Origin of the sequence: Rubripirellula tenax (assembly GCF_007860125.1) — a bacterium.
Taxonomy (GTDB): Bacteria; Planctomycetota; Planctomycetia; order Pirellulales; family Pirellulaceae; genus Rubripirellula; species Rubripirellula tenax.
In genome coordinates this window covers 520764-751449 of sequence record NZ_SJPW01000003.1, presented here as the reverse complement: position 1 = coordinate 751449, position 230686 = coordinate 520764, and the positions used below count along the sequence as shown (strand labels likewise).

General features: G+C 57.1%; 133 protein-coding genes, 1 tRNA gene and 2 pseudogenes (1 of these 136 running past the window's edge). 68 read left to right on the top strand and 68 right to left on the bottom strand.

Features of this window, described 5'->3' with window-relative positions; translation table 11 throughout:
* The 4 genes from Poly51_RS13425 to Poly51_RS13410 form a co-directional block, all read left to right on the top strand.
* On the top strand, positions 1-362 hold the 3' portion of the coding sequence (locus Poly51_RS13425) for a sugar transferase (RefSeq protein WP_186775531.1). Its footprint begins 328 nt before the window's first position; 362 of the gene's 690 nt are visible here — the last part of the coding sequence; its start codon lies off the left edge, out of view; it ends in the stop codon at positions 360-362.
* 134 nt (positions 363-496) lie between these two features.
* A complete protein-coding gene (locus Poly51_RS13420; protein ID WP_146458266.1) occupies positions 497-1732 on the top strand; it encodes a glycosyltransferase in 1236 nt (411 codons plus the stop codon).
* On the top strand, positions 1719-3305 hold the full coding sequence (locus Poly51_RS13415; protein ID WP_146458264.1) for an oligosaccharide flippase family protein: 1587 nt from the start codon (positions 1719-1721) through the stop codon (positions 3303-3305). The genes Poly51_RS13420 and Poly51_RS13415 overlap by 14 nt, the downstream gene beginning before the upstream one ends.
* 48 nt (positions 3306-3353) lie before the next feature.
* A complete protein-coding gene (locus tag Poly51_RS13410; RefSeq protein ID WP_146458263.1) occupies positions 3354-4184 on the top strand; it encodes a WecB/TagA/CpsF family glycosyltransferase in 831 nt (276 codons plus the stop codon).
* A 75-nt stretch (positions 4185-4259) separates the two neighbouring features.
* Here Poly51_RS13410 and Poly51_RS13405 read toward each other — a convergent pair whose 3' ends face one another.
* Positions 4260-6314, bottom strand: coding sequence for a TolC family protein (locus Poly51_RS13405; protein ID WP_186775530.1), 2055 nt, complete (start codon positions 6312-6314; stop codon positions 4260-4262).
* Between the two features lie 331 nt (positions 6315-6645).
* On the opposite strand from Poly51_RS13405, the gene rfbD reads away from it, so the two are divergent.
* Both rfbD and Poly51_RS13395 read left to right on the top strand, forming a co-directional pair.
* Positions 6646-7485: a dTDP-4-dehydrorhamnose reductase gene (rfbD, locus tag Poly51_RS30420; protein ID WP_186775529.1), complete on the top strand. Its 840-nt coding sequence runs from the start codon at positions 6646-6648 to the stop codon at positions 7483-7485.
* A 72-nt stretch (positions 7486-7557) separates the two neighbouring features.
* Complete coding sequence (locus Poly51_RS13395) at positions 7558-9696, top strand: prolyl oligopeptidase family serine peptidase (RefSeq protein WP_146458257.1); 2139 nt, start codon at positions 7558-7560, stop codon at positions 9694-9696.
* Here the strand turns inward: Poly51_RS13395 and rrtA are convergent.
* The 3 genes from rrtA to Poly51_RS13380 all read right to left on the bottom strand — a co-directional run bounded on the left by rrtA (position 9635) and on the right by Poly51_RS13380 (position 13945).
* The gene (gene rrtA, locus Poly51_RS13390) at positions 9635-10252 is read right to left on the bottom strand and encodes a rhombosortase (protein ID WP_146458255.1); all 618 of its coding nucleotides are present in this window, start codon (positions 10250-10252) and stop codon (positions 9635-9637) included. The two genes, Poly51_RS13395 and rrtA, sit on opposite strands and share 62 nt — an antisense overlap.
* Before the next feature lie 148 nt (positions 10253-10400).
* The gene (locus tag Poly51_RS13385) at positions 10401-12515 is read right to left on the bottom strand and encodes a VIT and vWA domain-containing protein (RefSeq protein WP_146458253.1); all 2115 of its coding nucleotides are present in this window, start codon (positions 12513-12515) and stop codon (positions 10401-10403) included.
* Between the two features lie 158 nt (positions 12516-12673).
* Complete coding sequence (locus Poly51_RS13380; protein ID WP_146458251.1) at positions 12674-13945, bottom strand: hypothetical protein; 1272 nt, start codon at positions 13943-13945, stop codon at positions 12674-12676.
* 95 nt (positions 13946-14040) lie between these two features.
* Here Poly51_RS13380 and Poly51_RS13375 point away from each other — a divergent pair, with 95 nt between their 5' ends.
* Positions 14041-15504: a DUF1570 domain-containing protein gene (locus Poly51_RS13375; protein WP_146458249.1), complete on the top strand. Its 1464-nt coding sequence runs from the start codon at positions 14041-14043 to the stop codon at positions 15502-15504.
* 64 nt (positions 15505-15568) lie between these two features.
* On the opposite strand, the gene Poly51_RS13370 is transcribed toward Poly51_RS13375, so the two are convergent.
* Positions 15569-15654: transfer RNA gene (locus Poly51_RS13370), tRNA-Leu, on the bottom strand.
* Positions 15655-16072: 418 nt separating this feature from the next.
* On the opposite strand from Poly51_RS13370, the gene Poly51_RS13365 reads away from it, so the two are divergent.
* A complete protein-coding gene (locus tag Poly51_RS13365) occupies positions 16073-22015 on the top strand; it encodes an alpha-2-macroglobulin family protein (RefSeq protein ID WP_186775528.1) in 5943 nt (1980 codons plus the stop codon).
* Positions 22016-22025: 10 nt separating this feature from the next.
* On the opposite strand, the gene Poly51_RS13360 is transcribed toward Poly51_RS13365, so the two are convergent.
* From Poly51_RS13360 to glpK, 4 genes are read right to left on the bottom strand one after another with little or no spacing between them, the layout of a single operon-like run.
* The gene (locus Poly51_RS13360; RefSeq protein ID WP_186775527.1) at positions 22026-24581 is read right to left on the bottom strand and encodes a serine/threonine protein kinase; all 2556 of its coding nucleotides are present in this window, start codon (positions 24579-24581) and stop codon (positions 22026-22028) included.
* Positions 24582-24618: 37 nt separating this feature from the next.
* A complete protein-coding gene (locus Poly51_RS13355; protein WP_186775526.1) occupies positions 24619-25227 on the bottom strand; it encodes an RNA polymerase sigma factor in 609 nt (202 codons plus the stop codon).
* Positions 25228-25247: 20 nt separating this feature from the next.
* On the bottom strand, positions 25248-26825 hold the full coding sequence (locus Poly51_RS13350; protein ID WP_246114475.1) for a glycerol-3-phosphate dehydrogenase/oxidase: 1578 nt from the start codon (positions 26823-26825) through the stop codon (positions 25248-25250).
* Entirely contained in the window at positions 26822-28318 is a 1497-nt protein-coding gene (glpK, locus tag Poly51_RS13345; RefSeq protein WP_146458241.1) for a glycerol kinase GlpK, read from the bottom strand. Before glpK ends, Poly51_RS13350 begins: the two co-directional genes overlap by 4 nt.
* Positions 28319-28742: 424 nt before the next feature.
* Here glpK and nhaD point away from each other — a divergent pair, with 424 nt between their 5' ends.
* Positions 28743-30089 carry a sodium:proton antiporter NhaD gene (nhaD, locus tag Poly51_RS13340; RefSeq protein WP_146458239.1) on the top strand — a complete coding sequence of 449 codons (1347 nt, stop codon included), beginning with the start codon at positions 28743-28745 and terminating at the stop codon, positions 30087-30089.
* A gap of 10 nt (positions 30090-30099) precedes the next feature.
* On the opposite strand, the gene Poly51_RS13335 is transcribed toward nhaD, so the two are convergent.
* Positions 30100-31329 (bottom strand): M56 family metallopeptidase, encoded by a 1230-nt coding sequence (locus Poly51_RS13335; protein ID WP_146458237.1) that lies wholly within the window; start codon positions 31327-31329, stop codon positions 30100-30102.
* 1 nt (position 31330) lies between these two features.
* Complete coding sequence (locus Poly51_RS13330; protein WP_146458235.1) at positions 31331-31750, bottom strand: BlaI/MecI/CopY family transcriptional regulator; 420 nt, start codon at positions 31748-31750, stop codon at positions 31331-31333.
* 225 nt (positions 31751-31975) lie between these two features.
* Between Poly51_RS13330 and Poly51_RS13325 the strand changes: the two genes are divergently transcribed.
* The gene (locus Poly51_RS13325) at positions 31976-33967 is read left to right on the top strand and encodes a zinc ribbon domain-containing protein (RefSeq protein ID WP_146458233.1); all 1992 of its coding nucleotides are present in this window, start codon (positions 31976-31978) and stop codon (positions 33965-33967) included.
* 61 nt (positions 33968-34028) lie between these two features.
* Here Poly51_RS13325 and Poly51_RS13320 read toward each other — a convergent pair whose 3' ends face one another.
* Positions 34029-34847, bottom strand: coding sequence for a sensor histidine kinase (locus Poly51_RS13320; RefSeq protein WP_390621783.1), 819 nt, complete (start codon positions 34845-34847; stop codon positions 34029-34031).
* A 136-nt stretch (positions 34848-34983) separates the two neighbouring features.
* Here Poly51_RS13320 and Poly51_RS13315 point away from each other — a divergent pair, with 136 nt between their 5' ends.
* The 4 genes from Poly51_RS13315 (at position 34984) to Poly51_RS13300 (ending at position 37792) form a co-directional block, all read left to right on the top strand.
* Complete coding sequence (locus tag Poly51_RS13315; protein WP_146458231.1) at positions 34984-35250, top strand: hypothetical protein; 267 nt, start codon at positions 34984-34986, stop codon at positions 35248-35250.
* 132 nt (positions 35251-35382) lie between these two features.
* The gene (locus tag Poly51_RS13310) at positions 35383-36420 is read left to right on the top strand and encodes a type II secretion system F family protein (RefSeq protein ID WP_146458230.1); all 1038 of its coding nucleotides are present in this window, start codon (positions 35383-35385) and stop codon (positions 36418-36420) included.
* 159 nt (positions 36421-36579) lie between these two features.
* Positions 36580-36843: a hypothetical protein gene (locus Poly51_RS13305; protein WP_146458228.1), complete on the top strand. Its 264-nt coding sequence runs from the start codon at positions 36580-36582 to the stop codon at positions 36841-36843.
* A gap of 40 nt (positions 36844-36883) precedes the next feature.
* Positions 36884-37792, top strand: coding sequence for a cation diffusion facilitator family transporter (locus Poly51_RS13300; protein WP_146458226.1), 909 nt, complete (start codon positions 36884-36886; stop codon positions 37790-37792).
* 24 nt (positions 37793-37816) lie between these two features.
* Here the strand turns inward: Poly51_RS13300 and Poly51_RS13295 are convergent, their stop codons facing one another.
* A complete protein-coding gene (locus Poly51_RS13295) occupies positions 37817-39040 on the bottom strand; it encodes a site-2 protease family protein (RefSeq protein ID WP_146458224.1) in 1224 nt (407 codons plus the stop codon).
* A 117-nt stretch (positions 39041-39157) separates the two neighbouring features.
* Between Poly51_RS13295 and Poly51_RS13290 the strand changes: the two genes are divergently transcribed.
* Positions 39158-39604 (top strand): RbsD/FucU family protein, encoded by a 447-nt coding sequence (locus Poly51_RS13290; protein WP_146458222.1) that lies wholly within the window; start codon positions 39158-39160, stop codon positions 39602-39604.
* Between the two features lie 146 nt (positions 39605-39750).
* On the opposite strand, the gene Poly51_RS13285 is transcribed toward Poly51_RS13290, so the two are convergent.
* Positions 39751-42729: an FG-GAP-like repeat-containing protein gene (locus Poly51_RS13285; RefSeq protein WP_146458220.1), complete on the bottom strand. Its 2979-nt coding sequence runs from the start codon at positions 42727-42729 to the stop codon at positions 39751-39753.
* A gap of 215 nt (positions 42730-42944) precedes the next feature.
* Between Poly51_RS13285 and Poly51_RS13280 the strand changes: the two genes are divergently transcribed.
* On the top strand, positions 42945-45932 hold the full coding sequence (locus tag Poly51_RS13280; protein WP_222435848.1) for an FG-GAP-like repeat-containing protein: 2988 nt from the start codon (positions 42945-42947) through the stop codon (positions 45930-45932).
* Between the two features lie 99 nt (positions 45933-46031).
* Here Poly51_RS13280 and Poly51_RS13275 read toward each other — a convergent pair whose 3' ends face one another.
* The 3 genes from Poly51_RS13275 to Poly51_RS13265 all read right to left on the bottom strand — a co-directional run bounded on the left by Poly51_RS13275 (position 46032) and on the right by Poly51_RS13265 (position 48628).
* On the bottom strand, positions 46032-46229 hold the full coding sequence (locus Poly51_RS13275) for a hypothetical protein (RefSeq protein WP_146458216.1): 198 nt from the start codon (positions 46227-46229) through the stop codon (positions 46032-46034).
* Between the two features lie 73 nt (positions 46230-46302).
* Positions 46303-47526 carry a DUF1559 domain-containing protein gene (locus Poly51_RS13270; RefSeq protein WP_146458214.1) on the bottom strand — a complete coding sequence of 408 codons (1224 nt, stop codon included), beginning with the start codon at positions 47524-47526 and terminating at the stop codon, positions 46303-46305.
* A 94-nt stretch (positions 47527-47620) separates the two neighbouring features.
* Positions 47621-48628 (bottom strand): LacI family DNA-binding transcriptional regulator, encoded by a 1008-nt coding sequence (locus Poly51_RS13265; protein ID WP_146458212.1) that lies wholly within the window; start codon positions 48626-48628, stop codon positions 47621-47623.
* Positions 48629-48899: 271 nt separating this feature from the next.
* Here Poly51_RS13265 and Poly51_RS13260 point away from each other — a divergent pair, with 271 nt between their 5' ends.
* The 3 genes from Poly51_RS13260 (at position 48900) to Poly51_RS13250 (ending at position 55018) form a co-directional block, all read left to right on the top strand.
* Complete coding sequence (locus Poly51_RS13260) at positions 48900-50531, top strand: MFS transporter (protein WP_146458210.1); 1632 nt, start codon at positions 48900-48902, stop codon at positions 50529-50531.
* Between the two features lie 41 nt (positions 50532-50572).
* Positions 50573-54121, top strand: a complete 3549-nt coding sequence (locus Poly51_RS13255) for a hypothetical protein (protein ID WP_186775524.1) — start codon at positions 50573-50575, stop codon at positions 54119-54121.
* Between the two features lie 63 nt (positions 54122-54184).
* Entirely contained in the window at positions 54185-55018 is an 834-nt protein-coding gene (locus tag Poly51_RS13250) for a glycoside hydrolase family 16 protein (RefSeq protein WP_186775523.1), read from the top strand.
* Between the two features lie 54 nt (positions 55019-55072).
* Here Poly51_RS13250 and Poly51_RS13245 read toward each other — a convergent pair whose 3' ends face one another.
* The 4 genes from Poly51_RS13245 to Poly51_RS13230 form a co-directional block, all read right to left on the bottom strand.
* Positions 55073-58228 carry an efflux RND transporter permease subunit gene (locus tag Poly51_RS13245; RefSeq protein ID WP_146458206.1) on the bottom strand — a complete coding sequence of 1052 codons (3156 nt, stop codon included), beginning with the start codon at positions 58226-58228 and terminating at the stop codon, positions 55073-55075.
* Entirely contained in the window at positions 58225-59439 is a 1215-nt protein-coding gene (locus tag Poly51_RS13240) for an efflux RND transporter periplasmic adaptor subunit (protein WP_146458204.1), read from the bottom strand. The genes Poly51_RS13245 and Poly51_RS13240 overlap by 4 nt, the downstream gene beginning before the upstream one ends.
* 696 nt (positions 59440-60135) lie before the next feature.
* Positions 60136-63864 (bottom strand): WD40 repeat domain-containing serine/threonine protein kinase, encoded by a 3729-nt coding sequence (locus tag Poly51_RS13235; protein ID WP_186775522.1) that lies wholly within the window; start codon positions 63862-63864, stop codon positions 60136-60138.
* 202 nt (positions 63865-64066) lie between these two features.
* Complete coding sequence (locus tag Poly51_RS13230) at positions 64067-64657, bottom strand: sigma-70 family RNA polymerase sigma factor (RefSeq protein ID WP_146458200.1); 591 nt, start codon at positions 64655-64657, stop codon at positions 64067-64069.
* Between the two features lie 754 nt (positions 64658-65411).
* Here Poly51_RS13230 and Poly51_RS31595 point away from each other — a divergent pair.
* A complete protein-coding gene (locus Poly51_RS31595; RefSeq protein ID WP_146458198.1) occupies positions 65412-68246 on the top strand; it encodes a beta strand repeat-containing protein in 2835 nt (944 codons plus the stop codon).
* 730 nt (positions 68247-68976) lie between these two features.
* Here Poly51_RS31595 and Poly51_RS13220 read toward each other — a convergent pair.
* The 3 genes from Poly51_RS13220 to Poly51_RS13210 form a co-directional block, all read right to left on the bottom strand.
* The gene (locus tag Poly51_RS13220) at positions 68977-70269 is read right to left on the bottom strand and encodes a Gfo/Idh/MocA family protein (RefSeq protein WP_146458196.1); all 1293 of its coding nucleotides are present in this window, start codon (positions 70267-70269) and stop codon (positions 68977-68979) included.
* A gap of 147 nt (positions 70270-70416) precedes the next feature.
* Positions 70417-72351 carry a MutS family DNA mismatch repair protein gene (locus Poly51_RS13215; RefSeq protein ID WP_146458194.1) on the bottom strand — a complete coding sequence of 645 codons (1935 nt, stop codon included), beginning with the start codon at positions 72349-72351 and terminating at the stop codon, positions 70417-70419.
* A 12-nt stretch (positions 72352-72363) separates the two neighbouring features.
* Positions 72364-73875 (bottom strand): hypothetical protein, encoded by a 1512-nt coding sequence (locus Poly51_RS13210; protein ID WP_246114472.1) that lies wholly within the window; start codon positions 73873-73875, stop codon positions 72364-72366.
* 172 nt (positions 73876-74047) lie between these two features.
* Between Poly51_RS13210 and Poly51_RS13205 the strand changes: the two genes are divergently transcribed.
* From Poly51_RS13205 to Poly51_RS13195, 3 genes are all read left to right on the top strand, one after another.
* A complete protein-coding gene (locus Poly51_RS13205) occupies positions 74048-75325 on the top strand; it encodes a hydrolase (protein ID WP_146458192.1) in 1278 nt (425 codons plus the stop codon).
* 97 nt (positions 75326-75422) lie between these two features.
* Complete coding sequence (locus Poly51_RS13200; RefSeq protein ID WP_146458190.1) at positions 75423-76838, top strand: aminotransferase class III-fold pyridoxal phosphate-dependent enzyme; 1416 nt, start codon at positions 75423-75425, stop codon at positions 76836-76838.
* Positions 76839-76843: 5 nt separating this feature from the next.
* Positions 76844-77881 (top strand): arginine N-succinyltransferase, encoded by a 1038-nt coding sequence (locus Poly51_RS13195; RefSeq protein WP_146458188.1) that lies wholly within the window; start codon positions 76844-76846, stop codon positions 77879-77881.
* Positions 77882-77901: 20 nt separating this feature from the next.
* On the opposite strand, the gene Poly51_RS13190 is transcribed toward Poly51_RS13195, so the two are convergent.
* From Poly51_RS13190 to Poly51_RS13175, 4 genes are read right to left on the bottom strand one after another with little or no spacing between them, the layout of a single operon-like run.
* Positions 77902-78231 (bottom strand): prepilin-type N-terminal cleavage/methylation domain-containing protein, encoded by a 330-nt coding sequence (locus Poly51_RS13190; protein ID WP_146458186.1) that lies wholly within the window; start codon positions 78229-78231, stop codon positions 77902-77904.
* Entirely contained in the window at positions 78231-79394 is a 1164-nt protein-coding gene (locus Poly51_RS13185; protein ID WP_146458184.1) for a type II secretion system F family protein, read from the bottom strand. The genes Poly51_RS13190 and Poly51_RS13185 overlap by 1 nt, the downstream gene beginning before the upstream one ends.
* Positions 79395-79444: 50 nt before the next feature.
* On the bottom strand, positions 79445-81193 hold the full coding sequence (locus tag Poly51_RS13180) for a GspE/PulE family protein (protein ID WP_146458182.1): 1749 nt from the start codon (positions 81191-81193) through the stop codon (positions 79445-79447).
* Positions 81190-81687: a response regulator transcription factor gene (locus tag Poly51_RS13175; protein ID WP_246114471.1), complete on the bottom strand. Its 498-nt coding sequence runs from the start codon at positions 81685-81687 to the stop codon at positions 81190-81192. The genes Poly51_RS13180 and Poly51_RS13175 overlap by 4 nt, the downstream gene beginning before the upstream one ends.
* Before the next feature lie 209 nt (positions 81688-81896).
* Here Poly51_RS13175 and Poly51_RS13170 point away from each other — a divergent pair, with 209 nt between their 5' ends.
* Positions 81897-83048: a GGDEF domain-containing protein gene (locus Poly51_RS13170; RefSeq protein WP_146458179.1), complete on the top strand. Its 1152-nt coding sequence runs from the start codon at positions 81897-81899 to the stop codon at positions 83046-83048.
* On the opposite strand, the gene Poly51_RS13165 is transcribed toward Poly51_RS13170, so the two are convergent.
* Genes Poly51_RS13165 through smpB form a run of 3 tightly spaced genes read right to left on the bottom strand, consistent with a single transcriptional unit; the run spans position 83045 to position 85623 of the window.
* Positions 83045-84424 carry an ABC transporter permease gene (locus Poly51_RS13165; protein ID WP_146458177.1) on the bottom strand — a complete coding sequence of 460 codons (1380 nt, stop codon included), beginning with the start codon at positions 84422-84424 and terminating at the stop codon, positions 83045-83047. The genes Poly51_RS13170 and Poly51_RS13165 overlap by 4 nt on opposite strands.
* Positions 84425-84427: 3 nt before the next feature.
* Positions 84428-85111 (bottom strand): ABC transporter ATP-binding protein, encoded by a 684-nt coding sequence (locus tag Poly51_RS13160; protein ID WP_146458175.1) that lies wholly within the window; start codon positions 85109-85111, stop codon positions 84428-84430.
* On the bottom strand, positions 85108-85623 hold the full coding sequence (gene smpB, locus Poly51_RS13155; protein ID WP_146458173.1) for an SsrA-binding protein SmpB: 516 nt from the start codon (positions 85621-85623) through the stop codon (positions 85108-85110). The genes Poly51_RS13160 and smpB overlap by 4 nt, the downstream gene beginning before the upstream one ends.
* 157 nt (positions 85624-85780) lie before the next feature.
* Here smpB and lipA point away from each other — a divergent pair, with 157 nt between their 5' ends.
* Positions 85781-86701 (top strand): lipoyl synthase, encoded by a 921-nt coding sequence (lipA, locus tag Poly51_RS13150; RefSeq protein ID WP_146458171.1) that lies wholly within the window; start codon positions 85781-85783, stop codon positions 86699-86701.
* Positions 86702-86739: 38 nt separating this feature from the next.
* Here lipA and Poly51_RS13145 read toward each other — a convergent pair whose 3' ends face one another.
* The 3 genes from Poly51_RS13145 to Poly51_RS13135 are packed head-to-tail and all read right to left on the bottom strand — an operon-like array spanning position 86740 to position 87982.
* Positions 86740-87447 carry an SDR family NAD(P)-dependent oxidoreductase gene (locus tag Poly51_RS13145; protein ID WP_146458168.1) on the bottom strand — a complete coding sequence of 236 codons (708 nt, stop codon included), beginning with the start codon at positions 87445-87447 and terminating at the stop codon, positions 86740-86742.
* Positions 87444-87614: a DUF2256 domain-containing protein gene (locus Poly51_RS31795; RefSeq protein ID WP_146458166.1), complete on the bottom strand. Its 171-nt coding sequence runs from the start codon at positions 87612-87614 to the stop codon at positions 87444-87446. Before Poly51_RS31795 ends, Poly51_RS13145 begins: the two co-directional genes overlap by 4 nt.
* Positions 87611-87982: a hypothetical protein gene (locus tag Poly51_RS13135; RefSeq protein ID WP_146458164.1), complete on the bottom strand. Its 372-nt coding sequence runs from the start codon at positions 87980-87982 to the stop codon at positions 87611-87613. Before Poly51_RS13135 ends, Poly51_RS31795 begins: the two co-directional genes overlap by 4 nt.
* A gap of 322 nt (positions 87983-88304) precedes the next feature.
* Between Poly51_RS13135 and Poly51_RS13130 the strand changes: the two genes are divergently transcribed.
* Positions 88305-88865 (top strand): CIA30 family protein, encoded by a 561-nt coding sequence (locus tag Poly51_RS13130; RefSeq protein ID WP_146458162.1) that lies wholly within the window; start codon positions 88305-88307, stop codon positions 88863-88865.
* A 329-nt stretch (positions 88866-89194) separates the two neighbouring features.
* Positions 89195-91438, top strand: coding sequence for an ankyrin repeat domain-containing protein (locus tag Poly51_RS13125; protein WP_146458159.1), 2244 nt, complete (start codon positions 89195-89197; stop codon positions 91436-91438).
* Between the two features lie 153 nt (positions 91439-91591).
* Here the strand turns inward: Poly51_RS13125 and Poly51_RS13120 are convergent, their stop codons facing one another.
* From Poly51_RS13120 to Poly51_RS31965, 3 genes are read right to left on the bottom strand one after another with little or no spacing between them, the layout of a single operon-like run.
* Complete coding sequence (locus Poly51_RS13120; protein WP_146458157.1) at positions 91592-93301, bottom strand: kelch repeat-containing protein; 1710 nt, start codon at positions 93299-93301, stop codon at positions 91592-91594.
* Complete coding sequence (locus Poly51_RS13115) at positions 93298-93786, bottom strand: hypothetical protein (RefSeq protein WP_146458155.1); 489 nt, start codon at positions 93784-93786, stop codon at positions 93298-93300. The genes Poly51_RS13120 and Poly51_RS13115 overlap by 4 nt, the downstream gene beginning before the upstream one ends.
* Entirely contained in the window at positions 93786-94775 is a 990-nt protein-coding gene (locus tag Poly51_RS31965; RefSeq protein ID WP_449314218.1) for a DUF1559 domain-containing protein, read from the bottom strand. Before Poly51_RS31965 ends, Poly51_RS13115 begins: the two co-directional genes overlap by 1 nt.
* Positions 94776-95925: 1150 nt before the next feature.
* Between Poly51_RS31965 and hemP the strand changes: the two genes are divergently transcribed.
* A complete protein-coding gene (gene hemP / locus Poly51_RS13105) occupies positions 95926-96132 on the top strand; it encodes a hemin uptake protein HemP (RefSeq protein ID WP_146458150.1) in 207 nt (68 codons plus the stop codon).
* 35 nt (positions 96133-96167) lie between these two features.
* On the opposite strand, the gene Poly51_RS13100 is transcribed toward hemP, so the two are convergent.
* Both Poly51_RS13100 and Poly51_RS13095 read right to left on the bottom strand, forming a co-directional pair.
* Entirely contained in the window at positions 96168-98168 is a 2001-nt protein-coding gene (locus Poly51_RS13100; protein ID WP_246114470.1) for a redoxin domain-containing protein, read from the bottom strand.
* Between the two features lie 113 nt (positions 98169-98281).
* Positions 98282-101812, bottom strand: a complete 3531-nt coding sequence (locus Poly51_RS13095) for a mechanosensitive ion channel domain-containing protein (protein ID WP_186775521.1) — start codon at positions 101810-101812, stop codon at positions 98282-98284.
* A 23-nt stretch (positions 101813-101835) separates the two neighbouring features.
* Between Poly51_RS13095 and Poly51_RS13090 the strand changes: the two genes are divergently transcribed.
* Positions 101836-102384 carry a hypothetical protein gene (locus Poly51_RS13090; RefSeq protein ID WP_222435847.1) on the top strand — a complete coding sequence of 183 codons (549 nt, stop codon included), beginning with the start codon at positions 101836-101838 and terminating at the stop codon, positions 102382-102384.
* 25 nt (positions 102385-102409) lie between these two features.
* On the opposite strand, the gene Poly51_RS13085 is transcribed toward Poly51_RS13090, so the two are convergent.
* Positions 102410-104020, bottom strand: coding sequence for an amidophosphoribosyltransferase (locus Poly51_RS13085; protein ID WP_146458143.1), 1611 nt, complete (start codon positions 104018-104020; stop codon positions 102410-102412).
* Positions 104021-104237: 217 nt separating this feature from the next.
* On the opposite strand from Poly51_RS13085, the gene proB reads away from it, so the two are divergent.
* Complete coding sequence (gene proB / locus Poly51_RS13080) at positions 104238-105392, top strand: glutamate 5-kinase (protein ID WP_146458141.1); 1155 nt, start codon at positions 104238-104240, stop codon at positions 105390-105392.
* 2 nt (positions 105393-105394) lie between these two features.
* Here proB and Poly51_RS13075 read toward each other — a convergent pair whose 3' ends face one another.
* Positions 105395-106723: an ammonium transporter gene (locus tag Poly51_RS13075; RefSeq protein WP_222435846.1), complete on the bottom strand. Its 1329-nt coding sequence runs from the start codon at positions 106721-106723 to the stop codon at positions 105395-105397.
* Between the two features lie 257 nt (positions 106724-106980).
* Here Poly51_RS13075 and Poly51_RS13070 point away from each other — a divergent pair, with 257 nt between their 5' ends.
* Complete coding sequence (locus tag Poly51_RS13070; protein ID WP_186775520.1) at positions 106981-107532, top strand: PH domain-containing protein; 552 nt, start codon at positions 106981-106983, stop codon at positions 107530-107532.
* A complete protein-coding gene (locus Poly51_RS13065; RefSeq protein ID WP_246114469.1) occupies positions 107525-109141 on the top strand; it encodes a PH domain-containing protein in 1617 nt (538 codons plus the stop codon). Before Poly51_RS13070 ends, Poly51_RS13065 begins: the two co-directional genes overlap by 8 nt.
* A 27-nt stretch (positions 109142-109168) precedes the next feature.
* Here Poly51_RS13065 and Poly51_RS13060 read toward each other — a convergent pair whose 3' ends face one another.
* Positions 109169-111841, bottom strand: a complete 2673-nt coding sequence (locus Poly51_RS13060; protein ID WP_146458137.1) for a tetratricopeptide repeat protein — start codon at positions 111839-111841, stop codon at positions 109169-109171.
* Between the two features lie 311 nt (positions 111842-112152).
* Between Poly51_RS13060 and Poly51_RS13055 the strand changes: the two genes are divergently transcribed.
* From Poly51_RS13055 to Poly51_RS13020, 8 genes are all read left to right on the top strand, one after another.
* Entirely contained in the window at positions 112153-113457 is a 1305-nt protein-coding gene (locus Poly51_RS13055; RefSeq protein WP_146458134.1) for an outer membrane protein assembly factor BamB family protein, read from the top strand.
* Positions 113458-113706: 249 nt separating this feature from the next.
* Complete coding sequence (locus Poly51_RS13050; protein WP_146458132.1) at positions 113707-113907, top strand: hypothetical protein; 201 nt, start codon at positions 113707-113709, stop codon at positions 113905-113907.
* 193 nt (positions 113908-114100) lie between these two features.
* On the top strand, positions 114101-114883 hold the full coding sequence (locus tag Poly51_RS13045) for a PEP-CTERM sorting domain-containing protein (RefSeq protein WP_146458130.1): 783 nt from the start codon (positions 114101-114103) through the stop codon (positions 114881-114883).
* A 301-nt stretch (positions 114884-115184) separates the two neighbouring features.
* A complete protein-coding gene (locus Poly51_RS13040) occupies positions 115185-116444 on the top strand; it encodes an Nramp family divalent metal transporter (RefSeq protein ID WP_186775562.1) in 1260 nt (419 codons plus the stop codon).
* A 188-nt stretch (positions 116445-116632) separates the two neighbouring features.
* Positions 116633-117094, top strand: coding sequence for a (2Fe-2S)-binding protein (locus tag Poly51_RS13035; RefSeq protein ID WP_146458128.1), 462 nt, complete (start codon positions 116633-116635; stop codon positions 117092-117094).
* Positions 117091-119373, top strand: coding sequence for a xanthine dehydrogenase family protein molybdopterin-binding subunit (locus tag Poly51_RS13030; protein ID WP_222435844.1), 2283 nt, complete (start codon positions 117091-117093; stop codon positions 119371-119373). Before Poly51_RS13035 ends, Poly51_RS13030 begins: the two co-directional genes overlap by 4 nt.
* 211 nt (positions 119374-119584) lie before the next feature.
* Complete coding sequence (locus tag Poly51_RS13025; RefSeq protein ID WP_186775519.1) at positions 119585-120592, top strand: alpha/beta hydrolase; 1008 nt, start codon at positions 119585-119587, stop codon at positions 120590-120592.
* A gap of 609 nt (positions 120593-121201) precedes the next feature.
* The gene (locus Poly51_RS13020; RefSeq protein ID WP_146458124.1) at positions 121202-157240 is read left to right on the top strand and encodes a CARDB domain-containing protein; all 36039 of its coding nucleotides are present in this window, start codon (positions 121202-121204) and stop codon (positions 157238-157240) included.
* Here the strand turns inward: Poly51_RS13020 and Poly51_RS13015 are convergent.
* Together Poly51_RS13015 and Poly51_RS13010 are read right to left on the bottom strand one after the other, a co-directional pair.
* Positions 157237-159471 (bottom strand): amino acid permease, encoded by a 2235-nt coding sequence (locus tag Poly51_RS13015; RefSeq protein WP_246114467.1) that lies wholly within the window; start codon positions 159469-159471, stop codon positions 157237-157239. The genes Poly51_RS13020 and Poly51_RS13015 overlap by 4 nt on opposite strands.
* Before the next feature lie 3 nt (positions 159472-159474).
* Positions 159475-160515, bottom strand: a complete 1041-nt coding sequence (locus Poly51_RS13010; RefSeq protein ID WP_146458122.1) for a galactitol-1-phosphate 5-dehydrogenase — start codon at positions 160513-160515, stop codon at positions 159475-159477.
* Positions 160516-160604: 89 nt separating this feature from the next.
* Between Poly51_RS13010 and Poly51_RS13005 the strand changes: the two genes are divergently transcribed.
* On the top strand, positions 160605-161102 hold the full coding sequence (locus tag Poly51_RS13005; RefSeq protein ID WP_146458120.1) for a cell division protein FtsH: 498 nt from the start codon (positions 160605-160607) through the stop codon (positions 161100-161102).
* Positions 161103-161141: 39 nt separating this feature from the next.
* Here Poly51_RS13005 and nth read toward each other — a convergent pair whose 3' ends face one another.
* Complete coding sequence (gene nth, locus Poly51_RS13000) at positions 161142-161819, bottom strand: endonuclease III (protein ID WP_246114466.1); 678 nt, start codon at positions 161817-161819, stop codon at positions 161142-161144.
* 122 nt (positions 161820-161941) lie between these two features.
* Here nth and Poly51_RS12995 point away from each other — a divergent pair, with 122 nt between their 5' ends.
* Positions 161942-163573 (top strand): cation:proton antiporter, encoded by a 1632-nt coding sequence (locus Poly51_RS12995; protein WP_146458118.1) that lies wholly within the window; start codon positions 161942-161944, stop codon positions 163571-163573.
* Here the strand turns inward: Poly51_RS12995 and Poly51_RS30415 are convergent, their stop codons facing one another.
* The 6 genes and pseudogenes from Poly51_RS30415 to Poly51_RS12970 all read right to left on the bottom strand — a co-directional run bounded on the left by Poly51_RS30415 (position 163574) and on the right by Poly51_RS12970 (position 172138).
* The gene (locus tag Poly51_RS30415; protein ID WP_222435866.1) at positions 163574-163741 is read right to left on the bottom strand and encodes a hypothetical protein; all 168 of its coding nucleotides are present in this window, start codon (positions 163739-163741) and stop codon (positions 163574-163576) included.
* A gap of 195 nt (positions 163742-163936) precedes the next feature.
* Positions 163937-164023: pseudogene (locus Poly51_RS31790) on the bottom strand (hypothetical protein); the annotation flags it as partial.
* A gap of 55 nt (positions 164024-164078) precedes the next feature.
* A pseudogene (locus Poly51_RS31785) lies at positions 164079-164942 on the bottom strand (DUF4153 domain-containing protein); the annotation flags it as partial.
* Between the two features lie 350 nt (positions 164943-165292).
* A complete protein-coding gene (locus Poly51_RS12980) occupies positions 165293-166543 on the bottom strand; it encodes a DUF1559 domain-containing protein (RefSeq protein ID WP_146458114.1) in 1251 nt (416 codons plus the stop codon).
* A 512-nt stretch (positions 166544-167055) separates the two neighbouring features.
* Entirely contained in the window at positions 167056-168540 is a 1485-nt protein-coding gene (locus tag Poly51_RS12975) for a DUF7133 domain-containing protein (protein WP_146458111.1), read from the bottom strand.
* Positions 168541-168577: 37 nt separating this feature from the next.
* The gene (locus Poly51_RS12970; protein WP_146458109.1) at positions 168578-172138 is read right to left on the bottom strand and encodes a family 16 glycoside hydrolase; all 3561 of its coding nucleotides are present in this window, start codon (positions 172136-172138) and stop codon (positions 168578-168580) included.
* Between the two features lie 206 nt (positions 172139-172344).
* On the opposite strand from Poly51_RS12970, the gene Poly51_RS12965 reads away from it, so the two are divergent.
* From Poly51_RS12965 to Poly51_RS12945, 5 genes are all read left to right on the top strand, one after another.
* Positions 172345-174618: a hypothetical protein gene (locus Poly51_RS12965; RefSeq protein ID WP_146458107.1), complete on the top strand. Its 2274-nt coding sequence runs from the start codon at positions 172345-172347 to the stop codon at positions 174616-174618.
* Positions 174612-176168 (top strand): Hsp70 family protein, encoded by a 1557-nt coding sequence (locus Poly51_RS12960; RefSeq protein ID WP_146458105.1) that lies wholly within the window; start codon positions 174612-174614, stop codon positions 176166-176168. Before Poly51_RS12965 ends, Poly51_RS12960 begins: the two co-directional genes overlap by 7 nt.
* Before the next feature lie 147 nt (positions 176169-176315).
* Complete coding sequence (locus Poly51_RS12955; RefSeq protein WP_146458103.1) at positions 176316-177098, top strand: TVP38/TMEM64 family protein; 783 nt, start codon at positions 176316-176318, stop codon at positions 177096-177098.
* Between the two features lie 53 nt (positions 177099-177151).
* Positions 177152-178711, top strand: a complete 1560-nt coding sequence (locus tag Poly51_RS12950; protein ID WP_146458101.1) for a mercuric reductase — start codon at positions 177152-177154, stop codon at positions 178709-178711.
* A gap of 284 nt (positions 178712-178995) precedes the next feature.
* Complete coding sequence (locus Poly51_RS12945) at positions 178996-179979, top strand: ornithine cyclodeaminase family protein (RefSeq protein WP_246114465.1); 984 nt, start codon at positions 178996-178998, stop codon at positions 179977-179979.
* A 101-nt stretch (positions 179980-180080) separates the two neighbouring features.
* On the opposite strand, the gene Poly51_RS12940 is transcribed toward Poly51_RS12945, so the two are convergent.
* On the bottom strand, positions 180081-180941 hold the full coding sequence (locus tag Poly51_RS12940) for a TrkA C-terminal domain-containing protein (protein ID WP_222435843.1): 861 nt from the start codon (positions 180939-180941) through the stop codon (positions 180081-180083).
* A gap of 346 nt (positions 180942-181287) precedes the next feature.
* On the opposite strand from Poly51_RS12940, the gene Poly51_RS12935 reads away from it, so the two are divergent.
* On the top strand, positions 181288-184419 hold the full coding sequence (locus Poly51_RS12935; protein ID WP_146458097.1) for an error-prone DNA polymerase: 3132 nt from the start codon (positions 181288-181290) through the stop codon (positions 184417-184419).
* 8 nt (positions 184420-184427) lie between these two features.
* On the opposite strand, the gene Poly51_RS12930 is transcribed toward Poly51_RS12935, so the two are convergent.
* The 4 genes from Poly51_RS12930 to Poly51_RS31280 form a co-directional block, all read right to left on the bottom strand.
* Positions 184428-185258, bottom strand: coding sequence for a hypothetical protein (locus Poly51_RS12930; RefSeq protein ID WP_146458095.1), 831 nt, complete (start codon positions 185256-185258; stop codon positions 184428-184430).
* Positions 185259-185367: 109 nt separating this feature from the next.
* Complete coding sequence (gene lpxB, locus Poly51_RS12925; protein ID WP_146458093.1) at positions 185368-186618, bottom strand: lipid-A-disaccharide synthase; 1251 nt, start codon at positions 186616-186618, stop codon at positions 185368-185370.
* Between the two features lie 287 nt (positions 186619-186905).
* Positions 186906-187049 carry a hypothetical protein gene (locus Poly51_RS31285; RefSeq protein ID WP_246114464.1) on the bottom strand — a complete coding sequence of 48 codons (144 nt, stop codon included), beginning with the start codon at positions 187047-187049 and terminating at the stop codon, positions 186906-186908.
* A 149-nt stretch (positions 187050-187198) separates the two neighbouring features.
* Positions 187199-187831: a hypothetical protein gene (locus Poly51_RS31280; RefSeq protein ID WP_246114463.1), complete on the bottom strand. Its 633-nt coding sequence runs from the start codon at positions 187829-187831 to the stop codon at positions 187199-187201.
* A gap of 867 nt (positions 187832-188698) precedes the next feature.
* Between Poly51_RS31280 and Poly51_RS12915 the strand changes: the two genes are divergently transcribed.
* The 12 genes from Poly51_RS12915 to Poly51_RS12860 all read left to right on the top strand — a co-directional run bounded on the left by Poly51_RS12915 (position 188699) and on the right by Poly51_RS12860 (position 200600).
* A complete protein-coding gene (locus tag Poly51_RS12915; RefSeq protein WP_146458088.1) occupies positions 188699-189049 on the top strand; it encodes a cupin domain-containing protein in 351 nt (116 codons plus the stop codon).
* A 93-nt stretch (positions 189050-189142) separates the two neighbouring features.
* Positions 189143-191398 carry an outer membrane protein assembly factor BamB family protein gene (locus Poly51_RS12910; protein WP_246114462.1) on the top strand — a complete coding sequence of 752 codons (2256 nt, stop codon included), beginning with the start codon at positions 189143-189145 and terminating at the stop codon, positions 191396-191398.
* Between the two features lie 119 nt (positions 191399-191517).
* Positions 191518-193695, top strand: a complete 2178-nt coding sequence (locus Poly51_RS12905; protein ID WP_146458086.1) for a PQQ-binding-like beta-propeller repeat protein — start codon at positions 191518-191520, stop codon at positions 193693-193695.
* Positions 193696-193795: 100 nt separating this feature from the next.
* The gene (locus Poly51_RS12900; protein WP_146458084.1) at positions 193796-194182 is read left to right on the top strand and encodes a response regulator; all 387 of its coding nucleotides are present in this window, start codon (positions 193796-193798) and stop codon (positions 194180-194182) included.
* Complete coding sequence (locus tag Poly51_RS12895; protein WP_246114461.1) at positions 194179-194742, top strand: DMT family transporter; 564 nt, start codon at positions 194179-194181, stop codon at positions 194740-194742. Before Poly51_RS12900 ends, Poly51_RS12895 begins: the two co-directional genes overlap by 4 nt.
* A gap of 123 nt (positions 194743-194865) precedes the next feature.
* On the top strand, positions 194866-195348 hold the full coding sequence (locus Poly51_RS12890; protein ID WP_246114460.1) for a 3-hydroxyacyl-ACP dehydratase FabZ family protein: 483 nt from the start codon (positions 194866-194868) through the stop codon (positions 195346-195348).
* Positions 195349-195399: 51 nt separating this feature from the next.
* The gene (locus Poly51_RS12885; RefSeq protein ID WP_146458082.1) at positions 195400-195789 is read left to right on the top strand and encodes an acyl carrier protein; all 390 of its coding nucleotides are present in this window, start codon (positions 195400-195402) and stop codon (positions 195787-195789) included.
* 28 nt (positions 195790-195817) lie between these two features.
* Positions 195818-196330 (top strand): 3-hydroxyacyl-ACP dehydratase FabZ family protein, encoded by a 513-nt coding sequence (locus Poly51_RS12880; RefSeq protein ID WP_146458080.1) that lies wholly within the window; start codon positions 195818-195820, stop codon positions 196328-196330.
* A gap of 57 nt (positions 196331-196387) precedes the next feature.
* Positions 196388-197674 carry a beta-ketoacyl-[acyl-carrier-protein] synthase family protein gene (locus Poly51_RS12875; RefSeq protein ID WP_146458078.1) on the top strand — a complete coding sequence of 429 codons (1287 nt, stop codon included), beginning with the start codon at positions 196388-196390 and terminating at the stop codon, positions 197672-197674.
* Positions 197674-198087 (top strand): hypothetical protein, encoded by a 414-nt coding sequence (locus Poly51_RS12870; RefSeq protein ID WP_146458076.1) that lies wholly within the window; start codon positions 197674-197676, stop codon positions 198085-198087. The genes Poly51_RS12875 and Poly51_RS12870 overlap by 1 nt, the downstream gene beginning before the upstream one ends.
* Before the next feature lie 112 nt (positions 198088-198199).
* Positions 198200-199369, top strand: coding sequence for a hypothetical protein (locus Poly51_RS12865; RefSeq protein WP_146458073.1), 1170 nt, complete (start codon positions 198200-198202; stop codon positions 199367-199369).
* Positions 199359-200600 (top strand): outer membrane protein assembly factor BamB family protein, encoded by a 1242-nt coding sequence (locus Poly51_RS12860; protein WP_146458070.1) that lies wholly within the window; start codon positions 199359-199361, stop codon positions 200598-200600. The genes Poly51_RS12865 and Poly51_RS12860 overlap by 11 nt, the downstream gene beginning before the upstream one ends.
* Positions 200601-200612: 12 nt before the next feature.
* Here the strand turns inward: Poly51_RS12860 and Poly51_RS12855 are convergent, their stop codons facing one another.
* On the bottom strand, positions 200613-201914 hold the full coding sequence (locus Poly51_RS12855; RefSeq protein ID WP_146458068.1) for a M14 family metallopeptidase: 1302 nt from the start codon (positions 201912-201914) through the stop codon (positions 200613-200615).
* Between the two features lie 223 nt (positions 201915-202137).
* The gene (locus Poly51_RS12850) at positions 202138-202461 is read right to left on the bottom strand and encodes a hypothetical protein (RefSeq protein ID WP_146458066.1); all 324 of its coding nucleotides are present in this window, start codon (positions 202459-202461) and stop codon (positions 202138-202140) included.
* Between the two features lie 216 nt (positions 202462-202677).
* Between Poly51_RS12850 and Poly51_RS12845 the strand changes: the two genes are divergently transcribed.
* Both Poly51_RS12845 and Poly51_RS12840 read left to right on the top strand, forming a co-directional pair.
* Positions 202678-204012 (top strand): MBL fold metallo-hydrolase RNA specificity domain-containing protein, encoded by a 1335-nt coding sequence (locus Poly51_RS12845; protein ID WP_146458064.1) that lies wholly within the window; start codon positions 202678-202680, stop codon positions 204010-204012.
* Between the two features lie 20 nt (positions 204013-204032).
* The gene (locus Poly51_RS12840) at positions 204033-205322 is read left to right on the top strand and encodes an NAD(P)/FAD-dependent oxidoreductase (protein ID WP_146458061.1); all 1290 of its coding nucleotides are present in this window, start codon (positions 204033-204035) and stop codon (positions 205320-205322) included.
* Here the strand turns inward: Poly51_RS12840 and Poly51_RS12835 are convergent.
* The 5 genes from Poly51_RS12835 to Poly51_RS12815 all read right to left on the bottom strand — a co-directional run bounded on the left by Poly51_RS12835 (position 205319) and on the right by Poly51_RS12815 (position 215248).
* The gene (locus tag Poly51_RS12835) at positions 205319-206671 is read right to left on the bottom strand and encodes a polysaccharide biosynthesis/export family protein (RefSeq protein WP_146458059.1); all 1353 of its coding nucleotides are present in this window, start codon (positions 206669-206671) and stop codon (positions 205319-205321) included. The genes Poly51_RS12840 and Poly51_RS12835 overlap by 4 nt on opposite strands.
* 95 nt (positions 206672-206766) lie before the next feature.
* Positions 206767-208668, bottom strand: a complete 1902-nt coding sequence (locus tag Poly51_RS12830; RefSeq protein WP_146458057.1) for a tetratricopeptide repeat protein — start codon at positions 208666-208668, stop codon at positions 206767-206769.
* A gap of 212 nt (positions 208669-208880) precedes the next feature.
* Positions 208881-210416: a family 16 glycoside hydrolase gene (locus Poly51_RS12825; RefSeq protein WP_390621781.1), complete on the bottom strand. Its 1536-nt coding sequence runs from the start codon at positions 210414-210416 to the stop codon at positions 208881-208883.
* A 71-nt stretch (positions 210417-210487) separates the two neighbouring features.
* Positions 210488-211906, bottom strand: coding sequence for a DUF1501 domain-containing protein (locus tag Poly51_RS12820; RefSeq protein WP_390621780.1), 1419 nt, complete (start codon positions 211904-211906; stop codon positions 210488-210490).
* A 3-nt stretch (positions 211907-211909) separates the two neighbouring features.
* On the bottom strand, positions 211910-215248 hold the full coding sequence (locus Poly51_RS12815) for a PSD1 and planctomycete cytochrome C domain-containing protein (RefSeq protein WP_246114459.1): 3339 nt from the start codon (positions 215246-215248) through the stop codon (positions 211910-211912).
* A 302-nt stretch (positions 215249-215550) separates the two neighbouring features.
* Here Poly51_RS12815 and hemB point away from each other — a divergent pair, with 302 nt between their 5' ends.
* Entirely contained in the window at positions 215551-216516 is a 966-nt protein-coding gene (gene hemB, locus Poly51_RS12810) for a porphobilinogen synthase (protein ID WP_146458505.1), read from the top strand.
* Positions 216513-217166 (top strand): class I SAM-dependent methyltransferase, encoded by a 654-nt coding sequence (locus tag Poly51_RS12805; protein WP_146458050.1) that lies wholly within the window; start codon positions 216513-216515, stop codon positions 217164-217166. The genes hemB and Poly51_RS12805 overlap by 4 nt, the downstream gene beginning before the upstream one ends.
* Positions 217167-217242: 76 nt before the next feature.
* On the opposite strand, the gene Poly51_RS12800 is transcribed toward Poly51_RS12805, so the two are convergent.
* From Poly51_RS12800 to Poly51_RS12785, 4 genes are all read right to left on the bottom strand, one after another.
* The gene (locus tag Poly51_RS12800) at positions 217243-217701 is read right to left on the bottom strand and encodes a hypothetical protein (RefSeq protein ID WP_246114458.1); all 459 of its coding nucleotides are present in this window, start codon (positions 217699-217701) and stop codon (positions 217243-217245) included.
* Positions 217662-218636, bottom strand: a complete 975-nt coding sequence (locus tag Poly51_RS12795; RefSeq protein ID WP_315853668.1) for an HD-GYP domain-containing protein — start codon at positions 218634-218636, stop codon at positions 217662-217664. Before Poly51_RS12795 ends, Poly51_RS12800 begins: the two co-directional genes overlap by 40 nt.
* Positions 218637-218800: 164 nt before the next feature.
* On the bottom strand, positions 218801-219856 hold the full coding sequence (locus Poly51_RS12790; RefSeq protein ID WP_146458048.1) for an NAD-dependent epimerase/dehydratase family protein: 1056 nt from the start codon (positions 219854-219856) through the stop codon (positions 218801-218803).
* Between the two features lie 138 nt (positions 219857-219994).
* Positions 219995-223246, bottom strand: a complete 3252-nt coding sequence (locus Poly51_RS12785) for a protein kinase domain-containing protein (RefSeq protein ID WP_146458046.1) — start codon at positions 223244-223246, stop codon at positions 219995-219997.
* 408 nt (positions 223247-223654) lie between these two features.
* On the opposite strand from Poly51_RS12785, the gene glgA reads away from it, so the two are divergent.
* The 3 genes from glgA to Poly51_RS12770 all read left to right on the top strand — a co-directional run bounded on the left by glgA (position 223655) and on the right by Poly51_RS12770 (position 228818).
* Positions 223655-225160, top strand: a complete 1506-nt coding sequence (glgA, locus tag Poly51_RS12780; protein ID WP_146458044.1) for a glycogen synthase GlgA — start codon at positions 223655-223657, stop codon at positions 225158-225160.
* Between the two features lie 155 nt (positions 225161-225315).
* Positions 225316-226482: a galactose-1-phosphate uridylyltransferase gene (locus Poly51_RS12775; protein ID WP_146458042.1), complete on the top strand. Its 1167-nt coding sequence runs from the start codon at positions 225316-225318 to the stop codon at positions 226480-226482.
* Positions 226483-226652: 170 nt separating this feature from the next.
* Complete coding sequence (locus Poly51_RS12770; protein WP_146458040.1) at positions 226653-228818, top strand: alpha-amylase/4-alpha-glucanotransferase domain-containing protein; 2166 nt, start codon at positions 226653-226655, stop codon at positions 228816-228818.
* Between the two features lie 106 nt (positions 228819-228924).
* On the opposite strand, the gene Poly51_RS12765 is transcribed toward Poly51_RS12770, so the two are convergent.
* The gene (locus tag Poly51_RS12765; RefSeq protein WP_186775517.1) at positions 228925-229656 is read right to left on the bottom strand and encodes a sensor histidine kinase; all 732 of its coding nucleotides are present in this window, start codon (positions 229654-229656) and stop codon (positions 228925-228927) included.
* Positions 229657-229817: 161 nt separating this feature from the next.
* On the opposite strand from Poly51_RS12765, the gene Poly51_RS12760 reads away from it, so the two are divergent.
* Positions 229818-230686 (top strand): aminotransferase class I/II-fold pyridoxal phosphate-dependent enzyme (locus Poly51_RS12760; protein WP_146458502.1); only part of this gene is annotated, 869 nt, incomplete at its 3' end.

The window sequence follows — 230686 nt, the reverse complement described above, 5'->3', positions numbered from 1 at the left end:
ACAATCGTACGTTCAAGATGGCGAAAGATCCTCGCATCACAAAGATCGGTCGCATCATTCGCAAATTCAGCATTGATGAGATGCCCCAATTGTGGAACGTCGTTCGCGGTGACATGAGCATCGTTGGTCCGCGTCCTTCATGCCCTCAAGAAGTTGCCGTTTATCATCACGGTGACTGGGAACGCTTGACCGTCAAACCCGGTTTGACTTGCATTTGGCAAGTTTGTGGACGCGGTGATATCCCGTTCAACCAACAAGTAAAAATGGACCTGGAATACGTCGAGTCACGATCGCTTCAATTGGATTTCAAATTGATGTTCATGACGATCCCAGCCGTCGTATTCGCACGGGGTGCTTACTAGAGTTTCGTTCTGGCGAACCCGCTGTTACCGAATCTGATTGATCTTTGATGCTTGTTTGATTTTACAGACGTCAAGGTTCATATGTCGCGATTGGGTGTCGTTGTTCGCTGTGTTACCTGCCTCGATCTACATTTATGTTTTCCAGTCCCCAAACAATCGGCCAATGCGACGCCAGCGACGCTTTACACGTCGTCCCATCGCAGCATTGGATTGGTGTCATCGAGGGGCCTGTTGATCGAGATGAAGCGTGCTTATTTCACTGTGAGAGTCCCCACGACGGGTTCATCCACCGACCTTTGCGAACCGTCCCGGTCAACCGATTGGGACGCCAAGGTCGGTTTTGGTCGTTCGCCCACTTGCTACCCGAATCACTAAGCCAATCGGTTGATCTCGTTCATGCGGTCAACACCGTACCGCTGAATGCGAAACGGTTCGTCATCGCGCTTGATGGTCAGCCCGCGATGCAGGACGCCTTTGCGTCTTCGTGGCATGCGGTGTTGGGGCATCGATTGCTCAGACTGACGTCGTGTCGGCGCATCTTGGTTCGAAGCGAAATCGCGAAACGAAATTTGCGCGGCCAGTTTGAGTTACTCGGGCTGTCGGAACTGGCGGATAAATTGTCGGTGTTTCGTGGGTTCGTGCCCGAACTTGCTCGGGATGCGAAAGGGCAATCGGCCGAAACGCGAATGCGCCGCAGGGCCGCCCGTCGTGGTGATTCATTGCAGGTGATGTTCGTGGGCCACGACGCGATCGGTATGGGCGTGATTCCCATGCTGGATGCCTTGGAAACGCTTCGTCGTGGTGGGTTGGAAATTCGGCTGACGTTGGTGTCTCGGATGGACGCCCCCAAGAGTCAAGATTTGGCGTCTCGTTCACCTTCGATCGAAAAGGTCCGCGATCGTGTCGATAGCGCCCCATGGATACGCAGGCTTGCAACCGTGTCGCGTCGCCGAGTGCAAGAATTGGCTGCCTGTCACGACGTTTTGGTGTTGCCCGCACTGAGCCACACATCGGGTTGGCAGATCGCGGAGGCGGCGATGCAGTGTTGCCCCGCAATATCAACCAATCTGTTTTCATTGCCGGAGCTGATCGAATCCAACGACACCGGGATGTTGATGGAGCTACCGATCGACGGTCACGGCCAATGGGAGGGATTTTCGCTCGATAGCGAAAGGAAAAAGAACGACGCGATTGTGCAGACCACTCGTAGCGTGTCCGAACAATTGACGGTCTTGCTTAGCATCCTTAGCCAAAACCGGGATCGCGTTGACCAACTTGGAATCGCTGCACGCGACAAGATGCGAAGCCTGTTCGGGCGGACTGCTGCCGTTGGCCACTTGCAACAGGTGTACGCTGATGCCTGCGGTTGAATTCGATGCAGACACCGTATCGGAACCAATCGACAGGTCGATGCTTGAACCGGTTGATTCCTCGCCGCATAGTGATGCGTCCGACGCATTGGGCGAGCCAAGTCAGATCGATCGTTCCGATCGCTTCATTCCCGCAAATTCGTCGTCGGTGATGGGTGCATCGGCTTGGTCGATGGCCGGTTATGGTGTCGGGCAAGGGTTGCGATTGGTTAACAATATGGCACTCAGCTATTTGTTGGTTCCAGAAGCATTTGGAATCATGGCCATCATCAATTTGGTGATCGTCGGGTTGGGTATGTTTTCCGACGTGGGTTCGGGACCATGCATCATCCAGAACAAACGCGGTGACCAGTTTGAGTTTTTGAACACGGCTTGGTTGGTCGGTGCGATTCGCGGTGCGGTCATCTCGCTATTGTCGGTACCCTTGGCGATTCCCGTCGCAAACTTTTTTGAACAACCATCCTTGGTGTGGTTGATCCCGTTGGCTTCGTTGACGGCATTGATCCACGGTTTCGCATCGACGTCGATTTTTTCACTTCAACGTCACCTCGATGCGAAAAGTTTGGCCTGGTTGGAAATCAGCTCACAAGCCATCGGCAGTGCATGCATGTGCTTGTTCGCTTGGATTTCGCCAACCGTGTATTCGCTCGTTTGGGGCATGATCGCCTTGGCGGTGTCGCGAACCGTTTTAAGCCACCGCATGATCCGCGGATATCGCAATCGGTTTCAGTTCAACCGTACGGACGCGAACGAGTTGTTTCACTTTGGAAAATGGGTATTCGTCAGCACATTGATGATGTTCGCCGCGATGCAAGTGGACCGCATGTTGATGGGCAAACTGTTCGATATCGGTACGCTGGGAATTTACGGCTTCGGTTTGGCGATCGCCACGCTGCCGCGGATGATGGTGGATAAGTTAGCGTTCAGCGTTCTGTATCCCGTGTTATCGAGTGCGGCGCGAGATTCGGTCGAGACCCTTCGCCACAAATTGATCGTTGGTCGACGAGTGATATTGTCGGTCGGTTCGGCCATGATCATCGGTGTGTTTTGCACCTGCAACGACTTCTTTCAATTGCTCTATCACAGTGACTTTCACAAAGCGGGCGAAATTTGCCAATGGCTTTGTTTATCGGAATGGATCGTCGTCCTAACATCGACTTCGACCCAGGCATTGGTTGCGATGGGTGAAACGCGGTTGGCGGCGAAGTCGAACTTTGCGAAGTTACCAACGACCATCATCGCGTCGATCATTGGGTTCCAGACGGGCGGTTTAGAGGGATTCATTGTCGGACTAGCCGTCGGTTCTGTCGTCGGCCACTTGGTGATGACCCTTTCCTTGGTGCAGAAGGGAATGCCCGTGGTGAAGCAAGACTTGCTAACAACCGTTTTCGTTTTCGTCGCGATGGCTATCGTGGTCATGGTGCAGTCCAACGAATGGCTGAACTGGCCGATTCGCTATGCCATCAGCGGTTTGATTGTCGTCGGTTTCTGTTGCTGGGCGTTGTATCAAGTGAACCAGTATCGCTGTTCGGAGAAAGCGATTGCTTTGGCCGATGATTCGTCGGCGACTTGAATTCCATCGACATTCAAATCTCAAACTGGGTCGACTCGACCTGTCTCCATGCAAACAGCTTCAAAAGAATCGGTCAGCGCTAGATCCATGGAAGACATGAACGGATGCGACGACGTCAACATCCAGGGCGGCGCCAACGTCTTGGCCGAACGTGATCCTGTGGTGGTGTGGGATGTGCCTTTCGACGCGGTGACACAAACGGAAGCCGTCGATCGAATCGGCGAATTGATTCGGCGGCGGAAACCCAGCTATGTCATCACGGCGAACTTGAACTACGTGATGTTGCATGCTCAGTCGGATGAAGTGAAGGAGGTCACGCTCGGTGCATCGTTGATTCTGGCGGACGGACAGCCGATCGTGTGGAAAAGCAAAATGGGGCCTCGGCCGCTGCCCGTTCGGGTCGCCGGCAGCGAGATGATTTATGAACTCGCCGAGCGCGCCAGTCGCGAGGGATGGCGGATCTATTTCATGGGTGGGATGCCCGGCGTGGCACAGAAGACGAGTGACCGCCTGGTCGAGGCCTATCCGGGACTGCAAGTCGCCGGTGTCGAATCGCCTCCGTTCCGAACGCTCTCCGAGACCGAGCAACGGGAACAGGATGATCGCATTCGCGACGCCCGAACGGACATATTGTTGGTCGCATTCGGCCAGCCCAAAGGCGAGCAATGGATCTATGACCATTGTCAACGGATTGGAGTACCCGTCAGCATCCAGTTGGGCGCGTCGTTCGACTTCATTGCCGGCACGGCGAAGCGGGCACCGGCCATCTATCAGAAGTTTGGGATGGAATGGGCCTACCGAATGTTAAGTGATCCCAGCCGATTGGTGCCGCGATACGCAAGCAACATTCGCTTTCTGCTTACGTCGATGTGGTCCTAGCAAAGGCACCGTCGCGGGTCGCATGCCATTGGTCCAATCGGTCGGAACATCGTTTGTGTTCCCATTTAACGGCGATCATTCGACGAACTGTACGTACTGTTGCTGGCCGGTCACGTATTGCCAACGAACGATTTGTTGTTGGACAAACACTTCCGCGGCTTGGCGTTTTAGCAGTGCATCGACCAAGCTGGCTTCGGCTCGAATCTTTAAGTCGAGAGATCCCTCGCCTTCTGCAAAAAGATCGTTGCGTCCCTTGACCTGTGACCGTGCCGTTGCGACACGTTCGTTCTGAATGCGAAGCTGTTCGGCACTGGTCATCACGTCTTCCCAAGTTCGGGCGACTTCGGCCGCGATCTCTTGCTCGACGCGATCTTGTTCGGCGATCGCCCGTGCAAGTTTCAACTGAGCCCGACGCAGGGCTGCACAGGCAGCCCGTTGGCCGACCGCTTGCGTGAATTCAAGCTGAACGATCCAGTTGTTGAAGCGATGTTCCGAAACGGTTTCGATTGCCCGGTCGAGGCCGGTTTCCAACCCGGTGACCTGATAGTCCAGTCGTAGATTCAAGTCTGGTCGCAGCGTGTCCGCAGCCAGGATGACTTCTAATTGAACCGCACGAATGTTTGCCTGAGCGGCTAAGACTTCCGGCCGAGCCATCGCCGATACTTCGCCGATCTCGCGGGCTACGTCGGTCGTGATGGCGGGTTCATCAATCGCAAAGTCGTAGTTAATGTCATTCAACGGCAGACCCATCAACTGGATCAGCGTGATCCGAGCCTTCTTCATGTCGTTCAAGGCGAGTGCCTCGTCGATGCGGAACCGTTGCCACTGGTCGCTAGCTTGTTCCACGTCGGGCAGTGTTCCTTCGCCAGATCGAACAGCTTCTTTTTCTAGCTCCAGTGTTTCCAATGCCGTGCGGACGGCGTCGCGAGTGACTTCATAATCACGTTGGGCTCGCTTCCAATCCCAGTAGGCCAGTTGAACGTCGCGGAGTGTTTCATTGACGATCGCTTGAAACTCGTGAGACGCCAAAGATTGGTTGGCGCGAGCGATTCGCAGCGGGGCAGTTGTGACGTTCTTGCCACGACCACGACCGAGTGGCTGTTCGAAGCTTAGGTTCAAGGCCGATCGCCAAGCCGGGTTCAAAAAGGTGCCGTCACCGACTGGCGTATCGTAGAAGTAGTTCATACCAACGCCCGCGCCAACCGTTCCGCCCGATTCCAGCATTTTGGTGATGGACAAAACATTCAAATCAGTGCCCGACAGAAAGTCGTTTCGCTGCTCGTTCGCACCCGGGGCAAGTCCACCGGGAAGCAAACCCCCGGTGTTGATGAAGTTGCGGTTTTGCTGGTCGAACTGACCGCCTCGGATGTCGGCTTGAAACACGGGGTCAAATACCGAACGCTCGGTCGAGACGAAGGTGCCGATTTCTTGCGGGAGATACCCCAGCACGGCGATGCCCTTGTTTTGCGACAAAGCGATTCGCACGGCTTCGGCCAATGGAAGCGGCTGCGAGCCGACATAGGCCGTCGTCGTCTCTTCGGGCGTGTCGGCGATCGGTGCGGGCAACGAATCAACCTTCTCGGCTTCTATTGCCAAGGCTTTCGCTTCGGCTTCCTCGGCCGCGGCTACCTTCTTCTTCGCCGCCGCAGCTCTCTTCTGCTGTGCAGCTTGTCGTTGTTCTGCTTGCTTGGCCCCGGCACGAGCCTTCGCCCGATTCTCTTTGACGACATTCTCCGCATCGTTGTCGCTCAACGACAACGGTTCGGCCGCCTTTGCCTTGATCGAATTGGGTGCCGGTGGAATCTGTTCGACGACATCGTCGATCGCGGAACCGTCGGACTGAAAGTTGGCAAATGCCGCGTTGGAGGCGACCTGAATCGGGTCGTTGGACACGATCGGGCGTCCACCGGTCAGCACCACTTGGTGGGGCGCTACCCGATCGCGAACACTGATCATCTGCTCGATGGAAATCGACTCTGGCATTCCAGTGGTCGGGATTCTCGGTGCCTCGGCAAGTGAGATTCGAGCCGCCGGAACGTTGCCGAAATTGGCCGGGCGGGCTTCGGTCACGATCGCGCTTTTCACCGTGTTATCCGAGAAAAGCGAGGCCGGAATTACGTTGGTTGTCATCGGACCCGCACATCCACCCATGGTGGTTAGAACGGCACCTAAAACTGCTGACGCCTTGGCTTGGTTGGGTCGCAACATGACAATGATTACTCCGACGAGCCCCGAAAGGCGAGTTTTTTTCTTCGAGAGCGGCGTGACCGTCCACCGTGACACCGTCACCTACCGCATGTATCGAGATATCGTCTGTCTCGCCCGGCCCAGCGAGGGATCGAGAAAAACATCGTCTAGTGTTAGTTCCGAAGACCTTGTCGGTTGTCCGGTTTGTGAGCATTTTGAGCTACAATTCGGGCCTTCCCCGATTCCCCGTTCTCTGATTTGGATTGATTTCACCGTGATTTTCGTGACTGGAGCCGCTGGTCAGCTTGGGACTGCTCTGTGCAGCAAGTTGGCCGATGCTTGTGTGGGGCTCTCAAGGGATCAACTCGACCTTTCGGATTGTGCGGCCATTGCGGCTTTGGTCGAATCTGAACGGCCCAAGGTGATCATCAACTGTGCCGCCTACACGGCCGTCGATTTGGCCGAGGACGATCCGGCGTCATGCCGACAAATCAATGCCGACGCCGTTGCCGCGCTAGCCAAAAGTGCCACCAAAGTGGGCGCGCTCCTGGTTCAAATCAGCACCGACTATGTCTTTGGCGGTTCAACGATCGCGGACGGACCCAATCACGAAGATTCGCCACTGGAAGCTCAAGGCGTTTACGCGCAAACCAAACTGGCGGGCGAACAGCACGCGCAAACTTGTCCCGATCATTTGGTTGTCCGCACCTGTGGCATTTACGGTCACCTTCCACAACCGAAAAACTTCGTCGAGACGATGTTGCGAATCGGTGTCGATCGCGAAGAACTGAGTGTCGTCGACGATCAACATTGCAATCCGACGTCCGCGTCGACGATCGCCGACGCGGTCATTGCTTTGATCGATGCAAAAGCCCGCGGAGTATTCCATGTTGCCGCATCACCGCCGACGACGTGGTGCCAGTTCGCTCGCGAGATCTTCAAACAGTCCGACATGGTAACTCGCGTGGTTCCGATCACGACCGAACAATTCGGCGCGAAAGCGGCACGACCACGGCACAGCGTGTTGGACACGTCGAAGTACACTCGCGTTACCGGCAAGTCGCTGCCTACGATTGCCGACGACTTGGCGATCTACTTAGCCACCCGCGCTTAGTCTGGCCAATCATCAACGAGATGTGTCGCTGTTCAACCCATACTCTTGATCCCACCAAGGTTGTTTAACGTAATGAAGAATTTGCGATTGGCACTGATCATCTTGGCTTGCGCGTCGACATCCGCGTCATCATTCGCTCAAACCGACGGACCGAACTCCATGGCTTACCCCGATACCGCGACGGTCGACACCACCGACGATTACTTTGGTCGCAAGGTCGCCGATCCCTATCGATGGCTCGAAGACACCGAGAGCGCCGAAACGGCCGCATGGATCGAAGCCCAAAACAAAGTCACGCAAAGCTATCTGCAATCGCTGCCCCAACGGGAACCGATGCGTAAGCGACTGGAAAAGTTTTGGAACTACGAACGGTATGACTTGCCGATCAAGAAGGGCGACTTCTATTTGTATTCGCACAACGACGGGCTTCAAGATCAGAGCATCCTCTACAAAGCCGAATCGCTGGATGCCGATCGACAAGTGTTGATCGACCCCATGACGTTTTCAAAAGACGGGACCGTCGCGCTGGCCGGTACGGCAACGTCCGATGACGGCAAATTGATGGCGTACGGTTTGGCCGACGGTGGCAGCGATTGGCGGACTTGGAAAGTTCGTGATGTTGCCACCGGCAAAGATCTGCCCGACGTCGTCGAGTGGGTGAAGTTCAGCGGCATCGCGTGGAAGCCCGATGGCAGTGGCTTTTTCTATGGTCGCTACGACGCTCCCGTCGAAGGCGCCGAGCTGACCGGAACCAACGAAAACCAAAAGCTGTACTTTCATAAACTCGGTGATTTGCAAAGCAAAGACACACTGGTGTTTGCGCGTCCCGATCAACCGAAGTGGGGATTCTCACCCGAAGTCACCGATGACGGTCGATACTTGGTGATCCAAAATTGGCGTGGTACCGAGCCCCAGTCGCAAGTCTTCATCAAGAACCTTCGACAAGAAGGATCACCGGTGATTCCCTTGATCACCGGGTTCGATGCCGACTTTGTTTGGGCAGCCTCCATTGGCGACACGCATTACTTTGTGACCGATCATGAGGCGCCCAAACGGCGACTGATCGCGGTTCCGGCTGGCGAAGAAAACCGAGACGCGTGGAAAGAGGTGATCGCGGAAACGTCCGACGTGTTGGAATCCGCCAGTCTGTTCGGTGAAACGTTTTATGCGTCTTACTTGAAAGACGCGCGCGGTCGTGTGAATCGCCACACTATCGACGGATCGATGATCGACGAACTGCCCCTGCCTGGTGTCGGGACGGTTGGCGGTTTCACCGGCCGTCAAAGCGCCGAGGAGACGTTCTTCAGCTTCACCAACTACGTGACGCCAACATCCATCTATCGAGTCGATTTGAAGGACGGCAGCGTCAGCCTGTGGCGGCAACCCGAAGTGGCGTTCGACGTCGCCGATTATGTCACCGAGCAATTGTTCTGTGTCAGCAAAGACGGAACCAAGATTCCAATCATCGTAACGCGCCGCGCCGACACGACGCTGGACGGAACGAATCCGACCATGCTGTACGGATACGGTGGCTTCAACATCTCCATCACGCCGGGTTTCTCGCCGGCGACGGTCGGTTGGGTCGATGCGGGCGGCGTGTACGCGGTCGCCAACCTTCGCGGCGGAGGCGAATACGGACGCCAATGGCACGAAGCGGGAATGAAACTGAAGAAGCAAAACGTTTTCGACGATTGCATTGCGGCGGCCGAGTTTCTGATCGAAAAGAAGTACACGACGGGGTCGCGTTTGTCGCTATCCGGACGCAGCAACGGCGGTCTGTTGGTGGGCGCTGTCACGACCCAGCGGCCCGATTTGTTTGGCGCGTGTCTGCCCCAGGTCGGTGTGATGGACATGCTGAGGTATCACAAGTTTACGATCGGTTGGGCTTGGGCATCCGAATTCGGCAGCAGCGACGAAGAAGACCAGATCGACAATTTGTTGTCCTACTCGCCGCTGCATAATATCAAGCCCGGTGTTTGTTATCCGGCAACACTCGTCACGACGGCCGATCGCGATGATCGCGTTGTACCGGGTCACAGTTTCAAGTACGCCGCCGCGCTGCAGGCGGCTCAAGGCAAAACGTCGAATTGCAAACGTCCGACGTTGATCCGAATCGAAACACGCGCCGGACACGGCGCGGGAACTCCGGTCAGCAAGCAGATCGAAGAGTACGCTGATAAGTGGGCGTTCCTGCTTGAAAACCTGAAATGATCGCCGCTATTGTGCTGACGCCGGCGCCGATTGCGGCACCGGCCAAGTGCGATTCGACCAGCGGTGTGAACGTGGACGAATCGACGAACATCGTTTGTCCGGTGGTCGCTTCATAGATCGATTTGCCGACCAATCCGATCGCGGGAATCAACCACATCGCGGCCGTCTTCTTTTCGTTCGCCGACCAACTGGCGCGGCATTGGTCGATCACAAACCATACGAACAATCCGGTATCGATGCCGCTGAGTCCGCGGTAGATGCCGATGCTGTCGCACCAATATCCGATCGACGCGGTGATCCCCGCTGCCATCACCGCCATCGCAATCGGAAACAGTCTGCGATGCTTGCGCTCGCACGCCACTCCCAGCGCGACAAACATCAACAGGTCCCAGAACAAATGAGACCCGTCGAAATGGGTGAAGTGTCCCGTCAAAACTCGCCACCATTGTCCATCGCCTATCAAGTCAAAATCGACCTGGCACGACGTCGCAATCGACGGAAATGCGAACGCGATCAGGGCGGAAGCGGCGATGATCCACGTGGTAGGAGTCTTCATGACGGGACCTGAGCAGAGGGAACGGTGAGGTAGAGGCAACCCAGCAATGCACGATCAATCAATGTCGTGGATCACAGAGTGATCCACGACAATCCGACAACTGATTCTTGTTCGTTGCTTAGACGTGGAGGGAACGAAGCAGACTCGATCACACACGTTTTCGTCGTCGCGACATCGCTGCCGCTGCAGCCGAACCCAACGCAATCAACGCGGTGAACGGTTCGATCGCCCCGCCTCCTCCACCACCGCCGCCGCCAGAGCTGAATCCAAAGTCCAAATCGACACCGCGATCGCGACTCTGGGGTGCGGGACCGGATGACGGAGTCGAAGGCGTTGAGCCGGCAGGAGTTGGCGAATCCGATCGAGTGGATACGAGTTTCTGTGATCGGTCGACCTCAAAGTCTTCGTTGCCACGATTGCGCAGTTGAGTCAATTTGGCCTGCACGGCTTCCCGAGACCGACGATCTCGCTCGATACGAATGGCGTTTCGTTGTTCGATCTTCCAGCGTTTGAATTCGGCGTCGTTCTCTAGCACCAACATCGACGCGTGAGGTGACACGATCGAATAGCCTTCGCACAGACGCACGATCTCGTCTCGCATCGATGCGCCGCCGGTTCGTTCCGTAGCCATCAATCGGGCAACTCGCTTCTGGGCCCACATCCGTTCGATCTCGCTATTTCCTTCGTCGTTGTTCGCCAGTGGCATGTCGACGGTTTGTTCCCAAGGCGAGCCTTGCACTTGACCTCTTAGCGTCACCGTCACCGAGCCCGCGTCGCCATAGCGCCCGTACATTCGCAATGGCGTTCCGTAAAACAAATCGCCCGAGACGGTCGGTTCGACTTCGGCGATACGGCCACCGTCAAAGCTGACGCTCAAGTCTTCAATCGCGGGACGCGTCAATTTTTGTCGCATCAATTGGGCTTGCCGTTTAAAGCTGTCTTCGGTTGATACGAACGCAGCCAATCCGCCCGCACCGGTCGCCATCTGTTCAAGCAGAGGCCGATTCACTTCGTTGCCAACGCCGATGCAAAAGACGCGGACGCCCGCCGGTCGGCTGCTGATCAAACGAAGTAGTTCTGCTTGCTCGCCGACCTCGGTCAACCCGTCGCTTAACAGAACCACGTTGAGCGGTCGATCATCATCGCGGTAAGCGTAGGCCGCCGACAAAGCCGGCTGTAAAACCGTACCGCCGCGAGCCCGTTGTTCGGCAAAGAAATCGCGAGCCTTTCCAAGGTTCGCTTCAGACGGTGTTTCCATGGTCTTGAACAACGGCGTCGGCGCCAGGTTGAAGGCGACGCAATCGAATCGGTCATCGGGGCCGAGTGAATCGATGAATGCCATCACACTTCCGCGGCTAATGCTCAGCTTGTCGTCCCGAGCCATGCTGCCCGATACGTCCAGCAAAAACACATAGTCCATCGCTTCGACCGCGGCGCCCAAGTCTTCGCCCGGGGTTAGTGTCATCATGAAGTACCCGTCTTCACCGTTGGGCCGACTGGTGACGACGTCTAGTCCTGTTCGTGCCCGTTTCGTATGAACCGACATGACGATATCGCGAGACAGATCGCCCTCGGTCAACTCGATGGCGGCTTGCGCATAGTCGCTTTGATGATCGACGACAACGAAATCATCGGCATGCGATTCACTTTTCAGTTCTTCGATCGGTACTTCGCTTTTCAAATCCACGTTCATCGAAAACCGACCGCGGACTTTCGTGTCGATCGGTTTGCCGTTGACGTTGGTCGCCAACGGATAGACGTACGTGGCCCAGTCGTGATCGATGTCGAGTTCTTGGTAGTACTCGATGCGAACGCGTTGTTCAGCGCCCGGCGCGATCGGAAAGATCCGCATTTCAAACTGCTTGAAGTCAACTTGTTCAAGCAGTCCCGGGTCGCGGCGTTTTTCTTTGTAGCTGTTATAGATTTCTCGGGCCCGTTGCTTTTCGACGACTTCCCCAATCATCTCTTTCCCACCGATCCACATGCTGAAGTTGGATACGCTAGCTTCGCGGGGGACGGGAAACGTGTACAACGCCTCGACCTGGCGATTTTCAGTATTCAAGAAGACTTGGTCGACTTGCGTGACGGCGATCGAGTTGTTGATCGTGACGCGGACGTCCTGCGATTTGATTTCCAAGACGCCGCCGAATCCGCCATCAGCCACCAACAAACCGGCTGCGTTGGAAGGTGGCGGCGACGCAACGGAAGTCGCAAGTGCCGTAGCCAGCGCGATGGCGACTGGCAAAGATCTGAGTCGAAACATGATGGAACTCCGAGACGAGGGGGGGCCGAGCCGCAGATTCAACGACGAATCCAAGGCTGTTCCCTGTTTAGAGCCCGCCGCGCCGGAAAGCTTTCGCAACTATTTTCGCCCGCATCAATCCGTCGTACGCCAGCGGCTAACCGCCATCGGTCGACCGTTCATTTTGATCCCAGCAACCAAAACGGTCGCCTCAAACGACCAATCGCGTCGATCCCGACCGCCATCGTTTCGACTCGGCGGCCCGTCCAACGATCCGAAACGCTCTCGACCCGAACGCGGATGTCGGTGTCCCAATGGTGACGATCGGCCATCGCGATCGCCATCGCCAATTGGTATCGAGCTTGGGGATAGACGGGCACAAGACGCTGCTCGAGCGACCAGCGCGACATGGCAAAGGAACTCCATCCATCACCGTCGTCATCCGCATCGAAGTACCCGGCCGTGGTCTCGTCCAGCTTCGCGATCGCCGAAGCGTGAACTTGCATATCCACGCGGCTGGTGTGTGGCGAGTACAGCGACCATGACAGCCAGTGGTCCCAAAGTCCCCACCGTTCACCGATCGGTGCAATCAGCATCAACGCCAATACCATCGCGGTCGCCATCGGCAGAGGTGTCGAGGCATCGGATGACGAATCAACGGACGACCGGACAACGGAATCGCCAACCGAGCGAACCATCCACCAATACGTCTGGAACATCAGCGCCAAGTTCCAAACTAGGACTCCAAGACTATGATCCAATCCCCATGGACCTAACAACACGATCAACGACGCGTGCATCCCCATCACCAAGATGCCGGCCCCGCGTCGAGTTCGGCGAAACAGTAAACCGATGCCGGCAGCCAATTCGGCGGCCGGGAACAGCAACGCGAATCGAGCCCGCATCGAGTCATCCAAGGTCTCGGCAACACGTCCCAAAGGGCGAGCCGCCACATTCCAAAACTCTTGACCCACGGTGTGAGCAAACTGAAAGTCAAACTTGCCCAAGGCGCTGTAGATGTAAACGCTGGCCGCCGCAGGGATGATCAACCGGCGAAGCCACCGCTTGTTCAGCGTCGCAAACATTATCGCGTAAATGGCCAACTGATAGGCCCATGGTTGCAATCGGTGTTGGTCGACCGCAAAGGAAGCCAACAATCCGGCCACAACACAGAACCATGAAATTCGACTTCGCGTCGATGTCGTGTGACCGCAAATAGTGGAACCCATCGCCGCAAACGTCCAAAGGCTGATCCCATCTAGCAACCATGGCAGTTCTGCAATCGCCGGTTTGATGACGAAAGGTGCAAGCGGAATCGCCGGATACTCATTGGCCGCAATCGTGGGAAACCACAACGGCCAAGTCGCGATCAATAGCGCGATCGCAAATCCTGCCCAAACTCTTGGGAAAACAGTGTCGCGGTCAAGAGTTTTCGAGAAGTACGGCGACACGGTTTTTGGTTTCGGTTTAAAATCAAGCGAGTCTTCGGAGCGGGACGTTTCAGCAAGACAGCAAACGAATCGCGAAATTTCTACGTTGGGCAAGCATGATAAACCCCCACTTCCGCAATCGATGCATCGCCGCACTTCTTATGCTGGTGGTCACTGGCACGGCCCACGCCGATTTGGTGTTGTATACCGTACCGGGAACCGAAATCACCTTAAAGTTGATGGGCAAAGTGACGGTCAATGTCGGCGGTACGGTGTCGTGTCGGCACGAGCGAGGAACCCTGCACTTCAGCTTGAGTGATTGCCAAATTGTACGCACTCAATCGAACCAGAAGATCTATGGATCCAAAAGTTCCGCAGCTCGACGCGAGGGAACGGCCCAGTCCCATCTCGACCTGGCACTTTGGTGCGTCGAACAGGGCATGTTGGAGGAAGCCGACAAGGAACTCGCCGAGGCGTGGAAGGCCGACCCGAACAATCCCCAAGTCCGTTTGATGGTTCAATTGGTCAAGTACCGACGAGCCACTGTGCCCAGTTCGGCATCGATCGAACAAGAAATGCGGCAATTTGTCAAAAGCGATTCGATGAAGGTCGCCCGCAGTCGTCACTACATTCTGTTGCACGATTGTTCGGACGCCGACGATCCGATTTATGGGAAGCCGATTGCCCAGCATCGACTCGATCTTCTCGAGAAGGTCTACGACAGCTTTTACATGAAGTACGCGCTCGAAGGGCATCCGCTTCGTGTCCCACGAGAACCGATGCGAGTCGTGTTGTTCAACGATCACGCGGACTATCTGAATTTCGTCCGCATCCTCAGTCCATCGCTCAAAATGGCGGCCGGTTTTTATTCGCCCGAAGAAAACATCGCGATCTTCTATCGTCAAAAGACCGACGAAGCGTACGAGGGCGCCGACCAGTTGGTCGAGATATTAAAGGGCCTTCGCGAGGAAGTCCGTCGCAATCCTTCTGCCGCGGGCGGCGAGATCATTCGCTTGGCCAAGACGGTAGAACTGTTGGTGGACATCGAAGGCGAGAACAAAGAGATCGAAGTCGTCACCCACGAAGCAACCCACCAATTGGCCGCCAACAGCGGCCTGCTCGATCGAGAAAAGTTCCAAGTCCGGTGGGCCCACGAAGGGTTGGCAAGCTATTTCGAATCCCCCAAGGAAGCCACGTGGGCCGGCATCGGCGCGGTCAACGAACAACGACTGGGGTACTACCGAATTTTGTCGCACGATCCCGAGCATTCGAGTTTAGAGTTTGTCGTCACGGATCGAATATTCGACTACGCGTCAACGAACGGTTCGGTTATGTCCGCGTACGGCCAAGCCTGGGCGCTGACGCACTACTTGATGAACGAACATCTCAACGAACTGTTGGCATTCTATAAAAAGATGGCCGTCGATGACTTCAAAGTAGAACGAGACGACGCGTGGCGAGACAAAACGTTTGCAACGTTCAAGGAGTGCTTCGGTGACATCGAAACACTAGAACTCGAATGGCGCCGCTACATGCGAGACCTAAAAACCGACGACGAATTGCTAGCCGACAAGTTGTAGTTCCAATCACTTGGCGCCCATTCGGTCGCAAACGCCGCCGATGCCCACGCCTTTCCCATACCAGTACCCAGGGCGGGACTCGAACCCGCAAGGGCGTAACCGCCCGGCAGATTTTAAATCTGCTGTGTCTGCCAATTCCACCACCAGGGCTTCGGATTTGCATCCGCGGCGAACTTCTCGAATCCCCAACAATTGACCATTTTCGTGGCTCCGCGTCGACCGGGATGCTACACCCAATTTTAATCCATGCCCGGCGAGTTGGCAGCTGGCTGGGTGAATCGACCGTGATCTGAGTTGTCGGCTTCCCGACTGTGATCCGAATCGTATACCGACGCCCGGTTGGCCACCGTGGATATCCAGAAATCCGCAATTTGGCCGTCCGTACCCCTGTGTAAGAGGCGTGCCAGCGAGGGACAATGGGGATGGACCTCCGCTGACGATTTCAAAGGATGTTAAAGTGATCGGTCACCGCTATTTATCGTTTCGTTCCCTGTCGATCCTCGGTCTGCTGTTGGCGACCGCTATGTCTTCGATGGCAAAACCCTCTCTTGCTCAGGATACGAACGACGTGTCATGGAAATCAGTCGAAGAGGCGATCCAGAAAGGGCTGCCCAAGACGGCGATCGAACGGCTGGTCCCGATCATCCGATCGACGAAAGCGGCGCAGAACTACGATGCTGCCGTAAAAGCGGTTTGTTGGAAGATCGCTTTGGAGGGCGAGATCGAAGGCAACCAACCGGAAGAAAAAATCACGCGGCTGCGCGCCGAAATCGATCCGTCCCCCGATCCGATGAAGCCGGCGATGGAGGCGATCCTTGCCAATTGGTATTGGCACTACTTCCAACAAAACCGATGGCGTTACTTGCAGAGAACGCAAACCGATGCGACCGCCGCCGACTCGATCGGTGACGACATCACCACCTGGGACTTGGCTCGGATCTTGGAAAAAATCCGGGACCAGTTCGAAACGGCGCTTCGATCCACGTCTCTGCTAGAGTCGACGACGGTCGATCTATATCGCGAGCTGCTTGATGGAATGGACGGGGCGACGGAACTGCGTCCGACGCTTTACGATGTCCTCGGTCACAACGCGATCGATTTCTACGCATCTGGTGAACAAGCCGGATCGGCGAAACAGGACAAGTTCGAGTTTTCGGCTGACGGCCCGGCTCTCGACGATGCCGATGCGTTCATCCGTTGGGAACCGGCGACCGACGACGCCGACTCGTTGACGCTTGCGGCGATCAAACAGTTTCAATCGCTGATTCGTTTTCACCAAAACGACTCCGACCGATCGGCGTTCTTCGACACCGACTTGCGGCGGCTGATCTTTGCCGAAAATCAAGCATTTGGAGAATCGAAGTCACAGCGGTTTCAAGCGGCGCTTCGTCGCTTTGCGGAATCCAATTCCGAAAACCCCGTGGCGGCTCGTGCCTTGCACCGTTTGGGTGAGTCGCTGCGCGAAAGCGGTGACTTGGTCGCCGCACATCGGGTCGCGACACAGGGCTTGAACAAGTATCCCGATTCGGTGGGCGGTCGTGGTTGCTACAACCTGATCCAAGAGATCGAGTCTCGTTCGTCGGGCGTTGTCACCGAACGGGTTTGGAATTGGCCGGGCAACGAACCGAAAGGCCACAGCGATGCTGGCGGCCCCGTCATCGACATCACGTACCGCAACGTCACCAAAATCTACTTCCGATTGGTGAGGTTTGATTTTCGTGAATTCATCAGCAGCAAGCGTTGGGGCGTCGAGCAACTCGACACGGGCAAACGATCCGAGTTGTTAACGAAAGAACCCGAAGTCAGTTGGATGGCCGATTTGCCGGCCACCGACGATTTTCAGCAACGAGTGCAATCGGTCGCGCCGCCGAAAGTGCCCGCCGCGGGTTCGTATTACTTGATTGCCAGCCACGATGTCCACTTTGCCGTGGAAGACAACCAAATTTCGCTATGCGAAGTTTGGGTCAGCGATTTGTCGATTGTGACTCGCAATCATGGCAGCGAGAGTCTGATCGACGGTTTCGTCTTGAACGCTCGATCGGGCGAACCGATCGAAGGTGCAACGGTCGAAACGTGGTCGTTTGATCAACCATCGCAAACACGTCGGGCGATGAAAACGGTCCGCACCGACGCCAACGGAATGTTCCGTATTTCGGGCGCGAGCCGGCAACAGGTTTTCTTTTTGGCGTCACATCACGGTCAAGAATTGGCGACGGCGAATCCGCTGCATTTGTATCAATCCAATCGCTCGCAAGCGACGGTACAACAGACCGTATTTTTCACGGACCGATCGATCTATCGTCCGGGTCAGATGATCCAGTTCAAGGGGATCTGTTTGACATACAACCAAACCAACGACAACTATGCCGTGATGAAACGAAAGAGCGTTTCGATCGTATTCTCGGATGTCAACGGCAAGGAAATCGAGCGATTGAATCTTCGCACGAACGACTACGGCAGCTTCGCAGCAAGCGTCACAGCGCCGCGCGACCGCTTGACGGGACGCATGACGCTGGCGGTCCAAGGGCAACCGCGAGGCCAGACTCAGGTCACGGTCGAGGAATACAAACGGCCGAAGTTTCGCGTCGATCTGGAATCGCCGAGAGCCGATGTGAAACTTGGCGAAGAAGTTGTCGTCGCGGGAGTGGCAACGGCTTACACCGGAGCGTCCGTGGATGGGGCGACGGTCTCGTACCGCGTCGTGCGCAATGTTCGCTATCCGATTTGGTGGTTGCGATCGTGTTGGTGGATGCCGCCGGTGCAAGGCGAAAGCCAAGAAATTGCGCACGGGACCACAACGACGGACGCTTTGGGCAGTTTCAAAGTGCCGTTCACGGCCAATCCAGACACGTCGGTCGCCGAGGAATCGCAACCCACCTTCGACTACGTTGTCTACGCCGACGTCACCGATACGACGGGCGAGACGCGTTCGGATCAACGTTCGATTCGAATCGGCTATGTCGCTTTGACGGCGTCGATGACAACCGTGGATTGGTTGACGGATCAATCGCCGACTGAAATCAAGGTGCGCACGGAATCGCTGGACGGCGAGCTTCGCGGTGCCGACGGTCGCTTGAAAATCTACCGATTGACCGCTCCGGATTCGACGACTCGTCCGCGGTTGGTCCAGCTCTATCGGCGACCCGAATTCGTGAAGCCTCGTGATGGATCGAAGCCGGAACCGGACTGGGCGAATCCGGATTCTTGGCCGCTGGGTGAAGTCGTTTTCGAGCAAGCGGTCATGACGGATGCGTCGGGTTCGACGACGGTCAAGGTCGACCTTGCATCGGGGCTCTACCGGGCCGTGTTGGAAACGTCCGATGCGTTTGGCAAGGAAGTCCGCGCCGAACTTCCTGTGCATGTATTGGATCCCGACGCAAAGCGATTCGATGCGAAGATCCCGTTCCATCTCGAGTTACAGAAAGAATCCGTTGAGCCGGGCGAAGAGTTTCTGGCTATTTGGGGAAGCGGATACGAGTCGGCTCGCGCGTTCATCGAGATCGAGCATCGCGGAAAGATCAACCAAAGCTATTGGACCGATGCGGCGTCGACTCAGTCGCAGATCAAACAATCGGTGAATGAAGCCATGCGAGGCGGGTTCACTCTGCGTGTCACGATGGTTCGAGACAACCGGGCCCACCTTGAACAACGCACGGTCGACATTCCGTGGACGAACAAACGCTTGGACGTTACTTGGGAGCACTTAGTTTCAAAGCTGGGCCCCGGTGCGAAAGAAACTTGGACCGCGGTGATCAAAGGACCGGACGCCGCTCCAGCGGCTGCTGAGATGGTGGCGACGCTCTATGACGCATCGCTCGACGCGTTTTTGCCGCATCAATGGCAAGATCGATTCAACGTGTTTCGCCACGAACGAACGCGACTGTCGTCGTCGTTCGAAAACACGCCCAAGTACTTGCAGACGATATCCAATCGCTGGACGGTCGACCGGCGAGACGAATCGTTGGCCTATCCGCGACTGCCCGATTCATTGATCCGACCGATGTTCGGGCTGCGAGTCGGCCGCAGCTATGGAATGATGCAGCGTGGGATGATGATGAAAGGTGCCGGAAGTATCGCCGAAGGTGCGCCGATGGCCGAGGCGATGATGATGGACGGCGCCGCGCCGGCCCCCGCGACCATGGATTTCGCCGCCAGCGAAGAGCCGCCAACCTCGATCGATGAGACGCCGAAAGTCGATTTCGACAACGTTTCGGTTCGAACGAATTTGAACGAGACGGCGTTTTTCTATCCCCAGTTGATGGCGGGCGACGATGGCTCGGTACGGATGGAGTTCACGATGCCCGAGGCGCTTACCGAATGGAAGTTCTTGAGTTTCTCGCACGACAGAGACCTTCGCAGCGGTTCGTTGACCGACACGATCGTGACGGCAAAGGACTTGATGGTCGTTCCCAACCCGCCGCGATTCCTGCGCGAAGGCGACGAGATTGAATTCACGGTCAAGGTCGCCAACCAATCACCGACGCGGCAAACCGGTTCGGCACGCTTGACGTTCGCGGACGCACGCACGGGAAAGTTTGTGGATGATCGGTTGGCGAACGAGTCCAACGAAAAGTCCTTTGAGATCGCTGCGGGGCAATCGCAAACGCTGGCATGGCGGGTCAAGGTGGCCGATGGGTTGGGGGTTTTGACCTACAAGGCCGTCGCATCGACGGGGCGATTGTCGGATGGCGAAGAGGGCTACCTTCCGGTTCTTTCACGTCGCGTATTAATTACCGAGTCGATCGGGCTACCGATTCGCGGTAAGCAAACAAAAACATTCGAGTTTGAAAAGCTGCTCAAATCGGGCGATTCGGATTCGATCGAGCATCAATCGGTGACCGCGCAAATGGTTTCCAATCCGTCGTGGTATGCGGTGATGGCGCTGCCGTACTTGATGGAGTACCCGCATCAATGCAGCGAACAGACGTTCAATCGTTTGTATGCAAACTCGATCGCACGTCACATCGCCAAGAGCGATCCGAAGATCAAGCGAGTGTTGGACCAGTGGCGAGCGAAACCGGCACTGGACAGCCCGCTGAACCAAAACGAAGATCTGAAGTCGGTCGTCATCGAAGAAACACCATGGGTCCGCCAAGCCGATGACGAGGGCCAAGCCCGTCGCAATGTCGGTGTTTTGTTCGACGCCAATCGTTTGGACAGCGAGACGGCGCGGGCGATGAATCAATTGGCCGAGCAACAGTTGGGTGACGGGACGTGGCCTTGGTTTCCCGGTGGCCGATCGAACGAGTACATCACGTTATACATCACAACCGGGTTCGGTCGGATGCGGCATTTGGGCGTTGACATCGACGTCTCGGCGGCCATTCGCTCGCTCGATCGGCTCGACGCCTGGATGAAGAAGTGGCATGACGAAATCCCCGCTGGGGATCGGTCGAAAGATCACCTGTCGTCAACGGTGGCGATGTATCTGTATGGCCGAAGCTTTTTCTTGAAAGAACATCCCGTTGCACCAGAGCATCAAGCAGCATTCGATTACTGGGTGGCCCAATCCGAAAAGCATTGGTTGGAACTTCGCAGCCGACAATCGCAGGCTCACATCGCCATCGCGATGAAGCGAATCGGACAGAACGCGACGGCGCAATCGATCATCAAGTCGATCAAAGAGCGATCAGTCAGCAGCGAAGATCTGGGCATGTTTTGGCGTGACGCCGAGAACGCTTGGTGGTGGCATGCCGCGCCGATCGAGACGCAGGCGATGATGATCGAGGCGTTCGACGAGGTAATGGATGACGCCGACGCGGTCGAGGACTGTAAGGTTTGGCTGCTAAAACAAAAGCAGACCCAGAATTGGAAGACGACGAAAGCGACCGCCGACGCGATCTATTCGTTACTGCTTCGCGGCAGTGACTTGTTGGCGTCGGACGAGCTGGTGAAGGTTTCGTTGGGCGGAGAGTTGATCGTGCCAACGGCGGTCGAAGCCGGAACGGGATTCTTCGAGCAACGGTTTGTCGGTCCGGAGGTGAATCCGAATTTGGGTGAAGTCACGGTGACAAAGGTCGATGACGGAGTTGCCTGGGGCAGCATTCATTGGCAATATTTTGAAGACATCGCCAACGTGACTCCCCACGACGGCACACCGCTGAAGTTGACCAAGCAATTGTACGTGAAGAAAAACACCAACGAAGGTCCGAAGTTGGTTTCATTGGACGGTGCGGTCGACGTCGGCGATGAGTTGGTCGTGCGAATCGTACTGCGTTCGGACCGCGACATGGAATACCTTCATTTGAAGGACTATCGCGGCAGCGGTACCGAGCCGGTCAACGTGCTTTCACGATATAAGTTCCAGGACGGTCTGGCTTACTACGAATCGACAGGAGACACGGCTAGCCACTTCTTCATCGACTATCTGCCAAAGGGTACCTACGTGTTCGAGTATTCGACACGGGTGCAATTGCGAGGCAACTATCAAACCGGATTCGCGAACATCCAGTGCATGTACGCGCCCGAGTTTGGGGCGCACAGCGAAAGTTTGCCGATCGTGGTCGAGTGACCGAACGATGTCAAAACATTCCGCCCCCGCCGGGCGACGTTTGCAACGGTTTTCCGAAAGGACCGGTGCCTTCGCCATCGACCGCGTTCTTTTCTAGGATCATCTGGACACGCGGTTCGAGTCTTTCGATGGCGTCGGCGATGGTCTGAGCCATGTCGGCGTCGGCTTGACCGTCCATTCGCTGTCCGTACCATCTCGATTGCTGGGACGTTTGCAAACGAGTCTGCAGAATATCGGGACGCGTCGTGTGATCCGCGATTCGGGCGAGTGCCTTCAACCAAAGTGATTCGTTTTGGTGAATGACTTCTGGCGGGTTGGGCTGCGAGGTCGAATCGCTTGCTGGTGCCGTGTGCAAAAATAAAACGGCTTCATCAGCATACGTTTCGGGATCTTTTTGCAGTCGCTCGATAAACCATTGGTTTCTCTGTTCGCGAAATTCTTCAGATCGATCCAGCAACATTCGGGCATCCAAAATGGATGGGCAAGAAATGCCCAGCTGCTGGGCGGCGACAAACTGATCGACGCTCAATACGTTGGTGTGCATGATATCGGCGAGTCCATTGGGCCAAGGATCAGCGAACCGGGCTTTGAGCGTTCGGAATGTTTTCGCTTCGGTGATTCCTTCGTTGATCGCCGCAATCAATCCCGGTTCGTTTTCCAACGGTAGCGGAATCTGATTGGCAATCGTCAGCGAGATGGCTTGGGCGTATTTCGTGGATTGCTCGGATTCCATCTTGCCGTCTTGCACCAATGCGCAAAGATTGTCGTGCAATTGCAGAGCCGATTCGTTGTTCGCCGGATCCGCGGACCAGGTGGTGTAGTCGAAACCCGTGATCGCCCACAGTGATGCCGATCGGCTGCGATCATTGCCATTGGAAAGTTCACGAGTGATCGCCGCGATCCCTGGGTCGGGCATGATCCTTGAAAATTGATTATTAAACTGAGTCATGTACCACTGCGAAGGTTTGGTCGTGTCTCCACTCGATACCCACCCGCCGAATCGACGGGCGGAAACCAAGATCGATGTCGCGGCATCGACATCGCCGGGATCGACCAAGCTGACGACGGCGTTGATGGCTTCGCCCAAGGTGTCGACATCACGTTCGATCTCCAACACATGGGTCCAATACGAAAGCGGCTTGCCCTTAAATTGTTTCTCCGGTGCAGACGATTGTACCGATTCGGTTTCGGATTCCACGACATTCACGCGAACGTTGGCATCATCGGTTTCGATGCGGACGGTGGATCGTTCCGACTGGATCGTGATGATCGTTCCGGCCAAGATCGCGATCGCCGCCGCGCCACCCATGCCTGCGGCGATCCGCTTTGCCCAAACATGGCTTTGCGGCGGATCGCTTGACAACGATGGGCGAAGCGAGGGCAACGAAGGAGGCGACATCGGGTCGGGGTCATTCACTCGCATCGACTTGGCAATGATTGGTTTCAGTGATGATGTTGCGGCAAACGGTTTCAATCGATCGGCGACTTCCCTTGCCGAGGCCGGTCGATCGCCAGGATCCCGCTGCAGCAGTTCAGCGACCAAGTCATCCATCGCGTCGGGGATTTCCACTCGCACCGACTTCAAACGTTTGGCGGGCAACGTGGACTTTTCCAAGACCAACGGCGCGATGCCTCGTTGCCAATCATGGGCGGCGTGTCCGGCAATCATTTGGAACAACGTTGCGCCAATACCATACAGATCGGCTCGTTCGTCGACGGTGTCGCTATCGGACAACTGTTCGGGTGCCGCGAACGCGAGTGTTCCGATCACGTGGCCCACCGTGGTCAGACGCATGTCGGCCATTGGTTTGCTTTGGTCAAGGACCAAGCCCAGGTCTAAAATTTTCACGTCGCCACGGCGCGTCAGCATGATGTTGGACGGCTTGATGTCGCGATGGACCAGACCGGCATCGTGAACAGCCGACAACGCCAAACAAACCTCTCGCATGATCGCACACGATGATGCAATGTCGACCGAACCGAGGCGACGGACGATCGCGGAAAGATCCAGCCCATCCAGATACTCCATCGTCATGAAGTGCCAACCGTGGCTCTCGCCGGCGTCGGTTGCGGTGACGATTCCGGGGTGAGAAAGCGCCGCAACGGCTTGCATCTCGCGATCGAATCGGTCGACCCAAACCGAATCGAGCGAACGTGCTCGAGGTAACAGCTTGATCGCACATTTCTTTTTCAGACGTTCGTGCTGGGCCAAATACACGGCCCCCATCCCGCCGCGACCGAGTGGACGGATCAGACGATATGGACCCAGTGTTTCAATCGGCGGCATGACGTGATCGAGCCGCATCGCGGGCGATCCGGTGGCGTGAAAGATCGCCGCTTGGCAGTCGGGTTCGGCCAGGACCGGGTCGGGTTGAGCGGCTTTGCTGGTCGACAGAGCGGCACCGAAGGAATCGTTGCCGGCCGATTCGCTGATTCGTTTCTGGCAACGATCGCAAGCTTCGATGTGAGTTAGCAGACGTTCAAAGAGATCCGCCGGCACGCGGCCGAATCCGAATTCAACGAGTTCCTGGTCAGACGGATGTTCGCAATTTGCGGTGGCAATCATGTTTCGGTGTCCGGTGGCGATGGAGAAAGGGTTGCGTCTACCCATTCCTTCGAGAGGGATTGGACACATCGATCAATCCGGCCAGCTCGGTGCGCAGCCGTTGGAGAATCCGAGCCCGCGCTTTGTAAACGGTCCATCGCGTCACGCCCAGCGACTGAGCAACTTCGTCAGGCTCGCGGCCTTCGACAACGGTGGCCCAGAATGCTTGCCAAGTCTTCGGGTCGAAGCGGTCGCGGTAGATCGCGACGGCTTGCGTCAACAACGTCTGCCGATCCAAATCGGCGTCGGTCGGTGGATCGTGTGAAAGCTCGGGCGAAGGCAAGCGGTCGGCGCCGGAACCCAGTTCGTGTTCGGTCGGTCGGTTGCGACAAAAATCGGCGATTCGTCGACGAGTGATCGTCCAAAGCCAGCCTCGAAATTTCGCGTCGGCGCGAGAGGGATCAAAACTGGCCAGATCCTTGGACACTGACATCAACACGTCTTGGGTCACGTCGGCGGCATCACTGGATTGGAACCCCGACCGGCGAATCCAACGATAGACCAGCGGCCCATACAGGTGCACGAAACGATTCCACGCCTCGGGTTGGCCTTGCCGAGCGGCGATCAAAAGCGAATGCGGCGTGGACGGTTCGATCAGAGTGTTCAAGGATGGTTGTGGGGTGAGTGTTACCCGGATGACAACTGAAAGTGTCGCGCGGTTTGACCGAATACGGTGACCTGCGATTGGCACCACGATTCGTCATAGCCTAATTCATCGGCCATCCAGCGTGCCACAACGGGAGCGATCGCGACCGCAGCTCGCGAGTTCAAAAACAACACGCGTGTTCGTCGGGCGAGTACATCTTCGACCGTTCGCGCCATCTCATTTCGCACAGCCCAAATCACGTCGCTGGCCCGGATCGAGCTCTCTTCGCACAGCAGTGTTGCCCATTCGGGACGTTCCGACTCAAGGGTTGCGATCGCGGCCAAATCGCTGCCATAGAACGAACGGACCGTGTCGGTCGGCGCGTCGTCGGTACAACCGTGCAGCTTCAACGTTTTCGTCACGCAAGGTTTCGCGTTCAGATCGGCCAGCTTGACCACACGATCGACACAGTCTTCGGCCATCTTTCGCACCGTCGTCCACTTACCGCCCGTGATCGTCACCAAGCCGGAATCCGATACGCGGATCACGTGATCGCGTGATAACGAAGCCGTCCGCGCGGACTTGTCACCCTTCACGAGCGGTCGAATTCCGACGAAGACGCTTTGGACATCATCGCGAGTCGGCGATCGTTCCAAGTAACTTGCCGTTGTGTCGATCAGAAACTGAATTTCATGCTCTTGCGCCGACGGTTCCAAGGTTGCTGTTTCGATGGGTGTGTCTGTGGTTCCGACGACGACGTGATCGTGCCACGGGATAATGAACAGCACTCGCCCGTCGGATGTTTTCGGAACGATCAACGCTACATTGCCAGGAAAAAACGATCGTGGCAACACGATATGAACACCCTGGCTGGCCGCCAGCATCGGTTCGCAACGCGTTTCATCCATCTGGCGTATCGAATCGCAAAACGGTCCAGCAGCGTTGATGATGCACTTGGCATGGACGGAATATTCGCTTTCGTTTTCTCGATCGATCAATACGGCGCCCGTTGCCTTGCGATCGGTGTCTTTGATCAGGTCCGTGGCGGCGGCATAATTGATCAGGCACGCACCATGCTGGGTCGCGGTTGCCGCCATGTTGATCAGCAGTCGTGTATCGTCAAATTGACCGTCGTGATAGATCACACCGCCGCGATGACGTTCGCGGCGCAGGGTCGGCAAGTCGCGACCGGCTTGTTCGGCCGACACACTGGCCGACTTGCCGAAGTTGTCCGACCAAGCCAACAAGTCATAGATCTTCAGTCCGAGGCCGTAATAGAATCGTTGCCAAAGGCTTTCGCACGGAATCAGGAACGGCATATCATGCACCAAGTGGGGTGCGTTTCGGCGCAGCAGTGTTCGTTCGCGCAGCGCGTCACGCACCAACGTGATATTGCCTTGTTGCAGATATCGAACGCCACCGTGAACCAGTTTGGTGCTGCGGCTGGACGTACCTTTGCCAAAATCGGACTGCTCGACCAACACCACGTCGAGGCCGCGTGAAGCGGCGTCCATGGCGACGCCCACGCCGGTAGCGCCGCCGCCAATCACCAGCATGTCCCACGGTTCCTTTCGATCGTGGATTCGCTTGATCGATGCGTTTCGGTTCATCTTCGTCATTCGCTTGATTCCCAGCCACGCGATCGGGTGACGGCGTCGGACCATCGCGCGCGGCGCCGTGCCGCTTCGCCGCGTTCCATGTCGGGTTGAAAGACACGATCGGTTTGCCAGACGTCGGCGATCTCGTCGTGGCCGCTCCAAAAACCGCTCGACAGCCCCGCCAGGTAGGCCGCCCCCATCGCCGTGGTTTCGATGACTTTCGGACGCACCACGGCGATGCCCAGAATGTCGGCCTGGAACTGCATCAGCAAGTTGTTTGCCGCCGCGCCTCCGTCGACTCGAAGTTGATCGATCGAGATACCGGCGTCGTTTTGCATCGCCTCCAGTACATCGGCGACTTGGAACGCGATGCCTTCCAAGGCTGCGCGAGCGATATGTGCTTTTGTGGTTCCTCGCGTCAGGCCGATGATCGTGCCCCGTGCGTACGGGTCCCAATGCGGCGCGCCCAATCCCGCCAGTGCTGGTACGACACAAACGCCGCCACTATCGGGAACGGATGCCGCCAGTGCTTCGATTTCATCGGCCGAATCGATGATGCCAATCTCGTCACGCAGCCACTGGACCATCGCGCCGGCGATGAAGATGCTACCCTCCAGTGCATACGTTTGCTGCTCGTTGATCCGGCACGCCATCGTGGTCAGCAACTTGCACGTCGATGGAGCGGGACGGGTGCCGACGTTCAGTAGCGCAAAACAGCCCGTACCGTAAGTGTTCTTCGCCATGCCCGGCGAGGTACAGTTTTGACCAAAGAGCGCCGATTGCTGGTCACCAGCCGCACCACCAATCGCAATCGGAGCGCCGAACAGACTCGCATCCGTTTCGCCGTACAAGTGGCTTGACGGCAAGACTTCGGGCAACAGGGATCGAGGCACGTTGAACAGTTGCAACAGTTCGTCGTCCCATTGGCCGCTATCAATATCCAACAACATGGTCCGCGATGCATTGGTCACATCGGTGGCATGAACTCGCCCGGCGGTCAGGTTCCAAATCAGCCAACTGTCGATCGTGCCAAACGCCAATTCGCCGCGATCGGCCCGCTGTCGCGCGCCTGATACGTTGTCGAGCAGCCACTGGATCTTGGTCGCGCAGAAATACGAATCGATCAGCAATCCCGTCTTACGCTGAACCCAGTCGCCATGGCCTTGGCGGTTGAGTTGATCACAGAGGGCGGCTGTGCGGCGGTCCTGCCAAACGATGGCCGGTGCGATGGGCCGCCCCGTCGATCGGTCCCAAATCACCGTCGTTTCGCGTTGGTTGGTGATGCCGATGGCAGCGACGTCTTCGGCCGTGAAGTCGTGTGTTTGAATCGCTTCGCGCGCGACCGCCAATTGTGTTTGCCAGATCTCGTCGGCGTCGTGTTCGACTTGGTCGTTTTTCGGGTAGTGCTGAGTGAACTCGCGCTGCGACAGCCCCACGATCGTTCCGCTGCGGTCAAACAGGATAGCGCGAGAACTGGTGGTGCCTTGGTCCAGTGACATGATGACGGATGGCATCGTAGGGCAACTCCGGCGTGTGGCGAATCAGAATACGTGTTCCAACCATCCTACCCCCTCCATAGCATCGACGTCGCGTATCGATCCACAAGGAACGACTTCTTGAAAACCAGGCGACCTCGGGGCTTTCTTCGACATCGTTGACCTGGGGGATTGCGGCAGCACTTGGTTTGCACATTTTTCGGTCGATCGCATGTCGGGCGAAGGGGAACTATCGCCCCGTCGAAGTCGACTATGCGGGAATCGTTTTACCTTGCGACAGGCGACGGCATCATCAGTCGACTGACGCGTTCCCATACCAAAAAGTCGAGCTAAAAGTAGTAGACCCTAGTGTTGATCGTCGGCTGACGAGATCCCCTACGCCGTCCCCAAACTTGGCCCGCCTGGGCATTTCCCTCCAGAGATTGTTGAAGCAAGTTCGTTCATGAAAACCCTGATTCTTACCTTCTTTGTCCTTGGTTATCTCGCGATCGCGCTGGAGCACAAATTAAAGATCAACAAAGCCGCCAGCGCGTTGTTGATTGGCGCGATTTGCTGGGCGCTGTACGTCGTCAATCTTGATTCGTTGATGGTCTCCGGAGCGATACCCGATTGGTTTTCGATCGAGGCGGCCGAATCGGGTGTTACGGATGTGCCACTGCACTTCGCGATCGAGGGTCAACACTTGATCCAAACGGGCGAGATCGCCAGCATCCTGTTCTTCTTAATGGGCGCGATGACGATCGTTGAACTGGTCGACTCGCATGAATCGTTTGCTTTGATTACCGATCGAATTCAAACCAAGAGCAAACGATCGCTGCTTTGCACGATCGGGACTCTGACGTTTTTCATGTCGGCGGTGCTGGACAACCTGACGACCACGATCGTAATGGTTTCGCTGCTGCGAAAACTGATTCACGATCGTGAAGACCGTTTAAAATTTCTCGGTCTGGTGGTGATCGCGGCCAACGCTGGCGGTGCGTGGACCGTGATCGGCGACGTGACCACCACGATGCTTTGGATCAAGCACAAGCTGGGTACGATCGAAGTGATGCAGGAACTGTTCTTGGGCAGTTTGGTTTGTTTTCTGGTGCCGCTTGCCGGTTTCGCCTATACGATGCCGGGTTTGATCGAGACGCCACCACGAATGGAACGTCACGTCCCCAAAGATATTCGGCCGTGGCACCAATGGCTGTTCTTGATTTTGGGGCTGACGGCGCTGTTGGGGGTGCCGGCATTCAAGACGTTCACGCACTTGCCGCCCTACATGGGAATGATATTGAGTTTGGCGGTGCTTTGGATCGTCTCGGAATTGGTGGGGCATACGCTGGAGCCCCAGACGCGTTCGACCACCGGTGTATTGCCGGCGCTGAAGCGAGTGGATATGTCCAGCATCCTGTTCTTTTTGGGCATTTTGTTGGCCGTCGGTTCGCTGGGTGCGATGGGCGTACTGCACGAGACCGCTATGTGGCTTGACCATGTTTTGCCCAATCGTGAAATCGTGGCGATCGTGATCGGGTTGGTTTCGTCGATCGTTGACAACGTCCCGTTGGTCGCAGCCGGCATCGAGATGTATGACATGCCGATGAACGATCCGTTTTGGATGCTGTTGGCCTATTGCGCCGGCACCGGCGGCAGTTGTTTGATCATCGGTTCGGCCGCCGGCGTTGCCGCGATGGGGATCGAGCATGTCGACTTCATTTGGTACTTGAAGAAGATTGGCCCCTGGGCAGTGTTTGGGTATTTTTGCGGCGCCGCGGTCGTCGTGGCCACGCTTTCGCTATCGGCCTAGCGAAACGCCGCTATTTCGCGCCGGCGGATTCCGTGGGTCGACGTACCGGTTCGGGATCGACTTTCGATCCGACTCGCAGCACGGTCTCGGCGTCGTCGGATTGGGCAACGGGTGTTTCGTTGACTCCGGTCGGGCGTTTGACCACGACCACGGGATAGATCGGCATCGTCGCCATCAACAACGCGATGACGGCGAATCCGAGTCGACCGATGTGTCCGGTCGCGGTCGGTTTCAAAATTTGTCGCAATCGATGTTGCAACTTGGGCAAATGACCTACACCGCTGGCGATCGGTCGCGGTTCGACTTCACAGTGATGTTTCTCGACCGGTTCGCACAAAAAGTCGAGCGTCCGCAGGATGGCTTCGGCGTAAATGCGAGGCGACTGGTCCGATCGAGTCGATGCTGCCATGTCACAGCAACGTTCCTCGCAGTCTTCGATTTGCAACTTGGCGATCCAAACCAGCGGGTGCCACCAGAGCGCCGTGAACGTCGTCACTTCGATAAATCGAACCACCCAGTCTTGCCGGCGCCAGTGTTCCAATTCATGTCGCAAAAGGGACGACCGCGCCGCGTCATCCAAGCGGGCCCACAAACCTTTCGGAAAAACGATCCGAACTTCGCCACCGAAGCGTCGAAACAAAGGAGAAACCAGCATCGGCGAAACCACCGCGTCCACCAACCAAACCGATGGCAACGCACTTTCATTACCCGGTGATAGAGTCGCAAGCATTCGCGTCGCGGTGACATCGAACCGCCCTCGGTGTTCGATCAAGCGATGGACGCGACGACACGCGTTCAAAATCCAGACCATCATCACCAAGCAGCCAACGGCCCAAACGATCGCCAGCAACACTCCCAACGGCATGGTCGACCGCTGGCCCGTGAGATCGTCCGGCGATTCGGCAGCGCCCAAAGATCGGCTGATACTTCCCAACTGATTCTGATCCGACACGTCGGCGATCGAATGAGCGGACGCCGATGCGATGATCGCGGGCGACAGCAACGATGCATCAAGCCCGATCGGGATCGCGGCGATCGGAGGCGAGATCAACTTGATCAACACCAAAACCCACAACACGTGTGACAACGCAGGTCGCCGGGCGTAACGATCGAACAAGATGGCGACCAACGCGATCGAGAGGGCGATGACCGTATTGCCGATCAACCAATGGGTCACGGTCGATTGGCCGGATCCCGTTTCCGCCAACATCGATCCGACGATTCCGAATGATCCAAGCATCTTATTTCTTCTTATTGGTCGAATCGGATCCAGGCGATCCTTCGCCCCGCAATTCGTCCAGCATCGACTGCAACTTCGAACGGTCGGCTCGCGATAGCAGTGCGCTTTTGACTAAATGCGTCAACAGAGGACCGAAGGAGCCCTCGCACAATTCATCGGCCGTATTCTGCAATCGTCGGCTGATCAGGTCGGTTCGATCGATCGCAGCCTCGAACAATCGGGGCCAGACGGTGGGATCGCGGCTGACGCAGCCCTTCGATTCCAGTCGCCCCAATAACTTTTGCACCGTCGCCGTCGTCGATGTGGTCGCTTCGCCATAAAGCGTCGACGAGAGCACTTTGACGCTTAAGGGTCCTTCCGCCCACAATTGTTCGAGAATCGCCAATTCGGCGTCGGTGACGTCTTGTGCCTTGCGTGCCATCAAAAAATTCGTTTGCACCTGGTGAACGCGATTGGAAGGGATCGCTGATTGCCGACCCACGCCAGACATTATGTCTTGCAAGTGCCCCTCAATGCAAGACTTGCCGGTGTCCCCCCGCGTGCAAGAGTTGGAATTGCGGTGGATAATGTTCATGATGGATAACCGACAGTCCCGATTTCGGTGTCGAGTCCCTTTTCGCAGCCAAACCGTCAACGAAAGTTGTCCTTGTCTTTTCAACCCTTCGCCGTCCAGTGCCAAACCTGTGGCAGCCGTCTGCGCGTGACCGATCCATCGGTGGTCGGAACGATCGCGGCCTGTCCGAAATGTCACTCGATGGTCCAAATCGACGGGCCGCTAGAGCAATTGCGAGCCGGTTCGTCGTCCGTGGATAGCGAAGCGATCACCGCCGACGGATTGCCCGATGAGTTCGCGGGTGATCCATCCGCGCCGGATCGTCCGCCGGTCGAACGCGGATTCGCGGGTGAAGAGTTTCTGCCGGCCGAGGATGACCGACTGGAGAATCCGGCGCAGATGGATTGGCAAAGCGACGCGACAAGACGCCGTCGTCAAATCGCGTTAGTCGCTACCGTTTCGATCTTTACGTTGATCGTCGCCGCGTTGGGATTCGGTTGGTTCGTTCGTTCGTATCGTCAACCCGACACAGTCGCGGCCGACCCATCGGATCCGGTTGCCTCCGCGCCCGAACCTGCGACCGACGTGACAACTGATCCACCATCGGACCAGGAACCGGTCGCTAGCGACTTGCCCGAGTCCAGCGACGCAGTACCCGAGGATGCTGCGGCCGATACCACGATGGAGTCCGTGACACCAAAACCGGCCGAAGATGATGGACATGTCGTTGCACCTGAGCCTGCAGTAGCTGAGCCTGCTGCACCGATCATTCCTGTTGATCTGATGCCAAAGTCTCCGTTGGCAATGAACACTGACAGCGCGCCGGCGACGCGTGATGGCGGGGCATCGTCCGCGATTGATCCGGATGCGAGTAAGTTGGCGAAGCTTCCACCGGGTTTGGCAAAGTACACGCCGTTTTTGCTGCAAGACGCCAACGCCGAAGTGCCAACACTGCAGGCGCCACCAACGATGGATGAAGTCGCGATCGATGGGGCGGCCGAAGAAGACATCGACCCGCTGGATCAAACCGAAGCACGCGCCGTGAATGTCAAATCAGACATGGCCATCAAGATGGCGTTTCGCAACAAAGATTATCCGTTGACCGACTTGGTGTTGATGATCAGCCAGATCACGGGCGTACCGATTCAAGTGGATTGGGTTTCGTTTGACATCGCCGGGGCCGATGTCGACCGCCGCGTCGAGTTGCCCAAGTCGATGACGGCCGCGGTCGACGTACTCACGCAAGTTGCGATCAGTATCGGCGCCGAAGTGCGGACCGAGGAAACACTTTTAACGCTAACCATCGCCGATGATCCTTTCGCTGCGGCGGTTGCACAGATCAAAGGCTTGGACGATTTCGGTGATCACGTCGAATCGGCTCGTTCGGTACTGGACGACTTCCTTCGACCGGCCGAACCGCCGGTTGCCCCGCAACGTCAATTCGATGAATTGGGCGAGTTGGCGGAGGTTAAACCTCCGCCCATTCGTGATCCGCGTCAAGACGAGCAGTTGGCCGCGATCGCATCGGAAATACTTCGTCGAATGCGAGGCATCCCGCCCAAAGTGGCCGACGATCGCCTTCGTCGTTGGGCCCATTGGTCCGTCGAACAAGATGCCGATTGGTCGGTGGTATCGCAAGGCAATCCAGGCGCACAAATCGACGTCCCGATCGCGATGGCAGGATTCTTGAAACGTGTCGCGCGTACAAACGACACCGCATGCTTGGTCAATTGGTACGACGCCAATCGACGGGGCGCGACGCCAGAGCGGTTGTTGCTTCCCGACGCCCGTCACGGCTTAGCGAGCATGCTTGAGCAGACCTTTTCACCGCTGGGTTTGCGAGTCCGCCAAGTCGACGCGTCGCACTGGTGGGTCGGCAGCGATGTTACCTACGACCGATTGTCCGTGATCGCGGCCAGCCCGCCGCTTGGCGATAACGTCGGCGTTTTCGTCGAGAAAGTGAACCGAATCATGGCCGGGGCGACGCGAGATCACTATCGCGTCGCGATCGACGTCCAGTCAAACCGCGCGCTGATGATGTTGCCGCGTTACGTCGTTCGCCAACTTCCCAAGCTGATCGAATGACTAGGCTCGCTGGGCTTACCCTGAACTGCGACATCTATACCTCGTCGCCGGGCGTCGACATTCACGCCGCTGCTTGAGCTTTTCCGGCGACGGGTAATCGGATGATGAATGCGGTACCCACACCGACCGAGCTTTCGACTCGGATGCGGCCTTGGTGCGCATCGATGATTTCTTTGCACGCGGCCAAGCCCAATCCGGTGCCACCCTTGCCCGATTCGTCGGGACCCGATTTGGTGCTGTAGAACGAATCGAAAATCTTTGGCAGCGATTCTTGCGGGATGCCACAGCCCGAATCGCGGACGGTTAGTTCGACCCAACCGCTTTCTTGACTGGGGGCCAACCGAATCATCAGTGTGCCACCGTCGGGCATCGCTTGACGTGCGTTGATCAACAGATTCAAAAGCACGCGGCCGATCTGGTTGCCGCTGGCGGTGACCTGCGGCGTTGACGGATCTAATTCCGTTTCGATTGCGACGCGGTAGTTCCGCATTTCGCGTTCCAGCAAGATCATCGAGCTTTCAATGATCTCGACCAAGTTGGTCGGCTCGAACGATTCGCTGCGATTCTTTGCTTGCGCCAAAATGGTGTTGGTGATTTTCGCCGCTCGCTCGGATGCTTCCAAAATTTTCGTCAACGCCTTATCACGACTGGCATCGTCACGATTACGGATACCCAACTTGGCGTAGTTGATGATCGTCATCAACACGTTGTTGAACTCATGGGTCGCCGTTCCCGTCAATTCACCCAGCGCCGCCATCGATTGCAACCGTCGCATCTCGCACTTGAGATGTTGGATCTGGTTTTGCGAGGTTTGGGTTTGCGAGGCGTCGGACGTTTCGGTCGAGGTGGGATGCAATGACATATCGACTGGAATGACCATCAGAGAAAAGAAAACGCGAACGCCGCTTGATTGACCTATCGTCGATCCCCGGCGACCTGCTACACCGATTGGTGGTCTTCCCGCACAGATTGCCAAGTCAACGGCGACGAAATTACTCGAAATTTTGCGATTCAAGATGAACCAAGATGACACCGTCGTCGCAAGGCTGCGCCGCCGCATCCGTCAAGCGAAATCAGCCGGGTTTCAGGTCCGAATGGAAGTTCTGGACGACGAACAAGCGGGTTGGTGTCAAGTCGGAAGAACGCGCATCCTATTCGTCAATCTGTCGAACACCGCCGCCGAACAACTGGCCCAGGTCGAAGAAACGCTTCGGGACTTTGCCGACTCGGTAAGTCGTGCCGAAGCGGTCGAGCCTGTGGACATCGGCAAGACGGCGGCGTGAAACTTTGCCTAAGTGGCTTTCGCCGATACCGTCGGTGTGATCACAATGGGTTTCCCGACCCGGATTGTTGTGACGATCGTGGGCGACTTTGACGACTAGCCCCGAGGCGACCCAGGCGTGTTTTCCAAACGGATGAAACTTTCGACGGCGACAAGATTTTGCCACCGATTCGGAACGGGTTTGCAAGCCGGCGCCGATTTGGTCCGACTGCTCGAAAGCGAATCCACCCACGGATCTGAAAATGAGCGCCAGGCGATGCGATTGCTGGCCGAGGGCGCAAAACGGGGCGAACACCTGAGCACGGTGATGTCGGAAAACTCGGCGTATTTCCCGCGTTTGATGACGGCGATGACGAAAGTCGGCGAGGCAACTGGACGACTCGAACGAACGCTACTTTCGCTCAGCCAACATTTCCAGCATCAAATCGAAACGCGGCGAATGTTCATTTCGTCGATCACCATGCCGGTCATTCAATTGATCGGTGGCATCGGTGTGATTTCGCTTTTGATCTACCTGATGGGCATCCTAACGCCGGCCGGCGGTGGTCAGATGACCGATATCTTGGGGTTCGGCCTCCGTGGCGGTTCCGGCGTTTTGTGGTTTTGGTTGTACTTGTCGATCTTTTTCGGCGGGCTCGGCATCATGGTGTGGGCGTTCTTTCGCAACGTCGGTGGCGTTCAAAATTTGGCGCCGCTGCTGTACCTGATTCCCAAGCTGGGGCCGTCCATTCAAACGATCACGATCTCGCGATTTTGTTGGACGATGGCGTTGTCGCTCGATGCGGGACTGGACCCGATCTTGGCTATACGGTTGGCGCTCGACAGCACCGACAGCGACTACTACCGCGCCGCCGCCGACGATGCCGAAGCAGCCATTCGCGGCGGTTCGACTCTTGCCGGTGCGCTCGAAGCGACCAATCTGTTCCCCAGCGACTTTATCTCGCGTGTCGAGATCTCCGAGCATAGCGGCACCGACGCGGAATCGATGGATTATCTGGCGAAGGAATACGACGAACGGGCCAAGTCGGCGATCCGTTTCCTTGCCGGTGCAGCGACGCTGATCATCCGGGTGGCGATCATTCTGTTCTTCGTATTCTTGATCTTCCGAATCGCCCGAACCTATTTGGGAGCCCTCAGCGGCGCGAACGAACCGATCCTTCCGCGTCGCTAGTTGGTAAACCTTGACGATCCTAGGGAAAGTGCCCCCGGGTTTTACGGCACGGTCGTTACCCTCGGCGTTTGCCGGTTATCTTCGCCGGCCCCGTCGACCGATGGAATCGCTACGCGCCCGATGGCTCGTGCTTTCCGAACGTTCAACTGGAGTCGATTGATGTCGTCGAGTTATCCTCTCGAAACGAATCCCCAATCCCGATCCGAAGCCTCCGATCTTTGGAGTCGTCAGATCGCGGCCGTCGCTTGGATTGTCGTGGCGTGGGGCGTCGGTATGTTGGTGTTCGAACTGACAACCGTTGGTGAAGCATCATCGCGAGACTGGGTGGTACGCCCCTCGCCGGAGACTTCCGTCGAAGCGATGGCGATCCCTTCCAGCCTACGATCCTCGTCGGGACCCGACGGACGGCTTAACATTCAGTAGTTCCGCAGCCGTCACGCCTCGATCCGTTTCGTAATGAATCATGCACCAGTGTGCCCATCACCATGCGACCGAAAAAGATTTCGGGCGGGCGTTTGCGTTCGGTGTGACGCTGAACGTCGTCTTCGTGGTCATCGAGGCAGCGATTGGTTGGTGGAGCGATTCGCTGGCCTTGATGGCGGACGCCGGTCACAACTTAAGCGACGTGCTTGGTTTGTTGATGGCATGGGCTGGGTATGCGTTGGCAAAATTGCCACCCAGCGGTAAACGCACCTACGGATGGCGCGGATCGACGATCCTGGCGGCACTCTTCAATAGCTTGCTGTTGATGGTCGCAGTCGGTGGCATCGTTTGGGAAGCGATCGGACGACTCTCCGACCCGCCCGCCGTGCCCGGGCCGATCGTCATCGTGGTCGCGATGATCGGCGTGGTGATCAACACAGCAACGGCGCTGCTGTTCATCCGCGGCAGTGAACACGATTTGAATTTGCGTGGCGCGTATCTGCATATGGCTGCCGACGCGCTGTTGTCGCTGGGCGTCGCGATTGCCGGCGCGATCATCCTTTGGACGGACTGGCGCGTGATCGATCCGGTGGCCAGCTTGGCGATCGCAGCGGTGATCTTCTTCGCGACGTGGAAGCTGATGCGAGAATCGTTTCAGCTTGCGATGCAAGCTGTACCGGCCCACATCGATATCGAACAAGTGCAGACCTACCTTGGCGAACTGGCGGGTGTGACGGCTGTTCACGATCTGCACATCTGGGCCATGAGTACGACCGAGAACGCGCTGACGGCGCATCTGGTTCGTCCCGGACATACCAACGATGATGTGTTGCTAAACGAAATCAGTAAAACGCTGCACGAGCGATTCAAAATCGATCATATCACCATCCAGATCGAACGCTCGGTCGGTGATGCAAATTGCGGCCAGTGGGAAGAAGGCACTCTTTGATCGTTTCCTGACCAACCTATCACATCAACTCAACACATCGAGCTGTCGAATCGCAACGTCGTGGGCAGCTTCGCCCGGTTGTGCGAGTCCTCGACGGGCCAGCATCGTGTCCAGATCCAATACGCCGACAAGATGTCCGGTCCCGTTGACGACCGGAATCTGGCGAGCGGACTTTCCCGACTTCGCAAGGGCTTCCGACAAATCGTCGTCGGCGCGCAACAGTTCGACGGATTGGCTGTAATCGACCAATTGACCCGCCGTCGTGGTCGGATCCTTGCCGTCGCGGATTGCGTTGGTGACGTCTTCTAGTCGCAAGGTTCCGACTACCGTGCCGACGTAGGATGAAATGGGAAGCGATGCTAGACCGGTCAGCCGCCACTGACGAGCAATCTCGCTAAGCGGTGTGTCCATCGGAAGTACGCGTTCGGTTTCGATCATCACGTCGCCGACCCGAAACCCGCGGACCTTTTCCATTAGCTTGACTTGCCTCGCTTCGGCGATCCCCGCATAGCCGATGAACATCGAAATCAACACCAAGATCCAATGCGGTGGATCCGCTGACATTGCGAACAACGCCATCAATGCTGCGCACCCCAGACCGACCTTCGACGCGATGGATGTCGCCGTCGAATAGTCCATCACCATCGCCAACAGACTGCGGAAAACACGCCCGCCGTCCATCGGAAATGCCGGAATCATATTGAACAGAACCAACATGATATTGACGCCAATCATCATCAGCACGAACCCTAGCCATGACGGTTCGGCCAACATCTGCTCCACGCTGTCGCTGATCGTGTCACTGACCTCACCGCCGGTGAACATCGCGGCGAAGAATGTTTTCAACATCGACGCCGTCGCGGAGTCTACGATCAATGCCAAGCCGGTGACTAAGGCAATTCCGATCACGACGTTGACTGCCGGTCCGGCAACGGCAACGATCAATTCTTGCCACGGGATGCGAGGCATCCGGCGCAGTCTTGCGACGCCGCCGATCGGCAATAGCGTGATATCGGCGGTCCCGATGCCGAAACAACGAGCGGCCATCGCGTGCCCGTACTCGTGCAGCGTGACACAGAAAAACACACCAAAAAGTTGTGCGATACCAAACGCAACGGCTGCGCCGCCGAGCGGCAGAAATCGCAAGGTGACGAATAGAATCGCCAGCGAAAACGACCAGTGGACGTAAAGCCCGATCCCTAGATAGGTGCCCAATTTCAAACGGCGTGCTAAAAGGCTTTCGGGCACCGAGCCACTCCGTCACTGGGTTTTTGGATACAATCGCGATCGCTTGACGGGTCCCCGATCGGGCACCCGCCGACAATATCCTAGCCAAAACCAGATCATTCTCCGAGTGCCAGACGCATGCTACGCCATAAGTTGATCCATCCGCAAATCACATCCGTCCTCGCTTCGGCCGGTCACCACAGCAGCGTGCTGATCGCGGACGGCAACTATCCGGCCGCCAGCAAGCGAGGCCCGCGTGCCGAATTGATCAGTTTGAACCTGATGCCCGGGGTGCCGACGTGCAACCAAGTTTTGGAAGCACTGTTGTCGGCGATTCCCATCGAAGCGATTCAAACGATGCAGACCGAAACCAGCGGCCCCTACGCCCTCGACGGCGACCCACCGGTTTGGGACGACTATCGTCAAACGATCCGCGACGCCAAGCTGGACGTCCAACTGGAACCGATCGACAAATGGGCCTTCTACGAAGCGGTCAGCACCCCCGACCACGTGCTGACCATCCAAACAGCCGACCAACAACGCTACGCCAACATTTTGCTGACCATCGGCGTCCGCATGGACTAGGGATTCAACCGGTACGCGGCCGAGTCGCCCTGAACGACCAGCCACTCTTGATTGACGGCGAATTTCGGCGATGAAGAACGCCCAGTGGCTGACCTAGCAACCCTGTTCAATGGAAATCGCGAAGCAACGATTTGAATGAGCAATACTTACTTGCGCGGCGAGACTCCGACATTCAGTTGCCAAGGTGTCGGGGCGTTTTCCACCAATTGCCATCGTGAATCGACGTCTAGGTCGGTGAACACTTGCTCGATGCCGCTTGGCCACCGGACTCGTACACGATCGATCGACTTCGTATCACCAAGGCCAAAGAACAAAGCAGATTCATTCTTTGAGAGGTATCCGTCGCCTGTTTGAACGGTTTGCATAAGTTCGGTCGATCCAAATTCAACGACAACGATCGCACCAATAGCGTCTCGTTCCGATCGAGTCCCAACCAATTCCAACTGTAACCCATGGTGTGAAGTCGGCGTTTGATTCTCCAACAGCGACGGCTTGCTCTTTAGATCGGTTACCAGGAGATCGATCTTTCCGTCTCGATTGAAGTCGCACTTCGCCATCGCTCGCGAAAAATGCATGCCCTGCCAGTATGTGTCATCGCCTGCGACATGCGTTTCAACGAACCCGTCGCTACTGCCGGCAAGCAATTGAGTCGGCATAGCAAACAGGCTTCCTTTATCAGTCAAATCTTCGATGTGCCCATTTCCGACGATTAGATCCCAGATCGTGTTGTTGTCAAAATCAATTGCCTGCGTTCCGAAGCCAAGCATTTTTCGCGATAGTGCATCGAGTCGAAAAGGCACAGCGGAATCAACGAACGTCCCCGACTTGGTTTGCATGTACTGATTCGACCATTCATTCTCGAAGTTCGAGATGTGGAGGTCGAGTTGTCCGTTTCTGTCGAAGTCCGCTGCAGCTATTCCCATGCAAGCCATCGGTTTTCCTTGAGTGCCGTAGGCGACACCCACGCCGACTGCGGCATCGTTCCACTCGGACGTCTTGTCATCACGCACCCACAACTGGTTCGCTCGAAGATCGTTCGCCACAAACACTTCGTTGCCGCGGTTGCCGTCGATGTCGGTCACGATCAATGCCAAGCCAGTACTAAACTGGTCGCTGGCTTGGTCGCCAAGCGGGCGCGCGTCCATCGTACCATCACCCACCGATAGGATCATTCGATCCATCGCAGGCTGGAACTGCAGGGGACCTGGCAGTGAAACCGGCTTTCCCTCCAAATCTCGCTCGATTGGAGCAAATATTCGGGGGTCGTCCAGGTAATTGATCTCGACGATGTCGGGCAAGCCGTCGTCGTTCAAGTCCGCTATGGCGACACTGCTTGTATAGGCTTGCTCTTGACCAATCGCCGGATCCTGGGAATCGCTGAACGTGCCGTCGCCCTGATTGATCAGCAATCGATTGCGTCCCAGGTTGCCAATGAACAAATCAGCAAACCCATCCTGATTCCAATCGCCAGCGGATACGCCAACCGAGTACGCGCGATCATCAGCAGAGGATGACTCGATGACATCGACGAAGTGTTTTCCTTGATTGCGAAACAAACCGTTTGCAAAGGCTGAAATACCATTCGGTGGCGTAGTGCCTGCCTGCGCCAGGTAGAAGTCGACGGCACCATCTCGATCAAAGTCGATACAAGCAGCGCCGCCTCCGAATGCTTGGAATATCTGAAACTCCCGGTCTACGGGCGATGCCGCATTGAAATACTGGAAAGACAGTTTCATTCGATCCGCCACGTCGACAAAAACTGGATCGCAAAAAGGAAGGTCGTCGATTCCCGACGGAACTGGGCGGCGGTCGTCGATCGCGTTCATGGTCGATGGATTGACCGGGTTGCTGCGCGACGCGGCCAGCCACGCGATTGCTTGGGAGCACTCCGACTCTGCCAATTCGTCGAGTAGGGTTTCCTCGTCGCGACCGGTCGGAAACCGCTCAAGCACTTTCGTTTTGTATGTTGGAATCGAACGACGTTCTTCAGAGTTTGGTGCAAAGTTGGCAATGGCGTACTCCTGCCATGCGATCGCCTCGAGCGGACGACCAACATTCATCAACTGTGTGGCGACATCGACAAAATCCTGCGGATCCGGTTTCGTCGATTCTCGGATTCGCTTGACGTCACGAGCGAGGCTGTCGACAGCATTTGAACGCGTCCGAAACTTCTCTGCGAGCGCATGCCGACCGCATTCTTCAAGTGCTTGAATCAGCCCGTAATGGGCGTCGATGCTGCCCGGTTCGATTCGGATCGCTTTGACGAAGCACTCTGTCGCGACAGCAGGATCGTTTAAACGCGCCAGTGCACCGCAGGCCATCCAGAAATCTGGGTAACTTTCACACTCCGCCGGCGCTTCGGCGACCCACAGGGCGAGTCGATCCATCATTTGGGCATCAGCTAGAGAGCGACCGTATAACGCGATGCCCGCAGGATTTCGCCGCGAGGTGAAATCACTACTAGCGTCCAGGCTGGCCAGTGCTTCTCTTGGGTTACCAAGGATCCGATGTGTTGACGCAACACTAAGGACGCTTGGCCGATGCTTGAGCCGCATCGCATCCGAATCGGAGATGTCCTGTTCTGTTAAATGTGTGCGAGTCGGAAAGATCAGCCCAATCAACTCGTCGCGATTGAGCATCGTATGATTCAACAGCTGCCGAGCCTGCTGGTTGGACGAAAATGTGTCCCCCTGTTCATCAAGCACCTTGGCCAGCAAGTGCCGCGCCTCGTCGAAATCAGGTGAACGACCAAGCAACCGTTCCAACCGAGTGATCGCCGCGTCAAAGTCTTTTCTTTGAAACAGCAGACTTGCAGCGTGCGCATCGAAATCATCGCGACGTTCAGGATTTTGTGATCCCATCCGATCGAGCAGTTCGATGGCCGATGCCACGTCGTTGCGGTGCAACAATATCCGCAACATCAATGCGCTGGCCTGCTGGTCATCGGGATCTTCGATCAACAACGCACGGATCACGTCGTCGGCTCGTTCAAACTCACCCGATTTCAAATGCCGCCCAGCAGCATCGAGCCTTTGTTGTTTCGATGGGGCCGGTGGATGATCCGTCGCCACAGGTGATGAAACCGTTTCTGATGGAATGTTTTCGCTTTCGGATCGACAACCCATCACGAAACTAACGCAACACAGCGTGATCGTAAAACGGACAGAATGAGCATCAATGACCGACCGCACGTGTGCTCCCTCAGGCTACAATTCACTACACTTTCAATACATATGTTTCGATGGTCTTTATGATAACTCGACGATATCTTCGACGGTACTCCGATAGTGACGAACGGATTCGGGAATCGTTCGCAAGCCGGTTTCGGTGTGCACTTGCGATGGCCGTCTTCTTAGCCGGGTGCCAACCGAAATCGGAACCAAGCACCGCCAATACTTCCAGTCTTCCAAAACGAGAGATGCCGATCGAACCGGCCGCGGACGTTGCGCAAGCACCGGAGCCTGCTTTGACTCGCGAGGCTCTGTTGGCCAAAGCGGTCGCCGACCAAGGCCAGGGTGATCTTGATAAAGCTGCTGCGGCTTTTCGATCACTGTTGGTTGCAAACCCCCTGGACTACGAAGTCCTTTTCCATCTGGCCAATACGGTCGTGTTGCAGGGAGATTTGGATCAGGGGATCGAGCTATTGAGTGAGATTCCACCCGATCATCCCGAAGCCGGATTACCCGCGTTAGGAGTTTCGGCTGGGTGGTGCGTTAAGCTCAATCGATACGATGATGCCGCACAACGATACCGAAAAATTCTGGAATTGGATCCGTCGATCAATCTGGTCCGTCGAACGCTGGCCCATCAACTCAATTGCCAAGGACGCCGTCACGAAGCGAACATTCTGATTCGCGAACTGTGCCTGTCAGGCGACATCATGCAGGACGAACTGCACGCATTGATTGTCGAATCAGATGCCATGTACGACGCACCTGGCTCGCCTCCCGCAGGCGGCAATCGTCCGTATTGGCCGATCGGGGAAATGGGGCAAGCACGCTACTTATTTACCGAGAAGAAATACCGTGAAGCGGCCGAACTCGTGCGTCCCATCATTGAATCAGGCAGCGCACCGGATTCAATGATTGCCTTTTACGGCCGTGCCGCCGTCGAGGCCCAGGACGACGACATGATGGCGTGGTGGTATGGCCACTTGAATGATGCGGTTAAAAAGTACCCCGAATATTGGGCCGCGATCGGTACCCAATTGATCGCCGAGGCGGAATACTCCGGTGCTGTCCGCGCGCTTGCCGAAGCGGTGCGTTTGGATCCGACCGACCTTCGATCGACACGACGAATGTTCCAAGGCCTGAGATCGCTGGACGAACAGGAAAAGGCAGACATCTGGATCGATCGATACGCGTTACTCAATCGTATTTTGACCCAAAGCAATACGATTGCCCTGTCAACCGCACCGGCAAGTGATTCCTTTCGGATCATCGCGGAAGACTTGGATACCGTTGGTCGCAAACTGGAATCGCTGCTTTGGCAATCGGTCGACGCCACCAAAGCCGGCAATTCGCAACAACGAATCGCAGAACTGAATACCGAAATCAGCCAGACGCTCGCTACTCAAAAATCGTTTCCAAAGCCAATCCAAGTTTGGTGTGGGATGAACCTTGGCGACGGAAAGTTACCTCCGTTTCCGAATCGCATAGCCCAACTGGCGAGCGATTCGTCACCGAAAACGACCCAATTTGCGGCTCCTCAGGCGCAAGATCGAATCGATTTTCAAGACGTCTCCATGGCAATCGGATTGGATCACGCCTATCACATCGCGAAACAACCATTGGCGAAGGGCTTCGCAATCTATCAATCGATGGGTGGTGGCGTTGCGGTCACAGATATCGATTTGGATGGGTGCCCCGATCTCTACTTTGCGCAAGGGGATGCCGATGCGGATGACTTTGTCGCTCGTCGCTCGGATCGGCTCTACCGCAACATCGAAACATCTGGGATTCAACGCTTGGTAGATGTCACATTTGCGTCCGGAGTGCAGGAAAACAGCTATACCCTTGGCGTCACGTCGGGCGACTGGAATCAAGACGGGTTCGCCGACTTAGCGATCGCGAATATCGGTGTGAATCAAATCTTGATCAACCAAGGCGATGGCACGTATCGGGCAGCGATGTTGGATGACGAGGCGGACCTGACACTGCTCAGCACATCGCTGGCGATGGGTGATGTCACGGGCGATCACCTGCCGGATCTATTCGTGCTGAACTATTTGGGTGATCCCAATATCGCAAAGCTGCCGACACTGGACGAATCGGGCGACGTCGTCGACGCGATCGCACCGCTCAGCGTGAAGCCATCGCGAGATCGCCTATACATCAATAGCGAAGACGGCCACTGGCATTCCGATTGGGTCGGTCCGGACGCATCAAACGCTTGCACTGGACTAGGGATCGTGATGACCGACCTGCAAGCGGATCGCTCTGGCAACGAAGTCTATGTAGCCAATGACGTTCGAAACAATCAACTTTGGGCACAATCCGACGATGGCATCCTGTCCGATGTAGCGGTCGCCAGCGGTTGCGCCTATGGTTCGATCGGTTCGGCAACGGGCGCGATGGGAATTGCGTCGGCTGACCTCGATCGTAGCGGATCGATTGACCTTCACGTTACGAACTACATCAATGAACCGATCAGTTTGTTTCTCAATCGCGAAAGCCTCTTTCGCGACTCGAACGTGAAGTACCATCTGGACTTACCCAGCGTTCCCATGGTCGGGTTTGGCACGCAAGCGATTGATTTTTCGAATGACGGTTGGCCGGATCTTGTCGTTGCGAACGGACACATCGAAGACTTGGAACGTCGAGGCAACCAAGCATTTCGTCAACCGATGCAGTTATTCGTCAATTTGGGTGAACGATTCGAATTGGCCACCGCAAACTCGGCCGATTCTTGGTCGAAACCCAGGCTGGGGCGAGCACTCGCCCGCTTGGACTTCAATCAAGACGGCAACACCGACTTCGTGGTAACAGACTTGCTTGAACCGGCACAGCTATGGATCAATCAATCGACATCGAACAATCATTGGTTGTCGCTACGGCTCGTCGGCGTATCGAGCGAACGTGATGCCATTGGTGCAAAAATAGAAGTGCAAGCGGGTGACGAACGTTGGTCGGGATGGGTCACCACAGGTGACGGATTCCTTTGCAAGAACGAGGCGATCGTCCACATAGGCTTAGGGCGCGAGAGTGCGATTTCGCGATTGACCGTGACTTGGCCCAACGGAACGCCCCAGTCGTTCATGGCACCACCCATCGATCACTCGATTCTGATCGTCGAAGGTGATAGCGAACCGTTCGCATTCGTACGGTGAGCGGATGTCCAAGAAATTGGCCGGCTCGCGCGAGCGAGTCGGCCAATCAATCGAAAGCAGGCTTAAAATCTAGGCTCAGTCTTGGCCAGCTCTGGAACGCTAGTTGCCAGGCCCGGCTTTGTCGGCCTTGCTCATTGCTTCAGAGTAAGACTGTTGGCGTGCTTCTTGCTCTTTTTGAATCGCTGTGTTGTCGCCTTGAATCACGGTTGGCTCATCGCTGCCACCACATCCGGTGAACATGAGAACCGCGCCGAACAGCATCGTAAACAATAAGAGTGACTTGACCGAGAATCTCATGAGAGGTGTGCCTTTCAAAAAAAGCCCCCCCACGCAGTCAAGTGCATGGGAGGGCATAGGGGGATATCAAAAATTAGAGTTCTTCTTGGATGACCTCTTTATTAGCACGAGTTCCGAGTGAACCCCAAAGCCCGTAGGGGCTTGCGGCACCAGGAACTGGCGCGGGTGCAACATTGTTGAACTCGACCATTTTGCGGTTTTGATCACCAGCTTCGATCGAATCGGTAACAAACTTGATCGCACCGTCGCCCATCAGGACGTGACAGCCACCTTGGTGCCGGCTGCTCGGTGGTACGATACCTTCTTGTCCGGGCCAATCGCCTTGATAACAAAGTGTCGTGTTAGGCGGCAGGATAGTCATCATCGCCGTGTAGATGTGCTCGCCCGACATCCAACGATATCCGCGACCTGTGTTTGCACCACGGTCGGCGGTGAAGGTCGGTGTTGTTGGACCCCAGAAACGAGGTCGGAGCGGATCGACGGAACCGTCCGTTCGGCACACCGAAGGCACGGCCTTGACACCTGTTGTGGCGTCGTTCTTGTTGTAAGTGGCTGTCGTCGTGATGTCACGGTCACCCAAGTCGGTGTTCATTTCACCGGCGATGATGGTATTGGACAGACCGTCAAGGATGTCACGGAAAGCCATCTTTTGATGCACAACGAAGGCACCGCGTTGACCGGCGCGAGTCCATTCGGCATCGCCGTTGTTGACAACCAACTGAGCGTTTCGTGCACCGGCTTCAGCCTTCGAGAACGAGTCACCGAGGCAGCAGCCGTAGTTAGTTCGGCCCATCGCTGGCAGTCCGGTTCCTGGATCCGAAGGGCATCGGAAGCTAGGCACTTCGGTCATCGCTGGGATGTAAGCGGTATTCTCTGGCTTGGGTCCCATGGCTGGCCACGGAGGAGTGCGAAGCTGCTGAACGCCACCGACCAATTCATAACCGTTCGGGTTCGAAATTTGCTCCCAAAGTGCTTGCTGCTCGATGAATGGGGTCAGGCCGACCAACCAGCTCAATTGACCTTGGTTGGTGACGTTGGATCCGTCCCACCAGTTTCCGGCACCCATCGACAGCCCGGTGCCGCTTTTCTGGATCGGCATTTGCTTGTAGGCCGAGTGGTAGTTATGGATACCGAGGCCGATTTGCTTGAAGTTGTTGCTGCAACTCATGCGACGAGCTGCTTCGCGAGCGGCTTGTACCGCTGGCAGTAGCAGACCAACGAGGACTCCGATGATGGCGATAACCACCAGGAGTTCGACGAGCGTGAAGCCCGTCCGAGATTGTTGAGATCGATTCATCACGAACACCTAAACTGAGAGAACAGAAAGAAAGAAACTGACGGTAGGGGGACAGAATACGGGCCTTACAAAACCCACCCTCTGTCAACGAAGATCAGAAGACCCTCGCCACTGACTCACGCTGCTGTAACTCAGCGTGCATGACTGGCAAATGACACGACTCGCCCTGCATCAACTTCACCAGCGCTGCGGCGGCTGCCGCACCCATTTCCGCGCCGGGTTGTCGAACTGTCGTGAGCGGGGGTGAGACGTAGGCCGACTCGGCTTGATCGTCGAAGCCGATGATCGACACGTCATGGGGGACGCGAATTCCCTGCCGCTGCAATGCCAGTCGGGCGCCATAGGCGACCATGTCATTGGCGCAAAAAATCGCAGTGAATTGTTTGCTACGCATCAGGAGCGAATTGACTCCTAGGATGCCTGATTGAGCGGAGAAGTTCCCATCGAGCACCAATTCGGGATCCAGTTCGATTCCGGAATCATTCAGTGCTTTGACGTAGCCGTCGTACCGCCGAACCGCGTCTTGATGATGTTTAATGCCGCAGATCATCGCGATGTCGCGATGGCCGAAATCAATCAGGTGCTTCGTTGCATCGTAGGCGGCCGCGGCGTTGTCGACGTAAACGCATTGATCGTTCCAGCCGGCAATTTGCTTTCCGACCACGATCAAGGGCAGACGAGCCTTCAAATTGTTTAGGTCACCGATGGAAACGTCGCCGCCCAACAACAACAAGCCGTCAACCTTGCGTCCCAAAACGGTCTGGATGACTTCAAGCTCGGTGCCTTCTTCCCACTGACCGTCGACGAACAACGGCGAATAGCCGGTTCCCGAAAATCCTTGGATCACACCCTGCATGATCGTGTCGTAGAACGGGCTGCCGATCTTTTGAGTGACCACGCCGACGGTCATCGACCGGCCGCTGGCTAAGCTGCGGGCGAACACGTTGGGTTCGTAACCAAGGGAAGCCATCGCCTGCAACACCGTCGATCTCGTCTGTTGGTTGACGACCGACTTGTCATTGATCACCCGCGACACCGTGCTCTTGGACACGTTAGCGCGTTTGGCGATATCGCTGATGGTGGTGCTGGTGTTGAGTTGCATGGCTGCTTGGTTGGCTTTTCGGGCACGCCGTAGATTCGACTTAATGGTATCTTACCAACCCGCAAAGGTCATTGCAACCGGTTGCAGTAAAATTCTTTTGTATTTTCTTTTTTTCTCTAAAAACACCGATTTGCTTATGAAACCGGTTGCAGTATCGTTTCTTTAGGCTCAGATAGTGGTGTCAGGCCGGGCGTTAGGCTGCAATCGGTTGCAGGGTGGGGGTCGCGTCCTGCCCTATGGTGGTGCATAAGTCGTTTACAGAAGACAAGTTATGAACAGTCAATCGCAGGAAAGGCTCAGTGTTGGCGAAAAGGTCGGATACGGCCTCGGCGACGCCGCGTCCAACCTGTTTTGGAAGACCTTCGAATCTTTTTTGGTTTACTTCTACACCGACGTTTTCGGGCTGACGGCTAAGTCGACCGGGACACTGCTGTTGGTGACCCGGATCTGGGACGCGATCAACGACCCGTTGGTGGGTTATCTTGCCGATCGGACTCGCACGAGCTGGGGACGATTTCGCCCCTACTTGGTTTGGATGTCGTTGCCTTTCGCAATCACCGGCGTGCTGACGTTTTACACGCCCGATCTGGGGCCAAGTGGCAAGCTGATCTATGCCTACATCACCTACACGTTGGTGATGATGGCCTACACGGCGATCAACATTCCCTACGGCGCGTTGATGGGCGTGATCACGCCGAACTCGATCGAGCGGACCAGCGTTTCGACCTATCGATTCGTCGCAGCTTTCTGTGGCGGCATCGTGGTCCAGTACTGCACGCTCGGAATGGTGCGTTACTTTGGAAGTACCGATGGCGCCGGCGCTGATATCAATGCCGAAGCCGTCGTCAACGAACAGGTCGGATTCTTTTGGACGATGGTGGTCTTTTCGGCGGCGGCGGTCGTCTTGTTTTTGATCACGTTTGCGACAACGAAGGAGCGAGTCCAACCGGCCAAGTCCGAGCAATCAACGTTTCGCGCCGACATGCGGTTCGTATTGACGAGTATTCGATTGCATCAGTCGCTCTTGGTCGGCATTGCCTTGTTGGCGTGTCTTGCGACTGCGTTTTCGCCGTCGACGCTGTTGCCAATCCTGATGGGCTACGTCGTGTTGAGTTTGCTTTCGCTCGCTGCGCGCAGTTTCGGTATGCGGCGTTTCGCATCCGTCACGGGCCCTTCAACATTCGAGGCGGACTTCAACGACTTGCTGACCAACCGGCCGTGGATGGTGTTGTTTGCATTTGGGCTGTTTCAATTGTCCGGTCTGTTCATACGCGGCGGCGCGGTCTTGTACTACTTCAAGTACTACTGTGGCGATGCCGAGTTGGCGACCGCTTTTTGGGTGATGGGAAGCTTTGCCGCGATCGCGGGAATGCTGTTGACGAAACCGTTGACAAAGCGATTCGGAAAGAAGTGGTTGATGGTCGGAATGAATGCCGCTGTCGCTGCCCTTTGCTTCGGTTTTTTGTTCTTGAAGCCGGAGCAGGTCACCGCAATGTACGCTCTGCAAATCGTAACGGCGTTCGTCGGCGGACCGGTCCCTGTCTTGTTGTGGGCGATGTATGCGGATACCGCTGACTACTCGGAATGGAAGAACAATCGACGCGCGACGGGCCTCGTTTTCGCCGCGGCAACGTTCTCGCAGAAGATGGGTTGCGCGGTCGGCGCCGCGATGACCGGCTTCACACTTGCCTACTACAACTACGCACAACCGATTGAAGGCATCGAACAATCGCAAACAGAATTCACCCTCGGCGGACTGCGAATGATGATGAGCGTGATTCCCGCGGCATTTTTATTCGCGGCGGCTATTTGTCTGGTGTTTTACAACATCAACGTCACACTCGAACAACAAATCGAAACCGATCTGCGTATTCGAAAGGCGGGCGACCCACAATCAGCGTAGACGACTGTAGGTGAATCTGAACTTATATCACGACGACAACCATGAACTATCCCAACACAAACTTACCCGAATCCGTTGGTCCCGATTCGCCCCAAGCATTGCTGGACAACGCACCGGAGCGTCGTTTTATGACTGCCCAGAATGATACCGGCGAAGCGCATGGCGAGTATGTGCAGATCGATGGAAAAGACTGGTACAAGATTTCGAACAGCCACCGGATGGCGGACTTCTTCATCAGCATTGTCAGTTCTAGCAACCACTGGATGTTTGTTTCCAGCAGCGGCGCCTTGACCGCGGGTCGACGAAATGCCGATTCGTCGTTGTTCCCCTACTATTGCAGCGACAAAATCAGCGATGCGGCGACCAACACGGGTCCCAGAACACTGCTGCGGATTCGCCACGAAGGTGGCCCTTGGTGTTTGTGGGAACCGTTCGCGACCGCCCCGATTCGCACCGGTCAGCGAACTCGTAATCTCTACAAAAACTCACTCGGCACTCGAATCTTGTTCGAGGAATTCAATCATGCCTTGGGGGTCGTGTTTCGGTATTCGTGGGCCACGGGGCATCAGTACGGATTCGTGCGCCGCTGTGAAATCCTGAACCAGGGCGAAGGGCGCATCGAAGTCGAACTGTGCGACGGGATTGAGAACATCGTCCCCAGCGGTTTGGGAAAAGACTTCCAGCTTCGGTACAGCAACTTGGCTGACGCTTACAAGAAGAACGAGTTGCTCAGCGAATCCGGGCTAGCGGTGTACTACCTCAGTTCCATTCCCACGGACCGCGCCGAGGCTAGCGAGGGCATGCAAGCGACGGTTGCGTGGCAAACAGGATTGGGAAACCAATGCATCGCGTTAAGCAGCGAGTCGCTGGATGCTTTCGCCCGAGGCGACGGATTGACGAGTCAACCCGATGTTCGGGGCCGCCGCGGCGCGTACTTTGCATCGAAATCGTTCGTCTGTGAGCCCGGGGACTCACGCACATGGAATATTGTTGCCGACGTCAATTGCGATCACGGAGACGTTGTCCAATTGCACCGACAACTCGAGTTGGGCGGCGACATGTCGGCGGAACTTGAGCGTGATGTGCAAGCCAACGAGGACCGTCTGCTGCAGATCATTTCGGCCGCCGATGGTCGTCAAGTCGGAGCGGACCAGCGCCGCGCGCAACGGCACCAGTCCAATGTGCTGTTCAATGTGATGAGGGGCGGAATTCCGGCGAACGGATACACGGTCAACGTGGCAGACTTCGAAAAACACGTTCGCAACGCCAACCGACACGTCCGAAATCGCAGTGACGGCCTGATATCAACTCTGCCGTCGACGATCCACTTTGACGAATTGCAATCGCGAGTTGCCCAGTCGGGCGATGCAGACTTGATCCGGATCACATGCGAGTATTTGCCGCTGTGCTTCAGTCGCCGCCACGGTGACCCCACGCGCCCTTGGAATGAATTTTCGATCGATGTCTGGGACTCCAGTGGCGACGCGAATCTAAGTTACGAAGGGAATTGGCGAGACATCTTTCAAAACTGGGAAGCACTTGCAGTCGCCTATCCGCGATGGATCGGCCCTATGATTTTTCGGTTCGTCAATGCGTCGTCGGCAGACGGTTACAACCCCTACCGGATCAGCAAAGACGGCTTCGAATGGGAGGTCCCCGACGATGACGATCCGTGGTCCAACATCGGCTATTGGGGCGATCACCAAATCATCTATCTGCTTAAGTTGTTAGAGATCGGGCGGTCGATGATGCCCGGCGTATTGGATGATTGTCTGTCGAAGCAGATCTGCACGTATGCCAATATTCCGTACCGAATTCGATCTTATGAAGACATTCGGCGTGATCCGAGTGAGACCATCGATTTCGATCGGAAGCATGCTGACAAAATCGAACAGCTTGTCGCTTCGATGGGCGCAGACGGCAAACTCCTAACGACCCAAAGCGGCGTCCCGTATGGTGTTGGCCTTGTCGAAAAATTGCTTGTGCCGCTACTCGCCAAGTTGACCAACTTTGTTCCCGGCGGTGGCGTGTGGCTCAACACTCAGCGTCCCGAATGGAATGATGCCAACAATGCGTTGGTGGGCCACGGTTTGTCGGTCGTGACGGCCTGCCATCTGCGCCGCTACCTGACGTTCTTGATCGATTGGTTTTCCAGCAGTCGCGAATCGCTTCCTTCGACGGTGATAATGTCGCGGGAGGTTTGGAGTCTCGCGAACGAAGTGAACGCGGCGATCGTCGGGAACGCTGCATCATTCGACGGGCCCATCGACGACCAAGCGAGAAAACGGATTTTGGATCGACTGTCGATCGCAGGGTCCAACTATCGAACCAATTTGTACGACAACGCACTCAGTGGCGATCAGGAAAGCACGACCCTTCCGTCTCTGGTCGAGTTCTTTCGAAATGCGAGGAAGATGATCGATCATACGATCGAACAAAACCGTCGCGATGACGGAATGTATCACGCTTACAATCTGTTGAGTCTGAACAACGAAACGGCCTCCGTATCGCATTTGCATGAAATGCTCGAAGGTCAAGTTGCTGTACTCAGCAGTGGGATTTTGTCTGCGGCGCAGTCCGTCGAGGTGCTCGATGCACTGCGTCACAGCAGGATGTATCGCGAAGACCAGAACAGTTACATGCTGTACCCCGATCGCGACCTGCCCACGTTTTTAGAGAAAAACTGCCTGCCGCCAGACCACGCGTATCAGTCACAGTTGCTAAGAAAGTTGGTTGCGGATTCTGATCTATCGATCGTCCGCCCCGATGCCGACGGCAACCTTCGTTTCCACAGCGATTTTCGCAACGTCGCTGACCTGCGTGTTGCGATCGATCGACTGCGAACCCATTCCCAATACGAAACTTTGATTGATCGGGAGCGAGAACTCGTCGATCAAATTTTTGAGGATACGTTTGGCCATCGGAATTTCACGGGACGTTCGGGAACCTTTTTTGCTTATGAAGGACTCGGGTCCATCTATTGGCACATGGTGTCGAAATTGGCACTTGCGGTTTTGGACCAGTGCGTCCAAACACGACAATCGGGGATCGAACCGGACAGCGACATTTTGCAACGACTGCACCATCACTATCGCGAAATCCGCGACGGAATCGGCTTGACCAAGACGCCGCCACAGTATGGTGCATTTCCCACCGATCCGTACTCGCACACCCCGCGAGATGCCGGCGTGCAGCAGCCCGGTATGACTGGTCAAGTCAAGGAAGATATCCTGTCGCGTTGGGTCGAGGTTGGAATTCGTATGGACGACGGAAAGCTGTCCTTCGATCCCGCCTTTTTCGAAGCCACCGAGTTTTCGGAAACCGATTCCGAACTTGAGTTCTTCAACCTGCACGGTAACCGAGAACGGTTGCCGGTTCCGGCGGGTTGCTTCGCGATGACCCTTTGCCAAGTTCCCGTTGTCTATCGACGCACGACCGACGGAACGAGTGGACTGGTGATTGCCCGGAACGGGGCACCATCACTGCGACGCGCTGACCTTAGCTTGACGGCAAGTGAAAGCGAATCGTTATTCGCTCGCAAGGGTGAAGTCACCTTCCTTGAAGTCAGCTTTGATCCCAACCGTGTTTGACGTTCAGCCGTGTGCTGTGTTTGCCCCTTTGTCACCCATCCATCGAAATTTATGAGTCTGAAAATGAAGTGCTTCTTGATTGTTTCTGTTTTTGTTTTTTTAGGCTTGTCGTCACAGTCGCTGACCGCACAAGAAGCGGTGCTCGAGCCACAAGTGACTGCGAACAAAGCGTTGAAATTGGTTTGGAGTGACGAGTTCGACGGCGACTCGTTGGACTATTCCAAATGGGGCGTTGAAGAAAATGCGTTTGGTGGCGGCAACAACGAATTGCAGTTGTTCACTGACCGAGAGAAAAATGTTCGCGTCGAAGATGGATACTTGGTATTGGAAGCACATCGCGACAATGCCAACATCAGTGGCACGGAACGCGAATACTCGTCCGCTCGGATCCGAACCAAACACCGTGGTGACTGGAAGTACGGACGAATCGAAGTGCGTGCGAAGCTGCCCATCGGCCAAGGAATGTGGCCCGCGATCTGGATGCTGCCCACCGACAACAAGTACGGGACCTGGGCGGCAAGCGGCGAGATCGACATCATGGAATACCGCGGTCAAAAGCCGAACGAAGTCCTTGGAACGCTGCACTACGGCGGTGTATGGCCAAAGAACAAATACTCAGGCGAAACGTTCGTGAAGCCAGAAGGAAACTTTGCGGAAGATTTTCACACGTTTTCGGTGGATTGGACGGAAGGGAAAATCGTTTGGTCGATCGACGGAAAGCCCTATCAAACGCAGACCAAATGGACGTCCGACGGCGGCGAGTTTCCAGCTCCCTTTGACCAAAAATTCCACCTGCTGTTGAACCTGTCGGTCGGCGGTAACTTCCTTGGCAATCCGGACGAAACGACACAGTTCCCGCAGAAGATGCTCGTCGATTTTGTCCACGTCTATCAATAGTGGCGACGGTTCGCGGGCTATCGGCGAATTCGAAACCTGTTTCGAAACAAGTTCTTAGGCCTGAGTGCGGTTGCCCAAAGGAAACCAGTACCATCTTGCAGCCGTTTTGGTCAGTCGTGCGATGTCGGCACCGGCCAATACGGCACAGGGTACCATGTACAGCGTGATCGCCGTCGCGAACAAAACGCCGAAGGCCAAGGACACGGCCATCGGAATCAAGAACTGGGCCTGGATCGATTCATCCAACATCAACGGCAACAATCCGACAAAGGTCGTGATCGACGTTAAGAAGATCGGCCGGAATCGCTTTCCGCCGGCTTCGAGCGCCGCGTCGATCAATGTCATACCCGATGCAGTGCGGCGATTGATGAAGTCCACCATCACCAACGTGTCGTTGACTGCGATGCCGGCCAACGCCAACATTCCAAAAATCGAAAGATACGAAGGGGTCAGGTCCAGCAAAATGTGCCCGACCAAAGCCCCGATGATTGCAAAAGGAACGGCCAACAGCACATAGATCGGTTGGACCAGTGACTTCAATGCGATCGCCAGCAATCCATACAGCGTCAAGAACAGCAAAACCGAACCGATGATCGTCTGGCGCTTTGTTTTTTCTGCTTCGGCGACATAGCCGAGAAACTGGTAGGACAGTCCGTGTCGGATGCACAAAGCATCCAGCTTCGGCGCCAACTCTTTTGAGATCCCGACGACATCCACCGCTTCATCAACAGGCTGAGCACCCAAGCGAATGATTTCCGCTCGATCGTTGCGTTCGACATGGGACGGTGCCTTGACCAGGCTGATCGTCGCGACCGTTTCGAGAGGGACTTCGGCGCCTCGCGGTGTCCGGATTTTGAGGCGATCAAGCGTATGCAGTGACTGTCTTGCTTCCAGCGGCAATCGCACCATGACACGAATGTCATCGACACCACGTTGAATCCTCTGGGCTTCTTCGCCGAAGAACGCCTGTCGAATCTGGCTGGCCAAGACCGACTGTGTCAGCCCCAATTCAGCAGCCCGTGGTTTCAGGCTGATCTCCAATTCGTCTTGCCCTTCGTTGATGTTGGCCCATTGATCCTTCAGTTCGGTATAGCCGTCGAGCATCGCTTTGATCTGGCGAGCGACGTCGCGTTTTTCTGGCGAAGATGGACCTCGCAGTTCGATGTTTAAATCTTCGTCGTCGTATTCGCTATCGCGAACGATGGACGATTCTGAACGCGTCTCGAACCGTCGCGCTTCGGGGATTTCACCCACCAACTCGCTCCATCGTTGCGCCAGTACGCTGTTCTTCGGGCCCGGGACGCTGCGATCCTCCGGTGGCATGACTTCAAAGGCCATGTAGCCGCGTGCTTTGTCAAATTCGGAACCGGGACGACGCGAGCCCGTCAATCGAACGACGTGCTGGACCAAGGATCGGCCGTTTCCTGGATCGACGAACTCCGCCTTCAATTGATCGAGCGCTTCAGAAATCCGAAGGACATAACGCTCGGTCACTTCGAGGGGCGTATCGGCCGGCAAATCCAACTTCGCGGAAATCCGAGTGCTGTCCACCGACGGGAACGCGACGAATCCCATCCGCCCACCCGCGCAATAACCGGCCATCAACATCGCCATCGCGATGAACGCCGCAATCACGGCAAATCGATTCCCGACGGCCAATCGCAGCGTCGGTTGATAGACGGAAGCAATGAACCGTTCCAAACCGGTTGCGATCGCGGATTGAAAACGCGCAAAGATCCCTTTCCCCGTTCTGCGGCGTAAGTGTTTCAAGTGAGCGGGCAGAATCAACTTCGACTCGATCAGCGAAAACAACAGCACCGGCGCAACCACCGGCGGCACCTGCCGTGCGTAGTCGCCCCACGTTCCATCAAAGAACATCAACGGCAAGAACGCGACGACCGTGGTCAGCGCACCAAACGTGACCGGCGTCGCGACTTCGCGGGTTCCTTCGACGGCGGCTTCCAACGGATCGACGCCTTCCATGATTTTGGAGTACACGTTCTCGCCCGTGACGATGGCGTCATCCACGACGATGCCTGTCACGATGATGAACCCGAATAAACTCATCACATTCGCGGTCAAATCGAACCATGGCATGAACAACGCCGCGCCGGCAAAGCTGACCGGAATACCGATCACGATCCAAAACGCCAGCGCGGGCCGGATGAACAGGCCGAGTATCAACAGCACGAAAAAACCACCCTGAAGCAGCGACCACGCAAGCGTGCTGAGCCGATGTCGAATCGCCAAGGATTCGTCGTCCCAAATTTCAAGTTCGATACCGTCGGGAAAACGCGTGCGGGCGGTACGGACATACTCGCGAACCTCGTTCGAAATTCCGAGCGCACTTTCGCCGCCCACACGCATCACCGGCACAAAGACGGCTGGCTTTCCATTGAAGAACAATTTCTGGTCGCCTTCGACGAATCCGTCGCGGATCGTTGCGACTTCGCCCAGTCGAACTTCGGCGCCGGCGGTCGATCGTATCGGAATGTTTTCGAATTCTTCTTCTGAATATGCCTGGCCTCGCGTGCGCACGATGAACGTACCACTGTTGCTGTCGATCGCACCGGCAGGAAGGTCTAACGAGAACCCGCGAATCGCGTCCGTCAAATCTTGGAAGCTCAAGTTGTATGCCAGCAGTTTGTCGACATTCGCTTCGATCGCGACTTCCGATTCCTTTTCACCACGAATATCAACGCGACTGATACCCGGCATCTCCAGCAAGTCCTGCTGTACTCTACGGGCGACGCGTCGCATGTCGTGCGGCGACAAATCGCCCATCACCGCGATTTGCAGGATATCGAAATAGTTTGCCGATTCAGGGATCAGCACACGAGGCGGTTCGGTTTCCGCGGGGAACGTCGTGATCGTGTCGATTCTCGCTTTGACGTCATCCATCAAATCGCGAAGATCTTTGCCGCGACTTGCTCGCAGAAAGAATTTCGCGCCGCCACGAAAACCGTCGGCATTCAGCGAATCGATTCCGTCGACACCTTCCAGCGCCGCCTCGACGGGAACAAGGATCGCACGCTCGACATCTTTCGCGGTCGCACCGCGATACTCCATGTCGATCATGACCGTGTTCCAGCTCAGCGCCGGCGTGACTTCTAGCGGCACATGATTCACCGCGACATAGCCACCGGCAACAATGATCGCGACCATCAAAAAGTTGGCGGCGATGCCGTTGATCGTGAACCAACGAATCACGGTGTGGCTTCCAACTCGGGCGGCTCGCCGGCCAGCGACACCGCGGCACTATCGTCCGGAATGATCTGCACCAAACTGCCCTCCGGTGCATAGACCAGCATCGACGTCGCCAGCATTTCACCGTCCTGAATCGAACCGTCGCGAACAATCACGTTATCAGCATCCGACCAGAGCGGATCGATCGTCAATGATCGCAGGGTCAGCTTGTCGCGGTCAATCAAATACACCTGATCGAGTCGTCGCACGGCACCGCGTGGAATCACCATCACATCACGAAGGATCTCACCGCGAACGATCGCGACAACCGGTTGACCGATCCGCAAAATCGCATGGTCAGAATGAAACGAAAAGGGATCGTCGATCCGTGCGATCGCGAACAGCTCCAACGAATCCGCGTCGAGCGTTCCTTCGGTTCGAACGATTTTCGCACGCCAGCGGGAACCCGACGATGCATCGATCGCGTCGCGCAGTTCAACGTCGACGGGCGGGTCGCCTTCCCTTTCAGGCAACTTCAAGTGTCTCAGTTCGCGGCTTGCGATCGGCAAACGAACCTCGGCGTAATCAATCGCGAACACATCACCCAGCATCGTACCCGGACTGACCAATTGTCCCACGCCGACCGACTTCGTTGCGACACGGCCGTCAAAGGGTGCATAGATCTTCGTGCGTTCCAAGTCGCGCTGGGCTTGGTCAATCGCCGAGGCGGTGATCTCGACTTGCGATTGGGCTGCAACCAGCGCCGACAATGTGCTGTCGAGTTCGGCGCCGGATGCGCTGTTCCGGCGGGCGAGTTCTTGGTTCCGCTCGTGAGCGGATTGGGTCAACGTCAAGGTCGCTTTGGCGAGCTTGTTTTGCTCGCGCGCGACCTGCAGCGCGGTTTGATAATCACGGTCGTCGATGTCCAGCAACAGGTCGCCGGCTTGGAAGAACGAACCGACTTCGAAGGCAACCTCGGTGGCGCGAATGGTTCCGGTGACTTCGGCGCTCAACGTCACGCGGTTGTGCGGACCGACAACGCCGTTGGTCTGAATTTTTACTACGAAATCGCTGGAAGCCAAAGACACGATACGACTGCGCAGTACCTGCTCCTCAGCCGGCTCGCTCATTTCCTCCGCTGGCTCGATCGACAGACGTGTATATCCGTAAGCACCGGCAACCAGGATGCCGATGGGAATCAAAAGTCGGACGAAGGCGGTAGCCAGAAACTTCATATCGAAACGGCGCCGAGAAGTGGCGGGGCGGGGACTTGGCGGGACCCGCCATTGTGATCGATTGTACGGAAACGTCGAGGGACATCTTTGACAGACTCGTCCAAAATGTCGTCACGGCCCTTCAAAGGACGCATCGATCGGCTCGGAATCCCAGCAAATCCGGCCGATTTGACGGCGATCATCCGTGTCGCAAAAAAGTCGACTAAATCTCGGTCGAGACGACAGCGAGCATGCTTCGGAGCAGGCCCGCTTGCCATGGCGTGATCAGGCATACTTGGCGTTGATCAACGTTGAGCGATCAAACTTCGCGCAAAGTTCGACGCCAATCAAAGTGGAACACTTGATCCGGACCAGTGGTCGAAGGCGAATTTACCTTCGGATGCTGAATCGTTCGACGAGAATGATGACGACGCGTTGTCAACATGGGAGCTATCCACGTTGCTCGCAAAGTACCGGATGAAGCTCGGGCTAACGCCGAAGGATTTACTGATGGCCCGTGGCTTATTGCCGCCGTTTGATCCTGATTTCGATGGCCCGGCACGATACAGATCGCAGCCAGCGAATCGAAAAAGGAGAACTCCGAGATGAACCCGAGGCTGGCTATTTGACGAAGGACGTTTTGCGCCAGGCCGACCGATACGGGTTCACCTGCGAGGGCCAGCACGCGCCGAAGTATTGAAGCTTGTTGCGATGCACTTAAGGCGTGTAGATTGACTCGCCGATGAGCCGTTCAAATTCGGTCGGCGTGAGCATTTTTATCAAGCCTTCGTCGGTTTCGATGTAATAGACCAAGTGTTTGTCGATCGCCTCGCGATCACCATTCAAAATTTGACCCGCCGGTGTGATGGCGATCGATTGGTTGCCCGGCAGTTGAACGCCTCGCCAATACGGCTGGAGCGTGTCTTCGTCGTAGTGGGCAAACGTCGAATCATCAAATCCCATCGTGAAGATCGGACGAATCGGATGCCGATCGGCGCATCGGCCCATGACGGAGGGATGGCTGTGCTTCTTCAGTAAGTATCCCGTGAACGCATCGAAGAGATAAATGTTCAGACCATCCGCAGCGACGTTTCGGGTTCCATCGGAATTCCACGTGTCCGCACATGTGCCTCCACGGACAAACTCACGTACAATCGAAAAATGATTATCTTGAAATCGGAGTACATAGCCGCCCTGAAGGTAAAGGTGACTGCCATCGGGGCTCCACTTCAGCTCGTTTCGCTCCCAATCTTGAATGTTGGGTAGGTCCAGTTCGTAGTGAAGACGCCAGTCACCTTCTGGTGAGCAGGAGTAGAGTGTTTTCCCGACGCGGACCGCCATTTGGTCGGTGTAAGGGCGAAAGGTGATACTTGGGACGTCGTCGCAAGGGATTTGCTTCAAGAGCATCACCTGGTCATCAAAGATTTCGATCTGCTTCTTCGCAGCGATAATTCCGGCAGCGTAGTTTCCAGTGCCGCTCCAGCAGAAGCCACTTAATCCTGGTAGCTGATCCGGCACCATTTCTTCATTCGGATCTCCGATCCATAGCGATCGTCTATTGGCGTCTTCGATCGCTAACCGCTGACCATCGGGATACCATTCCGCATGATAACTCCACAGGTTTTCGACACCATCAATCGGCGAATGTCGCCCGTCAAGGGTCCAAAGAGTCGGTTGCAATTCCCCAACCACCAAACGCTCGCCGCTTGCATCCCACCGGACCAAGCCGAATGATCCAGTGAATGTCTCGCTATTCTCTTTTGGGTTGAGGTCCCGGTCGGTCAAATGGAAACTCCGATCAGGGATCGCAACCACCCATTCGCCATCCGGGCTAACGTCGATATCGGTTGCACCTGGATTTTGCGGCAGGTCGTGAATCTCCCCCGAGTCCACGTCAGTGACGCTCCAAATGCTGTGTCCGATCGCGTAGATTCTTTTACCATCGGGTGACCAGCAAAACTGTGTTAGCCTACCGCCACGAGCGACCTGGACCGTTTTTTGGCGTTTACCATCGGGCGTGATACAGCGAATGCTGACTTGAGTGTCACCATCAATCGCACACAGAAACTCACCCGACGGACTCCAGTGGATCGCACCTTCCCCAGCCTTGGCTCCGACCGTCTGGGCATCAATTTTGCGAATCAGTTCCCCCTCGCGATCAAACAACCATAACGATCCATCTTCGTTTTGAGAGGCGAAAATTTGTCCGTCGGGGGACCATACTATCTTGCCCTGCGCGAACGGGTTCAAGTCGGGATGGACGACAGTATGCAGGATCTTTCCGTCGACTTGGTAGAGACAAACCAATCCGGCGGTGGCGGTCGCTAAAATCTTTCCATCTGAACTGAATCCGGCGGCATTGCATTGGTCCAGTGCGATCGGAATCGTGGGTTGAAGCGATTCCCCGACCAGTGTCCAGAGTGTTGTCGCCGATGCGTTGGGGTTGGCAACGACGAGGTGACGCCCACTGGAGTGCCAATCCAGCATTGGCCGAAACGATCCTCCTCCTCGACTGGGTAACATTTGGATCAGTTCCAAATTTTTCGCATCGTAGATTCTTACTTGGCAATCGTTTGTCAAGACGGCAAAGTGCCTGCCATCGGGACTGAACTTGACACTACCGCAACCGGCACGAGGCAGCCGTGTATCGACATTCCATCGCCGAATGCCCTTGAGTTTGGCAGGTCGCAACGCCAAACCCGGTAAGGACTCCATTTCGGCGAGTGAGTGGCTCAGCCAATACCAGTCGTCAACATCCGCCTCCGTTGTCGGCTCCCACGTTCCGAGTTTCGGCAATGGCCCGGTGGGGATTTTTGTTGGTAGTGCGGCTGCTTTCTTTTCTTTCGCACTCGAAACGACTGCACCCGATGGATCTGGCTTTCGCTCCAACCAGGCTTTCAGTGACGTCGTCGCACCGGTTTTGATCTCCAGCGGACTGTCGCCCAGCGTCGTCTCTAACTCGAGTCCAGCGCTATTCTTCAGAGTAAAACGATGGGTGCCGGGGGCGACACGAAAACGGATCTGTCCCGTTTCATCGGACTGATAGGTGACCGATTGATCGTCGATTTCGATCGTCGCTAGCTCGATGGGACCATCAAGCTGGACGACCACGGTGCCATCGTTGGTTTTAAATCGAAGCAGGATCGCGGCGAGAATGAAGAACGCCGCGAAACCACCGGCGAGAAGCCAGTTGCGAATTTGGGTTCCGTTGGAACCGGAGGATGTTTGTGAACCGTAGGCACCAGCCTCGGGCATGATCGATTGAGCCGTCGCACTCGACGAACCCGCGGCTAGCGCCGTCGGCTCAGTTTGGATCAATCGTTCAATCCGAGTAATCTCCGCGACAACCTCCGCGGCTGCTTGGGGGCGAGCTTGCGGGTCTTTGGAAAGCAGTCGCGTGATGAGCGCGGCGAGGTCGGGATGAATCTCCGGCGCAATCTCTGCGATCGGCTTCGACTCTGCGTTAACGACGGCGAGCAGGGTCGCGACCATGTTGCCGCCGGTGAACGACGGCACGCCGGTGGCGAGTTGGTAGAGCACACTGCCGAGGCTGAAAAGATCGCTGCGATGATCGACCGCCTGGCCTTGCGCTTGTTCGGGTGCCATGTAGCGCGGCGTGCCAACGATCGCATCGGTTTGCGTCAACAGCAGATCGTCGCTGGCCGCTCGCACCAATCCGAAATCAAGGATTCGTGCCCATCCTGATTTGGCATCGAGCCAGATGTTGTCGGGCTTGATGTCGCGATGGATCAAACCATGCTCATGGGCGGCCTGTAGACCGGCGGCGACTTCCCTACCGATTTTCAAGACCTCGGTTTGATCGAGCTTGGGGTGGTGTTGCAAATGCGATTGCAACGATTCGCCGTGCAAGAATTGCATCGCGATGAACGGTACGCCGCCGTCTTCACCGACTTGATAGATCGGAACGATGTTGTGATGTTCGATCGATGCCGTCGATTGAGCCTCGCGCAGGAACCGCTGCTTGGCGATCGAGTTCGACGCGATCGCTGGCTTGATCGCTTTGAGAGCCACCAGCCGTTTTAATTGTGTGTCTTCGGCTTTAAATACGATCCCCATCCCACCAACCCCCAAAACTTCCAAAATGCGATAACCCCCCAAGCGTCCGATCTCATCTTCCGCTTCGGGCGGCTGCAGGAAATCGGTTTGGGCGGACAAACTGACAATCGATGACGAGAACGCTGACCCATCGGTCTCATCGTTGCCGGCCATCAATGTCGGTTCGACGGCCGGGTCGGCTTTTTTAAGGTTTTGAAGGAATCGATCAACATTGAAACCATCAACGACTGGAGGAGCCTCACCAACGGTTTGCAGTCGTTTCGCGAATTCGCGCAGCTGACCGAACAGCTTCTGTGACGGTGGGTCCAACAATCCCACAACCTCGTCGTCGTCCGTGTTCGACGCCACCCCCGAAAGGATGCGGCTCATCGGGGATTCGTCGGATGGGGTGGTCGGTGGAGACATGCGATGGGACGACGCCAGGCGGAAGAGATGGTGTTCGAGTGAGTTAAAGGGAGAGGGCGTTACACGATTAGCCTCGCAGGATGCCGGTGTGTAGCCTTTAAGCGATCTTCAACGGTCCTGATCGGCTGAAGCCCACACACCAACTCCAAATACCCGTGACTCGGCGCTACGAGGCGTCGTCGGTCAGCTCCAACAAATCGCGGATTCGTGCGGTCAGGCGAAACTTGATTTGGCGAACGTTCGCGGTCGTTGTCTCATAACGATCCGCGATCGCCTCGAACGACAATTCTTCGGCGATGGCGTCTTGAAAAATGTCCCAAGTCCTTGGATTGACCGAGTTCTGGACGATCGTTTTCGCCGCGAACAACATTCGGTTGGCGATCTCCGGTGAATGTTCCGGTTCGTCTTCCAGAGGCGAATTGACAAAATCCGCCAATTGCTGTGCATCGAGCGTCGTCAATCGGTGCGGATCGCGGCGGATGTGTTGGACGCAGCGGTGGGTGATGGTCCAGAGCCAACTGCGAAAACTTGACGTCGGTTTGAGTTGCCGAAAACGTGCCCCGTACTGGATCACTGCGGTCAGCACTTCCTGGCAAACGTCTTCCCGATCCGCTGCGGGAACCTGCATTTGAGCGGTCCAGTGAAGGATCAGCGGGCTGTAAATCGTCGCGATCCGCGACCAAGCAACTGGACACCGATTTTGCAAACCACGAACGAGACTTTGGGACGTCGAATCGGAAGTAGCGAAGGTCGCCATCGTGCAGATCTCAAAAAATTCTGGAAACGCGTGTAGCGCTTGATTGCTTTGGTTTGGGTAGACGGCCTGAATACTAGGATCCGAGAAAGGCCCCCGAACGTGGTGGCTAGATTAACCCATGCGATTGCCACATGCCACAAGAGCGTCCAAGAAGAATCGAGGCCGAGGTCGTCGAAACCAGCATTGACGGCCGATTGAGCGCGCTCGATGGAATATGGGCCACCTATCTTTCTTAAACAGAGGATGGTCACTCGCCGTTTTTTCCACGGCTAAGTTTGCCGCCAGTTTTGCCCAAACAGCACAGTTGCACGCACACAGAATACCGTTTCCTTCCCGGGCCTGATTGTTGTGAATTCATCGACCCCGCAAACGTTGAGTGCGTTCAACGCCGTGTTCGATGGGCTTTTCCTTCGAAGGATGACCGATCACGGGTCATTCCTTTCATCCGACGAGCAAGATAGAGCGACTTGAGCAGCGATCGCCGAGACTTCCGATACAATCCGTTACACCGGAGCAGAGAACCGCACACGAATGAGTACTCATGATTGGGAACGCAGTTGGCGGTGCAAGAAGAGTGGCACCGGCAATTGCTCGCACTTGCCTACGGTTCCGGCTAAGCTACCCAATCATCCCGGTTCTTTCATCCTCCAGGTGATTTGTGCATCCATCAATCATTCCAAGTGTGTTTTCACCCCTGTCCTCCGGAAAGAAACGCGGCCTCCGTCGGACTGTTTGGTCATGGAACCGGTGTCCTTTGACATTGGTCGTCCTGACCGCGACGTGCTTCGGGTTGGCGGAGCGATCCCCGGCGGCCGTCGTGATCGAGCTCGGGACGACGGGAATCAATGGTGCTGCGGGCGCCAACCAAGATCCTGGCCAAGCCGGCGAAGACGGTGCTACCGGAGAAACAATTAGCAGCACACTTGCGACAGCGGATAGCGAAAATCGATTGGCGGTGACGGGTGGCACGGGCGGGACCGGCGGCGCCGGCGGCAATGCTGTGTCCAGCAATTTTGCTGGGGGAAACGGGGGGCGCGGAGGCGATGGCGGGAACGCGGAGGGTTCCGTTGATACGAGCGGCCCCGGTGTGGTGACCTCCTTCTTGAACGCCTTCGGCGGCGATGGGGGCCTCGGTGGAGTCGGCGGAACGGGTGGTTCAGCATCGACCGACGGGAATCCCGGAAATGGCGGTGACGGCGCGTCAGCAGCGATCTTGGCCCCTGGCATCAACGCCACGTCAACTAACAATGAGGCAAATGCCGATGCGTTGTTGACGGGTGGGAACGGAGGCGATGCAATCGCCGCCGGAGCGTCCGGCGGCAATGGCGGCAGTGCCTCCGCGACCGTTGCCAACACCATCGCGACGGGTGTCACCGAAGCCGATGCATCGGTCGTCGTCAGCGGAGGCGACGGTGGCAACGCATTAGGGAACGGGGCCTCGGGAAGCGGTGGTGACGCCACGGTGATCGACGCGATCGTTGCAACTTCGGCGGTCACGGGCAACACGTCCCTCTACCAAGGAGCCAACGGTGGATTCTCTGGTTCGGCAGAATCCGGAACGATGGGCATTGCCGGCGATGCGACCAACCAGCTGACCGCAACCAGCGACAACGCATTCCTTCGCGCCACGTTGCGGACCGAAGCTGGCGGAGGCGGCAATCGAGACAATGCAACAGGAGTCGCAGGTTCGGGCGGTGACGTGGTATCGATCGGCAGTTTTTCGAACTCCGGTGAAATTGTGGCTGACAATGAATTTCGCGGTGGGGATGGTGGTTTCGGATATGGGGGCGCGTCGTCCGGTGATGGTGGCAATGCGGTTGGCGATTTGACACTGATGTCGTCGACCAATGACGTCGACGCATTCGTTTCCGCGCAGGCTGGCGACGGAGGGTACAAAAATTCGGGCACCGGTCGCGGTGGCGACGGCGGAAACATCTCGTCCCATGTGACGGTCACCGGCGCGACGGGCGCCTTCGCGTTTTCCAACATCCAAGCCGGAGGCGGTGGGGAAGTCTTTGGGGCAGCGGAAGGTTCGGGAGGCGACGGCGGAACGGCGGAAGGTCTCATTTCCGCGACGACGACCAGCGGAACCGCGAGCGTCGAAGCGTTTTATCTCGCCGGATCAGGTGGCTCGGCTCAAGGATCTGGTACCGGCGGAAACGGCGCATCGATTTCAATCGACAATGCGGCGACCGCGATTAGCAATCAAGCCTTGGGGGACAGTACGGTTCTTCAAGTCGTTGAAGCCGGGACGGGAGGCAGTTCGCAAGACGGTGCCGCTGGCAATGGTGGAGCGGCGCTGTCCAGGCTGAATGCAAACAACACAAATCTCAACTCGGCGCTGATTAGCGAATCGTACGGCGGTTACGGAGGTGATCGAGATGGCTTGATCGGTCAGGGCGGCAGCGCCGGGAGTGCAAGCTCCGAGGCGACGTTGCGAAACGTCGGCACGGCATCGGTGGAAGTCTACTCGGTGGCGGGCTACGGCGGTGACGGCATGGGCGGTGCCTCCGGTTCGAATGGTGCCGATTCGCAAGCGATTGGCTCAAGCACCTCGCAGACGATGAACGCGACTTCCTTGACACAGGCTTATGGCGGTGACGGTGGATCGACCGACGGCCAACCGCAAGCAGGTGGTTTGGGAGGCAACGCGAGCGCAACCTCGTTTGCACAGACCGACGGAGCCACTCAAGTCGCATCGTCCAACGCACAATCCATCGCCGGCTATTCCGTTTCCGAATCCGGCGACGTTCTGTCCAGTCGCTCAGGTGCCGCCGACGCATTTGCAACCAGTATTTCGACGGGCGGGACGGCCACGTCGATCGCCGTCGCCGAAGGCAGGGTGTCGCGTGCTGTTTCGATTGCCGACGGCATCAATGGCGACGCGACCGCCACCAGCGGTTCGGCCGGAACCACATTCGGTATCCCAACACTGGATTCGGTTCGCGTGACCAACACTGTGACGGCAAACGTGGGCAGCCAAAGCCGCGTCGAAAGCTATTCCGCGGTCGATGGCACCCCGTGGTCCGCCGCCGACGTGGCCGGTGCAAATGCGTTCTCGCTGTTAACGTTTTCACCATCAACCTTTGATGTCACGGCAGAGCTGGCAACCCAACCCAACATCCAAAACGCAATCAATGTCAATGACGTTCTTGGGATCGGTGAATTTGGTGGCGGCTATCCGACGGACGGTTCTGGAGTTCACACATTCTCAACGCTTCTCGAGCTTGAATTGACTGACGGAACCTTTACCGGGCGAGACGCACTGATCGGTTTTTACGATTTCTCGTCCACCGGAAACGGCTTCGAAAGCCTGATGCTTTCCATTAGCGCCCTTCAGTTCAATGAGACGTGGACGTTCACGGATCTCACCACAGCCGAGTCATTCTTCACGGACAATCCATTGTCGCTCGGTTCGCTTGCGGGCAATGGTGAGAAACTACAAATGCAAGTGGACTGGTCATCGAGTCGAGCATCCGATGGATTCTCGGCAAGCTTCGCGATCACCGCGGTGCCAGAACCAGGCCAATTCCTGGCGATCCTGATTGCGTTTGTCACTCTGTTCCGGGTCAGACGCCAGCGAGCCTAAGCCCGTCGGTTCTCGTCGGTAATCTGATCTACACAGCCAATGAAGATGGCACGTCATTCGTCTTTAAAGCCAACACGGAACGATTCGAAAAAGTCGCCGAGAACCAGTTAGGCGAAAGCGTCTTCGCGTCACCCGCGATCTGCGGAAACCAGATCTTCACCCGAGTAGCGCATTCCGAATCCGGCCGCCGTCAGGAATATCTGTACTGTCTGGGTAAGTGACTTAGCGATCGGTACAACCGAGAGGCGACTGATTGCTTGTCAAACGAATGTGGTCAAACGAATAGCAGGCTGAATGTCATGATGGGACCGGTAACTCATGCGAAGCAACTCGACGCCGCGATTGAGGAATGTGAGTTGTTTCCTGAATCCTTAGCACAAGACCCAGCGTTGCCCATTCGTTTGCCTCCATTCGCTTGACATCGCCATTTTTGCCTGTCCCTTTTTGCTTTTTTGAGGTTGGCGATGGACGGTGACGATTCATCGAAACGATCCTTCCGTGAATCAACTCGATCTGCCCGTGTGTCTGATTGAAACCACCGGCTTCGACGAGCGTTTCATATTGCTCGGTCATGATCGGAATCGTCAGGGGCTCGTTCAGGACGGGCAGGTTGGAAGAAACGGCGTCTGACATACCCGCATTTTAGTTGACCCGGCGTGGCGGAACAATTGATCCCGCGAACGCGACAAATCGGTTCCCGCAAACACGCCCGGTAAAAGTTGCTTAAATTTTAGCCGAGGCTGTAGGGGGCTCGATATTCTTTGGTCAGCCACGCTGCGGCTTCGGGATCGTCCACGATCGTTTCAGTTTCAGGATTCCACTGGATCGTCTTTCCGGTCCGGACGGCGATGTTGCCGAGATGGCAAACCGTGGCGCTGCGATGCCCGATGCTGATGTCGGCAACCGGCTTGTTTCGCGTTTTGACGCAGGTCAAAAAGTTGTTGACGTGATCCACGTTCGCTTCGGACGAACCGATCTTGGGGACTTCGATGCCTTTCAATAACTCAGGTGGATTGGCAACGATGCCTCCCCGATAAACGAACAGGCTTCCCTTTTCGCCAACAAACTCGGTTCCTTGTTCTTTGCCTGGGGTGCCCGGTACCTGGCGGCAATTCAACACGACCCCGTCGGCATACTTGTAGGTGATGTCGGCAGAATCCGGAGTCTCGTACCAGCCATCGGGATTGAATACAGCCTTGCCTTCGACGCTAACGGGACCGCTACCGTCCATCCCCAGCCCCCACTGGGCGATGTCGAGATAGTGGGCGCCGAAATTCGTTTGTTGACCGCCGCTGTAGTCCCAGAAGAATCGAAACAGGTAGTGAACGCGATTCGCGTTGTAGGCTCGTGCCGGCGCCGGGCCCAACCAACGATCAAAATCAAAGCCTTCCGGCGGCGCACTATCGGGAACTGGTTTCTTGGCTCGATCGATCCAATTCGGACCGGGCAGTGTCACGTTGACTTCGCTTGCTTTTCCGAGCAAACCGTCGCGGACCAGTTTGACGGCCAGATTGAATTCTTTTCCGCTGCGTTGCATCGTTCCCGTTTGAACAACGCGACCGTGTTTTCGAGCGGCATCGATCATTGGCTTTCCCTCGCCGATCGCCAACGTCAAAGGCTTTTCACAATAGACGTCTTTTCCCGCTTGGCATGCTTCGATCGTCATCAGTGCATGCCATTGATCGGGCGTCGTTACCACAACGGCATCGATGTCCTTCGAATCCAACAATCGGCGATAGTCGTCAGTCATCACTGCCGAACGATTCGCTTCCTTCTGAAGAAACGCGCCGGCTTCGGCGAGATAGGTTTGATCCAGATCACAAAGTGCCTCGATGTTTCCGAGGAAGTACTTCATGTTGTTCTTGGGTCCGCCTTGATTTCCAACGCCGATCATTCCCACCCGGACGCGCTCGTTGGGCGATTCGGCGGCGAACGTTGCCCGGTAACTCTTGGCAGTGATTCCCATGAACAGCCCGCCGGCAAGTGAAGTTTGTAAGAACGAGCGACGAGTGGTTTGTGACACGGAAGTGACTCCAAAAAATGAGCTTGGAAACAAATGATGCGATTGAGAATTCTACTCGCTTGCGATTCGTGCCGATACTTTTGACGAATTAATTCACAACATCCTCAGGACGATGACGCATTCAGTTGAGTTGTGACGCGGCAATGGCTACTTCCCGAGTCCCACCATTTCCAGCAGCCGCAGTGCATTTGTCGTCGGCGAGACGCCTTCTCGCATCTGATAATCGAACGTCATCTGTTCGTTGCCCTCAGCATCCGGTCGGATGGTTTCGCGGAAGTGGACGGTCGTCGCGATGGATTGCAATTCGGGTTCGTCGGCCAATTCTAGATCGTGCGTCGTGATTGCACCAATGGATCGTGAATCCATCAAATGTCGTAGCACTTGGACGACGGCAATTTGACGCTCGCGGCTGTTCGTTCCTTGCAGAATCTCGTCGAGCAAAAACAGACACACACGATCGTTGATCTGGGCCATCCGGCGAGCCTGGTCGACGACGCTTTTGAGTCGTTTCAGTTCGGCCATGTAAAACGAAACGCCTTGGCTGACGTCATCGCTGACACGAATGCTGGTGGCCAACTCGACAGAAGCCGTTTCCAATGCGCCGGCGCAAACCGGTGCGCCGATGCCCGCCAGCGCGACGTTCAACCCGATGCTTCGCAACATCGTGCTCTTCCCTGACATGTTGCTGCCGGTGACCAACAGCAATGTGCCCGGCGGACCGACTTGAACATCGTTGCGAACGCGATCACCGTCTTTGAGCAGCGGATGGCCGATCGCTTTCGCCTTCACGACTGCCGTGGACGCGTCACGGTGCCATGTTGCGTGGCCCCAACCGGGATAGTCGTCGCGGAGTGCTGCGATCGAAACAAGAGCTTCCAATTCGCCGAGCGCGGCAAACCAACTCGCCACTTGATCACGATAATGCGACTGCCATTGTTCCAAACGATCGAGGACCCATACGTCCCACAATCCGAACGCCTGCAGTGGCAAGTAGAGCAAGAACGTTCCTGCCGACTGGCGCAATCCGCCCGCTTTGGCGACACGTTGCAACGACCGCATTCCCTCGACCGCGCATCGATCGCCATCCACCATTTGATTTCGGATGCGTGACAGCACGCTGGCATCGGACGCATTCGATTTTGGTAGCCAATCAGCGGCCGAAAAAATTTCTTCGTAATCACCGACCATGCGTCGGTTCGCCATCGCAATGGAAAAGATCCCGTGTGCCGGTCCTAAGACAGTTGTGGTGATCAACAAGTTGATTGCGATCAGTGCAATCAGCGCCACTAAGGATGCTTTGAAAATCACGGCCGGCACCGACAACGCGCTGCCCAGCACCAGACCCAGGATCAACAGGATCGTGATCACGGTGGAAGCCTTGGCCCACGCTTTCAGCCAACCACGATGGGTCAGCCATGTGTCGCCGGTCGCCCAATCGGTGAAGTGTTCGGGATCGCCGGTGCTGTCGCCGACCTCGCGTGCCAGCGTATAGAAACGAAGACGTTGTTCGCGCATCGGCGCGAGCGCGTCGACCGCTTCGGCCCTCTCTTGGGCAACCTCGGCTACCGCGGGTCCCGACAACCAATCGGCCAACGTGCGAATGCCCGGCGTTGTCGCCGCCATCGAAACCAAATGAAACAACGACGCCCGCCCCAGCAGGTCCAGGTCGCCGGCGACCTCGCGTCGGTGACCGGCCAATTCAACAAGGCTCAATTGATGAGTCAATCGTTTCGTCGCCAACGCTTCCCAATTCCGCTGCAGTCTCGCGATCAGCCGTTCGAACACACTGCGATGTCGTTTCAGTTCATCGATCGAGTCACGGATCGGTTCGTTCATTGTGGCGACGACAAAGAACGCCGCCAACATCAACCAACCGATCCATCCCGCACCGGCGATGCCGTCGCTGGTGTAACCGACAATCCAGAAGACGATCGCACCTAGGAAAAGCACGACGCGAAACTTTCCCAGCAACCGGTCCTTTGCAACCAACGCATCCGACTTTGCCGTGATGGTTTCCAGCTGCGATTGGTACCGCGCGACGGCTTCTTCGGCCCCGTGCGAATCGATGGTTGGCTCGTTCACGAGATTCCGTTCCTATGTTCCGGCTGCAAAGCCCGCGACCGTCGAAGTGGTTTTACCGCCAAGCCGTCGCCCGCCGGTCATCACGACTTTGGTTGCGATACGGTCTTGCAGGTTTGGACGAAACACCGCCAAAAGCAACAACGGCAAGAACCAAGCGATGTACAGTCCACCGCCATATCCATGCCAAAACTGGGCCGCCACCATCAGTGCCGCCGAACCACTGATCAATGTTCCGAGATTTTTTTGTGCCGGCCAAATCGCGAAAAAGACGCTCAAGATCACGAACGCAACGATCACCGGCAGTCGCCAGATGGGTTCCCAACCAAGGCTCCAAAAACCTTGCAGCCCGATCGAATCGCGATTCGGATTGAGCAACCCAAACATTCGCCGCAAATGTTCCGTCAGGGAAGCGGTATCATCGAACGAAAGCGCCACCATCAACAGGGCGAGCACGGCGATGACGCTGATCCCAAATTGCTTCGCACCCCGTTGCCAATAGAAACTGAACCAAAGCGGCAACAGGAACAGCGGATAGTAAACCAGTCCGCCGGCCAGCCCCAAGAATATCCCTGCGATCAAAGGACGGCGGTACGACAGCACCGCCCACAATAACAGTGCCGCGGGCAACGCATGATCGACACGACCCGTCATCTGCGCCGTGTAAGGCAGCATCAAGTACAGCGTTGCACAACCGACGCCGGCGCGAATGTTGGCGAAATGCCGATTGCCGATCAACACGATGCCCGTAACGATGGCCAAGTGAGCCGCGATCGCCAACGCCTTTGCGATGGTCGCCAGACGAGTTTGCGACGGCGTCAATTCGGATGCCGCCAGCATCTCATAATCCGATGCGCCCCCCGGCGCCTCGCTGACCGGTCGGGTCGGGATCGCCGGCAACATGTTGATCATTGGGTATCCAGGTCCCAGCGCGGGGCCTTGCGTGATCTGGATCCGCGAATCGCTGGTGACGACGTTCGCCATCATGAAGATGAACAACGAAATGCCAATGAAGGTCAATCCGCCGCTGGTCAGGTTCGGGTCCAATAGTGGCCGACGAACCATCAGCGGATCCAACATCAACCGCACAAGCAAGAACGCTTCGACGATGAACAGGTAGATAAATCCCCAGCGTTGGATGTCGCGCGGACCGAGTTTGGTCGCTTCCGCCGCCTCTTCTTCAACGGTCGCTCCGTTGCGCTCCGCTTGCATCAGCGCCAGCGCCGGCAAGGTCGACGCGTACGCCTTGATCATGTCGATGTCAGAGAAAGGTGGATCGGTTGATTCGGCAGAAGTCGTAGAACTCTGATTGCTGGATGCCATCGTTTCGGACTGGATCAATTGACGACGGTAACCTTCGTGTACGATCAACAACCCGGGTGCCAGCAAGATCAACAGCAGAATGTCGAGATTGCGGATGCTCCAGAACCGGTGGAAAACAAAGTACAATCCAATGGTCAAGAACGACGACAAGTAAACCCAAGTCGTCGGGTCGGGCCGTCTGTAGTAGAGAAGGATCTCGCCCATAAATTCTTTGGCTTTCGCCGCCGCTATCGCCGAACAAACCTTCGGCCTTCTTCCGGCGGATCGAAGTCCAACCCCGTGATAAAAGTCGAACCGAAGCCGTGAAGTCTAGCAGAAACAAGAAGTCTATCAGAATAACCGATCGGGCGGACCTGAGAACCATGGCGAGATTTAAATGAGCGACGGTCTGGCAGCGAGTTTAGAACCTGTTTTCGCACGGATCCGCAACCAAAAAGTGGCTGCCGTCAACGAATTGATCCGGTGGTGCGACCAGAATTCTTGGTCGCTCGATGTAGTGGCCCTGCGCGAGATGGCGACGATGTTGGTCGACGACTTCGGTGCCGCAGGTATCCGGCTCGAACGCACCGACTTGCCCGAATTGAAGCTCTTGGATGACACCGAAGCTTGGCGTCGCCAACCGACGGGGCCGCTTTTGCAGTGGCATCACAACCCGAACGCCCGACGACGCGTCCTGTTGATGATTCACTACGACACCGTCTACCCGGCATCGGCTGGACCGAATCGATGCGTTCGATCGTCGATGCGGATGAACCCGTCTGGCGGCGAGGTCGACTCGCCAATCGACGCGCTGATCGGTCCCGGAACCGCCGACGCGAAGGGAGGCATCGCCGTCATCAAGTTGGCAACCGAGGCAATTTTGTCGTCGGGATTGGTGAACGACATCGGGATATCGATCGTGCTGAATCCTGATGAGGAAATCGGCACGACGGCGTCCGGCGAAACCCTTCGTGCGATGGCAGGTTCCTACGAGCAGGCGCTCGTGTTCGAGCCGACGTTGCCCGATGGATCTCTAGTCGCCAACCGAAAAGGATCGGGCAACTTTGTGTTCGTCGTTCGAGGACGATCGGCCCACGCCGGTCGCAATCCCGAACAGGGACGCAATGCGATCGTGCATTTGGCAAGCCTGATCCCCGACCTGACCCAGATGCACGATCCCACCGCTGGCGTCACCGTCAACGTCGGGCGAATCGTCGGCGGCGGACCGCTCAATCAAGTACCCGATCATGCGGCGGTTCAACTGAACATTCGCGTCAACGACCAAGCGGCGCGGCATCGGGCCGAGCATGCTTTGGCGGACATCGCCCGGCGATTCTGTCGCGATGAATACCAAGTCACCTTGCAAGGCGAGTTTCATTCGCCACCCAAGCGGGTCGACGGTGCCATACAACGGGTCCAGCGGGCGGTCGAACGGGCGGCCGCGTTTTCGGGGCGAACCGTGCGATGGGCCGACACGGGCGGCGCGTGCGACGGATCGAAATTGGCCGACTGGGGACTTCCCAACGTCGATACGATGGGCGTTGCAGGTGGCGGTCTGCACAGCCCCGACGAGTTCTGTGACCTCGACGCGATCGTGCCGGCCGCCGCCACGGTTGCCGCGTTCCTTGCCGGCTTTGCCGAAGATGATTCCACGGGCGATCCCGTTGGCGGCTGAACCTTTCCGCGTCCAAGCGTTACTATATCGGTGACTCTTTGGAATCGAGTCACCATCGTTTTTTTTCTCTTTTGCAGTCGGCCCGGAGTTTGTCGTCGTGGAATCATCGGTCAATCAACCACTCAAAGCAGAAGCACTGCGAGCCGATCCGCGAATCGCTGAGGCCCGTCGCCTGATTCAGGAAGCCGTTGCCGACCACGGCAGCCAATTGACCGGGCCGAAGCCATCCGATCCGGCGCGACAAGCCGCTTTCCAAACGCTGCTCGAAAAACTCGGTGCGACGCGTGGCGGGCCTCCGTTTTGGCCCTACTTGTCGTCCGGATTGGGCAACGGACCGTTTGTCGAATTGGCCGACGGCAGCGTCAAGTTGGACTTCATCGGCGGTATCGGCGTACACGGTTGCGGGCACAGCCATCCGGCGATGATCGACGGTTCGATCGATGGTGCTCTCGAAGACACCGTGATGCAAGGGAACCTGCAACAACACCCGCCCAGCATCCGCATGAGCGAACGACTGATCGATTTGGCCAAGCAGAACGGCGCTCGAATGGATCATTGCCTCTTGTCGACCAGCGGCGCGATGGCGAACGAAAACGCGTTGAAGATTGCGATGCACCACAAGTCGCCGGCCGATCGCGTGATCGCGTTTGACAATGCGTTCGCGGGCCGTTCGCTGGCGATGGCCGCGTTGACCGACAAGGCGAAGTACCGAATGGGATTGCCGTTGGCCGTGCAGGTCGATTACTTGCCGTTTCGTGACCAAGGCGAACCGAAACGAAGCCAGCGATGGGCCGTCGACGAACTGCATCGATTGCTCAAGCGACATCCGGGTCGTTACGCCGCATTTTGGGCCGAACCGATCGCCGGCGAAGGCGGCTACTATCCCGGCAGCCACGAGTTCTTTGCCGCCCTATGTAAACCACTTCGCGATGCCGGTATCCCGATCATCTTTGATGAAATCCAATCCTTCTCGCGAACGTCGATGCCGTTTGCATTTCAACACTATGGGCTGGACGAGTTCTGTGACATCGTCACGATCGGAAAGATCACGCAAGTGTGCGCGACAATTTATGGCAAGGACTTCGTCCCCAAAGGCCCCATCCTCAGCCAGACGTTCACGGGATCCTCGTCGTCGATTGCGACGGGAATGAGGATGTTGGATCTGTTGTTGTCGGAAAACTGTTTTGGCAAAGATGGCAAGAACATGACCCGCCACGAATACATGGCGGGTCATCTCGAGCGACTTCACAAGAAGTATCCCGAATTGATTCGAGGCCCCTACGGCGAAGGGATGATGATCGCGTTCACGCCCGGCGATGGAAGCTATGATCAAGCCAAGTTGATGATGGATACGATGTTCGATACTGGATTGATGGGCTTTGTGTGTGGCGCCGATCCGACCCGAGTTCGGTTCCTGCCCCCACCCGTCACGACGACTCACCAGCACATCGACGCCGCCATCGATTTACTGGACAAGTCGCTGCAAGTATTCGCCAAGAAACTGGGGTCGTGACCACGATGATTTCCGTACGTGCCGTGCGCATCGACGACTTAGACGATCTGTTGAAGTTGGTCCGATCAGCGACACGCGGACTGACATCACTGCAACTCAACCGCGAACAACTGCTCGACCGAATCGAACAGTCCGTGTTCGCGTTGAGCCGAACCGGTATCTCCCTTCGCGACGAACCGTACGTGTTGGTGATGATCGACGACACCGCCGGCGAGATCGTCGGCACATCAACCATTTATGCAAAGACCGGCGGCCATCAACCGTTTTATGCCTACCAGATCCGGGCCTCCGATCATCACTGCGATCAACTGGACATCAGCCAACATCGTAAGCGATTAGAAATCTATCGGACGCATGACGGTCCCACGGAAATCGGCAGCTTGTTCTTGCGAGGCAAGTACCGTGGTGGCGGACGCGGGCGTTGGTTGTCGCTTGCCCGGTTCATGCTGATCGCGATGCGGCCCCATCGCTTTTCCGAAACCGTGATCGCCGAAATGCGCGGCCGCGCGATGCCCGACGGAAGCGTTCCGTTTTGGGACGCAGTGACGGGCCGATTCATTCCCGTCGAATTTGCAAAGGCGGATGCGATGTCGACGGTTTCCAAAGACTTCATCGAATCGATGATGCCCCAGCACCCGATTTATTTAGATTTGTTGCCCGCCGAGATCCGGCAGGGTTTGGGCGAAGTCCACGACGAAACGCAACCGGCATTGGGTCTATTGAAATCCGAAGGCTTTCGCAAAACCGACTTGATTGACATCTTCGATGCCGGTCCGGTCGTCGAGTGTGACACCAACCGTATTGGCGCGGTCGCCAGATGCCGTGAAACGATCGTCGGCGACATTGTCGACGCTGGCAAACCGCCCGACGACACGGCAGTTCAAGACGTGATTCTGGCCAGCAAACACGACGGATTCACCAGCGTGCTTACCCGTGCGACGATCCGTGAAGAGCGAATCGACGTGTTGGCGAAAGACGCCGTCACGTTGGGGATCGAGAAGGGGGCCGGATGCTGGACGCTAACGCCCCGCGCATCGCGTTAACGGGCACCCATTTTTGGGGCCTACTTATGCGTTGAACAGACCACCGTGCCGGATCGGTCCAACTGGAATGCATTGCCAGTGACCGGGCATGTCGGCAACGGACCACCCCAATACTCGGTGCTCGTCAATTGACGAAGGTCGCTGCTGGGCGATGAACTCGTGGTATCGGTGAAACGTCGAACTTCGGTTTGAACCGTTTCGCGACACAGTTCGCAACTGCGCGAGTGCGCCGTGTCGCCCGGTGTTCGGTACTGCGAGATAGCGATCGTGGCAACGATTGCCGCGATCATGACCGCGGCAAGTAATTCGACCAACGAAAACGCACGACGTGGGCTTCTTGAAACTGGCATCACTCGAGCACCTCGAACATGTGGAACATGGGAGTATAAATCGACAGCACGATGCCGCCAATCGCGATCGCCAGTCCGATCGTTAGCATGGGTTCAAGCATCCCCACCGTCGCATCGATGCGAGACTCCAATCGTTCCTGCAAGTGTTTGCAGGTGCCTCGCATGGCTTTCGGAAAGTTGCCCGACTGCTCCCCAACGCCGATCAACTGGCAAAGGGTAGCTGGAAAGAACCGTTCGTGTTTGGCAAGTTCGGCACTGAGTTTCTCGCCCCGTTGAACGCTGCGACGAATGCTCTCGCCAGCCGCTCTGACTTCGCGGTTGCCGATGCAATCGACGGCGACTTGGACGGCGTCGACGGGTGTGTAACCACATTCGACCATCGACGAAACGCTTTCGGCAAACTGCAACACCGCGATGTCGCGAAGCCAAGGCCCGACCAACGGAATGCATAAAAGTGCATTGTCCATCAGTCTTGATAATTTTGGCTTCGACCGCATGAAGCACCAAACCACCGCGATCGTCCCAAAGAAGGGAATGACGGTCCAATAGTAGTTCAGAACCACACGGCTCATGCCCGTCACAACTTGCGTGACCGCTGGCAAGTCCACGCCAGCGCCGCTGTATACGGTTTCGAATTCGGGCACGACGACGACGCACATGAAGATCATCAAGCCCGCCCCAGCCATCGTGATCAAAATTGGATAGCTGATTTTCTTGATGATCCGCTTCTTCAACGCAACGCGGCGTTCCATCTGTTCGCACACGCGAGCGAGCGCCATTTCCAACGATCCACTTCGTTCGCCGATGCGTATTTGTTGAATCTGCATCTTCTCGAACGTGCGCGGATACCGTTCCATGCCCGTGCTTAGTAGGTCACCTGCTTCAATCGTCGACCTCAATCGCAGCAAGACGTGACGGTACTTGCGACTGCTGCGATCGGCCGCCAGCGACGACAGCGCCTTTGGCAACGACAATCCGTTCTCCAACAGCATCAGGATCATCCGAAGCAGACCCGCTAGCGCCGCCGGCGGGATCTTCGTTGAATCACCCTTTCGCTTGGGTCCGATTTCGATCGAATTCAACTTTCGTATCCATGCCATCAAACCGCCGGCATTGGCCGATTTTCCAGTTTGCGAAGGATACGAATTGGTGTTTGCGTACATGGTGAACGTCTTGCGAAAAAAGTTGCGAATCTGCGGTGGCGTACCGACGATCAAGTCGTCGTGGTTTCCGTGTCACGCCGTCCGTTGGCAACTGTTGTCGATTCCGTCTTGCGGCGATCACCGCTGGTCTTAAAGTAAACCTCTTCGATCGATGTTCGACCGGCGAGTGCTTGTTCCAATCCTGCATGAGGCAGTTCGACCATTCCTGCGTCGATTGCCAATTGTTGGAGTTTTGAGTGGGGAACACCTGCTTCGATAGCCATCGTGATTTCGGGCGTCATCGGCATGATTTCGAAAATCGGAATCCGCCCCGAGAACCCCGTGCCCAAGCACTTCTTGCATCCTTCGCCACGATAAAATTTGGCGTCACGAGGCACCTTTCGATCGGGATCGATCGCGTCCAGCAGTTTCACGTTGGCTGGAACGGCAAGTTTGCAGTTGTCACAAACGCAGCGAAGCAATCGCTGGGCGACGCTACCCAAGAGTGAACCGGCAATTTTGAAATTGTCGACACCAAGATCGCTGAGACGTTGAACAGCGCCAACGGCATCGTTGGTGTGCAGCGTGCTGATCATCAAGTGCCCGGTCAACGCGGCCTGGATCGCGGTCGTCGCGGTTTCGGAGTCCCGAATTTCCCCGACCATGATCACGTCGGGATCCTGACGCATGATGAATTTCAACGCGTTGGCAAAGCCCATTCCGAATTCGTTATCGCTTTGAACCTGATTGATTCCAGCCAAGCGAAACTCGACGGGGTCTTCCACCGTCACGATGTTGCGGTCGACCCGATTCAAATACTGTAGCGCCGCATACAACGTGGTGCTCTTACCGCTGCCCGTCGGACCGGTCACGACGAACATGCCGTGCGGCTTGTCCAGAATCTGGCGCAGCATTTCGTGGTCGCGCGGCATCATTCCGATGCTTTCAAGCTGGAACGTCTTCCCGCCTTCATCCAGCAGTCGAAGCACCAACTTTTGACCATCGACCGTGGGGATGCCGCTGACGCGAAAGCCCACGCGTTTGCCGTTTTCGTAGACGTTCAAGTGACCGTCTTGGGGACGCCGATTCTCCGTCGTGTCCATGTCGGCCATGACTTTGATACGACTGATAACGGAGTCTTCAATGTGGTTGGGGATCGTCATCACTTGCTGAAGTTCGCCATCGACGCGGTATCGAACGCGCATCTCAGGTTTATATGGTTCCAAGTGAACGTCGCTGGCACCGGCGGTGACCGCACCCGACAGAATTGCTTGGACCAAACGCACCACGGGTGCATCTTCTTGTTCCACCGAAATCATCGAATTGCTGTCGCCATCTTCAAGCGACGATTCAAGCAACTCTGTCAGCTTTAGGTCAACGATCGTTTGCCTTGCAACACTGCGGTCGTCATAGACTCGGCTGATCAGTGCCACGATGTCGTCGGCCATCGCAACGGTTGGATGGATTTGATAGCCGGTCATCAATTCGACTTCGGCGATCGTTTCGATATCGTCGGGTGCAACCATCGCCAGCGTCATGGTCTTTCCCGAGATGTCGATCGCACCGGCCTGTTGCGAACGAGCAAAGTCTTCGGGGATCAATCGGGCAATCTGTGGATTGACGTGCGCCGGATCGATGTCGATGTAGGGAACTTCGAACTGCTCTGCCAGCGCATGGCCAAGTTGTGCCGTTGAGAGCAGTTGCTGGCTTACCAACCAATCGCCAATCATTTCGCCGCGCGGTTTGGAAGCGAACGCGGATTCCATTTGGTCTGCGGAAAGCGTTCCTTGCTCGATCAGAATATCGCCCAGTCGTCTCATCGAGTGGCTCCTTGTGCAGTCGTGCGTTGTGCAGACGGACGTTTACGCCCCGCCGATGACAACGACACGGCAAGTCGCCGTTCAACCTTTTCTTCCATCACCATCGGATCAAAGGGGCTGATCAAGTAGTCTTGCGCACCGGCGTGGAAAGCCCGTTCCACCGTTTCTAGGCTGGTATCGATCGAGAAGATCAGGACGGGGATTTCAGACGTCGACTGGTCCGCGCGAGTTCGTGCAACCCATTCCAACCCGTCGCCGTCGGCCAACATTGTGTCGACAATGATCAAGGCCGGCGCAGATTTGCTGATCGACGCGCTCGCTTCATTTCCACTGGCTACCGTTTCCACTTGGTACCCAAGCAGTTCAAGTCGAAACGACGTCAGATCGGCCAATACAGGTTCAGACAGAACCAATAGCAGTTTTACACCGGACGAATTGAACACAATTGATTTACCTTCAACGGGCAGCGGCATCGACTTCGATAGCTTCGGCAACGAACTCTAGGTCACGATTGAACCATCGACGTCTCCCTTTGTCGTTATCGCCCGCATGATCGCGACAATCGGAAGCATCGATCCGAATCGCTATCATCGCGGGACCTTGTTGGTTAGATCGGACGACTCGTCTTCGCGGATAACGCACACTTCAGTGCGTAGAGTTTTCGATACAAAAGCCACAATCGCCGACGAGTCGGATTTCGCCCTTGTTCAATGCACTGTTCGCCTCGCTTCGATTGGCCATCGCAATCGTCTGCATCGGACTTAGCCTGGTGCTGGCGGGACTTTGGCTGGATCTGTTTGAACATCCGCTGCGGATGATGGCCTTCTTCACCATCGCCGGCATTGCGGTGTACTGGGCATTCGTTCTTTGCGTGATGCGAAGCTTCGAAGTCAGCCAGGTCGTACCCGACCGTGTTCGTGAAGCACTCGACACGCTTTCGGAAGGCCTGCTGGTGATGGACGAACGCGACCGAATCGTTCTCGCCAACGAAGCGTTCAGCCGAATGGTAGGGATCAGCCGCGAATCGCTTTTGGGTCGTCGGCCCGGCAGGCTGGCGTGGGTTTGTAGCGAAGTTTCCGATGGTGACGATTTTCCATGGCTTCGCGCGGTGCGTGAACAACGTCAACAGACTGACCAATTGATGCGTTATCGATTGGCCGATGGCAAATTGAGATTTTTTTCGATCAATGCTTCATCCGTCACCGGCGACGACCGCGCCACTCGTGGCGTTTTGGCGACGTTCCGCGACGTGACCGTGTCGGAAGAATATCGGGCTCATCGCGAACAAACGCTAGCGATGCTTCGCAGCAGCCGAGATGAGATCAGCACCCAAAATCGCGAGCTGACAATCCTGGCGTCTCAGGACTCGCTGACCGGATGTTTGAACCGACGTTCGCTGGCCGATCAGTTCGACCGACTTTGGACGTCCGATCCGACGACGGGGCATCCCATCGCTTGTTTGATGGTGGATAACGACCACTTCAAGAACGTCAACGATAACTTCGGGCACCCCGTTGGCGACGAAGTGCTCCGGCGAGTTTCAAAGATTTTGATCGAGTCGTTTCCGCCCCCTGCGCTGGTGTGTCGCTATGGCGGCGAAGAATTCTGTGTGGTTTTGCCCGGCACACCGATTGATTCGGCGGTGGAACAAGCAGAGCAGATTCGACAAGCCATCGAAGCGGTTCACGTGGCAGCGGTACCCGACCTGAAGTTGACGGCCAGCATCGGTGTCTCCGAAACCGGATTCGGGGCTGCATCGCCCAGCGCTCTGATCGCGGAAGCGGACGAATGCCTGTACGTCGCCAAGGGCAGCGGCCGCAACCGAGTGATTCGTTACCGCTCGAAACCAACCTAGGCCGCTAGGTTGCTTCCCACATCGGTTCGATAGGCCGACCATGCCGGTAACAGTGCCGCGAACAACGCCAAGCCGATCACCACCGGCAAGATGTAGAGCTCGTACCCACTGGTGCTAAGAAAGCCCACTTGGATACCGGTTTGGTCTTCGATGCGACCGCTGTAAAGGGCAATTGCCGCGTGAGCAAGTATCCAACCCAAAACGCCGCCGATGACCGCGATGATCAGACTTTCGGCAATGATGATCGCCGTCACCGTTTCTCGCCGGGCACCAAGTGCTCGCATCACAGCGATGTCTCGGCGACGATCGTTCATCGAGTTGTAGATTGCAACCAACACACCGATGGCGGCAACGAAACACGTGATCAACGTGATCGCCAACATCGCCGACATCAACGGCCCAACGATCAGGCTCATCAGTTTATTGATCTCGCCCACCGGCGCGGCCGCCTGGCTGCGGATGCCTTCGTTGATCGCGTTCTGCATCCCGGGTGCAAACATGACGTTGCCGTTGCGAACCAGGATCGACGTGACTTCGCGCTGGGGGATCGAAAGCAGCTTGAACTCGCCGGGGTTGGTCGGCGGCGTGGGCTGTTCGACTTCGGCCGGTTCGGTGCCGTCTTCATTCTTTTCGATCGGCTTGGCGTGACCGTCCATCAAATAGAAGCCTTCCAAGTTCACGAAGGCCGCGCGGTCGTTGGGCGTGCCCGTCGAATCCATCACGCCGACGATCGTGAATCCCAAATCATGCCCGTGTCCGGTCGGATCGCCGTGAGTCGGATTGAACGTATCGCCAACGCCAACGTTCATCTCTTTGGCAACGCGAGCTCCGACGACGGCTTCGAAGTAACCATATTCGTCGGAATAGTTTTTTAGCGCCCGTCCTTCGCGAAACGTGAATTCTTGATCCAGTTCCTCGCCGTGACGAAGTTTCTCAAAGAAATCAGGCGTTGTTCCGACGACTCGAAATTCGCCGAAGTAATCACCTAGGGCAAGCGGAATCACAAATCCACCGGAAACGAACGGCGCGTAACGACCGCCTCGCTCTCCCAGTGCCGGGTCACCGCCGAACTTCTTGACCATCGCGGCGCGGCCGTCTTTGTCGAAAAACTCCATGTACTCGGTGTACGGCAAGTTCTCGATCGGTTGGCTCAAGTAGAAGACACTGTTGAGCGTCAATTGCAGCGGGCTGCCCTTGGGGCCAACGACCAGATTGTAACCGACGTACGAATTGCGAGTGAACGCTTCGTGGATCACGCCATAGATTGACAGCACCAAGACGACCAACCCGACGCCCAGCGCAAGCGACATCGTCGTCAATACGCTGGAAAGCGAACGATGCCAAAAATTTCGCCACGCGATTTGAATAAGTGACATGAATCAGGCAGTGGGTGCGAATGCGCGGTTGATGTTTTCGAGTCGTTCGATCCGGTCGAACTTGGACGCAACGTCCATGTCGTGCGTGACCATCAGCATCGCCACATTTTCTTCGCGACAGGATGATCGAATCAGTTCCAGCACACTCTCGGCGCTGACCGGATCCACATTCGCGGTCGGCTCGTCCGCCAACAGCAACCGTGGCTTGCCGGCAAGGGATCGGGCGATCGCGACACGCTGTTGTTGTCCGACGCTCAGCTGGCTGGGGCGATAGTTGGCGCGGTCGGCCAAGCCGACTTTGCCGAGCAACTCTTTCGCTCGCCCCGCGTCGTGTCCGCCTCGTCCGAACGTCATTCCCAATTTGACGTTCTCGAGCGCCGTGAACGCAGGCAACAAATTAAAGGTTTGAAAGACGTAACCAATTGTCGAGGCGCGAAAACGATCGCGACCTTGTTCGCTAAGTCGCGTCAATTCGGTACCGGCTAATTTGATCGAACCCGAATCGGGTGTCAGCAAGCCAGCAATCAGATGTAGCAGCGTCGTCTTGCCGCCACCGCTGGTACCGACCAGCGCTACCTGCTCGCCTTCGGCAATGCTCAGCCGCTGGACGTCCAGCACGTTCAATCGTCCTCCGCCAGGTTGCGGAAACGATTTCACGACATCGGTGATCTGTAACAGGTTGCTCATCGTCTCCTCATCGCACGTTGCAGGCCGCGGTCGGTTTCTCGTTTCTTGATCGTTTCACGTTTGTCGTGCAATTTTTTACCTTTGACCAAACCCATCACGCATTTGGCGATGCCACGTTCGTTGAAGTGCACTCGCAGCGGGATCAGCGTTAGGCCACGTTCATGGGCCTTCCCCGCAAAGTTGTCGTACTCGCGGGCGTGGACCAGCAACTTGCGAGGGCGGCGGGGATCGTGGTTCCACATCCCGGCGTTCTTGTAGTGCGAAATGTCTGCGCCGATCAACCAAAGCTCGTTATTGCGGACGCGGATATAGGCTTCGTCGATCGACAATTTGCCCTCCCGCATCGCCTTGACTTCGCTGCCCATCAGCATCATGCCGCATTCGACCGAGTCGATGATTTCGTACTTGTGCTTGGCTTTTCGATTGTCCGAAACGAGCTTGATGCCCGGATCGGCTTTCTTTTTGCCGCCGGCCGCTTTGGTGGTTGCTGTGGTTTTGTTTTTCTTAGGCATGACGGGGGCGATTGTAGAGGTCGAGTGCGTTTAGCCACAACTCTAGTGCGAAAGTCTGCCGTCGCCTCTTTTCGATTTGGTTTCCGCACTACAATGCGTTCCCGGAACCGTTTTGGTTCACTCTCGCCCGCCCGATTTCACCATTTGTCGCGTTTCCATGGCTTTCCGCTTACCCGTCATTGCCGAACCCGAAATGCCCGAAGGCGCTGAAACCAGTGCAACCGGGCGGTTGCCCCGCTGGTTGAAACGGCCAATTCCCAAAAGTAACGCCAACCACATGACGTCAGAACTACTGACCGAATTGCGTTTGGAAACAGTTTGCGAGAACGCCAAATGCCCCAATCGGATGGAATGCTACAGCCAGCAAACCGCCACGTTCATGATTCTTGGCAATGTGTGTACCCGCCCCTGTGGGTTCTGTTCGGTGCACCGCGGCCGGCCACCCCAATTGCCCGAAGTCGACGAGCCGGCCCGCGTCGCCGAGGCAGCCGCCCGTTTGGGGCTCAAGCACGTCGTCATCACCAGCGTGACGCGTGACGATTTGCCCGATGGGGGTGCCCAGCACTTTGCCGACTGTATCGTTGCAGTCCGCGAGCGAACGGGGGCATCGACGGAAGTGCTGACGCCGGACTTCGTGCACTGCAAAGACGCGCTGAAAATTGTCATCGACGCGAAGCCCGATGTTTTCAACCACAACATGGAAACCGTCCCGCGACTGTACCGTCGCGTTCGCGGTCCCAAGAGCGACTATCGATGGACGCTCGGAATGATGAAACAAGTCAAACAGTACGACCCGAAGGTCAAGACGAAGAGTGGCTTGATGCTTGGCTTGGGCGAAGAACGTGGCGAACTGCTGGACGCGTTGGCGGATCTTCGCGAGTATGACGTCGATTTTTTGACACTCGGCCAATACTTACAGCCGGGCGAGAAATACTTGCCCGTCGTTCGATTCGTGCCGCCGGAAGAGTTCGACGAAATCGGCGAGATCGCCAAATCGATGGGCTTCAAGAAAGTCGCCAGCGGTCCCTTTGTTCGAAGTAGCTATCACGCACGCGACATGGCCGAAACGGAAATTTAGCGTCCGTCGGCGGTCGTTCGCGGGAGAGCTCGCCGCGGCTAAGAAACTCGCAGCGTCGACATGCCACCGTCGACGGCGAACACTTGGCCGGTGATCCACGGTGACTGGTCGCAAAGCAAAAATTCGGCCATCGCCGCGATGTCGTCGGCCATCCCGACTCGGCCCAACGGATGCCGCTTGCCCATCGCCGCTTTCTTTTCATCACTCGAAAGCAGTCTTGCCGCCAACGGAGTATCGGTCAGCGACGGTGCGATGCAGTTGACGCGAACCGTTGGGGCAAGTTCCGCGGCTAGCGAGCGCGACAATCCCTCTACGGCGCCCTTGGCCGCCGCAACAGAAGCGTGCATCGGCAATCCTTGGCCGACGGCAACGGTGCTGAACGTGACGATCGAACTGTGGCCGGCGTTCTTCATCGCCGCCATCGCTGCTTGCACGCACTTGACCGCGCCAACCACATTGATGTTGAAATCGGCGATCATGGTTTCGGGCTTCACCCCGCGAATCGGCCCCAGATTGATCGAACCGGGACAGTACGCCAAACCGTGGATCGAATCGGGCATCATCGACCCGGTGATGTCATCGGTCGTGACATCGACCGCGATGTGAGTCACGCCCGCTAATTCCGTCAAGTGATCGCTGGTCCGCGACAGCACCGTGACGCTGGCGCCTTTCGCGACCAATCGTTGCACAATTCCCAAACCGATTCCGTGGCTGCCACCGACGACGACGTAATTCTTTTGGCTCATCTTGGTTCTGTTTTTTCGAGTTTAGATTCGGTGGGTTTCGCCGGACGACTGCGTCGGCATCGCTCGCTGCAGTACTTCACTTCGTTCCAGCATTTGGCCCACTTTCGACGCCACTGGAAAGGCCGATTGCAGACGCAGCAGACTTTCGGTTCGGTGTTTGGGCTCATGGTCGTTCGCCGAGGCGAGCCAGGATCAACTGGTACAGCGAGACTCGTTCCCGGCCGTTGGTGATCGCATCTTCCTTGGCAAGATGGTCGGCCACGTCAGCATCGCCAACGCCCAATTCTCGCAAGACTTCGCGGCAATCCTCCCACGTGGGCAACCACAGCATCACTTCGCGGAAATGATCCAGACCGCCAGCTAGCGACATGAAGTGGTCGTAGTTCAATACGAAGTAGACGCCCGGTTGGAACGGCGAACCCCGCTGGATCAAGTCCGATTCATCCAGCACATAATTCCCCACCGACGGAACCCAAGGGATTCCGCCCAGGCGAAGTTGCGAGGCGAGTTGGATCTCTTCGGCGGTAATTTTCATCGGGATGGGCATAGCTTGGTGGATCACGCCTATAGGTTATCGACAAGGCAAGGCCGCCGCGCGGTCGATGGTAAAGCGACGGAGCGCGGCCAAGGTGCGTCATTTCGCGAACTCTCTGCCGCAAAGCCCGAAGGTCGATCGCGGCTAACCGGCCGTTGATTTACTTCCCCATCCAAAACCTAGAATGAGCCCAGCGCCGTAACGCCTCGCATTCCCTGCCCAGGGAGGGTGAAATTGATGTGTCGATACCAAGACCCGGGGAGGGAGGTGACGATGCCCTAAGATAACCGGTCCGCTTCCTCCTTTTTTCGTTGGTGTTCGCATGGTTCGGTTACTGTTGGTTTGTGGCATGATGGTCGGATTCTACGTTCCACCCGCGTCGGCCCAAACGGCTCAAGCCTTGTTTGAATTCACTGACCAGCACGATGCATCGCGATGGCAAATCGTCAACGATGGCGTGATGGGTGGACGATCGAGCAGCCAAGCGACGATCACGGGCGAAGGCCAGATGCGGTTCTCGGGCAACCTGTCGCTAGAGAACAACGGCGGTTTCGCGTCGGTGCGATCGCTGCCGCAATCGATGGGGCTGGATGCCGGCGAGACCATTGTGATGCGTGTGAAGGGAGACGGCCGCAAGTACACGTTCAACCTCTACACGCCCGATCGAAGAACAGCGTTTTCGTACCAGAAAGATTTTCAGACCACCGCCGGCGAGTGGACTGAAGTTCGTTTACCAGTCAACGAGTTCGTTGCCCATTCGTTTGGCCGCCGAGTCGCCAACATGCCGCTCGACGCCACCCGCGTGCAGTCGATCGGCATTTTGCTGGGCGACAAAAATCCCGGCGGCTTTGAAATTCTGGTCGACTGGATTCGCGTCGAGTAACCATTCTCGAATCGCAATCGTCACTGACTCAGCGGCCGCGTTGGAATTCCATCGTGGCCATTTTTCTTGCGCGGCCATGCGTCCGGCTGGTTTTGAGTCGATTCGTCGTTTCGATGGCTGCGATACTTTCGTTCGGACTTACCCGACGGCGTCTTCATGGAATGTCCAATCCAATGTTCTCTCGACTGGGTCATTCGCCAGCGATTCAATTATCATAATCTCGTCGAAACCAAGCATAAGCCGATCGTTGCGGATGCTTCGGAATTACGAGCGAGGTGGTCAAATTTTCCGCAAGCGATTGATCTCAGCTGTTCAACGGAGAGAAGACAATGAAGATGCCCAATCCGGATCACGAAATGTTGGTGGAAGCGATTTGTGACGGGAAATTGGAAGAGGTCGCGCAGTGGTTAGACAAAGGTGTTTCCCCCAACGGACCACCGGTGTGCCCTGCTTTTGCCCGGCCTTTAGCTTTAGCGATCAGCAGCGGTCATCTCGAGATCGCCGAGCTTTTGGTGGCCCAAGGTGCGAGTCCCAGCACAGGAGTCGATGCGCTGCGGGATTGCATTGACAACTTGGAATTTGGTGAATGGATTGATCGCATCATTGCGGATGCCAGCCCTGACTTGAGCGAGAGTTTCCAAGAAGCGTTCGTGCATGCCTGCGAGGAAGGCAAACGTGAGATTGCTGAAAAGATTTTGGCGGTCTGCCCGCCGCCCGCCGAGTTTACGTTTCGTCGCTGTCCCCTTGGACAAGCGATCTGTTCGCAGCAGACAGAGATCGCGTTGTGGCTGATCGACGTTGGATTCGGTCCGCAAAGCCATCTCGCCAATGAGAAGCCGCCCGTCGTCTATGCGATCGTCGCGGACGAACCAAGCGTGCTGAAACGATTGATCGAGAAGGGGCAGTCAATCGATCTGAAAGTGAGCGGTCATCAAACGGTCTTCACGTGCATTCCCAAGTTGTACTCGCGACTTCGCCACGTGAGAGACTTCCCAAAGAACGAGAAGTTTGAAGTCTTCCACGAAGGCGGTCTCTTGCATGTGGCTGCGGTTGCGGGCAGCCCGAAGTGTGCGGCTTTGTTGTTGGAAGCAGGGTTGGTACCGCAGCTGGTCGATAGTGAAGGACGAACACCGACGATGTTGGCAGCCATCGGTGGAAAGCACACGGCCGCGGTTTTGACGTTGCTGCCTGAACCGGACCTCAAAGATCCGAAGGCGGTGCTTGATTTGATGACCCGAGGGCTTCACGACGGTGACGCCGACGCGGTGAAGAAGGCGATCGACCATGGTTTTGAGGTTTCTACGCCAATCAGAACGTCTTACGGCGTGGTGTGGACGCCGCTGACGTTCGCTGCGCTTCACGGTCACTTGGCGGTCGTGCAAACCCTGATCGATTCCGGAGCCGACATCGATCGTTCGGATTGGACGGATCGCAAGCGGCCCGAGATGAAGGGGATTCGCTATTTGTACAACAATGGTGGCTTAGAAACATTTGCTGAACCGGCCGCTCCGATTGATCGAACGGCTCTCGCCTGGGCGGCAATGCACGGACACGTCGATGTGGTCAAGCACTTACTCGATTTGGGTGCTGATCGGGTACGTTTGGATGCTTTGTCGATGACGGCGCTGCACACCGCAGCCCTGGGGGACCAGCCAAAAGTCATATCGTATCTTGTCGACGCAGGGCTCGACCTGCATGCCGAGGCATTCGACAAAATGACGCCGCTGCATGTGGCGGCCCAGGTCAATGCGATTGCCTCCGTCAAGAAACTGCTAGCACTCGGCGCGGATCCGACGCGGCTGAACAAGAGTGGTGAAAGTCCCTATCTCGCGGCGAAACAGGCCGGGAAACCAGGGGCGTATCGGGCTTTGGAACCACACACTCCGGAGGAGTTGAGAAAAAAGAAACGCAATTCGAAACCTCCTGCGCCGTCGTTGGTTGGAAGCAACAACGAACGCAAGAAGATCCTCGCGGCAGCCAAGACGCGATTCGGTAAAGACGCCAAACAACTTAGCTGCAAGAAGACAATTGATCGCTTGGCGCGCCAAGCCGGCACGGACGAATTCGTTGCGGTTGCCGAAGCCATTCGTAAGAAACTGAAGGCAGCGGAATGGCAACGCTGGGACGATACTCCACAAATACTCTGCTGTGAAAACGTGAAGATCACGGACGCCAGGTTACTGAAAATTCAAACAGAGTTTCTTCCGCAGTCCGTCTATCTTACTCGAGGCCTGCTGCGCGGCGATGATGGTGTGACCGTCCACCTTGTTCCCACCAGTAATCTGTTTGAGAACTTTGTCGCGTTTTATACCGATGGAATCAACTCAGGGATCCATCATGAGTTGATTCTCGCTTGGCTGATGGACTTGCACGATCGGCATCCCTACGAGCTGATTGGCATTGGTCATGATGGGGTGGAACCTCGGTTCACTGCGGCACCCGCGGACCCCGAATCGTTATTGCGAGAACTGTTGACGATCTGTCCTCCTGAGGATGAGGAACAAGCAGCGACGAAGTGGCTTAGTAAACGCTTGAAAAGCAAAACTCCCCAGCCGTTTCTGTGGTGGGATTGATCGAATGAAGGACGATCGATCCACGTCTTCTCCGCAGGTTTTGGTCCTGCGACCTTGGTCGCGGCGACCGACGACGTTCCGCTGACGTCCTCTGCGGCAGGACGCGAATCGTCCGGCCGCTCCCACCCCAAAAACAAGCTGTGTGATGCAGCACTAAGGCAACTCAACTCGGTCGATTTGAGTGCACTTGCCGATTTCCATGTTAACGCCGCCCATGATCAACAACTGGCGATCGTTCGTGGGCAACATTCGATGAAAAAACCTCGGCGGATCAGACTTGGCGATCGTTGACCAACCTTGGCCGTCGGCGCCGATTCGATGCACGAAACCGTCCATCGTGCTGACGTAGAGTCCGCCACCGGTCGCGAAGGATGTCGAACCAAAGCCTGACATTCCCGAACCAGGCAGTGATGGTCCTTCGGTCCACGCGTTGGTTGTCGGATCGAAGACGTCGACTCGCGTGGTCGGTTGTCCATCGGAAGTCATTCCGCCGATCACAAACAATTTCCCGTCGTGGGCCGCCGCGCTGATCGCGCGTCTTTGGAAAGTGGGTGCGGCGATCGGTTGCCAGGTCGCGTCGGTGTCGCCCAAGTCCAGCGACCACGCGGTACTGTGCCATTCGCTATCGTCGCTTTCGCCGTTAAGTTTCCAACCGCCGACCACATAAATGGTGTCGCCAAGGACGGCTGCGTCCAGCGATGAACGAGCTTCGGGCAACGACGGAAGTTCTGTCCACAGGTGCGTGTTGGTGTCGTAGGCGGCAACCGCGTTCTGTGATCGTAGATCGTGTTCTTCACCGATCGCGTTGACCGCGGTGAATCCGCCGATGCGAATGACTCGGTCGCCATGGGCGACCAAGCCGAGACCCTGGAGCGCCGGTCCATTCGAAAGCTTCGTCCAAGTTCCCGATTCGCCGTTTGCGGTGTCCAAGCACCACAACCGATCGGATTGTTCGTCAACGGAATACGAGTGAGCGTCGCCGGTGTGGCCGCCGTAAAGATAGATTTTCGTGCCAACCATCGCGGCGCCAAAGCTGGTCAATTCTTCCGGCAACGCTGGCAATCCCGAGGGCACGATCGACGCGCCGCTGCTGGGGTCGACAGCGGGACGCGATGGTTTTTTCGCCGGTTCGGAATCATCCATTCGTTTGTCATGCGCGCCACCGGGAACCCGAAACGTTGCGGTCAGGTAATCCGTCGTGCTTCCGTAGCCCTGGCCATCGAGCGTTCCGCTGGCCGTGTCATCGGTCAGACCAACCGCGATTGCGTTTAGTCCCGGTTCGACCGCCGATTTTTTGAACGTCACGATGCCCGCGATGTCGGTGGTGGCCGAAGCTTCTTCGTGACCGGCTTCGCAATACAGTTTGACGTCGACGTCTTTGGCGGGTTTGCCATTGATCAAAATTGTGACGCTGATACCGCCGGCGGGCGACGCCGTGATGATCGATTGAAACGGTGCACCCGCCCGTGGTTCGGTGGGCCATTGGCTGATGTCTGTTTGCGGCAGATGTTCGACGTGATAGGTCAACTTCGTTCCGTGATAAATTCCGTACGTTGCGGTGCCGGCGATTTCGTCGACGGCGTTGATCTGGTCGGTGCTACGGATTCCGACCAACGAATCGTTGTCGACGCGCTCGGTGGTGACGGCGGACTTGGCATGGGTCAATTGGATCGCGGCAAGTTTTTCGGGCATGTGATACGTTCGATCCTCGGGCGACTCGCCAAACCACATCACCGCGTGCCCTTCGTCGTCGGTGGCAAGCCATGGCATGTGAGCAAAGGCGGCCGATGAGGCGACGAAAGACATCGTTGAAATGGAAGCCGCCAATGACAGAAGTCGGATTTGATGGAAAGTGTTTTTCATAGCGAACTCGAATGGGTTTGATTGGGTGAATGGTTTTGATCGGACGAAAGGAACTCGACGGCAAACGCCAACGCGTTTGCATGATCGGGTTTCAACTCGCAAGTCAGTTGGCTGCTTGCGTCAAACGCGGGATCGATCATCGCGTCGTCGGGCGGCATCGATTTGGCTTGGTCGGCCGGAATCGCCTTACGGATTTCTGCGGGAATCATGGCGATGCGAACTCGATACATTCCGCCATGCAATCCGGCATCGGCGGGAACTTCGAAGCGACCATCGAAGATTGGAACCGATGCGTTGGGGCCCTTGGTTTCTCGCATGGGTTCCAGCGTGATGACGGCACCCGACAATGGTTTTCCGCGCACGACAACGGTCCCACTGGCCGTCAACGTCGGGCTTGGCGGTGGATTGCACCCGGTCAGGCATATCCCAATTCCACCGATAAGAGCGATCCAAATCGGCATGTTGAAACGAGCGTTCAGGTGCATTACCACGGCTCCTGATCAATGACTTCGCCGTCGTTGCGGGCGGTCAATCGTTGCAAGATCACGGCGTCGACGGACTCGGTCAAGAAGCGAACGCTTCCGTCGCTCAATACGAATTGGACGCCGCCGACATGAGGACCACGAAACGATTCATAAGACGGAATGTCGAACAGCGAGATCTCTTTTGCATTGAACCTGCCGAAGGTCGATGCCGTCGAATGGTACGGATAGCTGTTGGCCCACTTGCCGGCACTTTCACCGCCCGATCCCGGAAAGGGGAATGGCAGCGACGACGTTTCGCGAATTTGGACGCCAAACTCGCCGACCAACAACGTGTTGGTTGTCCCGTCGGCATTGGAAATGTCGTCGACCGTGACCCACGGCAACCAAGACGACGAATCGGGCAACCCCGCGACGACTCGCTCGCCACGAAAAACATTCATCGCATCGACGATGGCACCGTCGTGGATTTGGTTGCGATACTTTTTGGTTCCCGTTGACAACGCATAACTGGAATAGCCATCGGGCGTTCCGCCGCTATCGGGTAATGACATCGACGGACACAGGTACACCGGGGGTGTACGCTTGGCCGACGCTTCGTTTTGTGGCGACCAAGCATCGGCATTGAAGTCGAACTGTTCGAACAACGATGACTGTTCGACGAAAGGCAAGATCGACACAAACGCGGTCAGACCTGCCCGTTGAACCGGTTGGCGATTTGTTCCGCCGACTCGAATGCCGATGGCGCTGGGCGGTAGCCGACGGTTCACGTCGTTGTAGTTGTGCATCGCCAAGCCGATTTGTTTTAGGTTGTTGCCGCATGACATTCGCCGCGCCGCTTCTCGCGCCGATTGGACACCGGGCAACAGCAAACCGATCAGGATGCCGATGATTGCGATCACGACCGACAGTTCGATCAAAGTGAATCCGCGACGTGAATGATCCTTGGTTGAAGTTGTTCGACGGTTCGTCTTTCGTCGCCGCAACCCGATGCCGCATGCGATCGCGCCCAACACTGCCAAACTGCTCGGTTCGGGAATGGCCGATGGCGTGATGAACGGCGTGCTTTGGGTGAACGTGTCGATGCGAAACTTGTCCAACGAAAGGTTGGCGGACTGTGCTTGAAAGTCGAAACGATATTCGGCTTGCGAAGCGTTCAAATCCCAGATCGCCAGATAGCTGACGCCTTCGCCACCGAATGTTCCGCCCAAGGCAATGCGTCCGGTTTCCTTGGCGAAACCGGGGGCGATCGTCCCCGCGGTCATCGCGGACGGGCTAAGCAAGATCGACGAATAGTCCAGTTCGGAACCCAACGTTTCAAACTGGGCCACGATGCGAGTGAACCCACCACCCGACGTGCCCGATCGTACCGTTGCGAAGGCGTCGGTCAAGAATGTCGAGTCGTCGCCCGGTCCAAACAGTCCGCCGTAGGCGTTCCCACTGGATGGCAGCGATTGGTTGGAATTGAACGTCAACGAGCTGGGCATTCCGCCATTGGCGAAGCTAGCGTTGGCGCTCGGGGACGTTCCCGCCGGCAGGAACCCGGGCGCCGTCCCACCTGGAAAACCGTCAAAGCGATCCCAGAACGCGAACGTGCTGTGGGGGGATCCGGTGGACCACGGGAACACTTGGCCCGACACGTCCGCAACGGACTGCCCCGGCACAAAGATGGCTGCGTTTGCAACCAAGGCCGCGAATCCAAATGCGACAGAAAACAGTCGACTCAAACGACGACACCAAGCCATGGTGATGACCTCTGCGAAACAAGTCTTGAAAACGCCCACGCGTCGCCCAATGCAACGGGGTGCAGTCCTTCCGTCTTGCTCGCTGGGTCCGAAGGCGGTGAAAATCGAAGACGCTGGAAACGTCCCGCGACCCGCTCGGCCTGGCTTGCTACCTGAGAAAGTTGTTGAGAATCGGTCTCAACAAGCGTCAGGGTAGCCGAGAGCTTCTTCGTCGAAAAGTCCCTTTTGAGTCGACGCTTCCAAGCCTCTGCTCGCTTGCATGGATTTCGTGTGGCAAATTGCGGGGAAAAACTTTTCACAAGCAATGTTGACAAAAATACGGAAACGGGCTTTCCTTATTGAGACGCGTTCGCAACAAGGCAAATATTTCTCACTCTCACCCTTCCCGGTTCCATTCATGCCCCCATCCACGGACGACGGCCCTGCCGAAAATCAGGGGCCCATGCCTCCCCAGCGGGCAGCACCCCCGGTCGCGCTACCGCATCGAAAAATACTGCGATTCAACGATCTGGCGCACTGCGGCGAAGAGGTATGGATCGAATACGAAGGCAAGTTGTATCGACTTCAAAGCACTCGCCAGGGCAAATTGATTCTGACAAAGTAGCCGTCACCCGCCGATCTGTTTGTCGATGCCTCGTCCTAGCGACTGGCTTCGGATCGCGTGAGAATGCCGTCGACGTTTGTATCGAGCTGATCAAAGACGGCGTGCAGTTTTCGTGGTGTTTCGCTTCGAGTCAACTTTTCATCGCCGTCGGTATCAAGTTCGTCGAACTTCTGCAGCGTGACCGCGCGACGAATTTTTTGCTCGATCGTCTCGGGTGTCTCCGGCGTGGCTTCCTTCGCCAACGGCACGCTGTAGTGGTAGTAACCGATCATCATCTCGTCCCAGGTCTGGTCACCCCATCGGACTTCGGCCTTGGGGTCTGGATTATTGAGATTGTCTTCGCTGTTGTCGAACGTTGCGGTACAGAAGAGTCGATCGCCTGCGTTCACCTTGCGCGGCTGACTCAAAACGTACGTCGTCTGCCAATTGAAATCGTAAGCCGGGATCTCCAGAATCGTTTCACGACTGTCGGACGAACTTTTCAATTCATAGCGATAAGCTTTTCCACGCACGTGCATGTGGGGGCTGAACGACAGCAGCGTCGCATCGCCGGGCAGCGGCGGGCTTGACGCCGTCACGCGGAAATCAGAATCATGCGGCGGGATTCGAAACGAAGTGTTCAGCGCGCTGTTGGTGACAATTTCGTGCGTGACCTTGTCCGCTTCGATGACCAAAATTCCCAATTGGCTTTGGTCGGTTTGCGGCGATCCGGTCGGCGTGTAGTGAACTTGAAAAATCAATTCGCTGCCGGCCGGAATTCGCTTAGCGTGTCCCTCCGGTGCAAGTTCAAGCCTTGCGCCGGGCACGTAGCCGACCAAGAATCCTCGAGCGCCGTTCAAGCCTTGCCGTTGGCCCTTGGGGACTGCGAACGCCAAGATGTGGTGTACGACTTCGCGATTTCCCGGGCGCAATTCAGCGGCTTCCAACCAAACATCGGATTCGAATCCGGGGTCGACTGAAAAATACTGGTACCGTACGGTGCCCTCGGCGGGGATCGGAATCGGTTCGGGGCTGATGTTGATCACTCGATCTGGCTCGCGGGGCAATTGCCAACCCGCGACTTTGGGTGCCAGTGCGGGCAAGTCATCGAGGGACCCCAGCGGTGCTCCCGCCTCGGCCCATGTGGAAAGGGTTGCTTTGTCTTCGTCCGTCATTCGACGGTCGTTCGCAAACGTGCCGTGCGCGTCCACGGCGTGCCAAGGTGGCATTCGTCCGTCTTGAACCACTTCGGAAATCATGTCTGCCCAACCGACGACTTCGTTCGGATCGGTCAGTCCGAACGGAGCGATTTCGCCTTCGCGATGACACTGGACACAGTGTTGATTCAAAATTTTAGCGACGTGGCTGCCGTAGGTGATCTCGTTCGATTCATCGACGGTTTTGGTGCGACCAATGATGCATCCGATCGCGCTGGTGCGAGCTAGCGAAACGGATTTTCCGGTCAACAATTCGTCCAGGGCGATTTTCAGATCTTGTCGGCCGGGCTCGTCACGCACATAGCCGATGCCGTACTGATCATCGACGCGACCTCGGTAACGAAGTGTTCGTTTGGCATCGAAGACGAAAATTTCGGGAGTGCGTTCAGCGCCCAACTGATCGGCGAATCGATTGCCGCCATCTTTGACCATCGGGAATTCGATGGATTGGCGAGTTACCATTGCGCCGATTTCCGCCAAGGAATCTTGGCGGTTGCTCAGCACACCCACTACCGCGACGCCGCGATCGCCATACTGTTCGACAACCTCGTTCAATCGAACGGAATACAGTTTGGCGAGTGGGCACTCGGTTCCCAGAAATGCGACGACTAAGATCGATTGATCGTGGAAGTCATCCTGGGTCCAGTGTCGACCTCGATGATCGACCATATCGAACGGCTCAAGTAGCATCGTTTCAACGTTGGCTTGGGTTGCCGGATCGCCGGCCATCGATACCGATTCGATCAAGACAGAAAGCAGACCGAAAGACACCAGGATGAATGTCGCTATTTCGCAAAACACGGGTATGAAAGACGCCGGGCCGCAGCTGAATCGTCGCATTTGAAGTGTTTCCTGCCATCAACGTAAACATGGTTTCGTCTAGCCGGACGATCGGCCGTTCGATTTACAACGATGTCATCGTGGCTTGCCGTCGGCGAAATCGCATCGTCGATTTATGTATCCGTTGGTTGCGATGGCGTGGGGAGTTGCCACCCGTCGGGCGCGGATCGGATGTGTAAATCTTGTTGAGGAAAAGCGATTTCGATTCCCGCTTGGGCAAACGTGTCGTCGATCGCCAAATTCAGCTCGCTGATCGTATCTAAACGGCCATCAAGATTCGGTATGAAGCACCTCATCGATAGGTTGAGCGTGCTATCGCCGAAATTATCGAACGTCGCCGAGGCGGGGGGCTCGTTCAGGATTCTCGGGTGTTCAGCAGCAACTTGCAGCAATAGCGTCAACGCTTTCCGCACATCCGATCCGTAAGCAACACCGATCGGGATCACGATTCGGCTGACTTGATCGGACCGCGTCCAGTTCAGTAGTCGCCCGGTCACAAAATCTTTGTTGGGAACGATGTACTCTTTGCGGTCCCAGTCCGAGATCGTCGTTGCTCTCATCTGAATCCTGGAAACTGTGCCGCTGACGCCATCGAGCGTGACGACGTCACCGATCCGAATGGGCCGTTCCCACAGGATGATGATTCCCGAAACGAAGTTACCGAAAATTTCCTGCAAACCGAAGCCCAAACCGACGGTCAACGCCGCGACCAACCATTGTAACTTCGCCCAACTCGCACCGATCGCGGATGATGACAACAGGATACCGACGACCAAGATCGCGTACCGGGTCATCGTAACGATCGCAAACTTGAACGACGCCTCGAGCGGCAAACGCTGCAAGATCGCAATCTCAATCAGGCCCGGAACGTTTCGTACCAACGTGAAGGTGACCACGGCGATCACGACGGCGGCCAACACGTTGATCAACGTGATATTTTCAATCCTCGTTTCCGTTGTTCGGGTCATGCCGCCGTCGGCCGCGGGTGTTTCTACCACGACCTCGCGTTCGGTGTCCCACAACTTAACTTGATCCAGAATGCCAAACGCGGGAAACAACCCAGACCACAGCAACCACATCAACACCAATCCACTCATCAACAAACTCGAATGTAGAATCCGCAGCACCTGTTCGCTGTTGACTCGCAGCGCGTCATGCTCGCTTTCGAGTGACAGCGATTCACTGGTGACGGCTTGTTCGACCGGCGCGGCGGGGGCCGAACCCGCTGGTGCATTGCCGGCGGCCAAGGCGGCGGCATGCAACTGGGCTTGCGCGGCGCGTCGTTCTTTCATCTTTTGGATGCGAACGCGACGATGGTTGATTTGCAGCGCGCGAATCGCGAACGCGCGGATCGCGACCAACGTGACGGCGAGCCAGATTGTGTGCCAAAAACGCCACGTCAACTCCGTCGCCGTATAATAGAAACCTGAGACGATCAGCAGCGTCATGATGCAGGGGAAAAGAATGATCGCCCAAGTCCAAAGGTTGCTGGTTCGGGCGAACCATGCATTGGGATTGCGTCGAAGGTACTCGGCCATCGCTCCGTGGCGAGGGTGCAGAATCTGGTACAGCGCCCACGCCAAAATCACCAACGAACATGCCATGCACAATCGTTCGAGCGCATTGTTGGTGTCCAATCCGCCCAGTTCACGCAGCATTGTGACAACGAAAACGAACGGCAGCAACAAAAATCGTTGCATCCGCATGGTTCGTCGCAACAAATCGGTCACGCGCGCCGGCCAACCAAAATGCGACGCCGCCAACCCGTGCTCGCGGCACGCATGTCGAACCACGTTCAACAGCATCAAGACGGCGGCCGTGGCAACCAGGCCGCGTCCGACCGACATGGGGAAGTGCACACTCAACGGCGATGCGATCAACCGCCAACCCAAAAACAACAGCACGGCGGGCCAGACGATGGCCATGATCACGGTCATCATCGCAGCGCGAACGGTTACCGAAAACTCGGTACACGTCGGACGCTCGGCGATCTTTCCGAACTCGATCAATTGCTTTCGACCGCGGTAGCGTGCCGGCATCATCAACAGCAAAGCCAAACTGCCCAGCCCATACAACCAAGGTCGTGTGAAAGCATCGATCCAAATGGATCGGCCGACGTCGGCCCAGGACGCAGGCCGGGCGATTTCACTGAAGCCTTCCACGGCATCTGTGATCGATTGCCAATCGAAAAAACCGTTGCTACGAATCCACAAAACATGTTCGTTCAAAAACGTGCGATACTCCTCCGAAGCCACAATCAAATGGTTCTCGGCGAAATCCAACTCGGACAGTTGCTGAAAATACTTATTGTAGTTTTTGGACAGCGACTGCAACGTCGTCAGGTAGTCGGATTGGATCTGTTTCTCGAGTCCGCTGGCGTTGGGGTCAAGCGATTCGCTTTCTGCAGCATCGGCGTCGTCTTCGTAATTGAGCCGCTTCAGTTCGACGTCACGCATCAATTCCTGACGCGTCAAACCCTGGCGGTGAATTTCTCGTACGTCCGGCAACAACGACAATTGCTTTCGCAGTTCCAATCCGATCGCGCCACTCATTCCGATCCGACTGAATCGTTCGCGGGTACGTTCTTCGACGATGCGAAGATCATCAAATCGCTTGCGAGCCGTTTCGGCGTCGGCGGAAACTTTCCCGATGTTGCTGACGACCGTTTCATCCTCCTCCGCCAGTTCGGTATTACGTAGCGCGAGTGTCCGCAGTTCGGGCGACTCGATCGACTCTGCCAATTTGCTCAAGTCGTTCACACGACTGCGCGCCTGACTCTTACGCATAGTGTCGATTCGTTGATTCAACGCCGCGATCGCTGCTTCGGCCGATTCGACTTCGCTTTGTGCCTGCTTGACTTTCATGTCTGGCAAATCGACGGCCTGTTCGGCGTCGTAGCGAGCCAGTTCCCACTGGTAGGCCGGCAATTCAAGAGCAAGTGATTGCAGCTTTGCCAGTTGCAGCAACCGTCGCGCCGAAGCCGCCCACGGCGATTCGCCGCTTGGGGAATCCACCGCCAATTGTTGCTCGGCCTCCGTCACGCGTTGGGCATGCGAGGCTTGTAGCAGGGCGATTTGTTTTCGCCGATCGACCCGGCGTGTCAAATCGGATTGCAGGGTCGTTAGCCGGTTGCGGGCCTCTTGTGTTTGAGCCAGCAGGGATGCAACACGGCTTTCCAATTCGGTCAACGTCGCCGTCGGCGGTGGAAGCTGCAGAGACTTATCTTTGGTCGCTTCGATTTCGGCTTCCAGCGTTTCAAGCCGCGACGGCACCGCCTGGACGGCCGTGCGATCCTGTTTGGCGGTGGCTTCGAACTTAGCCGACCGCGTAAGTTCTTCCGTTGCTTGCAGCAATACGCTGCTGACCGCTGCCTTGGCTGCGTCATCTAGATCAGTTGCGGATTCGATCTGAGTCTGCAGTTCTTTGATCTTCGCCGGTGTGACTTGGTCAGGAACGACGGTTTCCGCCGACGCATCCGTTGCTGCATCCTTCTTGGCGGAAGCCGCTGCTTGAATTTCGTTATCATTGGGCAACACCAATGCTTCCTGACCGATGGCGATCGAAGTGGTGCATGCGAACAGAAAGACAACCGCAAAGGCAGTCTTTCGGTGAATCGATCGCGTGGAAATCAATAGTGTCTTCATGGATCTATGGCGAGGTATTTTTTGTGAGTTCATCGTTCGATCCTTCATCGGAATTGACTTCGCATTCACGTTCAGGCCCGTCGGTGGGCGATCTCTTTGTTCGTTTGGCGGATACACCTTGGCAGATCGCTATGGTGCTGAGCGGCGGTGGCAGCGGTGCCGTTGGGATATGTTTCCGTCGGGCAGGCGCGTCGGTCAATTTCGTCGAAGCCAACATTCCCTATTCTCGAGCATCTCTGGAATCGTATTTGGGCGCGCCACCATTCGACGGCTATGCTTCCGTCGATACCGCACAACAAGCGGCGACGGTCGCCAGATCGCGAGCGATTCGCTTGGGAAACGGCAACGAACAACGATCGGCGGGATTGGCGCTCTTGGCGGTGTTGCCGACGGAACCATCTCGCCAAGACGGTTGCCGAGTTGTTGTTGCGTTGCAGACAGCGAACGAAAGCAAGACTTGGGTTCAATCAATCGACAAGGCGACTGACGGCGAACGCCATGACCGTTCGTCAGCCGAATCGATCGCTGACCACATGGTGATCGTGGCAATCGAACACTTGCTATCGCTATAAATGTTTTCCCAATTCCGAGGCAACGCTATTCGGACAACAGTGCGGCTGCCAACTGCTCGTACGTTCGCTTGCTGTCCATTTTAGTGCCGCGATTATCCATCGCGATTTGATAAAGATGTTGGCCGCACGCGGTCGGATACTTGCCCGTCACGCACGCTTGGCAAAGGTGGTTGGCGGGTTTGCTGATCGCACGAGCGATCGCTTCGACGGGTAAATACCTCAGCGAGTCTGCACCCAAGTCGTCGGCCAGTCGCTGTTGGGATTCGTCCGTCAACACTCCGTTCTTAAAGTACTTTGGCGCGATCAATTGATCGATCGTACTCATGTCGATGCCATAGAAACACGGCGCGATGATCGGCGGACAGGCCACGCGGACGTGAATCTCTCGGGCACCACCGACGTGGCGAATCCGATCCAACAACGCGTTCATGGTCGTGCTGCGGACGATCGAGTCCTCGACCAAGATGACGCGTTTTCCTTCCAAGACTTCTCGCAGCGGCGTGTACTTGGCCGCCGCTTTGGCCTTCCGCGCGGTGCCGCCTTCGATGAAAGTCCGACCGGCGTATCGATTTCGGATCAACCCCTCGCGACACGGAATCGACAACTGGAAAGCCATCGAGTCGGCCGCCGCTTTGCTGGTGTCGGGCACAGGCACGATGATGGTGTCCGTCGGATCAAGCGGCACGCGATCGAGTTCGCGTTCGGCTCTGGCCAGCTCTTCGCCCAAACGAGTTCGACTCAGATAGACGCTTTGATCGTCCAGCGTGCTGGCGACGTTGGCGAAGTAGACCCATTCAAAGAAACAATGCTTTGGATCCGATGTTTCGGCGAACCGTTCCATTCGAAACCCGTCTTCGGGATCGATGATGATCGCGTGTCCGGGCGGTAACGATTTGATCTGTTCGTTGCTGAAACCCAAATTCAACAGCGCGACGCTCTCGCTTGCTGCGGCAAACAGGGGGCCTTCATGGACGTAACACATCGGCTTGATGCCCAATGGATCTCGCGCGACGATCATCTCGCCTTCAGCCGTCAAAACCGCCAACGAATATGCGCCGTCGAAGCCGGCCGTCGTTTGCTTCAGAACATCGATCCAATCGATTCGCGATTGAGACTGGCTCATCTGACGAGCCAACTCGTGCAGAATGATTTCAGTATCCGTATCAAGCGTCAGATGGTGATCGCCGTCTGCGAGCAGACGTTCTTTCAGCAAACCGTAATTCGACAATTGCCCGTTAAAACAGAAACTGAACCATTTGCGTTTGTGAATGTGTTTTCGTTCGAACGGTTGCGCGTAACTGCGATCGTCTTGCCCGCACGTGGCATATCGGACGTGGCCGATCGCCGCGCGTCCGGCCAACGACTTCATCAACGATTCGGCTTTGGCGCGATGGTTCAGCCGGAAGACTTCGGTCACGGTTCCGACGTCTTTGCGAGTTCGCAAGAGCCTCGGTTGATCCGGGTCAAACGTCGTGATGCCGGCTGCAAGCTGTCCGCGGTTCTGGATATCCAGCAACATCCGCGGCAACAATCGGCTGATTTGGCGAGGTCCATCTTCGGTACACATCGGGCTGCGACCGCGACCGGAGAGGTGGTAAATGGCCGCAACACCACATTCGTGATGGATTTCGCTCATAACGACGGAATTTCCTGGATGACGGGCGGTGTCCGGTGACACTTCAATCGAAACGGGCAGAACGAGACTTCGCAGACGACACCAATGCAGATGTTTTTACAACGGGCTTCCCGCGACGTCGATTCCCCGTGACAATTTCGAGTCATTCAGAATACGCTCGATCGCGTAAAAACATACCTCAAATCGCATTCCCGACCGCATCTACCCGTTCCTGGCCATGAATCAACGCCCCACCACGTCTGTCCAAGCCCGCCGCGATGCCATCGACGGCGCCCAGTGTGTGGTCGTCAAAGTTGGCACCCGAGTACTGACGGGCCCCGACGGAAAACTGGATCGACGCCGGATCGATGTCCTTTCCGGTGCGCTGTGCCGAATCGCCGATACGGGTCGCCAAGTGTTGATGGTCAGCAGCGGCGCAGTCGGCGCAGGGCTGGGAAAACTGGGGCTTGAACATCGGCCGACGGGGCTGTCCCAGCTGCAAGCGATCGCGGCCATCGGGCAAACCGATTTGATCCAAGCCTACGAGACCGCGTTATCCGCCCAAGGTCGACACGCCGCCCAGGTCTTGTTGACGGCGGCCGATTTGCGCCGTCGGAAGGGCTATTTGAACGTTCGAAACGCATTGAGACAGATTCACGCGTTCGGCGCGATTGCCGTCATCAACGAAAATGATTCCGTGGCGGTATCGGAACTGAAGACGACGTTCGGCGACAACGATCGATTGGCCGCCCAGGTCGCCGGACTGCTGGTCGATGCGATTGTCATCATTCTGTCTGATATCGAGGGTCTGTTTGACGGCCACCCCAACGACAAGGCCAGCAGGCGGATCGATGTGGTCGACTCAATCGATGAAACCGTTTTGGGTTTTGCCGATGACAAGAAAAGCAACAGCAGCAAAGGCGGCATGGCCAGCAAGTTAAAGGCTGCGGAATTGGCAACCAGCCACGGCCACCCAGTCATCATCGCACCGGGTCGTGACGATGATGTGCTGGACAAAATCTTTGCCGGCGAACCGATCGGTACGCTGTTCCTTCCGCTGGAGAATAACATCCGAGGTCGGCGGCGATGGATCGGTGCGGCTGCGCACTTGGGTGGAAGTCTGCAACTGGATGCCGGAGCCGCCAATGCACTGATCAACCGGGGCAGCAGCCTGTTGGCCGTCGGCGTGACGGGAGTCGTCGGATCGTTTGGCGCCGGCAGCATTGTCGCGATGCTGGACCCCGATGGAAAGGAAATTGCGCGTGGGCTTTGCAACTATCGATCATCCGACGTGCTAAAAATCTTGGGCCAACCCAGCGATCGCATCAGTGACCTGCTGGGCAAGTCATCGTATGAAAACGTCGTCCATCGCGACAATCTGGTGCTGTCGTAGTCTTAGCCAACGTAACCGCGTTCTTCGTGCTCGGTGAGATCGAGCCCGCGAATTTCACCCTGAGCGTCGATGCGAAGTCCGATCGTGAATTGGACCAGTCGTAGAATGACATACGTGGCGATAATCGCGTAAATCGCACACGACACAGCCGCGAGCAACTGGACCGTGACTTGGTTCAAAATGCCGCCCTCGATACCGCTGCCGCCGAACTGCTTCGCCGCAAAGACGCCGCACATGATCGTGCCCAGAAAGCCACCGACCCCGTGAACGCCGAACACGTCCAACGTGTCGTCGTAACGCAGCCGCTGCTTGATTTTCGTAGCAAACAAAAAGCAAACGGCACCCGATGTAGCACCGATCGCCATCGCGCCAATCGGTCCGACCGTTCCCGATGCCGGCGTGATCGCGGCCAGTCCAGCAATCGCGCCCGTCGCGGCACCCAAGACGCTTGGCTTGCCAAGTTTGAACCACTCGATGCCCATCCAGACGATGGTGGCCACGGACGCCGAGATGTGCGTGACGAAAACCGCCATCGCCGCGGTCCCATCGGCCGCCAACTGACTTCCGCCGTTGAAACCGAACCACCCAAACCAAAGCATGGCAGTGCCCAGCAAGGTCATCGTCAAATTATGTGGCGGCTCTAAATGTGTCGGGTACCCCAATCGTGGTCCGATGACCAAACAGGCCACCAGCGCAGCGAATCCAGCGGTAACGTGAACCACAATCCCGCCGGCAAAATCTTTCACGCCCCAATCGGCGTACAAACCGCCGTCGCCCGCCCAGGTCATATGGCAAATGGGACAATAGACAACCAGCAACCATAGGACAGAGAAAGCCAGCATCGCCGAAAACTTCATACGTTCGGCGAACGCACCGACGATCAACGCAGGAGTGATGACGGCAAACGTCATTTGAAACGCGGCAAACAAAACCTCTGGAATCGTCCCATGCATGGAGTCGACGGTGACTCCCTTCATCATGACCTTCCCGAACCCGCCGATGAACGAGTGCAGGTTGACCACATCCTTCTCCATCCCGGTTGTATCAAACGCAAGACTGTAGCCACAGACAATCCAAAGGATCGACATGACGGCCGTTAGCGAAAGGCACTGCATGAAGATCGACAGAACATTCTTCGATCGAACAAGTCCGGCGTAAAACAAGGCCAGCGCAGGAATCGTCATAAAGAGGACCAATCCGGTCGCCATCAAAATCCACGCCGTGTCGCCCGAATTCAGCACCGATTCATCAGCACCATACGCCGACGAACTAAGGGCGAGAAAGAGCAGTAGAAATAGTTGGAAACGACTCTTCAGTATTCTTGTAAACAATGTTTAACGCCTTCTTGTTACCGCCAAGTTCAAGATCGGCGACATCTTAGTCAAGCATTCCCGATACGGGAATCAGACGTGTTCAGCGGTGCTCTGTCTGCCGTTGACGGATGGGAAATAGATTGATCGCGCTTGCCCGATCGCACTTGCGGAGCGCAACTTATCGTAGGTTCACCCACCTTGTTGCGAACCAGATCACCGGGCCTCCAATCCGCTACACTCGTTCCCATCACGTCGTGTACGGTCATCCTGTAGCCATGGAAATATCTGAGTTGAATCACGCCCATGATGACAGCCTCCAGCCCTTCGAATCGCTGTCTCTGAACCAATTGAGACTGACTCGATGGATCGGCGGGTTGTCCGCCGCCTTGATTTCGGTATTGGCAATCGGCGCTTTAGCGGTGGCGTACTCTGTTCGACCCCAGATCGACGGTCCGTTTTCGATTGCTGTGCTGTTGGTCGCATTACTAGTCGCCACCTCGATCGGACTGGGTTACGTTTTTCCAGGGCTAGCGTACCGGCGAACGAGCTGGCGTTTGAGCTTGCAGGGACTTGAAATTCGACGAGGCGTTTGGTGGCGACACCAGATTGTCGTACCCCAGTCACGAATCCAGCACAGCGATATCGAACAGGGGCCGCTCCAACGGCATTTCGACCTCTCGACGCTGATTGTTCACACGGCCGGCACCAAAAACTCTTCGGTGTCGCTGGAAGGAATTCGACATGAAACCGCCGAGCAACTTCGCGAAGCTCTGATTTCCCAGCGACTCTCTCGCGGCGTCAACGAGAGTACGTCTCAACATGGGTGAAACGCAGACAATGCCGCCCGGGCAATCGTCGGTCGCCAGAAAGCTAGCGCCGATTTCTGTGCTGTTCCAATTGGCCGCACTCGCTCGACAATCAATCTTTCCGTTGCTCGTCGCGGGTTGGTCCGCGTTTCAAGGCAACCTTTGGATCATATTGGGCTTGCTGGCTGCGACGTCCGTGGCATTGGCGTTTATTTTGGTGCGGTACTTCACACTGCGATATCAAATCTCCGATGGAGAGTTGATCGTCACCGAGGGCTGGATCTTTCGCAAAGTCCGCAATGTTCCCGTAGATCGAATTCAAAACGTCGACTTGGTCCAGACGATCTGGCATCGGCTGTTCCACGTTGCCGAAGTCAGAGTCGAAACGGCAAGCGGCACAGAACCGGAAGCAACGCTGCGAGTGCTTTCGCTGAACGAAATCGATCGACTTCGGGGAGAGATTCTCACAAGGAGCAACCGAACCGCGAAGCCGGAATCGGCACCGCCCGCGATGTCCGCCGGTGCCCGATCAACGGACGCTGTCACCTCGGACGCGGTTGCGTCGGGCACGATTACGTCAGGCACGATTACGTCAGGCACGATTACGTCGGGCGTGGGGAACAAAACCGTGCTGACCATTCCCACGAATTGGTTGGTCAAAGCGGGCCTGGCCAGCAACCGCGGTTTGATCCTATTCGGCATCGCGTTCGGCTACCTGTCCCAACAAAACACACGTTGGGACCAGCAGTTCGATCAACTTGCACGTTACCTGCCCGGCGACGTTTGGATGCTGAACCCGTGGATCGCAATCCCGATCGCCATCGTGATCGCATTGCTGGTGATACGGTTGCTCGGAATCGCTTGGTACGTGCTGCGTTTTTCAGGATATCGACTTGATCGCGTCGGCGAAGACTTCCACGTTTCCTGTGGCTTGCTAACGAAAGTTTCCGCGACGGTCCCTCGACGGCGAATCCAATTCATCAGCATCCATCGCACTCCGTTGATGCGAATGATGAAGCTCGCGTCGATCCGAATCGAAACCGCAGGCGGTGCCGGCAAGCAACGCGAAGACGCCGCATCGACGGTGACGCGGCGATGGTTCGTGCCGGTGATTTCGACTGACCGAATCGCCGAAGTGCTCGACGAGATTCGCCCCGGACTTACTGTCGACGAAGCTGCAACGGATTGGATGCCCGCGTCGCCACGTGCGGGACGCCGATGGTTACGAAAAGCTGTTTTCATTTCCATTGCAGCGGCAGGGATCGGATACGCCGTCGCCGGGGTTGGGGGAATCGCATGCGGACCGATTGCGGGCATTGCCGTCGCGGTTTGGGCACGAAAACACTTAGAAGTTCTCGGCTACCACCGCTTTGAAGATGGAGTCATGTTTCGCAGCGGTGCTTGGAATCGAAAAACCAGTGTGACGTTTTTCGATCGCATCCAATCGTTGGAAGTCACGACGACTCCGTTCGATCGCCGTTGGTCGATGGGTCGGCTGTCGATCGACACCGCCGCCGCAGGGCCCGCCGACCATACGATCGCGTTTCCTATGATGGAGATCGAAGTTGCGCGACAAGAATTCGTCGTTCTGTCCCAGCACAGCGCCAACGTCTCGATGAACTGGGCCTGACGCCGTGGCGAACCAAGTGCGGCGTCGCTAACGGACCGAGAACCGTTTGACCTGTTCGTGAAGATGCCACTGGCCGGGATCATCCAACAGGCAACCCGTTTCGATCTTTAACGCCTGATCTTTTTCGCCAACCAAGAACAAAATTTCAGCCAACGTATCGCGATAGATTGCGCTATCGGGTTCGACACGAACTGCTGCTTCCGATAATTCCCGCGCCTCGGACAGTCGCCTCTTGTTCATCGCGGCAACCCACGCCAAGTTGTTCGCCATCATCGCGTCCATCGGAAAGTTCTTTGAATATTCGATTCCGCGATCCATGACTCGATCGAGTGTTTGGTCCGCCAAATCGGTCATTCCGGCTTCTCGCATCGTTGGCAACAAACGTTCGGCCAAGTCGATGTCCAGCGGATCAAGCGACAATAAACGGTCGATCTGTTTCGCCGCAACGTCGTGGTTGCCGCTTGCGACAGCAGCCTCGATCGCCCAGCGGCAAACATAGACCGGCAGGGTAACGAACGCACCGGCGCGAAAGCCATCGGACTCGATCGAGCGAAGTACAGCCAGGTCGAACCATCGAGCCGACTCGTCAGGAAAAGCGTCTCGTGCCGCCAAGGCGAAGCCGCGAGCCACTGAATAGAAATCGATCGAATCGTTGCTTCCAAATATCTTGATCGGCAGCAGACTGCGATAGGTCTGAATTGCCAAGTCATTCTCTTCTCGTTCCGTCAGATAGCTCGCCAGCGTGTTGCGCGTTTGAGAATAAGGAGTGCAGAGTGCCAGTTGAAGTTCGTGTTCCAATTGAGCTGCCGCCTCTTTGTCACCGCTGCGCCGCGCGATCGTCCATTTGCCAACGACTGCCTTGAGTGCCAGGGCAACATCGTCGATGCCGCCGATGCGACTTTGCGATTGGATCTTTCGATACACCAGATCAAACAGTTGCGATGCGATCTCAGTGCGACCGGAATCGAGCGCCTGCTCGCCCATGCGAAACAACGCCGCGGTGTCACCGGATTCGGCTAGCTTACGCAGGCATCCCGACGCGTGTTGCGTTTGCCCCAATCGCGAAAACATCAATGCAATGTTCAGATTGGCTTGAATGGGAATTCCACGTCCACGCAACCCTCGCATGGCCGTTGTAGAGAGCGGACGCGTCACCGAATCGAAGAACTTGTCAAAATCAACCTGGGCGTCGAAGCCTTGGGGAACGATCCCTTCCAATAATTGACAAGCCTCCAAGAAGCGTTGGTCAACCGTGGAAGTCGGATCGATCCTTTCCAGCGAGTCCATCACGATTTCGATTGTCGTACCATCAGCATCTGGAAGCACGCCGGCGGTGATTTCCAAACTATCCGGCGATACGGATCGGTCACTCGGATCGACCGCTAAGACCGGAATCCAATCGGTTCGCTTCGTCGTGGTTAGCGAAGTTAGAACGTACTCTCTGAGTCGATGCTGTGTTTGAACGCCGATCCTTTGATCGGATTCGCACAACTGCTTGGCGATAACCCACGCCGTATCGTCACGTCCGACCGATATCAAACACTGCATCAATACCAACAATCGCCGCATCTCGGGCGCCAATCGTTGTTGACCGGCGTCGTGCTGACTCTTCAAGGCGTTGGCAATCCAATCGACATAGTCGATGTCGATCCTGTCGATCGGATAGCCCATAACGTCCAGTGCATGCTTGAAATCGGAAGCATCCATCGAAAGTGACGCTGCGTCCTCGGGGCTATGTCCATCAAGGATCGAAAGAGCCTGGGCGGTGCGTCCATGGCTGGCCAAAGATTTCCATCGCATGTCGATCACCATTGGCAATTCACATGCCTCGGGTGCAACGATTTGCTTCACCGCTTCATCAAACAGGATCGGGTCACCTGCACGGTCTGCCGCTGCGAGCGTTCGACACCAATGCAGCGAATGCTCCGCCGACCCGATTTTTTCCTTCTGCGCCAATTCGGATTCCGCGTCGGCGATCTCTCGCCATTTCGAAGCTACCATCATGCAAGTTGTCAGCAGCGATTCGTCACCGCTGCTGCGTGCCGCGGCAACGGCTTCGTCGTACTGTCCAAGTTTGACCAGCAGCATCACCGACACCGAATCTCGCAGTCCAATCGGCCAGTTCGCAGCAGACGCTGGAAGGCGGTTGTCGTCCGTGATCGGAATCGACATGAGCCGCATCATCTCTAGACGACATGCTGCGGTTTCGGCAGAGTCCGCCACCAAGTCCAGTAAGTTCAACAAGTGCGGCAGCGATTCGCTCTGCATTGCTTGATGAATGTAGATCGGGAACCGACGATTCAAGGATGCGTTGACGCGACGTTGAATCGATTCTCGATCGACGGTGCCGGCGGATTCTTCCACCGCGACAACGGCCGCCAAGAACTGACCGGCTTCGAGCAACCGTTCGACGGCAGCGGGTTGATCGCTGCCCTGCAACAAACGTGACACTTCGGGTGGCATATCGGGCAACGCGCCTCGACGCCATTGGCGAAGGATCCATTGGGCACGCCCGGAGATTTCGGGGTCGGGGTTTCGGGCGGCCTGTTGGACGACCTCGCGAGATCCTTCGTGATCTTTCCACATTTGGATCGTCGCGTTCTGACGCACCGAATAGTCTTCTTTGGAAAGATCATCCACCGCTTGGCCTGCGTCGCTTTGCGCCGTAGCGACGCTGGCGTCAACGCAAAAGCAAGCCATCAAGGTCACCCAAGCCCGGACGCCCACCTCGAGGCGGTTCGTCCGTTGATTGGATCGAGCAGAGGAGAGCGTTCGGATCATACGTCGGCGGTCTTGTTCGTCGTGACGTCGCGAAGACGCTGGGGAATCGAATCTGGTGGGTCGAATATCGAATTATCTGAAAACGTGCGCGGGACTCTTTGGGTTAGCATGCTGGTTCACACGGACGCGAAAGATCACAATGGATTCTATCTTATCTATCCTAACCCATTGAAGGCGAATGCCGGCGCCCTATCGCTGGCCGACCCATTCCCGCCCACGGAGATTTAGCGATGCTACGAATTCGGATTCGACGTTCCCTGCTGGCCACCTTGGTGGCGGTCGTCGCGATGGCTTCCATCACGAACGGACAGGAATCGTGGACTCAGTGGCGAGGGAGTGATCAAACCGGCGTCGCTGGCGAAGGTCAGTTCCCCGTCTCTTGGAACGAAGAAACCGGCATCGACTGGAAAACGGCGGTTCCGGGCAAAGGTAGCAGCACTCCCGTTGCCGCCGGCTCGCGGGCCTACGTCACGTCAGGCATGGACGAAAAAAACCACCTGATCGCATTGGACACCCAGTCCGGAAAAATCCTTTGGCAAACCGACTTGGGGCCCGATCGCGGAAACAAACATAAAAAGGGTGGCGGAAGCAATCCGTCGCCGGTCATCGACGGCGATCGTGTCTATGCCTATTTCCGGAGCGGCGATTTGGCTTGCGTTTCGACGGGCGGAAAGATTCTTTGGCAAACCAACCTGCAAGACCGATTCGGTGAAGACACGCTGTGGTGGGATCTTGGTTCGTCTCCCATGCTGACGGAATCCGCGGTTGTGGTGGCCGTGATGCAGACGGGCCCCAGCTACCTGGTCGCGTTTGACAAAACCACCGGCGACGTGATCTGGAAAGAAGATCGAATGCTGGGCGCGCCCGAAGAAGCTGCCCAAAGTTACTCGACACCCATCGCCGTATCGATCGACAACCATCCGGCGATCGCCGTCATGGGTGCCGACCATTTGACGCTACACGATGCGGCAACGGGAAAAACGATCGGTAAACTCGGCGGCTTCAATCCGACCGAGCACAAGTACTTTCGATCCATCTCTTCGCCAGTCGCCGAAGGGAACATCGTCGTCTGTCCGTACTCGCGAGGCGAAACCGTCACGGCTGTGCGGATGGACGCTTTGGTTGCCGGCAAAGGGAAAGAAGCGATCGCGTGGTTCCGCGATGACCTCGGCAGTGACGTGCCTACGCCTGCGGCCTTGAACGGCCGTGTCTACTTGGTGGGCGACGGAAAAACTTCGCGAGGCAAGGTGTGGTGCCTCGACGTGAACTCCGGCGCAACCCTTTGGTCGCTGGACTTGCCAAAGTCGCGAATCAGCTACAGCAGTTCACCGCTGATCGCCGGCGACCACCTGTATATCACGGGCGAAGACGCAACCACGCATGTCGTCGGGCCGCTAGGTTCCGAATCGCCAAAGGTCGTCGCAACCAACCCCTTGTCGGATGACGAGCCTTTCACCGTTGCCAGTCCTGTGCCCGACGGTGATGCGATGATGATACGAAGCAAAAGCAACGTCTATCGCATCACGGGCAAATAGTGACGCACGCTTGCTTGAACCGAAGACACGACAGCGCTCCCCCCCATACCAATGCGACTCGGTTCGGCGTGTTGGCTTAGTTCCGGCATGCTGGTACTCAAGTTTCGCTGACCGATAGACGAAGTACTGGAAGCGATCGGGGCTGAGTCCGGCAATTTTTCTTGCGGGGTGTCGTCGGAATGACGCGTACTTAAGTGAGGCGACATGTTGCCGAATTCGAAAAGAAATCAAAAGCTGGGGGGCTTTGCGATGACTGAAACGCCCAACGTGAACATCAATGAAGATGGCGATGACTCCGTCGTGTCGCCACAGGCCGTGAAACGGCCCACCAAGCCGGTATCCGATCCATTGCCGTGGTTGATTCGCAACCTGTCTGAAAAACAATCCATGACGCCGCCGAGCAATAGTCGCGATTTGTCGGGGAAAAATTCGGTGCGTTCGACGCCTTGAAAGTTGAAATCGACCCTGACCTTCCGTGCGGCAACCGATTTGCCCTGACTCGATCGTGGATTTCGCAGGTTTTGGAATTGGAACGCAAACTGGGCTAGTACCGCATTATTTGCCGGAAATCATTGTCCAAAGCGGTTTGACATCCCTTCTGGGGCACAGACTTCCCAAAAAATGACCCGAATTTCTTCATTTAATGCAGCAAACGGGTCGCATTGGCGTTAAACTCGACCCAGTTCGCACAGATATCGCTTGCGCACCTTTACCCCGCCACCGTGCTGCGAAGGTCATTATGATTCGCGTTTTCCCTGCTATTTTCCTAGCTTTTGCGTCGCTTTCGAGTGTTGCGATGGCAGATTTCGTAATCCCAAATGCCATTTTTGAGACGATCAATCTCAAGAATGAATCCGGAAGCGTTGGTGCGGCACTTAACCTTGCTGCACCGGGTTTTTCTGAAACACTGTCAGTTCCGAGCGGTTCCATCCGTTTTCACGCTGCAGCCTCAGATTTGACATCTGGATCTTCAGAAGTGGCGGTTCCTTACAGCAATTCTGCTGGATTCGGGGTGGGGATCGGAACGGGCCCGACTTATTTTGCCGGTGTTCAGAATGCGTTAGACGCGAATTTCAACGAGACACTTGAGCTTTCCCTCGGCAGCCATTTCCTCGAAGGGTTCCAATTCGCCTCGATCGATTTCACTGACTTCGATTCGGGAGAGTCTTTTCGACTGTCAAAGGCTACCGGCGGATCGCAGACAATCACTTTCGGTGACTTGGTAGGTTCGACCTACACATTCTCGAGCGCTTTCTTGCTTGGGAAAGATGAGCATTTTACGATGACCGCATTAAGCGGATCGATCGGAGTCTCGGGTATGGTCGTTGCCGTTCCGGAACCCTCTTCGTTCGCAATGGCCGCGATCGGTGGATTGGGTGTGATGATTGGTGTTCGGCGTCGCCGAAAGCTGGCCACTGCCAAGTAAACTCCATCTTCCACGAAACGCTATCTTAAAGCACTCCGGAAAAAATTCGGCGTGCTTTTTTTATGCGCTGAAAGTATCGCGATCCACTTGAGCGTCGAAGGTTCCGGCGGTAACAGGGCCTGTGGCCTGGCTGATCGACGTCATGTGAACCGCACCTGCATCGGCTGTTGCGCGCATTCACGCCAGAGACATTTTCCGCCTACGCTCACGACACCAGGGCCTTCCCTTGAATACATCGGCCTCAACCATCAAGGATCCTCCAACGTCTTTTTTTGGCACGCTGTCGTGTCTGGGTCCGTCGATGATTCTTTCGGCGTCAATCGTCGGTTCGGGAGAGTTGATCATGACCACGACGCTGGGGGCTCAAGCGGGCTTTGTCGCGTTGTGGGTCATCATCATCAGTTGTCTGGTCAAGGTGTGTGTGCAGTTGGAGTTTGGCAAACACGCCATTAGCAGTGGCGAGTCAACGATGACAGCGCTGAATGGATTGCGAGGCCCCAAGGTCGCTGGTGCAAGCTGGTCGATCTGGATGTGGTTGTTGGTGCAGCTGGTCATTTTCGTTCAGTACGGTGGGATCGTGACCGGCGTTGGCCAAGCGCTAAACATCGCTGTGCCAGCGGTGCCGGTTTGGGCTTGGTCGTGCATCGCCGGTTTGTCGACGGCCATTTTGGTTTCGTACGGTGGCTATCGCTTGATCCAGAATGTCTCGATCGCACTGATGGGTGTTTTTACGCTGTTCACGCTGCTTTGTGTCGGCTTCTTGCAAGGCACCGAATTTGCGATCTCAACGGAGCGGATCGCCGAAGGATTTCGTTTTCAACTGCCGCCCGCTGTATTGGGCGCCGCGATCGCGGCGTTCGGATTGACTGGCGTTGGTGCGTCGGAAATCATTGCTTACCCCTACTGGTGTCTCGAAAAGGGATACGCCGGCTACACAGGGCCGCGCGAATTGTCGGGCGAATGGACTTCGCGTGCGCGCGGATGGATTCGTGTGATGTACTGGGACGCGCTGATGTCGATGGTGGTCTATACGGTCGTCACGTGCGCGTTCTTTGTCCTGGGTGCCGCGGTGTTGCACGGTCGCGGCGAAATCCCCGAGGGCCCCGACATGATTCGCACCCTTTCCAAAATCTACACCGAGTCCGCCGGCACAGGCGCAATGGCAATTTACATCGCCGGTGCGATCATCGTTCTGTTTTCAACTCTGTTCGCCGGGTCAGCCGCCTGGACGCGCATGTTCAGCGACGCGTTCTCGCAAGTCGGCTTGCTGGACTATTCCGACGACACACAGCGGCAACGATGGATTCGCGGCTTGGCGTGGTTCTTTCCGCTGGCTTGGACGGTCCTGGGTTTGACGATGGAAGCCCCCGTGGCGATGGTGACCGCAGGCGGAATCGCCAATGCCGGGCTATTGCTGTTGGTCGTGTTTGCGGCCTACACATTTCGGTACCACCGATTGCCACCTGAACTGCGACCGGGTCGGGCCTACGATGTGCTGCTTTGGGCCAGCTTCGTTGCCATCGCATTCGTCGGCGTGCTTGCGGTGGTCAAGGTTCTCTGAATCGTTCGACCAGCGATCACGTGCGCTAGTCAGAGCCAAGAAATCGATGGCGTGATGGCTGCTATCGCAAATTTGCACCCATTCGCGGCGGACCTCCGACGCTCAACAATCAAGTCGCAACAGTGCCCGTCGCTGATCCCATACAATTCCAATGCACTCCACCGCGCCCACCGCTAAGGAATCCGCTCATGGCAAGCATCACCGTTAACGGAAATCGATTGAACATCGACGGTCTGTCGTCGGACACACCGTTGCTATGGGTACTACGTGATCATTTGGGTTTGACCGGCACGAAATATGGATGCGGCATATCCGAATGCGGCGTCTGCACGGTTCACCTTGACGGGGAAGCAATTCAGTCGTGCGTGACGACCTTAGGTGAAGTCGGTGATGGAGAGGTCACGACGATCGAGGGCCTCTCAAAAGACGGTTCGCATCCGGTTCAAAAAGCGTGGCGAGAACACAACGTGCCACAGTGTGGATACTGCCAAGTCGGCCAAATGATGATGGCTGCGGCAATGCTTCGATCCAATAACGACCCCACCGATGAAGATATCGAATCGGAAATGTGGAACATCTGTCGCTGTGGAACCTATCCCCGGATTCGCGCTGCGATCAAGTCGGCGGCCAAGGAGATGCAAAGCAAGTGAATCAATCTACCAAAACAGAAAGCCAACTGAACCGACGCAGTTTCATCGCCGGCGTAACGGCTGGCTCATTGGTCTTGATGGCCAAACTGAATGGTCAAGAAGTAACGGTCGCTGACGCGTCGAAAGTGAATGCCAACGACTTCGCGCCGGATCTGTTCGTTTCGATCGCCCCGGATGGACTCGTCTCAATCTTGTCGCACCGCAGCGAAATGGGGACGGGGATTCGCACCAGCTTGCCGCGAATCGTTGCCGACGAATTGGAAGCCGATTGGGATCGAGTCAAGATCGTCCAAGCCATCGGCGACAAGCGACTCGGCGATCAAAACACCGACGGGTCCAATAGCGTACGCTTTTTTTACGACCGCATGCGAGTGGCCGGCGCTACGGCGCGAACCATGCTTGAGCGCGCCGCTGCACAAGCGTGGTCCGTCGACGCGGCGAACTGCAAAGCCAACAACCACCGTGTCGACGAAATCGATGGGAATCGTTCGATCGGTTTCGGTGACCTAGTCGCCATCGCCCGAACGCTGGATGTGCCTTCCGCCGACGAGTTGACGATGAAGACGCCCGACCAATGGCGCTATATCGGCAAGGACGCTCCGATCACCGATATGGACGCGATTTTGACTGGCAAAGCCGTGTTTGGAATCGACGCCCGAATGGATAACCAATTGTTTGCCGTGATTGCCCGGCCCCCGGTTGTCGGTGGCCAGGTGAAATCGTTCGATGCGGCGGACACCAGGAAAATGGCGGGCGTCATCGACGTTATCGAGATCCCGAAATTCCAGGGCGCGCCGTTGTTTCAACCACTCGGCGGTGTCGCCGTTTGCGCGACCAGCACGTGGGCGGCGTGGCAAGGTCGTGATTCGCTAACGATCGATTGGGATCACGGCCCCAACCAAGATTACAACACCGACGATTACGCCAAGACGCTTTCGCAATCTGCCAACCAACCCGGCAAAGCCGTTCGCGAGCATGGCGATGCGTTGAAGGAAATCCAGCAATCGCCAAACGTTTTCAATGCGGACTATAGTGTGCCACACCTGGCGCATGCGCCGATGGAGACTCCCTGTGCTGTCGCCAATGTGAAAACGGATGGAGATAAAGTCATTGCTTGCGAGATCACCGCGGCAACCCAAAATCCTCAAGCCGTTCAGCAAGCCGTCGGATTGGCGATGGGCGTTCCGCACGACAGCGTGATCGTCAACGTCACCCTGCTGGGTTCAGGATTCGGTCGCAAAAGCAAACCGGACTACTGTGTCGAAGCGGCAATGTTGTCGCGACACGTCGGCCGCCCCGTCCATGTCACATGGACGCGAGAGGACGATATCCAGCACGATTATCTGCACGCGATCTCGCACGTGCATGTCGAAGCGGCGGTCGACGATCAAGGAAATCCGACGGCTTGGCTTTCGCGCGCGGCGTACCCGTCCATCGGTTCGACGTTCAATGCGGACGCCGTCGAACCCGCCGACTTTGAATACGAAATGGGTTTGACGGACTTGCCCTTTGACATCCCGAATCTTCGCGTGGAAGTGGGCCAAGCCAATGCACACACGCGCATCGGTTGGCTGCGATCGGTGTGTCACATTCAACAAGTTTTCGCAATGAGCTCGTTCGCCGACGAACTTGCTCAACATGCCAAACGCGATCCTTATGAATACTTGCTTGGCTTGTTGGGTGAAGATCGACACATCGACCTCGAAGCCGCGGGACTTGCCAATCGCGGCGCGTCGGGCGAGGACTTCCCCTACGACATTGGCCGATTGAAAGAAGTCGTGCGACGGGTGGCCAAACAATCTGATTGGCAACGACACAAGGATCTTCCAAGAGGACGCGGACTTGGGATCGCTTGCTGTCGTTCCTTTCTCGGCTACACCGGCCACGTCGTCGAAGTCGATATCACCCAAGATGGCAAACTAAGCATTCCCAAAGTTTGGGTGTCGATGGATGCCGGTTTGATCGTCAGCCCGGATCGAGTCCGTGCGCAAATCGAAGGCGCAGCCATCATGGCCACGTCACAAGCCCGGTACGGAAAGATCACCTTCAAGCAAGGAAGAATCCAACAATCCAACTACGACACGTTTCGTGTCGCGACGATGCGGAATGCGCCTCGCGAAATCAACATCGACTTGGTCGACAGCATGGCCCCACCGGCCGGTGTGGGTGAAACCACAGTAGCGTCGTTCGCACCGGCGCTTTGCAACGCAGTCTTCGCCGCCACCGGCAAGCGAATTCGAAACCTTCCGTTGGCTGACCACGATCTGTCGTGGGCGTAGACCTTTAGGATTGAGCGGAAAATAACTGTCGTAACTCGTGCACTTTTGCCCGAGATGTTGCGACGGGTAAGAATGTGAATCGTACATTTATTTCCCGCTCGATCCTTAACAAGCGTTCGTGGAGTAGATTTTCGATCGTTGTTTTTTTCGAATGAGAGTATCTTCGAGATTTTGTTTGCAATGAACCGACGCAACCTTTCGGATATCCAACGTGCTACGAATCGCCAAACTGCTTGCGGGAACCAAATTTCTGCTTTTCGTCAACTCCATACTCTATCTTGGCGCGTTCCAAGCGGACACCTTCGGGCAAGTCGCTAATGAGCGTGAAGGTTTTCGCGGCGAATACAAGTACCACTCTTATGTCCCAGAGCCCACGCTTTGTAAGGTGGCATACAGTGATCGTCACCGAAACCACTTAGATGTTTGGCAAGCAAAATCGACAACTCCGACACCCGTCGTCATTTGCATCCACGGGGGCGGTTGGAACGGCGGTAGTAAGGAACAAGTCGGCAAGTATGTTCATCCACAAAAGTTGCTCGACGCCGGAATCTCGGTGGTGGCGATCAACTACCGGTTGATCAAACACTGTGCCGAACTGAATCCACCGGTTCAGGGCCCCATGACCGACTCGGCCCGCGCGGTGCAGTTTGTCCGCAGCAATGCCAAGGACTGGAACATTGACCCAACGCGGATCGGGTTGACCGGAGGCTCCGCGGGCGCTTGCACGAGCCTATGGATCGCTTATCACCCCGATTTGGCTCAGCCGGAGAGTGAAGACCCAGTGGCGAGGGAATCCACTCGAGTCACATGTGTCGCGGTCATTCGGGCGCAGACAACGTTGGACCCGAAGCAGATGAAGTCGTGGATTCCAAACAGTAACTACGGTGGCCATGCATTCGGTTTCGGTCGCGACAGCTTCGACGCGTTCTTGGCGGCGCGAGATAGTATCCTGCCGCAGATTCAAGAGTATTCACCGTATGCCCAATTGAGCGAGGGAGATCCACCGACGTTTTTGTACTACACGACTCGTCCCCACGAAGGTCTTACGGGCAAAGATAAGCCGGAACGCGACCCTACACACTCCGCCAACTTCGGGGTCCATCTAAAGCAGCAAGCCGACAAGTTGGGAGTCCACTGCGAACTCGTTCATCCTGGCGCCAATCACCCGCTCCATCAAAACGCGACCGAGTTTTTTGTTGCCTTGCTGAATGCAGAATGATTGGAACCATTCGTTGTTCGCGGAACAGTTTGCGTTGAATGCGAATGCCTTGGCGACCGAGTGGCTTTACTGCGGCGTCTCGGTCGACCGTGACACGCAAACTCGGAAGTGGTTCCGTTTCTACGAGAATCGAAAAAGCACGATCCTCAAAACAGAGGCAATCGCAGGCGCGAGATGAGTCGCAGCCAAGAGCAGGGTCTGCGTGGTAGAGCAATTGCCATTCAGCTAGCGTCTCGTTCCCACGAGCATTCGATGGCTTGCCACTCATCTTCCTTTTGGGTCCGTCTGCTCCGAAGTCTCGACCTGGCAACAGCCCTTGAACGCATCTCGATCGCAGATTGTTATTGATGGAGATGGCGAACGCGTTGGCAAGGGCCCGAACGATGCCCTTCATCGAATGAATGACGCCCCAAGCAACAACGAAAGAGGCAGTGCACAAACGAATACGCAAGGCAACTTTGATCGGTAAATCTTGGCCGCATGCTCAGAAGATTCGTTGCAAACAAAACGCATGTTCCTCACTATAGGGACTGCATGGCCCACTAGACGTGTGGGGCATCGCTGTATTGATCCATGTTTTGCATCTTAGTTTGAATTTGAGCTGATCGAATGAACCCGTTTTCATCGTTTAGGCGTGTTGCATCTAGCACTTCCCAACAAACGTCGCCTGCTTCATCTGACAGGAAGAGGAAGAAGCGTCACCGACGATCGCAGCTCGAAAGGCTCGAGATCAGACAACTGCTGGCCCGTGAAGTCACCGGCACACTCGCGGCTGACGACACCTGGTCGGGGACGATCGAAGTCACCGGCGATGTAACCGTCCCCGATGACGTCAAGCTGACGATCGATCCGGGCACGGTCGTCAAGTTCAGAACGGGTCAGTGGCTAAACGGCATCGGCACCGTGGACGCGATCGGGACCGCGTCGAATCCGATCATCTTTACATCGGTCCAAGACGACACCGTCGGCGAAGACTTGACGCCAGGCGTCGACGGCGTGCCCGCGGCGGGCGATTGGCAATCGCTGTACATGTCCAGTGGCGATTGGAGTCTGCAACATGCCGAAGTTCGCTACGGCGGTCGCAGCAATACGGCGGGCGTGACCATCCGCGAAGATGTCGACACGACGGACAACGGATTTTCATTCTTGCGCGACGTTTCGATTTCGCAAAGCGGAAACGTCGGTATCGATCTGATCAGCGGCGATTCCGAACTGACGCGAATCAGTGTAAGTGACAGCGCCGGTGTCGCAATCAAACAAAGCCTCGCGGCAACTCCGGTGTATTCGTCGGTTACGGCTGACGGCAACCTTGGCGGCGACCATGTCGCGTTTGCCGGCGGCTCATTCAATACCGACCGCACTTGGGATTTCGGAGGATTGCCTGCTCACGTGACGGGTCAAGTTCAGATCAACAGTCCAGGATCGTTGACGATCGCGCCCGGTAACGTCATCAAGTTCACCACCGGCGCTTCCATCTATGCCAATTCGGGACCGCTGATTGCCGAAGGCACTGCGGACGCGCCGATCGTGTTCACATCCACGACGGACGATTCCGTGGGCGGCGACTCCAACGCTGACGGTGACGCGACGCAGCCCGAAGCAGGACACTGGACGTCGCTGTATTTATGGCAAGGTGAGTCAACGATTTCCCATGCGGAAGTCCGCTATGCCGGACGAAGTAACGCCGCGGGAATCAATATCGTCGATCGCACGACCAATGAAGACGGGGTGTCGGACTCGTTGTCGGACGTGCGGATCATCTCCAGTGGCAGCGTTGGGTTGGAATTGTCCAATGGCAATCCAACGCTCACAAACCTGACGATCGAGAACAGTGCCGGGGTGGCGATCAATCAAGCGTTTGCTTCCCAGCCGATTTACGACGGCGTCAATATGCGAGGCAACGCGGGTAATCACATTCAAATGGCCGGCGGCATCGTCACCACCGACCGCGTTTGGGACTTCGGTGGACTGCCGGTTCATTTGACCGGCCGAACTCAGATCAACAGTCCAGGGTCGTTGACGATTGCCCCCGGCAGCATCATCAAGCTGGCCCCAGGAGCCGACTTCTTCGCGAACTCGGGACCGTTGATCGCGGAGGGTACCGCGGCTTCGCCGATCGTGTTCACGGCCACGACCGACGACACCGTGGGCGGCGATTCCAACGCCGACGGCGATGCGACTCAGCCCGAACCGGGACACTGGACGTCATTGTATTTATGGCAGGGCGAGTCTTCGATTGCCCATGCGGAAGTCCGCTATGCCGGACGAAGTAACGCCGCGGGAATCAATATCTCAGATCGCACGACCAATGAAGACGGGGTGTCGGATTCATTGTCGGACGTGCGGATCATTTCCAGTGGCAGCGACGGCTTGGAATTGACTCAGGGCAACCCGACGCTGAAAAATCTATCGATCAAGGACAGTGCTGGCCTGGCAATCGACCAAGCGTTTGCTTCTCAACCGACTTATGACGGCGTCACACTACTAGGCAACGCGGGCGATCACGTTCGAATGGCCGGTGGCATTGTCACGACAGATCGCATCTGGGACTTCGATGGGCTGCCGGTACATGTGACCAGCCGAACTCAGATCAACAGTCCTGGGTCGTTGACGATTGCGCCGGGCAGCATCATCAAGATGGCCCTTGGAGCCGATTTCTATGCGAATTCGGGACCGCTGATTGCCGAGGGCACGGCCGCCGCGCCGATTGTGTTTACCGCCACGACGGACGATACCGTGGGTGGCGACTCCAACGCCGACGGTGATGCGACACAGCCTGTACCGGGACATTGGAACGGTTTGTTGTTTTGGCAGGGCGAATCTTCCATTGCCAATGCTGAAATCCGCTATGCCGGACGTAGCAGCATCGGCGCGATTGATGTGAACAGGTCTTCCGAAAGTTCCGACTCGATCACCAGCGTGACGGTCTCGTCCAGCGCCAGCGATGCCATCCAGATCCGCGCTGGCAACCCGACGGTCAACGATTTCCGCGCGATTGGCACTGCGGCCAATGGAATCTCCGTTGCCAATGGATCAAGCGTCATCGTGACGGATTCGGATTTCTTTGGTGGCACGCGAGGAATCAACTTGGCCAGTGGCGCATCGGCCATCGTCAGCGGCAGCAGCTTCGTCGGCCAAACGGAATTTGGCGTTTTCAACGCTGGAACTGATCGTACCAAGGCGGTGTTCACGGGGAACTACTGGGGCAGCGTCGGCGGGCCTCATGATCCCTCGGGTACGGACGGCTTCATCAACGACAACCCTAGTGGTACACCGGTCAGCGACCATGTGGACTACGGCGCGTTTTTAACGGTCCCCCCACGACCGATCGGTCCGCGCGTGTTGACGCTCGAAAGACTTTCGCCGTTGCCGCCTCCGCCCCATCACCGTTACGAAGCCGAAGGCAACTCGCAGGATGCAACCGGTCTTCGAAACGGAATTGGAACCAATAACTACGCAGCCGGTCGCACCGGCGGCAGCGCGTTCGCGTTGTTGGGTGGAGAACGAGTCGATCTGGGTACTTGGGCACCCGCGGCCGATTGGACTCTCGCCGCATGGTTGAAGCCCAGCACTACCCCCGCCACCGGACGTATCACGATTGTCGGTGGCAACGGTGATAGTCGCGACTGGTCTTTGGCCATCCGCGACGGCAACTACGTTGCGTACTACAAGAATGGCCAAACGCTTGATAGCGGCGTTGCAGTCACGGACGACGTTTGGACTCACATCGCCGCGACGCTGCGTGATGGTGTTCTGCACATCTATACCGACGGGGCACTGCGAAACAGCGTTGACACGGGTGAAGCCTATGAACCGTCAAGTTCCGGAACTCAAATCGGAAGCGACACGTTCAACAACGCGGGAACCTTCACCGGGTTGTTCGACGAAGTTTCGATCGTCGAACGAGCCGTCAGTGATGCAGAGATTCTTGCCCTTCGCGACGGCGGCGAGCTTGATTCGTTGCCTGCAAAGGATCGTTTGCTCGTCACGTTCGATTCGCCGATCGTTGCTTCGTCCGTTGACTTGAGTGATTTCACGCTATCTGGGCCCACCGCTGTCGGCATCGAATCGGTCACGTCGCTCACAGATCGATCGATGACGGTGGTACTTACCAACGTCATCAGCAATTCGGGCAGCTATACCCTTTCGGTCGGCCCGCAAATTTTCGGCGCAGCCGGCACCGCGATGGACCAAGATCAAGACGGCACTACCGGCGAAGCGGTCGACGATGTGTTTACCGGATCGTTCATCGTCGATAAGGCTGGGCCGCGAATCGTTTCGCAAACTCCCGACGGCACGACATCATCGGTGCTGACCAGCGTCACGGTCACGTTCAACGAAGCGATCGATCCGACAACGCTGACACAACGTGATGTGCAGTTGTTCGATGCCGCAGGCGTCGCCGCGCGCGATGCGTATGATCCCGACGCGGTGATCAGCGGTTTCAGCGTTCGCGGCATCGATTCAATTGGCACGTTTTCGGGATTGGCAGGTGCCGAGGCGCTGCTGGCCAACCCGAATTCACCGGGCCTGCGAGCCAGCGAGAATGTCACGGTCATCAACTATGGTCCCGAGGGACAAAATTTTGCCGACGACAACCTGAACCCGTTGGAAAGCTCAGTCGACGCCGATTACTTCGCCTTGGAAGCCACCGCGACGGTGACGATTCCAACGGCGGGCAAGTGGACCTTCGCGATCGGTTCCGATGATAGCTACGGATTGAATATCGGCGAGTTCGAAGCCCAACGTTCGACCGGACGGAGATTCGGTACCGATTTGGTGACGTTCGATTTCGCTGCGGCAGGCGAATACCCGCTGCGTTTTGTGATGGTTGAGTTTACCGGCTCGTCTGGTTTCGAACTCTCCGCCGCCGAAGGCGAACTCACCGAATTCGATGCCGACGTTTTCAAGCTGGTGGGTGCCGATGATGGATTGCAAGTCGAAACCAATCCCGCCTTTCCCATCAACCCCATTCGCACGCTCGGTGTCGCGCCGACCGATGACACCAACACGACCTTTCGATTGTTCTTTCCGCCGCAACCGATCGACGGAGATTACGAACTGGTGATCCAGCCGTCGGCGCGTGACGTATCGGGCAACTTGCATGACCAAAACAACAACGGCGTCGGCGGCGAATCGGCCGACGTCTACATCAGCACCATCACGGTCGACCGGCAACCCCTGCGAATCGTTTCACAGTCGCCGTCGGGCACGCAAGTCGGCGCGTTTGATTCGCTGGATGTCACGTTCAACGTTCCCATTGATGAAGGCAGTTTCTCCACCGGTGACGTTCGCATCACCGGACCTGCGGGGCGAGTTGCGGCAACCAGTATCGAGCGAGTCAACGACACGACCTTCCGTATCAATCTGACACGCAGTACCGCCGACGGTGTCTATGAAATCATCGTCGGACCCGGAATCACCGACGTCGGTGGTACGTTGATGGACAGCGATGGTGACGCGATCGCAGGGGAAATCGAGGACCGCTACGTAAGCACTTTGACCGTTACGGGGGCCGGCCCGTTCATTACGGACCTCACGCCTCGCGGCGTCACGCCCGCGCCTTTATCGTCGGTCAATGTGAAATTCAGTGAAGCCGTTGATTTGGCCAGCTTCACGCCTGTCGATGTGACGATCACTGGCCCCGATGGAGTTGTCGCGGTTACGGGAATCGCGTTCGACGGAACGTTGACCTACACGTTGTCGTTCGCGCCGCAAACGAGTGCCGGCGATTACTCGATTGCGATTGGTCCCAACGTTGTCGACGCTGGTGGAACCGCGATGGACCAAGACCAAGACGGAAACGCAGGCGAGGCGACCCAAGATGTCTTCACCGGATCGTTCCGTATCGATTCAGGCGGGCCAAAAGTCCTGTCGTACACGCCGGACTTCGTATCTCGGCCTTACGCGTTCATCGATGTGGTGTTTGACGAAGATATCGATCTGTCGACTTTCACACCGCAAGACGTTGCGATGATCGGCCCGAACGGCGTGGTTCCGGTCAGCCAGGTCGTTGGCATGGACATGAACAAGGTTCGCATCTCGTTTGCGACCCAAACAACACTGGGCGACTATTCGCTGATCATCGGCCCGGACATCTTCGATCCGTCGGGCAATGCGATGAACCAAGACGGCGACGACGTCTTTGGTGAACCCGACGAAGACACGTTCACCGCGATGGTCACGTTCGCAGCGCCCGACCTAACAATCGATTCACTGACGGTTCCAACATCGGCAAAGAACGGCGACGTCGTCCGCATCGAGTGGACCGTTCGAAACGAAGGAGAAACAACCGCGATCAATCCGTGGACCGATCGTGTTGTTTTGTCGCAAGACAACATCTACGGCAACAGCGGCGATGTCGAACTGGGACGGGTCACTCAAAGCAGTACGCTCGTCGACGGCGAGACTTACACTGCGTTTATCGACGCCACGATTCCGTTTGAGATCGATGGCGATTACCACATCCTGGTTCGCACCGATTCATCGAACCAGGTTTTCGAGATCAGCGACGTAAACAATACGACCAGCCAACCCATTGCGATCGCAGTCGCCGACCCGCCGGCCGACTTGATCGTCGATGCGATCACCGTCCCGGCCAGCGGATTCATTGGCGACAACATCGACGTGACTTGGCGTGTTCGCAACGACGGCACGGCGACGACGATCGCGACGAGCTGGGTCGATCGCGTTTACCTGTCAAGCGACACCGACTTTGGCGGCGACATTTTGTTGGGCAATGTGACGCACAGCAGCTCGCTGGGATCCAACGCGTCCTACACGACGACCGGCACGTTTGTGGTGCCCGCGTCCGTCACCGCAGGTAACTACTTTGTCATCGTGCAAACGGATGTGACCAATCGTGTGGTCGAGCCGACTGCGGAAGGCAACAACACGACTTCATCGTCCGCGTCGATCGCGATCAGCACTGCGCCGCTGCCCGACTTGGTCGCCAGTGGCGTCGTGTTGGCGGCCGGCCAAAATCCGACCAGTGGCGAACTGGTCACGGTCAACTGGACGATCGCCAATGATGGCGATAAAGCGGCCACTTCGGACTGGACCGATGCGGTGTATCTCTCGTCCGACGACGCCTTTTCGACGGAAGACGTACTTTTGGGTGAACTGTTCGCCGCGGACGACTTGGCCATCGGCGGTTCGATCACACGATCTCTATCGGTGCGTTTACCCGAATCTGTCGTGGGCGACTATCACTTCATCGTCGTCCCCGATGCGAACAACAACGTCAACGAAGGCAGCGGCGAAGACACATCGCCAGCGGTTAGCGATGCGGTCGAAATTTCGCTATTCCCGTACGCGGACCTAACGGTATCGCAAGTCACTGCACCGGAGCTATTGGTCGGCGACCCGGTGGACTTGACCGTTTCGTGGACCGTGAAAAACGTCGGCGCCGGCCCCGGTCGTGTGAACACTTGGACCGACCGAGTGATCTTGTCGACGGATGACATTCTCGGTGACGCCGACGATATTGTGCTGGGCACGTACACACACATCGGCGCGGTACCGGTTGGCGCCGAATACTCGCGCACCGAAATCGTGCAGCTGGCCAATCGTACCAACGGTCGGTTCACGTTGTTCGTGCAAACCGACTCTGGCGATGTCGTCTTTGAGCTCGCAGACGATGCGCCCAACGTCGGTTCGCCCGATCATTTCGTCGATGTGTCGCGGACTCCCTATAGCGATTTGGTCGTTGATTCCGTCACGACCGCCGGCGATCCGGTTTCAGGGCAACCCATTGAAGTCAGTTGGACAGTTCGCAACAACGCCGATCGTGGCATCGCGACGACGGACCGCGATACGTGGACGGACAATGTCTACATTTCTCCCGATCCGACCGGTGCGACGGGACTAAAACTGATCGGCAGCAGCACTCGTGGCGGCGCGCTCTCACTGGGCGGTTCGTATACGCGGACCGACAACTTCGTCTTGCCGCGAACCACCGGTGGCCAGCAATACGTGTTCGTTCGCACCGGCGGACCGAACGAGTTCATCTACAACTCCAACGCAGCGATTGCCGATGGGGGTGGCGGCAACCAAGCGCGCAGCGAAGCGATCGATGTCTTCCTGGTACCGCCGCCGAATGCCGACTTGGTGGTGACCGATGTTTCGGTGGGCGGCGCGACGGAGTTCAGCGACGGCACCCAAGTCGAGGTGACGTGGACGATCAAGAACGAAGGCGAAACGACGGAAACGGGTTGGCGAGACAAGCTGTTCCTGCAATCGACCGGCGGCAGCGAGACTTACCAATTCGGAAAGTACGCGGTCGAGGATCCGATCGAAGCGGGTAAGTCGGTCACGCGAACTGAGGTCGTATTATTACCGCGGACCACCGGCCAATTTCGTTTCTTCGTTGATACCGATACAGACGATGTCATTTTTGAAACAGACAACGTTCTCAATACGGGCTTCACCGATCCGTTCCAAATCAACTTGAAGGCACGCCCCGACTTGCAAGTCACCGTGCAGAGCGAGTATCCGGCCGCGATCACTGCGGGCACGCTGTTGCCGGTCGAGTTCCGCGTGCGCAACCTCGGCACCGCGGACACGCCGTCGGCGGGCAGCCGCTGGAAGGATCGCGTTTGGTTATCGTCATCGTCCAGCAGCACATCGGGCGCACTGCTGCTTGGTGAGCTGGATAATGGTTCGGCGTTGGGCTTCCCCGGTTCGCCCAACGGGTTGTCAACCGAGTACATGACGACGGCCAGCTTCTTGATCCCGCGCGCGATTTCGGGCAACTGGTTCGTGTTGGTCGAAACCGATGCTCGCAACACCGTTGACGAATTCCCCAGCGAAAACAACAACCGTGCGGCCGCGGCCGTTGCGATCGATGCCAACCCGGTACCGCCACCCGATCTGGTCGTCACGTCAGTGCAAGGGCCTGGCGATACGTTCGACGATTCATCGTTCACGGTTCGCTACGCGGTCAGCAACTTGGGCGCGGGCCCGACGGACCCCGGTTCGTGGACGGACCAAATTTGGTTGACGCTGGGCAAGGATGGTCCAAAGCCCGGTCGCGGCGACCGCTTGGTCGGCACCTATCGCCACAGCGGCGTGTTGGAGATTGGCGACAGCTACGAAGCCGAAACCATCGTGAACATTCCTGCGGGACTGACCGGCCAATACTTCTTGACCGTCTACGCCGACGGATACGGTCGTGTCTACGAAGCGTCATTCGCATCGAACGTGAACCCCGATGCGCCGAACGATTTGGAAGGTTCCAACTACGGCAGCACGCCTCTGAACGTGTTGCTGACGCCACCGGCCGACTTGCGAGTCTCGACGGTGACCGTTCCCACCGGTACCGACGGCAACCCGCTGCCGATCGTGGGCGGCGACAAGCTCTCGCTGACCTGGACCGTGGACAACATCGGAACCGCCGCAACCGATCGTGAATCTTGGGCTGACGCGATTTACATTTCCGAAGACGACGTCTTCGACAGCAGCGACCAACTGGTCTTCGCATTGCCTCATTCGGGACGCTTGCAACCGGGACAATCTTATTCGCAAGAAGCCGAGTTCACTTTACCGCCGACGGCGCGGGGCAGCCACGTGTTGGTGCGAACGAACGTCGACCCGCGAATCGCGCTGACCCAAGAAGACAAGTTTCTCGATGAAGTCAAAGCGGTGTTGCAGCGAGTCGAAGCAGCCACCGGAAAACCCCTTGGTGAAACGAAGATCAGCGATCTGCAGAAGTTTTCGCAAACCGAGCTTCGCGCGATCCTTGCCGGACCGACCAACACGCTGCAACTGGTTTACGAAGGACCGTTCACGACCAACAACGTCGGTTCGACCGATATCCCCGTCGTCGACGCGCTAACCGATTTGGTTGTCGAAACCGTGACGGCAACGCCGACGAGCCAATCGGGCGAGCCCATCACGGTACGCTGGACTATCACCAACGAAGGCAACTATCCGGTTGCACCGGACACGAAATCGGTGTCTCAGCACGTGTTCCTGTCGAAAGACGAAGTCTATGACGCGAGCCGCGATTTCTATGCCGGATCGAAAGTTCACGTCTTCACGGACCAACTCGGCGCCGGTGAATCGTTCAATGACAGTTTGGTGGTCTCAACTCCGCCGGGCAGCAGCGGAACTTGGTATGCCCACGTGTTTACCAATGTACCCCTAAGCCGATTTGGCGATCCAATATTGAACCGCTGGGACCGTAGCGGGTTCCCCGGCTGGGTCGATTACCTAGCGGACAAACCGTGGGAAGACGGTAACAAAGAAAACAACTTCCGCGTTTCCAATCCGATCGACGTCGTGTACGCCGAAGCCGATTTGACGATCACAAATTTGGCGGCTGTGCCAGTTGATCCGGACAGCGGCAGTTTGATCGATGTGTCATTCACGGTGACCAACACAGGCACACGAGCGACACGCGTCGATGACTGGACGGATCGTGTGTTCTTGTCCGTCGACACATCGACGGATGCCTACGACATCGAACTGGGCAAACTGCGACATCGCGAGGTCCTGGACATCGGCGAGAGTTACGAGGTCAGCTTCCCCGTTCGAATTCCTGACAACATCGGCGGCGACTTCCATTTGATCGCGTTCGCCGATGCAACGTTTGGTAACGGAAGCTACGGTCGTCCGCTTCCGTATCCAGCGACCACGGGTCCGACGCGGTCGCTGCAAGTCAAAGACGCCGTGCTGGAGTTCGACGGCGAAGGAAACAACCAAGTCTCTGTGCCGCTGGTTGTTACCCTGGTTCCGGCACCCGACCTCGTTATTGACTCGTTGACTCACACCGCAACCGTCGACGTCGGTAACGACTTCACGTTCACGTATGTCTACAGCAACGACGGCGGCCCGGTACCCGATCGTCAAACTCCCTACTACGACCGCATCTACCTGTCTCGCGATCGTTTCTTGGACGTGTCCAGCGATCACTTCGTGCGAGAGATTGCTCGTACGGATGCACTCGCCGCCAGCCAGACCGGATCGATCACCCAAACCGTTCGCGTTCCTCGCGGGCTTGTCGGTGACTACTACGTGATCGTCGCGACCGACGTTCCTCGCGTATCACGACCGGACGGCGAGGTGTTAGAAACGAACGAAACGAACAACATCATCATCAGCGACACGCCGATGATCATCGTTCTGCCGCCGCCATCGGATTTGCAAGTCGTTGACGTTTCGGCTGCCGCATCGGGTCAGGTCGGCGACATCTCGTCGGTCAGTTGGACGGTACAAAACACGGGCGACGAACGGGCCAGTGCTCGCATCGCCGACGCGGTGTATCTGTCTGCCGACAATGTCTGGGACGTGGGCGACTTGCTGTTGGGCCGTGTCGACCCGATTGGCGCTCGCACGCTGAATCCGGGCGATACTTACACGTCGACGCTCGATTTCGAGATCCCGGCGACGCTACCGGGCGACTACCGAATCATCGTTCGAACGGACATTTTCGACGATGTCTTCGAAGGCGAAAACAACCGCAACAACGACCTGCCGTCGGTCGAAGCGATCAATGTCACCGTGCCCTTGTTGCGATTGGACATTCCGCTGGCCGATCAGTTGGCCGTCGGCGTTTCGCGATTGTTCCAGCTCGACACGTCGCCCGGGCAAACGATTCGCGTCGGCTTGGACAGCATCACCGACGTCGGCTCGCACGAACTGTATGCGAAGCACGAAGCACTGCCGAAGCCGTTCGACTTTGACGCCGCTTACCAAGGCTATTTGAAGGCCGACCAAACGCTGGTCATTCCCGAAACGCTAGGCGGTCGCTACTTCATCCTGGCTCGCGCCGGCATTCGGATTGACCTGGAAGACGAGACTTACGATCCGCGAACGCGAAACGAGTATCCCGTCGAGATGACGGCGACTCGCATTCCGTTCGGGATCACCGGCGTTACGCCCGACGCAGGCGGCGACGATCGTTACGTCACGGTGACAATCACCGGCGCCGAGTTCCCCGAACAAGCGGCGGTGCGTTTGGTACGGCCGACGTATGCCGAGTTCGCGCCGGTATCGATCACGCGAGTCGACGCGACCAAAATCATTGCGGTGTTCGATCTACGCGATGCGCCGCACGGATTGTACGACGTTCAAGTGCTGCACCCCGATGGTCGCATCGCGATCGATCCGTATCGTTTCCAAGTCGAATCGGCGGACCCGCTGGAAGTCAACGTGGGTGTCGGCGGACCGAGTCTGGTCGGATTGGGCGAGACGGGCCCCTACGGTTTCGCCGTCCAGAACTTTGCCAACGTCGACACGCCGTACACGATCATCGAGTACGCGTTTCCCAACATTGAAAACGATTCGGGAATCATTCGCGGCCCGGCGCTCTCGTTCCAAACCGGCGTTCGAGGCGACGCGGGAACGCTTTCGCCATTGTTCGATTCGATTTCCACGTTCGACTCGTCCGACATTACACCCGAACTGAACTTGAACGGTGTGCTGACCGGTCGCGCAGTGGCGATCGACTTGCCGGCCAGCGGCGTGACCGAACTGGGCGGCATTGTGACTGTCTATCCGGGGCTTCGAGAAGAGTTGGAAGAGAATCCAAACTTCTTGGAGGAACTTAGCCCGATGGATCTCGAAGCCTTGGCGTTTGATTTCTACGTCACGGCTTCGGCAACCCCGCTGACCAGCGCTCAGTACATTGACTACCAACGCGGCGAAGCGGCTCGCCTGCGTGATGCCATTCTTGCCGATGAGAATGCGCCGTCCGCTCTCGTTTCGATCGCTGGCGATGGAGATGCGTTTGCCGATCTGTTCTTGGCGGCGCTCGCCGACGTCGGGTTGCTCCGCGATGCCGACGCGCCGCCCACGGCGACGCCGACGTCGGACAATGTCAATCTGTTCTTCAGCGCACTGGGTGGTTTGCTGGGCGGTGATGCCGGATCGGGAATCATCGATGACGCCGCGGCCAATTTGGCCACAGCAGAATCGACGCTCATCTTGTTGACCGAGCGACTTCGTGGTTACTTCGGTCACACCGCCAACGTTCACAGTGGCGGTGCCGTTCCCGATTTTGAAAAGTACGACCTTGGCCTAGCCAATCCGACCTCGTTCGTCGCCTTTGAACTGCGTGCGGTTCAGCCGGAAGACGAGTTTGGCGTCGTCGCCGACGAGATCGTGTTCAACCTGGACGATCTTGGCCAACAGATCGGCGACACGGTCACGATCACCGGTCCAACCGGCGTCGGCGACGAGAACTTTGTCCCGTTTGAAACGCCGCTGCCGTATAGCGTCACGGCAACGTATGACAGTGATTCGTCAGAAGCGGTTCGCGAGATCCGTATCCTTGTGCCGCTGGATGACACGATCGACGAGCGTAGTTTCCAGCTCGGAAATTTGACGCTCGGCGGTCGCAACATCAGTTTGCCCCCCGGTCGTCCAAACTTCGTCGGCGAGTTTGATCTGACGAATGACGAAGGATACCAGTTGCAGGTCACGGCGGGTGTCGACGCCAACACGCGAGTGGCTTCGTACCTGTTGCGCGCGATCGATCCTCGTGACGGTTTGCCACCGGTCGATTCGGATGTCGGTTTGCTGCAACCGGGTGAATCGGTGAAGGTCACGTTCTTCGCCAGTGTCAATGACACCAACGCGGCCGGACAAACGGATGACCCGCAAACCGGTGACGCAATCGAGATGACCGCGCGCGTGATCATCGACGGCGCTGCGCCCGTGGACAGCGCCGTCGCCGCGGCAACCCTGGACGCGGTCGCGCCAACCAGCACATTCACGGTCACGCCGATCGGCAGCAATCGTTATCAGCTCGATTGGTCAGCCACCGACGACGCCGGCGGCAGCGGCGTCGCCGCTCACTCATTGCTGGTGTCCAACGATGGCGGAACCCGGTTCCGCAGCGTGCTGTATCGAACCGACCAAACGTCCTATATCTACGAGGCCGATGCCGGCACGACCCCCACGTTCTTGGTCCGCTCGATCGACGCCGCCGGAAATGTCGAACCGATCGCCGAAGGCATTCGCGCGCCGCGATTGGTCGCCGACATCAACCTGGGCGGTGCCGCGCCGATCACGGTCGTGGTCACGCCGCCGCTGCCCAAAGCAGCGTCCCAGCCGACAACGGTTGCGGACCGGTTGTTCCAAGAATCGGCACTCGGGATTCCATCACGCACCAGCGCGAATCAGCCCAGCAAGTTCGCGCGAGTCATTCGTCCGCTCGCTGCCGAGCGATTTGCCACGATCCCAGGACTCTCCGGCGCGAGTATTGGTGCGCTGGCGATGGCGGTCGGACCGGACGGCAGCGTCTACGTTTCCGGTGGCGCCGGTCGGAACCAGTTGTACCGAATCTCTGGCACCTCCGGCCAATCGACACGCATCGCAACGGGGTCTTCGCCGATTTACGAACTCGTCTTTGATGCGGCCGGCCAATTGTGGGCATCGACGGGCGGCGAAGGGTTGCTGCAACTCGACCCGACGACTGGTGCAGTTTTGGACCGCGTCGGCGCCGGCATTTCGCTGGGGCTTGCCGCTATCCCGGGCCAGAACGCGATCTACGTCGCCACCACCGGCGGCATCAGCCGTCTGGACACCGCGACCCGCAAACTGACACCGCTGAGCGACATTCGCGTCGACGCGCTCGCCGTCGCCCCCGATGGAACGCTCTACGGAACGGCTTGGCCGGCCGGCGGCGAAGTGTTGCGGTTTGACTTCCGCGGCCGCGCCGAAGTGATCGCGACGATTGCCGGCGGCGCTGAATCACTTGCCATCGGTGCGCCCGGATCTTTGCTTGCCGGCGCGCTGTTGGTCGGGCATCAAACCAGCGGACAAGTATCTGTCGTGGATCCGCTTTCGCTACGTCAAACCGTCATCGCCAGCAGCGGTACCGGGCGTGTCGAAGGGATCGAGTCGTTACCGGACGGACGATTCTTGGTCACGCAAGGCGAACAGGTCGATGTCTTCTTTACCGTCGCGGCGCCTCGCGTCGTCGACACCATCATTCGCGAGAACAACCGGGCCGCATTGGTGTTCGACGTCGGATTGAACGCCACCGATGCGACCAAACCATCGAGCGCAACTCGCGGTGCGAACTACACGTTGGTCAACAAAGACACGGGACAATCCGTCGGCATCGGCGCCGTCCAGTACAACGCCGCATCTCGCACCAGCGAATTGTTGTTCGAGTCGCTCGCACCGGCCGAGTACGAACTTCGTGTTGCCCCGTCCGTCGAAAGCGAACAGGGGATCCCGATCGGCGGCAGCGGATTCTCAACAACGTTCCGTGTCTTTGAAGACGTTTCGATCAGCACCAGCGTTTCCTACTCAGCAACTCGCGTCAACCGAGCCGACGGCACGCTGTTGTTCGACGTCATCGTTAACAACACCGCCGACTTTGACATCGCCGGTCCGATCAACATCATCTTCGACGAACTTGGCGATGACTCAGTCATCTTCTTTGGCAACGACGGCGCGCCCGCCGATGCCAACGGCTTCCAAGTCCTCGGCGATGGCACCGTGTTGGCCGGGGGCACGTCGTCGCTGCCGCAAACGGTCGTGATCGCGAACCCGAACTTGCTGGACTTGAGTTTCGATCCGCGAGTGCTGGCAACGCTGCCGCCGAACATGTTGCCGGAATTTGAATCACAGCCGGGGCTGGTCGCCGCGGCCTCGGCCGAATACGAGTACATGGCGTCGGCGTCCGATCCCGACGGAAACCGGATCACCTACGTGCTAACCGATGCACCGGATGGCGCGTCCGTCAATCCGGCGACCGGGGAAGTATCGTGGATGCCGACACGCGGATCGTCGCCGCAGAGCAGGTTCGAGCTGCGTGCCTACGATGCCCGCGGTGCCTTTGAACGTCAAACTTGGACGGTTGACGTCAGCGGTGCCAACCGCGCACCGATCATGGCGCCCGTGGGCGAGCAGTTCGCCACCGAGGGCGACTTGATCGAGATCCCGGTCAGCGCGTTCGATCCTGATGGCGACGCATTGTTCTACTTTGCCGACAATCTGCCCGCCGGCGCGGTCTTCGATTCGGTCGGCCAAGCGTTGCGATGGCGACCGGGCGGCGATGACGCAGGCGTTTACGAAGGCGTGAAGCTGATCGCCAGCGATGGCTTCGTCGAAACCAGCGTGTCGTTCGACATCGTCATTGCCAACAACAACATTTCGCCGACACTGGCGCCGGTCGCCGATCGCACGATCAACGAAGGCGATGCGATCACGTTCCGGTTGTTCGGCCAAGACGAGGACGGAGATCGGTTGCGATACGTATCACCGAATTTACCACCGGGCGCGTTCTTGGATCCGAACACGGGACTGTTCGAGTGGACGCCCGGCTTTGATCAACACGGCGTGTTCGACTTGCGGTTCTTCGCCGACGACGGAACTTCGTTGACTCAGGTGACATCGACGCTAACGGTCAATAACATCAACGGCGCCGTTGCGTTCCCCGCGATCAATGAGTTCACGATCTTTGAAGGACAACCGCTGCAAGTTCGCGTCGCGGCGTATGATCCCGAGTTCCCCGTCGCTCCGACGAATCCCCTCGCGACCAGCGAAGACTTCTTCGTCGACTTTGAAGGCCTGCTGCCGAACCTGACGTACTCGCACGGCACGTTGCCAGCCGGCGCCACGTTCGATTCCCAGCGTCAGATCTTCGCGTGGTTACCTGGGTTCGATGCCACCGGCGTCACAGAAACTCAGCGCTACGAAATCACATTCACCGCAACCGACGACGGCGATGGAACCGGCACGCCGACCAGCGACACGGTCACGCTGGCCATCAACGTTCGCAACGCCAACTTCCGTCCCGAAATCACAACGATCGAAAACAAGGTCGTACCGGTTGGAACGACATTGGACATTCCTATCCTGGCCGTCGACCCCGACGGTACCGCGATTGCTTTGGACGTCAAAATTGGCCAAGCCACGGCGCTGCCGTCATGGGCCACGCTGACCGACAACGGCGACGGAACGGGAACCCTGTCGGTTTCTCCCCAACCCGGTGATCGTGATGACTACTTGGTGACGGTGACCGCGAAGGAATCGTTCGGCGAAGCGCCACTCAGCGAATCGGTCCAGTTCATTCTGCAAGCGACCAGCCCAAACGAACCACCGAAGCTGGATCCGATCTTTGATTCGGTCGCCTTGGTCGGACAACCGTTCACGTTGGTGTTGAACACAACGGATGCCGACCAAGATCCGTTGACGTTCACGTCCAGCACACTGCCAGCCGGCGCAACGTTCACCGAGGACAGTTTTTATGGACGGGCGACGTTCCAGTGGACACCGGCGGCGGCTGATATCGGCACGACGTCGATCACGTTTGACGTTGTCGACAGCGGCAATAGCGGCGCCGGTGATTTGCTAAGCGATTCACGCAGTATCACGTTGACGGTACGCGACACCAACACGCGGCCGAACCTAGAACCGATCGGTGCGCAAACAGTTGCCGAAGGACAAACGCTTCGCGTTAGCGCCGTTGCCACCGACGCCGAGGATGACAATGTGTTCTTCACCGCGGCGCTTGTCCAAGGTGTCTCAACAACTCGCTTGCCCGTCGGAGTACTTTTCGACGGCGCCAGTGGCGAATTGACATGGACACCTTCTTCGACTCAGGCGGGCACCTATCGCATCCGCATCACCGCATCGGACGGCGCCGGTTCGCGCAGCGATGACGTGGTGATCACGGTCACCAACACCAATCAACCGCCCGTTTTGAACACGCTTCCCAAGCTGTTCGCTCGCGAAGGAGATCAAACTGTTTTCTCGATCAACGGTGGTGATGCCGACGGCGAGCCATTGATTTATGGATACACCGGCGCTGCGATCAACGGATTCAATTTTGATCCGGTGACACGAACCGTCATTTGGGATGTCGACTTCGATTCCGCCGGTACGTACACGCTGCCTTTTGTGGTCAGCGATCCAAGTGGCGGCACCGACACCATCGACGTCGAAGTGCAAGTTTTGCCGACCAATCGTGCGCCTTCGATCGACGCACCCCAGCTTCGCAACGCCCAGATCGGCGAAGTGTTCACGTTATCGATTCCGACGGCGGACCTGGATGGCGATTCGGTAACCCTGACTGCATCCGACTTGCCCGAGGGTGCGACGTTGAACGTGACCGACGGTGTCGGCGTGATCGAATGGACGCCGCAGAGTTTCCAAGCGGGAACTTACACCGTTCGTTTGACCGCCGACGACGGTGCGACCCAAACGCGGCGTGCGTTGACTTTGGTCGCCTCGCTTGAACCCGTCTCGCCTAATCTGCAAGTCGTGTTGACGCCCAGTTTCCCCGCGACACCGGGGCAAACCGTCACCATCGAACCGATCGCCGACAGCGACGTAGCGATCGGCGAAGCAACGCTAACGATCGACGGCAATCCGTTCACCCTAGATGCGCTCGGACGCGGTAACTTCGTCGCGAGCGAGCCCGGACGATACGAAGTCACCGCCACGGTCACCGACATCGAAGGCCGAACGACATCGGTCACACGTCCGATCTTCATCCGCGACTTGGCCGATCGCACGGCGCCACGGATCGAGATCACCGAGTTCGCGCCGCCGATCGTCACCGGCGCGCGCGACATGATGTTCGACATCTTTGACGATGGATTGGCCGAGTACAAAGTCGAGCTGGTTCCACGCGGCGGCGGCGAACCGATCCTGCTGCGAGAAGGCATGACCAGCATCGTTCGTTTGGTCACGATCGATCCATCGAACTACGAAAACGGTTTTTACACCGCGCGAGTGATCGCCAGCGACTTCGGTGGTTTGACTTCGGTGGCCATGTTCGACTTGGAGATCAATTCGGCCGACAAGTCCGGCGCGGTCAACGAATCAGCGTCCGACATGATGCTCACGCTTGCCGGCATCGATGTCGATGTCACTCGATTTTACAGTTCGATCCGTTCGCTCGATGCAGCATCCGATTTCGGAGCCGCCTGGTCATGGCCTCTGGTCGATCCGCGGATCGCAATCGGCGGCGAGGCTAGCCGCGACTTGTTCGCGGGATTGGCCGACGGCACGCGGTTGTACCTGACGCTGCCCAATGGCCAGCGAGTCGGATACACATTCGCGCCGACCGAACTTACTGACACCACCTTCGGCGTCCAAACGTTCCAGCCCGCCTGGACGGCCGACGACGGTGTGACTTGGAGGTTGGACAGTTCCACGACCGCGCCGCTTCGCCGCGCCGGCGGAGCGTACTTCGTCATCGGCACCGGCCTGCCGTACACCGCCCCCGCCTTCACGCTGACCAGCCCCACCGGCACCCGCCACGAAATTACACAAAAGATCACACAAAAGGGGTCAGGAGTCTTTTCGCTGACCCGCATCACCGCAGCCGACCAGTCGACGTCGCTGCGAGTGACCGACAGCGGCATCATCGCCCCGGACGGAACGCGTTTGACGATCGTCCGCGACGGTGACGGTCGCATCAGCGAATTGGTCGGCCCGGAGGGCCAGCAGGTTTTCTATCGCTACGACGATGACGGACAAATGATCGTGTCGATCGAAGCGGCAACGGGTGAGCGGACGTTCTATCGCTATGACGATTCGCAGATTCAGTCGCACCTGGGTGGGACACGGCAGTTGATCGCCGCGCCCGTCACCGGCACGTTGGTCTCCGGTGCAATCGAGCGATACGCATTCACGGTCACCGAAGCGGAGTTGCGGACCAGTCCCACCGGTGGGATTACGATTGGCATCGACGTGGACTCGGTCGATTTCACACCCAGCACCGCTTTGATGACGATCACGCGGCCGGGGACGTACACGTTCGCGGTCAGCGGCGATGCGGCCGGCGACTACCAAGCCAGCATGTACTTGGCCGGTGACGCCAATAATGACGGGAACGTCGATTCGGCCGACAGCGTCTTGGTGAACGCGGCGTTGGGATCGATCACGTCGGATGCGACTTACAATCGCTTGGCGGATTTCGATCGCGACGGCGACGTCGATGCGACAGACCAAGCGGCGTTGTTCGCTTCGTTCGGCTTGGTCACCAACCGAGCGCCCGAAGTCACACCCGAAACGATCCGTTTGTTCGCGGGGACCAGCATCGTCGTTGACGCCGGTGCGTGGACGTCGGACGATGACGGCGACGATACGTTTGCGGTCGTCTCCTCCGATGCGTTGACGGTTCAGCCGATCGGCGGCGGATTGGTGCGGTTGATTGCCGGTGACACGCCGTTAACGGGGACGATGGACGTGGTTGCCGACGACGGGGTGCTTCGAGGCGACGTCGCGCAAGCATCGGTGGAAGTTCTGGTCGCGAGCTTCGTTCGGTTGGAAGTCGTTCGTCGCGATCCAGTCCTAGCCATCGACGGGACCAGTCGCGTGATCGTGCAGGGCGTCCTTGCCGACGGCTCCACGCAGGTCTTGCCCGCGGATTCGTTGACGTTGACGACGACCGATCCGGACGTCGCCGTGGTGACGGACCTGGGCTTGCTCGTTGGGAATCAAGCGGGTGCGACGACGCTGCGAATTGATGCGTTCGGATTGACGGCGGCAACGGCGGTGAACGTCGGCGCGGCCGAGGACCGACTGGTCGACTTCTTTCCCGACGCTTACACGTTGATCCCGGGCGAGTCGCGACAACTGTTGGTGCGGGAGCGGACCGAAGCGGGCGTCGTTGACTTGGCATCGGACGCGTCGACGCGTTACTTCGTCGCCGATCCCTCGCTATTGTCCGTCGATGCGGCCGGACGTATGACGGCGCTGGCGATGGGCACGACGGAGATCACCATCGTTCAATCCGGCATCTCGCAAGTCATTCCCATCTTGATCGACGCCGTGCGAACGGGTGAAGTGATGATCGGGGCCGATGGGGGTGTCATTGGCGATGGCGGCGGCATCATGGTGGCGATCCCGCCGGGCGCGTACGATGAAGCGATCGAGTTGTCGGCGACGGCGCTGACGCCGGCCGACTTGCCGTACACGTTGCCAACCAATTGGAATTTCGCAGGCGGAGTTCAACTTAACTACGGCGACCGCGAAGCCGACTTGCCCATGAGCGTCGCGATCCCCGCGCCGACGGGCAGCAATCCCGGCGACGTTGCGTACTTGTTCCAGCCCGTCGATGTGACGTTGGAAGACGGTACGATCAGTCGTTCATGGATCGTGATCGATTCGATGATGATCGGCGACGACGGCGTTGCGCGAACCACGTCCCCGCCAAACATTGGCGTGGCGGCGCGGACGGCAACGCAGTTTGGGCAACACTTCCGCCCGTCGATCACCGGCGCGATGTTCATGGCATTGCCCAACGCGGCCACGCTGGCGGCGCTTAGCGGTGACGTCGCGTTTCGAGCGAGAACCAATCCGGTGATCGTGCAAGTCAGCGACGTGTTTGGCGGCAGCGGCGAAGAATCGTACTACCAAGGCACCGGCGTGTTAGGGGACACGTTCGTTCCGATCATTCCGGATTTTCGCATCCGAGTCAACGTGTTGGAATCGGATTTCGATCGATTGAAGATTCTGTCGACGACTGAGGTCTTGGCCGACGCGAACGAGATTGTGCAGTTGTTGCTGCCCACGGTGCCGCGCGTGACGTACTCCGCACCGACGCCGACGATCGTGGTCAGTCAGTTGAAGTTTGGTGACGTGGAAGGACAGACCGGTCCGTTCTTGGAACTCGATGGTAAGTTCCTTTTGGCCGAGGACGAAACGACGCCGAGGGATTCGCTGATCGGCACGCGTATCGACGACCTTTTCGTGACGCTGGAGATCGGCGGTCGCGACAATGATTCCATGGTCGTCGGCGGTGCCGATGTTGAGATCGGACCCGACAATATCTTTGCCGGTGAAGACGACAAGATTTTGGTTCGCATTCCGCGCGGCGCGCCGCTGAGTTTCGCTCGGGTGACCGTCACGCGAAAGCAAGAGGCGCCGCTAGACGGACGCTTTCGCGTCATCGAAGTGCCCAGCAATCCGGTCGAGTTCTTGGTCGAGTCGCGGTTTGGCTTTGTTCTCAATGGAGCCGATTCGACGGTGTCGGTGTTGGACCTGTTGGCGACCGAACCGATCGGCGAAACGATCAAGGCGGATCCTCGCGAGATCGCGCGGATCACGCTGGGCACCGACATCGTTGACGCGGGGGCGTTTGCGCCGCAAAAGTCTGCGATCACCGCCGACGGAACTCGGCTGTACGTCACCAACGCGGCGCGCGGCTCGATTTCCGTGATCGACACCGTCGCGTTTCAAGAGATCGATACGATCCCCGACGTGATCGGGGATCCGGATGCACTGATCCCGGTCATCACGCCGGAAACCAAAGGCGTGCAGGGAATTCCGCTTCCCATCGGTGCCAGCCCGTTTGACTTGACCGTCGATCCCGATAATCGGTTTGTCTTTGTGACCGATCGCAATCACGGTAGCGTTTACGTGATTGATATCGATCCGTTCTCGCGAACGTTCCACACGGTCATCCAAACGTTGTCGCTCGGTGGTTCCGCCGGCAACCTGACGCCGATGGGGCTGCGCGGGATCGCGGTCTCGGCCGATCGCAAGCAGGTTTATATCGCCGCGCCGTCGGCCGACTTGTTCCGCGGCGACGCGGGTGGGCCCGGTCGGATTCTGGTCGCGACGTTGTTGTCGATCCCGCAGCGTCGACGCGAGATTAATGACGCGATCGACGATCAAGAAGATCTCGCCGAAGAATTACGCGAAGAAATCGTCGTCGACCCGTTGGTCTTCGATGCGACGCTGCCCGAGTCGATCATCGAGTATGGCAAAGGTGTCTACGACATCTCACCGACCAGTGATCCGGCCGTGATGGTCGTGACGGACCGAGTCAACGATCGGGAAGGCGTCGGCATCATTCGCCGTGAAGTGACGCAGGACGACAAGGTTTCGTACGACGTGTTGCCAATCAACCTGACGCCGTTCGGCCTGAACCCACGTGAGGGCCGCGGCGTTCAAGCATTCGGGATCAGCAACGCGCAGGGCGTCGACTTCGTGCCAGCCGATGCGTACAAGGACGCGATCGGATCACACCCGTCTTATCTGGTCATCAGCGGCTACAACGCGGACAACGCCCCTTTGGATTCAAAGAAGAATCCCGAACTCGGACCGTTCTTTGCCAGCTATCCCGGTCCGAATCCGGATCCCGACGCGTCGATTCGCTCGATCACGCAGGAAACGCAAACCAGCGTCGTCAACGGCACCTCGGTGACTCAGACCGTAACCATCAACCGTGCTCGCCAGTACGCCGTCGGCGCGGGTAGCAACCTAGGATTTATCCGCAATCCGCTGGGCAACTTCGATGATCCGTTGACGGTACCGCGTTTGGTCGCCGGCACCAATCCGGTCTTGGGCGGGTTCGCCGACGACGTGACGATCACCGCGCAAGGTTACGCAATGGTGTCGATGCAGCGGTACGACGCCGTGTTCGCTTACAGCACTCCCGAAGCGATCAAGGCCATCGAGATCGCCGCCGCCGCGGGTCCCAATCCGGTTGGCCAAGTCGTGTCCCAGTACGCCGACGTTCCGGCGGAGTTGGAATCGTTGGTCAACGGTCCGCTGGGGCAAATCCCAATCGACCAGATCTATCCGTCGATGCTGGTCGCCGCCAGCTTTGGGTACTTCTTCGACGGCAACAACACCGGTTACGGCGTCCCGACGATCGGACCGACGGGCGAAGAACCCAACCAGTTCGGGCCAATCCCGGTGGGAAATCTACCCCGCGGTATCGAAAGCCAACCCGAACAGTTCGTTCCGGAATTGCGATTGCAGCCAACGCCCTACACGTCCGCGTCGACATTGCAATCGTTCCCTGGCGAGACACAAACCGTCGAAGCGGGTCGGACCTCGCAAGTCGAAATTCACACCGGTGCGATTCACGAGACTCATTCGTTGGTGTCGTATCAGTCGCAAGAAGCCACGCGCGGTTTGGTCCTGCACTACGATTCGCTCCGCGCCGAACCAAGACCGCTGGCGTACTTCGGGCTGGCGAATCTAAGCAGTGCCGATGACGACGAGAAACTGGTCGTTCGAGCCACCGCGTCGTTGGGTGATCAGTCGTTTGCGGCCACGTCCGGGTATGAACCCAAGCCCGGTGAGTCGGCCGTTGGCTATCGCGGCGACGAGCATTTCTTTGCTATCGACACTCTTCAATTGACTAACGGTTCGATCGCGGGCGGTTCGTTGCTGTTGGACCTCAGCGACGCGCCGACCGGCGCGTACGACTTGGCGTTTGATTTTGGTTTATTCAAAGAGTCCGCGGCCGGTTGGGTCGACGGGAACTTTCAAACCGAACGTGAGTTTTTGCCGGTCGTGAACCTGCGCGACAGCGAGTTCGGCGCGGGCTGGTCCATCGAAGGCCTGATGCGAATCTACGAGGTCGACGGCGTGTTGCTGTTGGTCAACGGCAACGGCACCGAACAGATCTTTAACCCGCCGCAAACCGTCGGCGATCCGTACACACCGGTGACGCTCGACCGAAGCGTGCTGCGTAGGAACGCTGATGGCACCTACGTTCGTGAAATGATCGACGGCAGCGAAGAACGTTACCAAGGCGATGGACGATTACAGTCCGTCGTCGATCGCAACGGCAACGCGACGACTTACGAGTATAACGCCGACGGTATCACCAAGATTATCGATCCGGTTGGATTGGAAACCAAATTCCAGTACAGCGGTAAACGAATCAGCACGATCACTGATCCGGCGGGGCGTGTCACGCGGTTGACGCACAACGGCAAGCAACTGACCTCGATCACGGATCCGGACAGTTCCGAGCGATCATTCGGCTATGACCTGAAAATCCCCACCGATGAATTGGTTGAACCGTACGAATATTTGCTGACTGACATCACGCAAAAACGCGGTAACGACGCAAGCGAAACGTTCGAGAGCACATTTAAGGAAACGATCTCGTACGATGACTTCGGTCGCGCCAGCGGTGGCACGCGGATCGATGGACAGACGTTCGCTCTCACGCCCGGTCAAAAGAAAGCGGCCTTCGAGCCCGAACGGACGTCTGATCCGAACACTGCGCCAACGGTGGTCGACTTCTTGGCCCCGCCGCCGCATCAAGCCAGCATCAACGCCGCTCGCATGAAGTGCGGACTGCCGCCCGAAGCCACCCAGGGTTCGACGTTCACCGCCGAAGCGATCTACACCGATTTCGACGGCGTCAAGCAGACTTTCCAGATGAACGGGTTCGGCCAATTCATTCACGTTCAGGACGAAAGCGGCAGTGGCGATCAGCCCGGCCGCGCGTTCGGTCGCGATGCGGCAAACGGTTTGATCAGTGTGACGGTCGACCAAGTCGGCAACATCGTCTGCAGCACGTTCGACGAGTTCGGCAACACGCTGACGCAAACGGATTTCCCCGATCCGCAAAGCTCGAGTGGGGTGACGACGACTTACAAGTACGAAAACAGTGACTTCAAGAGCACGTGGACGGAGAAAGTCGACGGCGTCGGCCGAAAGGTCGTTCGCGTTTTGGATAACGACGGAAACATCACTTCGCAAACGATCAGCACCACTGCGGCGCTGCCGCAAGGCAACCCGCAATCGTCAACGACGACGTGGACGTACTACCTAAGTGGTCCCGCTGACGGGTTGCCGAGCTCGAAGACCGATCCGATCGGCATCCTGACGTCTTACTCGTACGACGCTTATGGACGTCTGACCGATACGACGTATCCCGACGGCGTCGCAATGCGGTCGTATACCGATTTGTCTGGTAACGTGACCGGGATGACGGACCCCGACGGTTTCGAGTCGACGATGGCGTATGACACGATGAACCGGTTTGAGTCGTCCAGCGTCACCGTGTCCATCGACGGCGTGACGTACACCGAATCGGCCGACTACGACGCCGCAGGCAACCGGACCGAGTTCGTTGATCGAAACAATAACGTGACTCGGTTCAAGTTCGATGAGTTCGACCGACCGATCGAGCAAGTCGATTCGTTTGGCGACTTGAACGCCAAGACAGAATTCGCGTACGAGTTTGGCGACATGACGTTGGCCGGCGGCGCAAGTGTCGAAAACAATCCGGACTTCAACTATCGCTACGTTCGCGATCCGCTCGGCCGCGTCACGTTGATGGTGGAAGACCGCAACGGCAACCCGCGCCAGAGCGTCGATGCGATCGGACGTGTGACTTCGTTCGGCTACAACGCGGCGTATCAATTGACGAGCGTTAGCTTGCCCAACGGCGGCAGCATGGTGATCACCGTCGACGGACGCGGACGGCAAACCAGCAGCACCGGGCCGACGACGGAAGTCACCCAATACGAGTACGACGAAGAAAATCGTTTGAAGAAACAAACGATCAAAAACTCGCGGACCGGCGATCAAGTCACCCTGTTTGAATACAACCTATTCGCGACGCCTGCCAAGATCACCGCCGCCGATGGCGTGGTGTCGTTGATCGAGCATGACGCATCCAATCGCCAGCGAAAGATCATCGAAAACTTCGGTGGTGCCGCGGACGAAGTGAAAACGACGACGCACGACTTGGACGTGCAAGGACGACCGACGCTCACGACCGTCAACGGCGTTGCCGAAACGATTTCGACGTATTTCCCGAGCGGACGATTGAAATCGGTTCGGAACGCCGATCTTGCGGTTTCTTCGTACGTCTACGATGAACTCGGACGGATGGTGACCGGAACCGACGCCGAGGAGGTGCTCACGCACTACATCTATGACGGCAACGGCAACCGCACGGCGATCGTCGACGGTCGAGCCGAAGGGAATCGCGACGACACGACCTATCGTCACTCGTCGACGTACGACGGACTCAGCCGGATCGTCACCGAATCGGATCCGCTGGGAAACACGGCTCGCTTTGATTACGACTTGGTCGGCAATCGCACGCTACTGGTCGATCCTCGGTCGGTCAACGATTCGCCCATCCAAACGCAGTACACCTATGACGATGCGAACCGACTGAGGGTGATGACCAACGCGCAAGGCCGCACGACGACGTACACCTATGACATCGGCGGCAACATCGAAAAAATCGATGCGCAGCGTCTGACCGTCGATGGCATCGTCGTCGACACGGTCGTTCATAAGTTCGATCGCAGCAATCGCCGCGAGTACACGATCGATGCCGCCAGCCAACGGGTCGATTTCAAATACGACCAAGTCGGCAATCTGATCGAGATCAAAGACGGGCGAGGCGAAGCCGCTAAGACAACGTTCAAGCACGACAAACTTAACCGTGTCGAATCTAGCACGATGGCGGCGGGATCACCGATGAAGGCAACCAGCCGCATGGAGTACCATCCGCTGGGCATGGTTCGCCGAACCTTTGACGCGCTCAACCGCGAAACGCTGACCACGTTCGATAACTTGTTCTTCACCGAAACCGTGACCGTCGCCAACAACACGGAGAAGCCGGCGACGACGACATATGACTACGACAAGGTTGGCAACTTGCTGTCGATGACCGATCCGCGGGGTGCGTTTTACACCACCACGTTCGGTTACGACAAAACCAACCGCACGACCAGCATCAGCGGACCGACGGGCACTCCCGACGATCCGAAACCGTACGACATCACGATCGACTATGACGAGATCGGAAACGTCATTCGTCGCACCGATCCTCGCGGCGACGGCTTGGAAATGCGGATGGAGTACGATGCGGCCGGTCGGCTACTGGTCTCCTACGATCAACTCGACCAGGAAACCAAGTATTTCTATGATGCGACTGGCAACGTAACGCGGATGGAGTCACCGTCGCTGGACGGCGAAAACGCGGCGGTGCTGGTGACCGCGTACGACAAGTTGGGTTTCCGTGAGAGCGTTTCGGACAGCCTGGGCCACACGACCTGCTTCGTCAACGATGACAACGGCCAAGTGATCGCGATGGTCGACCCGCGCAGCGGTCGCAGCGATTGCGTCGGCGCGGCCAGCGACGCCGATTACGTCACGCGGATGTACTACGACGGCGTCGGACGAAGGATTGCGGCGGTCGATGCTTTGGGTAACCGCAGCGAGACAGAGTACGATGTGCTGGGCAATGTAATCTTACAAATCGATCCCCGCACGTTCGACGCGGCCACGCCGGGACGATTCCAGACGACGTACGAATACGACTTGCTGGGACACCTGACCTTGTCCACGCACGGCGTCGGGCCGCAGGGCGTCGATGAGTTGGCGGTCGAAAAGTTCGAGTTCGATCAAGTCGGGCGATTGCTGCGTTACGAAGACCCTCGTGGGCCGCAGTTCTTTACCGCGAACACCTACGACGCACTGGACCATTTGCAAACGACAACGGTCGGCCTGGGCGATGAATCCGGCGGTTCGCTGGTCACGAAGACGCAGTATGACTTGGTCGGCAACCTGATTCGATCGACCGATCCGCGAGGCGACTACCACACCAACGAGTATGCCTACGACGCTGGCAACCGATTGATCCGCGTCACCGAACCGACCGGCAGCGAAGACAACCCCGGCCCGGTCGCCGTCACCCGATTCACGTATGACGAAGCCGGCAATCTGTTGTCCGAGCAAGATCCGCGGGGCGCTTACTTCACGTCCACCTTTGTGCCCGACGAACTCGGCCGCATCAAGGAAAGTTCGGTGCCGCAAGGCAGTCCCGAGTTTCCGATGGACGCCGCCATCACGCGCTACGACTTCCATCCCGGCGGAACCGTCTCTCGGGTGCATTACCCTCGTGAGGTCGCCGGCGAAGACATCCCGCCGATGACCTATCGCTACGATTCGGCCGGTCGCCAAGTCGGAATGACCAACACGATCGGCGCGGTCACCGACTATGTCCTGGATGCGATCGGCAACATCGAAACGATCACGGAAGTCGGCGATGGAACGACGCCGACTCGCGTGACAACGCTCAGCTACGACCAACTCAACCGCGTGTTCCGCATCATTGATGCGGCGGGCTACGAAACGCTGACCACCTTCGATTCGATCGGCAACGCAATCAAGACTGAAGGACCGTTTTCCAACGACGATGGTCGGTCGACGCTAACGCGGACGTTTGATGGACGATCGCTGGTCCGAACCGAAACCAATGCGGAAGACAACACGACAACGTATGACTACGACTTGGCCGGCAACCGAACACGCATCGGCGATCCGCGCGGGGCGTGGGCCGATTCGTTCTTTCAATACGATGGAGCCGGTCGGCTGATTCAAGTCGAACGTCCCAGCGGCAGCGAAGATCAACCGGGACCGACGCTGACGTACAGGATGGCGTACGACGGTGTCGGCAATGTCATCGAGTCCGTCGATCCGCGAGGGGACGCGTTTGCGTCGTTCACCACGTTTGACCACCGCGGCGAAGCGCTGACCGTGCAGACCGCATCGGGGGATGCGGATTCGCCGACATTGGAAATGGATGCTTACGAATACGACGTCGCCGGAAACTTGGTCCGCCATGTCGACCCGCGAGGCGAAGTTTACGCGACGACTTACCAAGTCGACGCGGCCGGCCGTCGGTTGTCGACCACGTACGCGGTGCTGTCCGAACATGGCACGCCGTCGGTCACCGAAACGCATCGCTACGACGTGGAAGGCAACTTGATCGAGCACGTCGGCATCGGCGGGCCGCTGTACGTGACGACGAACCAGTACGATGGACTGGGACGTTTGATCCGAACCGTCGATCCGGTGGGGGAAGAGATCGTTTTGACTCGCGACCGTTTTGGCAATGTCCTAAGTAGCACCGATGTTTACGGCACGTCCACCAGCACCTACGACGGGCTCAATCGGCTGCTTACGTCGACCAATGCGGAAAACGAAACGACTCGCTACGACTACCTTGGCGGCGGCTTGCGAGTCCAGATGACCGATCCGCTCGGCCGGCAAAGCTTTACCCTTCGCGACCGTTTGGGACGCGTCACCGAGTCGATCGATGCGGTCGGAAACGCTTCGACGACCAAGTACGACGCCACTGGAAACGTGATCGAGATCGTCGACCGAAACGGCAACATCAGCCGCAGCGTTTACGACGCCCGTGGCATGGCACTTTCGGTGACTCGCGGCTTCGGTTCGCCCGACGCGATCACGATGAAGTACGAGTACGACGAATTGGGGCGAAAGGTCGCCGAGATCGATCCGCGCGGCGAATACTTCCGCACCGAACACACCTATGACGCTCGCGGTCGTTTGGTCCAGACGCGTCGTCGCGCCGGAACGCCCGACGATCAAGGCGTTGGGTCCCCGGGCGAAGACGACTGGATCGTTGAAAAGTACGAGTACGACGGCGTCGGAAATCTTATTTCCAAGACGCCCGGTCGCGGCGAGTTCTACAAGATCACCAACACCGTCGACGGACTCGGTCGCATCACGTCGATGACGCACCAAACCGGAACGCCGGACGATCCGCGGCTGGTACGCGAAGAGTTTGTCCAGAACAACGTCGGTCAGATCATCGAAAGCACCAACGCGCTCGGCCACAAGATCACTCGGCAATACGACCGCGTCGGACGTGTCACCAACGAAACGATCGTCCGCGATGGCGTCGACGACTTGGTCAACACTTGGCGCTACATTGATACGCCGGATGGTTATCAAATCGAACAGACCGACGCGGCTGGACAAGTGTCGTTGGTGACGGATTATGACAAGGCGCAGCGGGTCGTCAAAATCGATCCCCGCGTCGGCGAAACGCAAACGATCCAGTACGACGACGCAGGCAACATCGAAACGACCACCGTCGGCGCGATCACGCGGCGTTACGTCTACAACGATCTGGACCGAGTCGAATCGGAATCCGACGATGCCGGTAATTCGGTCAGGTACACGTACTTGCCAAACGGCAACATCCGCACGAAACAGGACAGCAGCGCCGATGGTCCGTACACGTACACCTACAACTCGCTGGATCAACAGACCATCATCAGCGAGCCCGACGGCGGACTGACGCGGTTGGACTACGACGATGCGGGCAACTTGAACCAGATCATCGACGGCGAAGGCAACATGACCACGTTCGTGTTCGACGCGATGCACCGTGTTGTCAGCGAAACAAACGAATTCGGAGCGCGCTCGTTCGCGTACGATCCCGAGGGCAACGTCGTCAGTTACGTCGACCGCAATGACCGAACGGTAACGCGCAGCTACGACGGCAACCATCGAATGCTGACCGAGTCCTGGTCCAACGGCGACGACGATTCACTAGGCGGTTTGTCGTTCACGTACGACGCGATCGGACGGATGACGTCGGCCGATGGCGGTTCGGGGACAGTCAACACGTTCAGTTTCTCCGGCGATGCCAGCAGCCGAATCGAATCGACCCAAACGACTCTCTTGGCGGGTACACCGACGTTCACGACGGGGCTGAGCTACAACGCGATCAGCCAAGTCGATGCGTTCTCCGTCGATTTCGGTTCGTCGATCGGTGTGGTCGCGGAAGCTTTCACCTACGATTCCAACAACGATCGTTTGCGTGGGATCCGCCAGACCGGCACCAGTGTTGCGACCAAGTCCGTCGAGTTCGACTATCACGAAAACGTGCCGGTCTATTCGCAAGTTCGGCGGTTCAACGATGACACGCTTTTGCTAACGACCAACACGGTGCTGAACGATCGCCATCTGATCGAACAGATCGAACACTTGGCCGGTGCCAGCGCCATCAACCGGTACAACTACACCTTCGACAGCGACGACCGAATCAAAACCGTCACGAACTTGTACGGTCAATCGACGTACGATTACGACGACGCGGGACGCCTGTTATCGGTCGATCACACCGACCCGCTACGGCCCGACGAATCGTACGCGTTGGACGACGCGGGCAATCGCACCGAATCGTCGGTTCACGACACCTACGCGTACGGATCGCAAAATCGTTTGTCGACCGACGGCGTGTTCAACTATGAATACGATAACGAAGGCAACTTAGTTTCGCAGACCGTCATCGATGGCGGTGACAAGACGACATTCACGTGGGATCACCGAAATCGTTTGGTTGCCGCGACGACGGTGGACTCCGGCGGCGTGCTGACTGAAGTCGTCGAACTCGGCTACGACGCGCTCGATCGACGCGTCTGGAAACGAGTCGACCCGGACGGTGTCGGGATCAAGGGCACGACTTGGCGAGGCTATCTGTACAACGACCAGGACGTGTTGCTGGAAATCGTCGACGTCGATGGCATTGGGACGGGCGACGAACCGGTCATCGATGTCGTCTACTTGCACGGCGGAGCGGGCGACACGCCGCTGGCGCAAGATCGTGGCGGCGAAGTGTTGTGGTTGCTGCCGGACATCGCCGGCACGGTCGCGGACATCGTCAACGTCGATCAAGAACTGGTCGACCACATTCGCTACAACGCCTACGGAAGCATTACGTCACGGACCGACGACGAAGTTCTGAACCGTTACTTCTTTGCCGGCCGCGCGTACGAGGACGAACTGGGTTGGTACCAGATGCGGCGGCGTTACTACGATCCGTCCAACGGACGTTTCATCAGCACCGACCCGTCGGGCTTCACCTCGTCGGAGCCGAATCTGTATCGCTATGCGATGAACGATCCGGTCAACATGGCCGACCCAACGGGACTGACCGCGACCGCGATCCAAAATCCGTTCAGCGATTCGATGCGTGCGATCAGTGGTGATCGCGCGAACCAAAAACTGGCGTGGGAACAGTCCAACACGGTCAGCGTGTTCGGTTCCCCGTTCAACGTGGCGACGTTTGGAACGGGCGTAGTCAAGGATGCCATGGAACAGATTCCCGCGATCGCGACGTCTCTTGCTCCGGCGATCCCCGTCATCGGTCCCGCTATCGGGCTGGGGTTGTTGGCCTACGGGACGAAGAAGGGAATCTCTGACCTGTACGGCAACGCCAAAAAAGACGACTACGATCGTCGATTGCTGTTGGTCGATGCCAGCAAGATCCTGGTTGGTGTCGTCGCGGCGCGTTTCGGTGGACGCACCGGCGCGTACCTAGGATTCAGCAGCAACGTTGCCGACACCGCAGCCGCGTTCGCGTTCGAGCCGACTTTTGATTCGCGTTGGGCGCGAGTGCAAGGAGCGGCGATCGGTCTGGCAGGAGACCTCGTCGGTGCGGCCCACATGGGCGGAAATAACCACGGAGGAATTCTGAAACCGCGCAGTGCCCGGCGTCAAGCTCAAGAGATCGCGGTCGAATTTCGCACCGCGGGTCGCCAAATCGCAAAGGACGCGGTCAGTGTTCGCAACAGAGTTTCGGCGGCGACCAAAACCTTCTTCGATCTAAAGTCCGATGTCGGCCGTCTGTCCGAATACAACGCCACGGCCAGCCCGAACACATCCTCCAACGCGGGCAACCGTTCGACCAGTTCGGGCGGCGCGGTCGCGCCGCCGTTGTTGCAAGCCAACACGTTTGAAAAGGTTGCGATCGTTCGTGGCAGCCGAGAATATGACGCGATGGACTTGGCGGCCCGCACGATCAGTGAGGCGGGGGTTGAAGCCCAGGGGTCGCTGGGGCGGATGATCGGCGATCCCGATAACAACATTTCACCCGCGGACGCCGCCCGTTGGCGACAAACCGAATCGGCATTGATCAATGATGCTACGCGAACCGATTTCCTGAATCCCGGAAGAGGTCCGATCGAAGTGGATAGTCGGTTCTTGGACAGTTTGCAGAACGTGCGGAAGGGGGAAGCGATTCGTTTGTCGATGAACGAGATCATCACCCAGAACGTCAACAGCAGCTCACTTTACAAACGCGTCTTTAATAGAATGGTCCATGAAGCGATTCGGGGAACCGGGGCACGATTGGATCCGGACACCTTTGCCAGTGTCCGAGACCAGGCGATCGCGATGCATCAATCCGCGCTGATCGATAGCGGCATCGAAGGGTTTCGGACGTTGTCCAAACCATTTTCGCATCAAGACGTTCGCGAAGCTCTGCCCGACATGATCCGTCGCAACGAAGCCGAGCAAACGTATCGAAAGATCTCGACGGTTGAGGATGCAAGGATGCGGATGGGCATGGCGGAGGCGGCAATCGCGTCGGGCCGCGCTACTCGCGACGACTTGCGTTTAGCGGAGATCCTGCCAAATCACATCGATACATTGATTAAACAACGCGCGGCAATCGCCGTCTATCAGCGAAACATGCAGCATTACTTCCCCAATGGAAAAGACGGCGCGATGGCGTCGCCGCTAGCCGCCCATCGGTACCAACAAGCCGAAGCATTGCACACCATTTTGAAAGATCATCCCTTTACTTTTGAAGGCCCCTTTAACCACCTCGCCAACCGGCTGCTCAAGACATCCAACGATTCCTTCGAGCACATTCTGGACACACCCTTCACAAATCGCGAACAATTGACCGAGCTTGCCGACTTGGTCCGTGGCATCAATAATGGGGATACGAAAATCACGGATCTGCCGCAGGGTGACGTGGTGGCATTGATGCTTCAAGGCACCGCCGGGGCGACGCTAACGCAAATTGCTTATCGCGCCGGATTTGTCAAAGACGTGTACTCGGGTAACACGACTCGCTTGGCGGAAACGCTCAGGCGACCGCTTGAGGCCTGGCGAACACTTGCGGACTTGACGAAGAGCCCCATGATGCCCGGCTCGACAGACCTGGACATGGGGCTGATCGTTCGCGGCGGCGGCGACAAACTGCTGAGCATCTTTAAGAAGGCCGACGTCACTTTCCCCAATGGATTGACCAAGAAGGGCGTCCAAGGTGGCGCGGCGATTGACTCCATCGTCCGTCAGGCAAGTGCCACCGGGCCGATCGGTCGCATCGCCCGACAAGAGGGTTTGAAGCTGCCGGTCGAATGGTACGTCTACCAAAACGAGTCGCTGGCGAGGATCGCCGATGCATCCGCTGCCATATCGACGCCGATTGCCCGCGGTGGCATCAGCGTCGTCGACAACAACGGGACGCTGCAGATCGTCACCCACTTTTCGCCCTTTCTCGACCCGGCGTTTCGTCAGAGCAATCCGTCGTCGGTCAATGTGTTCGGCAACCTGCACGCCAATCGCTTGGCCCGATCGTCGACCGGAACGATCGTCGCCGCCGCCGACTTTGCACCGCTGGTGGCCGAGGCGCTTCGCGACTGGAACGCCGCCACGTCCAGCGACGTGAATCTGAAACTGAACCTGCACGTCCAGCCGCTCGACGGCACTTCGCTGGGCTACGCGATGGTCAATCAAGTCGACCAATTCGGCCGAGCAACCGAGGCGACGATCGTGCTAGACGATGACGCGGCCGGGCACGGTTGGTTCATCGATTCGACGCCCAGCCAAGACGATGAATTCGACGTCGACGGGAACGCGTGGAGTTTCCAAATCGCCGATCAATTCGACGCGTTGACGGTGATAACGCACGAACTGGGTCACATCAACGGCTTCACGGTCCAGTTTGATGGCTTCGACGACTTGCACGTCGGTTCGCACGATGGACGACGCCACATCACGACCACTCACGGCGACCTGCACTTGGATCCGACCGGCAATGAACTGGACCCGTGGACGCACCCGAACCACTTGATGGCTGGCGCGATCGCACCAGGCGTTCGCAAGTCAATTGATGCGGCCACAGCGGAAGTCATCCAAACCGTGCTCGTGAATTCGCGAACCGGATTCGATTCGTCGATCGTGCTGGGCAACCTGACCGGAAACGTCCCGTTGGGCTTCACGGCGCTGAACGATCACATCGTTGCGATTGACGATGTGCCACGAGGATTGCAAAACGGTTCGTTCGATGGTCCCGCCCCCGCCCAATGGCAGACCGTTGGCAATGTCACTTATACCGAAGGAATCGCAACGATCCGCGAGGACGTCGGCATGGTCAGCGATCTTTCGCAGACATTTGTGGTGCCGGCGGGACTTCGCTCGGTCTCGTTTACGCTCGGCGGCGTTTCGATGGATGTAGCGGGCACGCATCCTTCGGAAGCTTTTGAGGCAGCGATCTTGCGGGCGGTCGAGACAACTTCGGTTGCTGGTGAAATGGTCGGCATGGCCGGGGGCGATGCGGCGTTTAATTTGCAGGCCGATGGTTCTGTGCGATATGCCAGTGGCGTTGTGGTCTCGGGTGCAGCGGCTAGTGGCGACGTCATCGATGTCAATCGTGAGGACATCCGCATCACGTTGCCGGTTCCCCCATCTGCGTCCGGCGAAGCGGTGACGTTGTACTTCGACTTGATCGGGTTCGGTGACGATGCAAGCAGCATCACCGTTAGCGACGTTCGCATGAATTTCAACTTCGGATGGCAGAATCCGATCGATCGCTTCGACGTCGATAACCTGGGTAACGTTACCGCTCGGGATGCACTGCTGATCATCAACGAGTTGGGCCGACAGAGCGTTCACGATCCCGACACTCGCGACTTGTTTGGGATCACCGATGATGTCGGACCACCGCCGTTCTATGATGTGACCGGTGACGGAAAGGTCACGGGGCTGGATGCGTTGCAGGTGATCAACCAAATGGCACGTCTATCAGGTCGCCTGGAAAAAGAGCTGCCCGATTCTTGGCAGAACCCGATCCTGGCTGCCGACGTGAATGACAATGGCACTGTCACAACCGGCGACGCGCTCGTGATCCTGAATGAACTTGCTCGCGGAAGTGTTCACGACAAGGCTGACGGTCGGTTGCACACGATCACAGAAACCGTTCGGCCGGCGCCGTACTATGACGTCGACGGCAACGGCAACATTTCGGCACAGGATGCGCTTCGCGTCATCAACGCGGTGGCTCGACAGGCGAACATCGAACCGGAGGCGACGGACGAAGCGTTGTTGTCGCTGCTGGATGACCGCTAACCGCGACGGCTGATGACGATCACCGGGCACTTGGTTTGCCCGGCGATTTGGCGTGTAAAGCGGCCGAACAGTTTTTGCCGTGGGCCGATTCGCTGGACGCCCAAGATCACCAGCCCTGATTCATCGGCTCGCTCGACCACCGCCGCAATCGCGTCGTCGTGCGACACAACTTCTCGTTCACATCGACCGCCGAAGTTGTCGTAGGCCAATCGATCCAGTTCTTTCTTTGCCCGTTTCAAATCGGCCGCCGACGTGTTAGTGGGAACGACGCGTATAAACTTGACTTCGCAGTTCTGGTTCCGTGCCAGACTGCCCAGCAACCGCGTCAACAGGTAATCGTGTCCACCCCGTCCGGCGACCGGAACCAAAATGCGTTGTTGTTCGACAAGATGCCAATTCTTGGGCGCGCGAAGCACGACGACGTCGGTGTCCAACCGACTTAGCAATCCTTCAATGGGCGTTGCGACGCCCTCTTCGGCGATCTCGCTTAAACCCAACAAGACAGACTCGCACCGGTGCAACCGTGCCACCCGCGCGATCTCTTCCATTGGCGATGCCGCCACCGTGGTCAGCGTTTCGGCGCGAACGCCTTGCCGAACGGACGCGTGGATCAGTTCTCGCTGGACGGCATGGCTACGCTCGGTCGGTTCCGGGTCCTGCTGCGGATCCCAGTCGTGCGGCGCCACCACGATGTTTTGCAACAGCACTCGACCGACAGCGGCCGGCACTAATGTTTCTGCCAGCGCGATCATGGCGTCGGCATTTTGAGGGTTAGCGATCGGCACCAATACAAGCGGCGTGTTTCCGCGCAGTCGTGACAATTCCGGATTCGAAGCGACACTCGATACGTCTCGCAATCTCGCACTACGAGCAAACAGCGTCAAAAACAACAAACCACCGAGACTCAACCAAATGACCGCGATCAATCCGGCTTGAGGAACGGCGATCCCTTGAAAAATTGCCAATCCGATACACGACAAACCACCGACGATTGGGACGGCGGGATACCACGGCGACAAAAACGGTGGTGGGCTAGCTTCGCTGCGCTGACGCACCAAGACGCTCAACCAGTGCGCGATCGCAAAGGTGACCAAGAAAATCAAACTCGATGCCGCACCAGCAGCCGACACATCTGGAAGCGCCAGCACCAACACACACACCAACGCCGATGTCACAATCACCGAAATCGTCGGGATGTTCTTGCCTTTGCTTAGCCGGCTGATCGCGTTTGGCAAAGTTCGATCGCGAGACATTGCCAGCGCGATACGTGACGCGGCAAACAAGTTCGCTTGCAGCGCTGTGAACATCGAAAGCACGGCGGCGACAATCACCAACCAATAACCGGTCGGTCCCAAGAAATTTCTCGCGGCGATAGCGACGATGCCTTCGGGATCTTCGGCCGCGGCCGAAGCGATCGATTGGCCGTCGGTTGTACCCACCGCAACGATGACCGACAACAACGGCATGTAGATCAACAGCGCGATCACCAACGACAGAATCATGGCACGCGGGATGTTTTTTTCGGGCTGCTTGACTTCGCCGCCGACCGCTGCAATCAGATCAAATCCTTGCAGCGCGATGAAGCTGTAACCCATGGCCTGGATCAAACCGCTCAGGCCACCGGCAAAGAACGGACGAAACGCGGCCGAAGTGTCGCCGCCACTTTGGCGTGTCATCGCCCAAAGTCCGCCAAGGATCACGACGCCAAACACAACGACTTTACCGACGTTGGCTGCGTTACCGCCGCCGCCCGTCTTCAGCATCAGGCTGATTGCCAACGTCACCGTGGTTGCGATCGCCAGTGCCGGAACCAACCAGGCTTGGTGCATCCAGGGCAAATCCCAACCCGCCAGCGCCGCCAACTCTTGCAAAAAAATCAAGCCGAAGTGCGCGAATCCCAACGCGTACAAAACGGCCGCGACGATCGACGCGAACCAAACGACCCAGCCGACGGTGAATGCCGATTCGACCGACAGCACTTTTCGACTGAACGTGTACGTGCCGCCCGATTCGGGAAATTTCGACGCCATCTCGGCAAAGCTGAGTGCGGTCAGCAGCCCGATCACACCATTGAGTGCGAACGCAATGATCGCGGACGGTCCGGCGGTCGCGAACGAGACGCCCGCCAACGCCAGAATGCCGCCGCCGACGATCGCGCCGACGCCGACGCCCGTGGCGCCGAACAAACCGATGTGCCGTGACTGGTTCCCCGAGTCTGGATCGGAAGTCACCGACTAAGCCTTTTGCGGCTGGATGACAACCTTCATTTGATCCGGATCACCGGCATGCAATCGCTCGAACCACTTCGGTCCGTCCGACAAACCGATCATCGATGTGATCAGTGGAGCGACGTTGATGATGCCGCGATTCATCAAGTCGATGCACTGCGGGTATTCTCCGTTGCAACCGCATGTTCCTTGCAAACGAATCTCTCGTGTCACGACCGATTGCAGGGGAAGCTCGATCGTTGGCGCGACGTTGCCGACCAAAGTCACGCAACCGCCTTTGCGAACGGACTCGATCGCCGTCTTGATCGTTGGCGTTGCACCGACGACTTCCAAGGCAACGTCGGCGCCACGTCCATTGGTCATTTCGCGAATCTTAGCAGGCACGTCGCAATGATCGGCTCGCAGGACATCGTCGGCACCTAGCTCTTTCGCGACCGCCAAACGCTTGTCGTTCAAGTCGACGGCGATCACTCGCGTCGCGCCCGCAGCGCGGATCGCTTGAATGGCAAGCAAACCGATCATTCCGGCCCCGACGACGACCGCCGTGTCGCCAAGTTTGACCGGGGTCACCGCGGCCGCGTGAACGGCCACCGAGACCGCTTCGACCAGGGCGGCATGTTCGAACGGTAACGAATCGGGCAACGTGTAAACGATCCGGCGCGGCACGCTGATCCGTTCGGCAAACGCGCCGTGACGTCGGTAATCCTCACACGACACGCCAAGGACCATTCGGTTGTCGCACAAGTTGCCGCTGCCTTGCCGACAAAAGTGACATTTGCCACACGAGACCATCGAATCGAAGGTGACACGGGTACCCTTTGGCATGTCCGTTACGTTCACACCGCTATCGACAACGATCCCGGCCGCTTCGTGTCCCATCACCAAAGGTGGAATGCGGCGTCCGGTGCTGCCGTCGAATCCGTGGATATCGCTGCCGCAGATGCCGCACGCTTCGACTTGAACCAGCACGTCATCAGCACCCATTTCGGGTTCGTCGACGTCGGTGACTTCCATCTTTTCGTATTCGGTTAACAGCAGAGCTTTCATCGCGATGATTCTATTTTGCGGGGTAGCTGGTTCTTCTAAAACATCGACAGTATCTTCGTAGCGGGCATTTTAGCACAGGTGACATCTCCTTGAATCACGACGACGACGAAACGCTAACAGCGTATCACGAGGCGGGGCACGCCGTCGTCGCCTACGCATTGGGGGCGAACGTCGATTCGATGCAGCTTTGGGGGGAAGCCGACGACTATCTTCCGGAACGCTTCGGCGACTGTCGCGTGAACTGGGGAACGGTGGATCCGAATCTGGATGTCCAACGCCAGCGAGAAATCATGACGTTTCTTGGCGGTCCGGTAGCCGAGATGATCTATCGGGGCGAACCACTGCATCCGGCACTTTACGGTCCTTGGCAGGATGATTGGCATCGCGCGATGCAAACCTGCGGAGCGATCGTTGCCGATCCCGAGCGACGTACTCGGCTGCTCGAAAAGATCATCGTCACCTTACACGATCATCTTGGTCGCCAACCGTATTGGCCCGCCATCGCGGGGCTGGCGGACGAATTGGCGGCTCACGAGCAATTGGATTCGGACCAAGTCAGCGACGTGTTGACGTTCTGGCTGCGATGATCGATTCGGTGTCCGCGTCGATGCCGATCGATGAATCTTTCAAGGCTTGATCCAGACGACGGGTTTCTTGCGTCGCGGATAGAGTTCGACGCACAGTCCGCACTTGGTACCGTCGCAGCCTCGGGCGGTGCAGTGCTCGCGACCGTAGAAGATGATCTGCAAGTGCAGTTCGTTCCACGACGATTCCGGGAACAACTTCTTCAGATCGCGTTCCGTCTCGACCACGTTCTTTCCGCTGGTCAGTCCCCATCGCTGGGCCAAGCGGTGGATATGCGTGTCGACGGGAAACGCAGGAACACCGAACGCCTGGGCCATGACAACACTGGCCGTTTTGTGACCGACACCGGGCAGCGATTCCAGGCCTTCGAACGTGCGCGGTATCTCGCCACCGAAATCGTTGACGATGATCTCGGACAACTTGGCCACATTCTTGGCTTTCTGGTTCGATAACCCGAGCGGCCGAATGATGGACAAAATTTCGGCTTCGCCCAACTGGGTCATCAACGCCGGCGTCGGCCCCCGACGAAACAGTTCTGGGGTGACTTCGTTCACCTTCTTGTCCGTGCACTGCGCGCTCAACAGCACCGCGACCAGTAAGGTGAAGTCATCGTTGTGATCCAAGGGAATGGGCGGGTCCGGATAGAGCTTCGCCAATTGTTGCCGAACCAGATCGGCGCGTTGTTGTTTCTTCAAGCTCAATTCTTCTTTGCGGGCCAAGATCGACTTCGACGTTTCGCGAGCATCGAAATTTCGGTCGCTCGTCAAAAGTCATTTTTAGACGCTATCCTACATTTCAATTTCCCGTTTCGGCACCCAATGGCGAAGAAGGCCTGTCGCTGATGTCCCAATCACTGGTTCACGACCTGTTGATCATCTTGTGCGCCGGATTGGTTGCCGGGCTGGTCTGTCGATGGCTGCGGGCATCCGTGCTGGTCGGCTATTTGGTGGTCGGCGCAATCGTCGGAAAAGGCGTGCTGAATCTGATCTCCGATAGCGAGCATCAGTTGGAACAGTTCGCCGAGGTGGGGGTGTTTTTTCTATTGTTTTCGATCGGACTCGAGTTTTCGATCGATGACTTGAAGCGTCTGGGCACGAAGTTGGTCATCGGCGGCACGGTCCAGATGACGCTGGTCGGATTGCCGGTCGCGTACGTGCTGGCGCAGATGCAGATGAGTTGGCAGACGTCCGTCCTGATCGGGGCGGCGGTCGCTTTCAGTTCAACCGTCTTGGTCTTTCGGGCACTATCGGAATGTGGCCAGTCCGAGCAGTCGCATGGACAACGGGCGATCGGAATCCTGCTGTTCCAAGATGCGGCGTTGGTACCACTGCTTTTGTTGGTACCGTTGCTGATGGGCGGCGACAATGAAGTCAGCTTCACGCAGTATTCGATCCTGGCGATAACATCGATCGTTTTTGTTGTCGTTGTGATCGGGCTCCGCAAGATTTTGGCGAGATGGGTGATTCCCTTGTTTGCGGGCTACCGCAGTCCCGACCTGATCATCCTGTTCACGATCGTGTCGCTCGGTGGCGTCACATTGGCGGCGTTTTCGGTCGGATTGCCGCCTGCGGTCGGATCGTTTGCGGCCGGGCTGATCTTTAACGGCAATCGATGGACCAAGCAAATCGATGCGTTGGTATTGCCGTTTCGTGAGACTTTCGCCGCAGTATTTTTCGTCGGCTTGGGATTGATTTTCGATCCGCGATTGTTCCTGTCCGCGCCGCTTGAAATGATTTTCGGGCTCGTGGGCGTGATCGTGATCAAGACGATTGCGGCCACGATCGCACTGAAGTTGACAGGGCTGTCCTTCAAACGAGCGTTCGGGATGGGGCTTGGATTGGCACACATCGGTGAGTTTGCGTTCGTGTTGGTTCTGCTGGGACTCGAATCCGGTGTTGTCGACGAATTGGCCTACCAGCGCGTCGTTGCGATTGCGGTCGGGTCGCTCGTGTTGACGCCGCCGCTGATGCGACTGGGCCTACGATGGGCGGGCTCCGACGAGCACACCGACTCGGCTGAACCGCAACGACTTGGTCGCGAAACGACAAGCAAGCGAGCTGTCGTTATCGGCGCCGGACCGATCGGACGTCGAATCGCTTCACAATTGGAAACTTCCGGGCACGACGTTTGCCTTGTCGACCTCAGCCCAATCAATTTGCACTTGTTCGCCCAAGAGGGGTTTCGCACGGTGGCCGGTGATGCGACCGATCGACAAATCTTGATGGCGGCCGATGTAAGCGAGTGCGGAATCACGGTGGTCTGCTTGCCTCATGATGCGACGGCTGTCCGTGTCGTCCGCTCGGTCCGCAAACTCAACCGCGACGGAAACCTGGTCGTTCGTTGTCGGTATCAATCGAGTGCGAAGAAAATGCAGAGTCTCGGCGTTGATTGCGTCGTCAGCGAAGAAGCGGAAGCCTCGATCGCATTGACGAGGGCGATCACCAGCCTGGAAGCGAATCGGTCGACCACATGATCAGTACCACTGCATCGCGTAGTGGCGGAACTCGCTGATTGCGGCACCTTGGGCGGTGCGGTCGGTGTAATCCGACCACTGCGATTGATTCGCGTCCAAGACACGGCGCAGCCAGCTCGTGCTGCCCTGGTAAGCCGTCCATGATTCGTCTTTGGGCGTGACCAGCATCGACTGCCTCTCGGCCAACATCGCGCGGACGCCGTTACGAATGATGGGATCGGGACAATCGACCAATGCCAATAGCGGCGATATGCCTTCGTTCTCGATGGGCTTCACCGCGATCATCACAGACGGTTTTAAATAACCACTGGACACACGCGCCGCGTTGTATCGATGTGCAACGTAGTCGACGGGAAAGACACTGTATGCGATCACGGTCAACGTGAACGCAATCAACTGTGATCGCAACAGCCACCAAAAATTCTTCTGTCGGCCGATCTTGTAAAGCACCAATACAAAACCGACGACAACCAGCGTGATACAAAAATCCGACCGTTCGCATGCGTGTCATCCCGTTGTATCCAACATAGATAAGCAAACGGTTGTAAACCGCCGCGGCAAGCAACAAATTGGCACCTGACCAAATCCAGGCCAACTTACGAAGTGAGTCCAGTCGCGGATCATTCAAAATCGAACCGCGAAAAATCAGCGACAACATGCCGGTGGCCAATGCGAGGGCAAACGTCAACCAAGCGGCGCCTTGATGAGCATAGCCGGCGTAGTAGAAACCGGCCGGAAACTCTCGCTTCCAAAGCGTCATCCATTCGAATCCCAAGTACGCCACGAACAAGCCGATCACGGTGACCAGCGTATTTCGAAATGCCGAATACCACTGAGAATGCGATGACGATCGCACCGTCGCATCGGAGGTCCCGAGTGATCCAAAGCGAATCATTGGCAAGGCCGGACGCATCAACCCGACGCCTACCAGCAAAGCCGTGATGCAAAATGGGATCTCCCAAACGGAAAACCCAGTCAACCAATTCACCAAGTGAGAACCCAAGTCGAAGAGATTCTTAGAAACGCGATCCAACAAGTCGGGATTGGCAAACACAAAAATCGATCCGAACACGCCGGCCGCCACCATGGGCAACAAGACCGAAAGCGAACCCGAGGGCAGCTTCCCCCCGCGTCCAAGATGCTTTGATAGGTGGAAGCGACCCAAGCTGAGCGCACCGTCGAAGAAAGCGCGTGATGCCAAGACGATGCCCTCCAAGACCAGGGGCACGCTTCCCGCTGCGACCATCGAAATCGCGATGACCAGCACGATGCCCGAGAAGATCGTCAATCCCGAACCCGACCAAATCAGTCGGGCGACCACAACGGCCAAGAAGCAAATCGTCCACTTCGCCGACGTCCGACGCAGCATCTTTGGGAACAACCCAAAGAACAAAATCGGAACGGCGGCTAAGAACAGGGCTGGCCCGGTAAACCCTTCGCAGCGAAAGATCAACACGTCGGCTAAGAACGTCCAAATTCCGGCCGCGACGACTTCACGTCCGGTCGGCGGATGAATCGTCGAGGGCTTTTCGGATGCCAGCGTTTCGGCAGCGGGTTGTGTCTGGGAAAAGTCACCTGCCATCTGCTAGATCTCCGGATTAGCTCGCGGACAAACGAACGAAGGCGGGAGAGGCGAATCAATCGCCTCCACCGCCCATTCGTTAGTTTAACACAAGGGTTACGCAGCCGTCACCAAACTAGTTCGATCGTGCCGGTCGATCAATCTTCAATGGACTCCGTTTCCCTCGAAGCACGTGTACCTAGGGCACCCCACAAACCGTAGGGGCTCTTCGATCCCGGTGACTGGGCACCGGTGCCGTTCAAACGAACCGTTGCGGTTGCCGAATTTCCCGCCTCGATCGAATCGGTTATGAATTTGACCGCACCGTCGGCGATCAAAATATGAACACCACCTTGGTGCCGACTGCTGGGCGGAAACATACCTTGGCCAGTATCAGAAAACGTGACACAGACTTCCGAGTTGGGTGGAAGAATCGTGTTCATGCTCGAGTACGTCGCGGTGCCGCTTGCCCAGCGGTAACCTCTTCCTTGGTTGGATGCTGCCAGTTGGGTAACGCCCGACGCCCAAAACAGTGGGCGAAGCGGGTCGAGCCCTTGGCCGGCTGGTTGGTTGCGACAAAACAGCGGATTGTCACGCGCGTTCGTGAATCCAATGCCAAAGCGAGGGATGGTCCGCTTGTCGCGATCGCCTAAATCAGTCGTGATTTCGCCGGCGGCGATGCTATTTGAAAGTCCGTCAAGGATGTCGCGGAAACCCATCGCAATGCGGGTGACGAACACACCACGTCCCGATGCCCGGATGTTTTCTGCGCGAGCAGATGATGGATTCAAGTTCGGAAAATAGGCACCGTCGGCCATGAAATCCACGCCGTCACCGATGCATGCAGCGTAGTTCGTTCGTCCCATCGCCGGCAAACCAGTACCCGGATCACTTGGGCAACGAAGCGTGGACATCTCGGTCATCCAAGGCGCGTACGCAGTGTTGCGCGTGTTGACGCCGCTGCCGTTCACGTTGTTTTCATCCGTGATCGTCGGTCCCATCGCCGGCCACGGCGGATTTCGAATGGTTCCGGGGGCGGCCAAGTTGACGACACTGGGATTGCTGATCTGCTCCCAAACGGCCTGCTGTTCAAAAAATGGCGTTAAACCAACAAGCCAACCCAATGAAAGTTGATTGGCTTGATCGCCGGCTTGGAACCAGTTCGTGCCTGGCCGCGACGTACCGCCCATTTGCATCGGCAGCTTTTTGTAGGCCGAATGATAGTTGTGCAGCGCTAAGCCGATTTGTTTGAAGTTGTTGCTACAGCTCATTCGCCGTGCAGCCTCGCGAGCGGCTTGGACTGCAGGCAGCAGGAGTCCGACCAGGACTCCGATGATGGCGATTACCACCAAGAGCTCCACCAAAGTGAAACCGCGGTTAGATCCGCGACGAGAACGTGCTAGCGACATGGGACGCCTTCCTTAAGAGAAAATGAAGTGAAAGGGAAACTTGACTCACTCGCCACTCTTTCGCATCTCCATCTCTAACTGAGCATTCGCCTTTTCTTGTTCGCTCAATTGATAGTCTTCGCCTGGCATGATCACAGTACTACTTTCGTTCGAACCACATCCTTGGCAAACCAAAAGTATGAGGGTTGCAAACAGAAGAACAGAGCGGACCTTCATGAGAGGGCTCGTGCGGTTGAAGGTTAAACGGAATGGAGATTGAGAATTTCGGGACTATACCCTGAGCCAAAAGTACTCCAAGTACGCATCTGCAAACGCTTTCAGAACGGTCGATGGATTGCCACTACCAACGGCAAGAACGGCATCGCCACGCCCGTAGATCCCAGCGGGGGAACCAGCAATACGCCATCCATGCCGCTATCCAAACCACCACGGTCTGGCATCGATGTGCAGTCAAGCTCTCAACATGGTGTTTGCGCAAGAGATTTCTTCATCTTCCGCACCGCGTATCTTCATCAATTCTTCACGAGAAGCCGATTGGCGGTGTAGTACGCGTCGGCGTGCAGCAGCGGAAGGCCGTTGTCACTGCGAACCCCAGCGGCGTGCAGTTCGTGAACATGCCCCCGTTGCAGTCCGTCGACGACCAATCGAACCGACATTCCATCTTCGGACACTTTGGCGGACGTGATCGTCAGGTCGGTGTGGTCAACTTCGGGGCTGCCGTACTGTTCGCGATACTCATACGCGTACGTTGACATCGCATAGTTGTCGACGTTGCCAGCCGACAACTTGTCGACCGGAAGTGTGAACGTGAGCAAAAAACCGTCCGGCGTTAACGCCATTTCTTTGATTTCAAAAGGCACCTTTCCGGTCCAGTCCAATCGTTCGACGGCGAACGGCTTATTCCCCACCGATCCCCAGCCTCGATTGGTGCCACCGACAAACAGCGCGCCCGACGGCGACATTTCGGTGGCAACGTTTCCTGATGCGAATCCCGATCGGAATGGGAAACAGGCACCCTGGTAGATTCCGTCGACCTGTTCCAAAAAGACTCGCATCACCTTGCTTTGCGTTTGATCACTGACAAACAATTGGCCCGGGAAGGGACCGAACTTTCCGTCGGTCGTATCGCACGCGATTCCCGATGCACTTTTGCCCATCTTGTCGTACGGAAACAGAATCGCCGGCGGAACCAGTTCGTCGATTCGATCGGCTTCTACCCACAAACGACTTCCGCTCTTCGGTGCAACGGGGCGCTTTCCCATTGTCGATTCGGCAAGGTCGTACCAGTCCCATCCGCCGGGGTGACCGACGAATTTTCCTTGCTGCAGGACTTTCAATCCGCATGTTCCATTCCACGGGCCTTGGTTGTCGGTATAGAAGACGTCGCCGGCTAAGTTGGCCCCCATGCCGCCGGGCGAACGTACGCCGCTGGTGAAAGGAATCGTCCGACCGTCCGGGGTGATCTTCATCGCCCACCCTCGATACGGCACGGCGCTAGAAAACGATCCGGTCAAACACAACGTGATCAGCATTTCGCCGTCGTCGTTGAACTTCGACCCGAAAGCATACTCGTGGTAGTCGCCCGATACGCCCCAGCCGTCTGCGTAAGTTTCAAAAATATCGGCTGCTCCGTCGCCGTCAACGTCGCTCATGCGAGTGACTTCGGGTCGTTGGGTTGCGTAAAGCCAACCGTCTCTTTCGGAAAGGCTAAGCGGTTCGTGTAAGCCGCGCGCGAACAGGCTGAATTGGTCCGCAGTCACTTTTTCGGATAACGGTTGTGTGACCATGAAGATGTCGCCACGGCGCGAGCAAACGGCCAAACGACCATCCGGCATCCACTGGAAACCGCACGCTTCGATGACTTCGTTCTCGGGAGTCTGGAACGTGGTGATGCGATAATAGTCGTTTTCGGTCGGCGACTGGGCAATCGTTTCGTTTACCGAAAGGCATAACACGAAAACGACGGACGCGACGAAGCTGCTTAGGCGAAATTTCATAGTAGGAATGCAGTGAGGGGTGACGGTAGAGACGCATTTACCAGCGGATCGTTTCGGTGATCGAAACGGCGGGGCCGATCGGCAAGACCGCCCGAAGCGACTGAGCATCGCCAGTCGAAACGATCTGGCAGTCAGCGCCTTCTACAGAAATCGTGAACTTGTCATCGACGCGGAAACCGCCCGCCACGGGTAATATTTTTCCGGTCGCAAACTGCCAAACAATCGTCTGCGATTCATCCGATGCCCCGCGATCGACGGTGATCTTGCGAATCATCATGGGCTTCGCACCGGCGGGTGGCATGGGTGCATCCGTCACTTTGGTTTCGCCAATCGAGTAAGCGAACGTCGGGTTACCGGCCTGATCCAATCGGTAACCACCGAATCGGTAACCTCGATCACGCCCGATTTCCGTCGGCCAATCATCATCGATCGATGACAACACGGCGATCGGAGTCGACTCTTCGACGCGAATGACCGAATCACCGAGCGGTTCTTGGCGCCCTTGTCCGCGACCGACCCAGTGCAACGAGGCGTCGATAAAACTGTTTCGCCAAACACGGGCGAGAGTCATTGCTTCGGCGTCCCAAATCAAGTTGATGCCGTTGGGATAACCAACCGCTATCCCACGGGCGCTCAGATCGGTAAAGAAGTTTCGATAGACCCGCGGCTTCGTATCGGCTGCCAAGATGATCGCACCCGCCTTCAGTCCCTCGGGTTCTTTGGCTTGTTTTCCGTCGAGCAAGTATTGCCACATCGCGTCGATCTGCAGCGGCGGGTCACCGTCGTACAGATCCACGAGCGCCGACTTGCCGTCGACAAAACTGTTGGGCATTCGGGTTCCCGGTCGATAGGCCGTCGGATCTTGCAGATAACGGTGGAACCATTCGAATCGAAGGCGGTTCGTCATTTCCAGCATGTCGATTGCGCCGAGCCCGCCTCCCTTGTCGCCGCCGAAGCTGTGGCACTTGATGCACGCCAGCCCCTTGTTGCCGACGGCTTGGCGACCGGCCGCGACGATGTCTTCGTGACTTTGCGGATTGTTCGCGGCTTTGACGTCGGTGCGTCGATCAGTGGTGTTGAACGATTTGTGCAAACCTCGAAGTTCCTCGTACCCGAACGCCGGCATGCGGGTCAGCATGTAGTCACGCAGGTTGGCACCTTTGTCGATCGTCGAGGCAAAGTAGGTATCGTTGAGCTTGTCGCCGACACCATCCAACGCCGGCGGCAATCGGCCTTCCAATCCCATTTCCGGTGTGGTGCTTTGGAACACCGCGTCGCGAGAAATTTCGGCGCCGCCAAATTTGCCGTGTGCGTGACACGCGTAGCAATTCAGTCCGGCCATCGTCATATGAATTCGCTTCTCGTCGTCCACCGCGTCGGGCGTCGCCGACGACTTGGACTGCATCGCGGCAACGATCGAGGCTCGTTGGGCGGCATTCAATTCATAGTCGACCGCCGGGGCGGCCGGCTGTGCCGCCAAACATCCGCGATCGGCGTTCCATCCGTCGATCGCCGTGGCAACCGTAACGATTGCGTTCGAGTCATCCTCCATCGCGTGACAATTTTTGCAACCGGCGCTGACAAACCAGTTGCGTCCCTGTTCGACCAACCTTTTGTCGGCCGTGAACTTCGACGGTAAGAAGTCTAGATTCGCATGTGCCGGATCGGAGATCAAATTCGCGATCTTGGACTCACCAAAACTCGGCTCTACCATTGTCAGCGAAAGAGCCGCACCACCGCCAGCGTCGAAGTATTCGATTCGGATCGGGTAGACGCCGGCGGCGAGTTTATAGGTGGCTTCGACGGTGTTTTCGGCGTGGATAAAGTCATTGTCCAACCGGTTCTCGCCGATCGAGAACGCGCTGCCATCGTCGCTGGTCAAGCGAAAGGTGTACTCGCCATCGAAGGCGATCGGCAACAACGCCTCGAACACGACTCCGTAATTGTTCTTGGGTTGAATGTCGTCGATTTTCAAATCAGTCACCGTGTCGGAGCTGTCTAAATCGAGACTTTCGAAATCGGGCAATCGTTCCCATTTGCCGCGATAGATACGACGTTGAAACTTGGCCGCAGACGGTTGGATGGTGACGTCACCCGTCAGATACGCGGCGATTGCGAAAGCTTCTTCGGTCGTCCCAGTGAGAGCGGGCATGCGAAGGCCGGGACGAACCGCATGCGGGTTCTGTAGAAACCGAGCCAGCGAGACCAACGAGTATTTTTTGGCAAGGTTGCCCAGCGGGACCGACGTCGACGCAGGTGTCTTGTTCCCATCGAACCCGGCATGACATGCGACACAGCCGATGCGATGGTAAAGATCGCGGCCGGCATCGGCCATGTCTTGACTGGCGGCGCGATCCACCAAGTGGCCTTTGCCTTGATCAATCAAATAGCTGGCGATCGCGACGGCGCGTTCGCGTCGCGCCGGTTCATCAAGTCCCGGCCAAGGGTCGGGCATCGTAGTGCCCGGCTTGGCATCGTGTGGGTTGGCGATCATCGCGACCAACGCATCGGTTCGAACGCGCGAGACGACGTCCGACAAATGAGGCCCCCGCTGGGTCGGCAAGACACTGCTGTCGGCGCCCGCGTGACAAGCACCGCAGGCCAACGAACTGAGTAAGACTTGGCCGCCGTCGACGGACGGGTTAGAGCTGGCGGCAAAGAAACGTTCGAATCCGGGAACGATCGGGCGTCGAGCTTCTTTGTCCGAATCACGCGGCACGATCCACACGTTTCGAAACCGAACCGGGTTCCCGTGGTCTTGCAAGTCGATCGGTCCAGGCGTGGGGCCTTCGGGCAAGCGGGCTGCGCGTGTCGCGTTGGGAACGGCGACGTCACTTTGAACGATCACACCATTGAGCCGAACGCTCATCCGTGCATCGGCAATCTTCTTATCGTTTTCGTCGAATCGTGCGGCTGTGAAATCCACGTCGTACGTTTGCCAGGATCGTGGTGGATAGCAAACGTTGATGGCCGGGGGGCTGACGGTATAGATGCCGCCGGTTTCGTTGTCTTTGCCTTCGAGACCGAACGAATCAAGGATCTGTGTTTCGTAGCGACTTTGGTGATACACACCGCTGTTGCCACGGGCTTGTCCAGATGCTTTTGGCATGAACGGAGTTTGAAATTCGACGTGCAGTTTGTAGTCGCGGAAGACGTCTTTCGTTGTCGCACCTTCGGCAAGTAATCCGCCCTCGGCAAGCTTGCCCTTGGCCCAATGTTGATCGATCGAGGCTTGCGTTCCGTCAAACAAAACAACAGCACCGATTGGCGGTTGGGCATTGAGCGTGGGACTTTGTCGCTCGATTTTTTTCAGTCCCATCGAATCGGCAAGATTCGCCACGACATCGGCATCCCCCGAAACCCGCCGGGGCGGCGCCGGCTGGGCACCTGCACCGGGCAAGCCGCCTTCGTAGATCACCAGATCGAATTCGCCGTCACCGCGCCCGACCACTTGCATGCCGGTTTGATCGCCGACGTATTCGCCTTGAACCAGGAAATCGTCTTCCAGATCATCGGCGGGGCATCGATTCACCGCACCGACAAGACAGAATGAGAGGACCGAAAAGGCGATAAATCGTGACGGCACGCGAGAATGCATGGCAATCGGTGGGGTGGCGGGTTCGGATACGGGCAGGAACGCGGACTAAATTCGCGTGCGGCAATGATAATCTGAACAGACGTTTTTCGCTGGCGCATTTACCGCGTACAATCGCACCCGTCCGCCGGGGGCTTCATCGTCATCCTGGATTGTTGACTTCCGTATCCATTCGCTTGACTCGTTCGGCTCTGCCACGCTCGCCACTTATGTTTGATCCGCTTCACGAATGGCTCGGCATCCCGCCTGAACAACAACCGCCGAACCACTATCGATTGTTGGGAATCGATACGTTCGACAGCGATGGTGAAGTGATCGACGCAGCCGCCGACAAGCGATTGGCATATTTGCAACAAATGAGCGGCGGCGAGCACGCGGCCGATGCCGAGGATCTTTCCAATCAAGTTTCTGCGGCGCGACTGTGCTTGATGTCGCCACAACGCAAACGTGCCTATGACGAGCGGTTGAAACGACTCAGCCAAGCAACTTCGAACGTCGCAGAGCCGACCCCTGCCCCTGAGATCGCGCCCGTCATGCCTGCCGCCACAGCGCAACCGACGCCGGTTGTCGACCCGGTGACATCGCCGCAAGCGACTGCGCCTGTACCCGTCGTGCGAGTGCGGCGTCCGCCGAGAGTCCGTGGGGGACAGCCGATGCTGAGTTACTGGCACTATTCGACCCTCTTGGCTGTGTTGGGGCTGTTGTGCATCGGCGTTGCACTGAAGCGAGGCTGGGTGTCGCTCGACCCGCAGCGCGCGGCAAAGTTGGGCATCACCGTTGAGTCCCAGGCCTTGCCCGTCGACACGGCGCCGTCGCCCCAAACGATCGCTGATGCAAACCGAGACGAGACCGCTGACCCACCGGGTGGCACTGCGACGTCGAATCTTAAGCAAGCGACGATGGAACCATTGGCAACAAATGATGCATCGTCAAAGAATGAGTCACCTTTGGTGCCAACGCAGTCCGATGCGATAGCCAACCTCGGGCACCCAGCCACTGGCTTGCCCGCCGAATCGAGTGAGTCCGGTGAATCACAACCAAGCGTTGATCTAGACGTACTGCCATCGGGCCAACCGCTCGACGAGGCGATGTCGCTTGTCAGCGAGTTGTACAAAGAGAAATACCGCGACGCGAAAACCACGAATGAGAAAATTTCTTTAGCCCAGCAGATGCAGCAAGATGGCGTGCAAACGATTGACGACCCGGTCGGCCGATTCGCGCTTTGGAAAGTGGCCCGTGACATCTTGGTCCGCGAGGGTGCCTATGGTCCGGCGATCACCATCGTCGACTCGATCGGCGATGGGTACCGTGACGTCGACCGCGGCACGATGAAGATGGAAGTGCTGAAATCGACAGCAGACAAAGTTACCGGCAGCCAGATTTCTAGCTTCGTACGTGCCACAACCGACTGCATGGAAGAACTTTCCGCCACCGAACGCTTCGACGACGCTGCGAAGTTGGGAACGTTCGTTGCCCAGCACTTTGGGGACCGGATCGTGTCCACACGACGCCACGCGTTGGCCGCCGTCCAGTTGAAAGTCACCAACGACGCGAAACTGCTTGCGGACTACCAAACGGCCAAGAAGGCGTTGGCCCTTTCGCCCGACGACCCGATCATGAACCAGAAGGTCGGCGTATATTTGTGTCTGTACCGCGGCCGCTGGGACGAAGGTTTGAAATTCTTGGCCGCCGGTCCCGATGCTCCTATCACGACGGTCGCAACATCCGAAATCGTGGACAACAAAGACGTTAATTCCGCAATTGCGGTCGCCGACGGTTGGTACGACTTGGGCGACCGAATGCCCGACCCGCAAAGTCGCAACGCCGTGTTGACGCACGCGATGGCTTGGTATCTGGCAGCACAGGGCGCCGCAACGGGTTTGGTTCGCAAAAAGATCGACCAGCGTGTTGACGAACTGGTTGCGAAATACCCCGACCATCCGGTGACCAACACGATCTCGTTAGCAGGCAGCCCGCCGGCAAGCAGTGACGACCAAAGTCCGATGATTCTGGATCGACGCACGCGGACGAGCAGCGAGTTCCGCAGCATCGCGCGGGCTGACGATCGCACTTTGGTGGTCGGAATCGGCAGGCGACCGGATGGGCTGGGGCAAGCCGAGGCGGGGATCGAGCTGCGATCCGTCAAGAAGCTGACCGTCAAAGGATCGCTTACGCCCGCGGACATGGTCACGGTCGATGCGTTTACCAAGTGCGGGTTCGTCGTCGACTACCACACACCGGCCGGATACACTCGGCGTGTGTTTCTGGGGCTGGCTTTGGAACCAGGACGTACGTTCTCGAAAATGCCACTGTGGGGAACAGCAATGGAACCGGAAACCATCACCGACTTGGGACGCCGCGATTCTTACGACATCGACTTGCAGCGTTGGGCGCCGAAAGACTGGGACGGCCAAAGTTGGTTCTCGTTGGTGATCCAAAACGCGGGAACCGACCGTACACTCGAAGCAACGTTGTCATGGTGATCGATCCGGAACGAAAACTGGTCGTGGGAATCGACTTGGGCACGACCCGCAGTGTGATCGCGTGGGCAGAACCGGGCGGCAAATCAACAACGATCTTCAACAGCGAAGGTGAACCCACGACGCCGTCGGTCGTGTTGTTTGAACTGGATGGCGTGACGGTTGGAAAAGAAGCCGTCAAAGCATCGCGACTGCTGCCCGATCAAGTCGCTACCTTTGTCAAACGCGAAATGGGAAAAGACGGTTTTTCCAAGTCGATCGGTGGCAAGACGTATCCGCCCGAAATGATTCAGTCGCTGATTCTTGGGAAACTCAAACGCGATGCCGAATCGCGTTTGGGACGCCCAGTGGACCGCGCGGTGGTCACGGTTCCGGCCTATTTCAATGAACCCAAACGTCGATCCACGATTGCTGCGGGCGAATTGGCAGGCCTAGAAGTCTGCGCCGTCATCAACGAACCAACGGCGGCGGCGATCGCTTGGGGTGTCGACAAGCAATCCGAACTGCAAGGACCTCAAACGGTATTGGTCTACGACTTGGGCGGCGGAACGTTTGACGCTTCGCTGGTCCGCGTCGATGGAAGAAAATTCGACGTGCTGGCAACCGATGGCAACGCGATGCTGGGCGGCATGGATTGGGACAAGTGCCTGGCAAGATGGATCGACGACGAATTCGCCGCCCAATCCGGTGCCTACCCGTCACGATTGCCAGGCGGCGAAACGTTTCTGTTGCGAGAAGCCGAAGAGCTCAAGCACTCCCTGACGTCGCGACGGTCGGTTGACGTACGATTGGTGTTCGATTCCCACCGAATGCAATCCAAGATCACACGAGAATTGTTCGAAGAGTTGACGGCGCACTTGCTCGATCGAACGCGATTCACGATTTCCAAATTGATCAATGAATCTAAAATTTCATGGATCGAAGTCGATCGCATCCTGTTGGTCGGCGGATTGACGCGAATGCCGCAGATCCGAGAAATGTTGGCCAAGGAAACCGGCATCGAACCGGACGCGTCGATTTCGGCGGACGAAGCGGTTGCCCACGGCGCTGCGATATACGCTTCGATGCTAGAGTACTACGAGAGCGCGCATCAAGAAAATGCACCGGAAAACCCTCCGTCGCTTGAGCTAACGGATGTCAACTCGCATCATTTGGGCGTCATCGGGATCGACAAAAAGACCAACTGCCGCGTCAACCATATCATGATTCACCGCAACACACCTTTGCCGGTGACGCGAGTATCACGATTGGAAACGAACACGGACAATCAACCCAACGTCGTCGTTGAAGTGGTCGAAGGCGGTGACGCAACCGGCCGTCATTCGACGTCGATTGGTCGATGCGTGATTCACGGACTGCCGCCCCATTTGGCCGCCGGAACGCCCGTCGATGTGTCGTTCCGCTATGACACTGATGGACTGATCCATGTCGAAGCCGTCTTGCCGCGAACGGGCCAGCGGGCAAATTTGACCATCGATCGTTCAGCAGGGATGTCCGACGCCCAACGGGGCGAATTGGCTGACATCCTGTCCGAATTGGGCTTGGATGACTGATCCGTCGATCTGGTCCGTATTCGCGAGCGAATCCATCACGCGGTTTCCGTGCGGAAAACACAGCCGCCGGGCTGAGCCGCCTGGACGACAGTCGCCAAACTTGGCGGATACCGATGGAGGTGCGTCATATCAAGGAGAAGGAAAACCATGACGACCGAAATCGAAACGCCTCGCGGTAACAACGACTCTGGAAAAACCAAGAAAGTGGTCGTGTTTCTGTTTGTTGCGGCGATCATTTTGGTTGCCTACACGCAATTCGGTGACTTACTCAGCCTTTCGAGTCTGGCCAAGCAGGAAGCTCAACTCCGAACGATGCAAGCGGACCACCCTGTGCTGGTCTATGGGGCCGCGTTCTTGGTGTACGTCGTCGTCACCGGACTTTCGCTTCCCGGGGCCGCCGTGTTGACGTTGGTGTACGGGTGGTACTTCGGTTTGCTTCGCGGAGTCGTATTGGTCAGCTTTGCTTCAACCGCGGGTGCAACCGTCGCTTTTCTGTTGAGCCGATTCCTGTTTCGCGAAGCGATCGAAAAACGATTCGGACACCGGCTGCAAGGATTCAACGATGCTTTAGAAAGGGAAGGTCCGTCTTCCTTATTCACGCTGCGACTGATTCCGGCTGTGCCGTTTTTCGTCATCAACGCCGTGATGGGTTTGACGCCGATCCGCACAGGTACGTTTTGGTGGGTCAGTCAACTGGGCATGCTGCCTGCGACCATCGTCTATGTGTACGCCGGATCAAGCGTCCCCGATTTACAAACGCTCGCCGACGATGGCGTTGGTGCCGTATTCAACCGAAGCCAACTGATTCAGATCTCAAGTGCTTTCGTATGCTTGGGGCTGTTTCCGCTGGTCGTTCGGTTGGCGATGAAGTGGTATGGCCGCGACAGGATACCGCCAGGCATTTCCGGCGATGACGTATCCAACGCTTGATCGACACCGACGACTCAATTCGCCCACCGCTGACTACGGATCTCGAGAAACAAATGGCAACTTCCGACCTGATTCAACTGCAGCCTGCCGACGACCACAATCGCCAACTGCAAGCGAACGTCCATCCGCAGGATTGGACCAACCCGACGCCGCGTCGTCCGTACCACTTGGTCGTGATCGGTGCCGGCACTGCGGGGCTTGTCACCGCAGCCGGAGCCGCGGGATTGGGTGCACGCGTCGCGTTGATCGAACGAGAGCTGATGGGCGGCGACTGCTTGAATGTCGGCTGTGTGCCGTCGAAAGGCATGATCCGCGCGGCACGCGTCGCGGCAGCGGTGCGTGATGCACAACCTTTCGGAGTCCACGTTCCCGACGGCACGACGGTCGACTTTGGGCAAGCGATGGAGCGGATGCGGCGTCTGCGTGCAAAGATCAGCCCCAACGATTCGGCCAAGCGGTTTGCCGACATGGGGATCGATGTTTACTTCGGCAAGGGATCGTTTGTCGACAACGACACGATCAGCGTGACTCGCGACGACGGTTCAGTGACGCGGTTGAATTATAAGAAAGCCGTGATTGCATCGGGCGCCCGCGCATCGGCACCACCGATTCCCGGATTGGAAAGCGTTTCCTATTTGACAAACGAGACTTTATTCTCGCTGACGCAGCGGCCCGATCGGCTTGGCATTGTCGGAAGCGGCCCCATCGGCAGCGAGATGGCACAAGCATTTGCTCGCTTTGGTAGCGAAGTACACATGTTCCAACGTGGCGATCAGATTCTTCCACGCGAGGATGCGGAAGCTTCGGCGGTGGTGCAAAAGCACTTGGAACGAGACGGCATTCGACTGATGTTCCACAGCAAGGATATGAGCGTCAGCCCGACAAGCGACAACGCAATTCGCATCCGTGTCAATCAAAGTGGCATGCCGAGCGAGACGATTGTCGATCAGTTGTTGATCGCGGCCGGACGGGCGCCGAATACGGAGCACTTGAACTTGGAATCCGTCAACGTGAGGTACGACCGCGAGGGAGTCGAAGTCGACGATCACATGCGGACCACCAACCCTCGCATTTATGCTGCGGGCGACATCTGTTCGAAGTACAAGTTCACGCACGCGGCCGACTTCCAAGCGCGCATCGTGATTCAAAACGCGCTGTTTGCCGTTGGACCGTTTGGGAAGAAGAAGGCCAGCGACTTGGTCATCCCATGGGCAACGTACACGTCGCCAGAAGTTGCCCATGTAGGGTTGTACGAGAGGGAGGCCAAGAGCGCCGGCATCGAGATCGACACCTACGTCCAGCACTTTGCCGAAGTCGATCGTGCGGTTCTTGAAGGACAGGACGACGGATTCGTAAAAGTTCACACCAAGAAAGGTACCGATACGATTGTCGGCGCGACGATCGTTGCTGAGAATGCGGGCGATATGATTTCGGAGATCACACTGGCGATGGTCGGCGGCTTAGGTCTGGGGAAAATTGCCGCCGTGATCCATCCCTATCCGACGCAAGCCGAAGCGATTCGCAAACTGGGCGATCAATTCAATCGCACCCGGTTGACGCCGCTTAGCAAAAAGTTGCTCGACTTCCTTCGATGGGTCAACGTGGGCATCTGAGAGAACGTGCACTCGCACATTTTTTGCGTCTGCTTGTGCCGATGGGCGCGCCTGGATCGCATTCACTGTGCGGTAATCGCACGGAAATCAGCACTGTGCGTCTTGGTCCGAAACATGCGTTTCACTGAACAACGATGATGCAATCGATTGTGGCTAAGTCGCAGTCTTGCGTTACTCGTAATCGCAGAACGACCACGCAAGGTGAGGCAATGGCACAACACGAAATTAAATGTCGCTTCTTTTCTCAAGAAGATCTTTTAGGGTCCGGATGTCTCGATATCGGGATGTCGATCGAGGCGGCCGAAAAGGCCATGCTCGCTTACGAAGCGGGGGACGTTTTGTTTCCAGAAAAGATCGTCCAAATCTTCAACGATGAAACGCAAGAACGAATCAACTGCCTTCCGGCGACTTTCAAGTCCGACAAAATCTGTGGTGTGAAGTGGGTATCGGTGTTCCCGCCGAACCCGGTCAAACATGGCATTCAAAATCTGTCTGCGGTGATCATTCTTTCGGAGATCGAGCACGGCTTTCCCATCGCATTTATGGAGGGAACCCTTTGTTCCAACATTCGTGTGGGAACCATGGGCGCGATTGCGGCGAAACACTTGGCCAAGAAAGATTCCGAGACGATCGGTTTCATTGGGGCCGGGGAACAAGCAAAGATGCACCTGATTGCGATGAAGACGGTGCTTCCGGATCTTCGCTTGTGCCGAGTCGCAGCGAAGGATCCTGCTGAGGAAGTGACGTTCGTCAACGAGATGTCGGCGATTCTTCCCGGCCTGCAATTCGAGCAAGCAAACTCGGATCTGGAACGCGCCACCCGTAACGCAGATGTCATTGTCACGGCCACTAGCGCGCAAGCGCCGTTGTTGAAAGCCTCTTGGATGAAACCCGGTGCTTTCTACAGCCACGTCGGTGGCTGGGAAGACGAGTACGCGGTGGCGCTGGCTTGTGAGAAAATCGTCTGCGACGACTGGAACACGGTGAAGCATCGCACGCAAACATTGAGCCGCATGTACAAGGATGGCAAGCTTACAGATGACGACATCCACTGCGACTTGATCGATCTGATCAGCGGCAAGAAGAAAGGCCGCATGAACGACCAGGAACGTACCTACTTCAACGCCGTCGGTCTTGCCTACGTCGATGTTGGAATCGCAATGGCGATGTACCAGAGAGCGATGGAAGCCGGCATGGGACAAGACCTGCAAGTGCAGCACGACATGATCTTTGAACACGCCCGTCTGAAGGACTGGGTTCGCGTTTAGGTCTCAATGGTGCAAGAACAGCGTTCCCGTCGGCGATCGCGTCCTCGGCGACCGCAATTCGTTCGTTGCTGGTGTGATCGATCGCCTCGGTCTTGGATCCACTAGTTTTTTCCATCCGTCGTTTGAACGGCGTGGGCAGCAAGTTCGGCTTCGATTTCCTTTTTCGCTTCTAGCTTTGATTCCATTTCCTGAAGCCGAATTCGTTCCTGTTCTTCAAACTCATCCTGCTCTTCAACTGACTGAATGTGTTCCTTGTCGCCCTGGTAACCCGCACGACGACGATCGAGTTTTTCAACATCTTCCAGATCGCCATAGAGGATCAGCGTATCGTTGACGCGGACCACGTCTTCGCCACGCGGAGTTCCGTGGAAGATGCCTCCGGAACGACGAATGCTTAGCACGAGGATGCCTTCGTCGGAAAGTCGCAGTGAAGCCAGGTTCTTGTCGGCAAGCCAATCACCTTTTTCGACTAGCATTTCGGTGATTGCATAGCCTCGCGACAGTTCCAGCAGGGCGACGTAGTCACGGACGTCGATATCGGTGAATCGCTTCAAGCACCACGCGATCACGCGATTCATATGGCGTTCGATCCAGCGACTGGTAAAGACATACCACAGAGAGCTGACGCCGCCGACGAAAACCAACAGCAACCACCAACGGGCTTGTGCGGTCGAAGTGCTCGTGCTCATGACGGAAACCATCACGGTCGCACCGACCGTGGCCACCCCCAAGTTCCCCAATAACATGAGCGTCGCAACGATCTGTCGACGAACCGGATGCTTGACAATCATCTCGGATTCGTGAGTCGTGTAACCCGCACCGGTAAACGCCGATCGAGCCTGAAACTTTGCCGCTTCTCGTGACATCCCGGTAAACATTAGCGCCATCGCTGCAACGCGAGTGACGATCATTGACAGCGCCAATGCGGCCAACAAAGAAACAATGGGAAAGAGGCCGACCAATCAGGGACTCCAATCAACAGGACTTGCCGCTACTGTTTGCTCGAATTGAGGTTAGCCATCCGTTGAACGTCACGATCGACTTACCGGAACAGCCTAAACGCTGCTAATCCGTGTCGTGATTCATCGATGATGAAGACGCGAGACTTTGAAGAAGAGTGCCTGCCAAACAGTGCGAAAACCAGTCTAGTTCCGCGTCGATGTTCGCGATAGCCGGACGTCTATCGCGATTCGGTGATCCGAACCGTCAACGATGCCCCCGATCCAAGCGGCCAAGTCGGGGCTTGCTCGGTTGGCCAACAGAAACTAACGTGAACAAAAAGCCACCTCCGTTTGCCAATCGATTCCTATGCAGTACGCCGAACTGCACTGCAAAAGCAATTTTTCGTTTCTGGAGGGTGCTTCGCATCCCGACGAACTGGTCGAACGGGCGGCCGAACTGGGCTACCACGCGATCGCGCTTACGGATCGCGAGTCGCTTGCCGGCGTGGTTCGCGGATTGGCGCCTGCAAAAGAACAGGGGCTGAAGTACATCGTCGGCGCTGAGCTTCACCCCATCGACAGTCCTTCGATGGTGGTGTGGCCGACCGACCGCACGTCCTATGGGCAACTGTGTCGCTTGATTTCGCGTGGACGCTTGCGTGCCGAGAAAGGCACCTGCGAATTGCAGTTTTCGGACATCGCCGAATTCAGTGACGGTTTGATCGCCGGGGTGATTCCAACGATCGAGGAAGTGACCGGGGCGTCATCACCGCAGACGCCCAAGCTGGCAAAGTTTTTGCGATCGACGTTTCGCGACACGTTTGGCAGTCGCGGGTATTTGCTTTGCGAATTGCACCTGGGCGTCGACGACCAGCAATCCGTCGACCGACTGCGTCGTTTGTCGATCGGTTGCGATGTTCCGTTGGTTGCCAGCGGCGATGTCCATTATCACTCGCCGCCGCGAATGTTGATGCATGATTTGGTGACCGCGATTCGTCGTGGCATCACGATCGAATCGATCACGATCGATCGATTCGCCAACAGTCAACGTTGCCTGCGATCGCTGGATGACATTGCCAATCTGTATCGCGAGATTCCCGACGCGGTTGCTCGGACGATTGAGATCGCGGATCAGTGCGCGTTTCGTCTTGATGAATTGCGGTACGAGTATCCGGCGGAATTGGCGCCCTCGGGAATGAGTCAACTGGAACACTTGCGGCGTTTGACTTGGGAAGGCGCGTTGCAGCGATGGCCCGATGGAGTGCCCGACAAGGTGATCGAACAGATCCGTCACGAGATGCGTTTGATCGGCGACCTGCGGTACGAAGCCTATTTCTTAACGGTTTGGGATATGGTTCGCTTTGCCCGATCGCGAGGCATTTTGTGTCAGGGTCGCGGATCGGCGGCTAATTCCGCGGTCTGCTATTGCTTGGGTGTGACCAGCGTTGACCCCAGCCAAACGGATCTGTTGTTCGAGCGGTTCGTCAGCCGCGAACGCGACGAAGCGCCCGACATCGACGTCGACTTCGAACATCAACGACGCGAGGAAGTGATTCAGTATCTATACGACAAATACGGTCGCGACCGTGCCGGGATGACGGCCGTGGTCACCACCTATCGAACGCGCAGCGCGGTTCGCGAAGTCGGCAAAGCGTTGGGCGTTTCGGCGGATGCGATCGATGCGATTTCGAAACTGAGTGGCAGCGGCGAAGAATTTGACGAGCGTTGCCGATCAGGCGGACTGGACACCGCCAGCGACATCGGCAAGCGGTTTGTGTATTTGGTCAAAACGTTGGTCGGTTTTCCTCGCCACCTGTCCCAGCACGTCGGCGGCATGGTCATGACGGCTGGCAATTTGTGTGAATTGTGTCCGGTCGAAAACGCGTCGATGCCGGGACGGACGGTGATCCAGTGGAACAAGGACGACTTGGACGAGCTTGGAATTTTGAAAGTCGATGTGCTGGCACTAGGCATGCTATCGGCCATTCGGCGGTGCTTTGAGATGGTCGAAATGCATCACGGGCGCGAGTTGTCGCTCGCCAACATTCCGCCCGATGACAAGCCGACCTACGACATGATTTGCCGAGCCGACACAACGGGGGTGTTCCAGATTGAAAGTCGGGCTCAGATGAGCATGTTGCCGCGACTTCGGCCTCGCTGCTACTACGATCTCGTCGTCGAAGTCGCCATCGTGCGGCCCGGCCCGATCCAGGGCAACATGGTGCATCCGTTTTTGAAGGCTCGCGAAAACCCGTCGGCCGTCGTGTACCCCAACGACGCGATTCGCGGCGTGTTGGAAAAGACGCTCGGTGTGCCCATTTTTCAGGAACAGGCGATGCGGTTGGCGGTTGTCGCGGCCGGATTCACACCGGGGGAAGCCGACCAACTTCGTCGCGCAATGGCGGCGTGGCGGCGTCCCGGAGTGATCGACAAGTTTCGCATCAAGTTGCTTGATGGCATGAACGCCAATGGGTTGACCGGCGAGTTTGCCGAGCATGTGTTCAACCAAATTCGCGGCTTTGGCGAGTACGGATTTCCGGAGTCGCATGCGGCCAGTTTTGCGTTACTGGTTTACGCATCGTGTTATTTGAAGTGCCACTATCCGGCCGCGTTCTGTGCCGCGATTTTGAACAGCCAACCGATGGGTTTTTATGCGCCAGCACAATTGATATCCGATGCGATCAAGCACGGTGTCGAAGTGCGGCCCGTCGACATCAACCACAGCGATTGGGACACGACGCTGGAAGTCGCCAAAGAAACGATGGCGATCCGCTTGGGGCTTCGTACGATCAGCGGATTTGCTAAAACGCCAGGCCTCGCACTGGTGGAACACCGCCGAATCGGCGGCGCATACACTTCGATGAACGACTTGGTCCGACGCGCCGGCACCGGCAAAGGCGTGTTGAAGACGCTGGCGGATGCGGACGCGTTGGGGTCGTTGGCGACGGACCGTCGTGCCGCGGTTTGGCAATCGCTCGGCCAAGAGAAAAAACCGGGTGGGACACCTTTGCTGGATGCTATCGACGATCAGGACGATGCACCGGAGGGGTTGATCCCAATGACGGCCCAGGAAGAAGTGTTCGCCGACTATCAAACGACGGGCCTAAGTTTGAAGGCACATCCGATTTCGTTTGTGCGAGACGACTTGCGAGACCTTGGGTGTGTTTGCGCCGATGAGCTTGCTGATTTGCGAGACGGGCGACACGTTCGCGTCGCGGGCTTGGTATTGCTAAGGCAACAGCCGTCGACGGCCAAGGGTATCGTGTTTGTCACGATCGAGGACGAAACTGGATCGATGAACCTGGTGTTGTTCCAAGCCGTTTGGCAACGATTCTTTCGGATCGCAAAGACTTGCAACGGTTGGATCGTCGACGGGAAACTGGAAAACCGCAGCGGCGTGATTCACGTTGTTGTCAGCCGCGTCAGCGACCTGAGCACCGACGTTGATTTCGGTGGCGGCAACGAACGTTTGACGCCACACTCTCGCGACTTTCGATAGCGAGTGGGTTACAGAATCGATTCCGCAACAAGGCGTTCACGTTTGATTTGAACCAATTCGATGTGCCATTGGCCGACGTCGTTGGGGTCGATCAGGTATTGCATGAAAAACTGGACGACTTGGTCGCTTCCGTCCGCGCGCCAATTGACTTCTGCGCGGTCGATGCCGAATTGGTGGTAGACACGAACGGGGCTGTCGAGCTTCCAATCGGCCCCGGGTCCCTGGCGACGCATTTCAATGTGCGCGCCGTTGCCGCGGAACTCGTCGATCGCGGTAGGCTGCGATTCCATCGGCATCCCCGACTCGTCAGCTCCATCGCCATTCTGTTCTTCGTCGTTGACGTAGAAGTCGCTCAAGGGCATCGTTTCGGCGAATCGGTTTTTGTAGTCTTTGCCCAACTCGATGGCCAATTCCTCGAAGTCGTTGGCAACCAGTTCCATGTACTGGTGGGTGTAGTACTTGGCTTGAGATCCAAGCGTGTAGCTCTTCAACGCGACTACGCCGTACCCGCAGGCGGCGAAAGCGATTGCCAAGGAAAGGCCGATCATGGCGGGGGTCCGGCCCGCCGGTTTCCGCCCGTAATAGGGCCGCAGCGCGAACAAGCCGAACACGATCGCCAAAGCAGGGAAGACTAAGGCGGGCAATCCAACCAGCGCGACGACGCTGATCAGTCCCAGCAAAAGGCACACGTAGCCCGAGAATCGCAGCGGAACGACGCCCTCGATTTCTTCATACCCGGTTTCGGCGTGCATTTGCGGCACGCCGCCCAAAATCGAAGCGTTTTTGTCATCACCTTTCGGCGAAGCGGTGGCTGAATCGGTGGTCGAGTCCGCAGTCATGGATGCGTCAAAGTCGAAACGAAGGAAAACGAGCGAGGTAGAATCCGGACCGTCCCGGATCTCCTTGTCGCATTGCTACGCACGATCCTGTCGAAAGGTTTTCGACGATTTAGGCGGCTCGGCGAATTTCGGTCGCTGCGTATTTCGTTGGGTCGGGAAAAACGGCGTTCGGAATCGTTTGAGCAGGGGCGTCGGCCTGGGATTCCAAGCCCAACGAACCGCCGATCCACTGGGCCGCTCTCTCCGACGCGCCAGCTCGAGCGTGAACGGCTCGCAAGTCATCCAATTGGCGAAGCAGCGACTGGAAATAGAACTCGTCCCCGATCATGGCATCGACCGACGCGGTCAAGAATTCGATCGCAGGCTCTTCCGATCCCACCGAAACCATTTCTGGGAACACCGCACGATCCCCCATCAGATTCGGCAGCGTCAGGCTGCGAGTTTTGACCAACAGCCGGCCGACGGTGTACAGGAAACGCCCGACGCGATAGACCACAGTGGCGGGGGTTCGGCGAGCCATCAATTCCAACGAGACGCTGCCGCTGACCATCATCGCACAGCGGGCGACTTCGATGACTTCGCTGGTCCGATCGACAAAGAACTCGATCGGCAAATCTGCGTCCGCCGGTGTCATTTGATCGCGACACCACAAACACTGGCTGTCGCGATAGGCGGCGACTAAGAATTTGGCGTCGGGATGCTTCACCGCCAACCGGCGGATCGATTCCAACATCATCGGCCAATTGCGATGCACTTCGTGGTTGCGAGATCCGGGCAGCACCGCGACTAAGATTTCACCACGACGCGACTTCGCGCGAAGCTGGTCGACGGTGGGAGCGTCCAGAGTCGCGTTCTGAACAGCATCAAAGAACGGATGGCCGACGTAGGTCGAAGGAATTCCGGCGGCGGAAAAGTAGTTTTCTTCGACCGGCAAAACGGCCAGGACGTGATCCACCGACTTCCGCATTTTGCGAGTCCGCCAACCGCCCCACGCCCACAATTGGGGCGGACAATAATAGTAAACTGGGATGCCGTATTTTTTGGCGCGTTTGGCGATGTGCCAATTGAATCCGGGGAAGTCCACCAAGACGACCGCATCGACGTCGCCGGCGCGAAACACGTCCTCGGCTTGGTCAGCGAACGCAAAGAATTGGCGCAGCTTGGGCAGGACTTCTAGCAATCCCACGACGGCGTGCTGTGTCAGATCGAGGTCGATTCGGCAACCGGCCTTTTTCATTTCGGCGCCGCCGAAGCCTCGTGTCCGGACGCCGGGATAGTGATTTCCGATCGCACGGATCAGCCGACCAGCGTGCTGGTCCCCGCTGGGTTCGCCGACGGAAAAGAAGATGGTTTGGGACATGACCGACCACGAGACCGAATGTGCGGGGAAACAACCGACGTTTCGTCGCAGTCATCGATAGACAAAATCCGTTGGTGGCGTCAACGTCGACCGGGCTTGCAGCAAGCTAGCAATCGTTTTTCAAAAATCGGCCGCCCTCCAACCTCGCACTCAGTTGCCATCACGCTCCAGGCGACGGCTACTTTTGACGGTCCAAACCAAAAAAAACGACCCGCCGGAGTTTCCTCCGGCAGGTCGTTTTGTCACGTCACGTCTAGTTGGGATCAGTGGATCCTCACTTCGCTTTATCAGCGGGTGAAGACGGCACTGGCCTGAACGACGCGACGCTTTTGAGTCACGCTAGCACTTGGATCAACGATCGGTGCTGGTGGCATCGGAGCAGCTTCGATGTGCTGATGCGATTCCATCGGTGCAGCCATGGGAGCCGGCATCGGTGCCGAGTAGGTAGCTCCACCCGAGCAACCGCACGATGGTGCAGCAACTGCACCGGCGTAGGTTGGTGCCGAGCAACCGCAACCCGAGTCGCAGCCGGTGTCGCAACCGCAGCTGCTTTTGCAGCCGAGGTTGCCGAACAAACGGTTCAGCAAGTTGCCGCTACCGATTTTGCACGATCCACAGCCGCTGTCGCATCCGCTATCGCAAGTCGCCATTTCGCAACCGCAAGCGGGTGCTTCGCAGCCGATGCTGCAACCCGAGTCGCATCCGCAAGCGTTGTTACGGCTGAACAGCTTCGACAGCAATCCGCCACACTTCGCTCCCGATCCGCAACCGCAGCCGCTGTCGCAAGACGCGACTTCTTCACAGCCGCAAGGTGCCGAGACTTCGCAGCCGCAAGCTGGTTCGTTGCAACCACAGTCGCCACCGCCGAGCTTCGACAACAGGCCACACCCGGAGCTACCGCAACCGCAAGCTGGTGCTTCGCAACCACATGCTGGTTCAGCCGAGCAACCGCAAGCTGGTTCGGCACATCCGCAAGCTGGTGCTTCGCAACCACATGCTGGTTCAGCCGAGCAACCACAAGCTGGTTCGGCACAACCACAAGCAGGTGCTTCGCAACCGCAAGCTGGTTCAGCCGAGCAACCGCAAGCCGGAGCTTCCATTGCACAGCCGCAAGCTGGTGCTTCGCAACCGCAAGCTGGTTCGGCACAACCGCAGTTGTTGCCGCCAAGCTTCGATAGCAATCCGCATCCGCCGCAGGCAGATTCGGCGCCACAGGCTGGCTCTACAGCACAGCCACAGGATGGTACTTCGCAGCCCGAGTCACAGCAGCTGTTGGCACTGCCACAGCCCTTGATTCCGAGCATACGATCCAAAAGGTCAAAACCAAAGCTTTGGCTGCACAGGGTACAACCAATAACCAAAGTCATAGTAGTGATAATCCGCTTCATTGGAGCCACGTCTCCCTAATCTCTTCGTTGTGCGGTCTGATATTCGGAGTATGCGAAACACGAGATGCCCCTGGGTCGAAACTTCAATCGAACAGGGACGAGGCGCACTCGGCGGACGAAGACGCCAGCGAACATGCCTCGATTCCCTCAGCGACCACTTAACGAGCCGGGTGCGGACACCCGGCCCGCCGACTTCGTTCTGGTCACTCTGGTTCGTTTGTCGTTTCCCTTGCAGATGCGTCGACTTCGGTGATCCAACGTTCGTCGGATTGGGCCGATTTCGACTCCCGCAAGGAAGTCATCTCATGTCTATCTCGAACACCCCAAGACGGTAACATCCAATGTCACCACCTCTTTTGGGTCTACCACAGCGAATAAATCTGCTAACCACGAGCCAGCGATTCCATCGTTGCGGTCAATATGCGTATCGACGTCCCAGCAGCGGTGAATCAGTGTTCTGGGGGATTTTCGGGCTGTTGCTAAGGTTTGCCGCCTGGGGGAAACTCGCCAAATGTTCCTAGGTTCTGCATTCCCCGGGTCGTGCGCGTGGCGGATCCGGTGCGATCGGTATAAACTGTCTCCGTCGCCTGCTTCGTGCCAGAAAAGTCTCCCCATCAGGCACAAAGCGGACCCACCCTGCCTCTGCGTCTATTGTCATCCTCGCGTCGCCAAAACCCTCGGAAATCGCTCGCGTGAGCTCCCATCCCGATGTCGTCGACCTGAATCAACTGCCGCCGACCCCGTGCCCCTGTGGCATCGCCCGGCGGGCATTTAACGATCGCACAGAATTTCCGGGCACCGTCCACCTGACCGAAATCAACCGTGACGCCCAAAAGCACTATCACCGGGACCACACCGAGGTCTACGTCATTCTGGAATGCCAAGCGGATGCCGCGATCGAACTCGACGGAGTCGCGATCCCCGTGAAACCGCACACCGCAATCCTGATTCGCCCTGGTGTTCGCCACCGGGCAATCGGCGAAATGAAAACCATGATCATTTGCACACCTGATTTTGATCCCGCCGACGAGCACTTTGATTGATCGGTTGCCCGTGCGACCCGTTCGCGACTGACGAACATCCCAGCGTCAGACGCCTAGACCCCCAACCTTACCGAAAACCCCGATTTCACCCCCATGAACTTGAGTCCCAGGAAGATTGCCGCGATCGTAATGTTCGCCGTCTGCGCCTTGATCTTGTCGCTGGATCCCGGCATCGCGTCGGCTGCCGATTGGCCGTACTGGCGAGGGCCTTCGTTCGATGGGGTCGCCGAAGCCGAAGGATTGCCAGACAACTGGGATCCCGATGGCGGCGAAGGCAGCAATGTGCTGTGGCAACGAGACGATATCGGCGGACCCTGCACACCGGTCGCCATGAACGGGCGGCTCTATACGATCCAGCGCGCCGACCCCGGCACCCCTCGTGAAGCCGAACGAGTCGTTTGCTTGGACGCCAAAACCGGCGAAACGCTATGGGAGAATCGCTACAACGTTTGGATGTCCGACGTACCGGCCGAACGGATCGGTTGGTCCAGCGTCGTGGCCGATCCGACGTCGGGCAATGTGTACGCGCTCGGTTCCTGTGACGTTTTTCAGTGCATCGACGGCGAAACCGGCGAGACCATTTGGAGCATCCCGCTGCACGAACAGTTCGGGATGTTATCAACCTATGGCGGACGCACCAATTTCCCCGTCGTCCACGAAGACTTGGTGATCATCAGCGGCGTGATCATCAACTGGGGTGAAAAGGCGAAACCGAATCACCGCTTGATGGCCATGGACAAGACAACCGGCGAAGTGCGTTGGTTCTCGGGCACCCGCGACTTGCCCTACGACACGACCTATTCGGCGCCCAGCATCGTGACGATCGACGGCCAACGTCAACTGATCATCGGCGGTGGCGACGGTGCGATCTGGGGATTCCAACCTCGCACGGGCAAACCGCTGTGGCATTACGACTTGTCGATGCGAGGCATCTTCGCGACGCCGCTTGTCGTCGGCAACAAAGTGTTTGCCAGCCACAGCGAAGAGAACGTCGCGCCCAGCAACAACGTGATGGGTGGCGTCGTCGGGCTCAGCATTACCGGGACCGGCGATGACACCAAAGTCGAAGAGATGTGGAAACAACTGGAAGTCGTTTCGGGTTACAGCGAACCGGTCATGATCGGCAACCGACTGTACTTGGTCGACGACCGCTGCAAGATGTGGATTTTCGACGCCGAAACGGGTGAAGCTCTGGTGGAACAAAAGTCGTTCGTCGGAAGTCGCCAACGGGCGGCGTTGCTCTACGCCGACGGCAAGATCTATGTGTTGACCGAGAACGGTCGTTGGGCGACGGTCAAACCGACCGAGGACGGATTCGAAGTCTTGAACAAGGGCCGTGTCCGAGGCGTCGGCTTCGCCGCCTCGCCGATCGTCGCGGATGGCCGACTGTATTTCCCTAGTTCCACGACGCTGTACTGTGTCGGTACCGAATCGGGAAAGCAAACGCCCGTCACGATGGCCGAAGCGATGGGAACCGAAACTCCGATCTCGGAAAATCCTGATGTCACTCAATTACAAATTGTTCCGACCGAATCGGTTTTGAAACCCGGCGAATCGATCCAGCTGACGGTCAACCGGTTCAACAAACTGGGTCAACCGATCACCGACGATTCGGGTGACATCACGTTCACCGTTGAAGGCCCGGGCTCGATCAGCAGCTCGATCGACGGATCGACCTATACCGCGCCCGCCGACGTGGCGCACACCGGCGCCGTGATCACGGCCAAGTCGGGTACGGCCACGGGTGAAGCGCGCGTTCGCATCGTCCCACCGCTGCCTTGGAAATTCACCTTCGATGGACTCCAAGATCCGCCGCTTTCTTGGGTCGGTGCCCGTTATCGACACGTCATCAAGGACATCGACGGATCGCCGGCACTGGTGAAGATCACGACCATTCCTAAAGGCGCTCGCAGCCGTGCCTGGATGGGGCCGAGCGACTTGAAGGAATACACCATCGAAGCCGACGCGATGGGCAAACGCATGAGCGAGCAATTGGCCGACATCGGATTGACCAACCACGGTTACGTCTTGGATCTGATGGGCGAAAGCCAACAATTGCAAATTCGATCGTGGTCGGCCCAGCTTCGGATGGCGGAAACGGTCGACTTCCCTTGGAAGGAAAGCACTTGGTATCGGATGAAATTCCGATGCGACATCGAAAGCGAACCGCCGGCCGCCGTGGCCGTGCTTCGCGGCAAGGTGTGGCCTCGCGATGAACCGGAACCCGAGGATTGGACCATCACCGCTCGCGACGAATCGCCCAACTTGGCGGCCAGTCCCGGACTTTATGGCAATGCGAAAGTTGCTGAGCTGTATCTGGATAACATCGAAGTCAAGGCGAACGAATAGCAGACCGCTCGGGCCGTAATCAGCCACGGTCTTTGCGTCTATCAAAACTTTAAAACTGAATCTAACAACCACCACTGCCAGAACGATCGCTGGCACACTTTCATTTCGAAACCGATAACATGTTCAAAAAAGAAATCTCGACTTGGGCGTTCTTGCTTTTCGCCTCACTCTTGGGCAGTGCGACAACGGTCGCTCTTAGCGGATGCACGCCACCGCCGATCCCAGAGGCCAATACCTCAACGGCGCTAGACGATGATCCCGTGGACAGCAACGTGACGGCAACGAACAGCAACGTCACGACCGCAGGCGGCCCTTCCGCCGCCGTCGATTTGCCGATGGCGTTGGTACCGCCGAAAACGATGTCCACCAAGGCGGCCGTCGCGTTGGTATCGACGACGTCTGCTGACACCACCGAAACTTCCGCACCGGAAGACGTCCAAAGCGCGGGTGGTGATTGGCCCCAGTGGGGCGGAACGCGGATGCGCAACAACGCGCCCGGCGTGACGGGACTGCCCGAAGAATGGAATATCGGCAAGTTCGATCGCCGATCGGGCGAGTGGGATAATTCCAAAGCCGCAAACATTCGTTGGTACGCCAACCTGGGCAGCCAGACGTACGGAAACCCCGTCGTCTCGGGCGGTCACGTTTACGTCGGCACCAATAACGGCGCCGGTCACATCAAACGCTATCCCTCGGAAGTCGACCTCGGTTGCCTGTTGGCGTTTGACGAGAAGAACGGCGAATTTTTGTGGCAACACAGCAGCGAAAAACTGATCACCGGCCGCGTCCATGACTGGCCCCTGCAAGGCATCTGCTGTGCGCCGCTTGTCGAAGGCAATCGGCTTTGGTTCGTCACCAGCCGTGGCGAAGTGCGATGCTTGGACACCGAAGGTTTCTATGATGGCGAAGACGACGGACCGGTCAAAGACGAAGCCGCCAACGTCGCCGAAATCATGAACGCCGGACCGGCCGCCGCTGCCCACGCCGCAACACTGGCATCCCTAGCCGAAGGCAAATTGTCCGACGCCGCGAAAGCCAAACTGGCCGAAGCCGGCGAACCGCTGGAAGGTGACGCCAAAGTCGAAACCGTCACGGCGGACAAAGTATGGAAAGCGACCGGCAACTTCGGCGGCGTCGATCGCACGATCACGATGAAGCAAATCGGTCCGAAGATCATGTTCATCAAATCGCTTGGCGTGGACGACAAACGCGACGCCGATGTGGTTTGGGTGTTCGACATGATGGGGCCGACCATGGGCGTCAGCCAGCACAATATGTGTGCGTGCAGCGTGACCAGCTATGGCGATCTGTTGTTCGTCAACACATCGAACGGTTTGGACGAATCGCACATCAACTTGCCGGCGCCCGATGCGCCTAGTTTCATTTGCATGGACAAGAACACCGGCGAAGTGATCTGGACCGACTCGTCACCGGGTCGCAACATTCTGCACGGTCAATGGTCCAGCCCCGCCGTCGCCGAACTCGGCGGAGTCGCACAGGCTTTATTCGCGGGTGGCGACGGAATCCTTTACAGTTTCGCAGCTGACCGCGGCAAAGACGGCAAGCCCGAATTGTTGTGGAAGTTCGACTGCAACCCGAAGACGACCGTTTGGAAATTGGGCGGTGAAGGTACACGCAACAACTTGATTGCAACGCCGGTCGCTTATGACGGACGCGTGTACATCGCCGTCGGCCAAGACCCCGAACACGGCGAAGGCGAAGGCCACTTGTGGTGCATCGATCCGACCAAGCGAGGCGACGTGTCGCCGACGCTGGCGATGAAACTGGAAGACGGCAAACGCGTGCCGATTGAGCATCGCCGCGTGCAAGCCGTTGAACCGGAGGATGGCGAAGTCGAAGTCGATAACCCGAACTCGGCTGTTGTTTGGCACTACTCGATGTTCGATTCCAATGGAGACGACGAAATCGACTTTGAAGAGGAAATGCACCGTTCGATCGGCACCTGCGCGATCAAGGACGATGTCCTTTACGTTGCCGACTTCTCGGGGTTGGTTCATTGCTTGGACGCCAAGGGAACCAAGGACGGTAAGCCGATCGTTCACTTCACCTATGACATGCTCGCCCAAAGCTGGGGAAGCGCCCTGATCACCGACGGACGCGTCTTCATCGGTGACGAAGACGGCGACGTGGCGATCTTTGAATTCGGTCCCGAACACAATGAGCCCATGGACGAGATCAACATGGGAAGTAGCGTCTACAGTACGCCGGTGGCTGCCAACAAGACGATCTTTGTCAGCACCAAAGACAAGCTGTTCGCCATCGGTGAAACGGATTGAACCCGCGGACGGAACGCGGAACGGCCAATCCGTTCGAACTCGAGAGGATCGCATTTTGCGAAAGACCTCTCGGACTATTTACACAACTGATCTGAAGAACATGTCAAAGACTCTCCTGGACTGTGGAAACTGCGGTCCCGATTTCAATTCGATCCGTCAAATGGTGACGTCGAATTTCAATGCCTCGGTCGTGCAGTCGCATGGTACCGAGGACACGCTCGATATGCTTCGCCAGCGGAAGATCGATTTGGTCACCGTGAATCGAAAACTCGATCGCGATTACACCGATGGAATGGAAGTCATCAAGGCGATCAAGGCCGACCCGGAACTGTCGGACATTCCGGTGATGTTGGTCACCAACTATGACGAACATCAAGACGCTGCGGTCAAAATCGGTTGCGCCCGTGGATTCGGGAAACTGTCGATCGGTGATGCGGCGACGAAAGCCATGTTGGAACCCTACTTGGGTGAACGGAAAAAGAAGTGACGCCACCACTTGGCGGAAGCGGCACGCTGGTCATCGCGATTGCGTTCGGCCTTGCCGCGGGGGCACTGGTGGGAATCCAACCCAGTGTCAACGGTCATTTGGGGCGGCATGTCGTTCATCCGCTGCAGGCTTCGTTGATCTCGTTTGCCAGCGGCACGGCCATCTTGATGGTGATGTCGGTCGCCGGCGGGATTTTTCCTCCTCGCTTCACAATGTCACCGTTTTCGATGCCGTGGTGGGTCTGGGCTGGCGGTGCGATGGGCGTCTTTATGGTGACCAGTTCGTTGATTCTGGTCCCGCGGATCGGCTCGCTGCCCTGGTTTGCAGCCATCATGACCGGCCAGGTCGTCGCTGCGGTGTTGTTGGACCACTACGGATGGCTGGGAAATGACCGCGCCGTTGCGTCGCCGGTCCGGTTGGCCGGGGCGGGGCTGCTGATCGCCGGATTGGGCCTGATTGTGTACGCCAAGCATTCTGAACATTTGTCACCTTCAGTTTCCATCGAAACGGCGGCCGATACGACTCACGCGAATTCGGCCGACTCGGATCCCAAATCCTGACGCGACCTCGCAAATTTCTGGGCGTCAAGTACGATCGACGGCCGACCCACGGTTGAGGCAACTTTTGCGGGCCTCTATTTTAGAGCCCACTGAACCACAATCCACCTGCGCCGGCCTCGCCCGATGATGAAGTACCGCCAACTCGACCGAATCACCTCGCTAACCCCGGGCAAGGTGCTGATCGCCGAGCGAACGCTGCGCGCCGAAGAACAGTACCTGGAAGACCATTTTCCGCGATTTCCGGTCATGCCGGGCGTCATGATGCTGGAAGCCCTGCATCAGGCGGCGATTTGGCTGATCCGGGTCGGTGACGGGTTCCAAACGCCCTTGGTGCTGCTAAGGGAAGTCCGCGGCGTCAAGTTCGGCGACTTCCTGGCCCCCGGCGAGACGCTGAAAATTACCGCCGAAGTACTGAAAGTTGACGGCAATCGCACCACAATCAAAGCCAACGCCATGAAGGGCGACCGTGTCACCGTCACGGCCCGATTGGTGCTCGAAACGTGCCGCAGCGACGATCCGGCGCGGCTGGGCACCGATGAAGACGTCCGAAAGCAAGCCGAAACGCAATTTCGCGAATTGTTCGGCGATGTTACGCTCTCGGTTTGAAATTTCGCCAAACCAAACATTGAAATCCAACTTTTCACAAAGGAATCCCCGATGGCACTGTCCCAAGAAGATATTTTCGCGAAGGTCCAAGCCGCTCTGGTCGACGCATTGGGCGTCGATGATGACGAAGTTGAACGCAGCGCGACGCTGGTTGGCGATCTCGGTGCCGAGTCGATCGACTTTCTAGACATCGTCTTCAAGCTTGAGAAGTCGTTCGACATCACGATCCCTCGCGAAGAACTTTCGCCCGAAGACATTTTGACCAATAGCCAATACGTCCAAGACGGCGTCGTCACTGCCGACGGTATGGCCGAACTGAAGCGTCGGATGCCTTGGGCCAACTTGAGCGAGTTCGAAAAGAACCCACGCGTCCAAGACTTCGGCAACTTGTTGACCGTTGGCGACCTTTGTAACTACGTCGGCAGCAAGGTCGGCGAATAGCCGTTCCGAGTCCTCCACTGGAAATCCGATGCGTTGGTTCTGGGTTGATCGATTTACCGAATTTGTTAGCGGCTCTCACGCTTGCGGGATCAAGAATATCTCGTTGGCCGAAGAAGCCGTTGACGAATACTATCCCGGCTACGCGATGCTGCCCCCAACGTTGATCATCGAAGGGATGGCACAGTTGGGTGGTATTTTGGTTGCGGAACACTTCAAGTTTGAAAAACGCGTTGTCCTTGCCAAAGTCGGAAGGGCCGAATTTTTTCAGCCCGCGCGGACCGGCGACCAGCTGACGTATGAAGTCAAACTTGATGCGGTACAGGAGCACGGCGCTACCGTTACGAGCACCAGCCATTGTGACGGCAAAATGCAAGCCGAGATCGACTTGATGTTTGCCTTCCTAGAAGCTGGCGACACGCGTTTTCCGGACGGGCCTTTGTTCGCGCCGGGCGACCTTGAAGGCATGCTGCGAATGATGAATTTTTTCCATGTCGCCGTTGATGCGGACGGCAATCCGGTTCCGATTTACGAGAATCTGTAACCACCGTTTCAGCGAATTTGTTTTCGTTCCCCCACAAACCTTTTCAAAGCAAACTCCATGCGTCGTCGCGTCGTCATCACCGGAATCGGCATGATCAATCCGATGGGGCACGACGCCCAAACCGTTTGGGGTGGATTGAAGGAAGGCAAGAGCGGCGTCGCACGAACAACGTTGTTCGATGCCACCGGCTTTCCCACCAAGATCAGCGCCGAAGTCAAGAATTGGGATATCACCGATTGCGGCGAACAGGCGGAACAGTGGGCCTCGCGAGGTCGGCACACCAAGTTCGCCGTCGGTGCAGCCAAGCAAGCGATCGCCGATAGTGGCGTGATGGACGCGATCAAAGATCCCGTTCGTTTCGGCATCTATCTTGGCAGCGGCGAAGGCAACCAGGACTTCGCCACGTTCAGTCGAATGATGGCGGCGGCACTAAAAGACGGCGACTATGACGCGTCCAAGTTCATTGCCGCAGGCCTGAAACTGCTCAACCCCGAGAAAGAACTCGAACAAGAACCCAACATGCCGGCCGCCCACTTGGCCACCATGTTCGGTGCTCAGGGGCCTAACTTGAACTGCCTGACCGCTTGCGCGGCATCCAGTCAAGCTGTCGGCGAAGCCACCGAAATCATCCGGCGCGGTGATGCCGACGTGATGTTGTCCGGCGGCACGCACAGCATGATTCACCCCTTTGGCGTGACCGGATTCAATCTGTTGACGGCCCTGTCGGAAAGCAACGATGAACCGACAAAGGCCAGTCGCCCATTCGACCGACTGCGCGACGGCTTCGTGTTGGGCGAAGGATCAGCGATGGTCGTGCTCGAAGAGCTCGAAGCCGCCAAGGCCCGCGGCGCGACGATCTATGGCGAAGTCGCCGGTTACGGCACCACCGCGGATGCCTACCGCATTACCGACATCCCACCCGATGGCCACGGCGGGATCGCCGCGATGCGAATGGCGATCAAGGACGCGGGGCTGACCCCGTCGCAAATCAATTACGTCAACGCCCACGGAACCAGCACAACGGTCAACGACAAAGTGGAAACGTTGGCGTGCAAAGAAGTTTTTGGCGAAAACGCTGCCAAGACACCCGTCAGCAGTACGAAGAGCATGATGGGGCACCTGATCGCCGCCGCCGGTGTGACCGAGATGATCGTGTGCCTGATGGCGATGCGGGATTCCGTGTTGCCGCCGACGATCAACTACGAAAATCCCGATCCGCTTTGCGATCTCGACTATGTGCCCAATGTCGCTCGCGAAGCACCGATCAAATACGCACTCAACAACAGCTTCGGGTTCGGCGGCCAGAACGTGACGCTTTGTTTGAGCCGTTTCGAGGGTCAGTGATGAACCAATACAGCGACGCCGAGCTTGCCGCCTTTCTGGACGAAGCCTTGCCGCCGCAACGTTCTTCGGCGATCGAACATGATTTACGAACGAGCGCCGACTTGCGAGCTCGTTTGGTCGAAGTTCGCGGCCGTGAATCGGCCGGCCTGCATTCGATCGGCAGCATTTGGCGACGATCACGGCTGTCCTGCCCGACTCGATCGGAGATGGGCCAGCACTTGCTCGGAGCACTGACACCCGAGCAATCCGACTACATCGTTTTTCACATTGACACGGTCGGCTGTCGCTACTGTGCCGCCAACTTGGCGGACCTGCAATCGTCATCTATGCCTGATGAACAGCCCACCCAGCGACGCAATCGCTATTTCGAAACCAGCGCCGGGTATCTTCGCCGCGACAACGATGCGGAATAACATCGATACACCGCGCGGGCGTTGAATGCACGACGGAACCTTCGGCGTGGTCAGGCAACAAACGCTACAATCGTGGCTCTGTGTTCCTGACTCACCGATGATTGCGACCGCGATGAAACCGATTGACTCTATTCGACAGCATCGCGGCGCCGCGTTGCTGTTCGCATTGCTGACGTTCCCCAGCAGCGCACTGGCTGACGGCACCGCACTAGCCGATTCGATTCCGATAACCGCAGCGATCGCGATGATCCAGTCGGTTTCGCCGGATGCGGCAGGTATGAAGGCAGCAAGCGAAGCCGCCGCCGCGCTTCGCGTCCTGCCGGCTGATCGACTGCCGCAGTTGTTTGACGCAATGTCCAATGCCGATGCCGTTTCCCGCAACTGGATTCGCGGCATCGTGTTCGACATCACACGTCAATCGCCATCGCTACCCAAAGAGCTGATCGAAAGCTATGCCATGGACCGTGCCAACAACGGCAGCGGACGTGGACTTGCGATGGAGATACTACAGAAGATTGCACCGGAGCAATCGTCCAAGCTGATCATGGGCTGCCTTGACGATCCAAGCCTGCCGCTTCGTCAAATGGCGGTTGCCCAAACACTCGGCCGTGCGGAAGCGGCCAAGAAAGATGGCGACGATGACATGGCCAAGAAACTTTACCGTGACGCACTGATCGCGGCGCGACAACCGCGACAACTGGAAGCTGCCGTTCGATCGTTGAAAGACCTTGGTGAAACGGCAAGCATCCGCCAAGCGTTCTCGATGATCACGACTTGGAAAGCGATCGGACCGTTCAACAACACCGGCGGCGTCGGATTCGATGCAGTTTATTCTCCGGAAAGTACTTACCTTGCATCCCAGTCGACCGATGCGAAGCCCGCCGCCGATGGCAAGGATGGCGACGTGATGTGGAAAGACGTCGAGGGTGACGCCGATACGGGAAAGGTCGACTTGGCGACAGCGTTTGAAAAAGAGAAGGGTGCGACCGCCTACCTGTTCACCACGTTCCGCTCACCGACCGCTCAAGTCGCTCAGGCGAGATTGGGCTGCGTCACGGCCAACAAGGTTTGGGTCAACGGCCAGGAACAGATGGCCAATGAAGTCTATCACTCCGGCACCGCGCTGGATCAATACATCGCCAATGTCGAATTACGTGAAGGTGACAACACGATTCTGATCAAAGCGTGCCAGAACGAACAAACCGAAGGTTGGGCCCAAGATTGGGAATTCCAATTTCGATTGACCGACCTCAACGGTAAAGGATTGACCAGTGGCAACTAAACGAATCCTTACGATCCTGCTTACTTCGACGGTGCTGTGTTCATCGATCCGCGCGGTCGGCGACGACTGGCTGGCGTTTCGTGGCGATGGCAGCGGCGGTGTCGCCGTCGGCCCAGCGAAACTCGACAACAGCGAGTCCGGCAACTTGGCTTGGCGCGCGTCGATGCCGGGCAAAAGCGTTGCCGGTCCGATCATTGTCGACGGCCAGGTCATCACGACAAGTTCCGCGGGTCCCGATGGCGAGAAGATCTTCGTCACTTCGTTGGATCTGAAATCGGGTACGACGATGTGGGAACAGTCGTTCGATGCGACCGGTCGCCCGTTCTGTCACGAATCGAGTGCGAACGCTGCACCGACGCCGGCCAGCGACGGAAACCGCATCGTCGCGTTCTTCAGCAGCAACGACTTGGTTTGCTTGAACACCCAAGGCGAACTTCAATGGTATCGCGGGCTCGGATTTGAAAGCCCCAAAGCGGGCAACGACGTGGGCATGGCCTCCTCGCCGATCATTGCCGGTGACGTCGTTGTCGTTCAAGTCGAATCCAAAGGTGAATCCTTCGCGATGGGAATCGACTTGCAAACCGGCGTCACGCGTTGGCGCATCGATCGTCCCAAAAGTTCGAACTGGTCGTCACCGCTGTTGATCACTCGCGGCGATGGAAGCCAGGAAGTGGTTTTGCAAAGCAGCGAAAGTGTGTTGGCGGTACATCCGGGAACGGGCGCAACAAGCTGGACGATCGATGAGGGCAGAGCAACCATTCCATCGCCGACTTCCAGTGGCGGGCTGTTGATGTTGCCCGGCGATGACTTGTTGGTCCTAGATCTTGTCGGCAGCGATGCCGCATCGACCAGCGATGACAAGGACAACACGCCCGCCGAAGCATGGCGAAGCGGAAAGTTCAGTCCCCGCAATGCATCGGTCGTCGCGAACGAAGACCGTGTTTACGCCTTGAAGGGATCGGTGCTGGTTGGCGGCACTTTGGGTGACGGCGAAATGCGATGGCAAGAACGACTCGGCTCCATCGGCAGCGGATGGGCCACGCCAGTGATCGCCGGCAAGCGAATCTATGCGTTCGATCAGGCGGGCAACGGAGTGGTCGTCGAAGACCAGGGCGATACGGCCGAAGTCGTCTCGGAAGTCACGCTCGACGACGGAGTCCTCGGGTCACCCGCCATCGCGGACGGACGATTGATCATCCGTGCGAAAGAAACGGTCTATTGTTTTGAGTGACCGCAGAAGACCCTAGAAGTTGGCAGGCGCGTTCGCCTTTACGGCGACTCGTTCGGGCTTGCTTGTTTCGGTGGGCAGGTCGACCAATAACCGCATCATCTCTTCAGCAGCACCGGTGGCTACGGATCGAATGGTCTTCCGATCTGTCTCGTCGCCGAATTCGTACGTGATCGCGGTGACACCAAGAGTTCCGGCAACCCAAGCCTTGCTGGTCGATCGGTCGGCATTGTGGTTTTCGACTTGCTGAACCGCGTACTTGGGAAAGCGTCCCTGAATGGCGCCGAGCCAATTTTCGGTGAACCCTGTCGGATACAAATCGGATTTCTGTGGATTGGTATAAAACACGTCATCGAATGTGCTGTGAAAATCGATGAACAGACTCAATCGCTGACCTGCATCGCTGTTGTCTTGTACTTTGCGACACTTCAATAGTTGATCTACGACGGCACGGGTTTCGGGTTGCGTAAAATGCGCCCAGTCGCGGTTCAAGTCGACGCCATTGGCGTTGCATCGCCAGTGTCCGTGCGCAACCCCATCAGGGTTGACCATCGGGACGACAACCGCCGAATAACGGTTGCGAAATTGTTTGCTGATTTCGGTGTCACTTGCGATCGCTTCAACGAAGTGCATCATGCCGATCGCGCCAGATACTTCGGGCGGATGTTGCCGAGCGATGATGAACACGTAATCGGGGTTTTCCGATTCGGTGATGTCGATCCGGTGCAGCGGTCGGCCTTGAACGGATTCGCCAATGACGCTGCGTTGAACGTGCGCTCGCTCGCTCAGTTGTTGTGTCCAGTCTTCAAGTGCGCTGTCGTCGAGCAGTTCTTGACCGGCGACCCAAATCGGTTTGCCATCTAGAGGTATCGTCAACTCGACTTCGCGACCGAGTGGGTGCCGACGAGTCACCAATTCCGGTGTCGCCTTCCAAGTTTTTCCGTCGCGGCTGACCTTCGGATCGTAGCGATGGGTGCCACCCACGTAGTTCAAGCGAATGGTGACTTCGTCTTGATCGATCGAGTCAACGCGGAACGCGTACCACGCGCTATCGTTGATTCGGTTTCGTTCGGGTTTGATGGTGATCGAGAATTTTTGATCGCTGATTTGATCGCAGCGGTTCATTCGGCCGCCGGGAAACTCACTAGTGATCGAGATATTGGCGTTACTGGATACGAAGGTCGTACCGGTCGAATCAATGCCAGCATTGCGTACCCGCTTGCTCGAAGGGTCGGCCCAGAGGGGTTGGTAACCTAGGAAAGTGAACAGCGCAGCCAAGGCCACAATGATCCTGCGATCAAGTTTCAATGGTTTCATAGATTCACGTTCAAAGCGGAGGGACCGCCAGTCGAGATGCTTGCAAAACCGAGGCGGTTAGCAACTCAGACGGCATTGGGGTGGGACGTTCGGGAGACAAGCCATCATGGCGCAGCGTCACCCGGCGGGACTCTACCGAAGTTTCGAAACGCCAAGCAAGACGAACTTGCTACCCCCAGTTGCCATCACTTTAAGAGTGACGGGTACGACGCTACGGCTGGAATCATGCCGCTTGGTAGAGCATTCTTTCCAATCGGTCTAGCGTTGTGACCATCTGATTCCATTCGGCAACGACTTCGATCGTGGACATCGTCGAGGCATCGTTTCGGTCGAAACCTCTTTCGCTGACGGTGACCTTGGACGCCAAGACGGCAAATCCTTGAGTGTTCGCCTTTTCGCTTTTGCTGGTCGGCGTTTGATCGGCGTCGTCAGCGGTTGGCAGCACTTGTTGCATCGTTTGGTGTACCGCCCACAACGCAGCCTTTCGACTCGATTCGGCTTGGACGATGATGCGGACGGTACCCGATTGAACATAGAATTTGGCCATCTTCGTATTCTCTTCTGATAGAGGGATGATTGAGCAGTGGTATGGTGAGCGGTTTCATAGCCGGCAACACACCATTGATCGCCCTGCCCCCTGACACGTCTGGTCATCGCGTCCGATAGCCCAGGCATCGCCCGGTCGGCACAAGTCGCCCTCGGTGTTAATTTGTGACGATCGTGACACTCGCATCCCATCCGCCCTGTTTCCCAGGCCGTTCTCATGAAACTGGTACATCACGGAGCACATGAAGGCGTCACGGGATCGTGCCACCAATTGTTTTGGGAGAAAGACCAAAGCTTGCTGGTCGACTGCGGCATTTTTCAGGGCGACGACGCCCGCGCGAATCCCAATCCCGAGATCAATTTTTCGATCCGCGGCATTGTCGGGATGCTGTTGACCCACGTTCACGTCGATCACGTCGGGCGGTTGCCGTACTTGATCGCGGCGGGATTCGACCAACCAATCTATTGCAGCTTTCCGACCGCGAAGTTATTGCCGCTGGTGATGGAGGACTCACTAAAGATCGGATTCACACGGTCGCGGAATTTGATCAAGCGATTCCAAAGCAAGATCGGTCAACTGTTGCGACCGCTTCCTTACAGAGTTTGGCAGGAGATTCCCGGTGGAGTCAAAATTCGCTTGCTGCCTGCCGGACACGTGCTCGGTTCGACCATGTTCGAGGTTGAGCTTCCCGACGGAAAACGCGTCGTTTTTTCTGGCGATCTTGGCAGCGGCAACGATCCCTTGTTACGAGCTCCGGCGACGCTCGAGCGAGCCGACTTGTTGGTGATGGAAAGTACCTACGGCGACCGTTTGCATCCGACGACGGAAGACCGGCAAAAAACGCTCGAAGACCTCCTTCGCAAAACGCTTGAAGACAAACACGTCACCATCATCCCTGCTTTCAGTCTCGGACGCACCCAATCGCTGCTTTACGAAATGAATGGAATCTTCGAGCGCATCCAGGCCACCGAATCGCGTTCGCTGATGAAACAAGTCGACGTCATCGTCGACTCTCCCCTGGCTTCACGTTTCACCAGCATCTACAAGAGCCTGCAAGAGTACTGGGGCATCGAGGCCCAAAAGTTGTTGACCACCGACGATCAACCGCTCGTTTTTGAAAACTTGACCACCGTCGGCAATCACCGCGAACACCGAGACATCGTCAACTACTTATCGGACCGACAACTGCCAGCGATCGTGATTGCGGGTAGCGGCATGTGCACGGGCGGGCGCGTGGTCAATTACTTGAAGCAGTTCATTGGCAACCCAAAGACCGACATCGTCTTTGTCGGTTACCAAGCCGGCGGGACGCCCGGAAACAATATCCGCCGCGGCAGCGATTGGGTTCGGTTGGATGGTCGACGTTATGATGTCCATGCAAAGGTTCATCAAATTCACGGCTACTCGGCTCATGCCGACCAAGCCGGATTGATACGGTTCGTCCAGTCCATATCGGAACCACCCCAACAGATACGGCTGGTACACGGCGATTATCAACCCAAACAAATTTTGGCCGAGCAATTGACCGAGCGAGGCTACAACATCATTTGAACCTGATCGATAACGAGAACATGGAATCAAACGAGAATCTTGACGTCGTCATCGTCGGCGGCGGATTAGCAGGACTGACCTGTGCCGCATTGCTGACCGAAGCGGGTCGCAGCGTCACGCTATTGGAAGCGACCGAACGTGTCGGTGGACGTGTACGAACCGATGTCGTGGACGGATTCACTATGGACCACGGATTCCAAATCCTGTTGACCGCCTATCCGGCGTGCCAACGCATGCTCGACTATGACGCCTTGCGACTTCGGTATTTCGAGCCTGGAGCGCTGATTCGCCAATCAGGCCGATTTCATGTGCTGAGCGACCCGTGGCGGCGGCCCCGGCATGCAATCGCCACAGCGACGAATCCCGTCGGTACGCTGGGTGACAAACTTCGCATCGCCAAAGTCCGCAGCCGATCGCGTGCCGGAACCCTGAATGATCTTTACCATCGCGACGATCAAGCAACGATCGACTATTTGACCGAGGCGGGATTTTCAAATTCGATGATCGAAGGCTTCTTTCGACCATTCATCGGCGGTGTGTTTTTGGACGAAACACTGAGCCAATCCAGTCGATTGTTCGAGTTTGTGTTCCGTATGTTCGCCGAAGGCAAGGTTGCCGTGCCGGCTGATGGCATGGGCGCGATTCCTCGACAATTGTCGGACCGTTTACCGCGAGGAACCGTTCGGCTGCAACAGAGCGTCACTGCTTTAGACGAAAGTCGCGTGCATCTTTCTAGCGGCGACCAACTTCAAGCTCGACAGATCATCGTGGCGACGGAAAGTACGACCGCCGCGCGACTTTTTGGCAACAACGACATCGACACAGCGTGGAACCAAACCACCAATCTGTACTACACCGCCGAACAGTCACCCGACGACCGCCAATTGCTGATGATTCGCGGTGACGAACCGGGGCCTGTTCAATCGGCGGTGGTCCTTTCCGATGTCGCGCCGGAATACTCACCCGGTGGCAAAGCTTTGGTCTCGGTAAGTGTCGGACCTGCCCGCGATCGCATGGACAGTGACTACGTAGACCGCAATGACGTTGACGCCATTGACTTGGCCGTCCGTGACCAACTTCGACGATGGTTCGGGTCGCCCGTCAATCGATGGAATCGATTGGCAGTCTATCAAGTTCCTTACGGACTTCCCCGCCGCTCGCTTGAACCGGTGCAACGATCGATTCAAGCGGCCGACTACGGTGGCCCCAAAGGTGTGATGGTTTGTGGCGATCACTGTGAAACGCCCAGCATCCACGGAGCCATGAACAGTGGCATCCGTGTCGCTGAAGCCATCATCCGCCAAGGCTAGTTGTTGAAACTGCCACCGAAGTTGTATGCACCGGACACCGGCAAGATTCCGTACAGGCCTTCGGTGAACACTTGGCGAACGAAATTGTCGAACAACCGAATCGGTGTGCTCGGCAGAATGATGACGTCGCCGTCACGCACCCAAATTTCGTCGCAAGGATGAGCCTCGCGGCCCAGGATGGCGCCTCGCAGATCCAAGACCGTTGAAACCAATTCCCAGTTTTCGCCGCGGCGGAAAATGACGACTTGACGCAGGTTCGCACCCGTTCGGTGTCCACCGGCCATGGCGATCGCACCCAGCACAGTTGTCGGCGTGTTGTTCATCTCGAATCGTCCAGGCTGGCCGACTTCGCCCAACACGAACACGTTGTGCGGTGCCTGCGCAGTCAACGATGGTTCGACTTCCAATCCGCCAACGGCTTGATCATAGCGCAGATTGATTTCTTGCTTCAATTCGTCGAGCGTGAGTCCTTGAGCTTGAACGCTACCAATTTTTGGCAATCGAATTTCGCCCGACGGCGTCAATGTTTGCTGGATTTGTTGGGGATCGAAACCACCGACGCCGCTGATCGCTTCACGAACCTGACGAGCAGCCGAACCCGTATTGACGGGCGTCACATCGATGGAAGGCTCAGGATAGTACTCGACGTACTTTCGTTCCAGAACTTCGCGTAGTTGATTGATCGTTTGGCCTGCTGCGTGGACCTGGCCGATCAATCGCAGTGTGATCGTTCCGTCGGGTTGAATCCGCAAACCTTTTTCAAGCGTCCCACGGGTCAGGTCGTCGTCTGCTTCCGATTCGATCAGCAGTTCGTCGCCGACGACCAAACGGTAGTCACCTTCGCTTGTGAGAGCGGAAACCATGAAGGTCAATTGAATGGTGTCGCCCGTTCGCAAACGATATTCCGGAATGCGGTGCATCCGCGCCGGACCGGCGTATTCGCCCGGACCGTAAACGGAAAACGGAGCGTCATAGGGACACTGCCAACATAGATGGCCGCCTGGGCAAGGACCGATGCCCAACTTCATTCCCACACCACCAATCATCGTGTCGGCGCCGCGGTCAACGCATCTCAGGCATGGGGCGGCCGAGGGATCTGTCATGATCGGGCCCATCGGCATCGAAGCAAATTCGACTTTGTGTGTCGATGTGGTTGGATAGTGTGGTGCCGACGGAATCGTTTCCGATACCGAATGCGGTTTTCCAAGATCCACCTTGGGATTCGAGAACGCCGACTTGGGCGCCGGTGGAATATCGCTGCTGTCCTGGGCTCGCAACGTCGCCGAACCACTGAACACCGCGCAGGCCATTAGCAGAACGCCAAAGCGATTGAGAAGATTGATAGCCATGGATATCACTCGCAAATTTCAGGACGCTGCTGGTCGGTCCATCGGGAAGGAACAAATTGTTGGGTAGACTGTTTTAGCGCTAAGGACGCACCCTACTAGCGGCGGCCGAATGGAAAAAACGACCGTGTTGACACTCGCGGGGTATCAGCTTGTGAAGGGGGACTCGCAGCCGCTTTCTTCGAAGGTGCTTGCATCGAGACCGGATCGGGTCGATAGCTGGCTGCGAAGTCTTCCGGCGTGAGCGTCTTGACGGCGATACCGCTTGGCAGGCTGGGATCGTTGAGTGCCTGCAAGCACTGGCCGGACGTTTCAGCGTCACCCATCCGCCGCGAAGCATCCAACAGCCGGGTATAGGAGACGCGAGACGGTCGAAGCTGGATACTTTGCGAAAGTGCGAATGCCGCTTGTGGAACTAAGCCTTGTTCCAAGAACGTGACGCCCAACTCCTGGCGTGCCAGGGCGCTGTTGGGTGCGATCTCGGATGCAGCATGTTGCAGCGTGATGGCAACGGCACCTGCGTGGGTCGGATTCTTGTCTTGCAGTTGCTTCTCCAGAATCCCTAGCAACACCATCGCGTCACAGGCGTCCGACGAATCGCCGGCCGCAGCGACTAAGTTGTCTTTTGCGACACTCAAATACGCTTCTGAGGCTCGCATCGCAGAAACGTTCGACAGGTCGTGTTCTTTGAGGACATCAGTTTCGTGAACCGACACCATCCGCTGCAGCGATTCCGAGTCGACGTGGCCAAAGCGGCCGCAAAAGTCATCGGACTCGCGAATCGCGCTGAGCGCTAAGTCGAGGTGACGAGCATGTCGGTTGCCGCCGTCGCGAATATCCTGCATGTCGATGGTTTGTCGAAGCGATTCGGTGGCGTACTTTCTAGCGGAGTGCAAAGCACCACGCTGCAAACAGTCCTTCGCAGCCTGCAACGATCGATGCGACAGTTCTCGCAATCGGTTCGCGTGAATCATTGCGGTCGGCGAGACTGATGTCGTTTCTTGGTCGGTGCTGGTGACGGGCGGAGGCAACAATTGGCTTGATGCCATTGAATCGTTCATCGGTACCGGTGACGCGGACGCCGTGACCGCGGGATCGCTTTCGACGGACGGGAACAGATGCTGCTTCGCAAACTTCGCATCCAGCTCGGCACGAAGTTCGATGGATTCGGATTCCAACAACTCCGTCGTCGTCGGTTTGGGCAACTCAATCGGCGGAGCCATTGCGATCGGATGCGTGTCGACGGCGCCGGCGGCTGCCGTCGTTGCGGCAGTTTTCTTCGTCATCGCGATATCATCTTGATCATCTTGCCGCTTGTATTCGCGGTTTGGCTGATCCGTGGCGGCCGATGGAATCATCGACGTCAACGAGTTCGACGGTGTCGAACGCTTGACATACGGAGCCGGATTGCTTGACGTCTTGAGCGGCGTCCGTTGTGGCAGAACCAAAACGCTAGCCTTACCCTTCAAAATCTCGGCGATGCTCTCGGGCGTAGCGGCCGGTTCGTCGCCAACTTGCTTCGCCGGGTCGGGCGTGTCCGTGGATGAAGCAGGATCGATCGTCAGCGATTTCGCAACATCGATGAGACGCAATCGAATGTCCGAGACGCTTGGAATTGGCGTTCCGATGGAAGCAACGGGCCTGGTAGGCGTCTTGATTGACTTAGGCGTTGCCTGGGCGACGGGCGAAGTCTCGCGGCGTTTAGGCGAAGAAACTTTGGGTGAAGGTGTCGGCGGCGCGACAGGGACTGCGATCGTCTCGGGTTGAGGACCGGGACCGTTCGACAACAGACTTCGAAGGCTGACGACGTTCTCTGCGGCGACCACTGCTTCTGAAGTGTCCGGCGATTTCGCATCCGGTGATTTGGCGCTCAACGGTGATGCGGTCGCAGCAATCCATGCTGCCAACGTGAATCGCTTGATCAAGCGACTTTTTCGGCTCTGTTCTTCCATGAAACGGCACGCCCAGAATTTCCGGACGACTCGGGTGTACCCTTCCATGGATACAAATCACGGTCGCCCAACGTTGACATCGACTGGGCTGGAACGGTGTTTTGACGCATTCTGGGCGTGAGCGATATCAAAATCCGTTGGGTCCGTCTCCATTCGGTAAGACCCCCCCCCGTGCGACAACTCTCACCAATTGAACAACCGGACCAGACCGTACCGCGGGCAATCTGCGTCAATCGGCAATCTTTACCCAACCGGCCACGTCAAAGCGGGCGAATCCGAATGTCTTTCCATCGCACCTGCATCGGCGTACTGTCTTTCGGCACCGAATGGACTTGCAACCCGATGAAGCCTTCGCGGCTGGATTCTGCATCACGGATATCCGCGATCGGGCGACCATTGATCCACGTCTGCAAACGATCGCCACGAGCGCGAATGATGTAACGGTTCCATTGACCGTTGATCAACGCATCGTCGATCGGTCGCTCTGTGGTGATCCACCTGCGACCGGTTGCTTCGCTATAGATGTATCCGCTCTCGCCCGGCGACGGTTCGATCTCGACTTGCGGTCCATGAACGCGCCCGTTCTGGACATCGGGCTTGCTAAGCGAACGAATTTGAACGCCACTATTGAGCCCCGCGTCGCCCATGACTTCAAACGTCAACTCGAAATCCGAATAGACGCGGTCGGTGCACAGGAACGAGTTCGGACTTCCTTCGGCCGTCTTCCCGACAATCGAATCGTCTTCGGCACGATAAGTTGCGGTACCGTTTTTCTGAGTCCAACCACTCAGATCTTTTCCGTTGAACAAAGTTTCCCAATCGTTGCCAGACAAATCCGGGATCAACTCGGATGCCGTTGCCGGAGCGATCACTGTTCCCGGATCTCGCTCGGCAGCAACGTCGGCCGTCAAAGTGGCCGCGTCGACTGCGGGCAACGTGACATCGCCGGTCGCGGCCCACTCGGTACCTCGCTGCAAGGTGACCTGGAACGCGACGCCTTGCATCGCGTCGACGTCATGTCCAAGCGTTGTATGAAAGACGCGACCGTCGCCGTACTGGACTGTCATCAATAGAGGTTCGTGTTCACCGCTGCCGCCCGTCTTCGGTGCACTGAATCCAGTGGCCAATACATGCATGTTCAGCGCAGGACCGCGAAGCTTGGCATACAGTTCGTCCGCCGTCTGCATGAATGTTCCTGGCAACCCGCGAGTGATCGAGTGATCGGCATCGCGAACAACCACCGCAAAGGGGACTCGTTTGCCGTGCGAGCCACCGGGGCCGGGCGACTCGTCACGAGTGAATCGTTTGAGGTCTTCTTTCCAGCGAACGTACGGGCCGTTGGTTTCGTTGCGACCACCCCAACCGCCCAGACCGATCATGCGGTTGTAGGCATCCCATTTCGAAAACGAGTTGTCGGCCGCGTGAATGCTGACGAACCCTTTGCCGCTGGCCACGAATTGTTCGAACGCAAGACTTGTCGCCTCGCTCCATGGTTGACCGTTGTAATTTGAAACGACAACGTCGTACGACGAAAAGTCCGGTGAGAACGTCGCCATGTCAGCGCCCTTGTCCGGCGCGGTGGCCACGTCGACCAAGAATCGTCCGCAAGCTTCCAACGACTGCTTGATCACCGGCGTGGTTTCTTTCCACTTATGATTGTTCTGGCCGTCGATCAGCAAGACCGATACCTTGGCCGGCGGGTCGGCTCCCAACAGCGGCGATACCATCGCTGTGGTCAAGAATAAAAAAGTCGAGCGAACCGAAAGTTTCACGAATCGAAACATATGCAAATCCATCAATGGAGCAATCTGAAGTATTGAAGCGAGTGGTCGAAGAAGTTAGGAGGGATCCGTCGCCCGCTGTTATTTTAGGCAATGATGTCCGTGACGACATTGCCGTGCACGTCGGTCAATCTAAAGTCGCGACCGGCATAGCGGTAGGTTAATCGCGTGTGATCGAAGCCAAGCAAGTGCAAAATGGTTGCGTGCAAGTCGTGAACGTGGACCCGATTTTCGACGGCTTTCAAGCCGACTTCGTCCGTTGCGCCGTACGTCGTTCCGCCTTTGACTCCGCCGCCCGCCATCCACACGGTAAACCCGTCGTTGTGGTGGTCGCGACCGGGCGTGGCGGTGACGGGGAGCTGCACGGTGGGCGTCCGGCCGATCTCGCCTCCCCAGATCACAAGCGTGTCCTCGAGCAGCCCTTGCTGTTCCAAATCCGCAAGCAGGGCCGCGATCGGTTGATCACATTCCTTCGCCAGCCGTGGATGATTTTTCTCGATCGCTGCGTGCGAATCCCAGGGTTGACCGGCGCCGTGGTAGACCTGGACATAGCGAACGCCACGTTGACTCAAGCGCCTAGCGATCAACATTTGGCGTCCCTGTAACGAGTCGCCATACATTTCTTGAATGTGCGCCGGTTCGTCGGAAACGTCGAACGCTTCGCGAGCTTCGCCCTGCATTCGAAACGCTAACTCCAACGACTCAATCCGCGTTGCCAATTGGGGATCGTCGTCACGCCCATCGATGTGCATTTGGTTCAACTGTCGGACAAGATCGAGTTGCCGGTGTTGTTGGCCGTGAACCAAAAACTTGTTCTCGATGTTAGCGATCAGTTCATCCGGATCGGTGTACTTCGTGTCGACATGCGTGCCTTGATAAATCCCCGGCAAGAAGGCGCTGCGCCAATTCGCCGTCGCCGCGGTCGGCAAGCCACTGGGGCACATCACGACATAGCCCGGCAGACTTTGATTCTCGGTCCCCAAACCATAGAGCGCCCACGACCCGACGCTGGGCCGTGGCCGAACGATGTCGCCGCAATTCATCATCATCAATCCGGGTTCATGGTTCGGGACGTCCGTAACCATGGAACGAATCACACACATCTTGTCGACGTGTTTGGCGACATTGGGGAACAGCTCGCTGACTTCGGTTCCACATTCGCCATGTTTGGCAAACTTGAAAATCGACGGGTGGGCAACGCCGCCCAAGCGTCGGTCACGCCCCAGCTTGTCGCTTAGCGTTTTACCGGCCATTTTTTCAAGGGCTGGTTTGGGATCAAACGTATCGATTTGGCTGGGACCTCCGTTGGCAAACAAGTGAATCACTCGCTTGGCCTTCGCCGCGAAATGTGGCGACTTCGAACGTAGCGAACTGCCTCCGCCACCATCGGTCGCTTGCTGTGCGCCCGCATCGTCGGACATCAATCCTGCCAACGCCAACATGCCCAGCCCCATGCCGCTTTGGGTCAACAATTGACGTCGATTTGCAATTTGGTTCATCATCACTCTTTAGTCCATGTACAAAAATTCGTTCGTCAACATCAACGCCTGTGCCAACTGGGCCAACGGTTCCAAGAGGGGCGGCGGCGGTGGCTGGAAATCGTCACTGGACTTCCAAGTCTGCTTGCGAAGATCGCCGTCCAAACCGACGATCGTCACGATCCAGCTGTAGGAGTCTGATCGTGACGTTGCGCCGCAGGCGACAACAAAGTCGATCACGTCACCGCGACGAACTTGGATTTCTTTCACATCGGTTTTTGCAGTGCTCTGGGCGACTTCATGCTGAGTCGACACGTCGGCACTGCGTATCATGGCGACCACGCCGTCGCTGCCTTCACGGGTGTGTTTCAGGACTCCGGAAATTCGCACCACACCATCGGCTGGCGCGCTCCAGCGACGAATGGCGCAGCGTTGATCTGTGCTGCCGGGATGGCCTCCGGCAGCGGTCAATCGAACGTGCTTGAACTCGGGATCAGGAAACTCTTCGCTTGCTTGATAGACCTGGCCGGTCCAATGCGGTAGCGGCGTGAACGGCACGGAATTGTCATCGACGTCCCCCGGATTCCCCGTGTCACCGGGATTCATTGGGCCGTACCCATACTGCCAAGTAGAAACCGATTCATCGGGCTGTTGATTTGCCGTGCGTACAAAGTCGACCGATGTCGACGCCTCTTCGGGTGACGGCGATCGACCAAACACACGCCGATAGATCGATTCGACGAGCGCCGATTCATCGGCGGAAAAATCACTCGCTTTGACGTCAGTGGCAATGTGCCGACAGAGCTGCGCGACAAATGGGTGGTTCATTGCAAACAAGGCTTGCTGTGGAATTGTCGTCTCAGGCCGTGACGCTGCCGAAGCCGTTGGCGATGCGAAATCGAATGTACTTAGCATCGGGTCCAACTCGATGCGATCAACATAGGCGTACACCGAGCGCCGATTGGAAAAGGGAACATCGCTCAACTTCACCGACCTGCCGCCGATCGAAGGATCCAATGATCCGGCGACCGATAACATCGAGTCTCGCATTGCTTCAAAATCCAAACGCCGCCGGTTCTGGCGCCACAATAAGCGGTTCTCGGGATCGGCCAACAATCCGTCGTCGCGAGCGGCCGAGCCTTGCCGATACGTGTTGCTGCTGACAATGGTGTGATGCAGCCATTTCATCGACCAACCGTTGCGAACGAATTCCGTTGCCAACCAATCCAGCAATTCGGGGTGATTGGGCGGCTCGCTGCGAAGCCCAAAATCGTCTAACGATTCGGCCAATCCCATACCGAAATAGCGAGACCAGATTCGATTGACGGCAACTCGCGACGTCAGTGGATTACCCGCATCGACGATTGCTTCGGCCAACTCACGGCGTCCGCTGCCGTCACCGAATGGCTTGCGTTGGTCGCCCGCAATCATTCGCAGAAACTGTCTTGGTACCCGGTCGCCACGACGATTCGGTTCGCCTCGCAGCATCACATACGGTGTGATCGGTTTTTCTAAGTCGACCAACGTCATCGCTTTGGGCGGCGCGCCGGGGTGGGTGACTTCCACTTCGGTGATTGCTTTCTCAAGATCGCCCAGACTCTTGCGGCCCTTGCCCGTCAATCGCGACGCGGCGAGGACGGCATCCACGTCGAGATCAAGCCAGCCATCGCGACTCAACAACACGTCTCGGACCGCTTCGTCAGCCGGATCCGGAAGTGACGCAGCATTCGCATTCGCTTTCGCTTGACGCGTCCACTTCTGGATCACGCGGTCGAAAACAACCGCGTAGGTCTTCACCAACTCGACACGCGACTTGGGTGGATTTGATGTCAACTCGGCAGCAATCCGTGGGTTCAACTTCTTGTCGCTCGACCACGCCGAAATCAACGTTTCCCGTTTGCCCACAAACTCTTTGTCGGACAGCGACAGTCCCTGTTGCCAAGGCCCCAGCACGGGATGATCGGCAAGCGAAGCGTCTTTCAGCGACTTGGCGAGCACATTGTCCAGCGGCGTCATCGCGATGTCTTTGACCTTCAACTTGCTGATCGTGCCGCGGATGTCGGACTTGCCTGAAACGGTCATCAAGACGAAACCGTCCAAATACTTCGGAAGGCTCTGGCGAAGAGCCGCTTCGGCTTCTTGTTTCAGTTCCTGTTTGTAACTGTCGAGTGCCCGCCGTCGTGCATCCAGCTTGGCTTGAAAGTCAGCCAACAGTTCTGGCGAAGCCTTCGAGCCAGGAATGACAGGCAGTTCGTCTGGCATTCGCGTACTGGCGAACACACCGTACAACGAATAGAAGTCTTCGATCGGAATCGGATCGTATTTGTGATCGTGACAGCGTGCGCAGCTTACCGTGATCCCCATCAGCCCTCGGCAAACGACATCGATTTTGTCAGCGACTTGTTCCAATTGGTTGTTTCGAAACATTGGCCCCACCGTCAACAAACCCAGTGCCGCCAAGTCGGGGGATGCGGCATCGTCGGTATAGGAATCTGCGGCGATCTGTTGTCGCACGAAAACGTCGTACGGTTTGTCCGCGTTCAGACTTTCGATCACGTAGTCACGGTACGTGTAAGCGTACGGATAGCGAAGTTCCGCTTGGGCTTGCCAGTCACGCGTGTCGGCGTATCGGGCGAGGTCCAACCAATATCTCGCCCATCGTTCACCATGGTGGTCGCTTGCCAGCAATGTCGTCGCCAATTCGTCCAAGACAACGTGATCCGGACGTGGGTCGTGCTCCAGTGCATCAATTTGCGTTGCCGTTGGCGGTAGCCCAATCAGATCAAAGTACATTCGCCGAATCAGAACTCGACGTTCGGCAACAGGATTGGGACTCAACCGATTGTCCGACAACCGGGACGCGATGAACGCGTCGATCGGATTGTTGACCCATTCGGCCATGTCAGCCGCTACGGTCGGCGGCGGTGTTTTGGCGACGGGTTGAAACGCCCAGTGTGACTGGGCCGCCTTGCCGATAGCGACTTGATCACCCAACGGAATTGGGTGTCCCGCTTCGGATGCAGGCGGCACGTCCTCGGCGGTCCACGGCAAACCGATTCGCACCCACTTCTTCAAGATCAAAATTTCTTCCGGCTCGAGCGGCTCGTCGGGAGGCATTCGATCGAGCCCTTTTTGGCCCGTGACCGCTTGGATGATCAAGCTGTCGTCAATGTTCCGCGCGACGGCAGCGGGACCACTGATCCCTCCTTGCAAGACGAATGCCTGACCATCTAGCCGCAGATCCGATTCCTGCAGCGATGCCGAGTGACATTCTTGGCACTTGGCAATCAGCAACGGACGGACTTGGTTTTCGAAGAATTCTTCGCGTGGATTCAACCCGTCGGCACGGATCCAAGACGAGACAGCCACGGCAAAAAGACAGGTGAGAACGAATTGGCTCGAACGCATCGGGGAGGGCTCATTGCGGCGAGGAGGTGAGGGGCGGGGACTCTATCTTAGCCGCTATGCCGGCGATCGGCGCACATCAAACGATGTTCACGCATGGCAAATTCCGTTTCAAGCCGTCAAGTTTTGCACGCCTGACCTTTGCTTGGCCTCGTTGCTAATATGGGTTTTCCAGGCAATCCATTGAACAGGTGGCACAAATGTGCCGATCCGAAGGAACCATTTCTGTGTCCCAATTTTCTCGCGGCTCCTACCCGGCAACTCGAATGCGACGTGTGCGACGGCATTCATGGTCTCGCCAGCTTGTTGCCGAAAGTTCGTTGACGGCTTCCGATCTGATTTGGCCCTGGTTCGTTTTCGATGAAAAAGGACGCGTCGCCGTCGGTTCGTTACCGGGCGTTGAACGATTGGGAGTCGACCAAATCGCACGGCAAGCGGCTGCCGCTTGTGAACTGGGCATCCCGGCCATCGCCATTTTTCCCGCGACCGATCCCAAATTGAAAACGGACGACGCTCGCGAAGCTGTCAATGCCGAAAACTTGGTGTGTCGAACGGTACGTGCGATCAAGGCGGAAGTGGGCGACTCGCTGGGCGTCATCTGTGATGTGGCGCTGGATCCGTACAGCAGCCATGGCCAGGACGGGCTGGTCCGCGATGGCTATGTCGTCAATGACGAAACGATCGAAGTGCTTTGTCAGCAAGCGATCATCCAAGCCGAAGCCGGTTGCGACATCATCGCGCCAAGCGACATGATGGACGGACGCATCGGCGCGATCCGCGCGGCACTGGATGGCGCAGGAAAGATCGACGTCCAAATCATGTCCTATGCCGCCAAGTACGCCAGCGCATTTTACGGACCGTTTCGCGACGCGGTCGGATCATCGGGCAACCTCGCCGGCGGCAGTAAAATGACGTATCAACAATCGCCCACGCAATCCGATGAAGCACTCCACGAAGTCGCACTGGATCTGGCCGAAGGTGCCGACAGCGTGATGATCAAACCGGGGATGCCCTATTTGGATATCGTCCATCGTGTCAAAGCAACCTTTGCCGTTCCGACGTTTGTCTATCAAGTCAGCGGTGAGTACGCGATGCTTTCTGCTGCCGCACAAAACGGTTGGCTCGATCGTCAACAGGTGATGATGGAGAGTTTGACCGCATTCAAACGCGCTGGCGCTGATGGCATTCTGACCTACTTTGCTCCCGAAGCAGCCGAGTGGTTGAAGTCATGAACGAGATTAAGTTTAAGTGGCATTGGCAGCCCACTGTCATCGCCGGCCAAGAATCGCGTTTGGCCGTCGCTTCAGATCCGGATGGAATGCTAATCGAGGCTTGCGAGCGACAAGACGCGGGCGAAGAGGGCGTCATCGATCCGTTTTGGGCAGCAACATGGCGAGCCGCGTCAGGCCTGGACCACTATCTCGATCGTATCGATATCAACGGCATGCGGGTGCTTGAGCTGGGTTGTGGAACCGGTCACGCGGGTTTGGCGGCGGCGATGCGCGGCGCCGAAGTTGTATTGACGGATGGCGTCGATGATCCGTTGCATCTGGTGCGGATGAGTACGCAACCGGTTGCCGATCGATGTCGCGTGCAACAGTTGCGATTCGGGATCGATCGAATCGATGGTCCCAGGTTTCCGCTCATTCTGGGAAGTGACGTTACGTACCTGCGAGTCCTCTGGCCGGAACTCGATCAGTGTCTACGCGATCACTTGGCCGATGGCGGCGAAGTTTTGTTGAGCGATCCGTTTCGAATCATCGCGAACGAATTTCGTGATTGGATCCAAGACAAGAATTGGATCTACACCGAACATTCCATCAACTTGAGCGATGACCCATCGCATCCGATTCGCGTGATGCAGTTGAAGTTGCCGGGCTAAGTTGCACGATCGTCGCAGTAATGTGAAGTCTTGGCGTTTCGCCGAAGCTTTGACAGTTGCTCTGTCGAAGGATTGTTTAGACAGCCATCGAATCGGATGGTTGGCATAACTCGAACGCGTCAAGTCTTGGGTCGTGGCGTTCAAGCAACGTTGCGCCGATCTCGAAGCACTTGCTGGTAATGCGACGCGCACGAACGACTTGTAGTCGAACCCAAAACGTCGGCAGCACGATGCGTACACGCTCTTCGGGAAACAACTGGAACGGAACCAGGAAACCGGCGCCAAATCGCGAAAAGTCCCGGGTGTAAATCACGGTGTGGTTTGACGACCGCGCAAGGAACGGCAACGTGCTTTCGAACCACATCATGCCCTGTGTGCGAATCTTCAGTCGTCGATTGGCGCGATCGTCTTCTGCATAGGAAGTGATCTCACCACGTTCTTCGAAGTAATCTGTCCATTCGATTGGTAACTCGATGTCACAATCGATCGACTGGATCAACTCGCTGAATCGCGTTGGATAATCGATTTCCAACATGCAAGTATCTCCGGGTCAAATGCTTTGCCGCTATCACGAGACTGCAATTCAAGTGCTTTGCTTCGCGGCATGGGGGTACGGTAAGGTCGTTGACTTGTCAGCGCTTCGAAGACATCTACCACAGCGCAAATTTTTGCCCACGGGTGAAGGTCCGAATCAACACAACCGACGGGATACCCGCGTCCGTCGAGGCGCTCGTGATGCTGGTACGCCATCATCAATTGGCCTTCGCAAAGATCCTCTCGATGGGCGAGTTTTTTGAAACCCAAACCTGGGTGCAGACGAATTTTGCGGAACTCGCTTTCGTCCAACTTTCCAGGCTTACATAGAATTTCTTCGCCGATCTCGAGTTTCCCAAGATCGTGTAGCAATCCACCGGTTGTGATTCGTTCGACGTTTTCTTTGCTGTATCCCAACTCTGTCGCCAGGATCCCTGCGTAGAAGGCGACGTTGGCCGAGTGCGTGAACGTCGCGTAGTCATGATGAAGCACTTGAAACAAGTCGCTTACCGTAAATTCATCTTGCGAGATGATTTCGGTCGCGAGCGAGCCCAAGCGTTCGGCCGCATGCACCGTTTTATCGACGTCGTCGCGTTTGAAAGCCGTTTCCAGGACGTCGCGAACCACTTCGTTGAGGGCACCGACTCTCGCGATCAGGGGCACCGAATCGGAATCTGATGACGTCGCGACTTTTCGCAAATAGGTTTGATAGACAGCACGAGCCGCTTTGCTGATATACAAACGCGTGACGCCGCGTCCCCGCAAGCGTGACAGGTCGTCCATCGTCAACGGATAATCCGACGCCCGGTACAGTTTGTATTGATCGTTCTTCGATTCCTGTTGGAACAGATCTAATCCCACGACCTCAGTCGGCAGCAGTGTCGCAACACTGATCGGGATGTAATCGGCGCCAAGCATGACAAATTCGATTCGCAAGGTGGTTGAGGGGTGAGTCGTTGTCCACCTAGAAGCTAGACCACCCCCCACGCCCGAGAGATCTCAGGCTTTAAAGATTGCGACGTCTTCAGAAACGCATAGCGGACTACTGCCACAATCTGCACAACCGGCAAACTCGATGCACCGCCGATTTGCTGGTGTCGCTACTTTGATGCCAGCTTTGATTCTTCGGACGCAATCATCTGGGTCAGAATTTCGCGCAGCGAAACGCGGATATCCCAGTCCGGGTAGTCCCGTTTCAACTTACGAAGGTCGCTGATGTAACAAATGTGGTCGCCCTTACGATTGTCATCGCCCAACTTGAAGTCGATTTTGTGACCGCCGATTTCCTCGATCAATGCGATGCACTCCAGCACGCTGGCTGCATTGTCGCGACCGCCGCCGATGTTATAGACCTCACCCGGACGCGGCTTCTTTGCAAACGCCTCGAATGCTTTGACCACGTCACTGCATTCGATCTGGTCGCGAACCTGTTTTCCCTTGTAACCGAAGATCGTGTAGGGTTTTCCCGCAACGGCAACATGTACCAAGTAACTCAAGAATCCGTGCAGTTCGACGCCGCTGTGGCTGGCGCCGGTCAAGCAACCGCCGCGGAACACGCCGGTGTTCAATCCGAAATACCTACCGTATTCCTGAGCCAAGACGTCGGCCGCCGTTTTCGACGCACCGAATAGCGAGTGCATCGTTTGGTCGATCCGGCACGATTCATCGATACCGTGGAAGTCTTTCTTGTCCGCATACTCCCAACGGGTTTCCAATTCGTCCAGCGGCAACTCGTTGGGCGCGTCACCGTAGACCTTGTTGGTACTCATGTGACAGAAGGCCGCCTCCGGTGCAAACTGGCGTGTTGCTTCGAGCAAATTCAGCGTTCCGTTGGCATTGACTTCGAAGTCCAGGAATGGAATCGCGGCGGCTTTGTCGTGCGACGGTTGGGCGGCACAGTGGATGACCAAATCCGGTGGTTCGTTCCTGAAAAGATCCAGAATTCCATCGCGGTCGCGGATGTCGATCGACACCGTACGAAAGTTGTTTGTTTCCGCTTCCAATCGCGATTGGTTCCAACGGGTGCTGCCGTCGGGACCAAAGAAAGTCGCTCGCATGTCATTGTCGATGCCGATCACTTCGTCGCCCAGGGCGTCCCAGTGGCGTACGGCCGCCGAACCAATCAAACCACTCGAACCTGTAACGATAACACGCATGTATTCAACTTTTTTCTAATGTCTAAAACGCGTCAATGGTCCGAATTTCATTGCCGAAAACGCGTACGGTGCCCCCGAGTTTAGTTGACGACCAGAAATGTTAAAGCCTTCCCCGAGCTTAAATCAGTCAGGCCGAAATCAGTCTGACGACTCGGTTGATCCAAATTCGGTGGGTAACTCGTACTTATTCTTCGCCGCTTCCCGTGTGGTCACCAAAATCACCTTTGAACCGGGGTTATCGGCATCATCGGCAACCACCCAGATCAGTGCCTGCTTGGGATCCGCCGGCCCGACCGCCGTCTTGTCAGGGTTGGCACCGACGACCAAGTCCGTCAGCACCGTTCGCAGCGGAATGTCGGTTTTGGCGAATCCGCGAATCTGTTGGTTCTGGGTGATGCCCATTTTTTGCAAATCGCCGCCTACGATCTTGACCGGCGGCAACGTCGAACCGTCGGGCAATTCGCGTGTGAATTCACCGACAATGACGTCGATCGCGAATTCCAGAGACTCCTGGTCGAACGAGACAGACATTTTTCGGTTCAACATTTCATCAATCGACAGCGGTGCCGCTGGCGCGTTCCCGAGCAACGCGGCAGCATTTCCCAGCGGTGTGTTGGCGGCCAAAAGCGTCGCCAAGCTGACTTGCGAAATGGCCGGAGCCGGCAAGTAAGTGTTCGCAACAATCATGTTGTCCGAAATCCCATAACGAAACCGATCCGAAACGAATCGCATCATCGTTGGCAATCGCGAAGCCAAGAGACGCCACGAAGGATCGGGAACTGCTTCGATCACAAATTGGTCCGCCCAGGCCGGCCAACCGTTGATCGCGTCGCGCAGGTCGCGCATCAACTTGGCTTCGCTGATTCCACCGCTGGGCGTCAATCGGAACTCGCCGAACACCATCGAATCTGATTCTGAACTTGGTAGATCGATGGTCACCAACACACCCGACACATTCGGAATCAATACCGATCGCATCCGCGTGACCAATTCGGGTGCCGTTTCGGTCAACAGCGTGCGACCGTCGGCGAACAAGAAATTGGGTGTCAACAAGGCAACGACGTCGGCATCAACGCTGGTCCCGTTCCACAAGGTGCCCATCACACGAGCCAACGGAATCGTCTCGCCGTCGATCGATGCGACTTCCGTGATCCGCGGCAGTGAACCGACCGCGTAACGCGTCACCGATTGGTTCTCAATCTCGTCGGGTCGAATGAAGAACGCAGGACCGTCTGCCGTTTCGCCGGCGAATACCGTCGCACCATCGCGGGTCTGTGATGCATCCACCCGCCATCGCTGGACCAGTTCGTCAAGCGATCGAGCCTCGTCCAACTCGATGGCCAAGGAAACGTCGGGGCGCCCGTCTTTGCCACGATACAGTCCGACGGTGCATCGGCGAATCCATGACAGTGGAACACCGGCGCCAGCGGCGGCACTGTCGACCAATCCTGTTAACTCCGGCGACAGCGCATCCAAGATCGATTGGCCCGCCGGCGAGTCCAACAGCGATTGCATTCGCACCGATACGACCGCCGCCGGCCCTGGTGGCAACAACTCGAGCGGAGCGTTCGCACTGCTTGGCGCATAGGGCGGTGCGAAGAGCAACCGATCATCGTCGACTAAGGCGTAGTTAGCGTCATCCGCCGTCGAATTGGCAGCGGGGGACGCAGCGTCCGCATTCTCGGACGTCCGTTCGTCCACCGTTGATTTCGGTCGACTGGACACGGACGGTATCACGGCTGGAATCGGTGGTCGCTTTCGTTTTTCGACAACCGCGGTCGTTGGATCGGTCACCAAGAGTGTGATGAACTGAGCCAACACAACGACGGTAAGCGCTGTCAGTACCAGCGGCGCTTTGCTTTTCTTTCGACGACGTCGACGCAGCGATACGGAAGATGACGAATCCGCCGGAGCCTCGGCGACGAGTGTGCTAGCGGATACTTGATCCGCTTTCGCGATCGGCTGGGCAGGCGGCGGTTCTTTCTTGGGCGGTTCGTTGCCGGACGGTACTTTGGCGTCCGGTACTTTGGTGTCCGGTGCCTTAGGCGTCGGCAACTCGACGGGCGAATCGATCGGATCTGCCGCGACGGGTTCAGTCGGACGTGCCGGCAAAGACGAGGGAACATCGGCAACGACAGGATCGCGTTTTGGCTTGCGTTTGCTTTCCTTGTTCGGCTTGAGCGGTGCCTTTGATGGTTCCTCGGACGCCCGTTTTTCGACACTGACTGATTTGCTGGACGATTTGCTTGGCGAGTTGCTTGGCTTGGGTGCTGTATCGGGTTTCGTGCGGGCTGGCTTGACCGTCGTGGGTGCAACCGCGACCGGTTTCGCTGGCGCGGGCGATTTGGTGGCTGCGGGATCGATCACTTGCTTGGGCAGAATCTCTCGCACGGCGCGCAGTGCGGCCGCCAATTGCTCGGCACTGGCAAACCTTGCGGCTGGGTCCTTGGCCATCGTGTATGCCAACACCCGATAGACCGGGTCGCCCGCCTCGCCTGATTCCAATGCCGCAACCAACTCCGGTGGCGAATCCGAACGATGGGCTGCCAATGTACGGGTGACCGAGTCACTGGCGAACGCGTGCCGTCCCGACGCGAGACGAAACAACAAGCATCCCAAGCTGTAGATGTCGCTCGCTCCGGTGCATTGCGATGTTTGTCGATCGCCTGACATCAACTCGGGGGCAACATAGGCGGATGGATCCGACGTCGTATCCAACCACTGACTCGACACATCCCCCAATCCTGCAACGGGTGGACCGGCCGGGTCACGCAGTAGGATTTTCCGACCGTCCTGGCTGATCCAGACACGATCGGCGCGGACGCTTCCGTGAATCACGGAAGCCGCGTGCATTGCAGCCAGCGCATCGGCCATCGCAATGCCCAAATCGCAAACGGCTTTGGGATCCCATGCGGACGATGTTCGCTCGATTCGTGTGTCCAGCGATTCACCTGCGGGCAGTTCACTGAAAACACCCACGTACTCGCCGAGCGGTTCGATGTGGATCGGCTGCAATGTTTCGCCGGCAACGGCGGCGTGCGCGTCCAGCCAAGGGTTGCCGGGTGTTGTGCGGATCAGGACGCCTCGGTTCTGGGACGCGGCGACGGACTCAACTTCGACCCACCGGGTCAGGGGTGTTGTCGACGACGTTGCTCGTAAGCGATACGAACCTAGTCTCAAATCGACTTGCGGATCGGCCACCAAAGACTGAGCCTGGAAGCCGGTCAGTGTGTCGTTACTTACTAAAAACTTCGCCAGCTCGGCAGCATCCGTTGGCGGCGAACCGCCGTGCGTACTCGCGAAATTCTCCGCCGTCGATCGACATGCTGGGGCATCCAAAATGCCTTCGCGGACCAACCTTGTCCAAAATTCGCTAAGCCGGATCGACATGCCGCTAGAACAATGGAAGTTAAGGGTGGCGAGGTGGACATCAAACGATGTCGAATCATTCAGGGCTTGGGTGGAAAGGGACCAACCCTCGCTGGCAGAGTCAAATCATCCAGCGAAAGCGAACCGCCCGCCGAAGTGACTTTGGTTCGTTTCAGGTAATAACGCCGTGGATCCCTCGTTTCGCCGCAAAATGAATTACGTCTCCTGAACAGATCGACTTCGTCCCATCATCCGGATTATAGCGAATGGTTCGACTTTGACGCGACAGGGTTGCGACTATGGTGTCACGTGCATCGCATTTCGCCCTAAACTTTCCGGCGGCAGAGGTAGGACCAGTGGATTCTGTCGAAATCGATATCAAAGTAGAAGTAGAAGTTACTGAATAGTTTCGTCCAATCGAGTGATTTGTTGAACATCGTCTTTCTCACAACCGAAGCGGTCCCGTTCGCCAAGACGGGTGGCCTGGCCGATGTTTGCGGCACCCTGCCTTCTGAAATCGGCCGCTCGGGTAACCGTACTGCCGTGATCATGCCTGCGTTTCGCAGCATTCGCCGGGCCGGTATTCCAATTCAATCGACCGACATTAGCTTCGCCGTTCCGATGAGCAACGAGAAGCTGGTCGGATGTCGGTTGTTGAAAAGCAATCTTCCCGACAGCGATACGCCCGTTTGGTTCATTGACCAGCCTCAGTATTTTGATCGCGAATTCCTGTACGGCACCTCGTTGGGAGACTACCCCGACAACGACGAACGGTTCGCGTTCTTTTGTCGCGCCGCGATCATGGCGATCGCTCGGATCGGTTGGTCGGTGGATATCGTCCACTGCAACGACTGGCAAAGCGGATTGGTGCCAGCGTTGATGGCTGCCGATCCGAACCTGCCGCCGGCGTTGCAGAAGGCCGCCAGCGTGTTAACCATTCACAACCTTGCCTACCAGGGCCATTTCTCACGCGAAGCCTTCGCATGGACGGGTTTGAACTGGCGGCATTTCAATCACAACGAGTTCGAATATCACAACCACGTTAACTTTTTGAAAACGGGTATCGTCTCGTCTGACGTGATCACGACCGTTAGCCCGCGTTATGCCCAGGAAATCCGCACGCAAGAGCACGGCTGTGGTCTCGAGGGCGTTTTGGATTCCGTATCGGATCGGGTTTTCGGAATCACCAACGGAATCGATCAAGAGATTTGGAACCCCGCGACCGACCCAAATCTTTTCGCCAACTACGACGTTGACCATTGGCAGCACGGCAAGGCACAAAACAAACTGGCGATTCAAAAAAGTTTCGGGCTGGAAGAGAGCACCGAGACACCGCTGATCGGATTGGTCGGACGTTTGGCCAGCCAGAAAGGTTGGGATTCGATCGTCCCGGTGATTCGTCGGCACATGGACGAAGATCGCCCGACCCAGTGGATCGTGCTGGGAAGCGGTGACGCTCGATACGAACGCGAACTTCGTGAATTACAAGCGGCGGCTCCCAATCGATTCGCGCTGCACGTCGGATTCAGCGATGCGTTGGCCCATCAGATCGAAGCCGCCAGCGACATATTCCTGATGCCCAGCCTGTACGAACCGTGTGGACTCAATCAACTCTACAGCTTGCGGTACGGAAGCGTCCCCGTCGTGACCCCGACCGGCGGATTGGCCGACACGGTCGTCGACGCCACCGACCAGTCCTTCGCCGACGGCACGGCATCCGGTTTCTATATCTATTCGAATGATCCCGACGGCGTCGATGCCGCGATCGGTCGATCACTCGAAATGCGATTCCACCAAAGTGGAGCTTGGTCCCAGATCGTTACTACTGGGATGAAGTCGGATTGGTCGTGGACGGCAAGTGCTGAAAAATATGTCCAGCTTTACGCGGAAACACTTGCCCTTAAAGTTTCGCCAAAGCGCACGCCACCGGGTTAGGCCGGAAAAGCCCTCCAATCGTGTGGTTTCGAGGCAGCAATCGTTCCGGAATTAATGTACGATTCTATAACGATTGTTCCGCAATTCACTCCCGCAATCTTGAAGTTCCCAAGTCAGTGCAGGAGGCGATTCCTGGCAAGGCAAAGGCTGTGACCATGTTTGAGACCGCACATGAGCAACCCAATAGTGCGCCCGCAGTCTCACCTTCACAATCTACCGAACAATCTAGCCATCCTTCCGGTCCCCTCTCCCAATCGCGGTTCGATCCGATTTCCGGAAACTGGACGATCTTTGCGCCTCAGCGAAGTGAACGTCCTGACGATTACATCGACTCTGTTTCGAAAATCAAGACAGATGTTCAGTGCCCTTTTTGCCGTGGGAACGAATCGGTCACTCCCGAAGCCGTTTGGTCGAAACACATCCCCGAAACGGACCGCTTGTTTTCAAATATTTCTTGTGCCGAAGAAGAAATCGAACCCTGGTCGGTTCGCGTCGTTCCGAACAAGTACCCAGCCGTAGAGAGTCTGTCCCAAGACCGAACTCCACTGCAATTCCCAGCAAGCTCGATGGGCGACTTGTTTCAAGCCGAGCCGATTTACGGTGGCCATGAAGTCATCATTGAAACGCCTCGCCACTTTCATTCGCTGACAGAGCTCGACATCGCCGAGATCGATCTGGTTTTCCAAGCCTATCGTGACCGAATTCGGCACTACCGTGCGATGGAAGAAATCCGCTACATCAATGTGTTCAAAAACGTCGGACACGACGCTGGTGCATCGCTTAGTCATTCGCACAGTCAATTGGTAGCAGTCAATCGTGTTCCACGCGCCATCGAGACGATGGCGGAACGCATGAAACGACATCGAGCCAAAACGGGATGCTGCCTGCGTTGCGACATCATTCGTGCCGAACGTAAGTCGAATGAACGCATTATCGCGGCCGATCGAGATTGCATCGCATATTGCCCGTTCGCCAGCAATCTTCCCATGCTTGTCCGAATCACAACGCTTGAACATCAAGCTTGCTTCGAGGACCTTGGCGATCGAACGCTCGAATCAGTTTCACGCATGGTGCTTCGCGTGGTATCGTGGTTGGAAAAAATCCGTCCGGGTGCGGCATATAACTTTTGCTTGAACACTCGACCGCCTGGAATCGACGATCCTTCGGACGCCTTTCATTGGTCGATCGACATCTTCCCACGTATTACCCAAATCGCGGGCTTCGAGTGGACCAGCGGTTGCATGATCAACCCGGTTTTGCCCGAAGCAGCAGCCAGACTGTTCTCCAAATGTGCGGCGGCGTCGAACCCACGACGCATGTGATCCACGACGCATGTGACCCACCGTCGCGGCCAGCCTTGCTTGGCACCTGCGACACTGCTGACTTTGCGGATTGAGTAAATTTTTCCGCAGCCAATGGACGATGAAACTTCTGGGCCGGCGTACGCGCGGGCCGATCTTGGAACGTCACATTCCCCATCGATCCATCGCTCATGACCGCCAAAGCCCATCTTTGCCTTGTTCTGCACAATCATCAACCGATCGGCAACTTCGACGCTGTATTTGAACAGGCGTACCAAGACAGCTATCTGCCGTTTTTGGATGTCTTTGAACCCTATGAACAACTGCAGATTTCGCTGCACACGTCCGGCCCACTGATGATGTGGCTGGCCGATCGGCACCCCCAGTATCTTGACCGCATTCGAATGCTGGTCGAAGTCGGCCGGATCGAGATCATCGGCGGTCCCCAGTACGAGCCGATCCTGACGATGCTGCCCAGCGCCGATCGCATCGGGCAAATTCAAGCCTACCGTCACTGGCTGGAACGGCACTTGGGCGTCTCACCCGCCGGCATGTGGATGCCCGAACGAGTTTGGGAATCATCGTTGACGCGAGACATTGCTGACGCCGGAATTCGCTACACCGTCCTGGACGACTATCACTTTCGCGCCGCTGGTATCGAAGACGAACGATTGAACGGACACTTCGTCACCGAAGACGACGGTCGGCTGCTAAACGTTTTCCCGGGTTCGGAACGACTGCGTTATACGATTCCGTTTCGCCCTGTGGCCGAAACGATTGACTACTGTCGCGAAGTCGCCACGGCGAACCCTGGGGCCGTGCTGACGTTCGGTGATGACGGCGAGAAATTCGGCACTTGGCCTGACACCAAGTCGCACGTCTATGACCAAGGTTGGTTGCGTGGTTTCTTCGACGCACTGACGGAGAACGCGGATTGGTTGCACACCGTTACGTTGGGCGAAGCCGTTCGACGGATGCCGTCGGTGGGCAAGGTCTACCTGCCCGATTGCAGTTACCGCGAGATGACCGAGTGGGCGCTTCCCGTCGAAGCACAAGAAACGCTCGATGATTTATCTCATACGATGGCCGACCATGCGCGTTGGCGAGAACTGCGTTCGTTCGTCCGAGGCGGTTACTGGCGCAACTTCAAAACGAAGTACGAAGAAACCAACGAAATGTACGCGCGAATGATGCACGTCAGCAACCGGCTAAGGCAAGCCGAAGCAGACGGTGTCGATGCGGGTGAACTGGCCCAGGTTCGGGACCATCTTTACCGTGGTCAATGCAATTGCCCGTACTGGCACGGCGCGTTCGGCGGCATCTACCTGCCGCACCTGCGTAACGCGGTCTACAAGCATTTGATCGAAGCCGATACGCGGCTGAATCTCGCCACCGGTGTCGATCGCACAACCGTTGAAGCGACCGCACAGGATTTTGACTTTGATGGACTGCAAGAGATCCGATTGAGCAACGATTGGTTGTGCGCGTGGATCGCCCCTGGTCGTGGCGGTCGAATGTACGAACTCGACGTCCGAGACATCAGCCACAACTTGCTGGCTACGCTTCGCCGTCGGCCGGAAAGTTACCATCGCAAAGTCCTTGCCGGACCGAACGCAGGCGGCGAGGGATGCGAGAGTATTCACGGACGCGTCGTTTTCAAGCAGGAAGGACTCGAAGAACGTTTGCAATATGACGCGTTCGCTCGCAAGAGCTTGATGGATCACTTCTATGACAACGAGGCGACGCTTGAATCGGTTTCCCGCGGCGAATCAGAAGAACGCGGGGACTTCGTCGACTTGCCCTTCGAAACGAAACTGCGTCGTGGCGCCGATCGGGTCCAAGTTCAAATGCGACGCGATGGCAATGCGTGGGGCATCCCGGTCACCATCACCAAAGCGGTCACGATGGTCGCCGGCAGTGACCGGCTATCGATCGCCTACCTGTTAGAGAACCTTCCCCAAGATCGGCCGCTCCATTTCGCGATTGAGATGAACTTCGCCGGCATGCCATCGGGCGCCGACGATCGATATTTTTCGAACCGCAACGGCAAGCGTCTCGGGCAACTCGGTCAGTCCTTGGACTTGCAAGACGTTCACGAGCTGAACCTTTCGGACCGTTGGTTGGGTTTGGACGTCGCATTGGAAATCGATCGTCCCAGCGGAATTTGGGCGTTTCCGATCGAGACCGTCAGCCAAAGTGAGGCCGGATTCGAACTGGTCCATCAAAGCGTTTGTGTCCAGCCACACTGGATCGCAACCCCCGACGCCGATGGTCGCTGGTCGGTCAAAATCGAGATGGCCGCCACGTGCGAACAAGCCACCACGATCGTCAACGAAGAACAAGCAATCACGCTTTGAGGGCAGTAGGTGACAGGTTTTAGGCGCTAGGCATTAGGTTCGATTCATTCGAACGCTGCAATCTCAAATTCCTAAATCCTAAATCCTAAAACCCAACACCTAGCCCCTACTTCCCCGACAAGCGTTTGGGGACGGGGAATTCGAGCGTGAACTTGGTGCCGCGTTCGACTTCGCTTTGGACGCTGATGCGGCCTCCGTGCGCTTCGATGATCTTGCGGGCGGTCGGCAAGCCCAAGCCGCTGCCGCCTTCTTTGGTGCTGTAGAACGGTTCGAACATGTGCATCGCGGTGTTGTCATCAACACCGCTGCCGGTGTCGATCAAATCCAACGCCACCCCGCCACGGGTCGTGTACGTCCGCGCCCAAAGTTGCCCGCCGCGATCCATCGATTCCAGTGCGTTCTTGACCAAATTCATCAGCGCCGCCTGCAGCGAATCGCTGTGCATTTTGATGGCCGGCAAATCCGCGTCGAGATACTTTTCGATATCGATGTCATCGGCGTCCGCTTGCGCCTGATACGCACGCAGCACCGTTTCGATCTGATCGTTCAGACTTCCCGACACCAAGTCGATGTCCGTCAAACGCGTGTATCGCAAGAAGTCTCGCAGCAACGCCTCCATCCGTTCGCATTGGCCGCGAACGATGTCGACGCGATCGAGGCACCGGCGGCTGATCGGCGAATCGACTTCCGCCAAGTCTTCGCTCAACAAATCGATGTTCATATGAATCACCGACAGCGGATTCTTGATCTCGTGCGCCAGCGATCCCGCCAACTCGGCGAGTTCTTCGTAGCGGGCACGCATGGGATCGCGTCGATCCGAATCGGGTTCAATCGGCATGAAATCGTTAGCTGAAACAAGTCGGTGGTGCCAGCAGCATCGCGGCCCGGCGATTGTACCCGCGCCGAACCGGATTGCCTTCGCACTTGTCCAATATCCGCCATCGTCCATAATCGGGGCCCGATCCACCCCTGACGTTCCCCTCTCTTTCGATTTTCACCATGTCCACCGTCACCAAACCCGAAAATACTTCCGCGGACCCTTATTTCCAGGCTCTGTTTGCCGACCGCATCGGCGGCGCCGGCTACGGCAAGGGCACGGAAATCTATAAGTTCGAGAAGATCAAACGGGCCAAACGGAAAGCCCTGGCCGACCACCCCGACCGCCAACTGCTGGACTTTGGGATCGGCGAGAACGATTCGATGGCCGACGCCAAGGTCCGACAAATCATGGCGGCCGAGATCGACAAGCCCGAAAATCGCGGCTACGCCGACAACGGGGTGATCGAGTACAAGCAAGCCGCGGCCCGATTCATGAAGCGAAACTTCGGCGTCGAATTGGATCCGGTGACCCAAGTGAATCACTGCATCGGCAGCAAGCCTGCCTACGCGATGATGCCGGCCGTGTTCATCAATCCCGGCGACATCACGATGATGACCGTTCCCGGATATCCGGTCGCCGGCACGCACACGCGATACTACGGCGGCGAAGTTTTCAAGTTGCCGCTGTTGGCCGAGAACAATTTTCTGCCCGACCTAGATGCCGTCCCCGACGACATCTATCGCCGCACCAAGTTGTTGGTGCTGAACTACCCCAATTCGCCGACCGGCAAAACAGCCACGCCCGAATTCTACGCGAAGGTTGTCGCGCTGGCCAAAGAGAAACAGTTCGTCGTCGTTCAAGATGCTGCCCACATTCTGCTTTCGTTCGACGGCAAACCGCTCAGCTTCCTGCAAACGCCCGGCGCGATGGACGTCGGTGTCGAGGTCCATTCGATGAGCAAGGGCTACGACATGATCGGTTGGCGGATGGGGTTCGTATGCGGCCACCCGCGGATCGTATCGGCGTTCGCCGACGTCAAAGACAACTC

Coding starts and splice junctions, on each gene's coding strand:
- Poly51_RS13240 (WP_146458204.1), bottom strand. CDS start 59,439: ATGAAGTTTCTGGCTACCGCCTTCGTCCGACTTTTGATTCCCATCGGC.
- Poly51_RS12830 (WP_146458057.1), bottom strand. CDS start 208,668: ATGGAAGGGTACACCCGAGTCGTCCGGAAATTCTGGGCGTGCCGTTTC.
- rrtA (WP_146458255.1), bottom strand. CDS start 10,252: ATGAAGACTCCTACCACGTGGATCATCGCCGCTTCCGCCCTGATCGCG.
- Poly51_RS13165 (WP_146458177.1), bottom strand. CDS start 84,424: ATGTCACTTATTCAAATCGCGTGGCGAAATTTTTGGCATCGTTCGCTT.
- Poly51_RS12960 (WP_146458105.1), top strand. CDS start 174,612: ATGGTGATCGATCCGGAACGAAAACTGGTCGTGGGAATCGACTTGGGC.
- Poly51_RS13065 (WP_246114469.1), top strand. CDS start 107,525: ATGGGTGAAACGCAGACAATGCCGCCCGGGCAATCGTCGGTCGCCAGA.
- Poly51_RS13260 (WP_146458210.1), top strand. CDS start 48,900: ATGAACAGTCAATCGCAGGAAAGGCTCAGTGTTGGCGAAAAGGTCGGA.
- Poly51_RS13420 (WP_146458266.1), top strand. CDS start 497: ATGTTTTCCAGTCCCCAAACAATCGGCCAATGCGACGCCAGCGACGCT.
- Poly51_RS13180 (WP_146458182.1), bottom strand. CDS start 81,193: ATGAGACGACTGGGCGATATTCTGATCGAGCAAGGAACGCTTTCCGCA.
- Poly51_RS12775 (WP_146458042.1), top strand. CDS start 225,316: ATGTTTGAGACCGCACATGAGCAACCCAATAGTGCGCCCGCAGTCTCA.
- Poly51_RS12890 (WP_246114460.1), top strand. CDS start 194,866: ATGATGAAGTACCGCCAACTCGACCGAATCACCTCGCTAACCCCGGGC.
- Poly51_RS13415 (WP_146458264.1), top strand. CDS start 1,719: ATGCCTGCGGTTGAATTCGATGCAGACACCGTATCGGAACCAATCGAC.
- Poly51_RS13310 (WP_146458230.1), top strand. CDS start 35,383: ATGAAACTTTCGACGGCGACAAGATTTTGCCACCGATTCGGAACGGGT.
- Poly51_RS13040 (WP_186775562.1), top strand. CDS start 115,185: ATGATTCTTTCGGCGTCAATCGTCGGTTCGGGAGAGTTGATCATGACC.
- Poly51_RS13045 (WP_146458130.1), top strand. CDS start 114,101: ATGCAGCAAACGGGTCGCATTGGCGTTAAACTCGACCCAGTTCGCACA.
- Poly51_RS13360 (WP_186775527.1), bottom strand. CDS start 24,581: ATGATTGCCACCGCAAATTGCGAACATCCGTCTGACCAGGAACTCGTT.
- Poly51_RS12875 (WP_146458078.1), top strand. CDS start 196,388: ATGCGTCGTCGCGTCGTCATCACCGGAATCGGCATGATCAATCCGATG.
- Poly51_RS13130 (WP_146458162.1), top strand. CDS start 88,305: ATGGTTCGGTTACTGTTGGTTTGTGGCATGATGGTCGGATTCTACGTT.
- hemB (WP_146458505.1), top strand. CDS start 215,551: ATGCGACGTGTGCGACGGCATTCATGGTCTCGCCAGCTTGTTGCCGAA.
- Poly51_RS12805 (WP_146458050.1), top strand. CDS start 216,513: ATGAACGAGATTAAGTTTAAGTGGCATTGGCAGCCCACTGTCATCGCC.
- Poly51_RS13120 (WP_146458157.1), bottom strand. CDS start 93,301: ATGAAAAACACTTTCCATCAAATCCGACTTCTGTCATTGGCGGCTTCC.
- Poly51_RS13135 (WP_146458164.1), bottom strand. CDS start 87,982: ATGAAAATTACCGCCGAAGAGATCCAACTCGCCTCGCAACTTCGCCTG.
- Poly51_RS12800 (WP_246114458.1), bottom strand. CDS start 217,701: ATGTTGGAAATCGATTATCCAACGCGATTCAGCGAGTTGATCCAGTCG.
- Poly51_RS12885 (WP_146458082.1), top strand. CDS start 195,400: ATGGCACTGTCCCAAGAAGATATTTTCGCGAAGGTCCAAGCCGCTCTG.
- Poly51_RS12995 (WP_146458118.1), top strand. CDS start 161,942: ATGTCCCAATCACTGGTTCACGACCTGTTGATCATCTTGTGCGCCGGA.
- Poly51_RS12955 (WP_146458103.1), top strand. CDS start 176,316: ATGACGACCGAAATCGAAACGCCTCGCGGTAACAACGACTCTGGAAAA.
- Poly51_RS13095 (WP_186775521.1), bottom strand. CDS start 101,812: ATGAAGACACTATTGATTTCCACGCGATCGATTCACCGAAAGACTGCC.
- Poly51_RS13145 (WP_146458168.1), bottom strand. CDS start 87,447: ATGAGCCAAAAGAATTACGTCGTCGTCGGTGGCAGCCACGGAATCGGT.
- Poly51_RS13115 (WP_146458155.1), bottom strand. CDS start 93,786: ATGCACCTGAACGCTCGTTTCAACATGCCGATTTGGATCGCTCTTATC.
- Poly51_RS13285 (WP_146458220.1), bottom strand. CDS start 42,729: ATGGGTTGTCGATCCGAAAGCGAAAACATTCCATCAGAAACGGTTTCA.
- Poly51_RS13330 (WP_146458235.1), bottom strand. CDS start 31,750: ATGGCACGCAAGGCACAAGACGTCACCGACGCCGAATTGGCGATTCTC.
- Poly51_RS12840 (WP_146458061.1), top strand. CDS start 204,033: ATGGAATCAAACGAGAATCTTGACGTCGTCATCGTCGGCGGCGGATTA.
- lipA (WP_146458171.1), top strand. CDS start 85,781: ATGGCTTTCCGCTTACCCGTCATTGCCGAACCCGAAATGCCCGAAGGC.
- glpK (WP_146458241.1), bottom strand. CDS start 28,318: ATGCCATCCGTCATCATGTCACTGGACCAAGGCACCACCAGTTCTCGC.
- Poly51_RS13385 (WP_146458253.1), bottom strand. CDS start 12,515: ATGTTTCGACTCAGATCTTTGCCAGTCGCCATCGCGCTGGCTACGGCA.
- Poly51_RS13265 (WP_146458212.1), bottom strand. CDS start 48,628: ATGCAACTCAACACCAGCACCACCATCAGCGATATCGCCAAACGCGCT.
- Poly51_RS13100 (WP_246114470.1), bottom strand. CDS start 98,168: ATGCGACGATTCAGCTGCGGCCCGGCGTCTTTCATACCCGTGTTTTGC.
- Poly51_RS13350 (WP_246114475.1), bottom strand. CDS start 26,825: ATGACGAAGATGAACCGAAACGCATCGATCAAGCGAATCCACGATCGA.
- Poly51_RS12770 (WP_146458040.1), top strand. CDS start 226,653: ATGACCGCCAAAGCCCATCTTTGCCTTGTTCTGCACAATCATCAACCG.
- Poly51_RS12835 (WP_146458059.1), bottom strand. CDS start 206,671: ATGGCTATCAATCTTCTCAATCGCTTTGGCGTTCTGCTAATGGCCTGC.
- Poly51_RS13305 (WP_146458228.1), top strand. CDS start 36,580: ATGTCGTCGAGTTATCCTCTCGAAACGAATCCCCAATCCCGATCCGAA.
- Poly51_RS12850 (WP_146458066.1), bottom strand. CDS start 202,461: ATGGCCAAATTCTATGTTCAATCGGGTACCGTCCGCATCATCGTCCAA.
- Poly51_RS13315 (WP_146458231.1), top strand. CDS start 34,984: ATGAACCAAGATGACACCGTCGTCGCAAGGCTGCGCCGCCGCATCCGT.
- proB (WP_146458141.1), top strand. CDS start 104,238: ATGAATCAACGCCCCACCACGTCTGTCCAAGCCCGCCGCGATGCCATC.
- Poly51_RS13405 (WP_186775530.1), bottom strand. CDS start 6,314: ATGACAACCAACGTAATTCCGGCCTCGCTTTTCTCGGATAACACGGTG.
- Poly51_RS13210 (WP_246114472.1), bottom strand. CDS start 73,875: ATGGGCGAGATCCTTCTCTACTACAGACGGCCCGACCCGACGACTTGG.
- Poly51_RS12865 (WP_146458073.1), top strand. CDS start 198,200: ATGAAACCGATTGACTCTATTCGACAGCATCGCGGCGCCGCGTTGCTG.
- Poly51_RS12910 (WP_246114462.1), top strand. CDS start 189,143: ATGAACTTGAGTCCCAGGAAGATTGCCGCGATCGTAATGTTCGCCGTC.
- Poly51_RS13255 (WP_186775524.1), top strand. CDS start 50,573: ATGAACTATCCCAACACAAACTTACCCGAATCCGTTGGTCCCGATTCG.
- Poly51_RS13250 (WP_186775523.1), top strand. CDS start 54,185: ATGAAGTGCTTCTTGATTGTTTCTGTTTTTGTTTTTTTAGGCTTGTCG.
- Poly51_RS30415 (WP_222435866.1), bottom strand. CDS start 163,741: ATGCTGGTCACGCCCAAAGACGAATCATGGACGGCTTACCAGGGCAGC.
- Poly51_RS12765 (WP_186775517.1), bottom strand. CDS start 229,656: ATGCCGATTGAACCCGATTCGGATCGACGCGATCCCATGCGTGCCCGC.
- Poly51_RS13270 (WP_146458214.1), bottom strand. CDS start 47,526: ATGAATCGATCTCAACAATCTCGGACGGGCTTCACGCTCGTCGAACTC.
- Poly51_RS12970 (WP_146458109.1), bottom strand. CDS start 172,138: ATGCATTCTCGCGTGCCGTCACGATTTATCGCCTTTTCGGTCCTCTCA.
- Poly51_RS13160 (WP_146458175.1), bottom strand. CDS start 85,111: ATGAGCAACCTGTTACAGATCACCGATGTCGTGAAATCGTTTCCGCAA.
- nhaD (WP_146458239.1), top strand. CDS start 28,743: ATGAAAACCCTGATTCTTACCTTCTTTGTCCTTGGTTATCTCGCGATC.
- Poly51_RS13055 (WP_146458134.1), top strand. CDS start 112,153: ATGCTACGAATTCGGATTCGACGTTCCCTGCTGGCCACCTTGGTGGCG.
- smpB (WP_146458173.1), bottom strand. CDS start 85,623: ATGCCTAAGAAAAACAAAACCACAGCAACCACCAAAGCGGCCGGCGGC.
- Poly51_RS13290 (WP_146458222.1), top strand. CDS start 39,158: ATGCTACGCCATAAGTTGATCCATCCGCAAATCACATCCGTCCTCGCT.
- Poly51_RS12935 (WP_146458097.1), top strand. CDS start 181,288: ATGCAGTACGCCGAACTGCACTGCAAAAGCAATTTTTCGTTTCTGGAG.
- Poly51_RS12855 (WP_146458068.1), bottom strand. CDS start 201,914: ATGAAACCATTGAAACTTGATCGCAGGATCATTGTGGCCTTGGCTGCG.
- Poly51_RS13010 (WP_146458122.1), bottom strand. CDS start 160,515: ATGAAAGCTCTGCTGTTAACCGAATACGAAAAGATGGAAGTCACCGAC.
- Poly51_RS13375 (WP_146458249.1), top strand. CDS start 14,041: ATGATAAACCCCCACTTCCGCAATCGATGCATCGCCGCACTTCTTATG.
- Poly51_RS13085 (WP_146458143.1), bottom strand. CDS start 104,020: ATGAGCGAAATCCATCACGAATGTGGTGTTGCGGCCATTTACCACCTC.
- Poly51_RS31795 (WP_146458166.1), bottom strand. CDS start 87,614: ATGAGCCCAAACACCGAACCGAAAGTCTGCTGCGTCTGCAATCGGCCT.
- Poly51_RS12880 (WP_146458080.1), top strand. CDS start 195,818: ATGCGTTGGTTCTGGGTTGATCGATTTACCGAATTTGTTAGCGGCTCT.
- Poly51_RS12785 (WP_146458046.1), bottom strand. CDS start 223,246: ATGTCGATCCGGCTTAGCGAATTTTGGACAAGGTTGGTCCGCGAAGGC.
- Poly51_RS13195 (WP_146458188.1), top strand. CDS start 76,844: ATGATTTCCGTACGTGCCGTGCGCATCGACGACTTAGACGATCTGTTG.
- Poly51_RS13070 (WP_186775520.1), top strand. CDS start 106,981: ATGGAAATATCTGAGTTGAATCACGCCCATGATGACAGCCTCCAGCCC.
- Poly51_RS12965 (WP_146458107.1), top strand. CDS start 172,345: ATGTTTGATCCGCTTCACGAATGGCTCGGCATCCCGCCTGAACAACAA.
- Poly51_RS12900 (WP_146458084.1), top strand. CDS start 193,796: ATGTCAAAGACTCTCCTGGACTGTGGAAACTGCGGTCCCGATTTCAAT.
- Poly51_RS13300 (WP_146458226.1), top strand. CDS start 36,884: ATGCACCAGTGTGCCCATCACCATGCGACCGAAAAAGATTTCGGGCGG.
- lpxB (WP_146458093.1), bottom strand. CDS start 186,618: ATGTCCCAAACCATCTTCTTTTCCGTCGGCGAACCCAGCGGGGACCAG.
- Poly51_RS12980 (WP_146458114.1), bottom strand. CDS start 166,543: ATGTCGCTAGCACGTTCTCGTCGCGGATCTAACCGCGGTTTCACTTTG.
- Poly51_RS13205 (WP_146458192.1), top strand. CDS start 74,048: ATGAGCGACGGTCTGGCAGCGAGTTTAGAACCTGTTTTCGCACGGATC.
- Poly51_RS12950 (WP_146458101.1), top strand. CDS start 177,152: ATGGCAACTTCCGACCTGATTCAACTGCAGCCTGCCGACGACCACAAT.
- Poly51_RS13280 (WP_222435848.1), top strand. CDS start 42,945: ATGGCCGTCTTCTTAGCCGGGTGCCAACCGAAATCGGAACCAAGCACC.
- Poly51_RS12870 (WP_146458076.1), top strand. CDS start 197,674: ATGAACCAATACAGCGACGCCGAGCTTGCCGCCTTTCTGGACGAAGCC.
- Poly51_RS13410 (WP_146458263.1), top strand. CDS start 3,354: ATGCAAACAGCTTCAAAAGAATCGGTCAGCGCTAGATCCATGGAAGAC.
- Poly51_RS13275 (WP_146458216.1), bottom strand. CDS start 46,229: ATGAGATTCTCGGTCAAGTCACTCTTATTGTTTACGATGCTGTTCGGC.
- hemP (WP_146458150.1), top strand. CDS start 95,926: ATGCCCCCATCCACGGACGACGGCCCTGCCGAAAATCAGGGGCCCATG.
- Poly51_RS12975 (WP_146458111.1), bottom strand. CDS start 168,540: ATGAAATTTCGCCTAAGCAGCTTCGTCGCGTCCGTCGTTTTCGTGTTA.
- Poly51_RS13190 (WP_146458186.1), bottom strand. CDS start 78,231: ATGCCAGTTTCAAGAAGCCCACGTCGTGCGTTTTCGTTGGTCGAATTA.
- Poly51_RS13185 (WP_146458184.1), bottom strand. CDS start 79,394: ATGTACGCAAACACCAATTCGTATCCTTCGCAAACTGGAAAATCGGCC.
- Poly51_RS13125 (WP_146458159.1), top strand. CDS start 89,195: ATGAAGATGCCCAATCCGGATCACGAAATGTTGGTGGAAGCGATTTGT.
- Poly51_RS12945 (WP_246114465.1), top strand. CDS start 178,996: ATGTCGATCGAGGCGGCCGAAAAGGCCATGCTCGCTTACGAAGCGGGG.
- Poly51_RS13235 (WP_186775522.1), bottom strand. CDS start 63,864: ATGAGCCGCATCCTTTCGGGGGTGGCGTCGAACACGGACGACGACGAG.
- Poly51_RS12905 (WP_146458086.1), top strand. CDS start 191,518: ATGTTCAAAAAAGAAATCTCGACTTGGGCGTTCTTGCTTTTCGCCTCA.
- Poly51_RS13395 (WP_146458257.1), top strand. CDS start 7,558: ATGAAGAATTTGCGATTGGCACTGATCATCTTGGCTTGCGCGTCGACA.
- Poly51_RS31285 (WP_246114464.1), bottom strand. CDS start 187,049: ATGCCGGCTCCCATGGCTGCACCGATGGAATCGCATCAGCACATCGAA.
- Poly51_RS12825 (WP_390621781.1), bottom strand. CDS start 210,416: ATGGATTTGCATATGTTTCGATTCGTGAAACTTTCGGTTCGCTCGACT.
- Poly51_RS13335 (WP_146458237.1), bottom strand. CDS start 31,329: ATGCTTGGATCATTCGGAATCGTCGGATCGATGTTGGCGGAAACGGGA.
- Poly51_RS13035 (WP_146458128.1), top strand. CDS start 116,633: ATGGCAAGCATCACCGTTAACGGAAATCGATTGAACATCGACGGTCTG.
- Poly51_RS13230 (WP_146458200.1), bottom strand. CDS start 64,657: ATGGCGACCTTCGCTACTTCCGATTCGACGTCCCAAAGTCTCGTTCGT.
- Poly51_RS12845 (WP_146458064.1), top strand. CDS start 202,678: ATGAAACTGGTACATCACGGAGCACATGAAGGCGTCACGGGATCGTGC.
- Poly51_RS13020 (WP_146458124.1), top strand. CDS start 121,202: ATGAACCCGTTTTCATCGTTTAGGCGTGTTGCATCTAGCACTTCCCAA.
- Poly51_RS13320 (WP_390621783.1), bottom strand. CDS start 34,847: ATGGTCATTCCAGTCGATATGTCATTGCATCCCACCTCGACCGAAACG.
- Poly51_RS12930 (WP_146458095.1), bottom strand. CDS start 185,258: ATGACTGCGGACTCGACCACCGATTCAGCCACCGCTTCGCCGAAAGGT.
- Poly51_RS13050 (WP_146458132.1), top strand. CDS start 113,707: ATGACTGAAACGCCCAACGTGAACATCAATGAAGATGGCGATGACTCC.
- Poly51_RS12790 (WP_146458048.1), bottom strand. CDS start 219,856: ATGCGTGTTATCGTTACAGGTTCGAGTGGTTTGATTGGTTCGGCGGCC.
- Poly51_RS13060 (WP_146458137.1), bottom strand. CDS start 111,841: ATGGCTTGCTTTTGCGTTGACGCCAGCGTCGCTACGGCGCAAAGCGAC.